Raw genomic sequence first — 225,687 nt, 5'->3', positions numbered from 1 at the left:
CAGGCCTTCCGCCTGCGTCCGGTCATGTCTGGGGAGCACACCGCATGCCTCGCGTCGCGCCGTCCGCCTTCCGTTTCGTGCCGCTGCTGCTGGCATCGATTGTCTTCTCGTCGCCCGCCTGGGCGTCCTGCGCGCCCGAGGCGGGACAGGAACAACAGGAGCCCGCGCAGACTGCGCCCGCGCCGCAAGCGCCGTCCGCCGCCGCACCGGCAGCGGCGCAGGCCGACGATGCCGGCACCGAGGCGCGCGCCGCGCTGGCGGCGATCGGCCGGCTGGACGACGCCGACACCGCCTTGTCGCTGGCCGCCGATGGCGCGGCCCTGTACGAACGCGAGGCGGTGAAGCTGGACGGCTACGCCTATTGCAGCCAGGCGGTGGAACTGGCGGAGAAGGGCGAATTCCGCGAGAGCGCGCGCGCCGCCAGCAAGGCGCTGCACATCGCCTTGCAGACCGGCAACAAGGACCTGCTGGGCAAGGCCTATCGCGACCTCGCCATCGCCTTCAACTACGCCGGCCAGCTCGAACGCGCCGAGCAGTTCGCCGATCTCGCGCTGAAATATCCCGGCCTGAACCCGACCCAGGTCGATGGGCCGGCGCGCAAGGTGATCGGCGACGTGCGCACGCGGCAGGGCCGCTACGACGAAGCCATCGCCAGCTACGAAGAGGCGCAACGGGGCAGTTCCGACCGGTTCCGCCCGCTGGTGGATGCGTCGCTGGCGAATGCGCTGATCCTGTCCGGCGACCTGGCGCGCGCGCGCAGCACGCTGGACGGCCTCGCCGAACCCGCCGATGCCCGGCAGCGCGCGCAACTGCAACGCACCCGCGGCCGCCTGTTGCTGGCGGAGAACAAGCCGGCCGAGGCGCTGGCCCTGTACCAGGCGCTGGCCAACGCGCCGGCGGACGGCGACGAGGACTTCTATCGCGCCTGGGCGCTGGATGGCATGTCCAAGAGCCAGGCGGCGCTGGGCGACGAGGCCGATGCGGCGAAATCGCTGGACCAGGCCATCGACGTGTTCGACCGGGCGCGCTCGCAGTTCCGCAGCGACGAATTCAAGATGGGCCTGTTCTCGGACCTGCAGAACGTGTTCGAGCGCGCCATCCGCATGCACAGCAAGCTGGGGCAGCCGGCGCTGGCCTTCGACATCAGCGAGCGCAGCCGTTCGCGCGCCTTGCTGGACGCGGTGGCCGGGCGCGCCGAACTGAAGGGCGATGCCGGCAAGGCGCTGGATGCGGCCAGCCTGCAGAAGATGTTGCAGCCGGACGAAGTGGTGGTGGCCTACCACGCATTGCCGGACCGGCTGATGGCCTGGGTGCTGTCCAGCGACGGCGTGCGCGAGGCCGCGTTCCCGGTCGCGCTGAAGCGAGACGACCTGGCGCGGCTGGTGGACGCCTATCGCGACGCGCTAATCAAGCTCAACCCGAACGCCGCGAAGATCGGCGACCAGATCGGCCAGTTGCTGCTGGCGCCGCTGGGGATCGAGGCCGGCAAGCGCATCGTGATCATCCCGCACGGGCCGCTGCATTACCTGCCGTTCCAGGCGCTGCGCCTGGACGGGAAGTACCTGATCGAGCGCAACCCGATCTCGATCGCGCCGTCGATCAGCATCGCCGCGCGGCTGGCCGAACGCACGCCGACCGTGGCCGCGCAGCTGCTGGCCTTCGGCAACCCGACCATCGACCCGAACGTGGCCGATCCGCTGCCCGGCGCGGAGCGCGAAGTGCACGAGCTGTCGCAGCAGTTCCCGGGCGCGAAGCTGTTCTTCAAGGACGAGGCGAACAAGACCAACTTCACCGCCAACGCGCCGCAGTCGCGGCTGGTGCACATCGCCGCGCACGCGATGGCCGATACCCTCGACCCGCTGCATTCCAAGGTGCTGCTGGCGGACGAGCACGGCCAGCCGAACTACCTGGAGGCGAAGGACGTGTTGGGCATGGACCTGGGCAACGTCGCGATGATCGCGCTGTCCGCCTGCGAATCCGGGCTGGGCCGGGTCGACAACGGCGACGAGGTGCTGGGCTTCACCCGTTCCTTCCTGTCCGCGGGCACCTCGACCTTGCTGGCGTCGCTGTGGCCGGTGTCCGACGCCGCCACCGAGAAGCTGATGACCACGCTGTACGCCGACCTGGCCAAGGGCGAGGAAGTGCAGGACGCGATGCGCGACGCGCAGCGCACGGTGATGGCCAATCCGGAAACCTCGCATCCGTTCTATTGGGCGCCGTTCAACCTGATCGGCAACTGGCGTTTGAAGGTGGCGAAATGAAGCACGGGGCTGAAGGGATGCGCATCCACCAATCGTCGTTCAGGGTCAACCTGCTGGCCGCCTCGCTGCTGCTGGCCTGCGCGCCGTTCGCGCGGGCCGAAGGCATCGATGCCGCGCAGGAGGCGACGCCGGCGCCGCCGGCCGCGCCGCAGCAGGCGCAGGCCTTGCCCGAGCCGCAGATGGCCGCGCAGACGCAGGCCAGCTTCGTGCTCAAGGGCGTGCAGTTCGTCGGCGCCAGCGGCGTGCCGGAAGGCGAACTGCAGGCCGCGGTGGCCGACCGGATCGGCACCAGCGTGACCTTCGCCGACCTCGAACAGCTCGCCGCGCGGGTGGTGGCGGTGTACCAGAAGCACGGCTTCGGCCTGGTGCAGGCGTTCGTGCCGGTGCAGGAAGTGGTCGATGGCGTGGTCAGGATCACCGTGAGCGAAGGCGTGCTCGGCAACGTCAGCATCGACATCGCGAAAGACGCGCCGGTGCAACAGGATCGCGTGGCGAAGACGCTGGCCATCCTCGAACCCGGCAAGCCGCTCAACGGCCGCGAATACGAACGCGCGATGCTGTTGTTGTCCGACCTGCCGGGGATCAAGCCGCAATCGGCGATCTCGGCCGGCGCGGCCTCCGGCACCACCGACCTCGCGGTGCATGTGACCGAGCGCGACCGCTTCCAGTACGGCCTAGAGCTGGACAATTACGGCACCCGCGATTCCGGCCGCCACCGCGTCACCGGCAGCATGCGCTGGGCCAGCCCGTTCGATCGCGGCGACAACCTCGACCTGCGGCTGATGCTGGCGCAGGGCATGCACACCGCGTTCGGGCGCATCTCCTACGAAACCCCGGTGGGGTATCGCGGCCTGCGCCTCGGCGGCGGACTGGCGCGCGTGCAATACGAGCTGGGCGGGCCGTTCGCGCCGCTGCAACCGACCGGCACCGGCAACGTGGCCGACCTGTCCTTCAGCTATCCGATCATCCGCCAGCGCAGCACCAACCTGTTCGTCCGCGGCACCCTGGACAACAAGGACCTGACCGACCGCTTCGAGGCGGTCGGCTTCGAGACGAAGAAGCGCATCCGCGGTTTCGGCATCGGCATGTCGTTCGAGAAGCGCGACAAGTTCCTCGGCGGCGGCTACACCAGCGCCAACGGCCTGCTGTACAGCGGCAACCTGGACATCAAGGACGCCACCAGCGAAGCCTTCGACAACCCGCCGTTCGGTTACGACACCGAGGGCAGCTTCGGCAAGTTCACCCTGCAGCTGGCGCGCCTGCAGTACATCGCGCCGAAGTTCAGCCTGTTCCTGGGCACCGGCCTGCAGCGCGCCAGCAAGAACCTGGATGCGTACGAGAAGCTCTCGCTGGGCGGCCCGAAGGCGGTGCGCGCCTACGCCACCGGCGAAGTGCTGGTCGACGACGGCTGGCTGGCGACGATGGAGCTGCGCTATGCGGCGAACCCGGACACCACCCTGTTCGCGTTCTACGACGCCGCGCGCGGCGATTTCTTCCACGACCCGCGGCCGTTCGACGTGTTCACCAGCCGCAGCCTGCGCGGCTACGGGCTGGGCGTGAACTGGAGCAAGCCGGGCAAGGTCAGCATGAATTTCAGCATCGCCTGGCGCGGCACCGATCCCGGCATCACCGATGGCGGCGACCGCAACCCCCGTTTGTTCTGGTCGATCCAGAAAGCGTTCTGAGGAGCACGATCATGCGCAGCAAGCACACCTCCAAGCGGCTCCGCACCGTTCGCCGGCACCGGTTGGCGCTGGCGCTGGTCGGCGCGATGGCGATGCCGATGGCGGCGCCGGCATTGGCGCAGAACTTGCCCGAAAGCGGCGCGGTGGTGAACGGCACCGCGAGCATCGGCACCGCCGGCAACCAGATGACGATCACCCAGAGCACCAAGGGCGCGATCATCGATTGGGGAAGCTTCAGCATCGGCGCCGGCTACGGGGTGACGTTCAACCAGCAATTCGGAAACAACAGCGTGACCCTCAACCGGGTGGTGTCGGCGCTCGGCCCCGGCTACAGCGTGTCGGCATCGGTGATCGACGGCAGCCTCAGCGCCAACGGCAGCGTGTTCCTGATCAATCCCGCCGGCATCACCTTCGGCAACGGCGCGGCCGTCAATGTCGGCGGGCTGGTGGCTTCCACCCTGTGGATGAATTCCGGCGATTTCATCAACGGCCTGTCCACCGGCCAGTACGTCTTCAACGGGTTCAACGGCGACCCCAGCGCCAGCCACCAGGTCCGCAACCATGCCGACCTCAACATCGGCGCGAACGGGCTGGCGTTCGTCGGGCCCACCCTGTGGAACAGCGGGGCGATCGTCACCAACGGCGGCAACATCGGCTTCGGCGCGGGCACCGCGGTGACCCTGGATTTCGTCGGCGACGGCCTGACCCAGGTCACCATCAACGCGGCGCCGACCGTCGATTCCGCGATCATCCAGGATCGCTTCGGCACGATGACCGCCGATGGCCGGCAGATCCTGTTGCGCACGGCCGCGACGGCAGCCGGCACCGGCGGTGCGATCGCCGTCAGCGGCACGCTGCGCGCGCAATCCATCGCCAACGTGAACGGACGCATCGAGCTGACCAGCGTCGGCGGCGCGGTGATGGTGGGTGCGCCCGGCATCTTCTCGGATGCCGGCTCGCCCTACACCGTCGGTACCCTGGATGTTTCCGGGCAGGCCGGCGAGAACGGCGGCTCGGTGCTGATCCAGGGCTCGGGCTTCTCCATGGTCAACGACGACGATACCCCGTTGACCCCGGCCGATCCCTTGTCGGTCGGCAGCATGATCAATGCGTCCGGCGGCGCGAATGGCGGGCAGGTCGACATACAGACCACCGGCGCCATATTCACGCTTCCGCTTTCGTTGATCGCGGCCGACGGCACGCTCGGCAACGGCGGGCAGGTCAGGATCCAGGCGGGCGGCAACATGCTGCTCGCGGGTACGGACATCACCGCCGCTTCCAAGGCGGCGAATGGCGGCGCCATCGCATTGCTGTCGAGCACCGGCAGCATCGCGACGAACGGCACCCTGGTCGCATCGGGCGCAGGAAACGGTGGGCGCATCGACCTGCTCGCGCCGAACGGGGCGGTCAACCTGGTGGGCGGTTTCGCCACCGCCAGCGGCGGCGCGGACGGCGGCGACGTGCAACTGACCGGGGATACGATCCAGGTTGGCGCGGGGGTCGAGATCCGCGCCGACGGCGGTTCCGGCAGCGGCGGCACGATCGGCCTTGCCAGCGCCAGCTCGCTCGCGGCCTATGGCCTGCTGTCCGCGCGCGGCGGCAGCACCGGCGGCAGCATCGGCACGTTCAGCGGCGGCACGTTCGACATCCGCGGGCTGGTGGTGGACGCCGGTTCGACCGCCGGCGCGGCAGGCCTGTGGACCCTGTGGGCGCCGGACATCGATGTCGTCGATGGCGCCGACGTCGGCCCGGTCGGCGGCACCGTGCTGGGCAGCAACGTGCAGGATGCCGACATCAACAATGCGCTCGCCACCGGCACCAGCGTGACCCTGCGCGCCGGCACCGTCCCCAGCGACGGCGGCGACATCTTCTTCGGCAACGGGGTCGACATCACCTACGCCGGCGGTGGCGCGCTCGCGTTCCGGGCCGATGCCAACGGCGGCATCGGCGGCACGAACTTCGGCATCGGCGCCACCGCGGGTTCGTTGAGCATGGCCTTCAACGCGGATGCCTCGAACCTCAACAACGGGTTCGCCGGGATCGGCTTCAGCAACGCCACCCTGGCCAGCAATGGCGCGGACATCCTGTTCTACGGGCAGTCCGATACGGCGGCGGGCTTCGCCAGCAACTACGCGACCGGCGTCGGGCTCGCCAACAGCACGATCAGCACCGCCGGCGGCAATGTCCTCATCCGCGGCTCCAGCACCGGCGCCGACGCCAGCGCCGACGATGCCGGCGTGGTGCTGGACAACACCTCGATCGACGCCGGGGCCGGCGGCGTGTCGATCCACGGCACCGGCGCCGACGTGACCAGCGGCGTGATCCTCTCCTTCAGCAACATCGCCGCAGGCAGCGGCGGCGCGCTCATCGACGGCCAGGCCATCGCTGCCGACGGCGTGTATGCCAATGGCAGCGACATCTCCACGTCCGGCGGCGACATTTCCGTGACCGGCATCGGCGGCGCGCGCGGCGTGTATCTCGATGGCGCCCTGTACAGCGCGGGCGGCGACATCGTGGTGCATGGCGAAGGCGGCACCGGCAATGGCCTGGATCTCTCCGGCCCGGTGGACAGCGCGGGCGGCGACATCGCGATGTACGGCGCCAGCACCGATGCGACCGGACTCGAATTCGGCGGCGGCTACTACGACGGGATCGTCAGCGCAGGCGGCGACATCAGCCTGACCGGACACGGTGCGACCGGCGGCGTCGCGCTGTACCAGAGCAATGGCAGCGGGCCGATCGTGTTGTTCGCCCCGGCCGACGTGGACACCATCAACAGCGCCGGCGGCGACATCACGATCACCGGCACGGCCTCCGCGGCCGATGCGATCGGCGTGTATTCCTATGGCGTCGACCTGATCGGCGGCGCGGGCGACGTCACCGTGGACGGCTCGTCGCCGCTGGGCGTCGGCATCCTGCTCGCCAACGGCGCGGGCATCGGCACCACCACCGGCGCGATCACCCTGATCGGCGAAGGCGCGAATTTCGGCCTGGACATCGCCGATGGCGCGATCGACACCGACAGCGGCGACATCAGCCTGACCGGCGATGCGCTGGCGGCGGGCGCCACCGCGGGCGTGCGCGTGGCCGGCGGCGGCTTGAGCACCAATGGCGGCAGCATCGCCGTGACCGGCAGCAGCGCCGGCGGGGTGGGCGTGCAGTTGGGCGATGGCGGCGCATTCGCGATCGACAGCAACGGCGGCGCGATCAGCATCGACGGCACCGGCGTCACCGCGGGCGTGTCGATGCAGGGCAATACCGTGGACAGCGGCGGCGGCGCCATCGACGTCGCCGGCATCGCCTCCGGCGCCGGCGCGATCGGCGTCGACCTGACCGATGCCCGCCTGATCGGCACCAGCGGCGACGTGACCGTGCTCGGCAATGCGGCGGCGGGCACCGGGGTGAATTTCGCCGGCCAGTCCGGCATCAGCACCACCACCGGCGGGATCGGCGTCACCGGGATCGGCGCGACGGTCGGCCTGGCCTTGACCGGCGGCGAGCTGAGCACCGACAGCGGGCACTTCGACCTGCGCGGCCGCGGCACCGGCGCGGCATCGGACGGGCTGGTGATCGGGCAGGGCATCAGCATCGCCACCAATGGCGGCGGCATCGAACTCAGCGGCGAGGGCGGCAGCGGTGCGGGCATCAGCCTTGCGGCGGGTTCCAGCGTCGATGCCGGCAACAGCCTGGTGGTGATCCGCGCGGGCAACGACGGCAGCAGCGATGCGATCCGTATCGGCGGCACCATCGCCAGCAGCATGGCGGTGAACCTGCGCCCGGGCGGCGTGGATGCGAACGGCGGCCTGACCGAACGCACCGCCGACGCCATCCTGCTCGGTGGCGGCACCGCCGGTTTCGCCCTGAGCGGCGCGGAACTGGCGCTGATCGATACCCCGCAACTGGTGATCGGCAGCAACCTGCACGCGGGCGCGATCCAGGTGCTGGGCGGGATCGCCCGCGCTGGCAACCTGACCCTGCAGAACGACGGCGGCAGCGGCGGCATCGACATCCAGGCCGCGGTCGACGTCGGCAACGGCACGCTCGCCCTGTCCAGCGGCGGCGACATCACCCAGGGCAGCAGCGGCGCGATCACCGCGCACAGCCTGCTCGCGCGTGCCGGCGGCGATGTCTTGCTGGCGGACGCGAACAACAACGTCGCGGCGAACACCCTGGCCGGTTCCGCCGGCGGCGATTTCGAATACCAGGACGTGGACGCTTTGGCGATCGGCAGTGTCTCCGCACTCGGGATGAACGCAGGCGCGAATGGTCTGGCCAGCATCGGCGCCACCGGCATTGCCGCCGGCGGCAACGTGTTCGTGCGCAACCTGGCCGGCGACATGACCCTGAACGCGGGCGTCAGCGGCGTGAACATCGACCTGGTCACCGCCAATACCCTGCAGAACCCGGCCGGCGCCAGCCTGCTCGCCAGCGGCGACTGGCGGGTATGGGCGAACACCTGGGTCGGCGAAACCCGCGGCGGCCTGGCCGGCGACGGCAATCTGCCGAACCTCTACGGTTGCGCCTTCCTCGGCCAGTGCGGGGTGACCGTTCCCGGCATCGACAACCACTTCATCTACGTGCAGCAGCCGACCGCACTGATCAGCTTCGACAACTTCACTCGCGAATACGGCCTGCCCAACCCGGTGTTCACCTTCACCGTCACCGGCGCCATCCTCGGCGACAGCGGAGCCAACGTGGCCAGCGGCACCGGCACCACCACCGCGACCATCGGCAGCAACGTCGGCAACTACGCGATCACCGGCAATTTCAGTTCGGCCGCCGGCTACCGCATCCAGTTCGTGCCCGGCACGCTGGCGATCACCCCGGCCACCCTGCTGTTCACCGCCGACCCGTTCGTCCGTTATCTCGGCACCGAGAACCCGCTGTTCACCGGCACCGTCACCGGGTTCCGCAACGGCGACACCGTGCAGAGCGTGTTCGGCGACGGCATCGTCTGGAATTCGCCGGCCGGCCTGTTGTCGCCGATCGGCTTCTACCCGATCAACGGCGGCACCAGCGCGATCAACTACGTGTTCGCCCAGGCGCCGGGCAATGCCACGGCGTTGCAGATCATCCCGCTGCCGCAGCTGTCGTCCACCCCGATCGACCTGATCCGGGAAACGGTCAACACCTACGTGTACGACCGCAACTTCGGCGGCGCGCCGATGTGCGCGCTGAACGCCTCGCTCGAGGACCAGCAGCTGGCGTCGACCGGGGACGAACTGTCGAACGAATGGTCGAAGGTGCGCTCGCGCCCGAACCTGACCAACTGCTTCGAGACCGAGCGCAAGAACGGCTGCGGCGATTTCTGAGCCGGGGTTCCGTCCGGATATGCGCGGCGCCCGCTCAGGCGGCGCCGCGCAATGCCTGCAGCGGCCGCTGCGCGAGCAGCGAGCGCAGCTTGGACGGCGCCGGCGGCCGCGACAGCGCCTGCGCACCATGGCGAGCGGCCAGTTCCAGCAATGCCGGGCCGGGCGCCGAACACAGCACGATCCGCGCGGCCTGCGCCTGCCGACTGGCGGCGGCGCGGATCAAGGCCCACGCGGGATCGTCATCGGCATCGATCGCGCACAGCACCGCATCGACGGCACCGACGCCTCCGCCGATGCGTGCGCACGCGGCATCGACGGCGGCTTCCGCGTGCACCGCATAGCCCCACGACCCGAGCATCGCGGCCAATGCGTCGCGTTGCGCGGCATCCGCATCCAGCAGCACCGCGCGTGGCGGGCGCTGCAGCACCGAGGCGCGCGGCAGCGGCAACCAGAAGCAACTGCCGGCGTGCAGCCGCGAGCGCAGTTCGACCCGGGTGCCGAGCAGGGCGGCCAGCCGCGACACGATCGGCAGGCCGAGGCCGAAGCCCTTGCGGTGGTCGCGTTCCGGATTGCCGACCTGGAAGAACTCGTCGAACACGCGCGGCTGGTGGATTGGCGCGATGCCGACCCCGCCGTCGCGCACTTCGATGCGGATCTCCCCGCCGTGCCTGCGCGCGGCCAGCAGCACGCGCCCGCCGCGCGGGCTGGCCTTGATCGCATTGTCGATCAGGCGCCCCAGCAGGCCGGCCAGCATGCCCGGGTCGGTGTACACCGCCTGCCTGCCGGCGTGCGCCAGCAGGGCGACGCCGGCGCGTTGCGCGGCTTCCGCTTGCGCCGCCAGCACTTCGGCGAACAGGTCCTGCAATTCGCAGGGCGCGGCCTGCGCGCGCAAGGCGCCGGCATCCAGCTGCGACAGCAGCAGCAGGCTGTCGAGCACGTCGGTCAGGGTGCGCATGCCCGCCTGCAGTTGCCCGACGTCGCCTGCCTGCGCGGGCAGGGCCTCGCGGCGCAGGCGCTCCAGCGCCAGGTCCATCGACTGCAGCGGCTGGCGCAGGTCGTGGCTGATCGCGGCCAGGAAACGGTCCTTCGCGCGCATCGCGCCGTCGGTCTGGTGCATCAGCCGCACCATGTCCGCGGACAGTTGCCGGCGTTGCGCATCGTGTTCGTCGTGCGCGCCATGCAAGGCCGTCATGCGCTGCGAGATCGCCGCGAGCAGGGGCGACAACGGATGCGCCGCGTCGGCCGATGGCGACGACCCGGAAGCCAGCAGGCCGGCCAGCCGCCGCGCTTCGCGCGCTTGCGCGCGCCGTTGCAGGATCGCGGACACGACCGCGCCCGACAGCCCGCCGATGGCGATGCCCGATGCCAGCGCCAGTTGCTGGATCGCATCCATGAACGTCCCTCGAAACGCAGGTTCAGGTTAGGCAAGCCGATCTGCCGCCGCGATATCCCATCGGCGCTAGCCGGGCGCCCGCCGGGATCCGCCACGCGGCGTCTGAACTAGGCCGAACGTGGTATCGAAATTGCCCGGATCGCGGTGCAGACTCGCTACCGAGGATCGGCAAGCGCCGGTCGCCGCGCGGCACGCAGCCGCCGGCAGGCATCCTGGCCGCAAGGCCGCAACGCTACGAGGACAACCATGAGCACGACCAAGATTCTCCGCTCCGCACTGGCGATCGCCGTGCTGGCCGCTTGCGGCGGCCTCCATGCGCAGGATGCGCAAAGCGCGCCGTCCGTGGATTCGATCATCGAGAGCCTCAAGGCCGATGCGCCCGCGGCCGGCCCGGGCCAGACCCGCGCGCTGCGCCCCGGCGCCGCCGCGATGGCCACCGCGCCCGCGCCGGCCCCGGCCAAGGCGAAGCCGGCCTCGATCAACATGCAGATCAACTTCGAGTACAACTCGGCCGAGATCGCCGGCAGCTCCGAGAAGACCATGGCCACCCTGGCCAAGGCGCTGGCCTCGCCGCAACTGGAAGGCCGCAAGTTCACCGTCATCGGGCATACCGATGCCAGCGGTTCCGCGGCCTACAACAAGGCGCTGTCCGACCGTCGCGCCGCCGCCGTGCGCCGTTACCTGATGGACAACGGCGTTGCCGCCGCGCGCCTGAAGGCGATGGGCAAGGGCGAGAGCCAGCTGCTCAACAGCGAGGATCCGGACGCCGCCGAGAACCGCCGCGTCGAGATCCAGGCCACCGGCGGCTGAGGATCCGGCGATGCCGATCCAGGTGGTCAATGGCGCCATGCTGATGTGCAGCTTCGGCGTGGCGCCATCCAGCCTGGTGGTCCTGCCGACCAACATGGTGCTGTCCGGCAACCAGCCGGCGGCGAACATCCTGGACCACCAGCCGATGGTGAACATCCAGCCGTTCGGGATGTGCATCACGCCGTCGAACCCGCAGGTGGCGGCGGCGACCGCCGCGGCCAGCGGCGTGCTCACGCCGCAACCCTGCATCCCGATGACGCAGACGCCCTGGATGCCCGGCGTGCCGAACCTGCTGATCGGCAACATGCCGGCGGTCGACAACACCTGCACCTGCATGTGCCTGTGGGGCGGGGTGGTCAGCGTGACCAGCCCCGGCCAATTCACCGAGCTGATTCCCTGAATCCAGGCCGGGGTCCACGAAAAAGCCGGCCATGCGCCGGCTTTTTCGCAGGCGCAGCCGAGCGCCTGCGCTCAACCGAACAGGTTGCCCAGCGACTCGGCGGCGTTGCCCATCGCCTCGGCAGCGCCGGCGGCGGCGGATTGCGCCGTCGCCACCGCGCCCTGCGCGGCCTGGCCGACCGCACTCGAGGCTTCGCCGATCGCGCCCTGCGCGCTCGCGATCGCGCCCTGCGCGGCTTCGCCCGCCTGCGCGGCAGCCGCTTGCGCCGCGTTCTGCGCATTGTTGAGCGCGCCTTGCGCGGCGCCGCTCAAGGCCTGCTGCGCCTGTTGCGCGGCCTGGTTGGCCTGCGCCAAGCCCTGTTGCGCGGCCTGGGTCACCTGCTGCTGCGCCTGCGCGGCGGCATCCTGCGCGCCGGCGAGGGCCTGTTGCGCGGCGTCGCCAGCCTGCTGCTGGGCGGAATCCACCGCGGCCATGGCCTGGTCGATGGCGCCCTGCGCGGCCTGCTGCGCCTGCTCCTTCATGCCGTTGACCGCATCCTTCGCCTGCGCGATGGCCGCGGCGGCCTGGTCGCGCACGGCCTGTTGCGCCTGTTGCACGGCATCCTTGGCGGCGCCGAGCGCCTGCTGCGCGGCACTGTTGGCGGCGGCCTGGGCGTCGTCCAGCGCCCCCATCGCATCGTCCATCGCGGCCAGTGCCTGGTCGGCGAGCGCGTCGGCCTGGTCCAGCGCGTTGTTGGCCTGGTCGAGCATTGGCCCGGCGATGTCGTTCAGTGCGCCGACCGCATTGCCCAGCGCATTGTTGGCCTGCGCGGCGCGACGGGCCAGTTCATCCTGCAGCGCCCGCACGTACGGGCAGTCCGAGGCAGGGAAATCGATCGGCAGGTCGGGGAAGCTGGTCGGCAGCGCGTCCAGCGCCGAGGCGATCTGGCCGAGCGCATCGCGGGCGTTGTCGATGACCGCGCTGCGTGCCTGTTGCAGCGCATCGGTGGCGGCGTCGCGCAGCATGTCCTGGGCCTGGTCGATGGCGTTGTTGGCGGCATCCAGCGCGTTGCCGACCCCGTCCTCGATCATCGACATCGCGTTGTCGACCATCCCCATCGCATTGTCGATGGCGCCTTGCGCGGCCTGCTCGGCGCTGGCCATGGCGTTGTCCAGCGCCTGCGATGCCGCGGTCAGCGCGCCCTGGGCGATCGCCTTGGCCTGGTTTTGCGCATCGTCGACCGCGGATTGCGCCTGCGCCAGCGCGTTCTGCGCGGCGGCGCCGGCTTGCTGGCTGGCATTGGTCAGCGCCTCGTTGGCCTGCGCCAGCGCGTTTTGCGCCATGTCGTTGGCGGCGCTGCGCGCGGCATCCATGGCCTGGTTGGCCTGGTTCAGCGCGCCTTGCGCGGCGGCGCCGGCCTGGGCCGCCGCCTGCTGCGCCGCTTGTTGCGCCTGCGCGACCGCGCCGTTGGCGGCACCGGCCGCGGCCGCGGCGGCGTTGGAAACCGCGGTCTGCGCTTCGCCGATCGCGCCCTGCGCGGCATTCGCGGCAGAACTTGCCGCAGCGGCGGCCTGTTGCTGCGCGCCTTGCACCGCCTGGCCGGCGGCGGCGCCGATATTCGACAGGCCTTCGGTGAGTCCTTCGAACATGTCAGCCTCCCTGCGTCCGGCGGTAGTCGCCATAGGCGGCCGCCGTCCACATTTCGATCAGCAGCGCGCGGTCCAGCTGCGAACTGCTGCGGTCGGCCAGCACCCCGATGATCGACGGGTCGCCGGCCACGCGTTGGTTGCCGAACAGCGAGCAGGCCAGTGCATAGGATGCGACCGCGCGCTGGCTCTTCAGCCCGGCCTTGCGGCAGTAGGCGATGATCGCGTCCAGTTCGGCGTCCAGCCGGTCCAGCGGCAGCGAGGACAGCCCGTCCACGTGGCGGCCGAGGAAATCCGCGAGGTTGTTGCGCAACTGCACCTCGCCGATCGCCGCCATCTGTTTGCGTTTGACTGCAAGCACCTCGAACTCCTTCAGGCCGCCGTCGACAGCGGCAGCGCCTGCGGCTCGGGCCTGCCATCGCGCGCGAAGAACAGCGCGCAGTCGGGTGTGCGGCCTTCCACGTACACGCCGTGGATCGGACCGAAGAATTCCCTGCGCGCCGGTGGATCCAGCACCGGGATGACGGTGCGGAACGCGCGTGGATCGTAGAAGCGGAACAGCATGCTGGCGCCGTCCGGCGCGCGCACGCGCAGCACCCGGCGCAGGTGCGAGCGCACGCTACGCAGGTCGAGCCCGGCGTCGGTCAGCAGGACGATGCCCCAATGGCCGTTCCAGCCCTCGCGCAAGGCCATCTGGGTGGCCGTGCTCTCGGGGTCGAGTTTCACCAGCCACGGGGCGGCGGCGCTGAGCATCGGATCCAGCGTGCCCTCGAACAGGCAGGCCGCGTCCGGTGCGATTTTCGCCAGGCGGCCGGGCAGGCCCTCGATCATGGCGCCGTCCATGACCGCGTACACGGCGCGCGCGGGGTGCCCGAAGACCATCCTGTGCAGCGATTCGTATTGGCCTTGCGGGATCACCTGGTCACGTCTCCGGGCGTTCATCGGCATGGCCGTTGGCGTCGGATGCGGCCGAAGGCGGCATGCGGCGACCGTCGCGAACCATGGCGCCGACGACGGAAGGGTTCCATCCCCGTGCCATAAGTCATACGTAACGGGGCGGTGAAACAGGTCATGCCATCAACGCCTGGTAGGCGGCGCGCGCGGCTTCGCATTCGGCGCAGAACGGCTGGCCCTGCTGCGCGGCGTTGATCAACGCCTGCGCTTGCAGTTGCTGGATGGGGTCGGTGACCTGGCCATCCTCGGTCGAATGGGTGCCTTGCGCCTGCTCGACATCGAAGCCGCTGGGATTGATCGCGGCACTCGGCGCGCCGCCGGAATTCTGCTTGATCATCGGGCCGACCACGCTGACGCCGCTCGGGTCGATGACGATGCCGCTGCCGCCCACCTTGAGGCTGATCAGGGTGTTCGCCTCGAGCACCAGCTTCTGCCCGCCATGGATGTCCATGGTGCCCTTGGTGGCCATGCAGACCGAGGACTTGCCCAGCAGCCGCAACTCGGCCTGTGCCCACACCTCGTGGTCGCTCTTGCTGCCCTGGTAGAAGTTGCCGGTGACGCCCGTGAACGATTCGCCGTCCACCTTCAGGTGGCGATCGCCTCCGACATGGATCAGGTGCTTGCCGCCGATGTCGTGGTTGGAGTCCGCGCCGATCGATTCGGTGCGGTTGTTCTTGACGTTGACGTTGAAGTCCTTCTCCGCCTGCAGGAAGACTTCCTCGCTGCCCTTCTTGTCCTCGAAGCGCAACTCGTTGGTACCGCCGCCGCCCTTGGACGACAGCGTCTTGATGCCGGAACGCGTGGTGTAGCCATCGTTGGCGTACGGCGGCTTGTTGACGCCGTTATAGACGCAGCCGGTGACGATGGGCTGGTCCGGATCGCCTTCCAGGAAGCCGACCACCACCTCCATGCCGATGCGCGGGATGAACAGGCTGCCGTAGCCATTGCCCGCCCATGACTGCATGACGCGCACATAGCACGAACTCTTCTCGTCGTACTGGCCGAGGCGATCCCAGTGGAACTGGATCTTGATGCGGCCAAGCGCATCGACGTGGATCTCCTCGCCCGGCGGGCCAGTCACCAGCGCGGTCTGCGGGCCGCGGACATGCGCCTTCGGCGTGCTCAGCGGCGCGCGCCAGGTGACCTCGTGCGGCTGCAGGGTGAATTCGTTGCCGTATTCGGAAGCGCTGCCGTCGTTGGTCAGGTTGTTGCGGCCGTGGTGCCAGACCGAAAGCACCATGTATTCGATGTCGAATTCGTCGAACGGATGGTCTTCCAGGGTGAAGGTGTGGCCCGGCGCCAGCGTGCGCACCTGGCTGTCGCCGCGGAAGCGCATGTGGCTGGCTTCCTCCGCCTCCATGATCACCCGCGAGCGGTACTTGCCGACGTTGGACTCGACGAAGCCGCCGGGATAGCGGTAGCGCTCCAGATCGCGGTCCTCGCCGATCTCGAGCACGGTCGGCGTGTCTTCCTGCACCAGCTTCTTCTTGCCATAGTCCCAGTCGCGCAGCGTCACCTTGCGGGTGCGCATCTGCTGGTCCAGCGAGAGCGTGCGGATCGCGTCGAAGGATTCGGCGGTGCCGGCGTGGTGGAACGGGATCGTGGCCGGGTCCAGCGCGGGGTTGCTGGCGTTGTTGTCGGTGAACACCAGGATGTGGCGCGTTTCGCCGCCTTCCTCGTTGTGGCGGAAGTAGTAATGGATGCCCTCGCGTTCGAGCAGGCGCGAGATGAAGTCGAAGCTGGTCTCGTGGTACTGCGTGCAGTACTCCAGCGAGGGATGGTCCTCGCTCAGCTCGAAGCGGAAATCGTCGTAGGCGAACTCGTCGAAGATGGTCTCGACGATCTCGCGCACCGTCTTGTTCTGGAAGACCCGGCAGTCCTCGTGCTGGGTCATGAACCAGAACCACGGCACGATGTCGCATTCGTAGGAATACAGGTCCTCGCCGTCGGCGGAAGAGACCCGGCCGGTGCGCTGGAAGCGCGATACCACGCCGTTCCAGTGGCGCTCGCCGCCCATGTGGTTGCTGTCCCAGGTCTCGATGCGCAGGATCGCGGGCTTGGCGATGATCTTGCGCGGGTCGATGTCGTCGCGTTCGGAGAGCAGGCGCAGGCGGAACTCGAACAGCTGCGACATGGCCTCGTGGCCGGCCATTTCCTCGATCAGCAGGTCGTCCTCCCCGTACTCGTGCAGGGCGAGGAAGTACATGCGGTTGCTGGTGGAGAGACTGGGCATGGTCGTGGTCGCTTGTCGATGCCTATCGTCCGCGGTCGCGCGGCCGCGCGACATTCGTCCGAAGTGCTATCCGCGGCGTACTGCATCGCCGCGGATAGCGCGAAGGGCCTAGTCCTGTTGGTACGGGTGCCTGCACGCGGCGGGAGGCGGACAGGCTCAAGCCACCGAATAGGCGAAGCCGCCGTCTTCGCCGACCGCGATCCGGATGCTGGCGATGCCGCCGCCTTCGGCCATCTTCTCCAGCACGTGCCCGGACACTTCCGGCAGCACGGTCCCGGTCAGGATGTTGTCGATGTTGCGGGCGCCGGAATCGACCTCGGTGCAGCGCTTGGCGATGGCGTCGACCACCGCCTCGTCGTACTCGAAGCCGGCGCCGTGGTTGGCCTTGATCCGCTTGCCGATCTTGTTGAGCTTCAGGCGCACGATCTTGCGCATGTTCTCGTCGCGCAGCGGGTAGTAGGGAATGATCGCGGTGCGGCCGAGGAAGGCCGGCTTGAACACCCGGTTGAGCTCCGGCTTGAGCAGGTCGTTGAGGTAGGCCACGGTCGGCACCTCATCGGACGCGTTGCAGGCCTGCATCACCAGGTCGGTGCCGGCGTTGGAGGTGAGGATGATCAGGGTGTTGCGGAAGTCGATCTCGCGGCCTTCGCCATCCTCCATGCGGCCCTTGTCGAACACCTGGAAGAACAGTTCCAGCACGTCCGGGTGCGCCTTCTCGATCTCGTCCAGCAGGACGACCGAGTACGGCCGCCGCCGCACCGCCTCGGTCAGCACGCCGCCCTCGCCGTAGCCGACGTAGCCGGGCGGGGAACCCTTGAGGCTGGAGACGGTATGCGCCTCCTGGTATTCGGACATGGCGATGGTGATCATGCTGCGCTCGCCGCCGTACAGCGCGTCGGCCAGCGCGATCGCGGTCTCGGTCTTGCCCACGCCGGAGGTGCCGACCAGCAGGAACACGCCCTTCGGCTTGTCCGGGTCTTCCAGGTTGGCGCGCGAGGTGCGCACGCGCTGGGCGATGGCGTCGAGCGCATGGCTCTGGCCGATCACGCGTTCCTCCAGCGCGTCCTTGAGCTTCAACACGGTCTGGATCTCGTCGGCGACCATGCGCCCGACCGGGATGCCGGTCCAGCCGGCGATGATCTGCGCCACTGCGGAGGAATCCACTACCGGCAGGATCATCGGCTCGAAGCCCTGCAGCGCCTTCAGTTCGCCGCGCAATGCATTGAGCGTGGCCACCGCGTCGGCGCGGGCGGGATCGTCGGCGGCCAGCGCCTCGACCTTGTCCAGTTCGGCGTGGATCTTCGCCACCAACTCTTTTTCCTGGGCGAAGCGGGCCTCGTCCGCGGCCAGCGCTTCGGTCAGCTTCGCGGTTTCCTCGGCGATTTCGCCCAGGCGCTTGCCATGGTCGCTGCCGCCGGCGGTTTCCTTGTCGAGCTGCGCGCGTTCGGTGGCGAGCACGTCGAGCCGTCGCTTGGCGTCCTCGATCCGCGCCGGGGTGGCGTTCTGGCCGATCGCGATCTTGGCGCAGGCGGTGTCCAGCACGCTGACCGCCTTGTCCGGCAGTTGCCGGCCGGGGATGAAGCGCGAGCTGAGCTTCACCGCTTCGACGATCGCCTCGTCGAGGATGCGCACCTTGTGGTGCGCGGCCATCGCCTGGCCGACGCCGCGCAGCATCGAGACCGCCTTGTCGTCGTCGGGTTCGTCGACCTTGACCACCTGGAAGCGGCGGGTGAGGGCGGGGTCCTTCTCGAAGTATTTCTTGTATTCGCTCCACGTGGTGGCGGCGATGGTGCGCATCTCGCCGCGCGCCAGCGCCGGCTTCAGCAGGTTGGCCGCATCGTTCTGGCCGGCCGCGCCGCCGGCGCCGATCAGGGTATGCGCCTCGTCGATGAACATGATGATCGGCTTCGGGCTGGACTTGACCTCCTCGATCACCCCCTTCAGCCGGTTCTCGAATTCGCCCTTCACGCTGGCGCCGGCCTGCAGCAGGCCGAGGTCGAGCGAGAGCAGTTCCACGCCCTTCAGCTGCGGCGGCACGTCGTCCTGCGAAATGCGCAGGGCCAGGCCCTCGACCACCGCGGTCTTGCCGACGCCGGCCTCGCCGGTGAGGATCGGGTTGTTCTGCCTGCGCCGGGTGAGCACGTCGATCATCAGGCGGATTTCGGAATCGCGGCCCAGCACGGGGTCCAGCTTGCCTTCGCGTGCGCGCTGGGTGAGGTTGATGCAGTACTGGTCCAGGTTCGGCGTCTTGCTCGGCCTGCCACCACCGCCGGCGGCGCCGGGCGAGGCCGCGTCGCCGCCGATCGCGCCGCCGGCATCGCCGAGGGCGCGCGCATCCTTGGCTTCGCTGGAGGCTTCGGTCAGCGCGTGGAAATTCTTGGTCAGGGTCTCGAGATTGATCTTCTCCAGCGAGCGCGCGCTGACGCTGACCAGCCTGCGCAGTTCCGAATCCGCCAGCAGGGCGACCAGCACGTGGCCGCTGCGGATCTTCGCCTCGCCGTACTCGATCGAGGCCCAGCCCCAGGCCGCCTCGAACAGCTTCGGGATCATCGCCGACAGCGCCGGGGTGCGCTGGTTGCCGGTCTTGAAGCCGTCCAACGCCTTGCCGAGTTCGCGTTCCAGCGCCTCCGGCGCGATCTCGAACTGGCGCAGGATGCGGCGGATGTCGCTGTTCTCCACCTCCATCAGCTTGGCCAGCACGTGTTCCACTTCCACTTCGTAGTGGCCGCGCGACATGCAAAGGCCGGCCGCGCCTTCCATCGCGCCGCGGACGGTGGTGTTCAATCGCGCGATCAGCGCACGCAGGTTCAGTGCCATGATTGGCCTCCCATTGCCGAAAAGTGGAATTCGCAGTCGTTTGCGGGTCGCGGATCGGAGCGGCCGCGCAGCCAGGTGTTCCAGCCCAGTTGCGGTCGGTCGGCGTTGCGCGCGCCCAGCCGCAGCGGCGGCACCTGGTCGGCGCGCAGCGACAGGCGGATGTGCAGGTCGAGCGCAAGGCCGGTGAGGAAACGGGTGAGTTCGATGATGTCCGGCAGGCGCGCGCCGCGCGGCAGCAGGGCGTTGAACTTGTTGCGGTCGATCGGACCGATGGTCAGGCGCAGGGTGGTCTGCCGGTCCCAGTAGCGGGCGCCGAGCACGCAGCCAGCGCCCAGGCGGTTGTTGTCGCGGCCGAGCCGGGTGCGCGCATCCATGGCGATGTCCTGCCAGGTGCCCAGGCAACCGCTGGCCTGCACCGGCGCGCCGACCACCGCCGACACCACCTGGGCGATCGCGCGTTCGCCGTGCGGGCGTTGCGCGATCAGGCCGGAGAAGTAGGTCATCGCCGCGCTCGGCAATGGCTTCGCCGGGCTGCTGCTGCGCTTGTTCGGATGCAGCCGCGCCTGCAATGCAGGCGTGCCCAGCCCGACCACGTGCTCGAGGTAGCGGTAGACCGAATTGTGGAAGCCGAACTGGCGGCCGATCTCCGGCCGGTGCTTGGCCCAGGCCAGCCAGAACAGCGAGACCAGCCGGTGGTTGAACAGGTCGAAGAAATCCTGCGCGCTCTGGTCGCGCTGGACCTGCTTGCGCGCGATCAGCAGCTCGGTATAGGTGCGCGGGAGGATGCCGCTCGGGCCGGTCAGGCCCATGAAGTTCACGCATACCCGGGTCGCGGCATCGGCCTGCACGATCGAGTGCAGCTCGGACGGCGGGAACGCCAGCGACGCCGGGGTGGTGAAGCGCAGCGGTCCCGGGCGCGCGCCGGTGCCGCGGCCGTCGAAGCCGTTTGCGCCGTACAGCAGCCGCACCGCCTGGAAGAAGCCGAAGCGGCCGGGTTCGTTGAGCAGCCGGTTGATCGCCGGCTGCATCGGATCGCCCGCTGCGACCAGGTCGCTGGCGGTGGCCGCATTGCCGGGCGCATCCATGCTCATACCAGGGGCAGGCTGCCGCTGCGTGGGGCGAAGCGGACCATGAAGTCCTCGCGCTGCTGGCTGCGCACGCTCAGCCGCGTGTAGGAATTGGCGGTGCAGTACAGGCCGAAGAACCGGTCCAGCACGCAGGCCATCAGGTACACCCCGGAGCCGACGTACTGGTTCTCGTCGAATTCCAGCTCGATCTCGGTGCCGCGCACGAAGGCCTGGCGCGGCGCCTGGCCGACGCGGGTGACCGACGGATGCCCGGACACGTTGCTGATGCCGGCGATCTGCTTGCGCACCGTCACCGAGTCGGCGAAGTTGTACAGGCTGAGGATCTCCAGCAGCGCCTCGCGGCCGCCATCGACGATCGACAAGTGGTTGAGCGACAGGTGCGAGATCAGCCGCCACTGGTTCGCCAGCCGCATCGGCGCGCGCCAGGTCGCGCTGGGCTTCTTCAGCAGGCGCGCGCTGGCGATCACGCCGCCCTGTTCCAGCTGCAGCTGGCTTTCGTCGCCGCCGAACGGCAGCGCCGAGGGCAGGTCGCGGTTGGTGCAGGTCAGGCTCAGCGACAGGGTGTCGACCACCGGCGCGCGCGGGTTCATGTCGCGGTCGACCAGGCTGATCATCACGTCGGACCCGTCGTCGTTCGGCAACATCGACGGCCGGCGCTGCAGGTACCAGTAATGGCCGTTGCCGTCGTCGTGCAGGCCGTGCTTCACCGAATACGCCGGATGGAATTCGACCACGTCGTTGCTGCTCGGCGTGCGGCTGGACTTGCGCACCCAGTCCACCGAATACACCTCCAGCCCGAGCGGACGGCGCACGTCCGGCACCACCTGGTATTCGTGGCGTTCCTGGGAAACGCGGATCGGTTCGCCCTGCTGCTTGAACAGGTTGACGATCGGGGTGCAGAACAGGCGGAAGGTGTCCGCCGATACCGCCTGCTCCAGCCGCTGCAGGCGTTCCGGCCGGCCGAAACTGCCCAGTTCGATGGCGATCTCCATGGCGCGGTCGAAACGCGAGGTATCGAGCCGGGTCAGGTCGACGAACAGGAACTTCTCCGGCAGCACGAAGTATTCCTGGATCAGCCGGTAGCCCAGGAACGAACGCGGGTCGTAGTCGAGCAGGGCGTCCTCGTCGTCGAAGCCGACCGGCTGCAACGCGCTGCCCGGCAGGCGCAGCGGCGGCACCTGCGGCGCGTCGTCCGGCGCGCGCAGGGTGATGCCGGCGACGGAATTGAGCAGCAGTTCGTGCAGCGCGTGCACCAGCGGGCTCTCGCCGTCGATGTACAGCCGCAGCCGCTTGATCGGCAGCTTGGACAGCGGCAGCTGCCCGGTCGCCTCGACGCGGATGCGCAAGGTGGCGACGGTATCGTCCTGGGTGACCGCGAACGCCGAGCGCTCGGCGGCCTCCAGCCGCGCGTCGGCGATGCGGATCGGCCACACCTCGACCGGATAGCCGGTGCGGTAGCGGATCGGCAGGCCCTGCACCGGGCGGGTCAGCAACTGGCTGTGGCGCGGCAACTCCTGCATGGCGCTGATCTCGGCGCCGGGCGAGAGCTGCAGTTGCGCCACCGACATCGACGGCACCGGCCGCAGGAAATGCGGATACAGCACCGACAGCATCGCCTCGGTGATCTGCGGGAATTCGTCGTCCAGCTTCTTGTGGATGCGCGAGGTCAGGAACGCGAACGACTCGATCATCCGCTCGACGTGCGGGTCCTCGCAGACCTCGCCTTCCATCTGCAGGCGGGAGGCGATCTTGGGGTATTTCGAGGCGAACTCCTTCGACAGCCGCCGGAGGTAGGTCAGTTCGTTCTCGTAATAGGGCAGCAGCTCGTCGAGCATGGCGTTCCCGCGGCGTGGCCCGGGCCTCGCGGCGTGCGCGCCCGGTATCGCCACAGGCTAGATAGCCATCGGCAACGCAGCCATTCGCCGGAAGGCGTATGCCCTCTGGCGCGCCCGCGGCGGCCGCATCGCTGGCCGCATTGCGTGCGCGCCCCCGTGCGCCCCGAGTTCCGCCGTCATTGCGCCGGCAGCAACTCGTCCAGGGTGCTGCCGTCGTCCTCGACGCAGAACTCCTCGTCCGGCACCGCGCAATCGCGCAACGGCCCGGCGCCGCGGGTCTTGATCCCGCTGGCCGCGGCGCTGCCGGCCACCGCCTTCGGCAGCAACAGCCACATCTTCACCGGCTGGTTGGTCTGCAGCGCCATCTTGCCGGCCTTGTCGCCGAAGCCCCAGAAGAAGTCGCCGCGCACGCTGCCGCGGATCGCGCCGCCGGTGTCCTGGGCGAACACCAGCCGCCGCATCGGCCCCTTGCCGCCGGGCTGCTGGCCGTCGATGAACACCGGTGCGCCGAGCGGGGTGGCGCGCGGATCCACCGCCATCGAGCGGCCCGCGCTCAGCGGCACGCCGAGCGCGCCGATCGGGCCTTCCGGGCCGTCGCCGATGCGGCGGAAGAACACGTAGCTGGGATCGCCGATGCCGGTCTTCGGCACCGCCTTGCCGCTGCCGACCGCTTGCCCGGCGCCCTTGCCGCCGCCCTTGCCCTCGAATTCGGACATGTCCATGCGCGGTGCCGGCTTGCCGGAGGATTTGGATTTGCTCGACGGCCGCGGCGCATCGGCGACCTGCAGCGGCGGATCTTCGTCGGGCGCGACGTACTCGCTGTCGTCGGCGACCGGCGCAGTGAGCAGGGCCTGGATCATCGCCTCGACGTCGGAGGATTCCACCGCGATCGCATCGGCCGATGCGATGCCGTCGGGCTGGCTGGCGGCCGGGCGCGGGCGCGGCTTGGCCTTCGCCACCTTCTTCCTCGCCGGCGCGGATTTCGACTTGCCGCCGCCCGCGGCGGGCGAGCTGTAGCTGCCGTTGCCCTGCAACGCGGCGACGATCCGCGCCACCTCGTCGTCCTGGCCGCCGCCAGCGGATTTCCGCGCGCCGCGGGTGCCGCCCGGGATCTCCACCGCCTCGGGTTCCATCAGGGCGCGCGCCTTGATCGCCAGCAGCAAGGCATCGGAATCGCCGCGGGTGGCGTTGGGCATGAACGGATAGCCGTTCTGCTCCGCGTACGCCAGCCGGATCAGGCCGCCGTCCTTGAGCTGGATCTTGCCGGAGCCCTGGATCTGCATCGAGTACAGCTTGTACGGGTCGGCCACCCAGGCCAGCACCGGCGCGTCGATGCCGTTGTCGTCGATCTGCTGGCGCTTGTAGTAGGGGACGATGGAGCTGCCGGCGATGCGCACGCGGTAGCGCTTGTCGCGCGTGTTCGGCGACGCCCCGGCGAGGTCGATGCTGTACTGGCGCGCGCCCGGCGCGCCGGCCTCGGCGCCGACCAGCTTGCCCTGCGACGGCTTCAGCCAGCGGCTGGACTGGCCGGCGACGGTGCGCGAATCGACCATGTACATGTCGTTGGGGATGCCGTAGATCGGGTACTTGTAGGCGCCCTCGTTGCGCAGTGAGCCGGCGATCAGCGGCTCGAAATAGCCGGTCAGCTTGCCGGTGGCGCTGCGGGTGGGGGTCAGCATCTGGTAGGCGTAGAACTCGTCGTGCATGAAGTCGCGCAGGGCGGCGTCGTTTTTCGGCAGCTTGGCCAGCCTGGCGCACAGCGGCGCCCACGACGCGCGGCGCTTCATCGCCTTGCAGTTGGAGGCGAAGCTGGCATAGGTCTCGTCGAAGCTCTCGTCCTCCCAGCCCGGGATCTCGTCGAACAGCACCGGCACGTAGGCCGCGTTCTTGGTGGCGAAGGCAGGGCCAAGGTCGGGATTGGTCGGCGCGGTGGCGGGATCGGGCGCGCTCTGCGCGGCGGCGAAGCTGCTGATCGCGATGCCGAGCGCGAGCAGCGGGCTGCGGAAGCGGGCGGGGCGCGAAGCGGATGCGTTGCGGTTCATGGCGGCCTCCACGGCCGCGAATGGCCGTGCATACGCCATCAGGCTGCGCCCGGGGCGGGGTGCGGACAATACGGCGGACGCACTATGGCCCGCGTCCTACGCCGGCACCCGCTGGCGCTACAGGCCCTGCAGCTTGCGCGAGGCGACCACCGCCTCGACCCGGTTGCGCACGTTCAGCGCGCGGAAGATCGCCGCCAGGTGGATCTTCACCGTGCCTTCGCTGATCCCGAGGTCGCGCGCGATCAGCTTGTTCGGCTTGCCCTGCGAGAGCAGCCGCATCACATCGATCTGGCGTTCTGTGAGCAGGGTGCGCAAGCCATCCACCGAGCGGTTCGAATCCCCCGCCGGCGGCGGTGGCGCTTCGGTCGGTTGCCAGCCCTGCGCCTGGGCGTTCGCCAGCAGCAGCGGCGGGATGTAGATGCCGCCGGCCAGCACCAGCCGGATGGCGGACAGCATCACGTCCGGCGAATACGCCTTGGGGATGAAGCCGAGCACGCCGAGGTCGATCAGCGAACGCATCAGGTCGACGTCCTCGGAACCGGACAGCACGATCACCGGCAGCGCCGGCGCCTGGGCGCGCAGCTTGGCGACGTGCTGGTGGCCGCAGGTGCCGGGCATGGTGATGTCGACCAGGGCGAGGTCGAGTTCGTCCGCATGCGCGGCGACCGCGCGGTCGAGTTCGTCCAGGTTCATCGCCACCACCGCCTCGATCCCGGGGTCGAGCTCGGCGAGCTTGATCTTCACCCCTTCGATGATCAGGCGGTGGTCGTCCGCGATGAGCACTTTCACTGCAGCACCTTCATGCGGGTTCCCTCGAGCGCGACATGGCGAACGCAGCGGCGCTCGCATGGAGTTCACGATATTCCGCGCGGCCAGCGGCCATCAAGGCGGAACCGCCGTTCCAACGGCATAGCTCCTACGACATATGGTTGCGCGCGGCGCGCTCGCCAAAGATGCCGTGCATCGCGCCCGGCCGGCGCGGCGAACGAATGCCCTAATGACACAGGCGGCACGCCAGCGCGCAGTGATGACGCACGCACGCAACAGCGGCGCATGCTGCCTGCTGCCCGCGATGCTGTTGTCCGCGGCGGTCTCCGCAGGCGTGGCGCAACAGGCCGCGCCGCCCGCGCAGGAACCGGCACAGGCGCAACAGCAGGCAGCGGATCCGAAGTTGCGCGGCGTTCCCGCGCAGGTGGCGACCGATGCCGCGGCCTCGCAGCTGGTGCCGGCGGAGGCCGCGCAGGCCGCACCCGTGCAGGCCGCGGACGCGAACCGCGACCCGGCCGGCAGCGGCATCGCGGTGGCGGCATCGCCCACCGCGGGCATGCGCGGGGTGCTGTTCCGGGTGATCCCGCCGCAGCCGGCCCTGCTGCCCGCGGAGGCCGCGCAGGCGCAGGAAACGGCCGGTTCCGCCGGCAATGCGGGCGATCCGGCGGCAGCGCCACCGGCGTCGCCGCCGCGGCGCGAGAGCTACCTGCTGGCGACGATCCACTTCGGCACGCCGGAAGAGCAGGGCATCGACTACGCCAGCCTCGAGCGCACGCTCGCCGGGGTCGAGACCTTCGTCAACGAAGCGGACCTCGACGAAGCCTGGAAGCCGGAATACGACGGCTACCGCTGGCTGCCGGAGGAGCAGCCGCTGTCGAGGATGGTCGGCAAGGAAAGCTATGCGAAGGCGCGCGCGTTGCTGCCGAACGTGCGCCCGCAAGACCTCGACCGGATGAAGCCGTGGTCGGTGCTGGCCTTGCTGGAAGCGCGCGGCGAGACCGGCAGCGAAGCGACCATGGATGCGCGCATGCAGCGCATGGCCAGCGGCGCGGGCAAGCGCGTGCTGCACCTGGAGACGCTGGAGGAACAGCTGAAGGCGCTGGACTGCGTGCCCGCCGGCGAGCATTCGCGCGTGCTCGACGAGCGCCTGCGCGCCTCGTGGATCCTGCGCATCGAATCGGCGCAGGCGATGGCCTGGTACCGCGCGCGCAACCTGGAGGCGTGGCTGGCCGACATCGACCGCATGGAAGGCCTGAGCGACGAGGCGAAGGCGATCGAACAACGCTCGCGCCGCTGCCTGCTGGAAGACCGCAACGCGCGCTGGATCGGGCAACTGGAAACGCTGTTCCAGGACGGGCCGTGCCTGGTCGCGGTGGGCGCGGTGCACCTGGTCGGCGGCGAAGGATTGATCGCGGCCTTGCGCCGCGACGGCTACACGGTCGAGGCGATGCCGCTATGAGCGTGGAATCGCGTTGTAAAGGGCAATGGAGCAGGTTGGGAGTGAACGCATGAGCGTCGAGCGACAAGTCCATTGGGGGCAGGGTGCCTTCCTGAGTCCGCAGCACCTGCAGGCGCAGGATGCCTGGCAGCAGGCGAACCGGCATGCGCTGCACCTGCGGCTGACGCCGTTCCCGTGGGGCTATGAAAGCCTGCGCCTGCGCGAGGATGCGCTGGGCAGCGGCGTGATCGATGTCCAGGGCTTCGCGCTGGTGACCCGCGACGGCGAGCGCCTGGTGGGCGGCTCGATCGACACCGCCGCCGGCAACACCCGCGTGCCCCAGCGCAACATCGCCGACCTGGTGCCGACCAGCAACGAGCCGATCCCGGTGTGGCTGGCGTTCAACCGCGACCGCGCGATCCAGGGCCTGGCCGCGCGCGAATCCGAACGCCTGGTCGCGCGCCATGCGCTGGCCACCGACAGCCTGGCCGATCCGTTCGACCCGCAGGCGCCGGCGGCGGACGTGGACTTCCTGCTGTACCAGCCGAACATCGTCACCGGGCTGGACGAGAACGCCGAGGCGATCGTGCGTTCCTCGGACAGCTACAAGTTCGCCGAACTGATTCCCGCCGGGCCGGGCAAGTTCAAGCTCTCGCCCGACTACATCCCGCCGACCACCGCGGTCGGCGCCTCGCACAACCTCGCGCGCTGGACGCGCGCCTTGCGCGACCTGCTGGTTTCGCGCGGCCAGGACTTCGCCTCGGTCAAGCGCCAGCGCGGCATCCGCGCCGCATCGACCAGCGCGCAGGAAGTGATGCGGGTGGTGATGATGCAGACCTTCGCCCGCTACATCACCCTGTTCCAGGAGCACGCGCGGCTGAACACGGTGTCCGCGTACGCGATGTACCAGGACCTGCGCCGGCTGGTCGCGGAGTTCTCGGTGTTCTCCGAGGACATCGGCTACTTCGGCGAGCTGGCCGGCAAGCCGCGCGAAACCGAATTGCCGGACTACGACCACGACGACCTGCGCCGCTGCTTCCGGATCGGCTTCGACCGCGCCGAGGCGCTGATCAAGGCGCTCACCGTCGGCGCCGAGGTCGGCATCACCCTGGCCTACGACGGCCGCTTCTACCGCGCCGACCTGCCGGCCAACCTGTTCGAGAGCGACAAGACCCGCTTCTACCTGGCGTTCGAGTCCGAGCAGAAGGGCGCCGAGCTGTTCGCGCGGCTGTCGCGCACCGGCAAGATCGCCTCGATGGACGAGATGCCGCGGCTGCTGTCCGCCGCGCTGTTCGGCCTGAAGATCGACCTGCTGCCGGTGCCGCCGGAAGAGCTGCCGCAGAAGAGCCCGAACACCACCTACTTCCTGGTCGACACCACCCATCCCTTCTGGCAGATGATCAAGAACGGCCGCAACATCGCCGTGTTCTCCGACCTGCCGTCCGACTCGACCGTGATCAAGCTGTTCCCGGTCGCAACGCAGGACTGAACGCATGGCCCGACTCCTGCACCACTTCCTCCCGGTGTTCACGTTCGGCCTGGCGCTGGACGAGAAGGTCACCGCCGGCCAGGCCAGCGAAGCCGCGGCCGCGGTCACCGCGCGCGCGCGCGAACTGATCGACCGCGCCAAGGCGGCGGCGCAGGCGGACGGCAAGCGCCCGGAGCAGGCCGATGCCGGCGCATTCGCGGTGGCGGCGTGGATCGACGAGATCATGGCGCGCAACCCGGCCTACCTGACCGGCAGCGTCCCGCTGCAGGTCACGATGTTCAACACCAACAACGCCGGCAACGAATTCTTCCAGCACCTGTCGAGCCTGCGCCAGGACCAGGACGAGGTGCGCGAGGTCTACTACCACGCGCTGCTGTGCGGCTTCGTCGGCCAGTACTACTACGAGAACGGCGACACCGGCGAACTCGGCAAGCTCAAGGAGCTGCACGGCCGCCAGCTGCCGGTCGCGCCCGCGCCGATCCACACCCTGCGCGAGGAGAAGATCACCCCGCAGCCCTACGGCGTGGCCGATCCCTCCGGGCCGAAGTACCCGCGGCAGTGGGACCGCATGCTGCTGCGCATCGGCGCGCTGGTCGCGTTGCTGATCCCGCTGCTCTACCTCGCGTACATCCTGCTCAATCCGAAGCCGTCGATCCTGGCGCCGGTGCAGAAGGAGCTGGCGGCGTTCCCGTGCTCGGCGCTGGAGGCCAGCGTCGACGAGGGCGAAGGCTCGGTCAAGGTGACCGGCTACGTTTCGCGCGCGGACGACATCGCCGCGGTCAAGCAGCGCGTGCTCGGCGTGCAGGGCGTGAAGTCCGCGGATGTGCAGGTCGAGCACCGGATCTGGCCGCATTGCGAGGTGGTCGAGATCCTCAAGGCCTACAAGGCGCGCAACGACGACGGCCAGTACGGCCTGACGGTGACGCCGTTCACCGGCCACTCCGAGCGCTTCATCGAGGGCGAGAAGATCACGGTCAAGGTCACCGAACCGAACTACGACGGCTACCTGTACGTCGACTACTACACGGTGACCGGCGACGTGGCGCACATCTTCCCGCACCCGCAGGAATCGGAATCCGGCCGCATCATCGGCGGCAGCGAACAGCTGACCATCGGCGAGGAAGGCCGCGGCTGGGTGGTCTGCCCGCCGCTGGGCCAGGAACTGATCACCGTGATCAGCTCGCCCACGCCGTTGTACGCGGATCCATTGCCGGAAGCGGAATCGGCCAAGGACTACCTGCCGAAGCTGCGGCGGATGCTGGACGCCAACCGCGGCAACGCCAAGCTCGCCGCCGCCTACCTGTTCATGCAGACCGAGCCGGCGGAAGGCGCCGACAAGCAGGCGGCGCTGGTCGCCTGCGGGGTCGGCGCGGCGCCGGCGGACGACGCGCAGCAAGCCGTCGACGACACCACCGAAGCACCGGCAGAGGAGCCCGCACAGTGAACCCGCTGGACTTCGTGGAACGCCTGTTCTCGGGCATCGGTTCGGTCTTCTCGCGGATCGGCTATCTCTACCAGCAAGGCTCGGACACGGCGAAGAAGCCGTGGCTGCGCCGGATCGTGGTGACCCTGGTGCTGCTGGTGGTGGTGGTGGGCCTGGTCTTCCTCGGGCTGGCCCTGATCCCGATGGTGCCGATGCGCTTCTGGCAGGTATTGGCGATCTGCCTGGTCGCGCTGGTGGTGCTGTGGTGGTTCACCGCCGGCCAGCGCAAGGCCTCGCTGAAGGGCCGCACCCGCAAGCGCATCGGCGACCTCGGCCCGGGTGCCGCGGAAGACGAGCGCGAGCCATTGCAGAAGATGACCGCCGCCATCGCCGAGGCCAAGCGCACCATCGCGCGCTCGCCGGAGATGGACAAGGGCCGCAACCCGCTGTACCGCATCCCGTGGCTGCTGTTCGTCGGCGATGCCGATGCCAATGTCGACGGCCTGCTGCGCGCCGGCAGCGAGGTGTCGCCGTTCCCCGCATCGGACAAGCCGGCGATGGATGCGGACGAGGTCTGGCGTTGGTGGTTCCACAAATCGATGATCGCCATCGAGATGCACCCGCGGGTGGTCGCCGACACCAATGCGCGGCTGGATCGCGGCCTGTGGTACCAGGCGCTGATGAAGCTCGCCGACGAGCGCGAGAAGCTGCCGCTCAACGGGATCGTGGTGGCGGTCGCCGCGCAGACCCTGCTCGGCCCGGCGGATGCGCTGAAGACCACCGCGACGCGCCTGCGCCGGTTGGTGGACGAAGCGATGGAACACCTGCAGGTGCAGATGCCGGTGTACTTCGTGGTCAGCGGGCTGGAGCGCCTGCCGGGCTATGCCCAGCTGCGCGCGACGCTGCCGGCCGAGGCCTTCGCGCAGGCGCTGGGCCATCGCTTCGCCGACAACGAGGTGGTCAGCGCCGCCAGCAGCGGGCGCATCGACGACATCCTCAAGCCGATCGAGGACCGCCTGCACGCCTTGCGCATGACCGCGTTGCGCGCGCAGGCCACGCCGACCCAGCGCCGCGCGGTGTTCGACTTCGTCGAATCGCTGCGCCAGGCGCAGCAAGGACTGTCGCTGTTCGTCACCCTGATGCTGGAGGACAACCCGTTCCAGCGCACCCCGCGCTGGCGCGGCCTGTACTTCGCCGGCGGCGCGGACGCCGCGCATCGCGGGGGCGCCTTCGTCGCCGACCTGTTCACCCGCTTCCTGCCCAGCGACCAGCCGCTGGCGGGCACCAGCTTCCGCGGCAATGCGGGACGCATGGCGATGGCCGGCGTCGGCGTGCTGGCGATGCTCGGCTTGTCGGCCTCGATCGCCTACAGCCTGTCGAAGGCCAGCGGCGACGACAGCACCCTGCTGGCGCAGACCCAGGCCGCCTGCGCCGAGGTCGCCGACCGCACCTCCGGCGGGCGCATCGAATGGGTGGCCGGCTGCGGCCGCACCATCGAGAAACTGGAGGCCGAGGCCAGCAACAAGTGGCTGAGCTTCGGCATCCGCAAGGCCGACAGCCAGATCCGCGACATGAAGCAGCGGGTGATCGAGGACTTCAACAACCTGATCCTCGCCCCGAGGACCAGATGCTGGCCGCGGACATCCAGCAGCATCGCGCCGGGATCGAGCACGTGCTGGCGATCACCCAGCGCCTGCGCCTGCTGGAGGAAGGCTGCGACGTGAAGTGCCGCGAGCGCGAGTTGCCGAACAACGTGAGTTTCGACCCGCGCGCGCGGCTGTTCGCGCCGTTCCGCAGCCCCGGCAACGACACCGGCCGCGACCGCGAGAACGCCGCGGACATCTTCGCCACCTACCTCGGCTACCTGCGCTGGCAAAAAAAAAACGTACTGGATGACGAACACGCCCGGCTCCAGGGCCTGCTGACCAAGCTGCTGGCCGGCTACACGCCGAACGCCGCCGACCTGAAGAAGTGGGCCGACGCGCGCGACAAGGGCAGGGACCTCGGCACCTACTGGCTGCCCGAGAACGCGGTGGTCGGCACCGACGGCGGCGAAACCGCGGCGATCTCGCAGGCCTATACCAAGGATGCCTGGGACGGCGTCGTGCAGCCGATGCTGGCGACCCTGGGCGAGCAGGCGCCGGACAAGCAGGCGCGCATCGACGACTTGCGCAACGCCTATTTCCGCGACTACTTCGCCGGCTGGTCGAAGTTCCAGGCGCGCTTCGGCGACGGCATCGGCCTGTGGCGCGGCCACTACGGCGACCTGCTGGCGCGTGCGGCCGGCAAGCAGAACCCCTACGAACGTTTTTTTCATGCAGCCCAGCGCGATTTGTATGAACTGCCGCTCGACTGGCCGTTCTCGTCGCGCTGGGCGGCGACCTGGGTGCAGATGAAATCGAACTGGCTGTCCTCGTGGCGGCCGTTCGGGCGCTTCCTCGCGGATTCGTTCAAGTTCGGCGGCGAGAAGATCCCGCCGCCGCCGTGGCTGCTGGCGATGCACGACACCCAGGCGAAGGTGCTGGCCGGCGAGGATGCCGATTTCGCCCGCGCCTACCTGCGCCTGCAGGCCGAAGGCACGGGCGAGGACGTGTACCAGATCGCGTCCGACCTGTTCGCCAGCAAGGGCAAGGCCGACAAGCCGCCGGCCAGCGAATACACGGCGCTGATCGATGCGGTGGACAAGCCCGGCGAGCAGTACGCCACCGAATTCAAGGGCGACGATTTCGCGGCCTGGTCGGTGGTGCAGGGGCCGTCGAAGCTGCTGCTGTTCCTGACCGTGCACCGCGCCGGCGAATACGTTCAGGAGCGCTGGCGCGAAAGCGTGGTGAAGCCGCTGGCGGCGTTGCCGCAGGAACAGCAGGTCGAGGCGTTGTACGGCCCGCAGGGCAAGCTCGGCGCGTTCGTCAACGACTGGCTGAAGCCGTTCATCACCGAGAAGGAGCGCATGCCGGTGAAGGTGGGCGGGGTGACCATGCCGCTCACGCCCGCCTATCAGTCGATGGTGGCCTCGGAGCGCAAGTTCCTGCCGGTGCTCGACAACGGCCCGCCGTTCCTGGCCGGCAGCTTCACCCTGACCCGGCCGAGCGAGCTCGGTGCGCTCGACGAAGCCGAGGGCGGCACCGTGTTCCAGGTGGAATGCAGCCAGCGCACCTTCCGCGCCAGTTCCGCCGGCGCGTCGCTGGCCGACGCCACCGCCAAGGTGTTCTGGTCGCCGTCCAGCTGCCTGACCGCGAGCATCCAGATCAACTTCGTGCCGCCGGCGGACGAAGAGGCCGCGGCGACCCAGGAATTCGACCCGGCCACCAGCGAGATGCACCCGGCCGAAGCGCCGGCCGCGCCGATCAGCCTGACCCGCATCTACGAGGGGGCGGAGGGCTTCGCGAAATTGATCGAGGAATTCGCCGGCGGCGCGCACGCGTTCGGCGTCGAGGACTTCCGCGGCAGCTACACCCCGGCGCAGTGGGGCGAATTGCGGCAGAAGCTCGGCGAAGCGAAGTTCCGCAGCGCCCGCGTGTTCCTGCAGGTCGAACTGTCCGACCAGATGAAGCAGTACCTCGGCGCGAGCACCGCGCGCGCCGAGGTGCCGAACGTGATCCTCGAATGATCCCGTCGCCCCGATAACCACAGACCACGAACCAGCGGAGCCGCGCCATGGCCATCGACGTCAACGAACTCCTCGCCCCGATCCCCGGCGGCGATCCGGCCGGCAGCGATGCCAGCTTTTCCGACCAGTTCGACCGCATCCGCGAGGCCCGCCGCGCGGACGATCCGGGGCTTGCCCAGGGCGAATGGCAGACCGAGCTGAAGGTGGCCGACTGGCGCGAGGCGCAGAGCCTGGCCGAGGACATCCTCCTGCGCACCAGCAAGGACCTGCAGGCGGCGGTGTGGCTGGGCGAGGCGGCGATCGCGCGGCATGGACTGGAGGGCGCGCGCGACGGCTTCGACCTGCTGCATGGCCTGCTCGACCAGTACTGGGACGGCCTGTACCCGCGCGCCGACGATGGCGATCTGGAGGAGCGCGCCAGCAAGCTGGCCTGGTTCGCCACCTACGGCAGCCGCGCGTTGCAGTCGATGATGCTCAACGACGACCCGCAGGCCGCGCTGACCCTGGCCGGCTGGATCGATTCGCGCGAGGTGGACAACCTAGGTCGGCAGAACGCGGAGGCCTACCAGGCCGCGCTGGACGAGAACCGGATCAACGGCGAGACCTACGACAGCCGCATCCAGTCCACCTCCGAGGCGACCGTGCGCGAACGCATCGACCAGGTGCAAGCCGCGCGCGATGCCTTCGCCCGTTTTTCCGCCAAGGCCGACGAACGCCTTGGCCGCGAGGCACCGAACCTGGCCGCGATCGACGATGCATTGAAGAAGATCCAGCAGGTGTATGCCAAGGTCGCCGCGGCGAAGGGCCTGGGCGTGGCCGTGATCGCCGACGAAGCGGCGTCGGACGGGAGCGGTGCCGTCGTGTCGGGCGGTGCGGGTGGCGGCGGTGCCTCGCTCGACCTGAATGGGGGCAGCCTGGCCTCCAAGGAAGCGGCGCTGCGGGCGCTGAACGACATCGCCGCCTTCTTCCGCCGCACCGAACCGCACAGCCCGGTGGCCTATCTGCTGGAGCGGGCGGTGGCCTGGGCCAACATGCCGCTGGAGCAGTTCCTGGCCGAGCTCATCCGCGACGAAAGCACCTTGTCCTCGATCCGCGAACGGGTCGGCCTGCCGCCGTCGTACTGACATGGCCGCAGCACGCAAACTCGCGCTCGCCGCGGCCATGCCGACGCTCAGGTCGAATGGCATATGCCCATTTCTGGCCGTCCGGCGGATTTTGCCGGCCGCCCGCGCTTCCTAGACTCGTTTCCATGATCAGCGGAGGCCGCGTTCGCCACGCGCCGCCGTTCCAATCGACAGGCAACACCCACCCAACACCACGCGCACGGGGATCGTCATGGCCAAGAAGGAAAGCACCCAGCACAAGCTCGACCGCGTACGCGCCCCGCGCGTGCAGCTCACCTACGACGTCGAAGTCGGCGATGCCATCGAGAAGAAGGAACTGCCCTTCGTCGCCGGCGTGGTCGGCAACTTCAGCGGCCAGCCGGCGGAACCGCTGGGCAAGCTGAAGGACCGCAAGTTCGTCAACGTCGACAAGGACAACTACGACGACGTGCTCAAGGGCATGAAGCCGCGGGTGCAGATGCAGGTCGACAACAAGCTGGCCGACGACGGCTCCAAGCTCGGCGTCGAACTGAACTTCCGCAGCCTGGAGGACTTCTCGCCGGAACGCGTGGTCAACCAGATCGACCCGCTGCGCAAGCTGCTGGAAGCCCGCCAGAAGCTGGCCGACCTGCGCAACAAGGCCGCCGGCAACGACAAGTTCGAGGACCTGTTGAACGAGGTCCTGCAGAACACCGACAAGATCGCCCAATTGAGCAAGGAAGTCGGGCCGAAGTCCGACGAATGACCCGGCACGCGATCCGCGCCTGACCTGCAGACCACGACGACACGAGAGCGAGCGAACATCATGGCCAATACCGAAACCCAGGCGGCGGGCGCCGCCACTGCCGAAGCCGCCGAAGGCGGACTGCTCGACCAGATCCTGACCCAGAGCAAGATCGCCCGCTCCGACAGCGAACGCACCCGTGCGCGCGACCTGATCGCCGAGCTGGTGGCGCAGGTCAGCGATGGCGCCATGACCGTGTCGAAGGACGCGATCACCGCGATCGACGCGCGCATCGCCGAGATCGACCGCGTGCTCTCCGAGCAGTTGTCGGCGGTGATGCACGCGCCGGAATTCCAGCAACTGGAAGGCAGCTGGCGCGGCCTGAAGTACCTGGTCGACAATTCCGAGACCAGCACCGGCCTGAAGATCAAGGTGCTGAACACGACCAAGAAGGAACTGGTCAAGGATTTCAAGGCGGCTTCGGATTTCGACCAGAGCACGTTGTTCAAGAAGATCTACGAAGAGGAATACGGCACCTTCGGCGGTGCGCCGTTCGCGACCCTGATCGGCGACTTCGAGTTCGGCCGCCATCCCGAGGACATGTACCTGGTCGAGGAAATCTCGCACGTCGCCGCCGCGGCGCATGCGCCGTTCCTGAGCGCGGCCTCGCCTGAGCTGCTGGGCTTCGACGACTTCACCGAGTTGTCCGGCCCTCGCGACCTGGCCAAGATCTTCGACACCGTCGAATACGCGAAGTGGAAGAGCTTCCGCGCATCCGAGGATTCGCGCTACGTCGGCCTGGCGATGCCGCACGTGCTCGGCCGCCTGCCGTACGGGCCGGACACCGATCCGGTCGAGGCGTTCAACTTCGTCGAACGCACCGACGGCACCGAGCACGGCAAGTACCTGTGGATGAACGCGGCCTACGCGCTGGGCACCAAGGTCACCGACGCCTTCGCCAAGTACGGCTGGTGCGCGGCGATCCGCGGCGTCGAGGGCGGCGGCCTGGTCGAGGGCCTGCCCACCCATACCTTCGCCACCGACGACGGCGAGGTCGCGCTGAAGTGCCCGACCGAGATCGCGATCACCGACCGCCGCGAGAAGGAACTCGCCGACCTCGGCCTGATCCCGCTGGTGCACTGCAAGGGCACCGACTACGCGGCGTTCTTCTCCACCCAGTCCGCGCAGAAGGCCAAGGAGTACAACACCGACGCCGCCAACGCGAACGCGCGCCTGTCCTCGCAGCTGCAGTACATCTTCGCGGTCAGCCGCATCGCGCACTACCTGAAGTCGATGATGCGCGACAAGATCGGCAGCTTCGCCAGCAAGTCCAGCGTCGAACTGTTCCTCAACAACTGGATCTCGCAGTACGTGCTGCTGGACGACAACGCATCGCAGGAAATGAAGGCGCAATACCCGTTGCGCGAAGCCAAGATCGAGGTCACGGAGGTCCCGGGCAAGCCCGGCGCCTACAAGTCAGTCGCCTTCCTGCGCCCGCACTACCAGCTGGACGAACTCAGCGTGTCGTTGCGGCTGGTGGCCGAACTGCCCAAGTCCGCGCGCTGACGCCCGCAACCGCTGCGGCTTGCTGATTCCTGTTTCCCATCTTCAGATTTCCCACCTTCAAACCAGGAGATACCCAAATGGCAACCGATTACCTGCTCGAGATCGAAGGCATCAAGGGCGAATCGCAGGACGACAAGCACAAGGAGAAGATCGAGATCCATTCCTTCTCCTGGGGCGTGACCAACAGCAGCAACGTCGGCACCGGCGGCGGCGGCGGTACCGGCAAGGCTTCGTTCTCCGACCTGATGTTCAACAAGCAGATGGACAAGGCCAGCCCGCTGCTGTTCAAGGCGGCCGCCACCGGCGAGCACATCAAGAAGGCGGTGCTCACCGCGCGCAAGGCCGGCGGCAAGGCCGGGCAGATCGAGTACCTGACCATCACCCTCACCGACGTGATGGTGAGCTCCTACCAGGTGGGCGGCCACTCGGGCGACAGCTCGATCCCGCTGGACGCGGTCTCGCTGCGTTCCACCGACATCAAGATCGACTACAAGCCGCAGAAGGCCGACGGTTCGCTGGAAGGTTCGGTGGCGGCGTCCTACAACATCTCGAAGAACAAGGCCGCGTGATTTCGCGTCCCGCGCGTGCCCGTCCCGGCCAGTCCGGGGCGGGCATTCGCATTGACGGCCCGGAGGCAGGCACCGCATGCGCAGCCTGATGGATCGCCTGGTGGATGCGCCGCTGCCGGAAGACGCCGGCAAGCGGATCTCGGTGCTGGACGTGCGCAACAGCGTCTCGCGCGACCTCGAGCACCTGCTCAACACACGCTCGGAAGGCGCGCGCCTGATTCCCGACACTTTCAAGGAATGCCGCGCCTCGTCGCTGACCTTCGGCATCCTCGATTTTTCCTCGTACAGCCTGCTCAGCCCGCAGGATCGCGACCGCATCCGGCGCTCGCTGGAACAGGCGATCGGCTTGCACGAGTCGCGCCTGTCGCGCGTGCGCGTGCAGCTGGAACCGCAACGCGAACTGGATCGCGCCCTGCGTTTCCGCATCGAAGCGCTGATGGAGCTCGGCGAAGACGACGAGAAAGTGCAGTTCGACGCCGTCCTGCAACTCAACACGCAGACCTACGTGGTGCGTTGAGGCGCACCCGCGCGCCGCTTCATTCCTCGGCCAGCAGGGCCATCCGCGCGGTCTGCTGCAGGCCGTCCTCCAGCTTCCCCGCCAGTTGCTGCTGCCACCATTCCACCGGCTGGAAGGTTTCGCCGCCGGCGTCATCCGGCATCGGCAATGCGGCCATGCGCTGCGACAGGTCGTGCAGGATGGCGGTGCGGTCGCGCTTGCCGTCGAGCAGGCGCACCAGTTCCAACGCCAGCCGGCTGTCCAGGCGCACCATCGACGGCCGCAGGCTGGTGACGAGGTCGGTGCCGGTGTCCAGTTGCAGTTGCGCCAGCGCGCTGGTGCGCGGGTGTTCGCCCGCCTGTGTCGCGAAGCGCGGGGCGTCGCAATGCAGCAGCAGCAGGCCCATCTGGAAGGCGGCGGTCAGGGTGTGCGCGAGCACCGCGGCATCGTCGTCGACCGCCGCATCGCTCGCGCAGAGCTTGCGCGCGGATTGCAGCAACTCGGCCGCCGCGACCGGGCCCGGGAAGGCCTCGCCGACCAGTGTCAGCGCCGCCTTCGCCACCGGATGGTCGATGACCAATGCCGCGCCATCGGCATTCGAGAAACGGATGGCGACCCCGGCGGCAAGGTCCGGTGCGGTGCCTTCGGGGATTTCCGCGCGCAATTGGGCGACGACATCCATCTCCAGTGCCGCGGGCATCGATGGGTCGCGCTGCACCGGGATGCGTTCATGGCAGAGCAGGGTCTGGCGGAAACGGCGGCCCTTGAGGAAGTCCAGGTACTGTTCCTTGAGCAGGGGGGCGTCGCCGGCGAGTGTGGACAGCCGTTCGCGCGCCTCCGCCGACTCCAGCACCTTGTCGTTCATCTCGAAATAATCGGCCTCGGCGAGGTAGGCCAGGCCGTGCCGTCGTGCCTGCGCCGCGAATTCGGAGAACAGGAAGGGCTGGTTGATCGCGGCCATGTCGTCGTGGAACAGCACCGAGGAATCGGTGCGACTGAGCAGTTCGCGCGCCTCGTGGCGGACGACTTCGCCATAGACCAGCTTGGAGGGGAGCGCGTCGTGCCCCAGCCAGGCGAGGAATCCTTGCGCGTGCTCGATCTTGCCGCGCGGATCGTCGATGTCGCGCGCGTGGAATTTCATCATCTCCCAGACCATGCGCCGGATATGGCAACCGGGCAGGGCGTTGTAGCTGACGTAGGCGATGCCGGCGGGCGCCATCGCCTGGTTGCACAAGGCCAGCAGGCGTTCACGGACGAAGTCCGGCACCCAGGAGTAGAACCCGTGCGCGACGATGTAGTCGTACGGCACCGGTCCCGCGTTCCATTCCAGCAGGTCCGCCGCGACCAGTTGCAGGTTGTCCAGGCCCAGCCGTGCGCGGATCGCCTCGCCGCGCGCGATCGCCGCCTGCGACATGTCCACGCCCACGAAGCGGCTGCGCGGATAGGCCATCGCCAGCGTGACCAGCTGCAGGCCGTCGCCGCAGCCGACTTCCAGCAGGCGGCAATCCGTTGGCGATGCGGCGGCGATGCCGTGCAGGCGCGCGATCGCCGCCAGTCGCGACGGGTGCATCTGCGGATGCACGTGCGAGGGATATTCGAGGACGTCGTAAGCGAAGGAATCGGGCATGGGCATCCTGCTGGGTTGGTCATTCGTGGTGCGCGCGCGCGGCGAACACCGCGGCGAGCATCGCTTCGCGCAATTTCTGCGGGGACACCGGCTTGAACAGCACCGGGATGCGGCTGGCGGCGATCTCGCCGATGCGGTCGCTGCGGGTTTCGCCGGTGACAAGCAGGCGCGCGAAGCCCGGGCGCTGCGGATCCTGCTGGTAGTGGCGCGCCACCGCGCGCAACACGTCCACCCCGCTGCGGCCCTCGCGCAGGCGCAGGTCGCTGATCACCAGGTCGGGCGCCTGCGTCCAGCCGGCCACCGCGGCCAGCGCGGCGGCTTCGTTCTCCGCGGCGCGGATCTCGCAGCCCCATTCCGCGAGCAGGGCGCGCAGGCCCTCGAGGATGCTGACTTCGTCGTCCACCACCAGCACGCGCAGGCCGCTGACGTCCAGCGGCGCGTCCATCGCGTCCATCGCCTGCGCCTGCGGCGACGGGGTGCCGGGCGCGAGCGCCAGCGAGACCAGGGTGCCCCGGTGCGGCGTGGATGCGAGCGCGATCCGGCAGTCCAGCAGTTCCGCCAGCTTGCGCACGGTGGCCAGGCCCAGGCCCAGGCCGCGCTGGCGTTCGCCCGGGTGCGCGTGTTCGTGCGACACCTGGTAGAACTCCTCGAACACGCGTTGCTGGTGCTCGGGCGCGATGCCGTGGCCGGTATCCCAGATGTCGATGCGCACTTGCCCGGACTGCTGGTGGCGCACCCCGACCAGCACGCCGCCCTCGTCGGTGTAGCGCAGCGCGTTGCTGACCAGGTTGTTGAGGATGCGGGTGAGCATGGTGCGGTCGGCGCGCACCCAGGCGTCGGTCTTGCGCACGATCAGGCGCAGCCCGCGCGATTCGGCCAGCATGCGGAAATTGCGGCTGACGTCGTCGAACACCTCGTCCAGGCGCACGTCGGCCATCGCCGCATGCACCGCGCCGGTCTCCAGCCGCGACAGGTCCAGCAGTTCCGAGAACAGGTGGTCCAGCGAGGCCACGCATTCCTCGATGTGGAGCACGCGGGTGAGCTTGGAGGGATCGGTTTCGCCCGCGCGCAGCGCCGAGGAGAACAGGGTCAGCGCGTAAAGCGGCTGGCGCAGGTCGTGGCTGGCGGCGGCCAGGAAGCGCGCGCGCGACTGGCTGGCGGCTTCCAGCTTGGCGTTCTTGTCGGCCAGTTCCACCGCGGTGCGGCCCAGTTCGCTTTCCATCCGGTTGCGCGACCGCGCCAGCGCCTGCGAGGCCTCGTTCACGCCACGCTGCAGGCGGCCGAGGATCTCGCCGCGGTCGATCTGCAGGCGTACCTGTTCGCCATGGCCGATGCGCTCGATCGCCTCGGTCAGTTCGGCGATCGGATGCACCGCGCGCGCAGCGACCAGCCAGCCGGACGCCGTCACCAGGGCCAGGCCGACCAGCAGCAAGCCCCCGATCCGCCACATCGCGGCGACGAATCCCGCGCTGCCCGGCGGCAGCAGGCGCGCGGTCTCCCAGGCCAGCAGGCCGAACAGCAGCAGCGCCACCAGCGCCATCGGCAGGATCACCCGCAATGCCAGCTGCCGCAGGACCGACGGGTTGTACGCCCGGCGCGTCGACTCGGCCGCAGGGTGTTGATTTGCTACCGCCACGCGGCACCTGGGGCAAGGGACGTACTGGTAGCAACGGGGAACGACGCCGGATGTGGACAGCGCCACGCCCGTCCGCGCGGCATGGAAACGCGCCCGAAGCGTTTCCCGGCGGCGCACTGGCGCCGGCCCGACGGCTGGCCGGCCCGGAGCGCGGCCACAAAAAAACCGCCATGCGGGCGGTTTCGTCGTCACACCTTGAAATTGGTCGGGGAGACAGGATTCGAACCTGCGACCTCTACGTCCCGAACGTAGCGCTCTACCAGACTGAGCTACACCCCGACGGTGTAGCCGCGCATTGTAGTGACTAGCCCCGGTCCGAGGCAAGACCCCATCGCGTCATGGCGTCGCGACCGGGCCCGCAAATGGCCGAAACGCTACACTTGCGGGCTTCCCCGCGCCGGAGCCCGCCGCCTTGATCAAGCCACGCACCCCGCCCGGGGTCATGGAGCTGCTGCCCCGCGACCAGGTCGCGTTCCAGCGCATGCTGGACACGATCCGCCAGAGCTTCGAGCGTTTCGGCTTCCTGCCGGTGGAGACCCCGGTGATGGAACTGTCCGAGGTGCTGCTGACCAAGTCCGGCGGCGAGACCGAGCGGCAGGTGTACTTCGTGCAGTCGACCGGGGCGCTGGAGAAGGGCGGCGAAGGCCTGCCGGAATTGGCCCTGCGCTTCGACCTGACCGTGCCGCTGGCGCGCTATGTGGCCGAGCACGAGCACGAACTGGCATTCCCGTTCCGCCGCTACCAGATGCAGCGCGTGTACCGCGGCGAGCGCGCCCAGCGCGGCCGTTTCCGCGAGTTCTACCAGTGCGACATCGACGTGATCGGCAAGGACGCGCTGTCGCCGCGCTTCGACGCCGAGATTCCGGCGGTGATCGCGGCGGTGTTCGAGCGCCTTTGCATCGGCGAGTTCACCATCCAGCTCAACCACCGCAAGCTGTTGCGCGGCTATTTCGAGGGTGTGGGGATCGAGGGCGAGCGGCAGATGCTGGTGCTGCGCGAACTCGACAAGCTCGACAAGCGCGGCGAGGACGCGGTGCGGGCGACGCTGGCGGGCGAGGGCTTCGGGCTCGCGGCCGACGCCATCGACAAGCTGATGGCGTTCTCGCGGGTGCGTTCGCGCGGCCACGAGGACGCGCTGGCCAAGCTCGCCGGGTTGGGCGCCGGCACGCCGCTGTTCGAGGAGGGCCGCGACGAACTGCGCGCGATCCTGGCGCAGCTGAAGGCGCTGGGCGTCGGCGAAGCGCGCTATGCGCTGAACCTGTCGATCGCGCGCGGCCTCGATTACTACACCGGCGTGGTGTACGAGACCACGCTCGATGCCTACCCGCAGATCGGCTCGATCTGCTCCGGCGGCCGCTACGACAACCTGGCCAGCCACTACAGCAAGTCGAAGTTGCCGGGCGTCGGCATTTCCATCGGCCTGACCCGGCTGTTCTACCAGCTGCGCGAGGCGGGGCTGGTCGGCGCCGCGGACAGTTCGGTCGACGTGCTGGTGGCGCTGATGGACGATGCCGGGCTCGACGCCGCGCTGGCGATGTCGCAGCGCTTGCGTGCGGCCGGCCTCAACGTCGAAACCCAACTGGAACCGCGCAAGCTCGCGAAGCAGTTGCAGTACGCCGACAAGGCCGGGATCCGTTTCGTCGCCATGCGCGGCGGGGACGAGGCCGCCCGCGGCGTGGTCGCGGTGAAGGACCTGCGCCGCGGCCAGCAGTTCGAGGTGGCGGACAACCAATTGGCCGACGCGCTGCTGCAGGCGCGCGAATTGCGCGAGGGGGCGCTGGCATGAACACGACAGTGAAACTGGATGGCGTGTCGCTGACCCGCGCGCAGCTGGTCGAGGTCGCGCGCGGGGCGCGGGTGGAACTCGATGCGGGCGCGCTGCTGCGCGTGGCCCGCGCGGCGGATTTCCTCGCCGCGCAGGTCGAGCGCCAGGAGCCGATCTACGGCGTCTCCACCGGCTTCGGCAGCAATGCCGACAAGCTGCTCGGCGCGCATCCGCTGCGCGATGAATTGCCGGGCGCGGCGAAGTCCGGGCGCTCGCCGCACATCGAGCTGCAGGACAACCTGATCGTCACCCACGCGGTCTGCGTCGGCGAACCGTTCGCGCCCGAAGTGGTGCGGGCGATGCTGTGCATCCGCATCAATACCCTGTTGCGCGGGCATTCCGGCATCCGCGTGCAGACCCTGGAATCGCTGGCGGCGATGCTCAATGCCGGGATCGTGCCGGTGGTGCCGCAATTGGGTTCGGTCGGCGCATCCGGCGACCTGGCGCCGCTGTCGCATCTCGCCATCGTCCTGCTCGGCGGCGGCGAGGCCTTCGTCGATGGCGAACGCATGGCCGGCGGCGAAGCGCTGAAGCGCAAGGGCCTGCAGCCGGTCTCGCTGTCGTACAAGGAAGGTCTGGCGCTGAACAACGGCACTGCGCAGATGCTGGCGACCGGCGTGCTGGCGGTGCAGAAGCTGGACGACCTGCTCGATACCGCCGACCTGGCCGCGGCGATGACGATCGATGCCTTCGCCGGCCGCCTGGGCGCGTTCGCGCCGGAAGTGCATGCGTTGCGCCCGCACCCGGGCCAGGTGCAGACCGCGCAGAACCTGCGCAACCTGCTCGCCGGTTCCACCCTCGCCGATATCCCGTACCACCTGGTGCCGCGCTTCCGCCAATGGCTGCCCGCCAGCTGGGACACGCCGGCCGCGCAGGCGCTGAACTTCGACATCGGCTGGGACTGGGTGCCGTTCGGCCAGCGCCACGGCCGCGAGAAGTTCTATGCGCGCTTCCGTCCGTTCCGCGGCGGCAAGAAGCACCAGCCGCAGGACAGCTACTCGCTGCGCTGCATCCCGCAGGTGCACGGCGCGGTGCGCGATGCGCTGGAGCAGGCCAAGCGCGTGCTCGACGTCGAACTCAACGCGGTCACCGACAACCCGCTGGTGTTCCCCGACAAGCAGGCCGAGCACGTGGAGGAGCAGGTGATCTCGGCCGGCCATTTCCACGGCATGCCGCTGGCGCTGGCGATGAGCTACGTCAAGGCCGCGATCCCGGTGCTGGCCTCGATCAGCGAGCGCCGCCTCAACAAGCTGGTGGATCCGTCCACCAACGACGGCCTGCCGGCGTTCCTGATCGGCAACGAGGACGGTACCGAGAGCGGGCACATGATCGTGCAGTACACCGCCGCGGCGATCGTCAATGATCTCTCCAGCCGGGCGATGCCGGCCTCGGTGTATTCGATCCCGACCAGCGCGAACGCCGAAGACCATGTGTCGATGGGCGCCAACGAAGCGCGCCACGTGCTGGCGATGGCCGACGACCTGGGCAAGGTGCTGGGCCTGGAGCTGTACACCGCCGCACAGGCGCTGGACCTGCGCCGCGACATGATCAACGCCGCACGCGACCTGGCCGACCGCGCCGACGCGGAGGCGTTCGCGGCGAAAGTGCAGGGCGGCCCGTTGCCCGATGCGCCCGATCGCGCCGCTTTCGTCGCCGAAGTCGACGGCTTGCGCGCCGAACTGGCGCAGGCCGAGGCCTACCGGCCCGGCCGGGCGGTTTCGGCCGCGCATGCGGCGATCCGCCAGCGCATCGCCTTCCTCGACCGCGATCGTGCGATGGACGGGGAAGTCGCCGTGGCGGTGCGGATGGTGGCCGACGGCAGCGTGTTGCGCGCTTCCCGATCGGCGATGCGGTAACGACGGCGGGGGTGTCGTGCGAGCGCGCCAGGGATGGCGCGCGGCCGCGGATCGGGGCTGGATGGGGAGCGCGGGCGGCGAACGACCCGGGCCGGGATCTGCTCGCGCGGGCAGCGCCGGGGCTTTTCCCTCAGGCCACGACCACCGAATGCCGCACGCAGTTGCGGCCGTCGTCCTTGGCGCGATACAGCGCCTCGTCGGCGATCCGGATCACGTCCTCGGGGGTGGCATGGTGGCCTTCGATCACGGTGTGCACGCCGATGCTCGCGCTGAGGCGGATGCTGTGCCCGCCGGTGGCGACCGGCGCCTGCTGGATGCGCAGGCGCACCGCCTCGGCGACCTGCAAGGCATCCTGCGCATCGGCGCCCGGCAACACGGCGACGAATTCCTCGCCGCCGAAGCGCGCCACCAGGCCGCCGCGCGGCACCACCACGTCTTCCATGCAACGCGCGGCGAAATGCAGGCAGTCGTCGCCGGCGAGGTGGCCGTAGCTGTCGTTGATCCGCTTGAAATGGTCGAGGTCGAGCAGCAGCAGGGCCAGCGGCTTGCCGTTGTCCTTGCGTGCGTCCAGCGCCTGTTCGAAGGCTTCGCGGAAATGGCGGCGGTTGTAGACGCCGGTCAGCGGGTCGCGCTGGCTGTAGTCGCGCAGCTGCACGTTGGCTTCGCCCAGTTGCGCCATCGCCGTGCGCAGCTGCTTGGTGCGGTCGATCACGCTGCGCTCGAGCTGCTCGTTGGCCTGCTGCACGATCCGGATGTTCTCGTTGCGCAGGCCCGCATAGCGCGCGCCGAGGGCCAGCGACAACAGCAGCATTTCCAGCGCGGAACCGATCTGCACGCCGTTCTGGGTCCAGAAATTGCGCGGCACCAGCCCGAACGCGAGCAGGGTGAACATCGCGGTGCCGAGCAGGAACAGCGACCAGGCGAGCAGGAACAGGCGCGCCGGCCGGTAGCCGCGGCGCAGCATCACCACGGCCGCGGCGACGATCCAGATCAGCCCGACCAGCACCGCCTTGGAGGCGAGCGGGGTCGAAGTGCTGTAGGGCAGCCAGACCGAGGCGCCCCCCAGCAACACGAAGAACCCGATCAGGGCCAGGCTCGCCACGTTGCCGGCCGGCCAGCGTTCCTTCAGTTCGAGGAAGCTGCGCGAGAACTGCTGCATGCCGATCAGCGCCAGGCAGATCGACAGCGGCACCGAGGCATCGGCCAGCCACGGCCAGTCCGGCCAGAAGTATTCGAAGCCGTAGCCGTTGAGGGTGAACAGCACCAGCCCGAACGCGCCGGTATGCAGCAGGTACCAGAAATAGCCGGGATCGCGCAGCATGATCCACAGCACCAGGTTGTAGAACAGCAGCGCCAGCACGATGCCGTAATACAGGCCGGTGGAGAACTGGGTATCGCGCATGAGCTCGGCCAGCGCGCGCGGCGTGTACAGCACCAGCGGCACCTGCATCGAGCTTTCGCTCTGCACCCGCACCAGGACTTCCACTTGCTGGCCCACCGGCAGGTCGAGGCGGAAGTTCGGATGCCGGTAGCGGATGAAGCGGTTGGCGAACGGTTGGTGATCGCCGCTGGCCTGGTGCTCGACGCGTCCGTCCGGGTAGCGCAGGTACACGTCGAGCTGGTCGCTGAGCGCGTATTCCTGCACCAGCAGCCAGCGCGATTCCTCCGGGTGCCGGTTCACCACCGGCAGGTAGAACCAGTACGCGCCGTCCTGGAAACCGAAGGTCGGATTGCCGCCGGGCAGCGCCGCGAACTGGCCGGCGCGCGCGCGCGCGAAGGCCTCGGTCGCGCCGTCGGCCGCCAGGGTGTCGTGGCGATAGGTGATGTACGGGCTGAGCGCGATCGCCGACTGGCCCGGTTCCAGCGTGAACGGAGCAGGCGTGCGCGCCTGCGCGGCGCAGGCGAGCAGCATCGCCACGCCGACCATCAAGCAACGCCACATGGAACCGAATCCGCGCAACCGCCCCGCCTGCCGACTGGCATCCCCGAACCTGCGCCGATTCTAGTGCAATCGGGGAATGCCCCGGCAAGGGCATAATCCCGACGAAAGGAGGCAGCATGCGTTCGATCGTGGGGGTGATCTTGCTGGGCTTGTCGGCGCTGTGCGCGCAGGCGCATGCGGGCGAGGCGGCGCTGAAGGTGCTGGTGTTCGGCGACCCGCAGGTGAAATCGCCGCAGGACGTCGACTACTTCCGGCGCGACATCGTCGAGCCCCTGCGCGGCCGGCACGGCGCGCGCCTGGGCATCTCGCTCGGCGACATCGTCGACGACGCACCGGCGATGTACCCCGCGATCAAGGCGGAAACCGCGCGGCTCGGCATCCCGTGGCTGTACGCGCCGGGCAACCACGACGTGGATCCGGGCGCCGCCGACGACGCGGGTTCGCTGGACGGCTTCCGTCGCGAAATCGGCCCGGACAGCTTCGTGCGCGAAACCGCGCTGGCCAGTTTCGTGGTGCTGGACGACGTGATCGCGATGCCGGGGCAGAAGCCGGCCTACATCGGCGGCCTGCGCGAGGACCAGTTCGCGATGCTCGCGGCGCGCCTGCCGAAGCTGCGCAAGGACCGCCTGCTGGTCGTGGCCCTGCACATCCCGCTGTTCGAGGATGCGGACAAGGACAGTTTCCGCGATGCGGACCGCGAGCGCCTGTTCGCGCTGCTGCAGCCGTTCCCGCATGTGCTGGTGCTGAGCGCGCACAGCCATGCGCAGCGCCATTTCTTCCATGGCGCGGCCAGCGGCTGGCATGGCGCGGGCCTGCTGCACGAATACAACGTCGGCGCCACCTGCGGCTCGTACTGGGCCGGCGCGAAGGATGCGGCCGGCATCCCCGACGCGATGATGGCCGACGGCACCCCGAACGGTTACGCGGTGCTGGAGGTCCGGCCCGGCGGCGCGTATTCGCTGGCCTGGCACAACGCGCGCGACGCCGCCGATTCGCAGATCGGCCTGCACGCGCCGAAGGCGTTGCGGCGCGGCGCCTACCCGGCATGGGGGGTGTTCGCCAATGTCTACATGGGCGACGACGACACCCGCGTCGAGTTCCGCGTCGACGGCGGCGAGTGGAAGCCGATGAAGAAGGTGCTGCAAGCGGATCCGACCCTGCTCGCCGAGAACATGCGCGACGACGGATCGGAGGCATTGCGCGGCTACGACCGTTCGCCGGAGGCGGAACCTTCGCAGCACCTGTGGCGCGCGGCCTTGCCGACCAAACTCGCCGCCGGCGAACACGTGGTGGAAGTGCGCGCGTTCGACCGCTGGCGCGGCGAGCAGCGGGCGACGACGAGCTATCGCCTGATCGAGGCGGTGCAATGATCAGGCGCTAGGCCGCGGCCGGCCCTACGCGACGATGTCGGCGAACGATTCGACCCGCGCATGCCCGTTGGCGGCATCGCCGGTGCGCGGCTCCGCGTAGTCCTCGCGGCGATCCAGCAACACGGTGCGCATGCCGGCGTCGCGCGCGGCGTCCAGTTCGGCGACCACGTCGGACAGGAACAGGATGTCGCCCGCGGAACGGTTGAGCCGGTCCGCGATCAGCCGGTAGCTGTCGGCATCGCGCTTGTGGCCGACTTCGGTATCGAAGAAGCAATCGAACAGCGGCAGCAGGTCGCCGGCATCGGTATTGGCGAACAGCAGCTTCTGCGCCGGCACCGAGCCGGAGGAATACACCGCGAGGCGATGCCCGCCGGCATGCCAGGCGCGCAGCGCGGGGGCGACATCGGGGTACAGCGGCGCGGCGAAGTCGCCGTCGCGGTAGCCGGCCTCCCAGACCATGCCCTGCAGCGCCTTCAGCGCGGTGTGCTTGCGGTCCTGGTCGATCCAGCCCTGCAGGGTCTCGACGATCACCTCGTCGCTGCAGATGCCGCCGTTCTCCAGCGCCACCTGGTCCAGCCAGCGGCGCACCTCGGGCTGCCCGCCGTGGTCGCGCACGAAGCCGGGCAGGGCGTCGCGCGCGTACGGGAACAGCACGTCCTTGACGAAGGAAATGGAGCTGGTGGTGCCTTCGATGTCGGTGAGGATCGTCGTCTTCATCGGGACGGACGCGCCTGGCCGATTTCGTAGCGGGGGAATTGCCGGGCGATGTCGGTGCCGGTGAAATGGCCGACCCAGCCATCCGGCTCGGTGAAGAAGCGGATCGCCACGAAGCTCGGTTCCGGGCCCATGTCGAACCAGTGGGTCATGCGGTCCGGCACTGCGATCAGGTCGCCGGCTTCGCACAGCATCTCGTAGACCTTGCCGCCGACGTGCAGGGTGAACAGCCCGGAGCCGGCGACGAAGAACCGCACCTCGTCTTCCTTGTGGAAGTGCTCGTCGAGGAACTTCGCGCGCATCGCTTCGCGGTTCTCGTTGTCGGGCGCGATGCTGACCACGTCCACGGTGCGGAAGCCGTTGGCTTCGATCAGACGGTCGATATCGGCGCGGTAGGCGTCCATGATCGCCTCCGGCGCATCGCCGGGTTGCACCGGTTGCGCGGCTTCCCATTGCTCGAAACCGACGCCGATCGCCTGCAGTTCGCCCGCGATCTCGCCGCGGTCCGAGGTCGCCAGCAGCGGCGCCTGCGGGGCGTCGTCGTTGAAGATGCGCAAGCGGCTCATGGCTTCAGTGTCCTCAGTTCCAGTTCGCAACCCAGCAGGAATTCGAAGGCTTCCAGGTGCCTGCGCGCCTCGGCCATGTCGCGGCCCCAGGCGTACAGGCCATGGCCGTCGATCAGGTAACCCCACATCGGTTGTTCGTCCAGCTTCGCTTCCACCCAGGCGGCGAGTTCGGGCATGTCCTGGGTGTTGGGGAACACCGGCACGTCCATCGCGCCTTCGTGGGTGGTGTTGCCGTGGAAGGCCTTCTGCAGCTCGTAGCCTTCGAAGCGGATATGGCCCTGCGGCGCATACAGGCGCGAGGCCACGGTCTGCGTGCGCGAATGGGTGTGCAGCACGCAGCCGACCTCCGGGAAACGCGCATACAGCTGCGTGTGCAGCAGGGTTTCCGCGGACGGGCGGTTGTCGCTGCCGACCGCCTTGCCGTCGAAGTCCACCACCATGATGTCGGCTTCGGTCAGCTTGCCCTTGTCGCGGCCGGAGACGGTGATCGCGCAGTGGCGGTCGTCCAGCCGGCGCGAGAAGTTGCTGCTGGTCGCGGGCGTCCAGCCGGCGTGCGCCAGTTCGCGCACGTTGGTGATGATCTCGCCGGCCAGGTGGCGCAGGCGGAGCTGGTCGTAGGGGAGTGGCGCATTCATGCGCGAAGTGTAGCGAATCGCCGATGGCGGTTCGGTAAACCGACGGCAACAAAAAACCCGGCCGGAGCCGGGTTTTTCGTCATGGCGTCATGTCATCGGATCAGGGGCCGGCATCCGGGCCTTCCTGCAGCGCCGGGTTCGGCTGCAGCTTGGGATCATGCGAATGCGCGTGCAGCAGGTGCTCGTTGCCGGGCGCCAGGTGGCTGCGGCGGCGCGCATAGGCGAAGTACACGACCAGGCCGACGATCGCCCAGACGCAGAAGAACTTGATGGTCGGGTTCCAGCCCAGGCTGAAGAACAGCAGCACGCAGCCGGCCATCGCCAGCGGACCGACGATCCACACCAGCGGGGTGCGGAACGGCCGCGCGCGGTTCGGGTCGGTCTTGCGCAGGATCATCACGCCGGCGGCGACCATGAAGAACGCGAACAGGGTGCCGGCGTTGGAGATGTCGGCCAGTTCGCTGACCGGGAACATGGCGGCGAACAGGGCGACGAAGATGCCGGTGATCCAGGTGACCACGTGCGGGGTATGGAACTTCGGGTGCACGGCGGACAGTTTTTCCGGCAGCAGGCCGTCGCGCGACATGGTGAACAGGATGCGGGTCTGGCCGAACATCATCATCAGCACCACCGACGGCAGGGCGATGATGGCGGCCGCGGCGACCAGGTCGCCGACCTTGGGCCAGCCGATCTCGCGCAGCACGAACGCCAGCGGCTCCTTGGACTGCGACAGCGCGCCGCCGGGTTGTGCGCCCATCGAACCCACCGCCGTGTAGGCCACCAGCAGGTAGAAGATGGTGCAGATCGCCAGCGAGCCGATCAGGCCGATCGGGATGTTGCGGTTCGGGTTCTTGGTTTCCTCGGCGGCGGTGGACACCGCATCGAAGCCCACGTAGGCGAAGAAGATCGACGCGGCGGCGCCCAGCACGCCCACGCCGGACAGCGGCGTGCCCCAGCCGTTCGGCAGCATCGGCTCGAAGTTCGCCGAATTGACCGCCGGGAAGGCGAGCATGACGAACGCGGTCAGCGCGGCGATCTTGATCAGCACCAGCACCGCGGTCACCTTGGCGGACTTGCTGGTGCCGATCACCAGCAGCCAGGTCACCAGCAGGGCCAGCAGGAACGCGATCAGGTTGAAGCTGCCCTTGGCGGTGGTGCCGTCCGGCAAGGTGACGGTATCGAACGGCCCGGCGGTCAGCGCATGCGGCAAGCCCATGCCGTGCGCGTGCAGGAAGCCGTTCGCATACCCCGACCAGCCGACCGACACCGCGCCGGCGGCGACCGCGTATTCGAGGATCAGCGCCCAGCCGACCATCCACGCGATCAGTTCGCCGAGCACGGCGTAGGAATAGGTGTAGGCGGAACCGGAGACCGGCACCATCGCCGCGATCTCGGAATAGATCAGCGCGGTCAGCGCGCAGACGATGCCGGCGATGATGAAGGAGTACATCATGCCCGGGCCGGCCTTGTTCGCCGCGACCGCGGTCAGCACGAAGATGCCGGTGCCGATCACCGCGCCGATGCCGAGCATGGTCAGGTCGAAGGCGCCCAGCTGGCGGGTGAGCGAGCGCTTGCTCGCCGTCTCAAGGATCAGGTCCAGCGGTTTCGTGCGTTGGAACAGCATCGGTTTCCCCTCGTGCCGGGCGCGGCATCAGAATCGGGCGACCTTAACCCGTGGCCGTCGCGCCGCACAAGCGCCGCGGGTCACGCAAGCGGGGATAATCGCCGGTTTCCACCATGACGCGACGCAGCATGAACGAGGACGATGCCGGTTTCACCCATGCGCTGGATGCGTACGCGGCTCGCTGGCCGGGCGAAGCGGCGACCGTCGCGCTGTTCGCCGAGTTGCTGGGGGATGCGGAAAACCCGTTCCTGCGCGAGCGCCTGGCCGGGCATTTCACCGCCTCGTGCTGGCTGGTCGATGGCGCGGGCGCACGGACGTTGCTGACCCACCACAAGAAGCTCGGGTTGTGGCTGCAGCCGGGCGGCCATGCCGATGGCGAGCGCGACCTGCGCATCGCCGCGCTGAAGGAAGCCGGCGAGGAATCCGGCTTGGCCGACCTGCGCATCGAGGACGCGATCTTCGACCTCGATCGCCACCGGATCCCCGAACACAAGGGCGTGCCCGCGCACTGGCACTACGACGTGCGGTACGTGATCCAGGCGCAGGGCAGCGAGTCCTACGTGGTCGGCGACGAGTCGCACGACCTGGCATGGCGCGACATCGAGACGCTTGCGGGCGATGCGAGCGCCGATGCGTCGGTGCGGCGGATGGCCGGCAAGTGGCTAGCGCGCGGACGCCAGGCGCAGGTCTAGCCGCTCGCGGATCGCCGGCCACTCCGGCGCGGTGATCGAATAGGTGAAGGTGTCGCGCAGCGAGCCGTCCTTGTGCCGCTTGTGCGCGCGCAGGATGCCGTCGCGTTGCGCGCCCAGCCGTTCGATCGCGGCCTGCGAGCGCAGGTTGAGCTGGCTGGTGTGGAAGAACACCGACTGCGCGCCCAGCGCGTCGAAGGCATGGCCCAGCATCAGCCGCTTGTTGGCGGTATTGACGTGGGTGCGCCAGACCGAGGCGGCGTGGAAGGTGTAGCCGATCGCCAGCGTCGGCACCGACAGGTCGATGTCGTAGTAGCGCGTGCTGCCGACGATGCGTTCGCCGGCGAGGATCGCGAACGGCAGTTCGCGGCCGGCGTCGCGCATCGCCAGCGCGTGTTCGACCCAGGCCGGGATGCCGTCGCGGCCGGGCACGTTGACGTAGTTCAGCGCGCCGATGTCGCCATCGTCCACCGCATCCTGCAGTGCGGCGATGTGCCCGCGATCCAGCGGTTCTAGGCGGACGCCCCAGCCGGAGAGCGCGACCGGGGCGATGGCGCTCACTCCGCGCGGCCGGCGAATTCGCCGGTGGCGGTGTTCACCCACACTTTCTCGCCGTTGCCGATGTACTCCGGGACCATGATCTCGATGCCGGTGCTGAGCTTGGCCGGCTTCGGGCGCTTGGTCGCGGTGCCGCCCTTCAGTTCCGGCGGGGTCTCGACGACTTCCATCACCACGCTGGTGGGCAGCTGCACGCCCACCGGCAGGTCGTCGATGATCTGCACCTGGCAGCCGGCGAGGTCGTCGACGATGTAGCCGGCGGCATCGCCGACCACGTCCGCGTCCAGCGTGTACGGCGTGTAGTCCTCGTCGTCGAGGAACACGAACGCGTCGCCATCCCTGTACGAATAGGTGACCGGCCGGCGCGAGAATTCGACTTCCTTCAGCTCGTCGTCGCCGCCGACGCTGAGGTCGAACTTGCTGCCGCCGGGCACGCTGTACATGGTGAAGCGGAACTTGACGTTGCCGCCGCGGCCCTGCGGGCTGCTGCGCTCGATGTCGCGCACCTGGTACACGGTGCCGTTGTGCTCGATCACGTTGCCTTTCTTGATGTCGTAAGCCTTCATGCGATGTCTCTGTCTCGTTGTTGGAGCGCACGGTGGATGCGCTCGTTGAAGTACCAGGTGAGCAATGCCCAGGCCACGCCGCCGATCGCGCACAGCACCGCGGCGATCGCCGCCAGCAGCGGATAGCGCGGGTGATCGAAACCGAGCCGCAGCCCGGTCAGCACCAGCATGGCCAGGAACATCAGGCCGCCCCACAGCAAAACGCCGCGCACTAGCACGAAATGCCAGGGGCCGCGCGCGCGGATCGCCGGCCACCTGGTGGCGACCCAGCGTTCGGCGCGGGAACCGTAGTCGGTCACTTCGGCGCCAGCCGGGTCGCGCCGTCGAGGCGGATGGTTTCGCCGTTGAGGTAGGTATTGGTCAGGATGTAGGCGACCAGGTCGGCGAATTCCGGCGCCTGGCCCAGCCGCGACGGGAACGGGATCGATGCCGCCAGCGACTTCTGCACGTCGTCCGGCATGCCGTCGACCATCGGCGTCCAGAACACGCCAGGCGCCACCGTCATCACCCGGATGCCGAAGCGGGCCAGCTCGCGCGCCATCGGCAAGGTCATGCCGACCACGCCGCCCTTGGACGCGGAATACGCGGCCTGGCCGATCTGCCCCTCGTAGGCGGCGACCGAGGCGGTGTTGACGATCACCCCGCGCTCGCCGTCGCTGCCGGCCTCGTTGCCCTGCATCTGCTCGGCGCAGGCCTTGGCGACGTTGAAGCTGCCGACCAGGTTGACCATCACGGTGGTCTGGAACTGCGAGAGCTTCATCGCGCCATCGCGGCCCAGCACGCGGCCGGCGCCGAGGATGCCCGCGCAGTTCACCGCCGCGTTGAGGCCGCCGAGGAAGCCCTTGGCCGCGGCGACGTTCGCCGCCACGCCGGCTTCGTCGGTGACGTCGGTCCTGAAGTAGCGGGCGTTGGCCTCGCCGAGTCCGGCGACCGCGGCCGCGCCCTTGTCGTCGTTGACGTCGAACAGGGCGACCTTGCCGCCGTGCTTCACCAGGTGCTGGGCCACGGCCAGGCCGAGGCCGGAAACGCCGCCGGTGATCACGGCGCGGGCGGATGCGAGTTGCATGGGGGATTCCTGCGGGCGGAAAACCGCGATTTTAGCGTAGCGCGGGTCGCAGCCAAGCTGCCGGCGGTCAAAGCTCCAGCAGGTAGAACGAATCGCAGCCGCCATGCCCGGTGGCGCCCATCGGCGCGGCGATGCGCCGGAAGCCGCTGCGTTCGTACAGGCGCATGGCCGCGTCCATCCCGCTCAGGGTTTCCAGGTAGCACCGGCGGAAGCCGGCGGCGCGCGCGGCGTCGAGGCAGCGCGCCATCATCGCCGTGCCGGCGCCGATGCCGCGTGCGTCCGCCAGGAAATACATCTTGCGCAGTTCGCAGGTGTCGCCGTCGCCGCCGGCAAGCGGCGCGATGCCGCCGCCGCCGAGCACGACGCCATCGCGTTCGACCACGAAGTACGCGTGCCGCGGTTCGGCGTACGCCCGCGACATCCAGTCCACTTCCGGATCGCTGATCGCGAAGCCGCAGCCGGTCGCGCCGAATTCCGGCATCACCGTGCGGATGACCGAGGCCATCGCGGCATCGTCCTGCGCGCGGATCGGGCGGATCGCGACCTCCGCGGGCGATCTCATGCGGCGTCCTGTTGCGCGGCCACGCGCTTGGCGAATTCGCCGGGCAGCAGGCCGGGCGCGAACAGGAAGCCCTGGCCGACATTGACCCCCAGGCGCAGCAGGAAATCGCGTTGGGCCTCGCTTTCCACGCCTTCGGCGACCATCCCCAGGCCCAGGCTCTGGGCGATGCCGGCCACCGCCTGGCAGATCGCCACGTCGGACGGCTTGCCGGGCACGCCCTTGAGGAAGGACTGGCTGAGCTTGAGCGCGTGGATCGGCAGGCGGCGCAGGTAGTTCAATGCGCTGTAGCCCTCGCCGAAATCGTCGATCGACAACTGCACGCCGAGCAGGCGCAGCTGGTCGAACACCTCGAGGGTGTCCGGCGTGTCGTCCACCAGCACCCGCTCGGTGAGTTCCAGTTCCAGCGCATGCCCGGGCAGGCCGGCATCGGCCAGTGCACGGCGCACGCTCTCGCCGAGGTTGTCGCCGGTGAACTGGCGGTAGGACACGTTGACCGCGATGCGGTGGATGGGCAGGTCCTGCTCGCGCCAGCGGCGCATCTGCGCGCAGGCTTCCTGCAGCACCCAGTTGCCGATGCGGATGATGTCGCCGGTGGTTTCGGCCAGGTCGATGAAGCGGTCCGGGCGCATCTCGCCCAGTTGCGGGTTGTGCCAGCGCACCAGCGCCTCGGCGTACAGGATGCGGCCGCTGCGCAGGTCCACCTGCGGCTGGTAGACCAGGTGGAATTCGCCGTTGTCGAGCGCGCGCCGCAACTGGGTCTCGGCCTGCAGGCGCTGCTGCTGGCGCGAGGCGAGTTCCGGCGAGAACGCCTGCCAGCCGTTGCGGCGGCGGCGCTTGCTGTCGTACATCGCCATGTCCGCGCTCTGGATCAGCTGTTGCGCGCTCTCGCCGTCGGTCGGCGCGCGGGCGATGCCGATGCTGGTGGTGACGCTGAATTCGTCGTTGTGCACGCGGAAACTTTCGCCGAACGCGTGCTGCACGCGCCGCGCCAGCCGTTCCGGGCGGTGCGGGTCGTCGTCGTAGGGACTGACCACCACGAATTCGTCGCCGCCGAAGCGCGCGATCAGCCCCTCGTTGCCGACCGCGTCGCGCATCCGCCGCGCGGCCGCGACCAGCAACTCGTCGCCGGCGCTGTGGCCCAGCACGTCGTTGACGATCTTGAAGCGGTCGAGGTCGATGTAGAGCAGGGCGATGTGCCGGCTGGCGGGATCGGCGAGGCGGGTGTCCAGCTGCCGGAGGATGGCGTCGCGGTTCAGCAATCCGGTCAGCGCGTCGGTCTGCGCCTGCACGCGCAGGGTTTCCTCGGCCTGCTTGAGCTCGGTGATGTCGCTGAACAGGGACAGCAGCTGGGTCGGCGAATCGGAGCCCGCCGCGTACTGCGGCACCACCGTGACCGTGATCCAGATCAGCTTGCCCTGCTTGCGCTGGTGCAGGCCGAGCACCGTGCTCTCGACGATGCGGCCGCCATCGCGCGCGCGCGCGGTGGGCAGTTCCGCGCCGGCCATCTCGCGGCCGCTTTCGTGCAGGTAGATCCAGTTGTCCGGCTGCATCGCCTCGACCAGCGAGGCGCCGCCATCGATGCCGAGGATGCGCAGCGCCGCCGAATTGCCGTACACGAACCTGCCGTTGCAGTCCTGGATGATGATCCCCTTGTCGATCACCTCCATCAGTTCGCGGTAGCGGATCTCCGCTTCCTGGCGCTGGCTGAGGTCGCGCGCGACCGCGACGATCGCCTCGCGGCCATCGAAGATCAGGCTGGCCGAGTGCACTTCCACCGGGAAGCGGGTGCCGTCGGCGCGCATGTTGGTGACTTCGACGACGTAGGTCTCGCCGCGGTCCAGGGTGTCGAGCACCGGCACCATGTGGTCGCGCGGCAGGTCGGGGTTGAGCACGTCGATGTTCTTGCCGACGATCTCCTCGCGCGACCGCTTGTAGGCGGCCATGCCGGCCTTGTTGAGGTCGAGCACGGTGCCGTCGCGGGCGAGCACGCTGACCGGGTCCGGCACCGCGTCGAACAGGGCGCGATAGCGCATGCGCTCGGCGCCGACCGCGGCGCGGGTGGCGTCCAGTTCGTCCGCGAGCTTGCGCAGCAGGGCGCGGGTCTGCGCCGGCAGGGCGGGATCGCCCGCGGCGGCGTCCAGCTGGCGGTCGAGCGCCCCCGCATCGGGGACAACGGACGGCGCCGTGGGATCCAGGGTTCCCGGCGGCTGCCGCGCGTTCATTGCGCAGCCAACGCCTTGCCGGCCTTGCTGCCGGTTTCGCGCCCCAGCAGGCCGGCCAGCCAGCGCCCGGTCCCGGCCAGCGCGTCGAGGTCGATGCCGGTGCGGATGCCCAGCCCGTGCAGCATGTACACCACGTCCTCGCTGGCCACGTTGCCGCTGGCGCCCTTGGCATAGGGACAGCCGCCGGCGCCGGACACCGCGCTGTCGACCACCGCCACGCCTTGCTCGAGGCAGGCCAGCACATTGGCCAGCGCCTGCCCGTAGGTGTCGTGGAAATGGATCGCGAGTGCGGGCATCGGGACTTCGGCGGCAACCGCCTTGAGCATCGCGCGCGCCTTCTCCGGCGTGCCGATGCCGATGGTGTCGCCCAGCGAGATTTCGTAGCACCCCATTGCGTGCAGGGAACGGGAAACGCGGACCACGTCGGCCAGCGGCACCGCGCCCTGGTAGGGGCAGCCGAGCACGGTGGAGACGTAGCCGCGCACGCGCACGCCGTCGGCCGCGGCGCGCTCCAGCACCGGCCGGAAGCGTTCCAGCGACTGGTCGATGGTCGCGTTGGTGTTCTTCAGGTTGAACGCCTCGGAAGCGGCGGTGAACACCGCCACTTCCTGCGCACCGGCGGCGCGCGCGCGTTCGTAGCCCTGTTCGTTCGGCACCAGCACCGGATAGGCGATCGCGGGGTCGCGATGGATGCCGGCCAGCACCTGCGCGGCATCGGCCATCTGCGGCACCCACTTCGGGCTGACGAAGGCGGTGGCCTCGATGCTGCGCAGCCCGGTCCGCGACAGCCGGTCGATCAATTCGATCTTGGCGGCGGTGCCGATGTCGGTCTTTTCGTTCTGCAAGCCATCGCGCGGGCCGACCTCGACGATGCGCACCTCGGCGGGGAATCCCATCTCAGCGCTCCGGCGGCGGGGTGGGCGCGGGTGCGACGGGCGCATCGGCGGGTACGCGTTGCAGGATCATCAATGGCTCGCGGGCGAAGTATTCCGGATGTTGGCGCAGCAGCCTGGCGATGCGCTTGCCGTCGCCGGCGACGTAATTGCGGTACACCTCTCCCGGCGTGCATTTGCCCTCGTCGATCTTCTCCGATTCTGACGATGCCGGGCACTCCCGCATGCCGGAGCGCTCCGTGTAGCCATCGATCTGCTTGTCCTTGATGGCGGCGGCGATCTTGGCGTGGTCGGTGTCGTAGATGCGGATGGTGTCGCCCTCGCGCTCGTAGCGCAGCAGGGCCGCGCCACAGCGGGACTTGCCCGGGCCGATGCAGTCCGGTTCGCCGGAATCGTTGTGCAACTGCAGGTAGCGCGCCTTGCCGGTGTCGACCAGGGTCAGGTGCAGCGGCTTAGTTTCGCCCTTGACGGTCGCGGTCCGGCAATCGGCGCCGATCTCCACCGCGTCCTTCGGCTGGCTCGCGTCGCTGCCGACCGGTTGCCAGCGCCCGGGCCAGGCCGGGTCGCAGTCGGTGCTGGCGCCGCTCGGCAGCGACTGGAACACGGTGCTCGAACAGCCTGCCAGGCCCAGCAGGGCCGCCAGCAGCATGCAGGCCAGGGCGCGCATGGTCATTGCTCCAGCGTCGCCAGCACCGCATCGGCTTCGACGAAATCGCCGGGCTGCGCGCGCACCTCGGCCAGCACGCCGTCGCGCGGCGCCTTCAACGCCAGTTCCATCTTCATCGCCTCGATCACCAACACCACGCCCCCCGCGTGTACCGCATCGCCCGGCCTGGCCTGCACCAGCACCACCCGGCCCGGCATCGGCGCGCGGATCCGGTGTTCGGCGGCGCCGCCGGCGGGGTCCTTGCGACGATACACCTCCGCCGTGGCGAGCGAGAGCCGTTGGCCGCCATCGTGCACCAGGACATGGGCGGCATCGGCGGAGGCGCGGAAACGCCGCATCGTGCCATCGATGCGTGCGCTCAGCTCGCCATCGGCCCAGCGCGCGCCGGCGACCGCGTGCGCGACGCCATCGAGTTCGATGCGGTAGCCGCCATCGTGGCCATGGGCGAGCAGTTCGATGCGCGCGTCGCCGTTGGCGAAGGCGAGCCGTCGCGATCCGCCGTGGCCCAGCCGCCAGCCGTCGGCGACGGCCCAGGGCGACGCCGGGTCGCTGCCGGCGGCCGCGGCCGCGCGGGCCCCGCGTTCCTGCACCAGCAGGCGGGTGGTCGCGGCGGCCAGCACCAGCGCGGCCTCGGTTTCGGCGGGCGCGAGGAACTCGTCGAGGTGGCGGTCGAGGTAGCCGGTGTCGATGCCCGCATCGACGACCGCCGGATGCCGCACCAGCCGCTCGAGGAAGGCGATGTTCGACTTCGGGCCGGCGATCTCGCAATCGGCCAGCGCATCGCGCAGGCGGGCGAGGGCGCGCGGGCGATCCTCGTCCCAGACGATCAGCTTGGCGATCATCGGGTCGTAGAAGATCGTCACCGTATCGCCTTCGACCACGCCGGAGTCGATGCGCACGTGGCGCGACGGCGCGGGCAGGCGCAGCGTCTGCAGCGTGCCCGATCCGGGCAGGAAGCCGGCATCCGGGTCTTCCGCATACAGCCGTACTTCGATGGCATGGCCGCGCTGCGCGATCTGCTCCTGCGCCAGCGGCAGCTTTTCGCCGGCGGCGATGCGCAGCTGCCATTCGACCAGGTCGAGACCGGTGACTTCCTCGGTGACCGGGTGCTCGACCTGCAGGCGGGTGTTGATCTCCATGAAGTAGAAACCGCCATCCGCACCGACGATGAATTCCACCGTGCCGGCATTCGCGTAGTCGATCGCATGCGCCGCCTGCACCGCGGCCGCGCCCATGCGCGCGCGCAGCTCCGGCGTCAGGAACGGCGAGGGCGATTCCTCCAGCACCTTCTGGTAGCGGCGCTGCGCCGAGCATTCGCGTTCGTTCAAGTGGATGGCGCCGCCGTGGCTGTCGCCGAACACCTGGATCTCGATGTGGCGCGGATGCTCGATGTAGCGCTCCAGCAGCACGCGGTCGCGGCCGAAGGCATTGGCCGCCTCGCGCTGGCAGCTTTGCAGGTTGGCGGCGAATGCCTCCGCGCTGCGCACGATGCGCATGCCCTTGCCGCCGCCGCCGTGCGCGGCCTTGATCATCAGCGGATAGCCGATCGTGTCGGCCTCGCGCTGCAGCAGATCGGGCGACTGGTCCTCGCCGGTAAAACCCGGCACCACCGGCACGCCGGCGGCGGCCATCAAGTCCTTCGCGCCGGCCTTGCTGCCCATCTTGCGCATCGACGCGCCGGACGGGCCGATGAAGGCGATGCCGGCGGCCTGCACCGCGTCGGCGAAGTCCGCGTTCTCGGACAGGAAGCCGTAGCCCGGGTGGATCGCCTGCGCGCCCGTGCGCTTCGCCACTTCGAGGATGGCGTCGCCGCGCAGGTAGCTGTCCTGCGGGCGCGGGCCGCCGATGCGGTGCGCCTCGTCGGCCAGGCGCACGTGCTGGGCATCGGCGTCGGCATCGGAGTACACCGCGACGGTGCGGATGCCCAGCTTGCGCGCGGTGCGGATCACCCGGCAGGCGATCTCGCCGCGGTTGGCGATGAGGATTTTCGAGAACATCAGTGGGCGATCCAGTGCGGCTTGCGCTTGTCGAGGAAGGCGGACAGGCCTTCCTGGCCTTCCGGCGACACCCGCAGGCGGGCGATCAGCGCGGCGTTGTCGGCGTCGTGTTTCGCGCCATCGGCGTGCGCGGCGACGTCGCGCACCAGCGACTTCGCCAGCGAACTCGCGATGGGCCCGGCCTTCAGCAGCAGGTCGACCTGGCGCTGCACGGCGGCGTCGAGCGCGGCGTCGTCGACCACCTCGTGCAGCAGGCCGATGCGGTGCGCCTCGGCGGCATCGAAGAGTTCCGCAGTGGCGAAGTAGCGCCGCGCATTGCGTTGTCCGATCGCGGCGATCACGTACGGCGAGATCACCGCCGGCAGCAGGCCAAGCTTGCTTTCGGTCAGGCCGAACTTGGCCTCCGGCACGCCGATGGCGATGTCGCAGCAGGCCACCAGGCCGATGCCGCCGCCGAAGGCCGCACCCTGCACGCGGGCGATGGTCGGCTTGGGTAGTTCGTCCAGGGTGCGCATCAGGCGGGCGAGGGCGAGCGAGTCCTCGCGGTTCTCGGCTTCGCTGGCGGCGGCCATGCCGCGCATCCAGTTGAGGTCGGCGCCGGCGGAGAACGACGCGCCCTCGGCCTCCAGCACCAGCACGCGGATGCCGGCGTCGGCCGCCACGTCGTCCAGCGCGGCGGTGAGTTCGGCGATCAGGCCGGCATCGAAGGCGTTGTGCACCTGCGCGCGGGTCATGCGCAGGCGGGCGACCGATGCATCGCGCTGCAGTTGCAGGGAGGAAGCCATGCCGAATCCCGGATGAAGTCGCCGAATGATACCGGGCGCTGCCGATGCGGGCGGGTTGACCGGGATCAATACGCGCGGGTCGGCCAATGATAGAATGAGAACTATTCCTATTTGCCGCTGGCCCGGCTTCCGCCACGCATGACCCTGAACCAGCTCGCCCGGCGCACGCCGGCCATCGTCGAAGGCGTCGAGGACCACCTGCCGAACGATGCCATCGCGCGTCGCCTGCGCGAGCTCGGCTTCGTCGCCGGCGAGCAGGTGGAGATCGTGGCCGCCGGACCGTTCGGCGCCGAGCCGCTGCTGGTGCAGGTCGGCTTCACCCGCTTCGCCCTGCGCCGCATCGAGGCCGCGCGGGTGCGCCTGCGCCGCGACGGGGACGGCGCATGAGCCCGATCGCCGCCAGCGCGGTCCCGCGCATCGCCCTGGTCGGCAACCCGAACTGCGGCAAGACCGCGTTGTTCAACCTGCTGACCGGCAGCCGGCAGAAGGTCGCGAACTATGCCGGCGTCACCGTGGAACGCAAGGAAGGGCGGATGCACGCGCCCTCCGGTCGCCACTTCACGGTGCTCGACCTGCCGGGTGCGTACAGCCTCAATGCGGCCAGCCTGGACGAAGCGGTCACCCGCGACCTGATCCGCGGCTTCTATCCGGGCGAGCCGGCGCCGGACGTGCTGGTCTGCGTGGTCGATGCCACCAACCTGCGCCTGCACCTGCGTTTCGCGCTGGAATTGCGCGAACTGGGGCGGCCGATGCTGGTCGCGCTGAACATGGTCGATGCGGCGAAGCGGCGCGGCATCGCCATCGACGTTCCCGCCTTGCAGCGCGAGCTTGGCGTGCCGGTGGTCGAGACCGTGGCCGTGCAGCACGACGGCGCGCAGTCGCTGGTGCGCGAACTGGACGCGATGCAGGGCGTATTGCACGAGCCGCGCGCGCACCTGCCGCAACATGCGGACCTGCACGCCGAGACCCGTCGCCTGCTGGCGCTGACGGTGAGCATGCCGCGCCGCACCGCGGCGATCGACGACGCGCTGGACCGCTGGCTGCTGCATCCGCTGTTCGGGCTGGTCGCGCTGGGCGTGGTGATGTTCCTGATCTTCCAGGCGGTGTACGCCTGGGCCACGCCGATGATGGACGGCATCGAGGCCGCCACCACCTGGCTGGGCGGGGTGGTCGGCAACGCGATGCCGGACGGCCCGCTGAAGGGGCTGGTGGTGGACGGGATCATCGCCGGGCTGGGCGGGGTGATCGTGTTCCTGCCGCAGATCCTGATCCTGTTCGCCTTCATCCTGGCGCTGGAGGAAAGCGGCTACCTGCCGCGCGCGGCGTTCCTGCTCGATCGCATGATGTCCGCCGCCGGCCTGTCCGGTCGCAGCTTCATCCCGATGCTGTCCAGCTTCGCCTGCGCGGTGCCGGGGATCATGTCGACGCGTTCGATCCAGGATCCGCGCGACCGCATCGCCACGATCCTGGTCGCGCCGCTGATGACCTGCTCGGCGCGCTTGCCGGTGTATGCATTGCTGATCGGCGCCTTCATCCCGCAGCAGCAGGTCGGCTGGTTCAACCTGCCGGGGCTGGTGCTGTTCGCGCTGTACGCCGCCGGCATCCTCAGCGCGCTGGCGGTGTCGTGGCTGATGAAGAAGTGGCGGCGCGACAAGGGCGAGCATCCGTTGCTGCTGGAGCTGCCTTCGTACCGCGTGCCGCATTTCCGCGACTTGCTGATCGGCCTGTGGGAACGCGCGATGATCTTCCTCAAGCGGGTCGGCGGGATCATCCTGGCGCTGACCATCCTGCTGTGGTTCCTGCTGAATTTCCCCGCCGGCGTCGGCATCGAGGACAGCTTCGCCGGGCGCATCGGACGCGCGCTGGAATTGCTGTTTTCGCCGCTGGGCTTCGACTGGCGGATCAGCATCGCGCTGATCCCGACCATGGCCGCGCGCGAGGTAATGGTGTCGTCGCTGGCCACCGTCTACGCGGTGGCCGCCACCAGCGACGATGCCGCCAGCCGGGCGCTGGGCCCGTTGATCGCGCAGGACTGGTCGCTGGCCACCGGGTTGTCGCTGCTGGTGTGGTTCATCTATGCGCCGCAGTGCATTTCCACCCTGGCCACGATCAGGCGCGAAACCCATTCGTGGAAGCAGACCGCGTTCGCCGCCGGCTATCTGTTCGCGCTGGCGTGGATCGCGTCGTTCGCCACCTACCGGATCGCGCTGGCGATGGGCGCGGGCTGATGGATGCCGGCCTGCTCGCGCAGTACCTCGTCATCGCGCTGGCGGTGCTGGCCAGCATCGTTGTGGTCATGCGCAAGCAGTTCCCGAACGCCACGCGCAGGCTGCGCATCGCCCTCGCCCTGCCGCTGCTGCGCGAGGGCAAGCCGGGATGGATGAAGACGCTGGGCCGATCCATCGCGCCCATGCCGAAAACGGGCGACAGGGATTGCGGCGGTTGCGACGGTTGCGACTGACTAGTGCTTGAGCCGGCGCTTGCCGGGATGGGCCGGCACCGCCTCCACGCTGACATCGAAGCTGCGCGATTCGCCGGGGAACACCGCGCCCACGCCGGCCACGTGGCGGCCGATTTCCTCGCCGCGTTCGTTGCGGATCACCACCACCATCGTGTATTCGAACGCGCCGTCGTCCTGGGCGTTGATCGTGCCTTCCACCTTCAGCGGCACGAAGCGTTGCGCCGCCTCGATCGCCGGCGCGTCGAATTTGAGATGCCCACGGCAGGCCGGGCAGACCGACGAGCTTTCCAGGATCGTGGCCTTGCAATGCGGGCAGGTGCGGGTGGCACCTGCCGTGCCGGGACGCACCGCGCTCATGCGGCGTTGCCGGACTCCGTCTTCGACGCGGACTTGCCGTCCTTGTCCCAGCCGCATTCGATGTGGCCGCGGATGCGCGAGCCGGCGGCGACGGTCAGCGACCCGGCCTTCAGGTCGCCGTTGATCACGCCGCTCTGCAGCAGTTCGACCTGCTGCGCGGAGTCGATGTTGCCGTCCAGCTCGCCGGCCAGGGTCACCTTGTTGGCGGCCACGCCACCGGCGACCTTGGCGCCCTGGTCGATGGTGAGGTTGCCCTGCACCTTGACGTCGCCCTTGAACTTGCCGGCGATGCGCACGTGGCCGGCGCCTTCGATCTTGCCTTCGATGGTCAGGTCGGCGGCGATGACGGATTCGCGGGCCGTGGTTTCCACCGCGCGGATCGGGGTCGGCGCGGGCGCGGCCTGCGGCGCTTCGTTGACCGGCGCAGGCGCGGGGGCATCGAAACGGGAGGGTTCGGCCTTCGCCGGGGTCGGGTCTTTCCAGATGGCCATTGCAGTGGTTCCTCGGGGGCGGACTGCCGAGGCTATCACCACTTTGCGGCGATTTCCTGCGTGAATGCGACAGGTTGCTCGCGCAAGTGGCTGATCGCGAAGTGGGTCACATCCGGAACACGCCGAAGCGCGTGCGGTCTTCGATCGGCGCATTGAGCGATGCCGACAATCCCAGCCCCAGCACGCGGCGGGTATCGGCCGGGTCGATGATGCCGTCGTCCCACAGTCGCGCCGTGGCGTAATACGGATTGCCCTGGTCTTCGTATTGCTGGCGGATCGGCGCCTTGAACGCGTCCTCTTCGTCCGGCGTCCACACGCCGCCACGCGCCTCGATGCCGTCGCGCTTCACCGTCGCCAGCACCGACGCGGCCTGTTCGCCGCCCATCACGCTGATTCGCGCGTTCGGCCACATCCACAGGAAGCGCGCACCGTAGGCGCGGCCGCACATCGCGTAATTGCCGGCGCCGAAGCTGCCGCCGATCACCACGGTGAACTTCGGCACGTGCGAACACGCGACAGCCGTCACCATCTTCGCGCCGTCTTTCGCGATGCCGGCCTGCTCGTACTTCTTGCCGACCATGAAGCCGGTGATGTTCTGCAGGAACACCAGCGGGATGCCGCGCTGGTTGCACAGCTCGATGAAGTGCGCGCCCTTGAGCGCGGATTCGGCGAACAGGATGCCGTTGTTGGCGACGATCCCGACCGGGTAGCCGTGCAGGTGGGCGAAGCCGGTGACCAGGGTGCTGCCGTAGCGCGCCTTGAACTCCTGGAACTCGCTGCCGTCGACCACGCGCGCGATCACCTCGCGGATGTCGAATGGACGGCGCGCGTCCTTCGGCACGATGCCGTACAGCTCTTCGGCCGCGAACAGCGGCTCGCGCGACTGCTGCGTCGCGACCGGCAACACCTTCTTGCGGTTGAACGAACCGACGATCCCGCGTGCGATCTGCAGCGCATGGCGGTCGTCCTCGGCGAAATGGTCGGCCACGCCGGAGATGCGGGTGTGCACGTCGGCGCCGCCGAGTTCCTCGGCATCGACCACTTCGCCGGTCGCGGCCTTCACCAGCGGCGGGCCGCCGAGGAAGATCGTGCCCTGTTCCTTGACGATGACGGATTCGTCGCTCATCGCCGGCACATAGGCACCGCCGGCGGTGCAACTGCCCATCACCACCGCGACCTGCGGGATGTTTTCCGCGCTCATCCGCGCCTGGTTGTAGAAGATCCGGCCGAAGTGCTCGCGGTCCGGGAACACCTCGTCCTGCAGCGGCAGGAAGGCGCCGCCGGAATCGACCAGGTAGAGGCAGGGCAGGCGGTTCTCGCGGGCGATCTCCTGCGCGCGCAGGTGCTTCTTCACCGTCATCGGGAAGTAGGTGCCGCCCTTGACGGTGGCGTCGTTGGCGACGATGACGACTTCCTGGCCCATCACCCGGCCGATGCCGCAGACCATGCCGGCGGCGGGCGCGGCATCGTCGTACATGCCTTCGGCGGCGAGCGGGGCGATTTCCAGGAACGGCGAGCCGGGATCGAGCAGGGCGTCGATGCGCTCGCGCGGCAGCAGCTTGCCGCGTTCGCTGTGCTTGGCGCGGGCCTTCTCGCCACCGCCGTCGGCGGCGCGGGCCAGGCGGCGGTCGAGCTCGGCGACCAGTTCGCGATGGAAGGCGGCGTTGTCGGCGAAATCCTGCGAGCGGGGGTCGATCTGCGAAGTCAGCGCGGGCATGCGTGGATGGTCGATGCGGCGAATGCGACAGGATACCCGTTCGCGTTCATCCGCTCCGGGCACGCAGGTGTGCCGGTGCGGGTGCGGGCTCCCCGCCAGCAAAGAGAAAGGCCCGCCGAAGCGGGCCTTCCGGGTCTTGCATGCAGCGAAGAAGGATTACTTCTTGGCGGCTTCTTCGACCTTGGCAGCGCCATCCTTGACGGCGCCAGCGGCGTCGGCAGCGGCGTCCTTGGCAGCGTCGGTCGCGGTCGCGGCGGCATCGGTCGCAGCGGCAGCGGCGCCGGCAGCGGCGTCGGCCGAAGCGGCAGCGGCGGTGGCAGCGGCGTCGGTGGTCGCGGTGGCAGCGGCGTCGGCGGTCGCAGCGGCGGCGTCGCCGGCAGCGGCAGCGGCGTCGCCAGCGGCGTTGGCAGCGGTGGAGGCGGCGTCGGCAGCCTGCTCGGTGGCGGCAGCGGCGTCAGCAGCGGCGGCGTCGGCGGCTTCGTTCTTGCAGGCCGACAGAGCGAGGACGCCAGCGGCGAGGAGCACGTAAAGCTTGGTGTTCATGGTTCTCTCCTGAGGAGTTGTCTGAAATGGATCGGTTTGCGGATCAGGCAACGCCAGTGCGCTTAGCGATCCGGCCTCTGGGCCGGCGGGTCGTTCACTGACTTACAGCAACCCGGCGGACCGGGACGTACGAAAAAGCCGTCGGCGCACCGACGGCTTCCCCGATTCTACAGCAATCTGAATAGGCGATCGACGCCTGTCGGATTACTTCTTTTCGGTAGCAGCTTCCGAAGCCTGCTTGGCAGCGTCGGCAGCCTGCTCGGCGGCGTCGGCAGCCTGGCCAGCGGCGTCGGCAGCATTGTCGGCAGCAGCCGGGGTGGCGGCGGCGGCGGTGGCGTCGGCCGAAGCAGCGGCGGCGTCAGCGGCCGAAGCGGCGGTGTCGGCGGCGGCCTGGGCGGCGTCGGCGGCAGCGGCGTCGCCGGTGGCGGCGGCGGTGTCGGCGGCAGCCTGGGCGTCGCCAGCAGCAGCAGCGGCGTCGGCAGCCTGCTCCTGGTTGCTGCAAGCGGTCAGGGCCAGGCCCAGAGCCATCGCCAGCAGGATCTTGTTGATCGACATGATACGGATTCCTCGTCGTTGAAATTGGTTTGGCAACGCGCAAACTGCGCGCCAGTAACATGATGACAAGCCAATGTCGCGTGTCAAGCGGTTGGCCGACTTTTTTTCATGTGTTCGTTTAAGTACGTCACGAAAGTTCGATGGCCATGGCGGTCGCCTCGCCGCCGCCAATGCACAACGATGCCACGCCACGCTTGCCGCCGCGGGCCTTGAGGGCGTTCAGCAGGGTGACGAGCAGGCGGGCGCCGGAGGCCCCGATCGGGTGGCCCAGCGCCAGCGCGCCGCCATTCACGTTCAGCTTGTCGTGGGGGATGCCGAGGTCGCTCATCGGCGCCATCGCCACGCAGGCGAAGGCCTCGTTGACCTCGAACAGGTCGACGTCGGCCACCGACCAGCCGGCCTTGTCCAGCACGTTCTTCAGCGCCGCGACCGGCGCGGTGGTGAACCATTCCGGCGCCTGCGCATGGGTGGCATGGGCGACGATCCGGGCCAGCGGCTGGGCGCCGGCGGCGGCCGCGGCTTCGGCGGACATCACCACCAGCGCCGCGGCACCGTCGGAAATCTTCGAGGAGGAGGCCGCGGTCAGCACGCCGTCCTTGCCGAAGGCGGCGCGCAGCTCCGGGATCTTGTTGAGGTCGATCTTGCCGGGTTCCTCGTCCTTGTCGACCACGACCTCGCCCTTGCGGGTCTTGACCGTGACCGCGGCGATCTCGTCGGCGAACGCGCCATTGGCCTGCGCGGCCTGCGCACGCCTGGCGCTTTCCGCGGAATAGGCGTCGACCGCGGCGCGGTCGTAGCCGTACTTGGCGCAGGCGGCATCGCCGAACACGCCCATCGCCTTGCCGTCGTAGGGATTGGTCAGGCCGTCCCAGGCCATGTGGTCGAGCATCTCGGCGCTGCCGTAGCGGATGCCGGTGCGCGAGTTGTTGAGCAGGTGCGGGGCATTGGTCATCGACTCCATGCCGCCGGCGACCACCACTTGCGCGGAGCCGGCCTTGATCAGGTCGTGGGCCAGCATCACCGCCTTCATGCCCGAACCGCAGACCTTGTTGATGGTGGTGCAACCGGCGGCATCGGCGATGCCAGCGGCGCGCGAGGCCTGGCGCGCGGGCGCCTGGCCCAGGCCGGCCGGCAGCACGCAGCCCATGATCACCTCGTCCACCTTGTCGCCGGCGACGCCGGACTGGGCGAGCGCGGCGGAAATGGCCGCCGTGCCGAGCGCCGGCGTGGGCGTACCGGTGAACTGGCCGAGGAAGGAACCGATGGCGGTGCGCTTGGCACCGACGATGACGACGTCGCTCATGTGGGGCTCCGGGATTGCATGGGTCCGGCTGGGCCGGGTGGCAGGTTCGATCTTCCGATTATGGCGCGAAATCACCGTTCATGCCGCAGCGCAGCATGGATCGGCGCGTTCAGCAAGCAGCCGTTGTCGGATGCGCCGGCATGGCATACAACAATCGTGTTCGCGCATGCGGGCGGCCGCGGGCCGCTGGCGCGATGCAGGAAGGCCACATGACTCCGGATCGAACGATGTCCCGCGGCACGCGCGCCAAGGCTGCCGCATTGTTGCCGTGCGCGATCGCGCTGGCGCTGGCCGCATGCGGGGGCGGGGGCGGCGTGCGCTCGAACCCGCCGCCGGTCACGCCTTCCGGGCCCGGCTTCACGCCCACCGTGGCGAACGACGGCACGCTGACCCAGCCGAATCCGCCGACGATCCCGACACAGGGGGCGGCGCTGGCCTTCGATGCGCAGTTCGGCAAGCAACTCCAGGTCATCAATGCCGGCGCTTCGCTTGGCGCGGGTGCGCTGGGTTCGGGCATCGGCATCGGCATCCTCGATTCCGGCGTGCGCAGGAACCACCCGCAGCTCAGTCCACGCGTGGCCTACAACGGGTTCTACCTGAACTCGCCACCCAACAATCCCAATGTCGACTATGTGCTCGAGCACGGCACCTGGGTCGCGTTGACGGCTGCCGGGTCGGCGATCGGGCGCTGGCCCGGCGGCGTCGCGCCGGCGGCGACGATCATTTCCGGGCGATTCCTGTCGGACAACCCGCCGGTCGACGATGGCTCCGGGCAAGGCAATGCCGTCAGTACGGCGGATGCGGCCGGCTTCGCCGATTTCCTCGACGACGCGCATGCCGACCTGTATGCGCATGGCGCGCGGATCATCAACAATTCCTGGGGCGGCGTGTATTTCGAGGACGAGGCGGCCGGCGCAACCGCGATGGCCGCCGGCTACACCGACTTCATCCTCAACAAGAACGGACTGGTGGTGTTCGCCAACGGCAACTACGGCAACGATGCGCGTTTCCGCGCCGATCCCTCCGATACCTCCTCGCTGCCGACGCTGGCGCCGTCCCTGGGCCTGGAGCGTGGCTGGCTGACCGTGGCGGCGCTGGACCCGGAAAACCCGACGCAGCTACTTTCGTTTTCGCAGTATTGCGGGCGCTCGATGAACTACTGCCTGTCGGCGCCGGGTTCGGTCTATGTCGTTGGCGCATCGCCGGTCGATGGCAACGACCAGACCACCGACGACGACAAGATCTACCGCGTGCAGGGCACGTCCTTCGCGGCTCCCCTGGTTTCCGGCGCGGCGGCGGCGGTATGGTCGGTGTTCCCGTACTTCAACAACGACCTGGTGCGGCAGACCCTGCTCGGTACGGCGAAGGACGTCGGTGCGCCCGGCGTCGACGCCGTGTTCGGCTGGGGCGTGCTGGACGTGGGCAAGGCGGCGAACGGCCCGGGCAAGTTCGCCTGGGGCGACGTCGCCGTCTCGTTCTCGGGCAATTCGGTGTGGCGCAACGACATCGCCGGCAGCGGGGGCTGGTCAAGAACGGCAGCGGCACGCTCACCTTGGCGGGGATGAACAGCTACAGCGGAGATACGCGCGTGCAGGCGGGTGGGCTGTACATCAAGGGCAGCGCCGATTCGTCGAAGCTGTACGTGAGCAACGGCGCCACCGTTTGGCTGGACGGCAATGTCGCCTCGGTCGCCAACAGCGGGCGATTCTTCTACAGCGCGCCGGGCACCACCGGCGCGTCCGTATTCGCGTCGGTTCTCGGCGATTTCACCCAGACGGCGCAAGGCAACCTCGGGCTCTGGCTAGGCAGGACCCTCGGCGTCGGCGGCAGGGCGACGTTGGACGGCCAGCTGTCGATCCTCGGCGCCAAGAGCGGTTACACCACCCGGGCCAGCGAACTGCTGCTGAATGCCGCGAGCATCTCGGGGACATTCGCGAGCCTGCGCGCCGCGCCGAATGTCTTCCTGGATGCCAACCTGAGGTACTCGCCGACTTCCGTGTTCCTCGACATCAACCGCATCGACGTCGCCAACGCCGTGGCCGGCATGAGCCTGCCCACCATCACCCAGCTGTCCGCGCAACGGGTCGAATCGGCGATGGGCGCGATCGACGGCCAGCTTGGCGGCATCGCCCCGGCCGGGATCGGCGGCGCCTTCATCGACGCGGCCGGCGCCCTGCAGCAATCGTCGAGCATCGCCACGGCCGATGTTTCGCTGCGCAGCCTGTCGGGCGAACTGCATGCGGCGTCGGCGGCGATGACGTTCGACGCGATCGATGCCGGCCGTCGCGCGCTGAACGCCCGCATCGACGGGCTGTCGCATGCGCCGCAAACCGCCGGCGGCTGGTATCGCGACCTGTCCGGCGGCGGCATCCTGGCGCAAGGCGGTTACGACAGCGTCGGCATCGATTCCGCCGGCGAGATGATCGGCAACGACTGGCGGATCGGCCGCGACGCGGTGGTCGGCATCGCGATGAACCGGCTCGACCAATCGAGTTGGCTGGGCGCGTTCGGCGACCGCAGCCGCGGCCGCCAACGCGAGTTGCAGCTGTACGCGGCGGCCTGGCGCGGCGGCTGGCATGGCCAGGCGCAACTGGCGTCCGGCGCGTTCCAGCGGCAGATGCAGCGCAACCTGCTGCTGGGCTCGATGCGGGATTCGGTGGCGACGCAGCTGTCGGGCGATTACATCGGCGCGTCCGGCGAAATCGGCCGGCGCTTCGGGGCCGGCGCCATCGCCCTGACGCCGTATCTCGGAGCGCAATACGTGCATGTCGGCAACGACGGCTTCGACGAAGGCGGTGCCAGCGGTTTCGGCCTGCGCGCGGATGCGTGGGACAGCAGCCGCTGGCAGGGCTTCGCCGGCCTGCGTGCGGCCCGCGGCTGGCACGCGGGCGGCGTCGGGCTGCGCATGGATGCGCGCGCGGAATGGCAGCGGACGCTGGGGTCGAACGGCGAACTGTTCGACGCCAGCTTCAACGGCCTGGAGCAATGGGCGCCATTGCAGGGCATCGGGCTGGCGCGGCGCAGCCGGTGGCTCGGCGTCGGTTTGTCGGCGGCGTTCGCTCGCGGGACGAGCTTCCGCTTCGATTTGGGCCGCCGTTCCAGCGATGTCGGCGACAGCGGCATGGCGTCGCTGCAGGCGATGTACCGGTTCTGACGCCGGCCATCGCCGGCAACGAAAAACGCCGCGGGACCGCGGCGTTTTTCATGGCGGATCCGCTCGACGCTCAGCTGTTGCCGGCGAACAGCTCGCGGCCGATCAGCATGCGGCGGATCTCGTTGGTGCCGGCGCCGATCGCGTACAGCTTGGCGTCGCGCAGGATCCGGCCGGTGGCGAACTCGTTGATGTAGCCGTTGCCGCCAAGGGTCTGGATGCCTTCCAGCGCGACCTGCACCGCCGCTTCGCTGGCATGCAGCAGGCAGGAGGCGGCATCCACGCGGCTCTTGTAGCCGCTGTCGTAGTCGCGCGCGACCTGGTAGGCGAAGGCGCGGCTGGATTGCAGCGCGGTGTACATGTCGGCGATCTTGCCCTGCATCAGGCCGAAGGTGCCGATGGCCTGGTTGAACTGCTTGCGTTCGCGCACGTAGGGCAGGGCGATGTCCAGCGCGGCCTGCATCAACCCCAGCGGGCCGCCGGTGAGCACCAGGCGCTCGGTGTTGAGGCCGCTCATCAGCACCTTGACGCCGTTGTTCACCTCGCCCAGCACGTTGTCCGCCGGGATCTCGCAGTTCTCGAACACCAGCTCGCAGGTGTTGCTGCCGCGCATGCCCAGCTTGTCCAGCTTCTGCGCGGTGGAGAAGCCCTTCATCCCCTTCTCGACGATGAAGGCGGTCATGCACTTGCTGCCCAGTTCGCGGCTGGCGGTGCGCATGTAGACCACCAGCACGTCGGCCTCGGGGCCGTTGGTGATCCACATCTTGTTGCCGTTGGCGATCCACGCGCCGCCCTTCAGCTCGGCGCGGCAGGACATCGAGCCGACCACGTCCGAGCCGGCGCCCGGCTCGCTCATCGCCAGCGCGCCCTTCCATTCGCCCGTGCACAGCTTCGGCAAGTATTTCTGGCGCTGCGCCTCGTTGCCGTTGGCGTACAGGTTGTTGACGCACAGGTTGGAATGCGCGCCGTAGCTGAGGCCGACCGAGCCCGATGCGCGCGAGATTTCCTCCATCGCCACCAGGTGGGCGAGGTAGCCCATCCCGCTGCCGCCGTATTCGCCCGGCACGGTCAGGCCGAGCAGGCCCATCTCGCCGAGCTTCGGCCACAGGTCCTGCGGGAACCAGTTGTCCTCGTCGACCTGCGCCGCGCGCGGGGCGATCTCGGCGTCGGCGAAGCGGCGGACCGCGTCGCGCAGGGCATCGATGTCTTCGCCGAGGGGGAATGGACGCATGCGGTTCAACCTTGAGCAGTATGGAAACGAGGACGGGGCCGAAGCCCCGTCCGATTATCGCCTGATTCGCCAAGCCTCACCTTCGCCCCCTTGAGTCACGGGGGCAGCCGCGTGGCGGCGGGGGATCCGGCAGCGAAGCAAGGGGCCCAAAGTTCGTTTGCGAACGTTGGGCGATCCACGGCGGTGCCGGGAATCAATGCCCGCGGATGCGGCCCTGGAAGCGCGGCGCGCCGCGGCCCAGCGGCAGCTTGAGCTTGCCGATCGCGTTGATGCGCTCCTCGGCCAGGCGGTCCGCGGCCATGTAGGTCGGGATGTTGTCGCGGCCGGAGATCTCGTAGATGCGGTGCAGGTTGTGGTAGATCGTGCGCATCATGCGCATCGCGCGCTCGCGGTTGTAGCCGTCGAGTTCCAGCGCCACGTTCATCACGCCGCCCGCGTTCACCGCGTAGTCCGGCGCGTACAGGATGCCGCGCTTGGTCACTTCGTCGCCGATCGCGTTGTTGGCCAGCTGGTTGTTGGCCGCGCCGCAGATCACCTTCGCCTTCAGGCGCGGCAGGGTCTGCTCGTTGACGGTGCCGCCCAGCGCGCAGGGCGAGTACACGTCGGCCGGCACGTCGTAGATGTCGTCCAGGCCCACCGCCTCGGCGCCGTACTCGGACACCGCCTTGTCGACCAGGCCCTGGTTGATGTCGGTGACGAAGATCTTGGCGCCGCGTTCCTTCAGCAGCTTCACGAACTCCATGCCGACGTGGCCCAGGCCCTGCACGGCGTAGGAATACTTGCCGACTTCCTCGTCGCCGAACTTCTGGTTGAGGGTGGCCATCAGGCCCTGCAGGGTGCCGTAGGCGGTGAACGGCGAGGGGTCGCCCGAACCGCCGTGGACCTGGTGCACGCCGGTCACGTACTCGGTCTCGCGGTACACGTATTCCATGTCGTTGACGTCGATGCCGACGTCTTCGGCGGTGATGTAGCGGCCGCCCAGCGATTCCACGAACTGGCCGAACGCGCGGAACAGCGCCTCGGACTTGTCGGTGGCCGGGTTGCCGATGATCACCGCCTTGCCGCCGCCGATGTCGAGGCCGGCGACCGCGTTCTTGTAGGTCATGCCGCGGCTCAGGCGCAGCACGTCGTTCAGCGCTTCCTGTTCGCTCTTGTACGGCCACATGCGGGTACCGCCCAGGGCCGGGCCGAGGGTGGTGTTGTGGATGGCGATGATCGCCTTCAGGCCAGCATCCTTGTTGTGGCAGAACACGACCTGTTCGTGGCCGTAGGTGTCGAGCGTCTCGAAAATCATTGCGGAAACTCCGGTCGGAACCGCTCGCGGATGCGTGGGCGCCGACGGCAAAGTGAGGAATGGGATCGACTGGGCCTGCATCGGCATTGGCTGGGCCGCGATGCAGGGCGCGCATTCTAAGCCATTGCCCGCGCCGGGGCTTGAATACGTGGGCGTATGGCGATGCCGGGACGCTCAGGCGCCGGCCCGTTCGACCCGGTTGCGGCCGGCCGCCTTGGCCGCATACAGGGCATGGTCCGCGCGCGCGACCAGGATATCCGGGCGTTGCTCCAGGCCGGGGATGCCGGCGGCCACGCCGATGCTGGCGGTGACCGCGATGTCCTCGATCTCCGGCAGGGCGTTGTCCGCCGGCAGGGCGGCGATCGCCTGGCGCATGCGTTCGGCGACCCGCGCCGCGGCGGCTTCGTCGTGGCCGGGCAACAGCACGCACAGCTCCTCGCCGCCGTAGCGCGCGGCGCTGGCCCCGGCCGGCAGCAGCGATTGCACGCGCACGGCGACCTGTTGCAGGCGCGCATCGCCGGCCAGGTGGCCATGGGTGTCGTTGAAGCGCTTGAAATGGTCGAGGTCGAGCAGCAGCAATCCCAGCGATTCGTGCTTGCGCGCGGCATCGCGCCACAGCAGTTCCAGGGTTTCGAACAGGCGGCGGCGGTTGCCCAGCCCGGTCAGCGGGTCGGTGTAGGACAGCCGGCGCAACTCGTCGTTGGCCTGGTGCAGTTCGGATTCGCGCTTCAGCAGCTGCGAGGTGCGTTCCTGCACCATCCCGCGCAATTGCTCCTCGCGCTGGCCGATCTGGCGCTCGCGCAGCTTGAGCAGGCCCCAGAATGCGGCCAGCCCGGCCAGCAGCTGCAATGCCCGCGCGCCGGGCGTGCGCCACCATGCCTGCGGCACCTCGATGCGCAGCTCGACCGGTTTCGCGGCGATGCCGGCGGCGTCCCTGGCCTCGATGCGGATGCGTTGCGCGCCCGCGGGCAGGCGCGCGTAGCGATGCGAATCCGCCGCGCTCCAGCCGCTGGCGTCGTTGTCGCCATCGACCAGCGTGACCCGGTAGCGGTTGTCGTCTTCCTTCTCGCCGCTGAGCAGGTCGTACTCGAGTTCCAGCGTGCTGCCGGGACGCGGCAGGCGCAGCACGCCGCCATCGACGGCGACCGGCTTGCCATCGACCAGCAGGCGGGTGAGCAGGAGCGGTGCGGCATGGCGCGCACGATCGTCCGCCGGGGTATAGACCGCCGCGCCGCCGACCGTGCCGATCCAGACCCGGCCTTCGTCGTCCACCTGCATCGCATTCGCATTGCATTCGTCGTGCGGCAGGCCGTCCTCGCGGTGGTAGCCGGTGGAGCGGAAACCGTCGCCTTGCGGACGCCAGCTGAACACGCCGTAGTCGGTGCACACCAGCAGGTCGCCACGGCCGTCGCGCACGACGCCATAGACGTAGGAGACCGCGAGCTGCGGCAGTGCCGGCGCGGCGACCAGGCGTGGCCGGTCGGGATCGCCGACGTCGACCCGCAACAGCCCGTTCTTGTTGCTGCCCATCCACAACACCGGCGCATCGCCGTGGCCGGGGATCAGGCGCATGTCGTACAGCGCATCCGCCGGCAGGCCGATGTCGTCCTTGAACGCGCGCCATCGGCCATCGCGAAGACGCATCAGGCCCTTGTCGGAGGTGCTGAACCACAGGTCGCGCCCGATCTTCTGCGCGGAATACGCGCGGCCGGGCATGGCCGGGCCGGGCGGCAGCCATTGCCAGACGCGGCCATCCCAGTGCGCGATGCCGTGCTGGCGGGTGCTGACCCAGACGTCGTCCCGCTCGGCGAACAGGATGCTCAGCGCCTCGTTGTCCTGCTTGCGCCAGGGCGTGGCCAGCTCGACGAAGCGATCCCCCTGCAGGCGCGCCAGGTGCCCGCCCCAGGTGCCGACCCAGAGCGCGCCTTCCGCGCTGCCGTCGGGCACGCGCGCGATGCTGCGCACGGTTTCGCTGGGCAAGCCATCCGCGCTGCCGAAGATGCGCCAGCGACCGCGCTCGAAACGCGCCAGTCCGTCGCCATCGCTGCCCAGCCACAGGCGTTCGCCGCCATCGGCGGCGCGTTCCACGCGCAAGCCCCAGATCCCGTTGCCCTGCTTGCCGAGGGTGCTGACCAGGCGCCACGGCCCTTGCAGCGGCATGCGCGCCGCGCCGCCATCGGCGCCGATCCACAGCATCGGCACCCCCTGGCTGGTGCGCGAGCGGGTGAGGGTGCGCACGCGTTCGCGCAGCAGGGCGACGCGCGGGTCGGGTGCGCTCCAGCTGCCGTCGCCGCGCAGGATGGCAAGCCCGCTGCGGGTGCCGATCCAGGTTTCTTCGCCGCCTTGCGGGGTGGCCACCAGCTCCACCTCGCTGACGAAGTCGCTGGGCAAGGCGCTGTTGCCGCTGTGCCAGCGGGTCCAGCCGCCATCGGCCAGGCGCGCCACGCCGCCGCCCTGCATGCCGATCCACAACGCGCTGCCGCCGGTCGCCAGCGGCTGCAGCTGCAGGCTGCGGATCTCGTCGGTGCGCGGCCCGGGGCCGGGGATCGGCACCGCCTCGCAGGCGCCGGCGACGCAGCGGTACAGGCCCGGCCCGTAGCTGGCGATCCACAGCGTTTCCGCGCGGCCGTCGCGCGCCGGCTCGATCGCGATGTCGAATTGTTCGCGCCCGTGCAGCGCCGCCGGCAACGCGATCGGTCGCCAGCGGTCGCCGTCCAGCTCGGCCACGCCGCCGCCGATGGCGAACACGCGTTGCCGTCCGCCGGCATCGAAGCTGCGCAGGCGCTGCACGCGGTCGTTGCCGAACGGCTTGCCGAGCGAAGCCCAGCGGCCCTTGCGCAGGCGCCAGATGCCGCGGTTGTCGGTCGATGCCAGCAGCTCGCCATCGCGGGTCGCGGCGAGGCCGAGGATCGCCCCGTCCAAGGCGCCATCCGGCCCGTGCTCGGCCAGCATGCGCGGGCCGCTTTGGCGGGCGAGGCCGCGCATGGTGCCGAACCATGCCTGTCCGTTCGGCAGCACCGCGATCGCATTGACCGTGGGATCGGGCAGGCCTTCGCCGACGTCGTAGACCTCCGACGACAGCCAGCCCAGGCGGTGCAGGTCGATATCGCCGGCCGATGCCGGGTCCGCCGCCCATGCCCAGGGCATCGCGGACGCGGACAGCAATGCGGCGGTGGCGAGGCGCTTCGGGAGCATGGCGCGGCGGCTGGTCGTTTCAAACCAAACTAGCAAGGGACGTGCCATTTGCGTGGGAACGGCGTCGCAAAAAGCCGCGCATCGACGATCCCCGCCAGCCACGCCCGCGGCGTGCGGATTCGCAGGGCCGATTCAGCCGCGCTTGGGCGCCGCCATGCCCGCGCATGGATCCGCACGCTCGCTCGCCGGGCTGCGATGGACCAGGTCGAAGCCGGCTGCGTCCGATCCGGGCTCCAGGTAGCCGACCGCCCACGACGACAGGCCGTCCCGCCGCAGCCAGAACGGCACGCCGATGTCCTTGCGCACGTGGCCGTTGCCGGCGACCAGCACCACGCCATGCGCGGCATGCGTGCGCAGCGTTTCCGCCATCACCACGTCGCGCGCGACCTGCGCCTTGGCCATCGGCGCCACCATCGCCTCCGGCAGCATCCCGCAATGGCTGTCGCGCACCTCGGCTTCCTGCGCGGCCAGCAGCGGGGCGGGCAGGGTGTCGAGTGCGTAACGCGCGACCAATTCGGCCGGCAGCGCGGCGGCGAAGCCGTTTTTCACGATCTTCGAGGCATCGGCGCGCGACAGGTTGGCGGCCAGCAGCGGCAGCTTGTATTCGATCGCCAGCGCGATCACCGGCTTGTAGTAGTCCCAGGTCCAGCCGGATTTTGCCGGCGCCGCCTTCGCCACCACGCAGTCGGCATCCGCGCAGTCGCGCATCGCCGCATCCAGCGCGGCCTGCTGGCCGGTATCGAACTGTTCCATCGCGATGGCGGGGCGCCAGCCGGCTTGAATGCGTTCGCGCAGCTGCGTGGCGCGCGCGGCGTGGCCGGCGGCGTTGTCGTGCACTTCACCCAGCAGCAGCACTTGCGGCGATGGCGATGGCGATGGCGCGGGTGCGTGGCTGCAGGCGGCGGTGAAAACCAGCAAGGCGAGCGGAGCGAGGAGGCGCGGCATGGTCGGTACCGATGGGGACTGGCGACAGCTTGCCACGTGCCGGCGCTGACCTCGTTGGCGGCGGTATCGCGTTATCGAATTGGTACGCCCCGCATCCACGCAATCGCCCGGAGTCCCCGCATGCATCGTTCGCTCAACCTGGCCGCGCTGGCCATCGCCCTGTCGCTCGCGCTGGCCGCGCCGGTGGCGTTCGCCGCGGAACCGCAGGCCGCACCCGCCGCCACCGAGACCAGCCTGACCACGCCCGGCGGCCGCGCCACCTTCCTGCTGCCCGCGGGCTGGACCAGCCGCGTGCAGGGCAATGCGGTGCTGATCATGCCGCCGGAAGCGGACGGCTCGCGTTCGGCCATCGTCGACGTGGCCGCGACCGACGTCGATGCTGCCGTCGCCGAAGCGTGGCAGGTGCTCGGCCTGTCGCCCAAGTTCCTGCTGGCCACCGACGCCGCCCCGCGCGACGGCTGGGACCAGCGCCGCTTCTACGACTACGACATCCCCGCCAATGCCAAGCGCGTGATCAATGCCAGCGCCTTCCGCAAGGGCAAGGCGTGGACCGTGGTGGTGGCCGACGTGGGCCAGGCCACCGCCGAGAAGCGCGCCTCCCAGTACGGCAAGATCGCCCAGCGCTTCCAGCCCGCCGGCTACACCCGCGAGACCTTCGCCGGCCGCACCGCGCACAAGCTGGACGCGGCGCGGCTCAAGACCATCACCGACTTCGTCGAAGCGATGCGCAAGCAATACGACGTGCCCGGCGTGGCCATCGGCATCGTCGAGGACGGCAAGGTGGTGATGTCGCGCGGCTTCGGCGTGCGCGAGCTCGGCAAGCCGGCGCCGGTGGATGGCGATACCCGCTTCATGATCGCCTCCAACACCAAGGCGCTGACCACCCTGATGCTGGCCAAGCTGGTCGATGCCGGCAAGCTGGACTGGAACGCGCGCGCCGAGGACGTCTATCCCGCGTTCAAGCTGGGCGATGCCGCCACCACCGACAAGGTGCGCATCCACCACCTGATCTGCGCCTGCACCGGCCTGCCGCGGCAGGACATGGAATGGCTGTTCGAGGGCGAGAAGCAGACGCCCGAATCGGTGATGACCACGCTGGGCACCATGCAGCCGACCAGCGGCTTCGGCGAGCTGTTCCAGTACTCCAACCCGATGGCCGCGGCCGCCGGCTACATCGGCGGGCAGGTCGCGTACCCGGGCAGCGAGCTCGGCGCCGGCTACGACAAGGCGATGCAGGCGCTGGTGTTCGACCCGCTGGGCATGCACCACACCACCTTCGACTACGCCAAGGCGCAAACCGGCGATTTCGCCCGCCCGCACGGCTACGACATCGACCACAAGGTGCAGGTCATGGACATGGGCCTGAACGACACCATCATCGCCTCGCGCCCCGCCGGCGCGGCCTGGAGCACGGTCAACGACCTGCTGAAGTACGTGCAGATGGAGATCGACCGCGGCGTGTTGCCCGACGGCAAGCGCTATATCGGCGAGGCCGCGCTGCTGCAGCGGCGCGAACCGCAGATCGCGCTGGGCGTCGACCGCGACTACGCGATGGCGCTGATGGTCGACAAGAGCGATGGCGTCACCGTGGTCGATCACGGCGGCGACATGGGCGGCTTCCACTCCAACATGATGTGGTGGCCGGCGCAGAAGGTCGGCGCGGTGATCCTGACCAATGCCGACGAGGGCGTGTACTTGCGCGGCCCGTTCAAGCGCCGGCTGATGGAGCTGATGTTCGATGGCGAAGCGCAGGCGCAGGCCACCGCCGACGCCAACGCGAAAGCCAACCGCGAGGGCTTCGACGCCTTCCGCAAGCTGCTGCAGATCCCGGGCGATGCCGCCGCGCTGGCCGGCCTGGCGCCGCGCTACCACAACGATGCCCTCGGCGACATCGTGGTCAGCCGCCAGGGCGGCAAGGCGCGGATCGATGTCGGTGCGTTCTCGTCGGAGATCGTCACCCAGCCGCAGCCCGACGGCAGCCTGGCCTTCGTCACCATCGATCCGGTCGCGGCGGGCTTCATGCTGATCCGCGCCGACAAGGACGGCAAGCGCGCATTGGTGGTGCGCGACGGCCAGCACGAGTACGTGTTCGACGAGGTGAAGTAGCGCGCGCCTAAAGCTGCGATTCGATCGGCAGCCAGCGCAGCACGCGTGCGCTGATCCGCCGCCAGAGCCCGGCGTCCGGTTCGACCTCGTGCACGGTCGGCGGGGTGGTGCCGTCGTCGCGCCAGCGCAGGCGGCCCTCGCCATCGGTGTAGACGGCATAGCTGAAGGCGGGGCCGGCCAGGCGGTCGTATTCCGCCTGCAGCGCGGCGCCCATGCCGGGGTGGTCGAACAGCACGCCCATCTCGGTATTCAGCGCCACGGAACGCGGGTCCAGGTTGAACGAGCCGATGAAGCCGCGTCGCCCGTCGACCACGAAGGCCTTGGTATGCAGGCTGGCGCCGCTGCTGCCGAACAGGCCGGAGGTCGCGGCCTGGCCGTGGCCCTGCGCGCGCAGCTCGTGCAATTGCACGCCGCCGGCCAGCAGCGCCTCGCGATAGCGCGCATAGCCGCTGTGCACCGCCGGCACGTCGTTGGCCGCCAGCGAATTGGTGACCACGCCGACCTGCACCTGCCGGCGCGCCAGCGAGGTCAGCATGCCGGTGCCGTCGGTGCCGGGCACGAAGTAGGGCGAGATCAGCGCGGCGCGCGACCTGGCGCCTTCCACCACCGGCGCCAGCGTACGCACCAGCCAATGCTGCTGGTCGTCCTCGCGCCATTTCAGCGGCGGATCCGACACCACCCGGATGTCGCTGACCCAAAACGGGTGCAGCTGCTGGGTCACGAACGCCTGCACGCCCGGCGTGGCTTCGACTCGGCGCAGGTAGGTTTGCGCCTCCGCGCTGCCGGTGCCCGCCTCGATGTGGCGCACCATCGCCTGCAGTTGCGCCGCGTCCTGCTTGCCCAGTTCGCCGATCGGCACCACCGCCTCGCTGTTCCAGTAGCGGTCGAACACCTGGCTGGCGTCGGCTACCGCCGGCCCCATCAGCAGCACGTCGAGGTCGCGGAAATTGGTATCGGACGCGGCATCGAAATATTCCTCGCCGATGTTGCGGCCGCCCACCACCGCCGCGCGGCCGTCGACGATCCATGCCTTGTTGTGCATGCGGTGGTTGACCCGCAGCGCGCGGACCAGGGTCTCCAGCACGCGACGCACGCCGCTGCGGTTGCGGAACGGGTTGTACAGGCGGATCTCGATGTTCGGGTGCGCGTCCAGCGCCAGCATCTGCTGGTCCAGCCCGTGCGCGTTCATGTCGTCCAGCAGCATGCGCACGCGCACGCCGCGCTGCGCTGCGCGCCAGGCTTCCAGCGCCAGCAGGCGGCCGGTGAGGTCGTCGTGCCACATGTAGTACTGCAGGTCCAGGCTGCGGCCGGCGCCGCGCGCGGACAGGGCGCGCGCGGCGAACGCTTCCAAGCCGTCGTTGAGCAGGATGGCGCCGGTCTGCCGCGGGTGTTCCGCCAGCATGGGCGTCAGCACGCGGTCCCATTCGGTGGCGTCGGCCTGCAAGGGCAGGGTGTACGCATGCGGGCCGCTGCCCCTCGGCGCCAACCGGTCGGCGAACAGCGCGCCGGCCAGCAGGATCGCCAGCAGGGCGAGGGCGGCATACAGCAGGTAGGTCCTGGTCCGGCTCATCGTCGGCTGCGGCGAATACGGTGGCGTCCGGGCGATGCTAACCCGCGCGGTACAATCGCAGGTCACCAGAAATGTTGTGGATGCGCCCCATGAGCACCCCCGCCGAAACCCTCCCGCAGCAGCAGCCCGAGTCCACCCCGCTGCGCTTCGTCACCGCCGCCAGCCTGTTCGACGGCCACGACGCCGCCATCAACATCATGCGCCGGCTGATCCAGGCGCAGGGCGCGGAAGTGGTGCATCTGGGCCACAACCGCAGCGTCGAGGACGTGGTCCGCGCCGCGCTGCAGGAGGACGCCGACGGCATCGCGCTGTCCAGCTACCAGGGCGGCCACGTCGAATACCTGAAGTACATGGTCGACATGCTGAAGGAGCGCGACGCCGGCCACATCCGCGTGTTCGCCGGCGGCGGCGGCACGATCACCCCCGAGGAAATCCGCGAGCTGGAAGCCTACGGCGTCGAACGCATCTACCACCCCAACGACGGCATGCACATGGGCCTGGTGGCGATGATCGAGGACGTGGTGCGTCGCGCCGAAGCCGCGCGCCAAAACCGGGGTCAGAGTCGACTTTCCGGTTCGAATGCCACGACCGAATTGCGCGTGGGGAAAGTCGACTCTGACCCCGGTTTTGAGATCGAGATCGGCCGCATGCTCTCGGCCATCGAGGAACAAGCACTGGACGAAGCCACGCTCGCCCACCTGCGCAAGGAATGGCAGCTGGCCGGCGGCAAGACCCCGGTGGTCGGCATCACCGGCACCGGCGGCGCCGGCAAGTCCTCGGTCACCGACGAGCTGCTCAACCGCTTCCTGTCCAACTTCCCGGACATGCACATCGCGGTGATCTCGGTCGACCCGACCCGTCGCCGCACCGGCGGCGCGCTGCTCGGCGACCGCATCCGCATGAACTCGCTGCGCTCCAAGCGCGTGTTCATGCGCTCGATGGCGACCCGTCGCCAGCACATGGCCACGAATGTCGTCCTGAAGGACTGCATCAGCTTCCTGAAGTCGCTGGGCTACGACCTGGTCATCGTCGAGACCGCCGGCATCGGCCAGTCGGATTCGGAGATCGTCGACCTGGTCGATTTCCCGATGTACGTGATGACCAGCGACTTCGGCGCGCCCAGCCAGCTCGAGAAGATCGACATGCTGGACTATGCCGAACTGGTCGTGCTCAACAAGTTCGACAAGCGTGGCGCCGAGGACGCGCTGCGCGACGTGCGCAAGCAGTGGAAGCGCAACCGCGTCGCCTTCGCCACCAAGGACGAGGACGTGCCGGTCTATCCGACCATCGCCAGCCAGTTCAACGACCCCGGCATCAGCTGGATGTTCGCCAACCTGTGCCGCCTGCTGCGCGAGAAGCTCGGAAACCGGGGTCAGAGTCGACTTTCCGGTGGCGATGGTGCCAGCAGCGATGATCAAACGGGGAAAGTCGACTCTGACCCCGGTTTCCACCCCGGTTTCCTTGTCCCCAACATCGACACCTCGCTCAAGGAACCGCGCGCCACCGTGCTGATCCCCGGTTCGCGCGTGCGCTACCTCGCCGAGATCGCCGAGCAGGGCCGCGGCATCAACGCCCGCATCGAATCGCAGGCCGAAGTCGCCGACCGCGCGCAATCGCTGTGGCAGGCGCTGCATGAACTGGGCGATGCCAAGCTGCCGAAGCAACTCGCGCTGTACGACGAAGCCGCATTGCTGGAAGGCGACGACCGTAGCCTCAAGACCCTGCGCCAGCGCTACAACGATGCCATCCAGTCGCTGGATTCCGAAGCGCTGAAGCTGCTGCGCGACTGGCCCGCACGCCTGAAGTCGATCACCGAGCCGGTCAACGAATACCAGGTACGCGACAAGACCATCCGCGTCGAGAACTACCGCGAATCGCTCAGCCACCAGCAGATCCCGAAGATCGCCGCGCCCACCTACAAGTCGTGGGGCGAACTGCTGGTGTTCCTGCAGAAGGAAAACCTGCCCGGCGCCTACCCGTACACCGGCGGCGTGTACCCGTACCGCCGCACCGGCGAGGACCCGATCCGCATGTTCGCCGGCGAGGGCACGCCGGAGCGCACCAACCGCCGCTTCCATTACCTCAGCGTCGGCCAGCCCGCCGCGCGCCTGTCCACCGCCTTCGACAGCGTGACCCTGTACGGCGAAGACCCGGCGCTGCGTCCGGACATCTACGGCAAGATCGGCAACTCCGGCGTCAACATCCCCACGCTGGACGACATGAAGAAGCTGTACTCCGGCTTCGACCTGTGCGCGCCCACCACCAGCGTGTCGATGACCATCAACGGCCCCGCGCCGATCATCCTGGCGATGTTCATGAACACCGCCATCGACCAGCAGGTGGAGAAATACCTGCGCGCCGACACCGACCGCTGGAACGTCGCCCACGCCAAGATCGAAAAGCTGTACGAAGGGCGCACCCGCCCCGAATACAGCGGCATGCTGCCGGACGGCAACGACGGCCTCGGCCTCGGCCTGCTCGGCGTGACCGGCGACCAGGTGGTCGATGCCGAGACCTACGCCCGCATCAAGGCCGAGACCCTGCGCACCGTGCGCGGCACCGTGCAGGCGGACATCCTCAAGGAAGACCAGGCGCAGAACACCTGCATCTTCAGCACCGAATTCGCCCTGCGCATGATGGGCGACATCCAGCAGTACTTCGTGGACAACGCCGTCCGCAACTTCTACTCGGTCAGCATCTCCGGCTACCACATCGCCGAGGCCGGGGCCAACCCGATCAGCCAGCTCGCCTTCACCCTGAGCAACGGCTTCACCATCGTCGAGTACTACCTGGCGCGCGGGATGAAGATCGACGACTTCGCCCCCAACCTGTCGTTCTTCTTCAGCAACGGCATGGACCCGGAATACACCGTGATCGGCCGCGTCGCCCGCCGCATCTGGGCCCGCGCCATGCGCGAGCGCTACGGCGCCGACCCGCGCAGCCAGATGATGAAGTACCACATCCAGACCAGCGGGCGTTCACTGCACGCGCAGGAAATCCAGTTCAACGACATCCGCACCACGCTGCAGGCCCTGTACGCGCTGTTCGACAACTGCAACAGCCTGCACACCAACGCCTACGACGAGGCCATCACCACCCCCACCGAGGAATCGGTGCGCCGCGCGGTGGCCATCCAGATGATCATCAACAAGGAGCTGGGGCTGAACTTCTGCGAGAACCCGTGGCAGGGCAGCTTCATCGTCGACAAGCTGACCGACATCGTGGAAGAGGCGGTGTACAAGGAGTTCGAGGCGATCAGCGAGCGCGGCGGCGTGCTCGGCGCGATGGACACCATGTACCAGCGCGGCAAGATCCAGGAAGAAAGCCTGTACTACGAGCACAAGAAGCACGACGGCAGCCTGCCGCTGGTCGGCGTCAACACCTTCCTGCCGAAGGAGCACGGCGGCGACATCGTCACCGAGATCGAGCTGATCCGTTCGACGGAAGGGGAGAAGGGGCAGCAGATTGCGAACGTGGCGGGGTATCAGGGGAATCGCAATGGATTTGCGGCCGAGGGCTTGCGCGCGCTACAGGCGACCGCCCGCGAGCGGCGGAATGTGTTTGAATCGCTGATGGAGGCGGTGAAGACGCATTCGCTGGGGCAGATCAGCCATGCGTTGTACGATGTGGGTGGGGAGTACCGACGGAATATGTGAGGTTTTTACGTTGCGAATTTTTCGAGGCCGTCTATTTGACGGCCTCTGTGTTTTGAACGCTGCGTCTGAGTTCTCTGGGCGGATCTCGCATGCGTTGTACGATGTGGGCGGGGGTGCAGGCGGAATATGTGAGCGTTTCTGCAGTTGGAAGTGATTGTGGACGGCTTAGATTCCCAGTCCCTTACGTGCGTGTTGGCGAGTAATTTGACGAAATACGAGCGCGATATTCGCGGCAGAAGTGTTGATGTTTCGAACTTGACGGGGAATTTATGGTGAGTGCGGCAGACGCAGTCTCATTTGTTGACAGAGCTATGCAACTATTTCCCACCGCGCTCGCTGCTGCGAAAGCAGTGACCAAGGCTGGCGATTTCGTCGAGTTTGAGTTTCGCAACGCTCATATTCAGTACTGCACGGCTGTACTGAAGAACTACTGCAAAGCTAGAACCTTCTTTGTTCGCGACGAACCTCAGTATTTGGATGAATTTTACGTTCCCACTTCTCTCCTGACTCAGTCTCGCGGCTCAAGGCGACTTGAGAAGGCTAATCTCGACTCGCTGCTAAAGATTGGCCCGCGAGTCATAGTGGATGGAACGGGTGGTTCCGGGAAAACGGTCTTCATGAGGTACCTGATGCTCGATTCAATCGAGCGAGGTATTGCGTATCCGGTCCTGTTCGAGCTTCGGACGCTGAATGATGACGCCGATCTTGGGTTAGAGGATGCTCTAGTGGCGCACATGGTCGCCAACGGTTTCCCTCTCGGAGTGGACTACGCGAAGAAGGCGATTAAGCAGGGGCAAGTTGTGCTCCTCTTAGATGGCTTGGATGAGGTGAATTTTTCGCGGCGCCGCAAGTTGGCAAATGAGATACGCCGAATCTCTACATCAACTGATTGCAAGATTGTTGTTTCTTCAAGGCCTGACCTGACGTTAGAGGGGTGGGAGCTTTTCTCGCGTGTGAGGATGGCGCCGCTTGAGTTGGAGGAGGCATGCGAACTCGTCGAGAAGATCCGATTTGATGATGATGAGGGAATCAAAGTTAGGTTCATTGACAGCCTTCGAAGCGGTCTATTTGAGAGTCACCATTCATTTCTTTCAAACCCTCTTCTGCTGTCGATCATGTTGCTCACATATGGTCACTCAGCGGATATCCCAAAAAGGTTCTCCTCATTTTATGAGCGCGCGTACATAGCTCTATTTGAGAAACATGATGCGTACAAAGGGTATCGAAGAGAGCGCGAGACGGATCTAGATATATCCGAGTTCTCAGCTTTGTTTGCCGCATTCTCGACTATTACGTTTAACGAAGGTGTTTTTAGGTTTGCGTCTACGGATGCTGCCAAGTTCGTAAAGATTGCTAAGAAACTCGCATCGTCACGCGATATTTCCGAATCCGGCTTCATCGAAGACGCTAAGCAAGCAGTGTGTTTGCTTGTCGAGGAAGGCTTGGATCTCTCTTTCGTGCATCGATCTTTTCAAGAGTATTTCACGGCAAAGTACATTCAAAGTGCCAATAGAAATATTCAGAAAGCGCTCATAGAGCGCTATGGATCACAAGGCTCTAGTCAGTTTGCAGTCGACAACGTGCTGAGGTACTTGTACGAATTGTCTCCTGCAGTTGTAGAGGAGTTCTATCTAATTCCAAGCCTTCGCAAGACTTTCGGAAAGTCTTACAAGCGTAAGTTGACCCATGCAAAGTGGAAGGAATTGGTGCTTACGATGTTTGTGGGCCTGCATAGGCCGAGCGATGACTCGACTGTCGGGTTCATGATTGCTGACAATAAGAAGGCGCGCGCTCTGTTGAATCTTTTCTCGTTCGTGAGAGAGGTTTGCTCGGAAAGTCACTTCCCTGCGATGGTGGCGATGAAAGATCTGCGTGAAGAGTTATCGATTTACGCTGAACCAGAGACGACAACGCCCTTTAGCTCGTTCGGGGCGAGCGATCCGGTTTGGAAGGCGTTTGCGAATCATGGGTCATTCTTCTCGCTTAGCGACTTGGATCGCATACGAGCAGAGTTGATTGAGATGGAAAAGCGTGTTCGGGTGAAGGAGGACACGGAGATGGAGTTTCTGCTTGGTGCATCGGGTCGCTGAGGAAGCAACGAGGCTTCAAAAGAGGGGTCGGATCAAGGGAAAAAACGGGGTCAGGTTCACTTATCCCGTTTCGATGATTGATTTGGCCTTGGCCGGCCGATGCGCCGGCCTGACGCCGGCGAACCGTCGGGTTTTGGCCTCGACCATGGGAAAACAGGGGTCAGAGTCGACTTTTTCAGAGATCAGGGGGAAAACGGGGGTCAGAGTCGACTTTTTCAGAGATCAGGTAGAAAGTCGACTCTGACCCCCGTTTTCTGACCCCCATTTTCCTCGGTCGTCCGATCTTCTGCGGGCCGACAATGCGGCCGAGTTGCGCTTCGATGGCCTGCCGGAAGCGCTCCGAACCGTAGGGATGCTGGCGGCGTAGATGCAGGCGGATCGCCTCAACGTCGTCTGGATCGACGGTGTCCATCACCATCGCGCGATAGCGGTGCTGGCGTGCAGTGGGCGTGGCCGCGAGCGCCAGGTAGTCGGTATGTGGCGTGATGAGCGGATCCGCCTCGCCGAAGGCCAAGGCGCGGTGGCTGGACCAGCGGTAGTCGCATGGGTCGGCGACCATGCCCGCCCGCAGCGGATTCAGTTCGATGTAGCGGTGGCAACGCAACAGGTAGTCGCCATCGCCCACCAGGCTGGCCTTGTAACGTCCTTCCCACAGCGTTCCTGTGCGTCCGTACGTCGCATTGATGTAGCGAACGTAGCGGCGTCCGAGCGATTGCATCGTCCTGGCCACCGCGCCCGGCTGCAGCGGTGTCAGCAGCAGGTGCACATGGTTGGTCATCAGCACGTAGGCGTGCACTGCACAGCCTTCACGCCGTGCCATGTCACGCAGCTCACTGCGATAACACAGGTAGTCGGCATCGTCGAAGAAGCAGGGTTGCCTGTCGTTGCCGCGCTGGATGACATGTTGCGGGATGCCGGGGAAGTCGATGCGGAGCGGGCGGGGCATGGGCTGATCCGTCTGGCTGGACAGGTGCAGGCTGACCCGGTGCGGGTTTCGCGGATATCGGCAGATGGCGCGTTTTCGTATCGGAAAAGTCGACTCTGACCCGGGTTTACTGACCCGGGTTTAGGGTTGTGGCCTACCATGGCGCATGCCTGCCGACGACACCGCCGCGATATTCGAATCCGATCTGCCGCTGGTGCGCCGCGAGTTTCCCTGGCCGATGCGGGCGGTGGTGGTGGCTTTCGGCGCGCTGATCGTGGGCTTGCCGGTGTGGGAGTTGGGCCGCGGCTTGTGGCCGCTCAGCATCGCCACGCCGGTCTTCGGCATCATCATCGCGGGTGCGGCCTCCATCGGCATCAGGATGATCGGTGCGGGCCTGTCAGGCTGGAGCGACACGTGGAGCTATCCGCCGGGCGCCATCGTGGTCAAGCGCCGCGCGTGGGGGCGCGAGACCGCCACCCGGCTGACCCATACGAATGTGGCCAAGGTCGAAGTGCGGCGTTGGGAAGATGCCGACCATGACGAGCGCTGGCAGGTCGTCGTGCTGCCGCGGCCCACCTTCTCCGGCATGGCCGCCTTTGCCGGCCCGGGCGGCGTTTTCAACGCGGGCAACTTTGGATCGCAGGCCTATGCCGAACGCGTGCGCCAGGCGCTGTCGCGACACCTCGGCTTGTGACTTCGCAACGCGGGTGTTGACCGGCGCGGGCTTGCTGGTTCAGTGCAACTGTTGCAGCGACTTCCGCACCTGTTCGTCGTCCGGATCCAGCCGCAGCGCCGCTTCGTAGCTCTTCCTTGCCTCGGCGGTCTTGCCGATCAGCTCATACGCATTGCCCTTGCGCCACCATGCGGCTGCGCGCGATGGCTGGGCATCGGCGGCGGCGAGTTCGATGTAGCGGGTCAGCGCGGTCACTGCCTGCTCCAGCTCGACCTTGCCGCCGATGCGCAGCTTGGCGCCGGCGTAGAGCGCGGGCAGGTGCGGCTGTTCGCCGCCGGCGAGGCGGTCCAGGATGGCCAGTGCGGCAGGCGCATGGCCCTGCTCGATGAACTGCTCGGCGCGCGCGTAGTCGGCATCGACCTGGGTGGGCAGCGTGTAGGGCAGGCCGAACAGCGATTTCTCGATGTCCTCGGCCAGCGGCGTCGCGCCCATGTCGTAGTTGGACAGCACGATCACCGTGACGCCATCGTCCGGGTAACGGCGGAATTCGGCATTGATGCCCGGTGCGCCGCCGCCATGGCCGACGGCAAGATGCCCGTCGACGCGCTTGGTGAACCAGCCGCTGGCATAGAAGGGGACGGGGCCGGTCGGCGTCAGCATCTGCTGGCGGCTGTCGGCGCGGAGCAGGACATTGCCGCCGATCGCCTGGTCGAAGCGCAGCAAGTCCGGCGCCGTCGTGTGCAGTCCGCCATCGGCCGATGCCGGCATGATCTCGCGCAGGTTCGCGCGGTAGCCGCCCTCCGGGTTGGGCAGGTAGCCGATGGCGCGGTTCGCCAGCAGGTCGTCTTCCTGCGCGAGATGGCTGTCCCGCATCCCGGCGGGGCCGAAGATGTGCCGCTGCAGGTAGTCGGGGTAGCTCAGGCCGCTCACCTTTTCGACGATAGCGCCCAGCACGACCATGCCGGAATTCGAATAGCCGAAGCGTTCGCCGGGCGGGAACAGCGGCTTTTGCGCGTAGATCAGCGGCAGGATGTCGGCGATGGTGTGGATCTCGCGCATCCTGCGCTTGTAGTCGTCTTGCTCCATGTAGTCGCCCAGGCCGGAGGAGTGGTTGAGCAGTTGCCGGATGGTGATCGCATCCTTCTCCGGGAAGGGATAGTCGGGCAGGTACTTCGCGAGCGTGTCGTCCAGCCGCAGCTTGCCGGCCTCGGCCAGTTGCATGATGGCCACCGCCGTGAAGATCTTGCCGACCGAGCCGATGTTGTAACTGGTGTCCAGCCGGTTCGGGATCCGGTGATCCTTGTTGGCCTGGCCGTAGGCGCCGGCATACGCGACCTTGCCGTGGTCGGCGACGATCACGCTGCCGGAGAACATGTCCAGTGCCGCATGGCGTGCGACCAGCGCGTCGATGTCCTGCACCCGCACGGCGCCCTCGCCGGCGAACAGCGGGGAAGAGATGGCCAGCAAGGTGGCCAGGGCAAGCGGGAGGGATTTCATGCAGCCTCGTCGGGCAGGGGGTATGCAGACATCGGATACAGCAACGGCTGCGGCGGTTGCACGGCATCGCAAACAAAGCCTCGACTTCCACGGCGACTTTTTTCACCCCCACTTCCGGCACGCTCCCCGGTCCGCGCGCCGGTCTAGCGTTCCCGCATCGATCATCGCGATCCGCTGCGGGGAGCAGCCGCCATGCCGAACGTCGACCGTCGCCACTTCCTGAAACTCGCCGCTGCCATGGGCGCGACCCTGGCCTGGGGCTGCGCCTCCGTGCATCCCTCGACAAGCGGTTGGCGCGAGCGTCGCGAGCTGTATCCGCAGGGCGTCGCCTCCGGCGATCCCGATGCCGACAGCGTGCTGCTGTGGACGCGTCGCCCGTATGCGGACGGGCGCGACAGCGCGATGCTGATCGTCGAAGTGGCGGAGGATGCGGCGTTCACCCGGGTGATCGCCACCGCCTCGGCGAAGGTGCAGGCGGCGTCCGACTGGACCTGCCGCGTGCTGGTCGGCCACCTGCCGCCGGCCGGCGAATACTGGTACCGCTTCGTCGACGAGGCGGGCAACGGCAGCCGCATCGGCCGCACGCTCACCGCACCCGCCGATGACGACCCGCGTCCGGCCAAGTTCGCCTTCGTCAGTTGCCAGTGCCTGCCCGAGGGCTACAACAACGGCTACCGGCGGATGATCCACGAAGACGAAAACGCCAGCCGCGAAGAACGCCTCGGCTTCGTGCTGCACCTGGGCGATTTCATCTACGAAGTCGTGCAGTACCCCGACCAGGTCAAGAACGGCCGCTACGATCGCAAGCTCACCTTCCCGATCACGTTTCCGAAGGGCAAGGTCGTCGCCAGGAACCGCTTCTGGGTGCCGGACTCGCTGGAGGATTACCGCGTCTGCTACAAGGCCTACCTGCTGGATCCGGACCTGCAGGACGCGCGCGCGCGCTGGCCGTTCGTCTGCGTCTGGGACAACCACGAGATCTCCTGGAACGGCTGGCAGTCGATCCAGGAATTCGCCGGCACCGACGGCTGGGTGCCCGGGCAGCGGTTGAAAGTGGCGGGCAACCAGGCCTGGTTCGAATACCAGCCGGCGCGCGTGCTCCCGCCCGGCTCGAAGCTGGACACCTTCAACGCGCCGACGGTCGAAGACGTGCTGCTCAAGCCCGGCGACTTCGACGACACCGGCCTGGGCACCGAGCCCAACAACCTGGCCGCGATCAACAGCCTGATCATCTATCGCGCCTTGCGCTGGGGCCGGCACATCGACCTGCTGCTGACCGACAACCGCAGCTTCCGCTCGCGCGATCCGGGCAACCACGACGAGATCGGTCCGCTGTTCGAAGGCGACACCCTCGGCTTCGTGCCCGAGGAACTGTGGGCGCAGCTCGATGCCGGCCGCGCGTACGACGGCGGCCACCCGCCCGACAAGCTCAGCATCGGCGACAGGAGCGTGGACAACTACGTGGCAAAGGCCGCACCGCAATCGATGCTGGGCGCGACGCAGAAGGCCTGGTTCATCGACAGGCTGCGCAATGCCAAGGCCACCTGGAAGGTCTGGGGCAATTCGCTGGGGACGCTGGAAACCCGCGTCGATCCGCAGAACCTGCCGCCCGGCATCGGCAACTGGAAGGGCAAGGGCTATGGCCTGATGACCGTCTACGACTGGGGCAGCGTGTTCCACGAGCGCGCGGAGATCTACGACGCCGTGCGCGATGCCGGCATGACCGGGTTCGCCATCGTCGCCGGCGACCGCCACAGCTTCTGGGCCGGCTACGCGGCCAAGGGCTTGCCGCCGAATGCGCCTTTCGAGCCGGTGGGCGTCAGCTTCGTGGGGGGCTCGATGAGTTCGGTCGGCAGCGCCGAGGCCAACGAGTACACCCAGAAGAAGGAGAACAATCCGACCCGCGCGCTGTACATCGCCGAAGACAAGGACGGCAGGCCGCAGGCCACGCAGAACCTGACGCTGCGCCACGGCGTGCGCTCGGCGTTCGCGTACGCCGAATCGAAGGACGTGCAGAAGGCGCTGGCGGTGCGCAATCCCGAGCTGGCGCCGCACCTGACCTTCGTGGACAACGGCGGCCACGGCTACGCCACCGTGCGCTGCGACGCCGAGAAGATGGTGACCGAGTTCGTCTGCATCCCGCGCCCGATCGCGCGCGCGCCCGGCAACGACGGCGGCCCGCTGCGTTACCGCGTCCGCCACGAAGTGCCGCTGTGGAAGGCCGGCGAGCCGCCGCGGATGACCCAGACGGTGGTGGAAGGCGACGTGGGCTTGTCGGTGTGAGGCATCGCGGCACGACCCCTCGACGGCGCGTTGCGTTATCTTTTGCGTCCACTGCAAACCGGGTCCAGCAAGTGAAAGCCACCGTCGTCGGTCTCGTCACGCCGCATCTCCTTCGGGTCGTCGACTTCGCCAGGCAGGCCGAGACTGGCGCCAATGTCGACTGGCACGTGCGCGATGCGGTTGCCAGGACGATCGACGAACTCGGCCATCTCTACAACGCCCAGGACTTGCGCGCCGCCTATATCCAGGGACTGGAAACGGCCGCCCGGGAAGCGGGCCCGGCGCGCGTGGCGTATGCCCGCGTGCTGCAGGCCGCGCTGGCGGCGGCGAGGAAGGGATAGGGCGGCATTCCCGCTTGGAGGGCGCCCGGGAAGCCGGCGTCTTGCCGCGTCCTGGCCGCCGCGGGTTCGGCTCGGCGTTGGGCTCGGGTACGGCACCTGCGCCGGCCCGATGGAATCCGCCATGCATGCACCCAACCGTTTCAGGATCGCCCTGCTGTTGTGCGGTGGAGCGCTGGCAGCGGGCGGCGCGATGGCGGCGAGGCCCGCGGCATCGGCCGGCGAGTGCTTCGCGAGCGCATTCGAGTCCGGCGATGCCGATGCGATCGCGGCCTGCTACGCCGAAGACGCGATCATCTGGTTCCCCGGTGGTTCGATGGCGAAGGGACGTGCCGCGATCCGCGACGGTTTCGCCCATTTCCTGGCTGGCGCCACCGTCAAGGACTTCCAGATGACGAACATCGGCCAGGAGAGCGTCGGCGACAGCCGGGTGTCATGGGGCACCTACGTCATCCGCATGGTCGACAAGGCCAGCCAGGCGGAATCGGTGCAGACCGGGCGCTACACCGACGTGCAAAAACTGGTCGACGGGCGCTGGCTGTACATCGTCGATCATCCGTCGGACGATCCCGCTCCCCCCGCGAAGTGACGGCGTAGCGCGCCCCGGCGGCGCGGAGCCGGGCTGGACTTCCTGCCTGAAGCGCACTGCCGTTCGAGCCCGCGCTGCCGGTGCGGCGCCCGTTGTTTCCATCGCCTTGGCGCGTGCCTGGCTTCAGAGGTTCGTGGCCGGTCCGTTCACGCCCGCATAGCCGCTGGCGCAGCCGGTGGTGCAGGTCGTGGTCAGCATGTTGCGCAGGATCAGGCCGGTGTTGGCGAGTGAACGGAAATGGCCGACGCCCCGGCTGTTGTCGCCGCCGCCGGCGTTGTAGGGCATGCCGTCGCTCCAGTCCCAGTCGTATGCATAGGCGCTGCTGCCGAAGCCCACGCCGACCTGCGCGATCACGTTGCTGCGGGGATTGAACAGGGCGCCGCTGGGGCAGGTGCCGGCGTTGTTGGAGGTGAAGCAGTGCACCTGGTCGTAGAGGCCGGCGGTGATGGTGTAGAAGCGGATCGCGCCCCAGCTGGCGGGCAGGGTGCGCAGCGAACCGCTGCCGCTGCCGGTCCAGCGGTTGTAGCCGTAGTAGGCCACGCCGCTGCTCGGATACAGCCCGAAGGTGTAGTAGTCGTAGGGGTAGGCATAGGCTTCGGCATTGCAGGTCTGCGCCAGCGGATTCTGGTAGCCGCTGTACAGGCAGGTCTGCAGGCCGCGGATGCCGCCGCCGATGTTGACGAAGCGGCGCACGCTGCCCTGGTAGGCCTTGTACTTGATCATCGCCAGCGCCATCGAACTGCCGAGCGAGTGCGCCACGATGTCCACCTGCGGCTTGCCGGTGTATGCCTTCACCTTGTCGATGAAGTTCTTGAGCAGGTTGTAGGTGTAGGGCTCGTGGTAGTTGATTTGCGGGTTCGCGCGCTCGTCCGCCGACAGGTAGGTGACGCCGAACAGCTCGCAGTCGTTGTAGCCCGCGGCCTTGAGTTCCTCGTATTGGGATCGCGCGGGCGTGCTGTAGCCGGACACCGCGCCGGGCGGCATGTCGAAACTGATGGCGCTGTCGCCGTTGCCGTGGATGAACACCACCGGGGTTCTCGTCGCGGTACAGGCGCCTCCGCCGAAGCCGCCATAGCCGACGCCGGGATTGAAGCCGCCGGCGTACTGGTTCTGCGTCCCGGTGCATGTGTAGCCGTTGTTGCTGCCGCATTCCAGCGCGGCCGCGTTGCCGATCCACAGCGCCGCCAGGACGAGGCCGGCAGCCGCGATGCGCCGGGACATGCGTTGCATGGTGCGAAAGCGGGAAGCGGGGTGCGGTTCGCGAATCATGGCGTGCCCTCCCGGGTGCGGTGGAAACCACGCCGATGCTGGGGATGTGCAGTGCACCAAAGCACTGTACGAAAGGGCAATCCGATGTTGCGGCGCAATGCGACATTGCTATCCTTCGCCGGCGGCACGGCCTTGCCGCTGTCCGCCAACCGCCCCGCGAATTGAGCGCCGCCGCAGCTACTGCGCTCTATCCGGACAAGCCCCGCAGGTGCATCCACAGGAACACCGGCGCCATCGCCAGCAGCACCGCCGCGGCCAGGGTGTCCAGCCACACCTGTTTGGTGCGCAATGCGACCAGGCTGCAACCGGCCGCCACCAGCGCGAAGCCGGAGCCGGCGAGCCAGTCGCCGATGCCGTGGCTGCGGCGCGCGACGACCAGCGCCGCGATCATCGAGAACAGCAGTTGCAGGGTCTTGTAGCGCCGGCCGTGCCGGGCGTGGTACTCGCGCAGGTCGAGCCGCTGGCCGTCCCTGGGTTCGTCCGGCATGACCAGGTCGCAGAACGCGTACAGCACGCTGACGAAGAGCAGCGGGATCAGCGCCTCCAGCCCGCTCCAGACGCGGATGTTGCGCATTTGCCAGAACGCCGCCCAGTTGCCCAGCAACAGCATCAGGGCCATCGCGGTCCAGCAGGCATGCCGCCAGGAAAAGCGGATGTGGTCCGAATGCCGGTACAGCCCGGCGCAGCCGCTCAGCAGGCGGGTCAGCGCCAGCGAGGTGATCACCGAGATCATGCCGAACACGAATTCGAAGCTGCTCATGCCGTTGCGTCCCCCGGCGATGCGGTGAGGGTAGCCGCAGAAGGCCCGCCGAGCACGCCGGCGTCCCGCGTAGGTGTCGCGTTTGCACCCGTGCCGGCTCGCTCCATCCGCCGAAACCAGGGGTTCGTCGCAGGCCGGTTGCCGTGCTGCGACGGCATCGGCAATTTGCGGCGGTGCCGCGCGAACCGATCCGCATCCGTGGATGGGCGTAGCGGCAACCACCTCTTCCCGGAGCGCGCATGCCGCCTGTTGCCCCGTATTCGCCGGAACCCGCGCGCGGCTGGCTGCCGTGGGCCTGGCTGTCGCCGATCCTGTTGATCCTGTTCAACGCGCTGCCGGTGGTCGCGCTGGACGGCTGGATGCAATCGCGCCACTGGTCGATGGCGAACGGCGATCCGATCGGCCTGGCCGGCCTGCATGCGCTGCTGTGGATCGGGTTCGCGCCGTGTTTGCTGCTGGTGCTGGCCTGGGTGCGCCTGGTCGAGCGACGGTCGATGGCCAGCATCGGCCTGGCCGGTCCGGCACCGCTGCAGGCATTCCTGCGCGGCGTGGCGATCGGCATGCTCACGATCGGACTGGTCGTGCTGGCGATCGTGCTTGCCGGCGGCATGCGGGTGGCGGAGGTGGGCGCCGCCTGGCGGTCGCCGGACAGCCTGCTGCAGATCGGCCTGCTGCTGCTGGGCTTCAGCTTCCAGGCCAGCGTGGAGGAGGTGATGTTCCGCGGCTGGTTGCTGTCGGCGGTGGCGCGCAGGGCCAATACCGCGTGGGCGGTGCTGCTGGTGTCGCTGGCGTTCTGCCTCCTGCACTACAGCCCGCACCAGGCCCCGCTGGTCGTCGCCGGCACGCTGTTGTTCTCGCTGTTCGCCTGCGTGTGGGCGCTGCACAGCGGCAACATCTGGGGCGTGATGGGCTGGCACACGGGCTGGAACTGGCTGCTGGCGACCGGGTTCGAGTTGCCGGTGACCGGCATCGATGCGCACCTGCCGGCGCTGCTGGTGGCGCTGCGCCCGCAGGGCAGCGATGCCCTGACCGGCGGCGCGGAGGGGCCGGAAGGCAGCTGGCTGTGCAGCGCGTTCTTCATCGTCGCGATCGTCTGGATGGGCTGGCGGCGCGCGAAGAAAAGCGGGTCCGGACGCGCACCGGCTTGAGCGCTTGCTGGCGCCTTCCCGGGGCGATGCCGGAGGCATCCAGCTGCCTTGGTCCGGCCATGGTCGAGCCCGATGCCGGTGGCTGCCCCGGAACTTTTCCCCCGTGCGGCCCGGCTTGGGTGTAAAAGCGGGCCATGGATCGAGGCCAGGGGGCGTCATGAAGTCTTCGCTGCTTGCGTTCGCCGCGTGTTTGCTTGCCGCCGGCCCGGTGGCGTCGCAGGTGCCGACCGGCGCGATGGGGCCGCTGCGTCCCGACCAGCAGCGGTTCTTCGCGCTGTACAAGGAGCTGGTCGAAACCGACACCACGGTCACCAATGGCAACTGCACCCGGGCCGCCGCGCAGATCGCGGCGCGCCTGAAGGCGGCGGGTTTCGCCGATGACCAGCTGGTTCCGTTCTCGGTGCCGGAGCATCCGAAGGAAGGCGGGCTCGTCGCGGTGTATCCCGGCACTTCCGCCACCTTGAAGCCGTTGCTGCTGCTGGCCCATATCGACGTGGTCGCGGCCAAGCGCGCCGACTGGGTGCGCGACCCGTTCAAGCTCATCGAGGACAACGGCTACTACTACGCGCGCGGCATCGCCGACGACAAGATGATGGCGGCGACCTGGGCCGACACCCTGATCCGCTTCAGGCAGGCCGGTTACAAGCCGGCGCGCACGGTCAAGATGGCGCTGACCTGCGGCGAGGAAACCGATACCGCGTTCAACGGCGCGCAGTACCTGGCCAACCACAGGCGCGAACTGATCGACGCCGCGTTCGCGCTCAACGAGGGCGGCGGCGGGGACACCGACGGCAAGGGCAAGATCGTCGCGCAATCGATCCAGGTCGGCGAGAAGATCTACCAGGACTACAGGCTGGTCGCCACCAATCCCGGCGGGCACAGCTCGCAGCCGGTGCGCGAGAACGCGATCTACGCGATGTCCGAGGCCCTGCTGAAGATCCGCGAACATGAATTCCCGGCCGAGTTCAACGACACCACCCGGGTGTTCTTCGCGCGCGCCGGGGCCGCGCGCAAGGACGCGATGGGGGCGGCGATGGTGGCCCTGGCCAAGGATCCCGGCGACGCCAGGGCGGCGGCGGTGGTCAACACCGACAAGGGCTTCCATTCGATGCTGCGCACGACCTGCGTGGCCACGATGATCGATGGCGGCCATGCGGTGAATGCGTTGCCGCAGCGGGTCGAAAGCAACGTCAACTGCCGGATCTTCCCCGGCCATACCCCGGCCGAGACCAGGGAGGCGCTGGCGCGGGTGATCGGCAATCCCGGCATCGGCATCGAGCTGGCGCGCAAGGACAAGCCGCTGGCCACGCCGCCCGCGCTGGATCCGGCCATCATCGGCCCGATGGAAGCCTTGAGCGCGCGCTATTTCCCGGGCGTGCCGGTGATCCCGTCGATTTCCACCGGCGCCACCGACGGGCTGTACCTGGCGGCGGTCGGCATCCCGACCTACGGCGTTCCGGGCGCGTGGGGCGATCCCGACGGCAACGGCGCGCACGGCCTCAACGAACGGCTGGAAGTGCGTTCGGTCTATGTCGGCCGCGATTACCTGTACGACCTGGTCAAGGCCCTGGCGGAATAGGGCGGGCGCCGATCGGCAGGCGAGTCCGGAGCGATTCGGTCCCGGCACCGCGTGGGAGCCGTCCTCCGGCTCCGCTTGCGCGGATCGGCGCTACTTGAAGATGGCGGCCAGCACGCCGCGGACCGTTGCGTCGTTGCCGACGCGCTCGACGAACAGATAGGGCAGGTGGCAGGCCATCAGCAGCCAGAACGACGGATGGCGGTAACTGCCGAACTTGCGGTAGTAGATGGCGATGATCGCCATCATCGCCAGCATCGACGGCACCGCCAGCTTCACCAGCGAGATCCCCGCCATGTCGCCCTGGTTGGCGACGATCGCCGCGATGCCGAACATCCGCGCCAAGCCCGGCGAGAGCACGAAGAACACCGACGCCATCATCCATTGCACGTGGCCGGCGACATCGCGCCGCTTGATGGCGAGGACCGCCAGCACCACGCTGGCGACGAACATGCTCACCAGCAGCACGTCGATGATCACCGCGAAGTAGGCGAAGGTCGGGTTGAAGAAGCCGTTGCGGTCGAGCGTGGCGACGTCGTCGATGTTGCGGGGGACGATGGTCAGGGCGCTGCCCGCCACCATCCCGGCGAGCAGGGTCCCGATCGCGCCGAGCGCGCGATGGCCGGCGATGTCCTTCTTGCGGACGATCAGGTACGGCTGCACCACGACCAGGATGTACCAGAGGGTCGCCGAGATGCCGTGCACATGCTGGTGGAAGGTGGCGCCGGCGAAGTTCAGGTAGTAGCTGTACGAGAACCCGAGGACCGAAATCGCGAACGGAACCAGCATCCACAAGTGGAAATCCCGGTATCTCGCCGGCACTACGCCCGTCGCTGCATCCATTTCACGCCCTCGTTTGCCTGGCCCGTCTTCGATGCAGGAGCGGTGCCGGGAATGCCTCCCGCAAGCTACGCCGTTTCGCAGGCAAGCAGGCCAGGACGCCCCGGCTCCGCCCGGCCGAACCGGCGTGCGCCGGCCCCCGGCGATCCGGCGGCATTGCGCCGGCAAACAGAAGGGCCGGTGGACATGCGCGACGCGCGCAGGTTCCCCGGCCCCACGACATGTCGGGCATCAGGAAGAGTCGCCGCGGATGCGCTCCACGCGATCGCGGTAGTCGTGGACGTTGTCGTCCTCGATGCGCTTGCTCTGGGTGCCCTTGACCTCGTCGACCTTGCGGTCCTGTTCCGCGCCGGTGACCGGCTTGGCCTCGACCTTGGTCTCGCGCTCGAAGGCATGCGACTTGTCGGTGTTGCGGTAATACCGGTACAGCATCCAGTACAGGCCGGTGGCGCCGGCCGGGCCGAGCAGGAGCAGCCCCAAGCCACCATCGTCGCTCATGACGAATTCCCCACGATCCAGAGTGCAATGCCTTCCAGGAAGGTGCCGACGGTGATCGCCGCCGCGAGCAGCTTCCACTGCTGCACCGGCACGCTGCCCATGGTCTCGCCGGTGCGGCCGTTCACCGCGATGTAGTGCAGCATGCCGCCGTTGCCGCCGGGCTGGTGGTAGGAGTACAGCCACACCGGCAGGTACATCGACACCCAGCGGGTGCCGTGCACGTCCAGGCGTTCGCGTTCCCAGCGCACGCCGCGGTCGTAGCGGTTGACCGAGTCCTCGACCTGCGCGCGCGCGATCGACAGCAACTGGTCCTCCAGCTGCGGGCGCAGTTCCTCGACGTCGAGGTCGCGCTTCTCCGAAGTGATGCCGTTGAGGTAGGACGCGTTCCACTTCACCGCGTTCTTGGTGTCGAACGGCAGGATGGTGTTGATGATGTTGTTGGTGTTGACGCGGGTGTTGAGGTTGCCGCGTTCGCGCGAGGATTCCAGCGGCAGGTCGTCGACGGTGAAATCCACGTGCCGCTGCACCTGGTAGACGTCGGCGTCGTAGTAGGTCTTCTTGTTGTCGTCGCTGCCGCGGGTGTACTCGCGGGTCTTGATCTCGCCATGGCCGGCGACGTCCGCGCTGGCGTTGCCGTCCACGATCATGTACGGCAGGTAGACCGCGACCACGTTCTCCGGGGTGAACTGTTCCTTGAAGGCCTTCAGCGCGAACAGCCGGCGCTTGTCGACGAACTGGCGGATGCGCGCCACCGCGTCGTCCTTCTTGATGTGGAACGGCAGCACCGCGTCCGGCACCGCGCCGTTCGCCACCTGTTCGTTGACGCCGAACACGTGCCGGCACCAGTGGCAGCGCGCGGTCATCGCGGTTTCGGTGTTGACCGTCACCTCCGCGCCGCAGCCGCCGCACTTGAAGCTCATCAGGCTGGCGGCGTCGGCCTGGATGTCGCGCGCGCCGGAGGCGATCACCGTGCCCTTGAGCTGGTCGATGCCCTCGCCGAAGCCGAATTCCTCCTCGACCCGCTGCCCATGCCATTCGTTGCGGCAGAACAGGCAGACCAGCAGATCGGTGCCGGGCCGCTGCTTGATCTCGGTGGAGCCGCATTTCGGGCAGCGGTTGGCGCCGTCCTTCAACTCCTCGGATGCGGTGTCGATGGCGACCGGATCCGGCGCCTGCAGTTCATCGCGGATCGGTTCGGGCAGGCTGGCCGGGTCGACCGGGAAAGTCCCGGGCAACGGCGGCACGTCCCGCGGCGAGCCAGGGCCGGTGGGCGGCACCGGCGGCGGCGTGGTGTTCGACATGGCGGTCTCGCGATGGGTGGCTTACAGGCCCAGCGCCTTGGCCTTGAGCGCGTCGTAGTCCTGCTGGGTGATCAGGCCGAGGTCGAGCATCTCCTTGGCCTTCTTCAACTTGGCGACCGGATCGTCCGCGGCTGGCGCAGCGGGCGCCGCCGGTTGCTGCAGGCCGCCGATGCCCATCATCCCGGTGGCCATGCCCACGCCCATCAGGCCCGCCGCGCCGCCGTTCTCGCCGGCCGACTGGATGCCCTGGGCGACGCTGGCCTGCAGGTTGGAATTGCCGCGCGCGCCGGACAGCGCGTCGGCGCGCTGCACGGTCTTCAGCAGCTCGCGGGTGTTGGCGTCGTATTCGATCGAGACGATGGCGGTCTTGACGATGGCCAGGCCGCGGTCCGACTTCCACTGGTAGCCGTTCTCCACCGCGTCCGACAGGCTCCTGGCGAAGCCGAGCGAATCCTGCTGCAGCTTGCTGATGCGGTTGCCCTTGCCCGGGTCGTTGGTGTACAGGCTGAAGGCCGGTGCCAGCGAGCCCACCACTTCGTTGAACAATTGCGCGGCGGCGGCGTTGTCGAGGTCGGTGAAATCGAACACCTGGCCGGGCTGCAGGTAGCTGGCCGGCACGAAGTTCTTCACGAACAGGATCGGGTCGACGATCTTCAGCGTGTACGAGCCGCGGGTGACCGCGCCGACCTGGGTGTTGAGGAAGCCGTCGTCCCAGTAGATCTCCGACTGGGTGCCGAAGCGGTTGTCCGGCAATTCCTTCAGCGAGACGAAGAACGCCGCCTGCTGCGAACCCGGCTGGCCGCCGAACTTGAAGCGTTCCCAGCTCTGCATGATCAGCGGGCTGACGATGCCGTCGCCGGCGAAGATCGACTTCGAGTTGATGTCGTCCGAGCGCCATTCGTAGCCGCCCGGCTCGGCGACGAAGCCGGTGATCTTGCCGTCCTGGAACAGCAGCAGGCCGTAGCCTTCCGGCACCACGATCTTGGAGCCGTTGCTGATGATGTTGGAGGAGCCGTGGGTATTGGAACCGCGCCCGGCATTGGTGCCCTGCGGCACCGCGGCGAACAGCGCCGCGGTCGACGGCAATCCGGCCGGCACCGTGTAGAAGTCCTTCCACTGGTCGCCCAGCATCCCGCCGACCGCACCCGCCACCGCTTGGATCAGACCCATGACCTTCCTCCGCCATTCGTGGACGGGCGCCGTGCCCGCCATGCTCGTCGAACTATACGTTCCCCGACGGCGGATGAGGCCAGCCCAGACTTGCGTTTCGATGAACGGCGGCGGGGGCGGGCGCGTCGCGGCCGGCCCCGGACCGCGCGCATGCCCGGGATCTGCACCCGCTTGCTAGCCTGCGTTCGAATCGCCCCGTCCCCCTTCCCGCCGACGCCTCCATTCCATGGCCGATCCCACCCTCGATGCGCTGCGCCGCTACGCCATCGCCCGCACGCTGTTCGAGCCGACCACGCTGCCGCGCGCGATCCGGCGCCTGGGCTTCGTGCAGGCCGATCCGATCCGCGCACCGGCGCGCGCGCAGGACCTGACCCTGCGCCACCGGGTCGCGGATTACCGCGCCGGCGACCTGGAACGGCGCTATCCGCGGCTCGCGCTGGAAGAGGATTGCCTGGTCAACTACGGCTTCCTGCCGCGCGAGCATGTCGCCCTGATGCATCCGCGCGAACCGCGCAATGCCTGGGATGCGGCGACCCGCAAGCGCGCCGCCGAGGTGCTGGCCTTCGTCCGCGAGCGCGGGCGGGTGCACCCGCGCGAGGTCGAACGGCATTTCGCCCACGGCCGGGTGCGCAATTACTGGGGCGGATCCAGCAATGCCAGCACCCAACTGCTCGACGGCCTGCACTATCGCGGCCTGCTGCGCGTGCAGCGGCGCGACGGCGGCACCCGGGTCTATGAAGTGGCCGCGCACCCGCCGGCGGACGACAGTCCCGACGGGCGTATGCGTCGCGCCACCGCACTGGTCGGGCTGGTGGTGCGCACGTACGCGCCGCTGCCTGCGGCCAGCCTGACCTACCTGGCGCGCCTGCTCGGGTATGGCGCGCCGCATCTGCAGGCGCAGGTGCAGGCCGCGCTCGGGCATGCGCGCGACTCCCTGCCGAGTTGCCGCATCGATGGCGTCAACTGGTACTGGCCGGCGGGCGAGAACCCGGGTTCCCGCCGCCATGCGGTGGACGACGCCTTGCGCCTGTTGGCGCCGTTCGACCCGGTGGTCTGGGACCGGCGCCGCTTCGAGCTGTTCTGGGGCTGGATCTACAAGTTCGAGGCCTATACGCCGCCGCCCAGGCGCGTGTTCGGCTACTACGCGCTGCCGATGCTGTGGCGGGAGCGGATGATCGGCTGGGCCAATGTCGGCGTGCGCGACGGACGGGTGGAAGCGGACTTCGGCCATGTCGAAGCCGCGCCCAAGGACGCCGCCTTCCGCAACGCGCTGGATGACGAGATGCAGCGCCTGGCCGGATTCCTGTCCTGAGACCGCCAGCCCCGAAACGCGCTAGCCGGCGGGTCCCGGGCGCTGGTCGAGCTCGTGGTGGATCAGCACCACGCATTGCGAGGCGAACAGCATCTTCGATCCCAGCGTCAGCTTCTTCGCGCCCAGCCGTTCCAGGCTGGCGAAGGTCTTTTTCGGCATCGGGATGTGGTCGGTGAGCAGGAAGCAGGGATTGCCCTCGAACGCCTGCTCGCGGATCGGCGCGCCTTTCCGGTCCATCATGAACAACTGGTGGTCGACGGCGAGTTCCTGCACCAGCCGTTCGAAGCTCAGCGTGCGCACGGTCACGCCCGATTCCACCGGCCGCGCCTCTTCCTTGCCCATGCCGCGCGAAGCATCCAGCGCCTTGGCGACCTTGCCCAGCAGCGAGCGCTCGTCGAAGCCGCCGATGTCGTGCATGGCCTCCGGCTCGAAGCGGATCGTCCGCGAGAAATCCTGGGTGCTTTCCAGCACCAGGTAGACCACCACATCCGCGCGATGCGACTGCGCCACGAACACCGCGTTCATCAGCGTGTGCGCGAGGATCTCGGTATGCGCCTCTTGCCCGACCGATGCCAGCAATTTCCGGCTGTCGGTGGGTGCCGCCCGTGCCCGCAGTACGAAAGTGCGCATCTGTGTCCTGGTCGAGTCGCGCTCAAGCACGCCGCTCCGCGCGCAGTCCGTGCATTGTCGCGGGAAAGGCGCGTCGCGAACAGCTCGCGCCGTCGCCGGCGCAGGTTCACGCTCACGCCCACGGCGCCAGCGCGATCTTCAGCTCCGCCTGGAAACCCTTGCTGGAGGCCAGCGGCACCGCGAACACCGATGGCGCCTGTTCGGTGCCGACGATCGCCTTGCCGCCCAGCCGCGCCAGTTCGGCGGCGTTCTTCGGGCCGGTGGCCCAGTGCTCGTCGGCCCAGACGTAGCGCAGCTTCCAGCCGCCGGCATCGTCGCGCTTGGCGAACAGCACCAGGGTGTCGCGGAACAGGTATTCGCCGGGGATGTGCTGTTTCAGGAACAGCGCGCCGTCGATCTCGTAACCGGCGTTGGACACCGCGATCTCGATCGAGAACGCCACTTCGCTGCCGGCCAGGATCTTGGCGCTGTCGAGGAACACCGAGAACAGGACGGGCGACCGCGCGTTGCGGGCCAGCGCACCGCCGGCGTCGAACAGTTCCGAATATTCGCGCCGGACCGCGCTTTCCTGCGCCTTGGTGCGGCTGGTCAGGTCGTAGGTGTAGGCGCCGCGCGGGGCCACCGTGGTTTCGATGTAGTACGACGAGGCGATCTTCTTGCCCTGCGCGCGGGCGCGTTCGATCTCGGGCGGGAAGGGCAGCGCGCCGATGTCCAGCCGGCCGGTGGCGCAGATGTCGCCGAACAGGAAGCGCACCAGGTTCTGGTAGCCCTCCTCGGAATTGACGATGCCGAAGAAACCGCTGTGGCTGCGGTTGACGAAGGCGCGCGGGCCGCCTTCGACGTAGGCGTTCTCGATCCGCACCAGGCCGTCGCTCATCTGCCCGACCGCCAGCGAGGACAGGCCGTGGGCCACGGCGTAGTCGCGGCTGTTGGTGCCGACCAGGCTGAACAGCCGCGAGGGCGGGAAACCGGAATCGCCCAGCGTGTTGACCTTGTCCTTCGGGACCTTGAGGTACTTCGCCATCACCCCGCGGTTGAAGTTGTTCATGTCGTTGAGCGACAAGATGCTGGGCACGTTGATGCCGCCCATCTCGATGCCGTTGTGCGGCGTCGCGTAGGTGAACACCTTGTCCACCATCGCCCGCACTTCGGCGCTCGCGACCTCGGGGTTCTGCAGCAGGCAGCGGCAGATCAGCCCGCCCATCGAATGCGCGACCAGGTACACGCGGAAGGCCTTGCGGTCGGCCTCCACGTTGCCGCAGACGCGGTCGCGCAATTCGGCGATGCGCTGGCCCAGCGCCCTGGCGGCATCCGGGATCGACGGCGCCTTGCCGTCGCCGAAGGCCGGGTCGGCGCTGTCGTAATAGCGATGGATGACGATGCTGCGCGGCGGCAGCTTGCCGGCGTTCTCCGCGCCCGAGGCATAGGTGTCGCGGTAGTCGTAGTCCTTCATCAGCCGCACCAGCGGCGACTCGAACACGAACTTCAGCACGCGTCCGTCCTGCGCCTGGCGGATCTTGGTCGATCCGGCCTCGAAGCCCATGTAGGGGGTGGAGGTGGTCTGCAGGATCTCGTCCCTGGTCATCGCGTAACCGCGGACGTAGATGATCGGGAAGAACGGCCGTTCGATCCTGGGCATGGCGATCCCTCGTGCGTTGCCGGATCCCCCGTCATGGATCCACGCAGTCCGGCGCGCGCACCGGACATCCGCGCCTGTTGCCGCGGCTATCATCGGCGGCATGGCCAAGCTGCTGCTCAACCTGCGCAATGTCCCCGGCGACGAGGCCGACGAGGTGCGCGCGATGCTCGATGCCAATGGCATCGCGTACTACGAAACCAGGCCGGGCCCGTGGAACATCTCGGTCGGCGGGATCTGGGTGAAGGAAGATTCGGCCATCGCCGAGGCCAGGCGGCTGATGGCGGACTACCAGGACCAGCGCGGGATCCGCATGCGCGCCGAACATGCCGCCGCCGTGCGCGACGGGACCGCGGAAACCTTCCGGTCGCAATTGCGCGATGAACCGGTTCGCGTGCTGCTGACCGTGCTGGCGATCGTATGCCTGCTGGGCCTGATGGCGTTGCCGATCCTGCTGTTGAGCCGCTGATCCGCAGCCGGTGCGCGCCGCAACGGCGGCGGATTCAAGTCGCGCCGGCGGCGAACACCGCCAATTGCGCCGCGAATGCGCGTTGGTACGCGGGCCGGCCTTCGCCACGCGCCACGTAGGCGACGAGGTTCGGGTGTTCCTCGAGCATCCCGTGGCCGTCGAGCCGGCGCAGCACCGTCACCATCAGCAGGTCGCCCGCGCTGAACGCGCCATCGAGCCAGTCGGCATCGCCGAGGCGGGCGGACAGCTGGCCGAGCCGGGTGCGCACGCGGTCTTCGAGCATGGGTTGGCGCTGCTCGAACCAGGGCTTGTCGCGTTCGAACAGCTTGGCCATGCCGAATTCGACGATCGGCGGTTCCATCGTATTCAGTGCGGCGAACATCCAGCTGATGGCGCGTGCGCGGGCATCGGCTTGAGCAGGCAGCAAGCCGGGATGGCGCTGCGCGAGGTGGAGGATGATCGCCCCCGACTCGAACAGGGTCAGGTCGCCTTCCTCGTACGTCGGGATCTGCCCGAACGGATTCAGCGCCAGGTGCGCGGGCTGCTTCATCTCTGCGAACGAGAGCAGGCGCACGTCGTAGGCCTGGCCGGTTTCTTCCAGCGCCCAGCGCACGCGCATGTCGCGCGCCAGCCCGCGGCCGCGGTCGGGCGAATGCTGGAAGGCGGTGATGGTCGGGTCCATGGCGGGTTCCTGCGGGGTTCTTGCGTCGCATTCGTGCGACGAACGGGCGGCCGGCGAATCGACGATCGGGCGCGCCGGAGCTGGCCGCGGTCAGGCGGCGATGTGCACGCCGCCGAACACGGCATCGGTGAAGACCAGCTCATGGTCGCCCTCGAACCGCACGCGCAGGCTGTCGTAGTCGCCGGGTTCGAACACGCTGCCGGCGACCACGGCCTTCACCAACGGCGACAGTTCCGGAACCTGGCAGCGGCCGAGGTGCCACATCCGCAGTTCGGCGCGACGCCCGTCGGCGAGGGCGAAGTCGAGGTTGAGCGCGGTGGCGTAATTGCGGTCGAAGCGCAGGCCGAGCCATCGCGCGCCGACCAGGTCGTCGAGGCTGCCGCCGATCGCGGGCGGTTCGATCCGCGGGCGGTCGAAACCGGCATCCTGCGGATCCACGCAGGCGAAGCCGTGGGCGAAGAACCAGTCGGCGAGGGCATGGACCGGTTCCGCATCGTCGACGCCATGCATGGTCCAGTGCAGTTCGTCCGGCGCGATGTGCAGCTCGCCCAGCGGGAAGCGTTCGATGCGGCCCTGCCTGGCATCGCCGATCAATGCCGTTTGCGGATAAGCCGCCTGCAGCGCGTCGAACAAGGCCTCCCTCGCCTTGAGCGACGCCGCCTTCGAACGCGACTTGGGCTTGTAAGGCTTCAGGAACAGGTCGAGGGCCATGGTCGGGGCGGCTGGCGCGGGCGACGTCCCGCGCGTCGCACGTTAATGCAAAGCATGCCGGGACGGGGAATGCGCGGCGGAATCGCGCTGGATCGGCTGGCCCGCGCGCGGGGCGGTTTCGCCACTAAACTGGCCGCCACTTCCAGAACGCATGCCGGATCGATGATCAACAACGACATCCTGCGCAGCATCCGCTACATGCTGGACCTGAGCGACAACAGGCTGATCGAGATCGTCCGCCTGTCGGATCCCGGGTTCGCGATCGACAAGGACGAACTGCGCGGATACCTGCTGAAGGAAGACGAGCCCGGCCACGTCGCCTGCAGCGACCGGGTGATGGCGCATTTCCTCGACGGCCTGGTGATCCACCGCCGCGGCCGCGACGAATCCCTGCCGCCGCGCCCGCTGGAGAAGCGGATCAACAACAACGTGGTGCTGAAGAAGCTGCGGGTGGCGTTCCAGCTCACCGACGTGGACATGCAGCGGGCCTTCGCGGACGCGGGATTCGCGATCTCGAAGCCGGAACTGTCGGCATTGTTCCGCCAGCCGGGACACAAGAACTTCCGCCTGTGCGGCGACCAGCTGCTGCGCAATTTCCTCAAGGGTCTGACGCTGCGCGTGCGCGCCGCCTGAAGCCGGTCAGAACCGTTCGCCGACCGGCAGGTAGCGCCAGGCGCCGACCGGCATCTTCGCCAGCGAGACCTTGCCGATCCGCAGCCGCCGGATCGCGACCACGCCCAGGCCGACCTGCGCGCACATGTCGCGCAGCTGCCCGCCTTGCACGCCCTTGATCGCGAAGCGCAGGCGGACCTCGTTCTGCCAGCTGACCTTGCATGGCGGCAGCGCGCGGCCGTTGTAGTGCAGGCCGTGGTTGAGCTTGCGCAGGCCGTACGGGGCGATCTCGCCGCTGACTTCGACCACGAATTCCTGTTCGATCTCGTCGCCGTCCTCGGTCAGGCGCCGCCACACGCGGCCGTCCTGGGTCAGCACCATCAGCCCGCTGGCCTCGGCATCGAGCGGCACCAGCGGCGTCAGTCGATGGAAATGGCGATCCAGCATGCGCACGCCGGACGGATCCTCGGCCCAGCGCGTCTCCGGCTGCACCAGTCCCGCGGCCGCCTTGCGACCGCTGATGGTGTCGTAGCCCACCGGCTTGTGCAGCAGCACGGTCGCCGGTTCCACGGTTTCCAGCTGCGCGGCCGGATCGATCAGCACGGCTTCGCCCGATACCAGGTGCGCCGGGTCTTCGACCACGCGGCCGTCGACCGACACCCAGCCGCCCTTGATGTACTGCTCTGCTTCCAGCCGCGTGCAACGGGCGAGGTCGGCCACGTGTTTCGCCAATCGAACGGGATGCTGGGCCGGATCGGACATGCGCGCGCGCCACGGGATTCAGGACAGGCAGTGTAACGATCAGGCACTCTGTCGCCCCCGATTTCCCGATGCGCGCGTCCTGTCGCGCCGTCATTCGCCTCGAGATGCCATGAAAACCCCTTCGGGCCTGCAGCCCCTCATCGACGACGGCGTGATCGATGAGGTCATGCGGCCGCTGAAAAGCGGCAAGGAAGCCGCCGTGTACGTGGTGCGCGCCGGCCGCGAGATCCGCTGTGCCAAGGTCTACAAGGACATGGCGCAGCGCAGTTTCCAGCAGCGCGTGCAGTACCAGGAAGGCCGCAAGGTGCGCGGCAGCCGCGAAGCGCGTGCCATCGGCAAGGCCAGCAAGTACGGACGCAAGCAGCAGGAAACCGCCTGGAAGAACGCCGAGGTCGATGCGCTGTACCGGCTGCGCGACGCCGGCGTGCGCGTGCCGGAGCCGCACGGCTATTTCCACGGCGTGCTGGTGATGGAACTGGTGGTCGATGCCGACGGCCATTCCGCGCCGCGGCTGGGCGAGGTCGAGCTGTCGCCGCTGCAGGCACGCGGCTTCCATCGTTTCCTGGTCCACCAGGTGCAGAAGATGCTGTGCATCGGCCTGATCCATGGCGACCTGTCCGAGTACAACGTGCTGGTGGCGCCGGATGGCCCGGTGATCATCGACTTCCCGCAGGTGGTCAGCGCCGCCGGCAACAATGCCGCGCGCACGATGCTGCTGCGCGACGTCAACAACCTCACCGCCAGCCTGGGCGCGTGGGCGCCGGACTTGCTGGACACCTGGTACGGCGAGGAAATGTGGGCGCTGTACGAGGCCGGCGAACTGCATCCGGACAGCGAGCTGACCGGCGTGTTCGTGCACGACGAATCGGCGGTCGATGTCGATGGCGTGCGCCACGCGATCGACGATGCGCGCGAGCAAGCGTTGATCCGCCAGCAGGGCCGCGAAGCCGCGGCGGAAGCCGACTAGCGCGCCGCCGGCGCTACCATGGCGGTTTCCCCAGCGAGATCGCCATGAGCCTTTCCATGCACGCCGCCTCCGTTCCCGTGTTCAAGCAACTGCTCGCCAGCCTGGGCGACCTGCTCGGCAAGGCGGAAGCGCACGCCATCGAGAAGAAGATCGATCCGGCGGTGCTGCTGCAGACCCGGCTGTTCCCCGACATGTTCCCGCTGGTGCGGCAGGTGCAGATCGCCTGCGATTTCGCCAAGAGCGTGCCGGCGCGGCTGGCGGGGGTGGACGTGCCCGCCTATGACGATGCCGAGCAGAGCTTCGCCGAGCTGCAGGCGCGGATTTCCAGGACCGTGGCGTTCATCGACGGGCTCGACGCCGCCGCGTTCGACGGCAGCGAAGATCGCACCATCCTGCTGCGCCCCGGTACGCCGAAGGAGCGCTCGATCAGCGGCCAGGGCTACCTGCTGCACTACGGATTGCCGCAGTTCTTCTTCCACGTCACCACCGCGTACGCGCTGTTGCGCCACAACGGCGTCGAGCTGGGCAAGAAGGATTTCATGGGCGCGTACTGACCGCGGCGCCCCGGCAAAGGCGCGCCTGCCAAGGGCGCGCCCTCGCAACTCAGCCGCGCACCGCGGCCTCGATCGCCGCCACGTCGATCTTGCGCATGGTCATCATCGCGTCGAAGGCGCGTTTGGCCGCTGCCGGATCGTTGCCGGTATAGGCCCTGGTGAGCACGCGCGGGGTGATCTGCCAGTTCAGGCCCCACTTGTCCTTGCACCAGCCGCATCCGCTTTCCTGGCCATCGTTGCCGACGATGGCGTTCCAGTAGCGGTCGGTCTCGGCCTGGTCGTCGGTGGCGATCTGGAACGAGAACGCTTCGCTCTGCTTGAACGCCGGCCCGCCATTGAGGCCGATGCAGGGAATCCCGAACACGGTGAATTCGACGGTCAGCACGTCGCCCTGCTTGCCGGACGGGTAGTCTCCGGGCGCGCGCGTCACCCGGGTCACCGCGCTGTCCGGGAAGGTTTCGGCGTAGAACGTGGCGGCGCCGTATGCGTCGTTGTCGTACCACAGGCAGATGGTGTTCTTCGGGATCATGGCGTTGCTCCTGCATCGTGAACGGACGGGCCCGGCAGTGTGTGCGGGTTCGACTGTATGACGAACCGGCGTAACGGAAATCGACATGCATGAACCGGCTTCCGTGAATGCGCCGGCGCCGGCTGGATTGTTGCGCGTGGGGCGTGGTTGTTAACCTGCAGCGTACGACTTCATCACGGATGGCGGCATGGATCGGCGGCAATTCCTCGGCAGCGCGGCACTGGCCACCTCCTTGCTTCCGCTCGCTGGCACGGCGGGCGCGACGGCATCCGCGCACAAGCGCCTGTTGCCGGCGCCATTGAACAAGGGCGACACCGTGGGACTGGTCAGCCCGTCCTCGGCCAGCGACGACAGTTTCAGCCTGCAGCTCGCGCGCGAGGCGATGGAAGCGCTGGGCTTCAAGGTCAAGGCCGGGCCGCATCTGGCCTCGCGTTACGGCCATCTTGCCGGCACCGATGCGGAACGCGCCGGCGACCTCAACGCGATGTTCGCCGACAGCACGGTCAAGGCCATCGTCTGCGTGCGCGGCGGTTCCGGCGCCGCACGCCTGCTGCCGCTGCTGGATTACGACGCCATCCGCCGCAACCCCAAGGTGCTGTTGGGCTATTCCGACATCACCGCGCTGCACAGCGCCATCCACGCGAAGACCGGGCTGGTGACCTTCCACGGGCAGGTCGGTTCCGGCAGCTGGAATGCGTTCAATGCCGACCAGTTCCGTCGCCTGTTCTTCGACCGCGAATTGATCGAATACCGCAACAAGGCCGAGGCCGGCGACGAACTGGTGCCGCGCCGGAACCGCACCCTCGCCATCCGCGGCGGCAAGGCGCGCGGCGAACTGGTGGGCGGCAACCTCAGCGTGCTGGCCGCGCTGGCCGGCTCGTCCTACCTGCCGGATTTCAACGGCAGGATCCTGTTCCTGGAAGACGTGGGCGAGGCGCCGTACCGCATCGACCGCATGTTCAGCACGCTCAAGCTGATGGGCGCGCTGGACCGGATCGCCGGCTTCATCTTCGGCGAATGCAGCGACTGCAAGCCCGGCGACGGCTACGGCTCGCTCACCCTGGAACAGATCCTCGACGACCACATCGGGCCGTTGAAGATCCCGGCCTATCGCGGCGCCATGATCGGGCACATCCGCGAGCAGTTCATCGTGCCGGTGGGCGGGATGGTCGAACTGGATGCCGACGCCGGCACGTTCCGGCTGTTGGAGCCGGTCTTCCGCGCCTGAGTGCTCGCTTGTGATGGCAAGTTGATCCGGTACGGCCACGCAGACGCGCCCGAGGTTTGCGCCATTCGCCGTTTCAAACACAATGACCGGCCATTGCCACGGAGTTGCCGATGCCCGTCCAACCCTTGTCCGCGAGCGGACGCCTGTATGCGGTCGCCGCGTTCGCCGAAGCCCTGACCTGGACGGGACTGCTGATCGGGATGTGGCTGAAATACGGCGCGGAGGCGACCGACGTCGGCGTGTGGTTGTTCGGGCGCCTGCACGGCGCGGCATTCCTGTTCTACCTGGCGGCCACGTTGGTGACCGCCAGTCGCCTGCGCTGGCCGGGCTGGGCGCTGCTGCTGGGCATGCTGGCGGCGATCCCGCCGCTGGTGACGATGCCGCTGGAATGGTGGTTGCGGCGCAAGGGCCTGCTCTCGGCTGCCGCTGCAGCCTGACCCGGCCACGGACGATGGCCCATCGTCGCCGCCGCCCGCGTTGACAGGGTTACCCCCTCGCGAGGAGTTCGGCAGATGGCCAGGAAGAAAGTCGGAGGCGCCACGCCCACGCCCACCGGGCGTCCGGACGCGACGGTAGGAAAGACCCCGCGACCCACGCTTGCCTCCGGCCCGTTGCAGGTGTCGGCGCAGGGCGCGATCCTCAAGGACGACGACCGCCTGATCATCGTGGTCCGGGTTACCGATGCCGATGGGGTGCCGGTGACCGGCTTGAAGAAGTCCAATTTCCAGCTGTGGCAGATGGCGCACCTGTTCGACCAGTCGACTGGCTTCTTCGTGGTCGAGATCGAGAACCTGCCCGGGCTGGAGGGCCTCTACCACCTGGTGCAGAAGACCTGGTCGGTGGTCGGCAACGGCACCATCCCGTTCTTCGTGCGGGTGGAGAAGGGCAAGCTGCGCAGCGGCAGCGCGCTGACCTTCATCGTCAAGGTGCGCGAGGGACTGGACCTGTAGGCGGCGCTCGCGCTGCGCCCGGCTTCAATCCCGATCCGGCGCGCCCAGCGGGAAATAGCCGCGATACGGCCGCGCCTCGTCCACCGCGCGCTTGAACGACGGCCGTGCCAGCAGCCGTTCGCGATAGGCGTGCACGTTGGCGAAGCGCGGGTCGATCGGGTGCGTCCAGTCGGCGTAGAACAGGAACGGCGCGGCCGCGCAGTCGGCCAGGCTGAAGCCGTCGCCGCAGGCCCAGGTGCGGCTGGCCATGCGCGCATCCAGCCACGCGTACGAAGTCTCGAGCATGGCGCGGGCCTCGCGCACGCCGCAGGGGTCGCGGTCGGCCTCGGCGCGGATGGCATCGAACACGGCTTTCTGCTGCGGGGTGGACACGTAGTTGTCGAAGAAGCGGTCGAGCATGCGCACTTCCAGCGCGGCGTCCGGATCGTCCGGGATCAGCCGCACCGGGCCGGGATGGTGCAGCTGCAGGTATTCGATGATGCAACTCGCCTCCAGCACCGTGCGCTCGCCATCGGCCAGCACCGGGAAGCGCTTCATCGGCCACAGCGCCGCCAGTTCGGCGTTGTTGCCTGCCTGCTCGAGGCTGCGGTAGTCGAACGGGGTGGCGTTCTCGTACAGCGCCACCAGCGCCTTCTGGCAGTAGGACGAGAACGGGTGGGCATACAGGCGCAGGCGGGGGGCAGTCATGGCGGTCTCCGGGCGGGTCCGACTGTACGACGGACGGACGCGGCGGATTTCGACGGGGATGGAACGGGAAGGTTCCGCGCGGCGGCGATGCGGCGGGACCGCGCCGATGCAACGGCATGCGCGCGGCCCGTATCCGTTGCGGACGGGCGGTGTCGCCCGACGCCCGGAGGCATCGTGCCGAAGTCCATCGCCCATACCCCGTTCATGTTGCTCGCGCTGCCGGCTCTCTTGCTGGGCGATGCGCTGGCCGCAACGCCATCGCCGATGCCGAGCGCCGCGCTGCGGCATGTCGATCCTGCGCTGAGCGCGCCGTTCCGCGACGCGGTCGCCGCGGCGATGCGCGTGCCGGGCGGTACCCCGGCGCTGGCGGCGGTCATTGTGCAGGGCGATGCCGCGCCATGGATCGATGTGCAAGGCCGGCCGCGCGCGGACCGCAGCATCGAGGCCGATGCCGATACGCGCTTCTACATCGCCTCGCAGACCAAGTCCTTCATCGGGCTGCTGGCCGCGGTGCTGGATGCGCGCGGCGAATTCCCGTTGTCGAGGACATTGGCGGATGTCTGGCCGGCATTGCAGTTGCCGGCACCGGCCGACCCGCGGCGGATCAGCATGGCCGACCTGCTGTCGCACCAGGAAGGCCTGGCCACCGACACCCTCAATGTCCTCGCCGCGCACGTGCGCGAGGTGCCGGCGGCGGAGTACCCGGCGCTGCTGGCGAGCGAAGTGGCGCCGCGCGCCGCCGGCTTTCGTTACGCGAACATCGGCGACCTCATCTATGGCGCGGCACTGGAAGCCGCGACCGGGCGCCATTGGCGCGATTGGCTCGATGCCGCGGTGCTGCGCCCGCTCGCCCTCGATGGCGTTTCGTCGCGCTCCTCGACGGTTCCCGAGGCGCAGCTGGGCTGGAACCACCAGTGGGACGGCTCGCAGTGGCGCGCGCTGAGGCCGAAGCCGGATGCGCTGATGCATGCGGCAGGCGGCCTGCTGGCATCGCCGAACGCGATGGCGCGCTGGATGCAGGCCAACCTCGGCATCGGCGATGCCGGCCATGCATTGCCCGCCGGCGCATGGCAGCGTTCGCAGCGGCCGATCGCGCAATCGAAGCTCGCCGACGGCGAGATCGACTGCAATGGCTACAGCCTGGGCTGGTACACCTGCAGTTATCGCGGACAGACCGCGCTGATGCACCCGGGTGCGTACGACGGCGCGGTGTCGGTGACGGTGCTGGTGCCGTCGGCGCGCGCGGGCCTGTCGTTGGCGGCCAACAGCGACAGCGCGATGGAAGGCCTGCAACTGGCGATGATCAAGGCCTTCATCGGCCTTGCGACCGGCCAGCCCGGCGAAACCGGGCGCTTGCGCAAGGCATTGGCGGGATATCCGGCCAATGTCCAAGCCAAGGCCGCCAAGCGCCGTGCCGCCATCGAACAGGATCGCGCCGATCCGCAATGGGGCGGCTGGCGCTGGCGAGCGGATGCGGCCAGCCTGCGCGCCTGCACGGGGCGCTACGCCAACGCGCTGTACGGCGAGATGCGGGTGGTGCAGGACGACACGGGCCTGGTCGCCGACGTCGGTGCCTTGGCGATGCGGCTGGAACCCGCGCAACCGGGCCTGTTCGGCGCATCGACTTCGGCGCTGGAACCGCCGGAACCGCTGCGTTGCGATCGCGGCCGGATCGGCTGGCGTGGACAGGCGTTCGTCAGGCAATAGCCGCGCAGGGTGACGCGACCCGCGTTTCCCCCGGACAATGGCGCGTCATCCGATGCCTGCCATGGTGCCATGCTGCCGTTGCGACTGTTCCTGCTGTCCCTGTTGATCGCCGCCAGCACGGTGCTGCACGTGCTGCCGCTGCTGCTGGTCGCGCTGCTCAAGGCGCTGCTGCCTTCCGAACGCCTGCGGCGGGCCTGCAACGGCGTGCTGACCGGGATGGCGGAAAGCTGGATCGGGGTCAACGGCTGGATGTGGGACCGCTTCACCCAGACCCGGATCGACCTCGGCGAGGACGCGCCGTTGGCCAGGAACGGCCATTACCTGGTGCTGGCCAACCACCAGAGCTGGGTCGATATCCTGGTCTTGCAGAAGGTGTTCAACCGGCGCATCCCGTTCATGCGCTTCTTCCTGAAGCGCCAGCTGATCTGGGTGCCGCTGCTCGGCTTGGCATGGTGGGCGCTGGACTTCCCGTTCATGGGCCGCTACACGCCGAAGCAGATCGCGAAGCGTCCGGAACTGGCCGGTCGCGACATCGAATCCACCCGCCGCGCCTGCGAGAAATTCCGCGCGCTGCCGGTGGCGATCATGAATTTCGTCGAAGGCACGCGCTTCACCCCGGCCAAGCATGCGGCGCAGGGCGCGCCGTATCGCCGCCTGCTGAAGCCGAAGTCGGGCGGCGTGGCGTTCGTGCTGGACGCGATGGGCGATGGCCTGCACGCGATCCTGGACGTGAGCATCGCCTATCCGGGCGGATCGCCGACGCTGCTCGACCTGCTGTCCGACCGCATTCCCGAAGTCCGCGTGCGGGTGCGCCAACGCGCGATCCCCGACGAGATCCTGCGCGGCGACTACCAGCACGACCGGGCCTTCCGCGCCCGTTTCCAGCAGTGGATGAACGCGCTGTGGAGCGAGAAGGATGCGGAACTCGCGACGCTGCTGGGGGACGACGCGCCCCGCGCCTGAGCGGCGCGACTTCGTTTCCGCTTCACGCAAGGCCCACCGCATGCTCACCCGGCCGCGGCAAGCTGGCCGCCACCACATCAATGCGGGGACAGGGCGATGACCGGATCCATGGCAATCGGCAACGGCGGGCGCGGCAATCGCCTGCGGCCATTCGTGTGGGGCGCGGCGGGCGGCCTGCTGCTGTTGCCGGCGCTGGCGATGCAATTCTTCCCGCAGGGCGGGGTGAACTGGACCGGCCTGGATTTCCTGGTGATGGGCGCGATGCTGGCCGGCGCCTGCGGGCTGTACGAACTCGGCGCCTGGTTGAGCGGCAATACCGCCTATCGCGCGGGTTTCGGCCTGGCGGCGCTGGCCGCATTCCTCACCGTCTGGGCCAACCTGGCGGTGGGCATGCTCGGCAGCGAGCACGACCCGGTCAACCTGCTGTTCGCCGGCGTGTTGCTGGTCGCGTTGGCGGGCGCATTGATCGCCGGCCCCCAGCCGCGCGGCATGGCGCGGGCAATGGCGGCGACCGCGATCGCGCAATTGCTGGCGGTCGGCGTGGGTCTGGCGATGGGCGGATTCGAACCGCGCGAACTCGCGCTCAGCGCGCTGTTCGCAGTGCCATGGCTGCTGTCGGCGGCCTTGTTCGGCAAGTCGGCGCGGGACCAGGCGCGCGCCACCTAGCATCGAAGGCGCGCGCCGGATCAGCGCCGCGGCTTGGCGGGTGACGTGGGCGGGGCGTCGTCCGCATCGGGGCCGATCTTCTTCAGGCTGCGGGTCACGCCGAGGACTTCGATCTTGCCGCCGGCCTTGCGGAAATCCTCGAGGTCGGCGGCGATGCGTTCGTGGGTGATCGCGCTGCGGTCGATCGGCTTGCGCGACGGGAATAGATGGGTGGTCTTCGACGGCGGTAGGGCGGATGGCGCGGGCGTCGCGGCCGGTTTCTTCGGACGTGGCATGGCACCTCCCTTCAATACATCGTGAGCGGGATGCCGCGGGCGTTGCGGTCGGCGTAGTCGGCGCGCACCTCGCGGCAGTACCGCCCGCCCATCTCGAACTTGCGGCAGATCGCCGGGCGCTGCTGGTAGATCGAGCAGCACATCCGTCCCTGGTCGATCGCCACGCACCAGCCGTCCTCGTCGCGCGCCATCACCTCGACGCCGTGCTCGTTGAAGGCGGTGAAGCGCGGCGGCACGTCGTCTTCGGCCATCAGCACCACGGTCAGCCGGCAACACACGGCGTCGCAGCGATCGCAACTTGGCGAATCGGTCCGCGGATTCATGCGCTGGCCCGATGATGGCCGCGTGGCGGCTGGTCGCGGATGAGGGGGTGGCGATGACCCGGCATTGGCGCTCCCTTTGGGGGCGTCACCCCGGCGAAGGGGTGGTGACGCATGGGGGGAAGCGCAGCGAGCGACCATGCAAGCGGTCGGACGGGACGCACGTGTGGAGCACGGTGCAGGGCCATCCTACGCCATGCGCCTGCTTGCCGCGTGAGCGCGGAATCACGCCCTGCGCTTGTGGAAATACACCTGCTCCGCGGCCCAGCGCAACGGCGGCGAATGCAGCAGCAGGTCGAACGGCCAGTCGAACTGCAGGCGGTCGTAAGCCCAGCGCAGGGCGCGCTTGGCGCGGAAGCGCGGCGCGGCATCGATCGCCGCCTGTTCCGCCGGCGGCCCGCCATCGCGCAGCTGCGCGGCGATGGCGCGGCCGACCGCCCAGCCATGCTCCCATGCGGCATGGATGCCGCCGGCGGTCACCGGCGAGACGATCCCGGCGGCGTCGCCGGTGAGGATCGCGCGGTCGCGGGCCAGGCCGGCCACCGGCCCGCTGCAGGGAATCAGGCCGGCGCGGGTATGCCCGGGCTTCAGATGGCGAGGCAGCCCGCCCGCCATGCCCGCGCGCAGCAGGAAGCCGTCGATGTCCGGCACCCGCGCGTTCGCCGGGTCGTGGCGCAAGGCCAGCCCGGCCTGCACGCCGCCGGGGTTCTGCGCCAGCCAGCCGATGTAGCCCGGTGCGTAGCGCTTGCTGATGAAGCAGTGCAGGGCGTCGGGGTCGGCCAGCTTCGCGCCGGGGAATTCGTATTCGATGCCGTACAGGAACTGGCGTACTTCGCCCAGGCCGCAGCGCCGCGCCACCCGCGAACGCGCGCCATCGGCGCCGACCAGGTAGCGCGTGCTGCCCGCGGCCTGCACCTGCCAGCCATCGGCGATGCGTTCGGCATCGGTGAACGCGCAGTCCAGCCGCAGGTCGACGCCGTGCGCGCGCAACTCCTGCGCCAGCCAGCGCATCACCGCGGGCGTGTCGGTGGTGAGGAAGTAGTAGCCGGGCGCGGCCAGCGCGACCTGCCTGAGGCTGGGTGCGTACAGCCGCACCGATTCGATGCGCCGGGTCATCGCCGCGGGCAGGCGGTGCAGCAGGGTGTGCTCGGCCGCTTCCTTGACGATGATGCCGGTGGTGCGCAGCTTGTCGCCGGGGTCGCGCTTGCGTTCCAGCACGCATACGCGCAAGCCGCGCTGGGCGGCGGCGAGCGCGCAGGCGGCACCGGCGAAACTGGCGCCGACGATGACCACGTCGAAGTCGAAACCCTGGCTTGCGTCGTGCATGCGGCATCCGGCCGGTGGAATGCCGGCCACGATGCGCCGCCGGCGCGAACCGGCGATGGCGCGACGGTGAAGCGGGCTTGAAGTCGCCTGCGTCAGCCGGCCTTCGCCGCGGGTTGCGCGCCTTGCGGCGGCGCTGCCGGGAATTCGGTCGTGGCCGGGACGCTGCGCAGCAGCTTCGACCGATACATGCCGTTGAACACGTCGCAGCGGCGATCAGCGGCGGACGGCCAGCACGCCGTCCAGCGCCAGTTCCGCCCTGAAGCCGGCTTTTTCCAGCCGCCTGGCCACCTCGCGCGGAACGTCGCGCCCGCTGGTCAGCCGGTTCGGCGAGCCGGTGTAATGGAACAGGCGGCCAGCACGCTTGAGCACGCGCGCGAGCTGGTCGTAGAACGCCTGCGAATACAGCTCGCCGGCGATGCCGAAACGCGGCGGATCGTGCAGCAGGGCATCGAAGCCGGCATCGGGCAACCCGGCGATGGCCTGCGAGACGTCGCCATGGGTCAGTTGCAAGCGCCCGCCGCTGGCACCCGGATCCGGCGACCAAGGATTGAGCGTGCGCAGCCACAGCACGTCTTCGTTCTTCTCGAACGACTGGATCTTCGCCACGCCGGCATCGAGGCAGCACGCCGCGAAATAACCAAGGCCGCCGCAGGTGTCCAGCACGGTCTTGCCCGCGGGCTGGACCAGCGCCACCTTGCGCCGCGCGTCGTCCAGCGGCGATTCCTTCGAGGTGGGCAGCATCTTGATGCCGTCGATCTCGAAGGTCGGCACGTCCCACTCGGTCGGCACCAGCTTGATCAGCTTGCCCGCGTAGCGCGACACCGGCGCGAATGCGTCGCCGTCCCACCAGTAGATCGTGCGCTCCTTGAGCTTGCCGGGATACGGATAGCGCACGTCGTTCCATTCCCAGCCGTCGCCGGAAAGCGTGGCCGTGCCGGTGCCTCGGCCAAGATCCAGCGAACCGCTCCATGCCGGCAGGCCGGCGTCGCGCGCGGCGAGCAGGGCATCGAAAACGGGTGTCGTCAGCAGCGGGCCGCGGTAGCGCATGCGCGGATTATCGGCGCATGCGCCGCAAGTGCGAAAATGCCGGTCACCCACGTGCGAGGAAGGCAGCGATGACCACGGCGAAGTTCTATCCCATCGGCACCCCCGGTACGCCCTGGGGCGATGCCGAAAAGGCGCAGTGGCGCGCCGTGCAGGCGAAGCGGCGCAGCTATGCCGACGAGGTGGCGGCGAAGATCGACGCGCTGCGCGACCGTTTCGACGTGCAGCAGTACGCGAGCTTCGATTGCGCGCCGGACGGCACGTATCCGGCCTTCGCATTGCGCAGCCGCGACTGGAACGACGCCCTGCCGGTCGCCGTGGTCACCGGCGGCGTGCACGGCTACGAGACCAGCGGCGTGCACGGCGCGCTGCAGTTCGCGCAGCGGCATGCGGGCGATTACGCCGGCAAGTGCAACCTGCTGGTCGTGCCCTGCGTGTCGCCCTGGGCCTACGAGCGGATCAACCGCTGGAACGCGCAGGCGCTGGACCCGAACCGCAATTTCCGCGCAGGCAGCCCGGCGCAGGAATCGGCGGCGCTGTGGAACCTGTTGCAGCCGCTGCAGGGCAAGATCCTGGTCCATATCGACCTGCACGAAACCACCGACAGCGACGAATCCGAATTCCGCCCCGCGCTGGCCGCGCGCGACGGCAAGCCGTTCGAGCCGGGCACCATCCCCGACGGCTTCTACCTGTGCGCCGACAGCGCGCGCCCGCAGCCGGCGTTCCAGCGGGCGGTCAATGCCGAGGTGGCGCGGGTGACGCATATCGCGCCCGCCGATCCGGATGGCACGATCATCGGCTCGCCGGTGGTCGCGCCGGGCGTGATCGAATACGACTGCCGCGCGCTGGGCCTGTGCGCCGGCATCACCGATGCGCGCTACGTGACCACGACCGAGGTCTATCCCGACAGCCCGCGCGCCTCGCCGCAGCAATGCAACGATGCGCAGGCCGCCGCGGTGCGCGCGGCGCTGGACTTCGCGCTTGCGAACGCGATCCAGCGGATCGACGCCGGCCCGCGCATGTCCGAGGCCAGCATCCACGGCGGCATCGCCTACCTGGCGGGGCAGGTGCCGCTCACCCCGGATGCGGACATCGAAACCCAGACCCGCGAGGTGCTGGCCGAGATCGACGAGCTGCTGGCCAAGTGCGGCAGCGACAAGACCCGGATCCTGCGCGCGCAGATCTTCCTCGCCGACATCGCCGATTTCGCCGGCATGAACCGCGCCTGGGACGCGTGGGTGGCGGCCGGCAATGCGCCCGCGCGCGCCACCGTGGAAGCGAAGTTGGCGAACCCGGCGTGGAAGGTCGAGATCGTGGTGACCGCCGCGGTCTGAAGGCAACCAACGGCACAGGCCGGCCCATCGCGTGCCGGCTATGCTCGGGCTTCCTGTTCCCTCGGAAGTCCCCGATGAAGCGTTCCCTGCTTGGTCTCGGCATTGCCTTCGGCATTGCCGCGTTTTCCACCGCCGCCGCCGACAAGCCGCAACTGGGCCGCTTCGGCGTGGACCTGTCCGCGCGCGACGCCTCGGTGAAGCCGGGCGACGATTTCAACCGTTACGCCAGCGGCCACTGGATCGACACCTATGCGTTGAAGGATTACGAGACCAGCTACGGTTCGTTCAACCAGTTGCGCGACCGCGCCGAGGACCAGGTGCACGGCCTGGTCGACGGGCTGGCGCACAAGCCCGGCATCGCGCCGGGCAGCAACGACCAGAAGGTGCGCGACTACTACGCGAGCTTCATGGATCGCGCCACCCGCGATGCCGCCGGGATCGCGCCGCTGCAGCCGGTCCTCGACCGCATCGCCGCGATCAGGAGCAAGGGCGACCTGGTCGCCGCGTTCGCCAACAGCGACCTGGACGGCAGCAGCGCGCCGCTGGGGCTGGGCGTGTCGATCGACCGCAAGGACCCGAACCGGTACCTGGTCTCGCTGGGCGTGGGCGGACTCGGCCTGCCGGACCGCGATTACTACCTCAACCCCGACGCGCGCTTCGCCAAGATCCGCGAGGCCTATGTCGCGCACATCCAACGCATGCTGGGCTTCGCCGGGGTGACCGGCGCCGACGCGGCGCAACGCGCGCAGGACATCCTCGCGCTTGAAACCAGGCTGGCCAAGCCGCAGTGGGAGCGGGCCAAGCTGCGCGACCGCGACAAGACCTACAACGTGGTGAGCTTCGCGGAATTGCAGCAGAACTATCCCGGCTTCGACTGGAGCGCGTGGCTGGCCGCCAACCAGATGCCGAAGCCGGACCGCGTCAACGTCGTCACCCCGGACGCGGTGCAGCCGGTGCTGGACGTGGTCGATGCGACGCCGCTGCCGACCTGGCAGGACTATCTGCGCTTCCACGCCATCGACGGCAATGCGGACCTGCTGAGCAGGCAGATCGACGAAGCCTCGTTCGAGTTCAACGGCAAGGTGCTCAGCGGCCAGAAGGCGCAGCGCGACGACTGGAAGCGCGCGGTGGCGCTGGTGGGCAGCGGCGGCGGCCTGGGCGATGCAGTGGGCGAGTTGTACGTGGCGCGCTATTTCAAGCCGGAAGCCAAGCAGGCGATGGACCAGCTGGTGGAAAACCTGCGCGCCGCGCTGCGCCAGAACATCGAGACGCTCGACTGGATGGGCGAGGCGACCAAGGCCGAGGCCTACCGCAAGCTCTCGACGTTCCGCCCGAAGATCGGCTATCCGTCGAAGTGGAAGGACTATTCCAGCGTGTCCATTTCGCCCAAGGACCTGCTGGGCAATGCGATCGCGCTGCGCAAGTACAACCGCGCCGACGAGAACCGCCGCATCGGCCAGAAGACCGACCGCGAGGAATGGGGCATGACCCCGCAGACGGTCAATGCCTACTACAACGCCAGCTTCAACGAGATCGTGTTCCCGGCGGCGATCCTGCAGCCGCCGTTCTTCGACGTGAACGCCGACGCGGCGGTGAACTACGGCGCGATCGGCGCGGTGATCGGCCACGAGATGGGCCACGGCTTCGACGACCAGGGCAGCAAGTCGGACGCCGACGGGATCCAGCGCAACTGGTGGACCGACGAGGATCGCGCGCGCTTCGAGCAGCGCACCAAGGCCCTGGGCGCGCAGTACGACAGCTACTGCCCGCTGGACGGCCAGTGCGTGAACGGCGCGCTGACCATGGGCGAGAATCTGGGCGACCTGGGCGGCATTTCGATGGCCTACACCGCCTACCGGCTGAGCCTGAAGGGCAAGCCCGCGCCGGTGATCGACGGCCTCAGCGGCGACCAGCGTTTCTTCCTGGCCTGGGCGCAGGTGTGGAAGGGCAAGTACCGCGACGAATCGCTGCTGACCCTGATCAAGACCAACCCGCATTCGCCGGTGATGTACCGCGCCAACGGCCCGCTGCGCAATTTCGATCCCTGGTACAAGGCGTTCGAGGTCAAGGCCGGCGAGAAGATGTACCTGGCGCCGGAACAGCGCGTGCGCATCTGGTAAGTGCGTTCCGCTGGTGCACGCGATGAGGGAGCCGCCATGCGGCTCCCTTGTCGTTTCAGCGGCGTTTTTTCGCCTTGAGCGCGGTCACCGCCGCCAGGGTTTCCTTGACGTGCAGGTTCGGGCTCATCGCGTCGTGGACGAAGGCGATGCTGCCGTCCTGCGCGATCACGTAGGACGTGCGGCTGGCGAGGTCCGGCTTCAGCATCATCGTCGCGTCGTAGGTCTTGGCGATCTTCGCGCCGTCGTCCGCCGCCACCGGGAACTTGCCCGCGCATTTCTCGGTGTCCTTCGAGAATTCAGCCAGCCGCTCGGTATTGCCGGCGGTCACGCCGATCACCGACGCGCCCTGCGCCTTGAACTTGTCGATGGCCTGCGAGAACGTCGCCGCCTCCACGTTGCAGCCGGGCGTGAACGCGGCCGGGAAGAAATACACCACCACCGGGCCCTTCTTCAGCGCGGCGGCGAGGTCGAAGCTAAAGGCCTTCCCGGCGAGGAAGGCGGGCGCGGTGAACTGCGGGGCCTTCGCGCCGGGCTTCAGCGCGGCGAAGGCGGGCAGCGCAAGGGTGGCGGCGAGGGCGAGGACGGCTAGGCGTTTCATCGGACGCTCCGGCGTGGGGGTCGGGCAACGATACTCCTCGGGCGCAATGCGTACACTCGGGCGCTCACCACGGAGAACCGCCATGCGCCGTTGCCTGCTCGCCCTGTCGTTGATGCTCTCCCTGTCCGTCGCGGAAGCGGCCGATCCCGCCGTGGCCGTGCCGGCGGCGGGCTTCGATGCGCAGCTCGCGGCGAAAACCGGCGCCGACGACTACGGCATGCGCCGCTACGTGCTGGTGATCCTGAAGACGGGGCCGACCAAGGTGACCGACGCTGCGGAGCGCAAGGCGATGTTCGCCGGACACATGGCCAACATCGAGCGCCTGGCGAAGCAGGGCAAGCTGGCGATCGCCGGACCGTTCATGGACGACGGCGGCGATTGGCGCGGGTTGTTCGTGTTCGCCGTCGAGGACATCGCGCAGGCGCAGGCGCTGGTCGCCACCGACCCGGTGATCATCAAGGGCGAGATGGTGGCTGAGTACCACAGGTGGTACGGCTCGGCCGCGAACATGTTGATCGGCGAACTGCACGACAAGGTGGCGAAGAAGGCGTTCTGAGCCGCGCGCGCGGCGCGCGAAAACAAAGGGGCGCGATTTGCGCCCCTTTGCGTTTCTTCGTCGATGTGCCGGTGTTCAGCGCTGCACGGGCGCCGGCTGCGCCAGGCCCTGCTGCACCGCTTCATCGATCAAGCTGCGTACCTGGCGGTCGGCGATCCTGGCCTCGCGCTCGATCTGCTTGCCGATGGTTTCCATCTCCTTGCCGATCGCCTCCATCGGCTTGCTGGCGGCTTCCATCTCGCGGGCCACGGCTTCCATCTTCGCGCTCTCGCCCTGCATGCGCTGATGCTGCTGCTCGAGCACGGCGGAGTGGCGTTCCATCTGCGCGCTCATGGCCTCCTGCTGCGCGTCGAGCTGCTGCGACTGGCGGTCCAGGCGTTCGCGCTCGGCATCGCTGGCGCGCACGTATTGCATCGCCAGCGCGCGTTGCCGCTCGGCGAGGTCGCGTTGGCGTTCGGCCAGGGCCTGCATCGCGCGCTCGGCTTCGCGCGACTGCGGCGTCTGCTCGAAGCCGGCGTGCATGCTTTCCATGCGCTTGCCGAGGACTTCCATCTTCTGCTGGTGCGGCTCCATCCGCGCCTCCAACGCCTGCATCTTCGCTTCATGCGGCCTGGTCGCGTCCCAGGCCTGGTTGGCACGGGCCAGCACGCCGGCATCGCGCACCACCCAGGCCTTGCCGTCGCGGCGGAACCAGATGAAGTCGCCATCAATCCGATGCTTCGCCGCATTGATGTCGCGGATATCGTCGGTGTCGCCCGACATGGTGTAGTTGTCCTGCCCCTTGCGCACCAGTGCATAACCGTCGCGGCTGCTGCCGTAGTGCATCGAAACCTTGTTGCGCAAAGGCGGCGGAGGCGGCGGAGGCGGAGGCAGGGGTTCGCTCGGTGGTGCAGGAGGCGCAGGCGGTGCCGGCGGCGGCGTGCGTGGCGTGCTCGGTGGAGGCGGCGGGGGCGGGGGAGGTGCGTCGGTCGAGGAGGCGACATGCAGCGGATGCGTCGACCCCAGCTTGGCATACGCCTGGAAGGCGATGCCGAGGGCGACGATGCCGATCGCGGGCAGCAGCAGGGTGCCGCCGACGATGCGGTGTTCGGGACGGAGCAATTGCCTGATGCGGGACATGAGCTGACCTCCATGCGCGGCTTGCGCGAGTGCGGTGTGCGGGATGGGCGACCGCGTGATGGCGAGGCGGTCGAGTTCGGACAGGGCGAGGGCGAGCCGGCGCGGGTCGCCAAGTTGTGCAGCGGCCAGGTCGTCGGCGACCAGCTCGCGTTCGACCCGGATGCGGTGCGACAGCCACCAGACCACCGGGTGGTAGAACAGCAGCGCCTCGACCACCCCCTGCAGCAGGTTGACCAGGTAGTCGTGGCGGCGGATATGCGCGAGTTCGTGCGCGATCAAGGCTTCCAGCAATGGCTCGGGCATGCGCGCGGCGATCGCGGCGGGCAGCAGCACTATCGGTTTCCACCAACCGACCGACAGCGGGCTGTCGCCGTCTTCGATCAACCGTACCGCGACATGCCGGCGGATGCCGAAGCGGTAGGCCAGGCGATCCACGCAGATTTCCCAGCGTTGCGCGTTGCCGCAGGGCGGGCGGGTGCGCAGGCGGCGCACCCACCACAAACCGCAGGCCATGCGCAGGGCGAGGGCACCGGCACCGGCGGCCCACAGCGTGACGATCCATTGCAGCAGCGGATTGCCGGGCGAGGACAGGGTGGACAGCACCGCCGCATCCATCGTCGGCCCGACGATGGCGCTCCCATCGGCCAAGGCGGCGGTGACGCCCGCGGCCTCGGCGTCGCCTGCGAATGACAGTTTCGCGAAGGTCAGCAGCGGCAGCAGCACGCAGGCGAGCAGGGCGCCGCAGGCCACCGCATAGCGCGCCTGCGGGCGCGCCGCAGGCAGCAGCGACAACAGCATCCACGCCAGCACGCCGACCAGCACGCCCTGCCAGAGGAAATGCAGCAGCACCGTGGCCATCACCGGCACCAACATCGCGATCGCGTCAGTCATTGCGGGTGTCCTCCAGGAAGCGCTGGATTTCCTCGCGTTCGGCATCGCTGACACGGCCGCCGCGCAGGGCCGCCAGCACCAGGTCCTTGCCGGAGCCGGAGAAGGCCTTGTGGATGAAGTCGTCGAGCAGCTTGGTCTGCATCGAGCCCGGCTGCTGCGCGGCGGCATAGACGTGTGCGCGCTGGCTTTCGTCGCGCTTGAGCAGGCCCTTGCCGTGCATGATCTGCATCAGCCGCAGCACGTTGGCGTAGCCCAGCTCCGGGCGTTCCGCCTGCTGCGCTTCGTGGACCTGCTTGACCGAGGACGGGCCGAGCCGCCACAGCGTGCGCAGCAGCTCGAGTTCCGCCGGGGTGGGCTTGGGTAGGCGTTTGCCGCGCATCGCTGGGTTCCCGCATCGATTGCAGGCCACGCTACGCCTACTAGAAAAGATTGTCTAGAAAAATTTGTCTAGAAAGGGCGCCCCGTGACGTCAGTGCCCCCGACTTCCGACATACGCGCCGGTCCCGGGCCGCTGGCAGAGTGGGGCGACCACCACCGGGGACCCGCATGAACACCACCCGCCGCGACCTGCTCAAGTTCGGCGCACTGGCCACCGCCGCCACTGCGCTGCCTTCCATCGCTTCGTCCGGCACCGCGCCTGCGCCGGTGGGCAAGGCGGCCAAGCCGCTGGACATCCTGATCCTTGGCGGCACCGGCTTCACCGGCCCGTTCCAGGTCAACTACGCGTTGGCGCGCGGGCACAAGGTGACCCTGTTCAACCGCGGCAAGCGGCCCTCGCCGGAATGGCCGGGCGAGGTCGAGCAGCTGCACGGCGACCGCAACACCGGCGACCTGAAGTCGCTTGCGGGCCGCAAGTGGGACGTGTGCATCGACAACCCGACCAGCCTGCCGTTCTGGGTGCGCGACGCGGCCAAGGTGCTGAAGGACAACGTCGGCCACTACATGTTCATCTCGACCATCTCGGTGTACGCCGACGGCAGCAAGCCGGGCATGACCGAGGACGCGCCGCTGGCCGTCTACAAGGGCAAGGACGCGATGGCGGAGACCCAGGCCAACCTGATGGCCGACATCGAGAACCTGTACGGCCCGCTGAAGGCGCTGAGCGAAGCCGAGGTGCGCAAGCACTACGGCGAACGCAGCACGATCGTCCGCCCCGGCTACATCGTCGGCCCGCGCGACGAGACCGACCGCTTCACCTACTGGCCGCTGCGGGTGGCGCAGGGCGGCGAGATGCTGGTGCCGGGCGATGGCCAGGACCCGATCCAGGTCATCGACGGCCGCGACCTGGGCGAATGGATGATCCGCCTGGCCGAAGCCAGGACTTACGGCATCTTCAATGCGGTCGGGCCGGATTACCCGCTCTCCACCGACGCGATGATCTACGGCTGCCAGGCCGTCACCGCCAACGGCATCCAGCTGACCCACGTGTCGCCGCAGTTCATCGACGAGCAGAAGGTCGAGCTGCCGATCTGGGTGCCGCGCGCGGACAATCCGTACGCGGGCTACGGCTCGGTCAGCAATGCGCGCGCACTGGCCGCGGGCCTGACCCTGCGCCCGCTGGCGACCACGGTGGCCGACCTGCTCGACTGGTTCCATGCGCTGCCGGCCGAACGCCAGGCCAAGCCGCGCGCCGGCATCAGCCGCGAGAAGGAGGCCGAGTTGCTGGCGGCCTGGAAGGCGCGCAAGACCGGTTAACGCGGGCGGTCGGCCCGGCGCAGGCGCTTGACCGAATACATCGCCGCATCCGCCAACGCCAGCACGGCATCCACGTCGTGCTGGTCGGCGGGGGCGAGGATCACGCCGATGCTGGGGCCGGCGTAGTCGATGGCGATGCCATCGCCCAGTTCGAAATGTCCGCGCGTGGCCTCGTACAGGCGTTTTTGCAATGCCGCCAGCGCGGCGTCGCCTTCATCCGCCGGCACGCTGGCCAGCACCACGAATTCGTCGCCGCCTAGCCGCGCGCAGTAGTCGCCGGCGCGCGCGGCATGGCTGAGCGCATCCGCGATCAGCACCAGCAGGCGATCGCCGGCCTCGTGGCCGTGCCGGTCGTTGATCGCCTTGAAGCCGTCGAGGTCGATGAAGGCGACCAACAGTTCGTTGTGGTTGCGTTCGCTGCGCGCCAGCCGCCTGCCCAGTTCGTCCATCAGCGCGCGACGGTTGGGCAGGCCGGTGGCGGAATCGGTGAGCGCGCTGCGCGCCAGCGCCTCGTTCGCATGCCGCAATTCCTGCAGCAGGCGCTCGCGCTCGACCTGCTGGCCGATCAGCTGCGAGCACATGCGCAGCACCTGCGCCGCATCCTCGGCCAGCGGCTTGCGCCGGTCGCTGGCGGCGCACAGGGTGCCGACCAGGCGGCCGCCCTCGCCGTGGATCGGGGTGCTGGCATAGGTGGCGATGCCGAGCGCGCGCGCCGCATCCGAATCGCCCCAGCAGTCGGCGACGTCGTCGGTGTACATGCGGCCTTCGTCCAGCGCGCGCTTGCACAGGGTGTCGTCCCACGGCACCGACAGGCCTTCCGGGATCTGCAGGCTCTGGCTGTTGCGCGCGTACAGGATGTGCTGCAGGCCGGCATCCTCGTCGATCGCGGTCATGTAGGTCGATTCCAGCCCGGTGACCGTTTCCAGCAGCACCAGCAGCGGCCGCACCAGTTGCTCCAGCGATCGCGCGCCGCTGATCGAATCCGACAGCGTGGCGATCAGCTTGCGTTGCTTGTTCGGTGCCATGTCCATCGGGCGATTCTGGCCGAAGCCGGCGTCAAGGTTCCGCCAATGCCGGCAGGTCCGGACGGGCCGCGACGCGATTGCGTCCCGCGGCCTTGGCGCGATACAGCGCCTGGTCGGCGGCTTCCATCCAGCCGCGCAGGCCGGCATCGCCCGCGGGCGGTTCGGCGATGCCGATGCTGACCGAGCAGCGCAACGGCGGCTGTCGCGGGAACTCGAGCGCATCCACGCCCTGGCGGATGCGTTCGCCGATGCGCCGTGCAGCGTCCAGCGCGACCGGTACCGCGATCGCGAATTCGTCGCCGCCGACCCGGCCGGCGTGGCTGCCGTCGGGTATCGCGGCGCGGATCACCCCGGCGATGCCGCGCAGGACGTCGTCGCCGCTGGCATGGCCATGGCCGTCGTTGATGTCCTTGAACAGGTCGACGTCGACCAGCAGCATGCTGGCCGGCGCGGCCGCGTCGTGGCGGGCGAGCAGGGCTTCCACCTGTTGCTGCCAGTGGCCGCGGCTTTCCAGCCCGGTCAGCGCATCGAAGCGGGTGAGTTCGTCCAGGCGCAGGTTCTGCTTCTGCACCTTGCGGATCAGCTGGTAGCCGCTGGCGCTGACCGCCAGGGTGTGGATGACCAGGATCGGCAGGCAGGCCAGCAGGACCGGCGTGCTGGTGGGCAAGCGCATCGCGAAGCCGGTCGACAGTCCCGCCGCGAGCAGGGCGAGCAGCATGGCCGGCAGCGAGCGGCGCCACAGGCCGCGCACGCCGGAATTGATCTTGTCGGCGGTGGTCACCGTCATCAGCAGGACCGAGGGCAGCAGGTTGAACTGCATCACCGGCACCAGGCTGCCGGCCAGCGCGGAATCGATCATCAGGTTGCGCAGTTCCGCCTTGAATGGATCCGCGCTGCGCGCGGCCGCGAGATAGGCGAGGTGCGGCCACAGCAGGCAGCAGCATGCCGCTCATGTCCATGCCGGCCACGGCGCCTGCAATTCCAGCAGGACCGCCGCGATCGGCAGGAAACCGAGGCCCATGCCCAGCGTGCGGAAGCGATAGACGCGCCTGTGCAGGCCATGCAGCCGCAATGGCGCGTCACCGGCATTGGCGCGCGATGCCTCGTTCGGAACTGCAGCCATCCACCGGCTCCCCCCAGAGCGTTGCCCACAGTGTGGGGCACGGACGCGCGGCATGCCACACCGCTGGCCGGCCTGGTGCTAGGGTTGCGGCCGAAGGATCGACGGGAGGGCGGGCCATGGCAACCGGTTGGGCCGGCGACGGCGCGGTGCAGGACCAGATCGACGCGACCGTGAAGGATGCGATCAAGCGCGCGCGCAGCCAGTTGCCGAGCGGGCCCGGGCTCGAGCGTTGCGAGGAATGCGATGCGCCGATCCCGGAAGCGCGGCGCAAGGCGATGCCCGGGGTGCGCTTGTGCGTGCCCTGCCAGGAGGCGCACGACCGCGAGGCCGGCGCCGGCAGCGGCTACAACCGCCGCGGCAGCAAGGACAGCCAGTTGCGCTGAGCGCGCAAGGAAAACGCCCGGCGCGAGGCCGGGCGTCGAAGCCGCGATGAGGCGGGCGATCAGTAGGTCTGGAAGCCCAGGATCGCGCCGAGGATCACCGGCAGGATCACCGCGATGCCGTTGTCGTAGCGGCCGTACTGGTTGCGGCTGTAGTAGCCGTCGCGGTAGCCGCGCTCGAAGCCCTGCTGGAAGTAGTAGCGGTAGTCGCTGCGGCTGACGTAATAGCCGTTGTAGCCGTAGCTGCCGTCGATGTAGCCGTAGTTGCCGCGGTAGTCGAAGCGCCAGCGGTCGATGCGGTCCGCACGGCCGGCGTAATAGCCTTCCTGGTAGCCGTCGCGCACGGCCTGGCGCAGCAGCTCGGCGCCGTAGCTGTTGGTGTTGTACCAGTTGCCGCCGTAGCTGTAGCGGTAGTTGTACGGGGTGTAGTAGTACGGGTCGCTGTAGTAGTCGTAGCGCGAGGCGTTCCAGCGCGCCTGCTGCGCCAGCCAGCGGCGGTAGTAGTCCTGCTGGTAGCGGTACTGCGCGTTGCGGCGCTGGCGTTCCAGCTCGCGGTTGCGGTGCTCGAGCTGGGCGCGGCGCGCGGCTTCGTTGCGCTGCCAGTCCATCGCGCGGCGGCGCTGGTCCTCGATCCGGCGCTGCTGCTGTTCGCGCGAGATGCGGTCGTTGCGGTCGTCGTCTCGGCGGTCATCGCGCCAATCCGGGCGGCGCTCGTCGTGGCGGTCGTTGCGGTCCTCGCGGGCGCGGGCGTCGGCGATGATCCGTTCGCGGGCCGACTGGTCGCGGCTGCGCTGTTGCTCGGCGTCCCTGCGCCGCTCCATGTCGCGGCGGAGTTCGGCTTGCTCGCGCTGTTGCTGCTGGCCGGTTTCACGGCGCTGCTCGGCCATGCGCCGGCTCATTTCCTCGCGCTGGCGGCCCTGGTCGGCGATCTGCTCGCGGCGTTCGCGCGCCCGTTCGGCTTCGTTTTCGCGCCACTGGGACTGGCGTTCGGCCTGCTCGCGACGCTGCTGTTCGACGCGCTCGGCCATGCGCTCGCGCTGGCGCGACTGCTCGATGTCCAAGGCTTCGCGGCGCTGCTGTTGCTGCTGGCGTTGCGTGTCGCCCCAGTGCTCGTGGCGCTGCGGTTCGTCGTCGCGCGATTGGCGCTGTTCCAGGCGCGGCGCCTGCTGGCGCTGTTCCTCGCGCTGGTCGCGCTGCTCCTTGCGTGCGGCACGGCGGTCGTAATTGTCCTGGTCGTCGTCCCGCTGCTGCGCGAACGCGGGTGCGATGCCGCCCATGGCGAGCAGCGCGCCGAGCAGGGCGGTGGTCAGGGTGCGGGTAGCGGGAAGGCGGGTCATCTGTTTCTCCTCGGGGCACGACCCATTCGTGCCCGATGGGAGCAGTTAGCGGTCGCGTGGATGAATCGATGCTGAGATTTCACCGTGTTGGCGGCCAGTGTGAAGAATTCGCAAGCAGCCATTCAGATTCGCGGCGCAGGTGGCCTCGATGGCTGAGCCGTAGCGAAACGGAACCCGACCTCGCGTCAACGCCGGATGGCCCGGCGCGGTTGTGGCAAGTGCGCATCCAGCGCGACAGGAGTCCCGAGATGAAGACCAAGATGCTGCTGCTCACGGCGTTGCTCGCCGCGGGCGTCGCCGGCACCGCCGGCGCGCGCGACCGCCGCCACGACCACGACAACAATCCGCCCGGCGACGCCGGCGGCCCTGGCACCAACTGGGAAAACCCGCCGGGCTGGCGCGGCGGGCCGGGCGCCTCGCCCGACTATCGGAACTGGCGCTACAAGGGCCAGCGGCACCGCTTCGATCGGGTTGCGGCGGGTTACTACTTCAACCCGGTGTACGGCTATTGGCATCCGCGACACGGTTTCTGGAACCAGGCCCGGCGTTGCTGGCTGGACAACGACAACAACCCGCCGGGACGCGCGGGCGGGCGTGGCACCAATTGGGAAAACCCGCCGGGCTGGCGCGGTGGCCCCGGCGCTTCGCCGGATCGCTTCGGCCGCTGTCGCTGATCGCGGACGACGAAGCCCGGCATGGCCGGGCTTCGCGCCCCGCTTGAAGCGGAGCGTCGCCGGTCAGGGCATTGCCGGCTTCGGGTTGCGCGTCCACACCTTGTTGGCGATCTTCCATTCGCCGTCGACCTTGAGCAGCACGAAGTAGTCGGTGAAGGTGCCGCCGGGATAGTCGAGGGTGGCCCGCGCCATCGCCGCGTTGCCGCTGACGTCGACCCGGTCGATCGAACGCTTGCGTTGCGCCTCGTCTTCGGCCGGTTTGCCCTTGAAGCCGGCGATGTACTCGTCCGCGGTCCACGACACGAACTTGCCGTCGCGGATGCCCTCGATGTGCGCGGTCGGCAGGAAGGCCTGGCGCATGTAGGCGCCATCGCCTGTGGCGTGGCCCTGCAGGTAGGCTTCCAACGGCTTGCGCACCGCCGCATCCTCGCCGGCATGTTGGGCAACGGCGATGCCCGGCATCGAAAGCCATGTGGCGGTCAGCAGCATCGGGGTCGCAAGCAGGCGCATGACGGCTTCCTCATGGACGATGCCGGGGAGCCTACGCGTCGGTCGCGGCGCGTTGATGTGACGAAAGACAGGGTCGGGGCCCGGCCGTGCATGCGAAAGTTGGCGCCCGTTCACGTGGATCCACGCCATGCGCCTCACTCGTTGCCTGCTTGCCGCCGCACTCGCGTCCGCCGGTTTCGCGGCGCAGGCCGGACAACCCGCGTTGACCAGGACCACCAGCGCCAGCGGCCTGCCGCGCGCGCCGGAACAGGAAGCGGTGGCGTTCGAGCGCGCGGACCTCGCGTTCAAGGTCGATCCCGCGCGCAAGTCGCTGGACGGCGATGCGACGCTGACCTTCCTCGCCAGCAAGCCGATCGACAGGCTGGTCGTCGATCTCGACAGCAACTACAGGATCGGGCTGGTCGAAGTCGACGGCAAGCCGATTGCTGCCGCGCATTGGCGCAATCCCGAAGGCCGGATGACGGTCGACCTGCCGAAGCCGTTGGCGGCCGGCGCGCGCGCGGTGTTGCGCATCCGCTATGCCGGCCATCCGCATGTGGCGAACAAGGCGCCATGGGATGGCGGTTTCGTCTGGGCCACGGCACCGACCGGCGAACCCTGGGTCGCGACGGCGGTGCAGGGCGAAGGTTGCGACCTGCTGTGGCCGTGCATCGATCACCCGCAAGGCGAACCACGGGAGGTGATCCAGCACGTCAGCGTGCCGGCGCCGCTGGTCGCGGCCGGCAACGGCATCGCCGAAGGCATGGACGAAAAGGATGGCTGGCGCACCTACCACTGGCGGGCGAAGCAGCCCAATACCTATGCCATCGCCCTCAACATCGGCCCGTACGAACTACTGCAGGGCGAATACACGTCGCGCTACGGCAATACCATCCCGTTGCGCTTCTGGTACCTCAAGGGCAACAAGGCCAAGGCCGAGGGCCTGTTCGCCGAGTTCGCGCCGATGCTGGATTTCTTCGAGGAGATGATCGGCCCGTATCCGTTCGCCGACGAAAAGATGGGCGTGGTCGAGACCCCGCACCTGGGCATGGAGCACCAGACCATCAATGCCTACGGCAACGACTACAAGAAGGCCGATGCCGGCTACGACTGGCTGCTGCAGCACGAATTCGCCCACGAGTGGTTCGGCAACCAGCTGACCCACCGCGACTGGGACGACTTCTGGCTACACGAGGGCTTCGGCAGCTACATGCAGCCGCTGTACCTGCAGTGGCTGCGCGGCGACATGGAATACATGGCGGCGCTGATGAAGCAGCGTGCGGCGCTGGTCAACAAGTACCCGGTGATCTCCGGGCGTGGTCTGCCGGAAAGCGAGGTGTACAAGCCCGGCGAGGGACCCGGCAACGATACCTATTACAAGGGTTCGCTGACGCTGCATACCCTGCGCGGGCTGATCGGCGATGCCGCGTTCTTCCGCGCCATCCGCGAGCTGGTCTACGGCACCGCCACGCCGCGTCCCGGCAACTTCAAGCCGCGTTATGCCTCGACCGCAGACTTCATCGCCATCGTCAACCGCATCACCGGCAAGGACTACGGCTGGTTCTTCGACGGTTACCTGCGCCATGCCGCCTTGCCGGAACTGCTGGCTACGCGCGATGCGAACGGTCTATCGCTACGCTGGAAAACGCAGGACGACAAACCGTTCCCGTTGCCGGTGCAGGTGCGCGTCGGCGACAGGGTGGTCGATGTGCCGATGACCGGTGGCCGCGGTCATGTCGACCTGCCGGCCGGCGCCAGCTACACGCTGGATCCGCACTCGAAGGTGCTGCGCGAGCTGCCGCACATCGCCGAATTCCAGAAGGACACCGCGGAACGCGCGAAGGCCGCGATGGAGAAGGCCAGGGCCGAGGCGGCGAAGAAGTAAGGGTCTAGCGCGGCGCCTGCAGCCAACGCACCGCGCCGTTGCCGGCGCGCAGCCCGCTGGCGAAGCAGGCGGTGAGCAGATAACCGCCGGTCGGCGCTTCCCAGTCCAGCATCTCGCCGGCGGCGAACACGCCCGGGAAATCCCGCAGCATCAGTGCATCGTCCAACGCTTCCAGCCGCACGCCGCCTGCGGTGGAGATGGTTTCGGCCATCGGCCGCGGGCGCAGCAGGCGCAGCGGCAGGCGCTTGAGGGTGGCGGCGACGCGGGTCATGTCCCGCAACGCGGGCTTGTCCAGCACCTCGTGCAGCAATGCGACCTTCGCGCCATCGATGCCCGCCTGCCGGCGCAGGTGCTCGCCCAGGCTGCGTCCTTTGCGCGGTTTTTCGAGGTCTCGGTGCAACCGTTCACGTTCGCGGCCAGGCACGAGATCGAGATGCAAGATTGTCGCGCCGTCGCGATTGATCGCCTCGCGCAGGTCCGCGGCGATGGCGTAGATCAGGCTGCCTTCGATGCCGCTTTCGGTCAGCACGCATTCGCCCTGCAATGCGCGTTCGATGCCTGCGGAATCGCGCCAGTGCGCAACCACCGGCTTCAGCGGCGCGCCGGCATGCTTCTTCGCGAGAAATTCGCTCCAGCCGATGTCGAAGCCGCAGTTGGCCGATTGCAACGGCGCGATGTCGATGCCGCGCGCCGCCAGCGTCTCGACCCACGCGCCGTCGGAGCCCAGTTGCGGCCAGCTGCCACCGCCCAGCGCCAGCACCACGGCATCGGCGGCGAACGCGGCTTCGCCATCGGACGTGGCGAAGCGCAGCGCGCCGGCATCGTCCCACCCTTGCCAGCGGTGGTGGACATGGAACTGCACGCCGGCATCCTTCAACCGCCGCACCCAGCCGCGCAGCAGCGGCGCGGCCTTGCGATCCATCGGGAACACGCGGCCGGAGCTGCCCACATAAGTCTCGATACCGAAACCGCGCGCCCACTCGCGCAAGGCGTCGGCATCGAACGCGTCCAGCCACGCGCCCACTTCGGCCGCTCGCTCGCGATAGCGCGCATCGAACGCAGGCCGCGGCTCGGAATGGGTGAGGTTGAGCCCGCCCTTGCCGGCGATCAGGAACTTGCGGCCGACCGAGCCCTTGGCCTCGAACAGGTGGACCTCGATGCCGGCCGTGCAGGCGACTTCGGCGGCCATCAGGCCGGCGGGGCCGCCGCCGATCACGGCGAGGCGGGGCGGGAGGCGGGCAGGCGTCGGCATCCGCACATGATCCCATGCGCCGCTCCGTACAATGACGGCATGTGGACCGCCATCACCCGCGAGGTCAGCCCGGCGCTGGCCCAGTGCGAACTCTCCTTCGTCGACCGCAGCCCGATCGACATCGGCCGCGCGCAGGCGCAGCACGACGCGTATTGCCGCGCGCTGGAGTCGCTGGGCTGCGAAGTGATCCGCTTGCCGGCGCAAGCGGCGTTCCCGGATTCGGTGTTCGTGGAGGACGTGGCGCTGGCGTTCGACGAGATCGCGGTGGCGACCCGTCCCGGTGCGGCATCCCGTCGTGGCGAGGGCGCGGCTGTGCTGCAAGTGCTGGCAAGCTTCCGTCGCCTGCTGCGGATCGAGGCGCCCGGCACGCTGGACGGCGGCGACGTGCTGCGGATCGGCAGGCGCGTGTTCGTCGGCATCTCCGCGCGCAGCAATGCGGCGGGCCGGGAGCAACTGCGCGAGCTGTTGGCGCCGTTCGGCTACACCGTCGAGGACGTGGCCACCCGCGGCTGCCTGCACCTGAAGTCGGCGGTGACCCAAGTGGGCGACGGCACCGTGCTGGTCAATCCGAAGTGGCTGGTGGATGCCGGCGCATTCGCCGGGTACCGATGCATCGAAGTCGATCCCGCCGAAGAGCATGCCGCCAATGCGGTCCGCATCGGCGATGCGCTGCTCTATCCCGATGGCTTCCCGCGCACGCTGCAACGCCTGCGCGCGGCCGGCATCGCGGTGACCACGGTCGATGTGTCCGAGTTGCAGAAGGCAGAGGGCGCCGTCACCTGCTGCAGCGTCCTGCTCCGCAACGATCTGCCCCGCAACGAGGGCGCGGCATGATCCTCAACATCGCCGCCTACCTGTTCGTGGCCATCGACGATGCCGATGCGCTGGCCGTGCGCCTGCGCGAGCGTGCCGAGGCCGACGCGCTGCGCGGCAGCATGCTGGTGACGCCGGAAGGCCTGAACCTGTTCCTGGCGGGCGCGGAAGCGCCGCTACGCGGCTTTCTCGATTGGTTGCGCGACGATCCGCGCTTCGCCAGCCTGCACGCGAAGGAAAGCTGGAGCGAGACGATCCCGTTCGCGCGGCTCAAGGTGAAGCGCAAGGACGAGATCATCGCGTTCCGCCGCGAACATGCCTCGCCGCTGGACACCGGCGCACGCGCGCCGGCGGTCGAACCCGCGACGCTGCAGCGCTGGATCGCGCAGGGCTATCGGGATGATGCCGGCAAGCGGCTGGTGCTGCTGGATACCCGCAACCGCGAGGAATTCGGCTTCGGCACCTTCAAGGATGCGTTGACCCTGCCGATCGACAACTTCACCGAACTGCCCGAAGCGCTGGCGCCGCATCGCGAGGCCTTGCGCGACGCCACCGTGGTCAGCTTCTGCACCGGCGGCATCCGCTGCGAGAAGGCGGCGCTATGGCTGCGCCATGACGGCATGGACAACCTGCTGCAGCTGGACGGCGGGATCCTGGGCTATTTCGAGCAGGTCGGCGGCGCCGGTTACGACGGGCGCTGCTTCGTGTTCGACGAGCGGGTGGCGCTGGACCCGCAACTCAAGCCGCTGGCCGATGGCGAGCCGGTCGCCTAAGCTGCACGCAACATCCATCGGGATTCGCGCATGAGCTGGCTCGGCATCGTCATCGTCATCATCGGCATCTGGCTCGCGCTCAAGGTCGTCGGCGTGTTCTTCAAGCTGGCGATGTGGGCATTGGTGCTGGTCGGCCTGTACTGGTTCCTGGCGCCGCACCTCGGGCTGCCCTGGCCGTTCTGACTCAGGCCGCCGATTTCATCCGGCAATCGCCGTGCCGGCCGCGTGGCCGCTGGCCCACGCCCACTGGAAGTTGTAGCCGCCCAGCCAGCCGGTAACGTCGACCACCTCGCCGATGAAATACAGGCCCGGTACGTGGCGCGACATCATCGTGCTCGACGACAGGCCGTCGGTATCCACGCCGCCCAAGGTGACTTCCGCGGTGCGATAGCCCTCGGTACCGCTGGCGACCAGCGGCCATGACGACAGCAGTTCGGCGATCCCGCGCAGTTCCGGCGCGTTGTACTGGCGCAGCGGCTTGCTGGCGATCCAGTGCTCGCACAGGCGCTGGGCGAAGCGTTTCGGCAGGACTTCGCCCAGCAAGGTCTTGAGCTCCGCATCGCGGCGGCTGGCCTGCCATTCCTGCAGCTGTGCCTCGATGTCGATGCCGGGCAGCAGGTCCAGGCGCAGGTCGTCGCCGGGCTGCCAATAGCTGGAAATCTGCAGGATCGACGGGCCGCTGATCCCGCGATGGGTGACCAGCATGAAGTTGCGGAAGCTCGTGCCATTGCAGCGCGCCTCCACCGGCAACGAGACGCCGGCCAACTCCTGCAGGCGCTCGGCGTGCTTGCCGGTGAGCGTCAGCGGCACCAGGCCGGCGCGCGTCGGCAGCACCTCGTGGCCGAACTGCTTGGCCAATTGGTAGCCGAAGCCGCTGGCGCCCATGCTCGGGATCGACAGGCCGCCGCTGGCGACGACCAGTGCCAGCGCCGAGAAGCTGCCTTGCGACGTGCGCAGCCGGAACTCCCCGCTGTCGCCATGCATGACCTGTTCGATGCTGCAGTGGGTGCGCACGTCCACGCCGGCCGCCGCGCATTCGTCCAGCAGCAGCTTGACGATCAGCTTCGACGACTCGTCGCAGAACAGCTGGCCGAGTTCCTTCTCGTGGTACTTGATGCCGTGGCGTTCGACCAGCTCGATGAAATGCCAGGGCGTGTAGCGCGCCAGCGCCGATTTGCAGAAATGCGGATTGGCCGACAGGTAGTTGGCCGGCGTGGTGCCGGTATTGGTGAAATTGCAGCGCCCGCCGCCGGACATCAGGATCTTCTTGCCGACCTTGTTGGCGTGGTCGAGCACCAGCACGCGCAGGCCGCGCTGGCCTGCGGCGATCGCGCACATCAGCCCGGCCGCGCCGGCGCCGATCACGATGGCGTCGAAGTCGCGCTCGCTCACGCGCTCAGGCCCATTCGCGCGAGGGCAGGGTGTAGCGGCGCTGCGGGCGGCCGACCAGGTCGAGGAAGTTGTTGAACACCGCATCGGCCTGTTGCTGCATCGCGGCGATGTGCTGCTGCGTCTGCGCACGAATGGCGTGCTCGTCGTGCGGCAGGCCGGCATCGGCCAGTTCCTCGCGATAGGCCGGGTTCGCCAGCCAGCGCTCGACCAGGCGTTCGTCCATCTCCAGGTGGAACTGGAAGCCGTAGGCGTTGTCGCCGTAGCGGAACGCCTGCTGCTCGCATTGCGCGCTGCGCGCCAGGTGCACGGCGTCTTTCGGAATGTCGAAGCGGCAGCCGTGCCACTGGAACACCGGGGTCTCCGCCTGTAGCGGCGCCAGCACCGGGTCGGCGAAGCCGTCGACGGTCTTCCACAGCGGATACCAGCCGATCTCCGGCGTCTCGTTGCGCTGTACCGGCGCGCCCAGCACATGCGCCAGCAACTGCGCGCCCAGGCAGATGCCGAGCACCGGCTTGCCCTGTTCCAGCATGCGTTCGATCGCGCGCATTTCGTTGGCGAGGTGCGCCCGTTGCGGATGGTCTTCGACGTTCATCGGCCCGCCCAGCACGATCAACCCGCGGTAACGCTCCGTGTTGAGCTGCGCGTCCGGATGCCGCTCGAAATTCTTGAAGCGGATGCGGTGCCCGCGGCGGCGGATCAGCGGGTCGAGCGTGCCCAGCGGTTCGGCGGCGACGTGCTGGAAGACGAGGAGGCGCGGCATGCGGCGACTATGCCAAAGCCCGCCGCGTCATCGACAATCGCCGTGCGTCATGCGCTTATCGCGGCCGGTCAGGAACGCGGGCCGCGCGGTTTGAAGCCGCCGGGCTTCTTGAACCCGCCGGGCTTGCGCGGGCCGTCGGGGCGGTCGCCGCGTGGCGGGCCGAAGCTGCGCTTGCGCTTGGGCGCATCGATGTCCTCGGCGGTCGCTTCCTTCATGCGCAGCGGCTTGCTGGCCACGCGCACGTTCTGCATGTGCTGCAGCAGGTCCGGCGGCATGCCGTCCGGCAGGTCGACCAGGGTGTAGTCGTCGCGGATGTCGATGCGGCCGATGAAACGGCTTTCCAGGTCGGCCTCGTTGGCGATCGCGCCGACGATGTGGCCGGGCTGCGCGCCGTGCTGGTAGCCCACTTCGATGCGGTAGGTCTTCATCGGCACGTCCGGCGCGTTCGGGTCGCGCGGGGTGCGTTCGCGCGGCTCGCGCGCGGGTCGTTCGGGGCGTTCGGCGCGCTCGCGGATCTCGAACGTGCGTTCCGGCACCGCCGGCTTGGCCAGCAGCAGCGGGGTCTTGCCCTGCACCAGCGCGGCCAGTGCGGCGGCGATCTCCACCGCCGGCACGTTCTTCTCGCGCTCGTAGCGTTCGACCAGGTCGCGGAACACGGAGAGGTCGTCGCTGGCCAGCGCGCCCTCGATCTTGTCCAGGAACTTGGCCACGCGGCGCTCGTTGACGGCGTCGACGCTGGGCAGGTTCATCTGCTCGATCTTCTGCCGGGTGGCGCGCTCGATCGCGCCCAGCATGCCGCGCTCGCGCGGGGCCACGAACAGGATCGCCTCGCCCTTGCGCCCGGCGCGGCCGGTGCGGCCGATGCGGTGCACGTAGCTTTCGGTGTCGTAGGGGATGTCGTAGTTCAGCACGTGGCTGATGCGCTCTACGTCCAGCCCGCGCGCGGCCACGTCGGTGGCCACCAGCACGTCGATCTGGCCGTCCTTCAGGCGCTGGATGGTGCGCTCGCGGGTCTTCTGCTCGACGTCGCCGTTGATCGCCGCCGCGCTGAAGCCGCGCGCCGCCAGCTTCTCGGCCAGCTCGTCGGTGCCCAGCTTGGTGCGCGCGAAGATGATCATCGCGTCGAACGGCTCGGCTTCCATGATCCGGGTCAGCGCATCCAGCTTGTTGACCCCGCTGACCATCCAGAAGCGCTGGCGGATGTTCTCGGCGGTGGTGGTCGGCGCCTTGATCGCGATCTCCGCCGGATCCTTCAAATAGGTCTGGGCGATGCGCTTGATCTGCGCCGGCATCGTCGCCGAGAACAGCGCGACCTGGCGGGTCTCCGGGGTCTTCTTGAGCACGGCTTCGACATCGTCGATGAAGCCCATCCGCAGCATTTCGTCGGCTTCGTCCAGCACCAGCATGCGCAGCTGCGACAGGTCGAGCGAACCGCGTTCGAGGTGGTCGATCACGCGGCCGGGCGTGCCGACGACGACGTGCACGCCGCGCTTGAGCGCGCTCAGCTGCGGCGTGTAGCTCTGGCCGCCGTAGATCGGCAGCACGTGGAAACCGGGAATGTGGTGTGCGTATTTCTGGAAGGCCTCGGCGACCTGGATCGCCAGCTCGCGGGTCGGCGCCAGCACCAGCACCTGCGGCTTGTTGGCGGCCGCTTCCAGCCGCGCCAGCGCGGGCAGGGCGAAGGCGGCGGTCTTGCCGGTACCGGTCTGCGCCTGGCCGATCATGTCGCGGCCGGCCAGCAGGGCGGGGATGGTGGCGGCCTGGATCGGGCTGGGGGTTTCGTAACCCACTTCGCGCAGGGCGGCCAGCAGCGAATCGGGCAGGCCGAGGTCGGCGAAGGTGGTGGTCGGGGTGTCGGCGCTCATGGGCGTCTCGCGGCTGTTCGCCGTAATCGGTTGCACATTGTACGCGCGCGGGCCTGAGCGAAGGCTCCAGCGCTTGCGGGAGGCCGCCTGCGCCCCCATCTCAAGCGCCATGGCCTATACCGTCCTCGACGCCGCCGCGTCCCGTTTCCCCGACTACCGCACCCCCGAGCACAACGTGCTGGAGCGCGCCTGCCTGCAGGCCGAACTGCGCGCCGCATTGACCGGGCTGGCGCAATGGCCGCCGCAACGCTGGGCGGAGCATCCCGACTATGCGAATGGCCTTGCCCGCCACTGGCAGGAAATCCACCGCGCGATGGTGCACAACCTCGGCATCGTCGAGCGCACGTTGCGCACGCTGGCCGAGGACGGTCTTTCCGATGCCGACCGCGTGCGGCTGGCGGGCGAGATCGCCCCCATCGCCAGGCACGCCGTCGATCACCTGCACGGCCACCATCGGCTGGAAGACCAGAGCATGTTCCCGCAGCTGCTGCGCGCGGCGCCGTCGCTGGCGCGGCCGCTGAACCTGCTGGAAGCCGACCACATCGTGCTCAACGCGGTGCTGGGCCCGCTGGAGCGCGCGCTGGCGAACCTGCCGACCGCCGATGCGCCGGCCTCGGCCTGGGACGAGATCGCCAAGGCCGGCGAACGCGTCGCCCGCGTGGCGCGCAGGCATATCGAGGACGAGGAAGAAATCGTCATCCCCGCCGTGCTGGGCGTGGCGCGATGACGCCGCTGCGCTTCGACAATGCGCTGATCGACACGCTGCCCGGCGATCCCGAGCCACGCGTGTTCCCGCGCCAGGTGCAGGGCGCGCTGTGGTCGGCGGTCGAACCCACGCCGGTCGCCGCGCCGCAGTTGCTGGCGCATTCGCGCGAAGTGGCCGCCGAACTGGGTTTCAGCGATGCAGACCTGGCATCGCCCGAGTTCGTGCAGGTATTCGCCGGCAATGCGCTGTTGCCCGGCATGCAGCCGTTCGCGACCAATTACGGCGGTCACCAGTTCGGCCATTGGGCCGGGCAACTGGGCGATGGCCGGGCGATCTCGCTGGGCGAGGCGGTGCTGCCCGATGGCCAGCGCCGCGAACTGCAGCTGAAAGGCGCCGGCCCGACGCCGTATTCGCGCACCGCCGATGGCCGCGCGGTGCTGCGCTCGTCGATCCGCGAATTCCTGTGCAGCGAGGCGATGCACCACCTCGGCATCCCGACCACGCGCGCGCTGAGCCTCATCGGCAGCGGCGATGGCGTGGTCCGCGACATGTTCTACGACGGCCATCCCGAAGTGGAGCCGGGCGCGATCGTGTGCCGGGTGGCGCCGTCGTTCCTGCGCTTCGGCCATTTCGAGCTGCCGTCGTCGTGCGGCGATATCGAACTGCTGCGCAGGCTGGTGGACTTCTGCATCGCCCGCGACTATCCGCAGCTGACGGGCGAGGGCGAAGCGTTGTATGCCGCATGGTTCGGCGAGGTCTGCGAACGCACCGCGCGGCTGGTGGCCGAATGGATGCGGGTCGGCTTCGTCCACGGCGTGCTCAATACCGACAACCTGTCGATCCTCGGACTGACCATCGACTACGGCCCGTACGGCTGGATCGATGCCTACGACCCGGACTGGACGCCGAACACCACCGACGCCACTGGCCGCCGCTACCGCTTCGGCTGGCAGCCGCGGGTGGCCTACTGGAACCTGGGCCAGCTGGCGCCGGCGCTGGCGCCGCTGTTCGCCGATCCCGCGCCGCTGCAGGCCGGGCTGCAGCGCTTCGCCGAGGCGTTCACCGCCGCGGACCGCGACACCACCGCGCGCAAGCTGGGCCTGGCCGACTGCCGCGATGCCGATGTCGAACTGATCCGCGACCTGCACGGCCTGCTGCACGCGCATGAGGTCGACATGACGCTGTGGTTCCGCGCGCTGGCCGATTTCGATCCGGCCGCGTCGTCGCTGGCGGTGTTCGAGGAGGCGTTCTACGACGCCGCCAAGCGCGAAGCCGGCGAGGGTGCCTTCAACGCCTGGTTGCAGCGCTACGCCGTGCGCCTGCGTGATGACGCGCTCACTACCGAACAGCGCCGCGCCCGGATGAGCGCCGCGAATCCGAAATACGTGCTGCGCAACTGGCTGGCGCAGGAAGCGATCGATCGCGCGCATGCCGGCGACATGGCCGGCATCGGCGAATTGCTGGAAGTGATGCGTCGCCCGTACGACGAACAGCCGGGCCATGAACGCTACGCCGGGAAACGGCCCGATTGGGCGAAGGACAAGGCCGGCTGCTCGATGCTGTCCTGCAGTTCCTGACGCCGGGATTCTGGTCCCGGCGCCGGTCGGGGCTTACTTGCCCTTCTTTTCCTTCTTGGCCGCGCGCTTTTCCTTCAGCGACTTTTCCGGCTTCTTCTTCTCGTTCTTCTTCTGGTCCATGCCCTTGCTCATGGCGCTCTCCGGTCGTGTGGTTGGGGTGTGCCTGGCGCAAGCCTACCGCGACCGCGAGTGGACGGGAACGGTCGATCGGATGGGTGTGCGATGACGCCGGCACGTACAATGCGCGGATGCCTTTGATCACCTTGCAGGGCGTCGACTACAGCGTCGGCGGGCCCTTGCTGCTGCAACACGTCGACCTTGCCATCGAACCCGGCGAGCGGATCGCCCTGATCGGCCGCAATGGCGCCGGCAAATCCACCCTGATGAAACTGCTGTCCGGCGAACTCAGGCCGGACGACGGCGAGATCCGGGTCGAAGGCGGCCGTCGTGTCGCCCGGCTGGAGCAGGAAGTCCCGCTGGATGCGGCGGGCAGCGTGTTCGACGTGGTCGCAGCCGGCCTGGGCGAACTCGGCGCGCAGCTGGCGCATTACCACCACCTGATCCATGCCGAGCCCATCGACATGGACGCGTTGGCCGAAGTGCAGGCCAAGATCGAGGCCGCCAACGGCTGGTCGCTGGACCAGCGGGTGATCGAGACCCTGGAACGGCTGGGGCTGGATGGCGATGCCGATTTCGGCCGGCTGTCCGGCGGCATGAAGCGGCGGGTGCTGCTGGCGCGCGCGCTGGTCTCGCAGCCCGACCTGCTGCTGCTGGACGAGCCCACCAACCACCTCGACATCGCCGCCATCGACTGGCTGGAAGGCTTCCTCAAGCAGTGGAGCGGGGCGCTGCTGTTCGTCACCCACGACCGCCGCTTCCTGCGCGCGCTGGCCACCCGCATCGTCGAGATCGACCGCGGCCAGCTCACCAGCTGGCCCGGCGACTGGGACAACTACGTGCGCCGCAAGGAAGAGCGGCTGAACGCCGAAGCGCAGGAAAACGCCCGCTTCGACAAGCTGCTGGCGCAGGAGGAAGTGTGGATCCGGCAGGGCATCAAGGCCCGCCGGACGCGCGATGAAGGCCGCGTGCGCCGGCTGAAGGCGATGCGGGTCGAACGCGCCGAGCGCCGCGCGCAGACCGGCAACGTGAAGATGGCTACCGCCCAGGCCGGTGAGTCCGGCAAGAAGGTGATCGAGGCCAAGGACGTGTCGTTTGCCCATGGCGACAAGGTGCTCGTCCGTGATTTTTCGACGACGATTCTGCGCGGCGACCGCATCGGCCTGGTCGGCCCCAACGGCAGCGGCAAGACCACGTTGTTGAAGCTGTTGCTGGGCGAGCTGCAGCCGCAAGCGGGCGAAGTGAAGCAGGGCACCCAGCTGCAGGTGGCCTATTTCGACCAGTACCGCGCCACCCTGCGCGAGGATTGGAACGCCATCGAGAACGTGGCCGAAGGCCGCGAGTTCGTCGAGGTCGGCGGCAGGCAGAAGCACATCATCGGCTACCTGCAGGATTTCCTGTTCACCCCGGAACGCGCCCGTGCGCCGATCACCCGCCTGTCCGGCGGCGAACGCAACCGCCTGCTGCTGGCGCGGCTGTTCGCGCAGCCGTCCAACCTGCTGGTGATGGACGAACCGACCAACGACCTCGACGTCGAAACCCTCGAACTGCTCGAGGAATTGCTGGCCGACTATCCCGGCACCCTGCTGCTGGTCAGCCACGACCGCGACTTCCTCGACAACGTGGTGACTTCGACCATCGTGATGGAAGGCGAGGGCCGCATCGGCGAATACGTGGGCGGCTACAGCGACTGGCTGCGCCAGCGGGATGCCGCTGCCGTTGTCGCGGCGCCGTCGAAGCCGCAGGCGGCGCAGGCCGCCACTCCGGCCACCCCCGCGCCGCCATCGGCATCCAAGCCCAAGCTGAGTTTCAAGGCCCAGCGCGAGCTGGAGGAGTTGCCCGGGCGGATCGAGGCGCTGGAAGCGCAGATCGCCGGTTTCACCGCGAAGATGGCCGAGCCCGGGTATTTCCAGCGCGATGCCGCGGCGGTGACCGCCGACAATGCCGCGCTGGCGGCCGCACAGCGGCAGCTGGATGACGCCTACGCGCGCTGGGAAGCGCTGGAAGGCGGCTGAAGCCGCGACTGGCCACGATTTCATCCGGGCGAATGCACCCGGGTATGGCCGCGCCCGACCCGGCCCGGCTACACTATTACGGATAAGCGAGCGGCTTCGTGCCGGCTAGCCCCACAAGAACAACGAGGCACGCGTGCTGGCCGAATACTTGCCAACCCTGCTGTTCCTGATCGTCGCCACCGGTATCGGCATCGCCCTGATCATCGTCGGCAACGTCCTTGGCCCCAAGCGCCCCAGCGCCGAGAAGCTGTCGCCGTACGAATGCGGCTTCGGCGCGTTCGAGAACGCGCGCGGCCAGTTCGACGTGCGCTACTACCTGGTCGCGATCCTGTTCATCGTGTTCGACCTGGAAATCGCCTTCGTCTTCCCGTGGGCGCTGGTATTCCGCGAGCTGGGGGTATTCGGCCTGGTCGAGATGGGCGTGTTCCTGGCCCTGCTGCTGATCGGTTTCATCTACGTGTGGAAGAAGGGAGCCCTGGAATGGGAGTGATGGACACCGTTTCCGGGCTGATGCACAACCCGCTGCCGGAAGGCCGGCTGGACGACATCCTGCGCCCGGAAGGCGACAACCCGCTGCTGCAGAACGGCTTCGTCACCACCAGCATGGACGCGCTGTGGAACTGGGCGCGCACCGGCTCGATGTGGCCGATGACCTTCGGCCTGGCCTGCTGCGCGGTCGAGATGATGCACGCCGGCGCCGCGCGCCTCGACCTGGACCGCTACGGCGTGGTGTTCCGCCCGTCGCCGCGCCAGTCCGACGTGATGATCGTGGCCGGCACCCTGTGCAACAAGATGGCCCCGGCGCTGCGCAAGGTCTACGACCAGATGCCCGACCCGAAGTGGGTGATCTCGATGGGCAGCTGCGCCAACGGCGGCGGCTACTACCACTATTCCTATTCCGTGGTCCGCGGCTGCGACCGCGTGGTCCCGGTCGACGTGTACGTCCCGGGCTGCCCGCCGACCGCCGAAGCGCTGGTCTACGGCATCCTGCAGTTGCAGAAGAAGATCCGCCGGATGGAGCAGAACCCGTTCGCCGGCGGCGAGCGCGCCGAGGGCGCACGCGCATGAGTACGGCTCCCATGGGGAATTTCGCGAACGAACTGGCGGCGCGCTTCGGCGAGGCCGCGGTGCAGGTCGCGCAGCCGCGCGGCGAAGTGACGCTGGAAGTCGCGGCGAGCGACTGGCTGGCCGCCTGCACGGCGTTGCGCGACGACTTCGGCTTCGACACCTTCATCGACCTGTGCGGCGTCGACTACATGGGTTACGGCAAGGACGAGTGGGACACCGAAGACGTGTCCAACACCGGCTTCAGCCGCGGCGTGGAAGGCAAGGGCCCGGGCCGCTTCAAGTGGGGCGAGCAGCCCAGCCACGAGGTCGCCCAGCCCGGCACCGATGCGCCGGACGCCGACATCCAGGGCAAGCGTTTTGCCGCGGTCCTCCACCTGCTGTCGGTCAAGCGCAACCTGCGCCTGCGCGTGCGCTGCTTCGCCGCCGACAACAGCCTGCCGGTGGTGCCGTCGCTGGTGCACGTCTGGCCGGGCGCGAACTGGTTCGAACGCGAAGCCTTCGACCTGTTCGGCATCATCTTCGAAGGCCATCCGGACCTGCGCCGGATCCTGACCGACTACGGCTTCGTCGGCCATCCGTTCCGCAAGGACTTCCCGCTGATCGGCAATGTCGAAGTGCGCTACGACGCCGAGAAGAAGCGCGTGGTGTACGAGCCGGTGACCTCGGTCGAGCCGCGCGTCGGCGTGCCGCGCGTGGTCCGCGACGACGCCCGCTTCGCTACCGCCAGCGGCGAGCGCGGCAGCAAGATCCTGGAGCGGGAGGGCCGTCGATGAGCGCCGTGCCGACCAGCAATCTCTTCGCCAGCAATGCCGGCGAAACCCAGCAGGAAATCCGCAACTACACGCTGAACTTCGGCCCGCAGCATCCGGCCGCGCACGGCGTGCTGCGCCTGATCCTGGAAATGGACGGCGAAGTGATCCGCCGCGCCGACCCGCATATCGGCCTGCTGCATCGCGGCACCGAGAAGCTGGCCGAGTCCAAGCCGTTCAACCAGTCGATCGGCTACATGGATCGCCTGGACTACGTGTCGATGATGTGCAACGAGCATGCCTACGTGCTCGCGATCGAACGACTGATGGGGATCGAGGCGCCGGAACGCGCGCAGTGGATCCGCACCATGTTCGACGAGATCACCCGCATCCTGAACCACCTGATGTGGGTGGGTTCGAATGCGCTCGACCTCGGCGCGATGGCGGTGTTCCTGTACGCCTTCCGCGAACGCGAAGAGCTGATGGACTGCTATGAAGCCGTCAGCGGCGCGCGCATGCACGCGACCTACTACCGCCCGGGCGGCGTCTACCGCGACCTGCCGGCGAAGATGCCGCAGTACAAGGAATCGCCGTGGCGCAAGGGACAGAAGCTCAAGCGCTTCAACTCCTGGCGCGAAGGCTCGCTGCTGGATTACCTCGAGCACTTCTGCGCGGACTTCCCGAAGCGCGTCGACGAGTACGAAACCCTGCTCACCGACAACCGCATCTGGAAGCAGCGCACGGTCGGCATCGGCGTGATCCCGCCGGAACAGGCGATGGCCTGGGGCATGACCGGCCCGATGCTGCGCGGCTCCGGCGTGGCCTGGGACCTGCGCAAGAAGCAGCCCTACGCGAAGTACGCCGAAGTCGACTTCGACATCCCGGTCGGCGTCGAGGGCGACTGCTACGACCGCTACCTGGTGCGCATCGCCGAGATGCGCCAGTCCACCCGCATCATCGAGCAGTGCGTGCGTTGGCTGAAGGCCAACCCGGGGCCGGTGATGCTGGACAACTACAAGGTGTCGCCGCCGTCGCGTGAAGCGATGAAGGACGACATGGAAGCCCTCATCCATCACTTCAAGCTGTTCTCCGAAGGCTACAGCGTCCCCGCCGGCGAGACCTATGCCGCGGTGGAAGCGCCGAAGGGCGAATTCGGCTGCTACCTGGTCAGCGACGGCGCCAACAAGCCGTTCCGCTGCCACCTGCGTGCGCCCGGTTTCGCGCACTTGTCGTCGATGGACGAGATCGTGAAGGGCCACATGCTGGCCGACGTGGTGGCCATGATCGGCACCTATGACATCGTGTTTGGTGAGGTTGATCGATGAAGGCGACGGGCAATTTCGAGGCCTGCCGCAACGTCGACCCGATGGTGGTGCTGTCGGGTGAGACGCGTGCGCATATCGACCACTGGCTGGCCAAGTTCCCGGCCGACCGCAAGCGTTCCGCCGTGCTGCAGGGCCTGCACGCCGCGCAGGAGCAGAACGGGGGCTGGCTGAGCGACGAGCTGATCGCCGCGGTGGCCAAGTACCTGGACCTGCCGCCGGTGTGGGCCTACGAAGTGGCGACGTTCTACTCGATGTTCGAGACCGAGAAGGTCGGCCGCAACAACGTCGCCTTCTGCACCAACATCAGCTGCTGGTTGAACGGCGCCGAGGACCTGGTGGCGCACGCCGAGAAGAAGCTGGGCTGCAAGCTGGGCGGTTCCACCGCCGATGGCCGCATCTACCTCAAGCGCGAGGAAGAATGCGTGGCCGCGTGCTGCGGCGCGCCGGTGGTGGTGATCAACGGGCATTACCACGAGAAGCTCGACGCCGCGAAGGTGGACGAGCTGCTGGACGGGCTGAAGTAATGGGCGGACACAGCCACTATTCCGAGGGCTACGGCCCGGTCGGCCCGGCGCCGTCGGAGCACAGCGTGGTCTACACCACGCTGCATTTCGACAAGCCGTGGTCGTACGAGAACTACCTGAAGACCGGCGGCTACAGCGCGCTGCGCAAGATCCTCGAGGAGAAGATCGAGCCGGCGGCGGTGGTCGAGATGGTCAAGGCCTCCGGCCTGCGCGGCCGTGGCGGCGCGGGCTTCCCGACCGGCCTGAAGTGGAGTTTCATGCCGAAGGGTCCGGGGCAGAAGTACATCCTGTGCAACTCGGACGAATCCGAGCCGGGCACGGCGAAGGACCGCGACATCCTGCGCTACAACCCGCATGCGGTGATCGAGGGCATGGCGATCGCCTGCTACGCCACCGGTTCGACGGTTGCGTACAACTACCTGCGCGGCGAGTTCCACCACGAGCCGTTCGAACACCTGGAAGAAGCCACCCGCGAGGCCTACGCGAACGGCTGGCTGGGCAAGAACGTGCTGGGCAGCGGGGTCGACATCGACCTGTACAACGCGCTCGGCGCCGGCGCCTACATCTGCGGCGAGGAAACCGCGCTGATGGAATCGCTGGAAGGCAAGAAGGGCCAGCCGCGCTACAAGCCGCCGTTCCCGGCCAACTTCGGCCTGTACGGCAAGCCGACCACGATCAACAACACCGAGACCTATGCCTCGGTGCCGGCGATCGTGCGCAATGGCGCGGAATGGTTCGCGAATCTCGGCAAGCCGAACAACGGCGGCCCGAAGATCTTCTCGGTGTCCGGCCACGTCAACAAGCCGGGCAACTACGAGATCCGCCTGGGCACCTCGTTCGCCGACCTGCTGGCGATGGCCGGCGGCGTGCGCAACGGCCACAAGCTGAAGGGCGTGATTCCCGGCGGTTCGTCGATGCCGGTGCTGCCGGCGGACACGATGCTGGCCTGCACGATGGACTACGACAGCATCCAGAAGGCCGGTTCCGGCCTGGGCTCCGGCGCGGTCATCGTGATGGACGAAACCACCTGCATGGTGCGCGCCTGCCGCCGCATCTCGCGCTTCTATTACGCCGAATCCTGCGGCCAGTGCACGCCGTGCCGCGAAGGCACCGGCTGGATGCACCGCATGCTCGATCGCATCTGCAAGTTCGAGGCCACCCTCGACGACCTGCAGATGCTGCGCGCCGCCGCCGGGCAGATCGAAGGCCACACCATCTGCGCGTTCGGCGAAGCCGCGGCATGGCCGGTGCAGGGCTTCCTGCGTCATTTCTGGCACGAATTCGAATACGCCATCGTGAACAAGCGCTTCTACGTCGACGACCAGCGCGCCGGCACCCTGGTGCAGAAGGTGGAGGTCGCGGCATGAGCACGCCTCCGTCCCCGGTCAATCCGAACCTGCCGCCCGACCACGTCACCGTCTTCATCGACGGCAACGAACTGGCCGCGCCGAAGGGCTCGATGATCATCCAGGCCGCCGACAAGGCCGGCATCCCGATCCCGCGTTTCTGCTACCACGACAAGCTGCCGATCGCGGCCAATTGCCGCATGTGCCTGGTCGAGGTCGAGAAGATGCCGAAGCCGGCGCCGGCCTGCGCCACCCCGGTGATGGACGGCATGAAGATCGCCACCCGCAGCGACAAGGCCTTGAAGTCGCAGCGCAACGTGATGGAATTCCTGCTGATCAACCACCCGCTGGACTGCCCGATCTGCGATCAGGGCGGCGAGTGCGAACTGCAGGACCTGTCGCTGGGCTACGGCCGTTCGGTCAGCCGCTTCGTCGAGCGCAAGCGCGTCGTCGCCGACGAGGACATGGGCCCGCTGGTCGCCAGCGACATGACCCGCTGCATCCAGTGCACGCGCTGCGTGCGCTTCACCGCGGACATCGCCGGCACCTACGAGCTCGGCGGCATGCAGCGCGGCGAGAACCTGCAGATCGGCACCTTCGACGGCAAGCCGCTGACCACCGAGCTGTCCGGCAACGTGATCGACGTCTGCCCGGTCGGCGCGCTCACCAACAAGGTGTTCCGCTTCAAGGCGCGTCCGTGGGAACTGACCGCCAAGCCGTCGCTGGGCTACCACGACGCGCTGGGCAGCAACCTGTTCCACCACGTGCGCCGCGGCGAGATCCTGCGCAGCGTGCCGCGCGATAACGAACCGGTGAACGAGTGCTGGATCTCGGATCGCGACCGCTACGCGCATGAAGGCCTGTACGCCGAGGATCGCGCCCACGTGCCGCTGGTCCGCGACGGCGACGGTTTCCGCGAAGCCTCGTGGGACGAAGCGCTGGCCAAGGCCGCGCACATCCTGCGCGACAACGCCGCCGACGACCTCGGCATCCTGGTGCATCCGTCGACCTCGAACGAGGAGGGCGCGCTGCTGGCGCGCCTCGCCGACGCGCTGGGCACCGGCAACCTCGACCACCGCATCGGCCAGCTCGACCTGTCCGACGGCGCGCAGGCCGCAGCCTTCGCGATGCCGGTCGCCGAGCTGGAACAGGCGCAGGCCATCGTCGTCGTCGGCTCCAACATCCGTTACGAAGTGCCGCTGCTGCACCAGCGCCTGCGCAAGGCCGCGCGCCGCGGCGCCAAGATCCACGTGGTCAACCCGGTCGATTTCGACTTCGCGTTCGTGACCGCGTCGAAGCGGATCGTGCCGCCGTCGCAGCTGGTATCGGCGCTGGCGCAGGTCGACCTGGGCGATGCCGCTAATGTAGCGGTGATCGTCGGTGCCGTCGCCGAGAACTCGGCGCATGCCGCGGCCATCCGCCAGGCCGTCGCCGACTTCGCCGCGGCGAAGAACGCGAAGCTGTGCCGCATCCCGCAGGGCGCGAACGCGCTGGGCCTGTCGAAGCATGGGGTGTTGCCGACCTCGCGCGATGCGCAATCGATGCTGCGCGAGCAGCGTTCGGCGTACATGATCTACGGCATCGAGCCGGGCCTGGATTTCGCCGACCAGCATGCCGCGCTGAAGGCGCTGGGCAACGCGCAGGTGGTGGCGTTCAGCCAGTTCGCCTGCGAGAGCACCCGCCGGGTGGCCGACGTGATCCTGCCGATCGGCGCGCTGCCGGAAATCGAGGCGACGCTGACCAACCTGGAAGGCAGGGCGCAGTCCACCGCGGTGGCCGGCAAGCTGCCGGGCCAGGCGCGTCCGGGCTGGCGCGTGCTGCGCGCGCTGGCGACCGAACTGTCGCTGCCGGGCTTCGAGTTCACCGATCTCGCCGGCCTCCGCGCCGGGATCTCGCCCAAGGCGATCCTGGCTGCGCCGGGCAAGCCGGCGGTGCAGGGCGGCAACGGCCTTGAAGTGGCCGTGTCGCAGGCGATCTACCGCGGCGATGCGGTGGTTCGCCGAGCGCAGGCGCTGCAGGTGCATCCGCTCACCACCGGTGCGCGGGTGGTGCTGAACGCCATCGACGCCACCGCCGCCGGCCTGGCCGAAGGCGCGATGGCCAAGCTCGGCAACGGTGTCGGTACCGGCACCCTGCAGGTGGTCGTCGACGATCGCGTGGCGCCGGGCTGCGTGTGGATCGAATCCGGTTACGGCGCGACCGCGCCGCTTGCCGCCTCGGCCAAGGTGGAGGTCGTCCGCGCATGATCAATCCATTGATGACCAACGTGATCGATCCGCTGCGCGATGGCCTGCTGTCGTTCGGCACCCTCGGCATGCTGGCGTGGATCGTGCTGAAGATCCTCGCCATCGCGGTGCCGGTGATCGTGAGCGTGGCGTTCTACGTGGTGTGGGAACGCAAGCTGATCGGCTGGATGCACGTCCGCCACGGGCCGATGTACGTCGGCAAGGGCATCCTCCAGGCCTTCGCCGACGTGTTCAAGCTGCTGTTCAAGGAAGTGGTGCAGCCGACCGTGGCGCATCCGTTCCTGTTCCGGCTGGCGCCGCTGATCGCGCTGGTGCCGGCATTCGCCGCCTGGGCGGTGGTGCCGTTCGATGCGCAGGTGGTGCTGTCGAACGCCAATGCCGGCCTGCTGTACCTGCTGGCGATGACTTCGCTGGGCGTGTACGGCGTGATCCTCGCCGGCTGGGCGTCGAACTCGAAGTACGCCTTCCTCGGCGCGATGCGCGCCGCCGCGCAGGTGGTGAGCTACGAGATCGCGATGGGCTTCGCCCTGGTCGGCGTGCTGATCGCCGCCGGCAGCCTGAACCTGACCGACATCGTGATGGCGCAGGCCGGCAACGCCGGGTTCCTGGAATGGTTCTGGGTGCCGCTGCTGCCGCTGTTCGTGGTGTATTTCATCTCCGGCGTGGCCGAGACCAACCGCGCGCCGTTCGACGTGGTGGAAGGCGAATCGGAAATCGTCGCCGGCCACATGGTCGAATATTCCGGCTCGCAGTTCGCGCTGTTCTTCCTGGCCGAGTACGCCAACATGATCCTGGTCAGCTTCCTGACCTCGATCTTCTTCCTCGGCGGCTGGCTGAGCCCGTTCCACGGCTGGGACATCCCGCTGCTGTCCGTCGACGGCTGGTGGTGGCTGCTCGCGAAGGTGTTCTTCTTCGCCAGCTGCTTCATCTGGTTCCGTGCCAGCTTCCCGCGCTACCGCTACGACCAGATCATGCGGCTGGGCTGGAAGGTCTTCATCCCGATCACCATCGCGTGGATCTTCGTGACCGCGCTGCTGGTGTACTTCGGCGTCATCCAGGCGGGGCAGTAAGCGCATGAGTCGCATCGTTTCCTACTTCAAGAGCCTGCTGCTGCTGGAACTCGCCGGCGGCCTGTGGCTGACCCTGAAGTACCTGTTCCGTCCGAAGTACACGCTGATGTACCCGATGGAGAAGACCCCGCAGTCGCCGCGCTTCCGCGGCCTGCACGCGCTGCGCCGCTACCCGAACGGCGAGGAGCGCTGCATCGCCTGCAAGCTGTGCGAGGCGGTGTGCCCCGCGCTGGCGATCACCATCGACTCGGAGCAGCGCGGCGACGGCACCCGCCGCACCACGCGCTACGACATCGACCTGTTCAAGTGCATCTTCTGCGGGTTCTGCGAGGAATCCTGCCCGGTGGACTCGATCGTCGAGACGCATATCCACGAATACCACTTCGACAAGCGCGGCCAGAACATCATGACCAAGCCGCAGCTGCTGGCCATCGGCGACAGGCTCGAGGCGGAAATCGCCGAGCGCCGCGCCGCAGACGCGCCGTTCCGCTGAGGCCGAGGACCGCATGAATTTCGATTTCGCAACGCTCGCCTTCCTCGGCTTCGCCGCCACCGCCGCCATCGCGGCGCTGGCCACGATCGCCGCGCGCAACCCGGTGCACGCCGCGCTGTGGCTGGTGCTGACCTTCTTCTCGGTGGCCTGCACCTGGATCGTCGGCGGCGCCGAGTTCCTCGGCATCGCGCTGGTGCTGGTCTACGTCGGCGCGGTGATGGTGCTGTTCCTGTTCGTGGTGATGATGCTGGACGTCGACCTGGCGCCGCTGCGCGAGGGCTATGTGCGCTACCTGCCGGTCGGATTGATCGTGGCGCTGGTGATGCTGGCGCAGATCCTGGCCCTGATCGGGGTCAAGGCCGCGGCGCAGATGCCGCTGGCGGAGAACGCAGCGGTCGCCAGCGATGTGCCCAACACCACCTGGCTGGCGCATGCGCTGTTCACCCAGTTCATGCTGCCGTTCGAAGTCGCCGCGGTGATCCTGACCGTGGCGGTGGTCGCGGCGGTGATGCTGACCCTGCGCCGTCGCGGCGGCACCAAGCACCAGGATCCGTCGGCGCAGTCGCGGGTCAAGGCCGCCGACCGCATGCGCATGGTCAAGATGGACGCCGTCAAACCCGAGCCGCTTGCAACCGAAGGGGAGGCCGCGCCGTGAGCGACATGCCCAATATCTTCGCCGCCCTGACCCTGGGCCACTACCTGGCGCTCGGCGCGGTGCTGTTCTGCATCAGCGTGGCCGGCATCTTCCTCAACCGGAAGAACGTGATCATGCTGCTGATGTCGCTGGAGCTGATGCTGCTGGCGGTGAACATCAACTTCGTCGCGTTCTCGCGTTCGCTGGGCGATGCCGCCGGCCAGGTGTTCGTGTTCTTCATCCTGACCGTGGCCGCCGCCGAATCCGCGATCGGCCTGGCGATCCTGGTCACCCTGTTCCGCAACCGCCGCACCATCGACGTGGCGGACATCGATACGTTGAAGGGCTGATGGCATGGTGATTTCGAAAACCCACCTGCTGCTGATCGTGCTGTTGCCCTTGCTGGGCAGCTGCATCGCCGGCCTGTTCGGCCGCAAGGTCGGCCGCGTCGGCGCGCACAGCGCCACCATCCTCGGCGTGGCCGCCAGCTGCGCGCTGTCGTGCTGGGTGATGTGGCAGCTGCTGCAGGGCGCGGCGCCGTTCAACGAGAACGTCTATACCTTCTTCGAGGTCGGCAAGTACTCGGCGCATGTCGGCTTCATGGTCGACAAGCTGACCGCGATGATGATGGTGGTGGTCACCTTCGTCTCGCTGCTGGTGCACGTCTACACCATCGGCTACATGGCCGAGGACGACGGCTACCAGCGCTTCTTCAGCTACATCTCGCTGTTCACCTTCAGCATGCTGATGCTGGTGATGAGCAACAACTTCCTGCAGCTGTTCTTCGGCTGGGAGGCGGTGGGCCTGGTCTCGTACCTGCTGATCGGCTTCTGGTTCAAGCGGCCCAGCGCGATCTTCGCCAACCTCAAGGCGTTCCTGGTCAACCGCGTCGGCGACTTCGGCTTCCTGCTCGGCATCGCCGGCGTGCTGTACTGGATCGGCACCCTGGACTACGCCACCGCGTTCGCCAACGCGCCGACCATCCGCGACGCCACGGTGACGATCATCGGCGGCCACGAATGGTCGATCCCGACCCTGATCTGCGTCTGCCTGTTCATCGGCGCGATGGGCAAGTCGGCGCAGGTGCCGCTGCACGTGTGGCTGCCGGACTCGATGGAGGGCCCGACCCCGATCTCCGCGCTGATCCATGCGGCGACCATGGTGACCGCCGGCATCTTCATGGTGGCGCGCATGTCGCCGCTGTTCGAGATGTCGCCGGCGGCGCTCAACTTCATCCTGTTCATCGGCGCCACCACCGCGTTCTGGACCGGCCTGATCGGCATGGTGCAGAACGACATCAAGCGCGTGGTCGCGTATTCGACCCTGTCGCAGCTCGGCTACATGACCGTGGCGCTGGGCGTGTCCGCCTACTCGGCGGCGGTCTACCACCTGATGACCCATGCCTTCTTCAAGGCGCTGCTGTTCCTCGGCGCGGGCAGCGTGATCATCGGCATGCACCACGAGCAGGACATGCGCAAGATGGGCGGCCTGCGCAAGTACATGCCGATCACCCACCTGACCATGTGGATCGGCACCCTGGCGCTGGTCGGCACGCCGTTCTTCAGCGGCTTCTACTCGAAGGACACCATCATCGAGGCGGTCGGCGAGCATGCGCACGAGCACCTGGACTGGGTCGCGCAGTACGCGCACTGGGCGGTGCTGCTGGGCGCGTTCGTCACCAGCTTCTACAGCTTCCGCCTGCTGTACCTGACCTTCTTCGGCGAAGAACGCTTCCGCCACGCGCATGCGCATGACGACGCGCACCACGGCGACGCGCATGCCCACGACGACCACCACGATGCGCACCACGACGGCCACGGCCATGGCGCGCACGAGCCGCACGAAAGCCCGTGGGTGGTGACCCTGCCGCTGGTGCTGCTGGCGATCCCGTCGATCCTGGTCGGCTTCCTGACCGTCGGCCCGATGTTGTTCGGCACCGACATGCTGGGCCACGAGAAGCAGCTGCCGTTCTTCCTCGGCGCGATCGAGGTGCTCAAGGAGAACGACGTGATCGCCAAGCTGGCCGAGGAATTCCACGGCCCGGTCAAGTTCGCCCTGCACGGCTTCAGCGCGCCGGCCTTCTTCCTCGCGTTGATGGGCTTCTTCCTCGCCACCCTGCTGTACATGGTCAAGCCGGAATGGCGCGCGGGCATCACCCGCACCCTGGCCTGGCCGATCAAGGTGCTGGAGAACAAGTACTGGATGGACGACCTGTGGATCGGCGGTTTCGCCGCCGGCGGCGTCGGCCTGGGCAAGCTGTCGCGGCTGTTCGACAGCAAGGTGATCGACGGCGTGGCGGTCAACGGCAGCGCCGGCGCGGTCGGCCTGGCCGCGGGCATGCTCCGCAAGCTGCAGTCCGGCTACCTGTACCACTACGCCTTCGCCATGATCCTGGGCCTGGTCGCGCTGCTGGCGCTGGCCAACCACTACTGGCTGTAAGCCCGACCGACTGGATGGAATCCCAAGCGTGATGCAATTGCCTCTTCTCAGTCTCCTGGTCTGGCTGCCGATCCTCGGCGGCGTGTTCACCATGATGGCGGGCAACGCCCGCCCGCAGGCGGCGCGCTGGATCGCGCTGGCCTTCGCGTTGGCCACCTTCCTCGCCAGCATCCCGCTGTTCGCCGGCTTCGACCTCGGCAACGCGGCCATGCAGTTCGTCGAGCAGAAGGCGTGGATCCCGGCCTACGACATCCAGTACCACCTCGGCGCGGACGGCATCTCGATCGCCCTGATCGGCCTGACCACGCTGACCACGGTGCTGGTGCTGGTCGGCGCCTGGGGCGCGATCGACAAGCGCGTCAGCCAGTACTACGCCGCGTTCCTGATCCTCGAGGGGCTGATGATCGGCGTGTTCAGCGCGCTGGATGCGCTGCTGTTCTACGTGTTCTTCGAGGGCATGCTGATCCCGATGTTCATCATCATCGGCGTGTGGGGCGGCCCGCGCCGGGTGTACGCCTCGGTCAAGTTCTTCCTGTACACCTTCCTCGGCTCGGTGTTCATGCTGGTCGGGCTGGTCTACCTGTACCTGAAGGGCGGCAGCTGGCAGCTGGCCGACATGGCCGCGCTGCCGCTGACGATGGCCGAGCAGACCTGGCTGTTCTTTGCCTTCCTGGTCGCCTTCGCGGTCAAGGTGCCGATGTTCCCGGTCCACACCTGGTTGCCGGACGCGCACGTCGAGGCGCCGACCGGCGGTTCGGTGATCCTGGCCGCGATCATGCTGAAGATCGGCGGTTACGGCTTCATCCGCTTCGTCCTGCCGATCGTGCCGGACGCCGGCCACCACTACGCCTGGCTGGTGATCGCGCTGTCGCTGATCGCGGTGGTGTACGTCGGCCTGGTGGCGCTGGTGCAGGAGGACATGAAGAAGCTGATCGCCTATTCGTCGGTCTCGCACATGGGCTTCGTCACCCTCGGCACCTTCATCGCCTTTGCGCTGGTGCGCGATGCCGGCAATGCCGATGCCGCCCGCCTGGGCATGCAGGGGGCGATGGTGCAGATGATCAGCCACGGCTTCATCTCCGGCGCGATGTTCTCCTGCGTCGGCGTGCTCTACGACCGCATGCACAGCCGCATGATCAGGGACTACGGCGGGGTCGCCAATGCGATGCCGTGGTTCGCGATGTTCTGGGTGCTGTTCGCGATGGCGAATTCGGGCCTGCCGGGCACCAGCGGCTTCGTCGGCGAGTTCATGGTGATCCTGGCCGCGTTCCAGGCCAATCCGCTGATCGCGTTCGCCGCGGCCTTCACCCTGATCATCGGCGCCGGCTACACCCTGTGGCTGACCAAGCGGGTGATCTGGGGCGATGTCGGCAATGCCCACGTCGCCGAACTCGAGGACATCAACATGCGCGAATGGATCGTGCTCGGCGTGTTCGCCGTCGGCACCCTGCTGATCGGCGTGTGGCCGAAGCCGCTGACCGACCTGATGGAGCCGTCCATCGCGCAACTGGCGGGCCAGCTCGCCGCGACCAAGCTCTAAGGTGCAACAGACCATGCAGGCCACCCTCCCGATGCCGTCCGCCACCGAACTCCTGCCGCTGCTCCCGGAGCTGGCGCTGGTCGGCGCCGCGTTCGCGCTGCTGCTGCTCGACCTGTTCCTCGACGAGAAGCGGCGCGCGCTCACCCATGCGTTGGCGATCGCCAGCCTGGTGCTGGTCGGCGTGCTGCTGGTCGCCGGCACGGGCGGGCAGGGCACGGTGCTGTCCGGCATGTTCATCCGCGACAACATGGCCGACGTGCTGAAGACCGGCGTGTGCCTGGTGTCCGCGATCGCGCTGGTCTACGCCTGGCCCTACCTGCGCGAGCGCGGCCTGTACAAGGGCGAGGTGCCGGTGCTGGTGATGTTCGCGGCGGCCGGCATGATGCTGCTGATCTCCGCAGGCAGCCTGGTGATGGTCTACCTGGGGCTGGAGATGCTGGCGTTGTGCTCGTACGCGCTGGTGGCGATCGACCGCGACAGCCCGCTCGCCTCGGAAGCGGCGATGAAGTACTTCGTGCTGGGCGCGCTGGCCTCGGGCATGCTGCTGTACGGCATGTCGCTGGTGTACGGCGCGACCGGCAGCATCGACCTGGCCACGATCAGCGCCAACGCGCCGCTGGCCGCGCAGCCGGCGATGCTGCTCACGGGCGTGGCGTTCATGGTCGCCGGCATCGCCTTCAAGTTCGGCGCGGCGCCGTTCCACATGTGGTTGCCCGACGTGTACCACGGCGCGCCGACCCCGATCACCCTGTTCATCGGTTCCGCGCCGAAGCTGGCCGCGTTCGCGATGGCGATGCGCCTGCTCGAAGTCGGCGCCGCGCCGCTGGGCGACTACTGGCATCCGATGCTGGCCGGCCTGGCCGCGCTGTCGCTGGTGGTCGGCAACCTGGTCGCGCTGGCGCAGACCAACCTCAAGCGCATGCTGGCGTATTCCACCGTGTCCCACGTCGGCTTCCTGTTCATGGGCCTGGCCGGCGGCGGCGCGCAGGGCTATGCCGCCGCGATGTTCTACGCGCTGAGCTACGCGATCATGGCCGCCGCCGCGTTCGGCGCGATCATCGTGCTCTCGCGCCGCGGCTTCGAGGCGGACAAGATCGACGACTTCAAGGGCCTCAACGCGCGCGATCCGTGGACCGCCGGCCTGGTGCTGTGCGTGATGGCCTCGCTGGCCGGCGTGCCGCCGTTCCTCGGCTTCTGGTCGAAGCTGGCGGTGCTGCGCGCCGCGCTGGAAGGCGGCATGCTGTGGCTGGCCATCGTCGGCATCGTGTGCGCGGTGATCGGTGCGTTCTACTACCTGCGCGTGATCAAGGCGATGTATTTCGACGAACCCTCGGGCGATGCCGTCGGCCCGCGCGACGACCGCGTTCTGCAGGTGGTGTTCGGCGTCAATGCGCTGGGCCTGTTGGCGTTCGGCCTGTTCTGGAGTCCGCTGATGGCGTGGTGCCAGCGCGCCTTCGCCTGAACGGCAGTTGCGAAACTTCGCAAGCCAAGGCTTGCAAAGAATCTTCGCAGGCAACATAATTCCGCTTCTGCTGCGGGGTGGAGCAGTCTGGCAGCTCGTCGGGCTCATAACCCGAAGGTCGCAGGTTCAAATCCTGCCCCCGCTACCATGCTTATCTGCGATGGATGCACGATCCGATTCATCGCCGGGGCTTGGGCTCGCGAAATCCGTTGCTTCCGGGTTTCGCAATCCAGCGTCATCGGACAAGGGCCCATCGGGCCCTTTTTCGTTTCCGGGATTCCGTTTTTTCGTTCCTGCTTCCGAGATCTGGACACAACGTGACCGACAAGGCCGCCGAAATCGCCGCACTGCTTTCGCCCACGGTGGAATCGCTGGGGCTGGAGCTGCTCGGCATCGAGTACCTGCCCGCACCGGGCGGCGCCACCGTGCGCCTCTACATCGACGTGCCCGCGGCCGAAAGCGAAGCCCGCGGCGTCGGCATCGAGGAGTGCGAGGCGGTCAGCCGCGAGGTCTCCGCCCAGCTCGACGTCGAGGATCCGATCAGCGGCAACTACACCCTGGAAGTGTCCTCGCCGGGGCTGGACCGCCCGCTGTTCGGCGCCGCGCAGTTCGCCCGCTTCGCCGGCCAGACCGCCAAGGTCACCCTGAAGCTGCCGCAGGACGGGCGCCGCCGCTTCCAGGGCGCGATCCTGCGCGTGGATGGCCCGGCCATCGTGTTCGCCATCGACAACGCCGAGTTCGAAGTCGATGCGGCGAACATCGACAAGGCCAGGCTGGTGCCCGACTGGGTGGCGCTGGGCCTGGCGCCGGCAATGGACAAGTCCGGGCGCGATGCGCGCCCGGGCAAGCAGAGGAAAACCGCGGGCCAGAAGCCCCCGGCGAAGAACACCACGAACAAGAACCTCACCAACAAGCCGTCGGCCGATGAGCCGTCAAGTGCGGAGTAAGCGGAAATGAGCAAGGAACTGTTGCTGGTCGTCGATGCGGTCGCGGCCGAGAAGGGCGTGCCGGAGTCGGTGATCCTCGAGGCGATCGAAGCGGCGCTGGCCTCGGCGGCGAAGAAGCGCTATGCCGAGCAGGACGTGCTGGTGCGCGTGGCGATCGATCCGAAGGACGGCAGCTACGAGACCTTCCGCCGCTGGGAAGTCGTCGCCGACGACGTGGTGATGGAATCGCCGGACCGCCAGGTGCGCCTGATGGACGCGATCGACGAGAGCGACGAGGCCGAGGTCGGCGACTACATCGAAGAGCAGATCGAGAACCCGGATTTCGGCCGCATCGCCGCGCAGGCCGCCAAGCAGGTGATCGTGCAGCGCGTGCGCGAGGCCGAACGCGCGCAGGTCGTCGACGCCTGGAAGGACCGCGTCGGCGAGCTGGTGACCGGCGTGGTCAAGCGCGTCGAGCGCGGCAACATCTTCGTCGACCTGGGCGGCAATGCCGAGGCGATCATCCCGAAGGACAAGGGCATCCCGCGCGACGTGCTGCGCACCGGCGACCGCGTCCGCGGCTACCTGTTCGACGTGCGTTCCGAGCCGCGCGGCCCGCAGCTGTTCATCAGCCGCGCCGCCCCGGAATTCATGATGGAGCTGTTCAAGCTTGAGGTGCCGGAAGTCGGCCAGGGCCTGGTCTCGATCATGGCCTGCGCGCGCGACCCGGGCGACCGCGCCAAGATCGCGGTGCTGGCGCACGACAACCGCACCGATCCGATCGGCGCCTGCATCGGCATGCGCGGTTCGCGCGTGCAGGCGGTGACCAACGAGCTGAACGGCGAGCGCGTCGACATCGTGCTGTGGAGCGACAACGCCGCGCAGTTCGTGATCAACGCGATGGCGCCGGCGGAAGTGCAGTCGATCATCGTCGACGAGGACAAGCACTCGATGGACCTGGCCGTCGCCGAGGACAAGCTGGCGCAGGCGATCGGCCGCGGCGGCCAGAACGTGCGCCTGGCCAGCCGCCTGTCCGGCTGGCAGCTCAACGTGATGACCGCCGACCAGGTGCAGGCCAAGTCCGAGGCCGAGCAGGCCGCGGCGCGCCAGCTGTTCATGGACAAGCTGGAAGTCGACGAGGAAATCGCCGGCATCCTGGTGGCCGAGGGCTTCAGCACGGTCGAGGAAATCGCCTACGTGCCGGTCGGCGAGCTGCTGGCGGTCGAGGGCTTCGACGAGGACATCGTCGAGGAATTGAGGTCCCGCGCCCGCGATGCGCTGCTCAACGACGCGCTGGCGGTCGAGGAAGGCCTGGAGGAACACCAGCCGGCCGAAGACCTGCTGACGCTGGAAGGCATGGACGAAGCCACCGCCTACGCGCTTGCCGAACGCGGCGTGCGCACCCGCGAGGACCTGGCCGAGATGGCCACCGACGAAATCGCCGACATCGAGGACGTCGGCGAGGAACGCGCGGCGGCCCTGATCATGGAAGCGCGCAAGCACTGGTTCGAATAAGCCATCACGCCAGGCGGGTTTCGGCCCGCCACGCCGGATCGTCCGGCGGGCCGCGGCCCGTCCTACAATCCCCCGATTCGGCCGCTCCCGTGGCGGCCAAAGACACCGGAATCCGAATGTCGCAGCAAACCACCATCCGCAAGTTGGCCGAACTGGTGAACACGCCGGTCGAGAAACTGCTGGAACAGCTGGCCGAGGCCGGCATGAGCTTCAGCGGCCCCGACCAGGTCGTCACCAGCATGGAGAAAGTGAAGCTGCTGGGCTTCCTGAAGCGTTCGCATGGCAAGACCGAAGCCGCCGCGGACGAGGTCATCGCGCCCGGCAAGATCACCCTCAACCGCAGCCGCAAGCAGGAAATCACCGTCGGCGGCAGCGGCAAGGCCGGCCGCGGCGCCGCCAGCACCATCGACGTGGTGGTGCGCAAGAAAGTCACCCTGAGCAAGCCGGGCAGCACGCCTGCGCCGACCGCCGCCGAGGAACAGGACGCCGAGCGCGCCGAGATCCTGCGCAAGCTGGAAGAGTCGCGCCAGCGCAACCTGACCGAGCAGCAGCGCCTGGCCGAAGGCGACCGCAAGCGCGCCGAGGAACTGGCCGAGCGCAAGCGCGCCGAGGAAGAAGAGGCAGAGCGCGCGCGGATCGAGGCCACCGCAGCCGCGGAGGCCGCGGTGATCGAGGAAGCCGGCAAGCCCAAGGCCGGCCACCATGGCCATGCGCATCATCCGAAGCCCGCTGCCCCGCGCGGCGACGACAAGGCCGCCGCCGCGCACAAGGGCAAGGTCCAGCGCGGTTCGCACGCGATGGTCGCGGGCGTCGAGGACGACGACAACGCCCAGCGCTTCGCCGGCCAGCTGCACCTGTCCGCCTCCGAGCGCGCGCGCCGCACCACCAGCGTGCGCGGCAAGGCCAGGCCGCAGAAGCGCGGCCAGGACCAGTCGCGCACCGGCACCGGCTTCAACAAGCCGACCGCGCCGATCGTGCGCGAGATCGCCATCGGCGACGCGATCACCGTGTCCGACCTCGCGCAGAAGCTGGCGCTGAAGGGCGGCGACGTGGTCAAGGCGCTGTTCAAGATGGGCGTGATGGCCACCATCACCCAGACCATCGACCACGACACCGCGGTGCTGGTCACTGAGGAGCTCGGCCACAAGGCCGTGCACGCCGATGCCGGCGACGCCGAAAGCGAACTGCTGGCGCACGTCGAGCAGGTGCAGGGCGACCAGCAGCAGCGGCCGCCGGTGGTCACCATCATGGGCCACGTCGACCACGGCAAGACCTCGTTGCTGGACTACATCCGCCGCACCAAGGTCGCCTCGGGCGAAGCCGGCGGCATCACCCAGCACATCGGCGCGTACCACGTGGACACGCCGAAGGGCACGATCAGCTTCCTCGACACCCCCGGCCACGCGGCATTCACCCACATGCGCCAGCGCGGCGCCAAGCTGACCGACATCGTGATCCTGGTGGTCGCGGCCGACGACGGCGTGATGCCGCAGACCGTCGAGGCGATCCAGCACGCGAAGTCGGCCAAGGTGCCGCTGATCGTGGCGATCAACAAGATCGACAAGTCCGACGCCGATCCGCTGCGGGTCAAGAACGAATTGCTGAGCCACGACGTGGTCGCCGAGGATTTCGGCGGCGACACCCAGATGGTCGAACTGTCGGCGCGCACCGGCCAGGGCGTGGACGACCTGCTCGACGCGATTTCGCTGCAGGCCGAAGTGCTCGACCTCAAGGCGGTGTTCGAGGGCCGCGCCTCCGGCGTGGTGATCGAATCCGCGCTGGACAAGGGCCGCGGTCCGGTGGCGACGGTGCTGGTGCAGCAGGGCACGCTCAACAAGGGCGACTACCTGGTGTGCGGCATCCAGTACGGCCGCGTGCGTGCGCTGTTCGACGAAACCGGATCGCAGGTGGCGCAGGCCGGCCCGTCGATCCCGGTGCAGGTGCTGGGCCTGTCCGGCGTGCCGGAAGCGGGCGACGATTTCGTGGTCGTCGCCGACGAGCGCCTGGCCAAGGACGTGGCCCAGCAGCGCGACGCCAAGCGCCGCGAGCTGCGCCTGGTGGCGTCGGCCGGCAACCGCATGGAAGACATCATGGCGCAGATGGGCGAGGGCGCCGCGCAGCAGACCCTCAACCTGGTGGTCAAGGCCGACGTGCACGGGTCGATGCAGGCCCTGCGCGAGGCGCTGACCGGCCTGTCCAACGAGCAGATCCGGATCAACGTGATCGGCTCCGGCGTGGGCGGCATCACCGAATCCGACGCGCAGCTGGCGGCGACCTCCAAGGCCACCGTGATCGGCTTCAACGTGCGTGCCGATGCCTCGGCGCGCAAGGTGATCGAGAACAACGGCGTCGACCTGCGTTACTTCTCGATCATCTACGACGTCATCGACCAGGTGAAGCAGGTCGCCTCGAACGTGCTGGGCAAGGAAATCCGCGAGGAGATCATCGGCACCGCCGAGGTCCGCGACGTGTTCCGCAGCTCCAAGTTCGGCGCGGTGGCCGGCTGCATGGTCATCGAGGGCGTGGTCAAGCGCAGCAAGCCGATCCGCGTGCTGCGCGACAACACCGTCATCTTCGAGGGCGAACTGGAATCGCTGCGCCGCTTCAAGGAGAACGTGGACGAAGTCCGCGTCAACACCGAGTGCGGCATCGGCGTGAAGGCGTACAACGACGTCAAGCCGGGCGACCAGATCGAATGCTTCGAGCGCATCGAGGTGCAGCGCACGCTGTAAGGCGTGCGCGCAGCCCGCATGGCGCAGAAGTCCTTCCACCGCACCGACCGCGTCTCCGCCCAGCTCCGCCGCGAGCTGGGCACGTTGGTGCACGAGGCCGTGCGCGAGCACGGCCTGGCCTCGACCAGCGTGTCCGACGTCGAGCTCACCCGCGACATGGCGCATGCCAAGGTGTTCGTCACCGTCCTGCTGCAGGACCGCGCCGCCGAGACGCTGAAGGCGCTGAAGGCGCTGGCGCCGGAAATCCGCTACCGGCTGGCGCGCGCGATGCAGTTGCGCCACGTGCCGGAACTGCATTTCCACTACGACGAGTCGATGGACCGCGGCGAGCGCATCGACCACCTGCTGCGCGACCTGCGCACCAGTGACGATTCCGAATAACCCATCGGCACCGCCGCCGCGCCAGAAGCGCGAACGCACGGTGTTCCGCCGCCTCGACGGCATCCTGCTGCTGGACAAGCCGCAGGGGCTGTCGTCGAACCAGGCCCTGCAGCGCGTGCGCCACCTGTTCCGCGCGGACAAGGGCGGGCATACCGGCAGCCTCGACCCGCTGGCCACCGGCCTGCTGCCGGTCTGTTTCGGCGAGGCGACCAAGATCGCCGGCGGCCTGCTCGGCGCGCGCAAGGCCTACGAGACCGTGGCCCGGCTCGGCATCGTCACCGATACCGACGACGCCGAAGGCCAGCCGCTGCGCGAACGCCCGGTGCCGGCGATCACCATCGACAGCATCGACGCGGCGTTGAAGCAGCTCACCGGCCGCATCCGCCAGCGCCCGCCGATCTATTCCGCGCTCAAGCGCGGCGGCGAACCGCTGTACGCGAAGGCGCGGCGCGGCGAAACCATCGAAATCGAGGAACGCGAAGTCGACGTCCACGCCTTCGACCTGGTGAATGCCGCCGACCTGCTGGACGGCGACGAACCGCTGCTGCGCCTGCATGTCGAATGCGGCTCCGGCACCTATGTGCGCAGCCTGGTCCGCGACCTCGGCGAGCTGCTCGGCTGCGGCGCGCACGTGGCCGAATTGCGCCGCCTGTGGGTGGACCCGTTCCGCGAACCGCGCATGTGGACCCTGCAGGCGCTGGAAAACCTGCTGGCGCAGGCCGGCGAGCGCGTGCTGGAGGCCTGCCTGCTGCCGATCGAGGCGGGAATGACCTCGTGGCCGCAGGTCCGGGTCAGCGAGGCGCAGGCGCAGCGGCTGGGCCGCGGCCAGGGCCTGCGCGGGCCGTACCAGCCGCAGGGGCAGGTCGCCCTGCTGGACGAGCACGGCCGCGGGCTGGGCCTGGGCGAGGTCGATGCCGAGGGCGGGCTGCGCCCGGCGCGGCTGTTCCGCTGGGCGTCCGCGACCGGGGCGCTGCCGGAGGCGGGCACGCCCTGAATTGCCCGGAAGGCGCGCAGGGGCTATAATTCCGCCGCTTTTTCCGGGCGATTGCCCGGGCAAGCGATTCCGCATCATTCCGTTCACGGCGAGCCGTGCGGTGCGGCGGTGCATCCGTCCGTTCCTGCTGGTCACGCATCAAGAGAGCAAGAGCATGTCCATCGATTCCCAGAAAGTCATCAACGAACACAAGCGCGGCGACAACGACACCGGTTCGCCGGAAGTGCAGGTCGCCCTGCTGACCGCCCGCATCGAGCTGCTGACCGAGCACTTCAAGACCCACAAGCAGGACCACCACAGCCGTCGTGGCCTGCTGATGATGGTCAACCGCCGTCGCAGCCTGCTCGACTACCTGCACCGCAAGGATGCGGAGCGTTACAAGGCGCTGATCCAGAAACTCGGCCTGCGTCGCTGATCGAAACACCCGCCGCGGCGCAGTGATGCGCCGCGGTTTTTTTTGCGGCACGTCGTTCTTGCGGTAACGAAACACATTCATCGCGGCCAAGCCGCATTCCCGCATCGCACCGCGATGCAGCGCACGGAGCGGGGCTCCGCTGCGTCGACGATAAAGACATCAAGGATTCCCAAGTGGCGAAGATCAGTAAGAGCTTCCAGTACGGCAACCAGACCGTCACCCTCGAAACCGGCGAGATCGCGCGCCAGGCCGGCGGCGCGGTGATGGTGTCCTGCGACGGCACTGTCGTGTTGTGCACCGCGGTGGCGGCCAAGACCCAGCGCGAAGGCCAGGACTTCTTCCCGCTGACCGTGGACTACCAGGAGAAGTTCTACGCCGGCGGCCGCATCCCGGGCGGCTTCTTCAAGCGCGAAGGCCGCGCGACCGAGAAGGAAACCCTGACCAGCCGCCTGATCGACCGCCCGATCCGCCCGCTGTTCCCGGAAGAGTTCAAGAACGAAGTGCAGGTGATCGCGACGGTGATGTCGCTGAACCCGGAAATCGACGGCGACATCCTGGCGCTGATCGGCTGCTCGGCCGCCGTCGCCCTGACCGGCGCCCCGTTCCAGGGCCCGATCGGCGCCGCCAAGGTCGGCTACAAGGACGGCCAGTACCTGCTCAACCCGACCGTCAGCGAGCTGAAGGAATCGCAGCTTGAGCTGGTCGTCGCCGGCACCAGCGAAGCCGTGCTGATGGTGGAATCCGAAGCCGCCGAGCTGTCCGAGGACGTGATGCTGGGCGCGGTGATGTTCGGCCACAAGCACATGCAGGTCGCCATCAACGCGATCAACGCGCTGGTCACCGAAGTCGGCAACAAGAGCTGGGACTGGCAGGCGCCGGCCAAGAACGAAGCGCTGATCAGCGCGGTCAAGGAAGCCGTGGGCGACCAGCTGGCCGCCGCCTTCCAGGTGCGCGACAAGCTGCAGCGCCGCGACGCCATCAGCGCGATCAAGAAGGACGTGCTGGGTGCGCTGGCGCCGCGCGCCGAAAGCGAAGGCTGGAAGGCCGCCGACCTGGGCAAGGAATTCGGCGAGCTGGAATACCAGACCATGCGCGGCTCGGTGCTCGACACCAAGGTCCGCATCGACGGCCGCGCGCTCGACACCGTGCGCCCGATCGCCTCCAAGGTCGGCATCCTGCCGCGCGTGCACGGCTCCTCGCTGTTCACCCGCGGCGAGACCCAGGCGATCGTCGCGGTCACCCTCGGCACCGCGCGCGACGGGCAGATCATCGACGCGGTCGGCGGCGAGTACAAGGAACACTTCCTGTTCCACTACAACTTCCCCCCGTACTCGGTGGGCGAAGCCGGGCGCATGATGGGCCCGAAGCGTCGTGAAATCGGCCACGGCCGCCTGGCCAAGCGCGGCGTGCTGGCGGTGATGCCGACCATGGAAGCCTTCCCGTACACCATCCGCGTGGTTTCCGAGATCACCGAGTCGAACGGTTCCTCGTCGATGGCCTCGGTCTGCGGTTCCTCGCTGGCGCTGATGGACGCGGGCGTGCCGGTCAAGGCGCCGGTCGCCGGCATCGCGATGGGCCTGGTCAAGGAAGGCGACAACTTCGTCGTGCTGTCCGACATCCTCGGCGACGAGGATCACCTCGGCGACATGGACTTCAAGGTGGCCGGCACCAGCAACGGCATCTCCGCGCTGCAGATGGACATCAAGATCCAGGGCATCACCGAGGAGATCATGAAGGTCGCGCTGGCGCAGGCCAAGGCCGGCCGCCTGCACATCCTGGGCGAGATGGCCAATGCGCTGACTGCGCCGCGCGGCGAGCTGTCCGAGTTCGCGCCGCGCCTGCTGACCATCAAGATCCACCCGGACAAGATCCGCGAAGTGATCGGCAAGGGCGGTTCGGTGATCCAGGCGATCACCAAGGAGACCGGCACCCAGATCGACATCCAGGACGACGGCACCATCACCATCGCCTCGGTCAACGCCGCCGCCGGCCAGGCCGCCAAGGCGCGCATCGAGCAGATCACCAGCGACGTCGAGCCGGGCCGCATCTACGAGGGCAAGGTCGCCAAGCTGATGGACTTCGGTGCGTTCGTCACCATCGCCCCGGGCAAGGACGGCCTGGTGCACGTCTCGCAGATCTCCAACGACCGCGTCGAGAAGGTCAGCGACGTGCTCAAGGAAGGTGACGTGGTCAAGGTCAAGGTGCTGGAAGTCGACAAGCAGGGCCGCATCCGCCTGTCGATGAAGGCCGTGGCCGAGGGCGAGGGCGCGCCGGCCTAAGCCAGGCCGCACCGCGCTCCACGCGTAAAGCGGGCTTCGGCCCGCTTTTCGTTTGTGCGCCGGCGGCTCCGCACGCGGCCCGGAAACGCCTGGCGGGCTGGCCGGCGATGGGATCGCGTCGTGCGATCGGCCGGCGCTAACCGTTGTCGTCGGGGTGCCGCAGCTTCCACGCCGCCAGCGCCTTCGCATAGCCCTCCAGCGCCTCGGCATAGAGGTCGTGCACGCAGACCGGGCAACCGCTGTCGCAGCAGTCGGAAGGCAGGGGCCGCTCCGGTGGTTGCGGGCGTGGGTCCGGATCGGCGCTGGTCAGGGGACTGGTCATGCGCTGGCTTCGCTGGCGTCATGCCGATTATCCATGCGTCGCGATGGCGCCGCTTGCGGCCTGCGCGGCGAACCGCTCCAATGCGGCATGCGCTCGCACGCCAGGCCAGGAGTCACCCGTCGCGGCCTGCTCGCCGGCAGCGCCGGTTTGTTCGCGCTGGCGGCCTTGCCGCCGCGCGCGCGGGCGGCCGCGCGCTGCGCCATCGCCGACTGGATCCCCGGCGATGCCTTCCTGCAGGACCTGCCGCGGCAGATGCAGGCGCTCGGCGTGCCCGGCATCGCCATCGCGGTGGTGGAGGTGGGCGCGCTGGCATGGTCGCGCTGCTTCGGGGTGACGCATGCCGAACGCGGCACGCCGGTCGATGACGGGACGTTGTGGGAAGCGGCATCGCTGAGCAAGCCGGTGTTCGCCTACGCCGTGCTGCAACTGGTCGATCGCGGCCAGCTTGGGCTGGATGTGCCGCTGGTGGAATACGCCCGCCCCGACTACCTCGGCGAATCGCCATGGATCGAGCGCATCACGGTGCGCGACGTGCTGCGCCACACCACCGGCCTGCCGAACTGGCGCAAGGATCCGGCGAACGAGAAGCTGGTGCCTGCGGTCGCGCCGGGCACGCGCATCGACTATTCCGGCGAGGCCATCGTCTGGTTGCAGCTGGCGGTGGAGGCGGTGACCGGCGAAAGCCTCGACCAGACCATGCACAGGCTGCTGTTCGATCCCGCCGGCATGCGCGACAGCAGCTATGGCTGGGATGCCGCGATGGCCGCGCGTTCCGTGCATGGCCATCGCGCGCCGGATGATGCGCAGCCGGGCAAGCCGCCACAGGGCTTGCGCGAAGCCTGGGACGCGGCACAGCCGATCGCCGAACGCTGGGGCAAGCCGCTGTCCGCGTGGCGCTATGCCGACGCCGAGCGCGCCATGCCGCTGGCGCGTGCCCACGCGAAGCCCGGCGTGGTGAACTGGCCCAGCGACATCCTCGCCAACGCCGCGGCGAGCCTGCGCTGCACGGTGCAGGACTACGCGCGCTTCATGGCGCTGATGGTGCATGCGCAGCCCGCCGCGTGGGAGCTTCGTCCGGAGACGCGCAAGGCGATGCTGACCCCGCAGATCGCCTTGCCCGGGCGATGGACGGAAAAGGGCCTGGGCTGGAACATCGAAAGCACGCAGTACGGCCCGGTGCTGTATCACTCGGGCAGCAATGCCGGCGTGTTCAAGACCTTCGCCTTGGGCGATGCCGCGCGACAGCGGGCGCTGGTGGTCATGACCAACGCCGCCAACGGCAACCTGTTGTACCGACGCGTGGTGCGCGCGGCGACCGGCCTCGATCTGCTCGCGTTCGACGTCTGACGCGGCGCTGCGCGGCGATCAGCCGCGCTTCAATCCCTTCAAGGCATCCGCCATCGCGCTGTTGAACGGCGCGGCTTGTTGCTGCGGCGGGCGCGCCGGGTTGCCGCGCGCACGGTCATGGCCGCGCCCGCCATCGCGTCGCGCCTCGCGATCCGCAGGCGGCCGCGACGTGGATTGGCCGGGCTCGTCGCCCATGCGCCGGGTCAACGCGATGCGCTTGCGCGCCACGTCGACCTCCAGCACCTTGACCTTGACGATGTCGCCGGCCTTCACCACCTCGCGCGGATCCTTCACGTAGGTATCGGACAGCGCGGAGATATGCACCAGGCCGTCCTGGTGCACGCCGATGTCGACGAAGGCGCCGAACGCGGCCACGTTGCTGACCACGCCTTCCAGCACCATGCCGGGGCGCAGGTCCTTGATGTCCTCGATGCCCTCGGCGAAGGTCGCGGCCTTGAATTCGGGGCGCGGATCGCGGCCGGGTTTTTCCAGCTCCTTCAGGATGTCGCGCACGGTGGGTTCGCCGAAACGCTCGTCGGTGAACTGCGCGGGCTTCAGGCCGCGCAGGAACGCGGCATCGCCGATGATCTGCCGCACCTGCTTGCCGCTGCCTTTGATGATGCGCTCGACCACAGGATAGGCTTCCGGATGCACGGACGAGGCATCCAGCGGCTGCTCGCCATCGGCGATACGCAGGAAGCCGGCGCATTGCTCGAAGGTCTTGTCGCCGAGGCGCGGCACCTTCAGCAGCGCCTTGCGCGAGGCGAACGCGCCGTGCTGGTCGCGGTACACCACGATGTTCTCGGCCACCGTGGACGACAGGCCGGACACGCGCGTCAGCAGCGCCGCCGACGCGGTATTCACGTCCACGCCGACCGCGTTCACGCAGTCCTCCACGCGCGCATCCAGCGCCCGCGCGAGGCGGTACTGGTCGACGTCGTGCTGGTACTGGCCCACGCCTATCGCCTTCGGCTCGATCTTGACCAGTTCCGCCAGCGGATCCTGCAGGCGGCGCGCGATGGAGACCGCACCGCGCAGCGAGACGTCGAGGCCGGGGAATTCCTTCGCCGCCAGCTCCGAGGCCGAATACACCGAGGCGCCGGCTTCGCTGACCACGATCTTCTGCATCTTCTGCTCGGGCACCAGCTTGAGCAGGTCGCCGGCCAGCTTGTCGGTCTCGCGCGATGCGGTGCCGTTGCCGATGGCGATCAGCTGCACGCCATGCGCGATGCACAGCTTGCGCAACGCCGCCAGCGACTGGTCCCACTGCCGGCGCGGCTCATGCGGATAGATGGTATCGGTGGCGACCAGCTTGCCGGTGGCATCGACCACCGCGACCTTGACGCCGGTGCGCAGGCCGGGATCGAGGCCGAGCACCGCCTTCGGCCCGGCCGGCGCGGCCAGCAGCAGGTCCTTGAGGTTGTCGCCGAACACCGCGATGGCTTCCGCCTCGGCTTTCTCGCGCGCCTGGTTGAACAGGTCGAGCAGCAGGTGCAGGTGGATCTTCGCGCGCCAGGTCAGGCGCACCACATTGCGCAGCCAGGCATCGGCAGGACGGCTGCGATCGTCGATGCCGGCATGCCGGGCGATGCGGCCTTCGGCATACAGATTGCCGGCTTCGGCATCGCTGCCGGGATCGAGTTCGAGGAACAGGAATTCTTCGCGACGCCCGCGGAACAGGGCGAGCAGGCGATGCGAGGGAATCTTCGACAACGGTTCGGCGTGGTCGAAATAGTCGCGGTATTTCTCGCCGGCGAGTTCCTTGCCCTCGACCACCTTCGAACGGATCTGGCCGTTGGCTTCCAGCCAGCCGCGCAGCTCGCCGAGCAGGGCGGCGTCTTCGCCCCAGCGTTCCATCAGGATCGCGCGCGCGCCTTCCAGCGCGGCCTTGGCATCGGCCACGCCCTTGTCGGCATCGACGAAGGACGCGGCGAATGTCTCGGGGACTTGCGAAGGATCGGCGAGGAGGCCATCGGCCAATGGCTCGAGGCCGGCCTCGCGGGCGATCTGCGCGCGGGTGCGGCGCTTGGGCTTGTACGGCAGGTACAGGTCTTCGAGGCGCGATTTGCTGTCGGCGGCCTCGATCTCGCCGCGCAGTTCGTCGCTCAGCTTGCCCTGTTCGTCGATGCTGGACAGGATCGCGGCGCGACGTTCCTCCATCTCGCGCAGGTAACCCAGACGCGTTTCCAGGTTGCGCAGCTGGGTATCGTCCAGGCCGCCGGTGACTTCCTTGCGGTAGCGGGCGATGAAGGGCACGGTCGCGCCTTCGTCGAGCAGGCCGACGGCGGCGTTGACTTGCGCGGTCTGCGCGCCGATCTCGTCGGCGATGGTCTGGGCGATCTTGCGGGCGAGCGCGGCGGACAACTGGGTCATGGAGTGCGGGGTCATCGACTGCGGAACAGAACCGCAATTGTCGCCGCCGCGTCCGGCCTGCGTAAGCTTGACAGGCCTGCGGAAATCCCTGCGGTCAGGCCGCCAACAGGCGCGGCTTGCGCATCGACACGAACAGCCCCAGCCCGATGCCGAGCACCGACATCATCGCGATGTAGTGCATCGGCGCGGCCGGATCGTCCTTGATCGCCAGGCTCAGCAGCACCGGCGTGAGCCCGCCGGCGATCGCATAGGCCACGTTGTAGGCGAACGACAGCCCGGAGAAACGCACCTGCGGCGGGAAGCCGCCCACTGCGATCCCCGGCACCAATGCGGTGATCCCGACGGCGGCGCCGGCCAGCATGTACAACCACGGCGAATACGCGCCGGCCAGCGCCGCGCTGTAGAACAGCCAGAACGCGATGCCGAGCAGCACGCTCCACAGCAGCAACACGCGTCCGGCGCCGAAGCGATCCGCCAGCCAGCCGGCGACAAGATTCGCGATGACCGTCGCGCAGATCGCCAGCGTGTTGCCGGCCAGCGCATCGGCGCGCGATACGCCCAGGCCCTGCAGCAGGGTCGGCATCATCAGCAGGGTGACCACCACCGCGGCGGTGAGCAGCCAGGTCAGCAGCATCGCCAGCAGCACCGCGCTGCCGTGTTCGCGCAGCACGGTCTTCAGCGGCAGGCCTGCGTCCAGCGCGCGGCGTTCCTTCATCTCGGCGAACACCGGGGTTTCGTGCAGCTGCCGGCGCACGACCATCGCCAGCAGGCCGAGCACGCCGCCGATCACGAACGGCAACCGCCACGCCCAGGCCAGCACTTCGTTTTCATCGAACGACGCATTGATCACGCGTGCCACCAGCGAACCGAGCAGGATGCCGCTGCACAGCCCGGCCGACAGCGCGCCGCAGGCGAACAGGCGGTGCCGCGGCGACACGTGTTCGCTGACGAACACCCACGCGCCCGGCGCTTCGCCGCCGATCGCCGCGCCCTGCATGATCCGCAGCAACAGCAGCAGAATCGGCGCCAGCACGCCGACGCTGGCGTAGGTCGGCAGCAGGCCCATCAGCAGGGTCGGGATCGCCATCAGCAGGATGCTGAGCATGAACATGCGCTTGCGCCCGGACAGGTCGCCGAAATGCGCCATCACGATCCCTCCCAGCGGCCGTGCCAGGTAGCCGGCGGCGAAGATGCCGAAGGTCTGCACCAGCTTGAGCCACTCGGGCATGTCGGCGGGGAAGAACAGCGCGCCCATCGTGGTCGCGAAGAACACGAAGATCACGAAGTCGTAGAACTCCAGCGCGCCGCCCAGGGCGGCGAGGGAGAGCGTCTTGAACTGGGCGCGGGTCAGGCCCGGGACGGAGGCATTCATCCGCCTAGCGTAGGCGAACGGGGCACCGCCTGCGTAGTGTTGGCCGGCATGCGGAATCGGGCGGGGCATCGTGCAACACTTGCGGCTTGGCCGGGTGAAGGGGACAAGCGATGCGGATGCGTGCAGCGGTGCGGATGACGGGGCTGGCGATCGCGCTGGCGTGCGCGGGTGGCGCGATGGCGCAGGTCGCGCCGATGACGCCCGACATCACCGGCAAGAAATTCGTCGCGCCGGAGCCGCAGCGCGACTTCATCAAGCGCGTGGAGATGGTCCCGATGCGCGACGGGGTCAAGCTCTACACCGTCATCGTCATCCCGAAGGGCGCGCAGAACGCGCCGATCCTGTTCACCCGCACGCCGTACAACGCGGCCAAGCGCGCCGACCGCGTGCCGAATGCCACCCGCATGGTCGACCTGCTGCCGCAAGGCGATACCGACTTCGTCGAGGACGGCTATATCCGCGTATTCCAGGACGTGCGCGGCAAGTACGGCTCGCAGGGCGACTACGTGATGACCCGGCCGCCGCGCGGGCCGTTGAACAAGACCGGCATCGACCATGCCACCGATGCCTGGGACAGCATCGACTGGCTGGTCAAGCATGTGCCGGAAAGTAACGGCCGGGTCGGCATGCTGGGCTCCTCGTACGAGGGTTTCACTGTGGTGATGGCGCTGCTGGATCCGCACCCGGCGCTGAAGGTGGCGGCGCCGGAAAGCCCGATGATCGACGGCTGGATCGGCGACGACTGGTTCCAGAACGGCGCCTACCGGCAGATCAACCTGGGCTATTTCACCGGGCAGATGACCGCGCGCGGCGAAGGCAGCGAGATCGCGCGCGCCGGCAACGACGACTACAGCAATTTCCTGCGCGCGGGCTCGGTGGGCGATTACGCGCGCGCCGCCGGCCTCGACCAGATCCCGGCCTGGCACAAGGTCAGCCAGCATCCCGCCTACGACGCGTTCTGGCAGCTGCAGGCGCTGGACAAGCTGCTGGCCGCGTTGCCGGAGATCAAGGTGCCCACGATGTGGGAGCAGGGCCTGTGGGACCAGGAGGACATGTACGGCGGCAACCACGCCTGGGCCGCGCTGGAAGCCAAGGACGCCGACAACACCCGCAACCACCTCGTCATCGGGCCGTGGCGGCACAGCGGCGCGAATTACGATGGCAGCAGCCTGGGCGACCTCAGGTTCGACGGCGATACCGCGCGGCAATGGCGGCGCGACGTGCTCAAGCCGTTCTTCGACCAGTACCTGAAAGCGGGTGCGGCAGCCGCCAACACGCCGCCGGTGTGGATCTACGACGCCGGCAGCAACCGCTGGGACAGCTACCAGCACTGGCCGCAGGCCTGTGCGCAGGGCTGTGCGAAAACCTCGGTGCCGCTGTACCTGCACGCCGACGAATCGCTGGACGGCAAGGCACCGGCGGCGGGCGGCGCGCAATACGCCGAGTACGTCTCCGATCCCGCCAAGCCGGTGCCGTTCGTGCCGCGTCCGGTGGACATGGACGATCGCGCGACCTGGACCACCTGGCTGGTCCGCGACCAGCGCTTCGTCGATGGCCGCACCGACGTGCTCACCTACACGAGTGCGCCGCTCAAGGCGCCGCTGGCGTTGGCCGGCGTGCCGGTGGCGAACCTGTTCGCCTCCACCTCGGGCAGCGACAGCGACTGGGTGGTGAAGCTGATCGACGTGTATCCCGACCAGTACCCGGACGATCCGAAGATGGCCGGCTTCGAGTTGCCGATCGCGATCAGCATCTTCCGCGGGCGCTATCGCGAGGGCTTCGCCACGCCGAAGCCGCTGCAGGCGGATGCGCCGCTGGCCTACGGCTTCGACCTGCCGAACGTGAACCACGTGCTCAAGCCCGGGCATCGCCTGATGGTGCAGGTGCAGTCCAGCCTGTTCCCGCTGTACGACCGCAATCCGCAGACCTATGTCGACAACATCTTCTTCGCCAGGCCGGGCGATTACCGCAAGGCCACCCAGCGGATCTGGGCGACGCCGGGACAGGCCAGTTTCATCAGCCTGCCGGTGGTGTCGGGCGCGCTGCCCTAGTCAGGCGAACAGGTCGTCCTGCGCGCGCGCGCCGTCGGGCGCGGCGAACCCGGCGAGCCCGGCGCCGACCAAGCGGTAGAGCGTGCGCGCGGGCAGCTCGACGCGCTCGCGCAGCGCGCAGGCGATGTCGGCGAAGGCTAGTTCGGAGGTTGGCGGGTCCGCCGTGGTCAGGCTGCGGGTCAGGGTGCGGAAGTCGGAGGTCTTCAGCTTCAGCACCACCGTGCGCGCGATCCGGTCCGGATGCTGCTGGCGCTCGCGCAGGTAGCCGGCCCAGGCCTTGGCGGCCAGGCGCCGGATATGCGGCTCCAGTTCGGCGAGCGGCAGGTCGCGCTCGAAGGTGTCCTCGGCGGAGATCTGCAGGGTCGGGCGTTCGCGTTGCACTTGGCGTTCGTCGATGCCCTGCGACAGTTCGTGCAGCCGCCGGCCCCAGCGGCCGAAGCGTTGTTCCAGCGCCTCGGCGCCGAGCCCGCGCAGGTCGGCGCAGCTGGCGATGCCGAGTTCGGCCAGCTTGCCTTCCATCACCTTGCCCACGCCTGGCAGCTTGCCGACCGCCAGCGGGGCGAGGAACGCATCGACCATCGCCGGCTTCAGCACGAACTGCCCATCCGGCTTGTTCCAGTCGCTGGCGATCTTGGCCAGGAACTTGTTCGGCGCGATGCCGGCGGAGGCGGTGAGCTGCGTCTCCTCGCGGATCGCGTCGCGGATATTGGTGGCGATGGCGGTGGCGCTGCCGAGGTCCTGCTTGGGCGCGGTCACGTCGAGGTAGGCTTCGTCCAGCGACAGCGGTTCGATCAGGTCGGTGTGGCGCTCGAAGATCCCGCGCACCTGTTTCGACACCGCCTTGTAGCGGACGAAGTCCGGCGGCACGAAGATCGCGTCCGGGCACAGGCGCTCGGCGCGCACCGCCGGCATCGCCGAGCGCACGCCGAACACGCGCGCTTCGTAGCTGGCGGCGCAGACCACCGAACGCGCGCCGCGCCAGGCCACCACCACCGGCTTGCCGCGCAACGCGGGATCGTCGCGCTGCTCCACCGACGCGTAGAACGCGTCCATGTCGACGTGGATGATCTTGCGCTGCGGGGCCTCGCTCACACCCGGAATTCTACGGATGTCGCGTCGCGCGATCAGCGCCAGAACGGGATGGCGTCGTAGCCGGGGTCGGGGGCATCCTTGTCCGGCTCGCGATCCGTTCGCGGCGGGCGCGCGATGTGCAGTTCGTGGCGGCCGCGGGCCAAACCGCGGACGTCGATCATCGCCAGCAGTGCAGGACGGTCCGTGCGCGGGTCGCTGGCGATTTCGTAATGCAGGCCGGCCACGGGTTTGCCGTCCAAGCTGGCGTCGCGCAGGCGTTGCAGGCATGCCAGGCGCTCGGTTGCCTGCTGCGCTTCCGACGCGGTTTGCACGCTTGCGCAACTGCGTCGCATGGCGGGTTCGTCGAACCTTGGGCGATAGGGCACCACAAGTTTGAGGTAGGGGCCGGCAACCACGGCGGACTGGATGTACGGGGTGGCGGGATCGCGGGCGGGATCGCGCTGGTCGTCGTAGTGCGCGGCGTCGACCGACCGGGTTTCCGCTTGCGGGAACAGTGCGTAGTTGCCAAGCAGGTCCGGCTTGCTGAGCATCGCCAATGACATGACGGAGCCGACCAGCGCTACGAACATGACCGCCGTCGTCAGCAGGATGGCCTTGCGGTCGCCGCCATGGCTGGCAAGCAAGGCCATGATCGTGTTGTTGCTGCGGCTGAACCCGATGCGGGTATAGCCCCGCAACAGCGTGCGCGCAACCTTGCGCGATCGGGCATCGGCTGGCCACCGCGGGGCCAGGTAGCGGTCGAGCAGGATCAACACGCTATACGGCACCATCACCAGGCAGAAGACCATGATCATGGTCTTCAAGGCATCAATGCGACCATGACTCATGGCGGCGGCGAGCACGCCCATGCCGTACGCCGTGGTGGCCACCACGGCGATGCCGGCCAGCATCGTCGCCAGCATCACCCCGATCGCAAAGACCGTGGTCGCGAGGTTGTCCGCGCGTTCGATGCGCTCCGGGATCGACGTATCACTTGCCTCCTCGATCTCGCGCTGGATCGGCCCCATATCCAGTGCATCGAGCCGGATCCCGTCTGGATGGACCGAATGCATGCCCACCAATGCGATCCAACGTGCACGCAACAACAGGTGCAGGACGAAGGTGACGGCCAGGATCAGTGCGGCACTTTTCGCGTAGATGTAGACCAGCTTCAGGAGTTCGCGCCAGTCGCCCCCGAACCGCGGCTCCAGAGCGAACAGCGCATCGTCCAGTTGCCCCGGTAGTTGCAGCATGGCGAACACCGCCACGCCGGAAATCAGCAGCTCCACTTCCCAGGTCGGCGTGGTGCGGTTGGAGAGCGCGTGGGGAGTGGTTGGTTCGTTCATGGCCCGGCATGGTGCGGGCCATGGCGCGGACTGGCAAGGGTCAGACGACGCCGAACGCGTAGAACAGGCCGATCACCACGAACACCGCCATGGTCTTGATGCAGGTGATCGCGAAGATGTCCTTGTACGCCTGCCGGTGGGTCAGGCCGGTCACCGCCAGCAGGGTGATCACCGCGCCGTTGTGCGGCAGGGTGTCCATGCCGCCGGAGGCCATCGCGGCGACGCGATGCAGCACCTCCATCGGGATGCCGGCGGCGTTGGCGTTGGCGATGAAGGTCTCGGCCATCGCCGCCAGCGCGATGCTCATGCCGCCGGAGGCGCTGCCGGTGATGCCGGCCAGCGCGGTGACGGTGACCGCCTCGTTGACCAGCGGGTTCGGGATCGAACCCAGCGCATTGGCGACCACCAGGAAGCCGGGCAGGGCCGCGATCACCGCGCCGAAGCCGTATTCCGAGGCGGTGTTCATGCCGGCCAGCAAGGCGCCGCCGATCGCCGACTTGCTGCCTTCGGCGAAACTGGCGGCGACCGGCTTCCACGCGAACAGCAGCACGCAGGCGATGCCGGCGAGCAAGGCGCCTTCCACAGCCCATACCGCGGCGACCTTCGACACTTCCTGCACCACCGGCGCGGCGCTGCCGATCACCGCGGGATCGAAGCTGGTGCTCTCGCCATAGGCGCTCGGAATCCACAACGTGAGCAGCTTGTTGACGATGCCGACCACCAGCAGCGGCGCGATCGCGACCAGCGGGTTGGCCAGCTTGCCGCCGGCGAAGGCGACCGGCTCGTTCACCAGGGTGGCGGCATCGCCATAACCTTCGCCGGCCTTCAGTGCGGCGCGGCGGCGCCAGTCGAGGTAGAGCAGGCCGACGATCAGGATGAACACCCCGCCCAGCGTGCCCAGCACCGGCGCGGCCCAGGTATCGGTGCCGAAGAAGGTGGTCGGGATGATGTTCTGGATCTGCGGCGTGCCCGGCAGCGCGTCCATGGTGAAGGTGAAGGCCCCCAGGGCGATCGTGCCCGGGATCAGGCGTTTGGGGATGTCCGACTGGCGGAACAGTTCCGCCGCGAACGGGTACACCGCGAACACCACCACGAACAGCGACACGCCGCCGTAGGTGAGCAGGGCGCAGACCGCGACGATGGCGAGGATCGCCCGTTGCGCGCCGACCAGCCGGATCGTCGCGCTGACGATGGACTTGGAGAAGCCCGAAAGCTCGATCACCTTGCCGAAGATGGCGCCGAGCAGGAACACCGGGAAGTACAGCTTGAGGAAGCCGACCATCTTGTCCATGAACAGGCCGGTGAACATCGGCGCCACCAGCTGCGGGTCGGTCAACAGCACCGCGCCCAAGGCCGCGACCGGCGCGAACAGGATCACGCTGTAGCCGCGGTAGGCCACGAACATCAGGAAGCAGAGCGCGGCGAGGACGACTAGGAATTCGAAAGCGGGGAAAGCCATTGCGGCCCCGTGGGCATCGGTCAGGGCTGCGAGTGTCGGCGCCATCGCCGCCGCGGCCCATTGTCCTAACGTCCAATGCCCGCCCCGCCGCGAACTGCCTAACGTGCGCACAACGGCGGCATGAGTCCGCGGATTGGATGTGCCCTCAGGAGGGGAACGATGAAGCGCAAGCAATTGAGTCTGGCGATCCATGGCGTGCTGGCGGTGTCGATGCTGGCCATCGCGATGCCGGCATTCGCCCAGGATGCGGGGGCATCCGCGCAAGGCGAGAAGAAGGCGACCACGCTGGAGGCGGTGAAAGTCACCGCGCGCAAGCGCGAGGAAACCCTGCAGGACGTGCCCGTCGCGGTCACCGCGTTCACCGCGGATGCGCTGGACAAGCTCGATGTCGAGGACCTGTCCGACCTCGATGCGCAGGTGCCGAACCTGACCATCTACGCGGCGCGCGGCTCCAGCAGCACGCTGACCGCCTACATCCGCGGCGTCGGCCAGTCCGACCCGCTGTGGGGCGTGGACCCGGGCGTCGGCATCTACATGGACGACGTCTACATCGCCCGCCCGCAGGGCGCCTTGCTCGACGTGTTCGACGTCGACCGCATCGAGGTGCTGCGCGGCCCGCAGGGCACCCTGTACGGCAAGAACACCATCGGCGGCGCGATCAAGTACATCTCCAAGGGCCTGCGCCCCGACTTCAACGGCTACGGCTCGGTCACCGTCGGCAACTACGGCCAGCGCGACTTCAAGGCCGCGGTCGGCGGCGGCTTCGGCGGCAGCGAATTCCTGCGCGGGCGCATCTCCGTGGCCGACCTGCACCGCGACGGCTTCGGCGAGAACCTGGTCACCGGCGCCCAGGTCAGCGACAAGAAGATCCGCGCGTTCCGCGCCAACCTCGGCGCCTACGTGACCGATGCGGTGGACCTGCAGTTCGCGCTGGACCACGTCGACGACAGTTCCGGCGTGCGCGGCGCGCAGATGCTGGCGGCGAACCCGTTCAATTCGCTCCCGGCGTACGGCGGAACCGGCGCCAAGCCGCCGCTGGCGGACCGCTACGACGTGCGCAACGGCATGCCCAACGTCAACGACACCACCCTCAGCGGCGCGTCGGCCACGGTCAACTTGCGCCCGAACGAGGATTGGACGTTCAAGTACGTGCTCGCCAAGCGCGAGTCGGACACCGAGACCAACATCGACTTCGACACCACCCAGGACAAGATCGCCGACGTCAAGGCGTTCTACAGCGACCAGCAGGTCAGCCACGAACTCCAGGCCAACTACGATGCCGGCGGCCGCGCGCGCGGGGTGATGGGCATCTACATGTTCGACGGCGAGGCCGGCGGCCAGGTGCTGAACAACTTCTACAACCTGCTGTTCGGCGACACCCATGGCGTCGTCTACACCGAGAGCTTCGCCGCCTACGCGGACTGGACGTTCGACGTGAGCGACAAGTTCCGGGTCGATGCCGGCCTGCGCTGGACCAGCGAGGACAAGCACGCGATCGTGCGCAACATCAGCTACACCGACGCCACCTTCACCCGCCCGACCGGCGCGGTGGCGGCGAGCTTCGACAAGACCATCAACTTCAAGAACCTGTCGCCGAAGATCTCGCTGGACTACCAGGTCACCCCGGACATCATGGTGTACGGCCTGGCCTCGCGCGGCTTCAAGTCCGGCGGCTTCAACATCCGCGCGAACGCCACCGCGGTGCCGCGCACCGCCGATCCGTTCCAGGACGAGCAGGTCGACAGCTACGAGGTCGGCAGCAAGATGGGCCTGTTCGACCAGCGCCTGTTCCTGAACCTGTCCGCGTTCCACAACAAGTACAAGGACATCCAGCTCTCGATCTTCACCGAGTACACCACCGCGCAGAACACCAAGGCCTTCATCGGCGACTTCACCAACGCGGGCGAGGGCACGGTCAACGGCTTCGAGGCCGAGTACCAGTGGCTGGCGACGGACCACTTCACCGTCTCGGGCAACCTGGCCTGGCTGGACGCGAAGTTCGACACCTACATGTTCAAGAACGTCAACATCGCCGACCAGCAGCCGTTCACCAACGCCCCGGACTTCTCCGGCGCGCTGAACATGGAATACCACACCGACCTCGGCGCGGCCGGCAGCCTGTCGGCGCGCGTCGGCTATTCGTACCAGAGCGAGGTCACCGCCACCACCGAGATCCTGCGCGACCCGGTGACCGGCGTGCTCACCCAGCCGATCACCCAGGACGGCTATGGCCTGGTCGGCGCCGGCGTGATCTGGAAGCCGAACGCCGCGTGGACGGTCTCCCTGCAGGGCAGCAACCTGGCCGACAAGGCCTACAAGACCACCGGCTACGTGATCCCGGCACTCGGCGTGCGCACCGGCTTCTACGGCCCGCCGCGCCAGTACAGCCTGAGCGTGCGCTACGACTTCTGATCTTCGCGGTACCACGCAGGTCAGGCGGCGGCGGGCTTCGGCCCGCCGTCGCGTTATGCTCGCCGACGAATGCTGATCGATGACGAATGCCCGCCGACATGGCTGAAGGTGGCGCGATGCTGAGCGTCGCGGCGGTCGTCATCGCGGCGCTGTCCTGGCTCGGCCTGCTGTTCGGCACCGGCCTGTACGCGGAACGCCATCCGCGCGTGTTCGCGAAGCATTGGCGCCACGTCTACGCGCTGTCGCTGGCGGTGCACTGCACCTCGTGGACGTTCTACGGCACGGTCACCCAGGCCGCGCGCTACGGCTGGCCGCTGCCGCCGACCTTCATCGGCGCGATCCTGTTCTACGCGCTCGCGGTGTTCTTCATGATCCGGCTGGTGCGGCTGGCGCGCGAGAGCAATGCCACCTCGCTGGCCGACCTGATCGCCACCCGGCTCGGCAAGGACGCCTGGCTGGCGGCCACGGTGACGCTGGTGACGGTGCTCGGCCTGATCCCCTACATCGCGCTGCAGCTGCAGGCGATCACCATGAGTTTCTCGACCCTGACCGTGGGCCCCGACGCGGCCACCGACGGCGCGCCGCCGGTCTGGCGCGACGGTGCGCTGTACGTCGCGCTGGCGATGGCGCTGTTCGCGATCGTGTTCGGCACCCGCCGCGCGAGCGCCGCCGAACACAACCGCGGACTGGTGCTGGCGATCGCCTTCGAGTCGATGTTCAAGCTGCTGGCGATGCTCGCGCTGGGCGGCTTCGTCTGGTTCGGCCTGCGCGAACTGCCCGCCGCCGCGCACGCGCTGCCCGCGCAGCCGGCCGGCGGGTTCGTGCCGCTGGTGATCCTCGGGACCCTGGCGATGTTCCTGATGCCCCACCAGTTCCACGTCGGCGTGGTCGAGTGCCGCGAGGAAAGCGACGTGCGCACCGCGCGCTGGCAGTTTCCGTTGTACCTGCTGCTGATCGCCTTGCCGGCGCTGCCGCTGGCGCGCGCGGGCATGGCCCAGTTCGGCGACCGCGTTCCCTCGGACATGTACGCGCTGGCGTTGCCGCTGGCCCAGGGCAACCAGGCCATCGCCTTGCTGGTGTTCCTCGGCGGCCTGAGCGCGGCCACCGGCATGGTCATCGTCGGCACCCTGGCGATGAGCCTGATGATCGGCAACCACTGGTTCGCGCCCGGCCTGTTGCGCGGCGCCTGGGCGCGCGGGATCGGCGATGGCGGGCGCGGCGACCATCGCGGCGACCTGCTGCTGCTGCGGCGTGCCGGCATCGTCGCGATCATGCTGCTCGGCTGGGCCTACAGCCGCCTGCTCAGCGGCAACGAAGCGCTGGCCGACGTCGGTGCGGTCTCGTTCTCCGCCTTGGCCACCTTGGCGCCGGCCCTGGCGTTCGCGGTATGGCGCCCGCAGACCCCGGCCAGCGCCGCCACCGCGGGCGTGCTCGCCGGCTTCGTGGCGTGGTCGTGGGTGATGCTGGTGCCGATGATCGCCGCCACCGCGGGCGCGGATCCTGCGTGGCTGCGCGAAGGCCCGTTCGGCCTGCACTGGCTGGCGCCGGAGGCCTTGTTCGGCCTCACCGGCTGGAGCCGGCTGGGGCGTGCGGTGGGGGCGAGCCTGTTCGTCGGCAGCGCGGTCACGTTGACGTTCGCGGCCACGCGCGCCGCGCCGCATCGCCGCGAGGCGCGCGGCTCCGACCTGCAGACCCTGCGCAATGCCGGCCGGCGCTTCCTGCCGCCGCAACGGGTGGACGAGTTGTTGCGCAACGCGCCGGCGAACGGCGCGGTGCCGCTGGCGATCGAATCGCGGCTGGAGCACGAACTGGCGGCGATCCTCGGCAGCGCATCCGCGCGCCTGCTGCTGGACGCCGCGCGCCGCGACGCCGCGGTCAGCGACCAGCATGGCGCCGATCGCCGCGGCGCCGACCTCGATACCGTCGCCGCCATCGTCGGCGAGGCCAGCGAAGACCTGCGCTTCAACCAGCGCGTGCTGGAGGCGGCGTTGGAGAACATGTCGCAGGGCATCAGCGTGGTCGATGCCGGGCTGCGGCTGGTCGCCTGGAACAAGCGTTACGCGGAACTGTTCGGCTTCCCGCCGGGGATGCTGCGGGTCGGGCTTCCGATCGCCGAGGCCTCGGCCTGGGCGCTGCGCGAAGTGGCAGGCATCGAGCGCCAGGACGATGCGCTGCAGCGCCGCCTCGACCACATGCGCGCCGGCAGCACGCACCTGTCGGAACGGGTGTTTCCCGACGGCAGCATCATCGAGATCCGCGGCAACCCGATGCCGGGCGGCGGCTTCGTCGCCACCTTCACCGACGTCACCGCCTTCCGCGAGGCGGAAACCGGCTTGATGCGGATCAACGAAACCCTGGAGCAACGCGTCGACGAGCGCACCGCGCTGCTGGAATCCGCCAAGCGCGAGGCGGAACACGCCAACGACGCGAAGAGCCGCTTCCTCGCCGCCATCGGCCACGACCTGCTGCAGCCGCTGCACGCCGCGCACCTGTTCGCCGATACCCTGCAGCAGCGCGGCGATGGCGAGCAGCGCGCACTGGCGATGCAGATCTGCGGCGCGCTGGATTCCACCACCGACCTGCTGACCACCTTGCTCGACATGTCGCGGCTGGAAGCGGGCGGGCTGGTGCCGGAACCGCGTGCGTTCCCGCTGGGCGACGTGCTGGAACCGCTGGTTGCGCAGTTCGGGGTCATCGCCGCCGAACGCGGGCTGCGCCTGCGCCATGTGCCCACCCGCGCCTGGGTGCGCAGCGACCCGCAACTGCTGCGCCGCGTGCTGCAGAACTTCCTGGCCAATGCGTTGCGCTACACCGAAGCCGGCGGCGTGCTGCTCGGCGTGCGCCGGCATGGCGATGCCTTGCGGATCGAAGTGCACGACACCGGGCCGGGCATCGATGCCGGCCAGCGCGAGGCGATCTTCGAGGAGTTCCGCCGCGGCGACGATGCGCCGGGGCAGGGCCTCGGCCTGGGCCTTGCCATCGCCAGGCGGATCGCCGGCCTGCTCGGTTCCGGGGTGCGCCTGCGCAGTGTCCCCGGGCGCGGCAGCGCGTTCGCCATCGATGTCGCGCGCGCCAGCGCCGCGCATCCGCAGCATCCTTCGCCACGCGGCCTGGCCGGCCTGCGCGTGCTGATCGTCGACAACGAAGCGCAGGCGCTGGATGCGCTGGCCGGGGTGCTGCGCAGCTGGGGCTGCGAGGTGGTCGCCGTCGGCGATGGCGATGCGGCCGCCGCCGCGCTGGCATCGAGCCCGTGCGCACTGTGGATCTTCGACTACCACCTCGACGCCGGCGACGACGGCGTGGCGCTGCATGCGCGCCTCGCCGGACGCCACGGCGCGCCGCCGTGCCTGATCCTCAGCGCCGACCAGACCGGCGCGGTGCGCATGGCCGCGCAGGAAGCGGGCTTGCCCTTGCTGATGAAACCCTTGCGGCCGTTGGCATTGAAATCGGTGCTGGACCGGATGCTGGCGGCGCGGGCGGTGGGCTAGCCGGCCTCCGCTCCAGCGGATGCGCTAGAGCGCCGGCAACAGGTCGTGGGTGAGCAACTTCAAGGTCAGCTGGTGCGGCTGGCGCTCGTTGTAGTTGCTGGTGGTGATCACGACCACCGCCCGCCTGGCGGGCAGCAGGAACACCGCGTTGCCGCCGGTGCCGGCCATGGTGGGAAGCGTGAGGGTCGAGTCGCCGGACGGGATCTTCATCAGCCACCACAGGTAGCCGTAGTCGGCGTCGTCGCGCGCCCTTGCCTGTGCGCCGATCGAGCGGCGCACTCAATCCGCCGGAATGAGCTGCTTGCCATCGTGGCGGCCATCGTCCAGGTACAGTTGGCCGAGCTTCCACAGGTCGCGGGTGCGCAGGCCCAATCCGCCCCCGGCCTGGGCCAGGCCCAGCGGCGAGAACTGCCATTCGGGCGCCTGGATGCCCAGCGGATCGAACAGCCGGCGCTGCGCGTAGGCCTGCAACGGCTCGTGCACCGCGCCCTGGATCGCCTCGCCCAGGGCGGTCACGCCCGCGGTGCAATAGCGGAAGCTCCGCCCGTGCGGCGAGTCGGCCGGCTTCGGCAACCATGCGGGGAAGCCCTGCACGGGCAGGTCCGCATAGAACTGCACCCAGTCCTCGACCAGGTACATGCGTTCCTCGTTGCCGCGCGAGAACTGGTTCTCGTCGTCGCATTCGACCAGCGAGGACATCGTCAGCAGGTCCTCGACGGTGATCGCGTCCTTGCGCGGATCCGGATTCAGCATCCGCGCGTGGCGTTGCGTCGGCAGCAGGTCGAAGATCCGCGAGCCGCGCGACATGCGTCCGTCGGCAACCGCGAGTCCGGCCAGCATCCCGGCCACGGTCTTGGTCGCCGAGCGGGTGTTGCGGCGCGCCTCGGCACCGGCGGCGTCGTACACCACCTTGCCGTCGCGGGCGACCAGAATGCTGGTGATGGCCTTGTAATCGCCGCGCTCGACGGCCTGCGGTACGACCTGAGTCTCGGCCTGCGCTACGGCGGCGAGCAGTTCAACCAGCTCGACAACAGCGACATCCACGGCCGCGCCTATACCGGAACCAGCCCGTTCCTGGTGGCCGATGCGCGCTTGCGCTATCGCCACGATGCGCATTGGAGCGCGGCGCTGGGAGTGGACAACATCGGCGCGCAGACCTACTGGAACTTCCATCCGTACAACCAGCGGACCTGGATGCTGGAGCTGCGCCATGACCGCTAGCGGCCGCAGCGGCGCGGAGCGGGCCGCGTCCGGAGTTCAGGCGGCCAGCCGGATCGCCGTTTTCCCGATCGTCCGCAGCGCGGCCTCGACCCGCGCGGTCAATGGATGGCCGTAGTTGACGCGGATGCAGGCGCCGAAACCGCGCGACGCGGAGAACATCGGGCCGGGCGCGATGCTGATGCCCGCCGCCATCGCCTTGTCGTGCAGCGCGAGGGCATCGACCGCGCCGGGAAGCTCGAGCCACAGGAAGTAGCCGCCGCTCGGCCGGCTCACCTTGGTGCCGGCCGGGAAATGACGGCCGATCGCATCGATGTATTCGTCGCGGTTCTTGCGCAGCGACAACCGCAGTCCGCGCAAATGCCGCTCGAAGCTGCCGCGCTCCAGGTATCTGGCGATGCCGAGCTGCCCGGGCATCGAGGTCGCCAGCGAGGTCGTCAGTTTCTGGTAGGTGACCTGCTTGAGGAACCGCCCCGGGCTGGTCCAGCCCACGCGGTAGCCCGGCGCCAGCGTCTTGGAGAACGAACTGCAGTGCATGACCCAGCCGTCGCCGTCGAAGCCCTTGGTCGGCGTCGGCCTGCGGTTGTCGAAATACAGCTCGCCGTACACGTCGTCTTCGATCAGCGGCAGCCGGTGGCGCGCGACCAGCGCCGCCAGCGCGTGCTTCTTGGCTTCGCTCATCGCGCTGCCGAGCGGGTTCTGGTAGTTGGTCATCAGCCAGCAGGCGGCGGGCCGATGGCGGGCGATGGCGGCTTCCAGCGCATCGAGGTCGATGCCGTCGCGCGGGTCGGTGGCGACTTCCACCGCATGCAATCCGAACCGCTCCAGCGCCTGCAGGCAGGCATAGAAGCAGGGCGATTCGACCAGCACGGCATCGCCCGGCTTGCACACGGCGCTCAGGCACAGGTTCAACGCTTCCATCGCGCCGTTGGTGACGACGATGTGTTCCGGCCTGATGTGGATGCCATCGACCAGGTAGCGCAACGCGATCTGCTGGCGCAGCGCGTGGCTGCCCGGCGCGAGCTCGCTGACCGTGGACCAGGGGTCGAGTTGCGACATCGCGACGGCGGTCGCCCGGCCCAGGCGTTCGAATGGGAACAGCAGCGGGCTCGGGAATGCCGAGCCCAGCGGCACCACGTCGCGCGTCATCGCCGATTCGAGGATCCGCACCACCAGCTCGCTGATCACCACCGGGCGGGCTTCGCCATCCGGCTTCGAGGCGGTTTCCGGTTCCGGCGGCAATGCCTTCGCGCCGTGCGCCACGTAATAGCCGGAACGATCGCGGGCGCGGATCAGGCCCTTGGCCTCGAGCAGGTAGTACGCCTGGAACACCGTGGCCGGGCTGAGGTGCCGGCTGGCGCTGGCCCGCCGCACCGAGGGCAGCTTGTCGCCGGGTTTGAGGGTTCCGTTCCGGATCGATGCGGCGATATCCGCCGCGAGGGCTTGGTAGCGCTTCATGGCAACTGGCCGCAAGATCAACTGATATGGTTTTTCCAGCAAAAACTGATGCGGGAAAAACTGTTATGAACGGCCTAGGCTAGCACCTGGTTCAAACCGGTGTGCGCCAAGCCGTGAACGAGACCGTCCAGCTCAATCTCGCCTTCATCCTGTTCCTGCCGTGGTACCTGATCCTGGCGGCCCTGTACTGGGCGTTTCCGCGCCAGCCGCGCACCCTGGTACGGTGGGCCTTCGACGTCGCCAGCCTGGCGCTGGCGAGCCTGGCCACCCTCGCCAGCACGCAGTGGAGCTACCGCCACGCCGACGCCTCGGTCGACGCGATCTGGCCGCAGGTGCTGGCCACCGCGGTGTCCTACGGCGTCTTCCTCGGGGTGATGACCGCTGCCTGTTTCCTGCGCAATCGCCTGATCGTCGCGCCCCACGCGGCCCGCCTCGGCAAGGGCGCGCCGAATAACCGCCTGTCCGGAGCTAGCCCATGAAGACCCTGGTCATCGTCGCGTTCCTCGTCCTCATCCTCTACAACCTCGGCGCCGGCCTGTACTACATGGTTGCCGACCAGGGCACGACCAAGCGCACGGTCAATGCGCTGACCAAGCGCATCGGGTTGTCGGTGGTGCTGATCCTGCTGGTCTGCGCCGGCATCGCCAGCGGCTACATCCAGCCGCACGGCATCAACGTCGGCTGAGCCCGGCTTCGCGCGCGCGGCGCTTCAGCCTTCGATCTGCCGCGCCGGATCCGACAGTTCCAGTTCCCGCAACACCACGCCCGCCTGCGTGCGGTTGCGCACGCCAAGCCTTTCGAAGATCGCGGTGAGATGTGCCTTCACCGTGCGCTCCTGCACGTCCAGGCGGTCGGCGATCTGCTTGTTGAGCAGGCCTTCGGCAACCAGCGCCAGCACGCGGAACTGCTGCGGCGACAGGCTGGCCAGGCGCGCGGCCAACGCCGCATCGTTGGGCGAACTCTGCGCACGGGTGACGGATGCGCGCAATGCGGGCGGCAGCCAGGTGTCGCAGGCGAGCACGCTGCGGATCGCATCGCGCAGATCGTCGAGGCCGGCGCTCTTCGGCAGGTAGCCGGCGGCGCCGTGGTCGAGGGCGCGGCGGACCACGCGCGGGTCGTCGTTGGCGGACACCACGATCACCGCCACGCCCGGGTGTTGCGCGCGCACTGCCGCCAATCCCGCCAGCCCGTGGTTGCCGGGCATGTGCAGATCGAGCAATACCAGGTCCACCTGGGGTTGCGCATCCAGCGTGGTCAGCACGGTTTCCAGGCTGCCGGCTTCGAACAATTCCACCTCGCCCAATGCATCGCGTGCCGCCTGCCGCAGCGCGGCGCGGAACAGCGGATGGTCGTCGGCGATGAGCAGGGACGGCATCGAAATGGAATTACTGCGCGGTCCAGCCGCCATCCACCGGGATCGCCGCGCCGGTGATGTTGTGCGCCTCGCGCCGGCACAGGAACACCGCCAGCGCGCCGATCTCGGCGGGCAGGGTCATGCGCAGGCTGGGCTGTTTTTCGGCCAGCAGGGCGCGCACGCCGTCATCGCGGCTGCCGCCGGCCATGCGCGCCTCGATCTGCGGCTCGATCAGCGGCGTCTCCACCCAGCCCGGGCAGATGCAGTTGACCGTGATGCCGCCGGAATCGCGCGAGCCCTGCGCGGCGTATTCCAGCGCCGCGACCTTGCTCAGCCCGACGATGCCGAACTTGCTGGCCACGTACGGCGCCTTGTCCTTCGACGCCACCAGCCCGTGCACCGAGGCCACGTTGACCACGCGGCCGTAGCCGCGCGCTGCCATCGCCGGCATCGCCGCGCGCATGGTGTGGAAGGCGGAGGACAGGTTGATCGCGATGATGTCGTTCCACTTCGCCACCGGCATCTCGTGCAGCGGCACCGCGTGCTGGATGCCGGCGTTGTTGACCAGGATGTCGATGCCGCCGCCGGACCATGCGGCCAGTTCGGTCATCATGGTTTCGATGGCGGCGGGATCGCGCAGGTCGGCGCCGAAGTGCTTGCTGCCGCCACTGCCGGCCGCATCGACTTCGGCGATCGCCGAAGCGATCTGCTCCGGCGTGCCGAGGCCGTTGATCGCGACCCTGGCACCGGCCGCGGCCAGCGCATGGGCGATGGCGAGGCCGATGCCGGAGGTGCTGCCGGTCACCAGCGCGGTGCGGCCTTGCAGGAAGTAGTCGCTCATGAGGGATCCGTGCTGCGTTGCATCAGGGCCTGCATACGCTAGCAGGCTGGGCGTGGGAATGGCGCGGATGCCACGGGCCATGCACTGGTACGAAGGTACGATGCGCCGGCAATGCGCAGCGGCTATGGTCGGGGCATGAACAGACTCCGTCTTTGCGCCTGCATCGCCGCCATCGCCTTCTTGTCCGCCTGCGCGGGCCTGCCTGCCGCCTCCGGGAAATCGCCCATGTTCAACCAGCAACGCATGACCGAGCATCGCGACGGCGACGACCTGCTGACCGCCGGGCTTGGCTTGGCCGGCCTGCGCGCGATGCTGCCGCCGGCCTTCGCCGATGCCGAGCATCCGACGCCGGCCGAGCTGCGTCGCCGTGCGCTGTGGGCGAACTGGCGCGGCATCGCCGACCTCGCCCCCGGCGGTGGCTATGCCGAGTTGTACGGCAGCGTGGCCAGCGTGCCCGGCCGCGAATTCAGCGCGTTCGCGCGGGTGCCGGGCGCGACCCAGCCGCATCGCGTGCTGCTGCAATTGCCGGATGCGTTCGATGCCGGCAAACGCTGCGTCGTGGTGACCGCATCGTCCGGTTCGCGTGGGATCTACGGCGCGATCGCGGTGGCCGGCGCCTGGGGCCTGCCCAAGGGCTGCGCGGTGGCCTATACCGACAAGGGCGCGGGCACCGATTATTTCGACCTGGATGCAGGGCAGGGCATCGCGGCGGATGGCACGGTCGCGGCAGCCGATGCCGACCTTGCGTTCAAGCCCGCGCCTGCCAGCGGTTCCGGCATCGCCTACAAGCACGCGCATTCGCAGGACAACCCGGAAGCGGACTGGGGCCGCCACGTGAAGCAAGCCGCGCAGTTCGCGCTGCAGTCCTTGAACGAGGCGCTGCCGGCGCAGGCGCCGTTCACCTTCGCCAACACCCGGGTGATCGCGGTCGGCATTTCCAACGGTGGCGGCGCGGTGCTGCGCGCGGCGGAAGACGGCGACGACTGGCTGGACGCGGTCGTCGCCGGCGAGCCGAACGTGCTGGCCGAAGGCCACGGCGCGCGCAACCTGTACGACTACACCACCGAAGCCGCGCTGCTGATGCCGTGCGCGCTGCCGGCCTTGGGCCTTCCCGCGATGCCCGGCAGCGACGCGAAATGCGCGGTGCTGGCAGCGAACGGCGTGTTGTCCGGCAGCGACCTGAAGGCGCAGCAGCAGGATGCGCTGGCGAAGCTGCACGCAAGCGGCTGGACCGATGCCGCGCTGCGCGCCGGTTCGATCAGTGTGGCCTTCGACCTGTGGCGCGCGATCGGCGTGAGCTATGCCTCGGCCTACGGGCGCTATGCGCACGACGCGCATCCCTGCGGCTACCGCTATTCGGCGGTGAATCCGGATGCCACGACCCGCGCGGCCACCGCGACCGAACGCGCGTCATGGATCGCCGATGGCAGCGGCATTCCGCCGGGCGCGGGTGCTGCAATCGTCGATCCGCAGCCGATGGCCGATCTCGGGCTGACCGGCCTGCAATGCCTGCGTGCGCTATGGGCGGGCGACGGCGCCGATGCGCAGCGCGTGCGCAAGGGCATCGCGGAAACCCGCGCCGGCCTGCCGCGCAAGGGGCTGCCGGTGGTGGTGATCCACGGCACCGACGATGGCCTGGTCCCGCAGGCGTTCAGCAGCGCGCCCTATGTGGCGATGGCGCAGGCGGCGAACCGCGATGTGCGCTACTGGCAGGTGCGCAACGCCCAGCACTTCGATGCCTTCCTCGGCTTCCCGCAATACGGTGCGGTGTACCTGCCGCTGCTGCCGTATGTGTATGCCGCGCTGGATCGCGTCGATGCGCACCTCGATGGCAAGGGCGCGTTGCCGGCCGATGCGGTGATCGCCAGCGTGCCGCGCGCCGGCAAGCCGCTGGCGGCCGACAACCTGGCGATGCCGCACTGAGGCGTACTTGCCGGCGTCACGCCGGCTTTGGCAGGCTGTCGGGATGAAACCTCCTCATCTGAAGCAGCGCCATTTCTCGATGCTGCGGGATTTCCATCTCGCCGACTGGTTCACCCTCGCCAACGCGTTCTGCGGCACCGGCGCGATCTTCGCGGCGATGCGCTTCCTGCAGGAAGGCAAGGTGCGCGACCTGCTGGTCGGGATGGCGCTGATCCCGCTGGCGTTCGTGTTCGATGCACTGGACGGCCGCATCGCCCGCTGGCGCAAGGTGTCCTCCACCCTGGGCCGCGAACTGGATTCGCTGGCCGACGTGATCAGCTTCGGGGTGGCGCCGGCCGCGCTTGGCTATGCCTGCGGCCTGCAGGGTGGCTGGGACTGGGCGATCCTGAGTTACTTCGTGTGTTGCGGCGTCAGCCGCCTGGCGCGCTACAACGTCACCGCCGAGACCCTGGCCGATGGTGGCGATAAGGTGAAGTATTTCGAGGGCACGCCGATCCCGACCAGCGTCGCCATCGTCGGCTTGCTCGCGTGGCTGGCGTGGAGCGACCGCATCGGCGCGATGTTGCCGTTCGGCGTGGTGCAGTTCGGCCCGTGGCAACTGCATCCGCTGGTGCTGGTGTTCGCATTGTCCGGCTCGCTGATGATCAGCAAGACCCTGCGCATCCCCAAGCCCTGAGCGCCTTGCAATGGCGGCGCAACACCCGCATTGCTAGCATTCGCGCAACAGCGGAGGACACATGGCACAGGGTTCGGGCGATTTCGAGGCGCTGGCGCGCCAGTACTGGGGTGCATGGGGCGATGCGCTGCGCGGCGCCGCGCCGCAATCGGGCATGGATGCCGGCCTGCAGGGCCTCCGCGATGCGCTGGGCGCATGGACGAAGGCGGCAAGTGGCGGACAAGGCGGCTTCGACAACGTGCTCGGCCATTTCAATCGCCAGAACGACGACTGGTTCGGGCAGATGCAGCAGCTCGCCGCGCAGTTCAGCGGCCGCGACCATAGTGCGCAGGACGTGAGCCGTGCATGGCAGCAGATGCTCGGCGGCAATCCGTTCCAGGGCCTGTTCCATGGCATGCGCGGCCCAGGCCTGGAAGGGCTGGAGCAATGGAGCGAAGCCGCCGCACCGTGGCTGCAGAACCTGCGCAACGAAGCCGCGAGCACGCTGGGCATGCCGGCCTTCGGTTTCGCCCGCGAGCACCAGGAGCGGCTGCAGGCGCTGGCCCAGGCGCAACTGCGCTGGCAGGACGCGCTGGCCGCCTACAACGCGCTGATGGCGAAGACCTCGCAGGATGCGTATGCGCGCTTCGAATCCAAGCTGGCCGAGCGCGAGGAGCCCGGCCGCCAGCTGGGCAGCGTGCGCGCCCTGTTCGACCTGTGGGTGGATGCGGCCGAAGAAGCGTATGCGCAGGTCGCGCTGTCGCCCGAATACCGCAAGGCCTATGGCGAGCTGGTCAACGCGCAGATGCAGTTGCGCGCCGGTACGCAGGCCATCGCCGAACAGACCGCGAACCTGCTGGGCATGCCCAGCCGCACCGAACTCGACAGCGCGCACCGCAAGATCGCCGAGCTGGAGCGCCAGCTGCGCCGCATGCAGCGCAGGGCGGGCGATGGCGAAGCCGTTGCCACGCCTGCGACGAGAGCCGCATCGAAACCCGCATCGAAACCGAAGCCTGCAAAGAAGGCGGTGAAGAAACCGACGAAGCAGGCCATGAAGCAGGCTGCCAAGCCTGCCGCGAAGAAAACCGCCGGCAAGGCGGTGAAGCAGGCCGCCACACGCAAACCGGCCAAGCCCGCCGCGAGGAAACGCTGACATGGACGCATTCGGGCCGCTCAACATCACCGCCGATGCATTGGCCGAGGAGGCCGCGAAGTTCCAGCGCAAGCTGGAAGCCGGCATCGGCACCCTGCGCGGGATGGACGAGGTGCATTTCGGCGTGACCGCGCGCGAGGAAGTCTGGCGCGACGGCAAGACCGTGCTGTACCGCTACCGTGGCGAGCGGGCGCCGACCGCGCATGTGCCGCTGCTGATCGCCTACGCGCTGGTCAATCGTCCGTACATGGTCGACCTGCAATCCGACCGTTCGCTGGTGAAGGGGCTGCTGGAGCGCGGGCAGGACGTCTACATCATCGACTGGGGCTATCCGGACCGCAGCGACAAGTTCCTGACCCTGGAGGACTACATCCAGCGCTTCATCGGCGGCGCCATCGACCACCTGCGCAAGGCGCACGGCGTGCCGTCGGTGAACCTGCTCGGGATCTGCCAGGGCGGCGTGTTCTCGTTGTGCTATTCGGCGCTGAACCCGGGCAAGGTGCGCAACCTGATCACCATGGTCACGCCGGTGGATTTCCATACCGCCGACAACATGCTGTCGAACTGGAACCGCGAGATCGACGTCGACCTGCTGGTCGACACGCTGGGCAACATCCCGGCGGACATGATGAACCTGACGTACTTGATGCTGAAGCCGTGGCGGCTGTTCGCGCAGAAGTACGTGGGCATGGTCGATATCCTCGACGACCGCAAGGCGATGGAGGATTTCCTGCGCATGGAGAAGTGGATCTTCGATTCGCCCGACCAGGCCGGCGAGGCCTTCCGCGAATTCAACACCCAGTTCTTCCAGCGCAACGGCTTCGTCAAAGGCGGGGTGCGCGTCGGCGACGAGGACGTCCACCTGGGCATGGTCGAGATGCCGGTGCTGAACATCTACGCCGAGCAGGACCACCTGGTGCCGCCGGACGCCTCGCGCGTGCTGAAGGATCTGGCTGGAACGGACGATTACACCGAGCTGTCGTTCAAGGGCGGCCACATCGGCATCTACGTGTCCGGGCGCGCGCAGAAGGAAGTGCCGCAGACCATCCACGACTGGCTGGCCAAGCGCTCGCGCTGAGATGCAGCCGATGCCGCGCTGGCTGTTGCGCACGCTGCAGGCGATAGGCGTCGTATGGACGCTGCCGTACACCGCGCTCGGACTGCTCGCCGGCGCGGTCAGCATGGCTGCCGGGGCGCATGCGCACCTGAGCGCGCGCGATTTCGCCGTCGTCTTCCACAAGGTGCCGTGGGGGCCGGGCGGGGCGCTGACCCTGGGCAACGTGATCCTGCACACCGGCGATACGCTCGATTCGCCGTGCGTGACCTATGCGCATCGCGCCGGCCATCGCGAGGAGCCGCGCATCCAGATCGGCGACCACGAGCGTGCGCACGTGTTCCAGTACATGGTGCTGGGGCCGCTGTTCCTGCCGTTGTATTTCCTGTTCGGCGGCGTGGGCGTTCGCAACCGTTTCGAACGCGCGGCGGATCGTTACGCGCTGTCCGGGCAGGGCTGGTGGCCGTGGCCGAAACCCTGAGCCGGCGGTTCCGACGAACGGTCGGATGAATGCGATCCGCTTAGCTTTTTCCTAACGAGGGCAGGCGTAGCGTGCAGTCGTCGGAGAAAAACTTCGTGTGATCATCCAGACCACGAAAAATCGCTCCGGCCCAAGAAGGCCCGATCCCCTCCAGGCACATAGCGGCCCGCGAGATCGGGTCTTCCCTTTTGTGCGATCCGTGAATCGCGCAAACGAAAAAGCCACGCATCGCGTGGCTTTTCATCCTGCTGGTACGGTGAGAGGAACCGAACTATTGCCGTGCGAGCCTTTTTCTATGCGGGGTAGGGGATAGCGGTTTTCCGGAATACCCCCAAAAGTACCCCCGCGTGATGCTTGCTACCCCTGCCGACGGGCCTACAGCCCCGCATCGGCAAGGCGCGATGCTTCCCTGTCCCAGTAGGCCGCCTGCCTCAGCATGAATGCGATTTGCTCATCGCGTTCCCGATGGCCTGCGCGGTCATAGGAAAGCGGCACGGGCAGGTGCGCGGCTTGTTTGCGTAGTGCCGATGCACGCGCAGCAGCAGCGGCAGACTTGGACAGGTAGAGCATGGTGACAGGCTACGCCTTGCCGTCGCGCAGGATGCGAAACGGAAAAAACAGTGGATTTATGACAGGCGAAGTGTTCGGCGCGGCTGGCCGCAGGATCGCCCCGACTTCGGAACAGCCCCCTATGTCCGATGCCTTGCGTTCCGGGTTTTGGCGATACGCGAAAACAGCGCGGTAGGCGGGGTGTCCGTGGCAACGGCCAGACTTTCGACCCGCCCCCGCCCCCGGCCACGGCTACCCCAGCCCCTTTGCGCGGCATCCCCATATATGGAACGGGTAGGCAGCCGGTAGGTCTTTTCCTACCCCAGCGCGCGGACTTCTCCGACTGTTTCACCCTCACAGCATCGGCAGACTGCCACCACTGGCAACGTGCGACGCCGCAAGGTCATCCACGCGCACGGGAGCCGCAGGGATAGCGGCTCTGCCAGGTCTCGCCTAACGGCCCTCATCCGCGAGTCGAGATGCTTCCTTGTCCCAATAGGCCGCCTGCCTCAGCAGGAATGCCGCGCGGTCATTGCGGGCACGGCGGGTAGCTGCGTCGATAGCCGGTTGTCTGGACAGTTCCCGCGACTCTTTCCGCAGTGCGGATGCGCGGGCAGCAGCAGCGGCAGACTGGGACGGATAGAGCATGGCGACAGGCTATGCCTTGCCAGTCTCAGGGAATGAAAGCCCACTGTTCCACCACTGTTAGCAGCAGGTCACGCCTTCCTGTTCCGCCCTGTTTTCAGGTTCACCGTTTTGATTGTTTTTCTAACGGCGGATTGCTGAACGAGTCAGGGGACAATGCCCATTGCGCGTACGGTGCAACCTTCTACGAATGATTGACTCTTGCCGCCGCATTGGCCGGGGTCAGTTATTCGGCGCTGCGTAGCCCAGTCATAGCCGGTCTGGTGCCCCGAACAATCGCCTTTGCAGTCGAAGCCGCCGAATGTGCGCTTCGGTGGCGCAACACTGCCAACAACAACGCAGCCAACAAACGGTTCGGAAAAATACCGATCCTCCTTACCAACGCGACAACGAAAGATGTAAGGCGGGGAGGCTTTCTGGCCTTCGTAGTACGTGTACTTGATCGTTCGCATTTCTTGGCCACCCGTGGGCGGCTTGTTTGAGTAGCGCCTCATTCCGTCAGGGTCGATGTAGCTATAAACCGTACCTTTGACTTCGCGTGCTTGCGGGAAGCAATCAGTGGCTACGAGTAGGAGTAGAGCGGCGAGAGCTAGGCAATCCAATCGCATAAATCCCCCTTCACTATTCGACAGCCTCATCATGCGGTCTGCCTTCAAAGATCGCTAGCCCGGGCCGCACTCCGCCTCGCATCAGGTTCGCCAGCGCGCGGGCCTTGCCTTCATCCGTGCGCGGGCCGGTGCTACGTCCGCCGTGGAAGCGGCAGCGGCGTTTGCCCGGTTCGCTCAGGGCTTGGCAGGGCTGGCCGTCGCGGTGTCGCGTAGCCCCGCAGGGAATGCGCTTGGCTGGCGTTGGCTTTACCTTCGCCATACGTTGCAACAGCCAATCCGGCAACGGCTCCGAAGTCATACGCGCCTGCGCGATAGCGTCCGTTAATTCCGGCCCGTTCGCCGGAGTCATGGGCCTTTCTAATTCATCGCAGTTTATTCCGGTCAGCGTCGCCCATTCCGTCACGATGGCATCCAACACGGCGCTATTGGTCGCCGCCACGCTTCCCGGTCGCAGCGTCGCCCGCTTGGCCTCAATCGCCGCCAGCGCGTCATCCGTCGGCATGTAATCGATCCGCACCATGCGCGCCCGGCGTTGCCGTTGCAGCTTCGCCAGGTGTTCGCGGTCGCGGCTCAGGTAGCCGTCGGCGTCCGTCATGCCTGCGCGCGCCATGCCTGCGCGTCACGCTCCGCGCGGCGATAGGCCCATGCGCGGGCCGGGACAACGTACAGGGTGCAGTCCAGCCCATAGCGGCCAATCTCGAAGCGGCGAACGGTAGGGTTGCGGTTATTCCAGCCCGGCGTGCGCTTCGCAGCGGCCAACGCCTGCACTACGTCATCAGGAAGTCGATTCATCATGCCGCCCTCGATTTTGCGTTGCGCCGCCTGCCTGTCTGCCCCTCATGGATGCCTTCAACGGCAAGAGCCTGTTTATCTATGTAGGGGGTTCTTTTTGATCCCATGCGCAAAGGATCGATTTGATCCCTAGCGGATTCGGGCAGCCAACAATCGGCAATGGCGTAAAGGTCTGGTGTTCGGCCCGTTTGCGTCGGCTTGCCGTGCTTCGCCAATCGCAGGATGCCGGATGCCAGCGCGCGGCGACGGTGCCGCTTGAACGCGCTTTCTGTCATACCGGGCCGCCCGTCGAAGTCCGCAGGGGTCAGCGCGATGTTGCCATTGTTGAATCCGTCGAAGCGGCGGAACGCGGTAAGGATCACATCATGCGCTGGCGGCGACAGCGCCTTCCATTGCGGCGAGTCCAGTAGCTTGTGCGGCAGCAGGGTGAAGCCATCGGAACCGTAGCCCACGGCCTGCGCGGCGATGCTATCCACTTCCGATGCGCATAACGGCGGCTGGCAGCGTTCGGCATTGATCCGTTGCAGCCGGTCATTCACGGCCTGCATATCGTGCCCCTTACGGACAAGTCCAGCGGCCAGCAATAGCAGAGTGTCGTTGCGTTCGCCGTCGGGGATGGCATCGGGCAGGGTGCGCCGCTTGTGAGCCGTCAACGCGACAGGCGCGGGGTTCAAGTCGAATGCCTGCACCAGTTCGGCCAGTCGGTACGGCGCGCGGTCGGCGTCCAGCGAGACAACCCGCGTCGTGAACGGCTCGCCCTTGCGATGGTCGAAGCCCGGTAGGCGCATGACGCGCGGCAGGTCACACACCTTGCGGTCGCCGTCGAAGCGCGCGGCTAACGCCTGCTGCATCGGCTTGAACCTGTCCAGCGGGCAATCCGTCACCAGCCAATAGGCGTGCCAGCGCCCCGGCGACGATTCCACGATGCAGTGCGGCGGCAGTGAAGCAGCTTGCACGGGTGCCAGCGGCGAGCCGTCCAGGTCTGCAAACAACGCGCGCACCTGCCGCACGTTGCCCGCCTTGCGCCCCCTTCCATCGCCAGCGTTCACCATGAAAAAGACGCCCGCGCCCCGTTCGTTCAAGCTGGCAAGCGTGGCCGCATGTTCCCGCAACGTGCCGTGCATGACGCGCGACAGGGCCGGCGACTTGGCCGGCGAATCGTCGAAGGTCTGGAACGTGAAGCGTTCACCGAACAGCGAAAGGAACCGCGCCGTAGTCATGCCGCTACCCCACTAGCGCCCCCATGCTGCGTTGTCAGCCGTGGGCCAGTTTCGGGGCCATATGCGCCCCTAGCGTCGATGTTTCCGCGCAGGGTACGGATCGCGTCATCGTGGCGGAGTCTGCCGTAGCCATCGGGCAGGTCGCCGGGGTTGCGGGACTTGATCCAATCGGGTGCATGGGCAGGCAATGGCCGGAACGTCCACAACGGGCAGGCGGTGATATGGCAAGCCGCTACCTGTTCCCGCCATGTCCCCATCGCGCTCGGGTCATGCGTGCATTCGCGGCAATGCGCGGTGATCGCCGCGCCGCGAGTCTTAGGCGCGGTCATGCCGCACCATCCAATGCGTCGCGCGCTGCGTCCAACAGGTCGGCGGCTTCCACTGCGCCAGGAGCCGGGTTGTCGGTGTTGTCGGCGTAGCGATGCAGACGGTCACGGGCTCGGTCGATATCGGCAAGCGCTGTTTGCAGCAGGTCGGGGGAAGTCATGCCGCCGCCTTTGCATCGCGCGCAGCGATACGGGAAGCGCACCATGCTGCGATTTCATGCTCGGGCCACGCGCTCGCACGCTCGCCCAGTTTCACGGGTGCAGGGAAAGTGCCAGCGGCAACGCGCCGGTAGATTTCGGAACGGGACAGCCCGCACAAGCGTTTAACGCTCGGCAGGCGCAGCAGGTAGGGAGTGACTTGATCGGTCGGCATCGGTGTTTCCTACAGTGCGGGCCGGTGCCGGTTGGCACTGGCCGCTGCGGGATGCAGCGATGCTCGATTCTGGGAATAGTCGGCGCGTTGAATAGCGGGGCAGGTTCAATAAACCGCACCCGCCATTTGAAGGAACCTACCCCACCACTACCGGGGTAGGTTAGCCGGGAGTCTTAGGCGCGCCGCCTGTCGGTTGCCAGTTCGCCACGGTGGCGATGCGGTCGCGTGCGCCTTCCGATAGCCCGGGCTTGTTCGCCTTTAGCCAAGCCCCTAGAGCCTGCCTCGGTGACTTCCCCGCCAGTGCGCGCGGGTCGGCATGTACGGCCTTGAACGCCTCAACCGCTGCGCGAAGTTCGTCGGGGAAGTCAGCAAGGTCGGAGGCGTTGCCGGACGGTGTATTGGCCACTCGCCAGCAATGCGGAACTCCGCGCGCATCGGCCCATTCAACCAGATCAACAACCCGAACCGTTGTTTGCTTGGACACAAGGTTTAAGTGCGGGTCGATTTCATCCTCTGCAATGGGAACCTCTTCGGACAACTGGGGGTTATATGCCCAAGCCGCAAACGGTCTAAGCCGTCCCATTAAAATCGCTTGTTCTAGTGCCGTTTCCATTGCTTCCACGTCGCTTGGCAAGATTGAATTGCCATAGCGATAAGGTGCCGGGTCTGTGCCTGTCAGAATGCAAGCCGCCGCCCGTATCGTGACAGCTTCGACAAGTCGCCAGCCGGTCACCCAATCGGGCAGGTTGCCCTCCCAGTCACCATATTTTTCCTCATAGCTTCCCACCATCGCCCACCCCCTGCGCCCTGAAAAGTTCCCGCACCAGCGCCGCAGGGTGAACGGCGTTTTCGCCCCGTCGGGCTAGGTGCAGGTGTTCGGTTATGCGGCCTTGCGCTTGCGGATCGGCGTCACCTTGCCGTCATCGCTGGCGAGCACGTCCAAGTAATCGGCCCATGCCTGCACCAGCTCGCGGCGTTCATCGATGAACTGCGTTCGGTCATACGCCTTTTGCACGTCGCCTTTCTTGGCATGCGCTAGCTGCGCTTCCAACACGTCGGCATCCATCCGCAGGCGTTCGCGTGCGACGGTGCGCAACATGCCCCGGAAGCCGTGCGTTGCATGGGTGCCCTGAAAGCCCATGCGGCGCAGCGCGGCACTCAGTGCGTCGCGGTGCAGGTGCGGGGTTTTCTGGCGTGCCAGCGGCGGGAATACGTATTGCTTGCCGCCGGTGAAGGCGAGCATGGCCCGCAGGTGTCCCACGGCTTGCGATGACAGCGGCACAAGGTGCGCGTGCCGGGTTTTCATCTTGTCGGCGGACAGGCTCCATTCGCCCGCGTCCAAGTCCACGTCGGCCCATTCCATCGCGGCCACCATGCCGGGCCGCTGCGCGGTCAACATTGCCACGGACAACGCAGCGCGCGTGACAGGAACCGGATAGGCGGCGACGGCCTTCACCACGGCGCGCACGTCGGCAAGGTCGGTTGCGGCGGGAATATGGCCCTTGTCCTGTTTCGGAACCGCGCCGCGCAGGGCCAACAAGCGGCCATCATCGCGCAGCCCCTTGCGGATGGCGAACGTCACGATGCCGCCCAGGTGTTGCCGTGCCTTCGCGGCCAGCGATGGCGGGATGCCGTTCAGCGCATCGGCGGCGGTCTGCGTTGTCAGAGAGGTGACGGACTGGCGGCGCAGGGTAGGGGTTAGGTAGGCATCCACGACATACGTTGCCTTGCGGTGCGTTTCGGGTGCCCATTCCTGCCGCTTCCATTCCAGCCAAGCGGCGGCCACTTTCGGAAAGGCGGCGTCGGCGGTGCGCTTGGCCGCGTTGTCGCGGGCCAGCTTCGCGTCGGCGGGGTCGATACCGTTGCGCAGCAGCGCGCGGGCCTTGTCGCGTTCGGCGCGGGCCTTAGCTAGCGTCACGTCCTTGAAATTGCCGAAAGACAGCAGCTTTTCCCTGCCAGCATGGCGGTACTTCATCCGCCATAGCTGCGCGCCGGTGTCTTTGGTCAGCAGGAACAACCCGCCGCCTACGCCCAGCTTGCCGGGCTTCGCCGCCTTCAATTGCGCGACCGTCACGGCTTCGCCTGCGCCAGCTTTTCCGGGTTCAATCTTCGCCATTCGGTACCCCCTGCCGGTACCCCCACAAATGGGGACAAATCGGGGGTCTGCGCCCCGGTACCCCCAAAGGTACCCCCACAGGGAACGCGCTGCAATGGGACGGCTCGGGATGGCCCGGAAACAAAAAAACCGGCCATCTAGGCGGGTTTCAGGGGTTTTCGGGATTTTGCGGGACGCCCCGAAACTCTATTGTGGTACCGGTGAGAGGACTCGAACCTCCACGACATCGCTGCCGGCGGATTTTGAATCCGCTGCGTCTACCATTCCGCCACACCGGCGCGGGATGCGAAGTATAGCCGAGCGCGGCGCTCAGGCGGCCTTGTCGGTGGCCAGGGTCGCCGCTTCGCGCACGAACCATTCGCCCGAGGCATCCGACGCCAGCGGCTGGAACTTGGCGCAGCAGGCCATCTCGGCCTGGTAGATGTGCAGCGAGACCGCGATCCGGTCCGCGCTGGCGTTGCGGATGGTGTGGTACTCGTGCGGCGGGATCAGGCTGCCGGCGCTGCCGGGCCCGGCCAGCATGCCGCCGGCGGCGCGGAAGCGGAAACGATCGCCGTTGGTCTCCAGCAATTCGTACTGGGTGATCTCCAGCTCGCCGTGCCACACGCCTTCCACGCACCACAGGCCGGAATGGTCGTGCAGCGGGGTGCCCTGGCCCGGGCCCCAGGTCATCGCCACCACGCTGTAGCCGTGTTGCGGGCTGCGATAGAGTTCGCGGCGGGCGTAGTGGTCGACGATCGCGTCCTGCACGCAGCAGGGCAGCTGGACTTCGGTATCGCGGATCAGTGCGCACAGCGCGTTGCGCAGGGCGGCGGTGACCGCGTGCTGGTCGCCGCTGGCGACGGCGGCATCGACGGCGGCGATGAACTTCGCCTGGCCTGGGAAATCGACGGGCTCGCAACAGGAAGCGTTCATGCGGCGAGTGTACCAAACGCCGGGTTATGTGCTTATGCCTTCAATGCATGTGCCGAAGGTCGGAGCGCATCCAGGAACCCGCGGACGGCCGGCCCGAAACGCTCGAAATCGACCAGGAAGGCATCGTGGCCCTGCGGGGATTCCAGCGGCAGGAAGTCCGCCTGGCAGCCGCCGGCGCGCAGGCCGTCGGCGATCTGTTCCTGCTGCTGCAACGGGAACAGGATGTCGGTGCGCACGCCGATGGCCAGCGCCTTGTCGATGCGGATCGCGGCCAGCCCGCGCATGACGTCGCCGCCGAACTGCTCGCCGAGGTCGAACCAGTCCATCGAGCGGCTGAGGTAGAGATAGCAGTTCGGGTCGAAGCGGCGCACGAAACGGCGCGCATGGCCTTCCAGATAGCTTTCGACCTCGAACTCCAGGCCGAAGGCATCGTCGTCGCGGCGGTCGGAGTCCAGCCGCACGCGGCCGAAGCGGCCGTCCCATTCCAGCGCCGAGCGATAGGTGATCACCCCCAGCTTGCGCGCCATGCGCATGCCGGATTCCGGGTACGTCGCGTCGTCGTAGCCGCCCTGGTCCCAGTTCGGGTCGAGCCGGATCGCCTCGCGCTGCAGCGAGCGGATCGCGATCGAGAACGGCAGCGCGCGCGCCGCGCCGGAAATATTGATGTGCGAACCGGCAATGCCGGGATGCCGTTGCAGCAACGCCAGCGCGGTCATCCCGCCCATCGAATTGCCGATCACGCAGGCCAGCCGTTGGATGCCCAGCCCGTGCACGACCGCGGCCGCCGCATCGGCGCCGTCCTCGATCGAGAGTTCGGGGAAATCGAGGCGATACGGGCCGCCGGTAGCGGGATCGATCGACGCCGGCCCGGTCGAGCCCTTGCAGCTGCCGAGCGAATTCACGCAGACCACGAACCAGCGGTCGGTGTCGATCGGCTTGCCCGGGCCGAGCATCGACTCCCACCAGCCCGGTTCCGGGTTGCCGGGGTTGGCCGCGGCATGCGCATCCGGGGACAGGCCGGTGACGATCAGGATCGCATTGCCGCGCGCGGCATCCAGTTCGCCCCAGGTTTCGTAGGCGATGCGCGCGCCGTGCAGCGCGCCGCCGCGTTTCATCGGGAACGGCGAGGGCAGCTCGAACCAGCGCGTGCCGGGCGGGATGAATTCGGTCATGCGCGGAAGTGTAGCGGCAGCAGGCAGCGCGCCTTGGTCGGGATCCGCATGCAGCGATGACCGTGCAGCATGACGCGGCGGGCGGTCATTCCGCGCCGATCACCAGCTCGACCGGCGCCTTGGCCGGCAAGCTCACGCGCACCGGCCTGGATTCGATGTCGCCGTCCCGCTTCATCGCGTCGCCGCTGGTCGACAGCCGCGCGACCAGCTCGACCTCGCGCAGCTGCGACAGCTTGCGGGTCGGCATCGGGCTGTCGCCGTCGTCGAGGACGGCGGTGAACGGCAGTTCGGAGACGCTGCGTTTCTCCGCCGCGACCGGCATCGGCGGGCCATCCGGCGCGCGCGCGATCACGAAAACGGAAGCGTCGCCGCGCAGGCGCACGCGCGCGGCGAAATCGGGATCGAGCGCCACCCGCACCTGCAAGGCGTTGGCATTGGCGACGACTGGCGCAGTTTCCGGCAACGGTTCCATGCCGGCGGCGGTGCGTGCATGGTCGATCTCCTTGCGCAGGCTGGCCGCGGTGGCGGCATCGACCTGCGCCAGCAGTGGCTCCCAGGTCGCGGCGGCGGCGGCGTTGTCGCCGGCCTGGCGCTGCGCGATGCCGAGGAACCAGCGGGCGCGCTGGTTGTCGGGCTCGCTCTTCAATGCGCGCTGCAGCAAGGCGACGGCTTCGGCGTCGAACAGGCGCTTGTCGTCGGCCAGCGCACGCGCCTGCGCCGCTTCGGTGGCGATGGCGGCATCGTCCGGCGCCAGTTTCGCGGCTTTCGCGTAGGCATCGCGCGCCTTCGCCGGCTGGTTTTCGCGCTGCAGGGCCTGGCCCAGCAGGCGCCAGCCTTCGGCCTGCTCGGGATGGCGCTGCAGCTCGGCTTCGAGCTGGGCGATGGCATCGCCCAGGGTGTCCGGCGCTTTCAGGTTCGCCGCATCCAGTGCCGGCGGGGTGCCGACGATGCGGTACAGCAACGCAGTCGAGGCCAGCACGACCACGCCGATGCCGAGCGAGACGCCGCGCGCATCGCGCCACAACGGCCGCAGCAGCACCGCCAACACGGCCAGCGTCAACACCGCGGCGAGGACAAGGAAGACCGTCATCACCACTCCTGCCCGTCATCGGCCGGCAGCGCCTGCGGCTTGCGCCTGCGCACGATGGCCACGACCACGCCGGCACCGGCCAGCAGCAGCAACGCCGGGCCCAGCCACAGCAACCAGGTGCGGCCTTCGACCTTCGGCTGGTACAGCACGAATTCGCCGTAGCGCTGCACCAGGTAGTCCTCGATCTCGCCGTCGCTGCGGCCGTCGCGCATCAGCTCCAGCACCTCGCGGCGCAGCTGCAGCGCGATCAGCGCGTTGGAATCGGCCAGCGACTGGTTCTGGCACATCACGCAGCGCAATTCGCTGGCCAGCGCGTGGAAGCGGGTTTCCTCGGCGGCATCGCGGAACTGCAGCGGCGTGGCGTCGGCCTCCTGGTTCGCCTGCGCGAACACGGAACAGGATGCGATGCACAGCAGCAGGGCAAGCAACAGGCGCATCAGCGCGATCCCTCGCTCTTCTGCAGCGCCGGCATCAGCTCCTTGGCGATGATCTCGTCGCTCAGCGGGCCGACGTGCTTCCACTGGACCACCCCGTTGCGATCCACCAGGAAGGTTTCCGGCGCGCCGTAGATGCCCCAGTCGATGGCGCTGCGGCCTTCGACATCGGCCAGCACCAGCCAGAACGGGTTGCCGAACTGCTCCAGCCAGCGCAGCGCGTCGGCGGGCTCGTCCTTCCAGTTGTAGCCGATCACGCGCAGGCGGCGGCTCTCGGCGAAGCGCGTGAGCACCGGATGCTCGATCCGGCATTCCACGCACCAGCTGCCCCAGACGTTGAGCAGGAACGGTTGGCCCTTGAGGTCGGCCAGGGTCACCGTGCGCTGCGGTTCGTGCAGGACCGGCAGCGCGAAGGCGGGCGCCGGCTTGCCGATCAGCGGCGAGGGCAGGGCGTCGCGGTCCGGCTTGCGGCTCATCCACACCCCGGCGGCGAGCAGGACGGCCAGTGCGAAGAACGCGGCCAGCGGTAGCCAGCGGGAGGTCTTCATGCGCTCTCCTTGCGCGTACGGAAGCGGCGGTCGGTGGCGGTGACGAAGCCGCCCAGGGCCATCAGCAACGCACCGGCCCAGATCCAGCGCACGAACGGCTTGATGTGCACGCGCAGCGCCCAGCTGCCGCCACCCAGCGGCTCGCCGAGCGCGACATAGACATCCCCGGACAGGCCGGGCGCGATGCCGGATTCGGTCATCACCTGGCCGCCGGCGGCATAGCGGCGCTTTTCCGGATGCAGGGTGGTTGCGATGCGGTCGTCGTGCAGCACCTGCACGGTGCCCTTGTCGGCGACGTAGTTGGGACCACGGGTTTCGACGACGCCGTCGAAGCGGAAGGCGTGTCGTCCGAGGGTGACGGTGTCGCCCGGCTTCACCGCCAGCTCGCGCTGCAGGGCCAGGCCTTCGACTAGCAGGGCGCCGACCAGGAATACCGCGATGCCGAGGTGTGCCAGCGACATGCCGAGCATTTCGCGGGTGAGGCGTGCGCCCTGCAGTTGCCAGCGCGACCACAGGAAACGCAGCGTGCCGAAGCCGACCCACAGCGCGCCGACGATGCCGGCGGCGGTCTTCCACTGGCCCTGCGGCGCGAAGAAGAAGGCGACGATGCCGGCGAGCAGCGCCAGCCCGGCCCAGGGCGCGAGCATGCGCAGCGGCGATGCGATGTCCTCGCGCTGCCATTTCGTCAGCGGTCCGAACGGCAGCAATGCGACCAGTGGCGCCATCAGCAGCAGGAACATCAGCGCGAAGTAGGGCGGGCCGACCGAGATCTTGCCGAGTTCCAGCGCATCGGCCAGCAGCGGGTACAGCGTGCCCAGCAGCACCATCGCGCAGGCGGTGGTCAGCAGCAGGTTGTTGAGCAGCAGCAGGGTCTCGCGCGAGGCGGCGGCGAACGGTTTCGGGTGCGCGTCGTTGTCCGGCGCCTTCAGCGCATACAGCAGCAGCGAGCCGCCGATCACGATGGCGAGGAAGATCAGCACGAACAGGCCGCGGCTCGGGTCGGCGGCGAATGCATGCACCGAGGTCAGCACGCCCGAACGCACCAGGAAGGTGCCGAGCAACGACAGCGAGAACGCGGCGATGGCGAGCAGCAGGGTCCAGCCGCCGAAGCTGCCGCGCTTCTCGGTCACCGCCTGCGAATGCAGCAGCGCCGCGCCAGCCAGCCACGGCATGAAGCTGGCGTTCTCGACCGGATCCCAGAACCACCAGCCGCCCCAGCCGAGCTCGTAGTACGCCCACCATGAGCCGATGGCGATGCCCAGGGTGAGGAAGCCCCAGGCGACATTGGTCCACGGCCGCGTCCAGCGCAGCCACTGCGCGTCGATGCGCCCTTCCAGCAACGCGGCGATGGCGAACGCGAACGGCACCGAGAAGCCCACGTAGCCGAGGTACAGCATCGGCGGATGGATGATCATCCCCGGGTCCTGCAGCAGCGGGTTGAGGTCGCGGCCTTCGCCGGCGGCGGGCAGCAGGCGCTCGAACGGATTGCTGGTGAAGATCAGGAAGGCGAGGAAGCCGACCGCGACGATGCCCATCACCCCGAGCACGCGCGCCACCACCGGCATCGGCAACGACTTCGAGAACTGCGCCACCGCCGCCGTCCACAGCGCCAGGATCAGCGCCCACAGCAGCAGCGAGCCCTCGTGCGCGCCCCACACCGCGGTGTAGCGGTAGACCATCGGCAGCAACGAGTTGGAATTCTCGGCGACGTAGCGCAGCGAGAAATCCTGGGTCACGAAGCCATGGGTGAGGATGGCGAAGGCCAGCGCCACCAGCGCCAGCTGGAGGAAGGCCGCGGGGCGCGCCACCGCCATCAGCGGGCCGATCCCGCACTGCGCGCCGAGCAGCGGCAGCAATGCCTGCACGGCCGCGACCAGCAGCGCCAGCAGCAGCGCGACCTGGCCAAGCTCGGGAAGCATTACGGTGCGGCCTCGGGCGGCGCGGGTTGCACGTCGTGCTTCTTGTGCGCCGCGCCCATCTTGTCGGCGACTTCCTTCGGCATGTAGGTCTCGTCGTGCTTGGCCAGCACTTCCTCGGCCACGAACACGTTGCCGCGCATGCGGCCGGTGGCGACCACCGCCTGCTTCTCGCGGAACAGGTCGGGCAGGATGCCGGTGTAGACGACCGGGAGTTTTGCATCGCCGTCGTCGACGTCGAAATGCGCTTCCATCGAGCCTTGCGCACGCTTGAACGAACCGGCCGCGACCATTCCGCCGAGGCGGAAGCGCGCTTCACCGGAACTCACGTTCGCGCCAGCCTTGCCGCTGAGCACTTCGTTCGGGGTGTACAGGTAGGCGACGTTGCGCTGCAGCGCCATCGCGATCAGGGTGGTGGCGATGGCGGCGGCCACCACCACGGCCAGCACCAGCCACAGGCGGCGCTTGCGGGTCGGGTTCATCGTTCGAGTTCCGTTGGCGTGTTGCGCGTGGCCGCGCGCGTGGCGCGCTGGCGGACCGCGCGCAGGGCGGCGCGGATCTGCAGGCGCGGGGCGATGTAGTCCCATAGCATCGCCGCGGCGAACACCGTGTAGGCGGCGATGACGTAGTCGCGGTAGCTCATGGCGTGCCTCCGGCCAGCTTCGCCACCCAGTCCTTGCCGGCTTCGCGGCGCATGTTGTCGGCGCGGGCACGGCTGAGCAGGGAACCGACGAACCACAACTTGGTGCCGACGATCATCCAGATCAGCGGCCACAACATGCTCGGGTCCATGTGCGACTTGCCGAACAGGCTGATGGTCTGGCCCTGGTGCAGCGAGTTCCACCACACCACCGACCAGCGGATCACCGGCAGCAAGGCCACACCGACGATGGCGAGGAAGCCCGCGGCGCGGGCCGCGTTGCGGCGGTCGTCGATGGCGGCATACAGGCCCATCACGCCCAGGTAGAGGAACAGCAGGATCAGTTCGGTGGTCAGGCGCGGATCCCAGTCCCACCAGGTGCCCCACATCGGCTTGCCCCAGATCGAACCGGTGGCCAGGGTCACGAAGGTGAAGGCGGCGCCGCTGGGCGCGCAGGCCATCGCCAGGATTTCGCACAGCTTGATCCGCCAGACCAGGGCGATCGCGGCGTAAAACGCCATCAGCGCGAAGATCGCCATGCTCATCCACGCGCTGGGCACGTGGATGTACAGGATGCGGAAGCTGTCGCCTTGCTGGTAATCGGCGGGCACCGCGAACAGCGCGCCATACAGGCCGATACCCATGGTCAGCAAGCCGCACAGGTACGCCCACGGCGCCCAGCGGGCGGCGAAGCGGTCGAAGTACGGTGGCGAACCGAGTTGGTGGAACCAGCGGAGCAGGGGATTCATCCCCTCAATTATGGGCGATGCGCAGCGCCGCCGCAGCAGCCAGCGGTGCCAGCACCAGCGAGATCGCCAGCCCGGCGCCCAGCAACAGCAGCGCACCCACCGCATCCAGCCCCTGCGCCGAGGCCGCCACCGCGCCCGCGCCGAACACCAGCACCGGCACGTACAGCGGCAGGGCGAGCAGGGCGACCAGCACGCCGGCGCGGCGCATGCCCACGGTGAGCGCGGCGACCACCGCGCCCAGCAGGCTCAGGATCGGCGTGCCCAGCAGCAGGCTGGCCATCAAGACCGGCAGTTGCGCGCGCGGCAGGTGCAGCAGTTCGCCGAGCAGCGGCACCGCGACGATCACCGGCAGCGCCGTCGTCACCCAGTGCATCAGCGTGCGCACCAGCACCAGCCACCACAGCGGCACCGGCGCCAGCATCCATTGCTCCAGCGAACCGTCCTCGGCGTCGCCGCGGAACAGGCTGTCCAGCGCCAGCAGGCCGGCCAGCAGCACCGCCAGCCACAGTACGGCGGACGCCACCGGCGCCAGCGACTTCGCATCGCCGCCCAGCGCCAGCGCGAACAGGACCACGGTCAACAGGGCGAACAGCGCCGGCTGCAAGGCATCGCCGCGGCGTGCCCACAGCAGCTGCAGGTCGCGATGGACCAGCGCCTTGGCCGCTTGCAGCATCATGCGGCACCGCCGAGTTCGAGCATCCGCGTGCGCACCGGCGGCGCCGCGTAGGCGCCGTGGGTGGTGATCAGCGCCGCGCCGCCGCTGCGCAGGTGCGCCTGCACCATGCGGTTGACCAGGTTGATGCCATCCAGGTCGAGGTTGGCGTAGGGCTCGTCGAGCAGCCACAACGGCGCCGGCGACAGCCACAGCCGGGCCAGCCCGAGCCGCTTCTTCTGCCCGGCCGACAGCGTGCGCACCGCCGCATCCTCGTAACCGCCGAGGCCGACGATGCCCATCGCCGCCTCCGCCGTCTGCGCCTTGCGCCGGCCATGCAGGCCGCACAGGAACTCGAGGTTCTGTAGCGCCGACAGGTCGGCCTTCAGCCCCGGCAGGTGGCCGAGGTAGGCGATATGCCGCGCCCGCGATTCCGGCCTGGCCGGCCGGCCGTCGATCTCCACCAGGCCGGCATCCGCACGCAGCAGGCCGGCCAGCACGCGCAGCAGGGTGGTCTTGCCGGCGCCGTTGCCGCCCTGCACCAGCAGGGCCTCGTTGGCGTCCACCGAGAAGTCCAGCGGGCCGAAGATCGGCGTCTCGTCGCGGGAAAACGCGAGCCCACGCACGGCGAGCAGGGCAATCGAGGAGACGGAGGCATCGGACATTGGTCGTGGATTCTAAACGGTACGTCCTACCGGCATGGCCAACGGTCACATGCCGGACGCCCCGGATTCCGTAAACTCGGCGCATCCCCACGAGCCTCGCATCGATGCAGATCGCCACCAAATTGCCGAAGGTCGGCACCACCATCTTCACCGTGATGTCGCAGCTGGCCGCCGAGCACGGCGCGGTCAACCTGGGCCAGGGCTTCCCGGACTTCCCGGTGCCCGAGCGCCTGATCGACGCGCTGGACCGGGCGATGCGCGCCGGCCACAACCAGTATTCGATGATGACCGGCATCCCCGCGCTGCGGCAGGCGATCGCCGCCAAGACCGAGCGCTGCTACGGCTACCGGCCGGACGTGAACGCCGAAATCACCGTGACCAGCGGCGCCTCGGAAGCGATCTTCGACGCCATCCACGCGGTGGTGCGCGCGGGCGAGGAGGTCATCGTCCTCGATCCCTGCTACGACTGCTATGAGCCGGCCATCGACCTGGCCGGCGCGAAGGCGGTGCACGTGGCGCTGGATCCGCTCACGTTCGCACCGGACTGGAACGCGGTGCGCGCGGCGATCACCGCGAACACGCGGATGCTGATGATCAACAGCCCGCACAACCCTTCGGGCGCGATGCTGTCGGAAGCCGACATGCGCGAGCTGATCGACATCCTCGACGGCACCGGGATCATCCTGCTCAGCGACGAGGTCTACGAACACATCGTGTTCGACGGCGCCCGCCATGAATCGGTGCTGCGCTACCCGCAACTGCGCGAGCGCGCCTTCGTCGTTTCCAGCTTCGGCAAGACCTACCACTGCACCGGCTGGAAACTGGGCTATGCCGTCGCGCCGCCGGCGCTGTCCGCGGAATTCCGCAAGGTGCACCAGTACAACACCTTCTGCACCTTCGCCCCGGCGCAGCACGCCTTCGCCGAGATGATCGAGCAGGAGCCGGAGCACTACGAACAGCTGGGCGCGTTCTATGAAGCCAAGCGCGACCGCTTCCGCGAACAGCTGCTGACCACAAAATTCAAGCCGCTGCCGGTGCCGGGCGGCTATTTCCAGCTGGTCGATTACTCCGCGATCAGCGATCTCGACGATATCGACTTCTGCCGTTGGCTGACCATCGAGCACGGCGTCACCGCGATCCCGCTGTCGCCGTTCTATGAAACCCCGCCGAGCGGGCAGCGCCTGGCGCGGCTGTGCTTCGCCAAGAACGAGGCCACGCTGGACGCCGCCATCGAACGGTTGCAGAAACTGTGAGCCACGCCATGCACAACCTGCGCGTCTCCATCGTCCAGGGCGAGACCCGCTGGCACGACCCAGCCGGCAATCGCGAGTACTACGCGCAGCTGATCGTGCCGCTGCATGGCACCACCGATCTGGTCGTGCTGCCGGAGACTTTCACCAGCGGATTTTCCAACGATGCCATCGGCAATGCCGAAACCATGGACGGGCCGACCGTTGCATGGATCCGCGAGCAGGCATCGAAGCTCGATGCCGCCGTCACCGGCAGCGTGCAGTTACGTACGCAAGAGGGCGTGTTCAACCGCATGCTGTTCGCCACGCCGGACGGCGGGCTCACGCATTACGACAAGCGCCACCTGTTCTCGTTCGCGAAGGAACACGAACGCTACGCCGCCGGCCACGAGCGCGTGGTGGTCGAATGGAAGGGCTGGAACATCCTGCTGCAGGTCTGCTACGACCTGCGTTTCCCGGTGTTCTCGCGCAATTTCACCGATGCCGCCCGCGACGGCCTGCCGAACTACGACCTCGCGCTGTACGTCGCCAACTGGCCATCGGCGCGCAGCTATCCGTGGAAGACCCTGCTGCGTGCGCGCGCCATCGAGAACCTGAGCTATGTCGTCGGCGTCAATCGCGTCGGCACCGACGGCAACGGCCTGCACTACAGCGGCGACAGCGCGATCATCGATTTCCTGGGCCACCCGCTGAGCGAGGCGACCGACGAGGAAGTGGTCTCGACCATGCTGTTGCAGGCCGCGCCGCTCATCGAGCATCGGGAGAAGTTCCCGGCATTGCTGGATGGCGACGGCTTCGCGTTGCTGGAGTGATTCAGCGCGCCGCGAATGCGGCGAAGCCCTGCACGAAACCGGCCAGTTGCTCGCGCACCTTGTCGTCGACCAGGTTGCCGTCGGCGTCGAACACGCTGCCGGCGCGCGAGACCATCAGCTTGTTGCCGGCCCACAGCTGCACGCCGAGGGTCTTCAGCACCGGCAGCCAGTGGTTCTGCGACAGTATGGTGCCGAAGCCGCCGGGCGAGGCGCCGATCAACGCGAACGGACGGCCACCGAAAACGCTGGGGATGTTGCCCACCGGCGAGGTGCGCGACAGCCAGTCGATGGCGTTCTTGAACACGCCGGGGATGCCGTTGTTGTATTCCGGCGTCACCAGCAGCACGCCGTCGCTGGCGAGGATCTGGCGCTTGAGCGCGGCGACCGCGGCGGGTTCGCCAGCGCGCGCTTCGGCATCGCCGTCGTAGAGCGGGATGCCGTGCAGGGTGGCCATCTCCAACGCGATGCCGTCGCCGGCCACCTGTTGCGCGGCACGCAGCAGCGCGGTGTTGAACGAACCGGCGCGCAGGCTGCCGGAAATGCCGAGGAGGCGGGTCATGCGGATTCCTTCGCCGCGTCGCCGCGCGAGCTGGTGATGGTGGCGCCGTCGCGCATGGCCTTGGTGACCGGGGTATTAGCGACGACCTCGAGCAGCCGCGCCCATTGCGCGTCGTCGAGCGGGCCGTCGGCATGCAGGGTGCGGTGCACGTTCGGGCGGCCATCGTCGCCGAAGTGCAGACGCAATACCGCGCGGAATTCGCCCAGCTCCCAGCCCTTGCGCTCGGCGTACATGCGCAGGGTGATCGCGGTGCAGGCGGCCAGCGAGGCCAGGTAGAGGTCGAACGGCGCCGGCCCCGCGTTCTTGCCGCCGAGCTTGTCCGGTTCGTCGACGACCAGCGCGTGGCCGTTGACGGTCACGCTGTGCGCGTAATGGATGGGCGTGGAAGTGATGACGGCGGCCATCGCGAAGTCCCCTTGTGCAGTGGCGGCGCGCCGATCAGGCGGCGAGGGTGGTGGCGATGCGCACGTCGCCGGTCAGTACCTTGTGGATCGGGCAGGCGTTGGCGGCCATCAGCAGGCGTTCGCGCTGGGCATCGTCGAGCTCGCCGAGCAGTTCGACGCGGCGGGTGATGTCGGTGCCCGCGGCCGGCTTGCCGTCGGGATTGAAGGCGAGTTCCACCTTGACCCCGGTCAGCGGCCACTGCTTGCGCGCGGCGTACATGCTCACCGTCACCGCGGTGCAGGTGCCGAGCGCGGACAGCAGCAGGCGCTCCGGGCTGGGACCGGCATTGGCGCCGCCGACGTCTTCGGGCTCGTCGCCCAGCCAGCGATGGCCCAGGTCATCGGAAAGTTCGACGGTGTACGGCGTCGAACCGATGCTGGCGTGGACGATCGAGATTCCCATGCGGCGTTCCTGTGGTGTCGTATCGAAGAGGATCGGCGGTGTTCAACCGCGACGCAATTGCGCGTGGCCGCCGAACCAGCCGCGCAGGATGCCGCGCAGGCGGTCGTCGCCGGGGCGCGCCCAGTCGCGCTGCAGTTCGCCGGCCAGGCCGAGCACCGAGATCGGGCGCGCGCCGGCCTGGACCATGCGCTGCAGCGCGGCGTCGTGCGCGGCCTTGCTGACGCCGCCGATGGCATCGACCACCACGTAGACCTCGTAGCCTTCCTTGAGCGCGTCGATCACCGGGAACGCCACGCAGATCTCCGACCACAGGCCGGCGACGATCAGCTTCCTGCGGCCGGTCGCTTCCACCGCGGCGCGGAAGTCGGGGTCTTCCCAGGAATTCAGCGTGGTGCGGTCGATCTCCGGCACGCCGGGCAGGGCGGCGCGCAGTTCCGGATTGGTGCCGGTCATGCCGTGCTTCACGTACACGGTGCTGAGCACCACCGGCAGTTCGAACGCGGTGGCGACGCGGCCCAGCATGGTCACGTTGAGCAGCAGTTCGTCGTGCGCGATCGAACCGACGCCGGCATATTGGTCCGGCTGGTAATCGATCATCGCCAGCACGGCGTTGTCGGGGGTGAGCAACCAGTCCGGCGAGCGGACGGGGGTGACATCGGCCATGACGTGCTCCTTCGGCGTTGCGTTGCAATGATGATGCAGGGATGCGCAATGCAGGACCCCGCCTGCGCGGGGCCCCGCATCGGGTTCAGCCATCCATCCGGCCGAATTTGCCGCCGTTGAAATCGGCGATGGCCTGGATGATCTCCTGCTGGCTGTTCATCACGAACGGCCCGTAGCCGACCACCGGCTCGTCGATCGGTTCGCCGGCCAGCAACAGTAGCTTGGCGTCGCTGTTGGCTTCGATCACCACGTTGTTGCCTTCCACCGACAGGGTGGCCATCTGCTTTTCGCGCAGCAAGGTCTCGCCGTTGACCATCACCGTGCCGGCCAGCACCACCAGCATCGTGGTCCAGCCATCCGGCTGCGGCAGTTCGACGGTCTTGCCGGCGGCCAGCCGCACATCCCAGACATTTATCGGGCTGAAGGTGTTGGCGGGGCCCTCGAAACCTTCGAAGTTGCCCGCGATCACCCGCAGCTGGCCGGCGTCGTTCGCCAGCGGCACCGCGGGGATCTGCGCATCGGTGATGCCCTGGTAGCCCGGCGCGGTCATCTTGTCCTTCTTCGGCAGGTTGACCCACAGCTGCACCATCTCGAACGGGCCGCCGCGCTTGGCGTACTCGGTGGAGTGGAATTCCTCGTGCAGGATGCCGCTGCCGGCGGTCATCCACTGCACGTCGCCCTTGCCGATCACGCCGCCCTTGCCGGTGGAATCGCGGTGTTCGACCTCGCCGTCGTAGACGATGGTGACGGTCTCGAAACCGCGGTGCGGATGCTGGCCGACGCCGCGCCGATGGGTGGTCGGCTCGAAGGTGGTGGGTGCCGCGTAATCCAGCATCAGGAACGGGCTGCGGGTGGGGACGTCCGGGCCGCTGTAGCCGAACAGGCCATGCACCGGGAAGCCGTCGCCGACCCAATGCCGGCCGGGGGCGCTGGTGACGTTGAGGATCTTCTTCATGCTGCTCTCCGAATCCATTCCGGCAGGCTGCCGGGTTCACAGGCGTGCACGTTAGATTACGATCATCGGTGTATCTAGTAGGTCAATCGTTATCGTATTGTTCCATTTGTGTTATCAATCGAAATCGGGCGGCATCGTCGCCGTCGCAAATGGCAAGGGCGCCCGCAGGCGCCCCGTCGGCATGCACCCGCTTCACTTGGTGAAGCTGATGTCCAGCGTGGTGTGGAACGGGGCCTTGGGCGGCACGAACACGGCCTTGTCGCGTACGTAGCGTTGCAGGCAGATCGCCAGCGGCGAGCCGCCCTGGCGCCAGGTCTGCTGCACCAGGCCCTGCGCATCCAGCCGCATGACGATGGCGAAGGCGCTGAAGTCCTGCTGCGGCCTGCCCAGCGAGCATTCGACCACGCCGGCATCCAGCAGCTTGCGTTGTGCGGCCAGCATGGCCTCCTTGGCCGCGCCGGCGACGCCGGCCTCGTCCGCGTCCGCCAGTTTGCGGGCGTCGTAGTACTCCAGCGGCTCGGCCGCCTGCAGCGGCAACGAAGCCAACAGCAGGACGATCGCCGGGCGCAGGCTCAAGGCGATCCGCTCAGCGATTGCCGCCATGGTGCCCACCGCCGCCGCGCGGGCCGCGGTTGCCGCCGGGGCGCGGGCCACGCGGGCCATTGGCATTGAAGGGACGGCCACCGCCGGGCTTGCCGCCGGCCGGGCGCGGACCGCGCGGGCCGCGTTGGTCGCCGTGCCCGCCGTACGGGTTGAAGCCGCCCGGATTGGCGTGGTCGGACGGAAAACTGGGCGCATTGCCGGGATGCCCGTAGGGCTTGGCCGCGCGCTGCGGACGGCCTTCGCCACCGCCGAACCCGCCTTCGCGGCGCGGACCGCGCTCGCCGGCGCCGGAACCGCCCTCGCGACGCGGGCCGCGGTTGTCGCCGCCATAGGGATTGCCCTGGCGCGGGCCGCCCGGGCCACGACCGCCGGCCGGCTTGTTGCCGTAGGGCTTGCGCGGGCCACGTGCGCCATCGGGGTTGCGATGGCCGCTGGGGCCGGTGTCCACGCCGTCCGGCACGTACCAGGTGCGCATCTCGGTCGGGTTCTCGCCGCGCTGCTCGCCGGGCTTCATGCGCTGGCCCTGCGGGCGTGGGCCGCCCTTGGGCTTGAAGGTCTTGTGCGCCTGCTTGGCCGCGGCTTCGCCGCTGACGGTCAGGCCGCCGTGCGGCTTGCGCGGGCCGCCGCGGCGGTTGCGGTCTTCGCGTACGTGGTCGAAGCGGCGCAGCTCGCGGCCTTCGTCGGCGGTGCTGTGGCCGCCCACGTAGCCGTGGCCGCGCGCGTTGCCGCTCACCACCGTCTTGCTGGCCTTGCGCTGGCCCAGCACCGGCATCAGGGTCAGTGCGGCCGGAGCGCCGTCTTCCAGGCCCACCGCCTTGCGCAGCGCCTCGACCTCGGCCTGCGGCAATTCCTGCGACTGGCCGCGCAGCAGCGGCTGCGGCAGGCGCACGTCGCCGTAGCGGACGCGCTTCAGGCGCGAGACCTGGCAGCCCTGCGATTCCCACAGCCGGCGCACTTCGCGGTTGCGGCCCTCCTTCAGCAGCACGCGGAACCAGTCGTGCGAATCGGTGCCGCCGATGCGTTCGATCTCGTCGAACTTGGCCGGGCCGTCGTCCAGCGCCACGCCGCGGGCGAGACGGTCGACGATCTTGTCGCTGACCACGTCCTCGCCTTCCGGCGCACGCACGCGGCAGACATATTCGCGGGCGACCTCGAAGCTCGGGTGCATCATCGCGTTGGCCAGCTCGCCGTCGGTGGTGAGCAGCAGCAGGCCGGTGGTGTTGATGTCGAGGCGGCCGATCGCGATCCAGCGTGCGCCCTTCAGCGAGGGCAACGCGTCGAAGATGGTCGGGCGGCCCTCGGTGTCCTCGCGGCTGGTCACTTCGCCTTCCGGCTTGTTGTACATCAGCACGCGCGAGGGATCGGTCAAGGCGCTGGCGACGAAGGTCTTGCCGTCGATCTCGATCTTGTCGCCGCCGGTCACGCTCATGCCGGTGCGCGCGGTCTCGCCGTTGACCTTGACCAGGCCGTCGGCGATGCGCTGCTCCAGCGCGCGGCGCGAGCCCAGGCCGGCCTGCGCCAGCACCTTGTGCAGGCGTTCCTCGATGCGCGGGGCCTCGGCGGTTTCCGCGGTGGCGGCCTTCGCCCTCAGGCTCAGCGGGCGGCGGGTGGATTCTTCTTGCTTCTTGCTCATGGGTTCTGCTCCGACGATGCCTCTTCGGCGTCGTCTCCGTCGTTGTCGTCTTGGTCGGGCGCGATGTCCGCGACGGTGTCGTCGGCATCGGCTTCGGAAGTGGGGTCAGCGTCGACTTCTGTCCCTGCTTGATTGGATTCGGGTGTTTCCTGGTCAGAAGTCGACTCTGACCCCACATCTGCTGTCTCCGACCCCATGTCGACGCCCGCCGGCACCGCCGGCGCGAACGGCAACTGCGGTTCCAGTTCGCCGATGTCCTTCAACTCGGACAGCGGCGGCAGTTCGTCCAGCCGCTTCAGGCCGAAGTAGTCGAGGAAGGCCTTGGTGGTGGCCAGCAGTTCCGGCTTGCCGGGCACGTCGCGGTGGCCGACCACGCGGATCCATTCGCGTTCTTCCAGCGCCTTGATGATGGCGCTGTTCACCGCAACGCCGCGCACCTGCTCGATCTCGCCGCGGGTGATCGGTTGCCGGTAGGCGATCAGCGCCAAGGTTTCCAGCGTCGCGCGGGTGTACTTGGTCTGGCGTTCGGTCCACAGCCGCGCCACCCACGGATGCACGTCGGCCTTGACCTGGAAGCGCCAGCCGGAGGCCAGTTCGACCAGCTCCACGCCGCGTTCGGCACAGGCGGTCTGCAGGTCGGCCAGCGCGGTTTCCACGCTGCCTTCGGGTGCCGGCTCATCCAGCGGGAACAGGCCATGCAGTTGCACGACGGTCAGCGGCTGGTTGGCCGCGAGCAGGGCGGCTTCGACGATGCGGGTGACGAGGGTTTGATCCATGGTGCTCATTCGGCGGAATCGTTGGCCGCGCCGTCGTCGTCGAATTCGCTCGACAGTTCCAGCGTGGCCGGGGCGTCCTCGCCGGAGGCGAGGGACTTCACGTAGATCGGCGCCAGCGGCGCTTCCTGGACGATATCGACCAGTTGCTCCTTGGCCAGGGTGAGCAGGCCGAGGAAGGTCACCACCACGCCGAGCTTGCCTTCCTCGACGGTGAACAGCGACTCGAAGCGGTGGAACGCGCCATCGGCCATGCGCTCCAGCAGCTCGCCCATGCGCTGGCGGACGCTGAGCGCATCGCGCTTGATCGCGTGCTGGGTGAACAGCTCGGCGCGCTTGAACACGTCGTGCAGGGCCAGCAGCATTTCCTTGAGGTCGACCGGCGGCGGCAGGCGCACCGCGGCGCGATCCGGCACGAAGGCGCTGACCGGGCTGGTGTCGCGGTCTTGCCGGGGCAGGGCGTCGATGTCTTCGGCGGCCTGCTTGAAACGCTCGTATTCCTGCAGGCGGCGGACCAGGTCGGCGCGCGGGTCGTCCTCCAGGCCTTCCTCGCTCGGCGGCCGCGGCAGCAGCATGCGCGACTTGATCTCGGCCAGGATCGCGGCCATCACCAGGTACTCGGCGGCCAGCTCGAAGCGCATCTCGTGCATGGCCTGGATGTAGTCGACGTACTGGCGGGTGATCTCCGCCACCGGGATGTCGAGGATGTCCAGGTTCTGCCGGCGGATCAGGTACAGCAACAGGTCGAGCGGCCCCTCGAAGGCGTCGAGGATGACCTCCAGCGCATCCGGCGGGATGTACAGGTCCTTGGGGATCTCCAGCACCGGCTGGCCGAGCACCGTCGCCAGCGCAATCTCTTGCTGCTGCGGACGGGCATTCGGATTGGGGGTGGCGTCGGCGCCGGTGGCGCTGCTGCTGGTTTCGGATGTCATCGGTCGGCGGCCCCCTCCGGGCCACACCATGTCGCAGTGACCGCAGGGCGGCCGGGCATCGTGATTGCGTGTTGCATTCGCCATGCCGGTGCGTGCGCGCCTGTGATCGGACGCGTCGGAGCGGGTGGCGGGAACTGGCTCGATCGGCGGGCGCGGTGCGGCGTGGGGCGCCGGGAGTCGCGCGGGGCCGCAGGATCAGGCCGGAAGCGATGGAGGAAGGTTACGGACTGCCGGCGCGGCTGTCCACTGGGCCCGGCCTACAATGCGTGCAACGGTTCACGGAGTGAAAACCATGTGGTATGCGATCGAGGGCTTCGACGGCCCGGACGTGCTGGCCAGGCGCCTGGCTGCGCGCCCCGAGCACCTGGCGCGGCTGACCGCGCTGCGCGACGAAGGCCGCCTGCTGCTGGCCGGTCCTTGCCCCGCCATCGATGCCGAGGATCCGGGCCCGGCAGGCTACTCCGGCAGCATCGTGATCGCCGAGTTCGCCTCGCTGGAAGAGGCGCGGAGCTGGGCCGATGCCGATCCCTACCTGGCGGCCGGCGTCTACACCCGGGTCGATGTGCGGCCGTTCAAGCGGGTGCTGCCATGAGCGGAGGCTGGACCGAAGCCGACATCCCGCGCCTGAACCCGGAACGGGTCGAACGCATGCGGGCATTGCTGGTTGCGGCGCTGGCGCCGCTGGCGCTGGAGATCCGCGACGACAGCCACAAGCACGCCGGTCATGCCGGTGCGCGCGGGGGGCAGGGCCACTTCAGCGTCGACATCGTCAGCGCGGCCTTCGCCGGCAAGTCGCCGCTGGCCCGGCACCGGCTGGTGTATGCCGCGCTTGGCGAGATGATGCAGACCGATATCCACGCGCTGGCGATCCGGGCGCAGGCGCCGGAGCACGGGGACTGAGCAGGTGCGGCCAGCGGAAACGCTTGTTGCGACGCAGCAGGAAATCGTTTCCAGTTTTCCGCGAATCCCTGTAAAAACAATTAGTTAAGATTTCATTATGATGTGACCGACAGCCGCATTCGGCATCGGCTTGCGTCTGGACTGGAAACGTTTACATTCCGCTCGACGCACTCGGGCAGGACATCGGATGACGGTCACGATCAAGGATGTGGCGCGGGAAGCCAACGTCTCGGTGGCCACCGTGTCGCGCGCATTGAACGGCCAGCACAACGTGGCCGAGGCGGTTCGCCGCCGCATCCAGGACGTCGCCCAGCGCCTGCGCTACACCCCGCACCATGCCGCGCGCAGCCTGAGCAGCCGCAAGACCCGCACGGTCGGCGTGGTGCTGCCGGAGATCTACGGCGAGTTCTTCTCGGAACTGATGTACGGCATCGACCAGGTCGCCCGCGAACATGGCCTGCACCTGCTGGTCTCGAGTTACCACGGCGACCCGCGCGAGCAGGGCGATGCCTTGCGCAGCATGCGCGGCCGGGTCGACGGCTTGCTGGTGATGTCGCCCTACGACGATGCGGACGGGCATCTGGCCGATGCCCTGGCCGTACTGCCGGAATCGGTGCTGATCGGTTCGCGGGTGGGTACCCAGGGGCAGCGGCGGATCGGCATCGACAACCATGCCGGCGCGCGCGTCATGGTCGAACACCTGGTCGCGCTCGGGCACCGGCGGATCGCCTTCATCTCCGGGCCGCAGGGCAACCACGAGGCGGCGGAGCGCCTGCGCGGCTATCGGGACGCGATGGCCGAGTTGCTTCCGCGCGCCAAGCCCGAGGTCCTGCAGGGCGATTTCCGCGAGGCCTCCGGCGAGCGCGCCGGACAGGCTTTGCTCGCGGGCGGTTCATTGCCGCACGCGGTGTTCGCGGCCAACGACATGATGGCGCTGGGCTGCCTGTCGGCATTCACCGCCGCCGGGCTGGCGGTGCCAGCGGATATCGCCGTCGCCGGCTTCGACGACATCCCGCTCGCGCACTACGTGCCGCCGGGCTTGACCACGATGCGGGTCGACATCGCCGCGCTCGGCGCTGAGGCGATGCGCCGGCTGCTGGCACCCGCCGGCAGCGAGCCCGTCGGCGACGACTTGCGCCTGCCGCAGCTGGTCGTGCGCGCTTCCACCGGCGGCGCGCGCGCATCCCCCGACAGTTCCTGACCGCCGCAACCAAGATCCGCGCAGATTCCTTTTCGCTTGCGATGCTCCCTGGGAGGGGACTCCATGAACAACCCGAACCGCACCGGTACCCGCCTCACGAAGACGCGCTCCGCCAAGACGCGCCTCAACCGCAACCTG

Annotated in this window: 203 protein-coding genes, 3 tRNA genes and 2 pseudogenes (1 of these 208 cut by a window edge); 98 read left to right on the top strand and 110 right to left on the bottom strand. The window is 68.3% G+C overall.

Annotated elements, in window-relative coordinates:
- Positions 1–44: 44 nt before the first annotated feature.
- Genes FHQ07_RS02555 through FHQ07_RS02545 form a run of 3 tightly spaced genes read left to right on the top strand, consistent with a single transcriptional unit; the run spans position 45 to position 9,258 of the window.
- Complete coding sequence (locus FHQ07_RS02555) at positions 45–2,261, top strand: CHAT domain-containing protein (RefSeq protein ID WP_206202340.1); 2,217 nt, start codon at positions 45–47, stop codon at positions 2,259–2,261.
- Positions 2,262–2,278: 17 nt separating this feature from the next.
- Entirely contained in the window at positions 2,279–3,946 is a 1,668-nt protein-coding gene (locus FHQ07_RS02550) for a ShlB/FhaC/HecB family hemolysin secretion/activation protein (protein WP_139715205.1), read from the top strand.
- A gap of 11 nt (positions 3,947–3,957) precedes the next feature.
- Entirely contained in the window at positions 3,958–9,258 is a 5,301-nt protein-coding gene (locus FHQ07_RS02545) for a beta strand repeat-containing protein (RefSeq protein ID WP_139715204.1), read from the top strand.
- Positions 9,259–9,292: 34 nt separating this feature from the next.
- Here the strand turns inward: FHQ07_RS02545 and FHQ07_RS02540 are convergent, their stop codons facing one another.
- A complete protein-coding gene (locus tag FHQ07_RS02540; protein WP_139715203.1) occupies positions 9,293–10,651 on the bottom strand; it encodes a sensor histidine kinase in 1,359 nt (452 codons plus the stop codon).
- A 246-nt stretch (positions 10,652–10,897) separates the two neighbouring features.
- Between FHQ07_RS02540 and FHQ07_RS02535 the strand changes: the two genes are divergently transcribed.
- Both FHQ07_RS02535 and FHQ07_RS02530 read left to right on the top strand, forming a co-directional pair.
- A complete protein-coding gene (locus tag FHQ07_RS02535; RefSeq protein WP_139715202.1) occupies positions 10,898–11,461 on the top strand; it encodes an OmpA family protein in 564 nt (187 codons plus the stop codon).
- Positions 11,462–11,471: 10 nt separating this feature from the next.
- Positions 11,472–11,861 carry a DUF4280 domain-containing protein gene (locus FHQ07_RS02530; RefSeq protein ID WP_139715201.1) on the top strand — a complete coding sequence of 130 codons (390 nt, stop codon included), beginning with the start codon at positions 11,472–11,474 and terminating at the stop codon, positions 11,859–11,861.
- A 71-nt stretch (positions 11,862–11,932) separates the two neighbouring features.
- Here FHQ07_RS02530 and FHQ07_RS02525 read toward each other — a convergent pair whose 3' ends face one another.
- The 9 genes from FHQ07_RS02525 to FHQ07_RS02485 all read right to left on the bottom strand — a co-directional run bounded on the left by FHQ07_RS02525 (position 11,933) and on the right by FHQ07_RS02485 (position 25,244).
- Complete coding sequence (locus tag FHQ07_RS02525) at positions 11,933–13,489, bottom strand: hypothetical protein (protein WP_139715200.1); 1,557 nt, start codon at positions 13,487–13,489, stop codon at positions 11,933–11,935.
- Between the two features lies 1 nt (position 13,490).
- Positions 13,491–13,847: a hypothetical protein gene (locus FHQ07_RS02520; protein ID WP_139715199.1), complete on the bottom strand. Its 357-nt coding sequence runs from the start codon at positions 13,845–13,847 to the stop codon at positions 13,491–13,493.
- Between the two features lie 11 nt (positions 13,848–13,858).
- Positions 13,859–14,434 carry a DUF4123 domain-containing protein gene (locus FHQ07_RS02515; RefSeq protein ID WP_139715198.1) on the bottom strand — a complete coding sequence of 192 codons (576 nt, stop codon included), beginning with the start codon at positions 14,432–14,434 and terminating at the stop codon, positions 13,859–13,861.
- 121 nt (positions 14,435–14,555) lie between these two features.
- Positions 14,556–16,673: a type VI secretion system Vgr family protein gene (locus FHQ07_RS02510; protein WP_168191451.1), complete on the bottom strand. Its 2,118-nt coding sequence runs from the start codon at positions 16,671–16,673 to the stop codon at positions 14,556–14,558.
- 156 nt (positions 16,674–16,829) lie between these two features.
- Complete coding sequence (gene tssH / locus FHQ07_RS02505) at positions 16,830–19,490, bottom strand: type VI secretion system ATPase TssH (protein ID WP_206202339.1); 2,661 nt, start codon at positions 19,488–19,490, stop codon at positions 16,830–16,832.
- A complete protein-coding gene (tssG, locus tag FHQ07_RS02500) occupies positions 19,481–20,581 on the bottom strand; it encodes a type VI secretion system baseplate subunit TssG (protein WP_139715196.1) in 1,101 nt (366 codons plus the stop codon). Before tssG ends, tssH begins: the two co-directional genes overlap by 10 nt.
- Positions 20,578–22,413, bottom strand: a complete 1,836-nt coding sequence (tssF, locus tag FHQ07_RS02495) for a type VI secretion system baseplate subunit TssF (protein ID WP_139715195.1) — start codon at positions 22,411–22,413, stop codon at positions 20,578–20,580. The genes tssG and tssF overlap by 4 nt, the downstream gene beginning before the upstream one ends.
- Positions 22,414–22,589: 176 nt before the next feature.
- Complete coding sequence (locus tag FHQ07_RS14445) at positions 22,590–24,455, bottom strand: MltA domain-containing protein (RefSeq protein ID WP_206202338.1); 1,866 nt, start codon at positions 24,453–24,455, stop codon at positions 22,590–22,592.
- A gap of 117 nt (positions 24,456–24,572) precedes the next feature.
- Entirely contained in the window at positions 24,573–25,244 is a 672-nt protein-coding gene (locus tag FHQ07_RS02485) for a LuxR C-terminal-related transcriptional regulator (RefSeq protein WP_139715193.1), read from the bottom strand.
- A 238-nt stretch (positions 25,245–25,482) separates the two neighbouring features.
- On the opposite strand from FHQ07_RS02485, the gene FHQ07_RS02480 reads away from it, so the two are divergent.
- From FHQ07_RS02480 to tssE, 10 genes are all read left to right on the top strand, one after another.
- A complete protein-coding gene (locus FHQ07_RS02480) occupies positions 25,483–26,682 on the top strand; it encodes a TraB/GumN family protein (RefSeq protein WP_168191450.1) in 1,200 nt (399 codons plus the stop codon).
- 49 nt (positions 26,683–26,731) lie between these two features.
- On the top strand, positions 26,732–28,150 hold the full coding sequence (gene tssK, locus FHQ07_RS02475) for a type VI secretion system baseplate subunit TssK (protein WP_168191449.1): 1,419 nt from the start codon (positions 26,732–26,734) through the stop codon (positions 28,148–28,150).
- A 4-nt stretch (positions 28,151–28,154) separates the two neighbouring features.
- Positions 28,155–29,594, top strand: a complete 1,440-nt coding sequence (locus FHQ07_RS02470; RefSeq protein ID WP_139715190.1) for a DotU family type IV/VI secretion system protein — start codon at positions 28,155–28,157, stop codon at positions 29,592–29,594.
- A complete protein-coding gene (locus tag FHQ07_RS02465; RefSeq protein ID WP_139715189.1) occupies positions 29,591–31,297 on the top strand; it encodes a type VI secretion system protein in 1,707 nt (568 codons plus the stop codon). The genes FHQ07_RS02470 and FHQ07_RS02465 overlap by 4 nt, the downstream gene beginning before the upstream one ends.
- Entirely contained in the window at positions 31,201–33,180 is a 1,980-nt protein-coding gene (locus tag FHQ07_RS02460) for a type VI secretion system membrane subunit TssM (protein ID WP_139715188.1), read from the top strand. The genes FHQ07_RS02465 and FHQ07_RS02460 overlap by 97 nt, the downstream gene beginning before the upstream one ends.
- 47 nt (positions 33,181–33,227) lie before the next feature.
- Complete coding sequence (tssA, locus tag FHQ07_RS02455) at positions 33,228–34,304, top strand: type VI secretion system protein TssA (protein ID WP_139715187.1); 1,077 nt, start codon at positions 33,228–33,230, stop codon at positions 34,302–34,304.
- 211 nt (positions 34,305–34,515) lie between these two features.
- A complete protein-coding gene (tssB, locus tag FHQ07_RS02450; RefSeq protein WP_139715186.1) occupies positions 34,516–35,028 on the top strand; it encodes a type VI secretion system contractile sheath small subunit in 513 nt (170 codons plus the stop codon).
- 60 nt (positions 35,029–35,088) lie between these two features.
- Positions 35,089–36,573 (top strand): type VI secretion system contractile sheath large subunit, encoded by a 1,485-nt coding sequence (tssC, locus tag FHQ07_RS02445; protein ID WP_139715185.1) that lies wholly within the window; start codon positions 35,089–35,091, stop codon positions 36,571–36,573.
- A 77-nt stretch (positions 36,574–36,650) separates the two neighbouring features.
- Positions 36,651–37,142, top strand: coding sequence for an Hcp family type VI secretion system effector (locus FHQ07_RS02440; protein ID WP_139715184.1), 492 nt, complete (start codon positions 36,651–36,653; stop codon positions 37,140–37,142).
- 76 nt (positions 37,143–37,218) lie between these two features.
- Positions 37,219–37,659, top strand: a complete 441-nt coding sequence (tssE, locus tag FHQ07_RS02435; RefSeq protein ID WP_139715183.1) for a type VI secretion system baseplate subunit TssE — start codon at positions 37,219–37,221, stop codon at positions 37,657–37,659.
- Positions 37,660–37,678: 19 nt separating this feature from the next.
- On the opposite strand, the gene FHQ07_RS02430 is transcribed toward tssE, so the two are convergent.
- The 3 genes from FHQ07_RS02430 to FHQ07_RS02420 all read right to left on the bottom strand — a co-directional run bounded on the left by FHQ07_RS02430 (position 37,679) and on the right by FHQ07_RS02420 (position 41,180).
- The gene (locus FHQ07_RS02430) at positions 37,679–39,265 is read right to left on the bottom strand and encodes a class I SAM-dependent methyltransferase (RefSeq protein WP_168191448.1); all 1,587 of its coding nucleotides are present in this window, start codon (positions 39,263–39,265) and stop codon (positions 37,679–37,681) included.
- A gap of 19 nt (positions 39,266–39,284) precedes the next feature.
- Positions 39,285–40,901 carry an ATP-binding response regulator gene (locus tag FHQ07_RS02425; protein ID WP_139715181.1) on the bottom strand — a complete coding sequence of 539 codons (1,617 nt, stop codon included), beginning with the start codon at positions 40,899–40,901 and terminating at the stop codon, positions 39,285–39,287.
- A 202-nt stretch (positions 40,902–41,103) separates the two neighbouring features.
- Positions 41,104–41,180, bottom strand: a tRNA-Pro gene (locus FHQ07_RS02420).
- A gap of 133 nt (positions 41,181–41,313) precedes the next feature.
- Between FHQ07_RS02420 and hisS the strand changes: the two genes are divergently transcribed.
- Both hisS and FHQ07_RS02410 read left to right on the top strand, forming a co-directional pair.
- Entirely contained in the window at positions 41,314–42,687 is a 1,374-nt protein-coding gene (hisS, locus tag FHQ07_RS02415; RefSeq protein ID WP_139715180.1) for a histidine--tRNA ligase, read from the top strand.
- A complete protein-coding gene (locus FHQ07_RS02410; protein ID WP_139715179.1) occupies positions 42,684–44,582 on the top strand; it encodes an HAL/PAL/TAL family ammonia-lyase in 1,899 nt (632 codons plus the stop codon). The genes hisS and FHQ07_RS02410 overlap by 4 nt, the downstream gene beginning before the upstream one ends.
- A gap of 130 nt (positions 44,583–44,712) precedes the next feature.
- Here the strand turns inward: FHQ07_RS02410 and FHQ07_RS02405 are convergent, their stop codons facing one another.
- Positions 44,713–46,524, bottom strand: coding sequence for a sensor domain-containing diguanylate cyclase (locus tag FHQ07_RS02405; protein WP_139715178.1), 1,812 nt, complete (start codon positions 46,522–46,524; stop codon positions 44,713–44,715).
- 116 nt (positions 46,525–46,640) lie between these two features.
- On the opposite strand from FHQ07_RS02405, the gene FHQ07_RS02400 reads away from it, so the two are divergent.
- Positions 46,641–47,894, top strand: a complete 1,254-nt coding sequence (locus FHQ07_RS02400) for a calcineurin-like phosphoesterase C-terminal domain-containing protein (protein WP_139715177.1) — start codon at positions 46,641–46,643, stop codon at positions 47,892–47,894.
- A 24-nt stretch (positions 47,895–47,918) separates the two neighbouring features.
- On the opposite strand, the gene mtnC is transcribed toward FHQ07_RS02400, so the two are convergent.
- From mtnC to FHQ07_RS02380, 4 genes are all read right to left on the bottom strand, one after another.
- Entirely contained in the window at positions 47,919–48,611 is a 693-nt protein-coding gene (gene mtnC, locus FHQ07_RS02395) for an acireductone synthase (protein WP_139715176.1), read from the bottom strand.
- Positions 48,608–49,174 carry a 1,2-dihydroxy-3-keto-5-methylthiopentene dioxygenase gene (locus tag FHQ07_RS02390; protein ID WP_139715175.1) on the bottom strand — a complete coding sequence of 189 codons (567 nt, stop codon included), beginning with the start codon at positions 49,172–49,174 and terminating at the stop codon, positions 48,608–48,610. Before FHQ07_RS02390 ends, mtnC begins: the two co-directional genes overlap by 4 nt.
- Positions 49,171–49,809 (bottom strand): methylthioribulose 1-phosphate dehydratase, encoded by a 639-nt coding sequence (locus tag FHQ07_RS02385; RefSeq protein ID WP_139715174.1) that lies wholly within the window; start codon positions 49,807–49,809, stop codon positions 49,171–49,173. The genes FHQ07_RS02390 and FHQ07_RS02385 overlap by 4 nt, the downstream gene beginning before the upstream one ends.
- Before the next feature lie 100 nt (positions 49,810–49,909).
- On the bottom strand, positions 49,910–51,433 hold the full coding sequence (locus tag FHQ07_RS02380; RefSeq protein WP_139715173.1) for an amino acid permease: 1,524 nt from the start codon (positions 51,431–51,433) through the stop codon (positions 49,910–49,912).
- 113 nt (positions 51,434–51,546) lie between these two features.
- On the opposite strand from FHQ07_RS02380, the gene FHQ07_RS02375 reads away from it, so the two are divergent.
- The gene (locus FHQ07_RS02375) at positions 51,547–52,125 is read left to right on the top strand and encodes an NUDIX hydrolase (RefSeq protein ID WP_139715172.1); all 579 of its coding nucleotides are present in this window, start codon (positions 51,547–51,549) and stop codon (positions 52,123–52,125) included.
- Here the strand turns inward: FHQ07_RS02375 and FHQ07_RS02370 are convergent.
- From FHQ07_RS02370 to FHQ07_RS02325, 10 genes are all read right to left on the bottom strand, one after another.
- Positions 52,096–52,683 carry a GNAT family N-acetyltransferase gene (locus tag FHQ07_RS02370; RefSeq protein WP_139715171.1) on the bottom strand — a complete coding sequence of 196 codons (588 nt, stop codon included), beginning with the start codon at positions 52,681–52,683 and terminating at the stop codon, positions 52,096–52,098. The genes FHQ07_RS02375 and FHQ07_RS02370 overlap by 30 nt on opposite strands.
- Positions 52,680–53,246: an elongation factor P-like protein EfpL gene (efpL, locus tag FHQ07_RS02365; protein ID WP_139715170.1), complete on the bottom strand. Its 567-nt coding sequence runs from the start codon at positions 53,244–53,246 to the stop codon at positions 52,680–52,682. Before efpL ends, FHQ07_RS02370 begins: the two co-directional genes overlap by 4 nt.
- Positions 53,243–53,545: a hypothetical protein gene (locus FHQ07_RS02360; RefSeq protein ID WP_139715169.1), complete on the bottom strand. Its 303-nt coding sequence runs from the start codon at positions 53,543–53,545 to the stop codon at positions 53,243–53,245. The genes efpL and FHQ07_RS02360 overlap by 4 nt, the downstream gene beginning before the upstream one ends.
- Complete coding sequence (locus FHQ07_RS02355; RefSeq protein ID WP_139715168.1) at positions 53,542–54,312, bottom strand: SDR family NAD(P)-dependent oxidoreductase; 771 nt, start codon at positions 54,310–54,312, stop codon at positions 53,542–53,544. The genes FHQ07_RS02360 and FHQ07_RS02355 overlap by 4 nt, the downstream gene beginning before the upstream one ends.
- Before the next feature lie 67 nt (positions 54,313–54,379).
- The gene (locus FHQ07_RS02350) at positions 54,380–54,874 is read right to left on the bottom strand and encodes a GNAT family N-acetyltransferase (RefSeq protein ID WP_139715167.1); all 495 of its coding nucleotides are present in this window, start codon (positions 54,872–54,874) and stop codon (positions 54,380–54,382) included.
- The gene (locus FHQ07_RS02345) at positions 54,871–57,096 is read right to left on the bottom strand and encodes a sensor domain-containing protein (RefSeq protein WP_240703532.1); all 2,226 of its coding nucleotides are present in this window, start codon (positions 57,094–57,096) and stop codon (positions 54,871–54,873) included. Before FHQ07_RS02345 ends, FHQ07_RS02350 begins: the two co-directional genes overlap by 4 nt.
- Positions 57,093–57,992 (bottom strand): hydroxymethylglutaryl-CoA lyase, encoded by a 900-nt coding sequence (locus tag FHQ07_RS02340; RefSeq protein ID WP_139715166.1) that lies wholly within the window; start codon positions 57,990–57,992, stop codon positions 57,093–57,095. The genes FHQ07_RS02345 and FHQ07_RS02340 overlap by 4 nt, the downstream gene beginning before the upstream one ends.
- Position 57,993: 1 nt before the next feature.
- Positions 57,994–58,662 carry a hypothetical protein gene (locus FHQ07_RS02335; RefSeq protein WP_139715165.1) on the bottom strand — a complete coding sequence of 223 codons (669 nt, stop codon included), beginning with the start codon at positions 58,660–58,662 and terminating at the stop codon, positions 57,994–57,996.
- On the bottom strand, positions 58,659–60,653 hold the full coding sequence (locus FHQ07_RS02330; RefSeq protein ID WP_139715164.1) for an acetyl/propionyl/methylcrotonyl-CoA carboxylase subunit alpha: 1,995 nt from the start codon (positions 60,651–60,653) through the stop codon (positions 58,659–58,661). Before FHQ07_RS02330 ends, FHQ07_RS02335 begins: the two co-directional genes overlap by 4 nt.
- Positions 60,653–61,438, bottom strand: coding sequence for an enoyl-CoA hydratase-related protein (locus FHQ07_RS02325; protein ID WP_139715163.1), 786 nt, complete (start codon positions 61,436–61,438; stop codon positions 60,653–60,655). The genes FHQ07_RS02330 and FHQ07_RS02325 overlap by 1 nt, the downstream gene beginning before the upstream one ends.
- Before the next feature lie 138 nt (positions 61,439–61,576).
- Here FHQ07_RS02325 and FHQ07_RS02320 point away from each other — a divergent pair, with 138 nt between their 5' ends.
- The 3 genes from FHQ07_RS02320 to FHQ07_RS02310 are packed head-to-tail and all read left to right on the top strand — an operon-like array spanning position 61,577 to position 63,899.
- A complete protein-coding gene (locus FHQ07_RS02320; protein WP_139715162.1) occupies positions 61,577–61,825 on the top strand; it encodes a FeoA family protein in 249 nt (82 codons plus the stop codon).
- Positions 61,822–63,666 (top strand): ferrous iron transporter B, encoded by a 1,845-nt coding sequence (feoB, locus tag FHQ07_RS02315; RefSeq protein ID WP_168191447.1) that lies wholly within the window; start codon positions 61,822–61,824, stop codon positions 63,664–63,666. Before FHQ07_RS02320 ends, feoB begins: the two co-directional genes overlap by 4 nt.
- A complete protein-coding gene (locus FHQ07_RS02310) occupies positions 63,666–63,899 on the top strand; it encodes a DUF6587 family protein (protein WP_139715161.1) in 234 nt (77 codons plus the stop codon). Before feoB ends, FHQ07_RS02310 begins: the two co-directional genes overlap by 1 nt.
- Here FHQ07_RS02310 and FHQ07_RS02305 read toward each other — a convergent pair whose 3' ends face one another.
- From FHQ07_RS02305 to FHQ07_RS02280, 6 genes are all read right to left on the bottom strand, one after another.
- On the bottom strand, positions 63,900–64,256 hold the full coding sequence (locus FHQ07_RS02305) for a hypothetical protein (RefSeq protein WP_139715160.1): 357 nt from the start codon (positions 64,254–64,256) through the stop codon (positions 63,900–63,902). It lies immediately after the preceding gene.
- The gene (locus FHQ07_RS02300) at positions 64,253–64,747 is read right to left on the bottom strand and encodes a bactofilin family protein (protein ID WP_139715159.1); all 495 of its coding nucleotides are present in this window, start codon (positions 64,745–64,747) and stop codon (positions 64,253–64,255) included. The genes FHQ07_RS02305 and FHQ07_RS02300 overlap by 4 nt, the downstream gene beginning before the upstream one ends.
- A gap of 106 nt (positions 64,748–64,853) precedes the next feature.
- Entirely contained in the window at positions 64,854–66,464 is a 1,611-nt protein-coding gene (locus tag FHQ07_RS02295; protein ID WP_139715158.1) for a carboxyl transferase domain-containing protein, read from the bottom strand.
- Positions 66,465–66,620: 156 nt separating this feature from the next.
- A complete protein-coding gene (locus FHQ07_RS02290; protein ID WP_139715157.1) occupies positions 66,621–67,007 on the bottom strand; it encodes a hypothetical protein in 387 nt (128 codons plus the stop codon).
- Between the two features lie 204 nt (positions 67,008–67,211).
- The gene (locus tag FHQ07_RS02285; protein ID WP_139715156.1) at positions 67,212–67,562 is read right to left on the bottom strand and encodes a hypothetical protein; all 351 of its coding nucleotides are present in this window, start codon (positions 67,560–67,562) and stop codon (positions 67,212–67,214) included.
- 127 nt (positions 67,563–67,689) lie between these two features.
- Entirely contained in the window at positions 67,690–68,865 is a 1,176-nt protein-coding gene (locus FHQ07_RS02280) for a thiolase family protein (protein WP_139715155.1), read from the bottom strand.
- A gap of 227 nt (positions 68,866–69,092) precedes the next feature.
- On the opposite strand from FHQ07_RS02280, the gene FHQ07_RS02275 reads away from it, so the two are divergent.
- Complete coding sequence (locus FHQ07_RS02275) at positions 69,093–70,430, top strand: S8 family peptidase (RefSeq protein ID WP_168191446.1); 1,338 nt, start codon at positions 69,093–69,095, stop codon at positions 70,428–70,430.
- Entirely contained in the window at positions 70,427–72,019 is a 1,593-nt protein-coding gene (locus tag FHQ07_RS02270; protein WP_240703531.1) for an autotransporter family protein, read from the top strand. Before FHQ07_RS02275 ends, FHQ07_RS02270 begins: the two co-directional genes overlap by 4 nt.
- Positions 72,020–72,089: 70 nt before the next feature.
- Here the strand turns inward: FHQ07_RS02270 and FHQ07_RS02265 are convergent, their stop codons facing one another.
- From FHQ07_RS02265 to FHQ07_RS02250, 4 genes are all read right to left on the bottom strand, one after another.
- Positions 72,090–73,247, bottom strand: coding sequence for an isovaleryl-CoA dehydrogenase (locus tag FHQ07_RS02265; protein ID WP_139715152.1), 1,158 nt, complete (start codon positions 73,245–73,247; stop codon positions 72,090–72,092).
- A 193-nt stretch (positions 73,248–73,440) separates the two neighbouring features.
- Complete coding sequence (locus tag FHQ07_RS02260) at positions 73,441–74,541, bottom strand: Glu/Leu/Phe/Val dehydrogenase dimerization domain-containing protein (RefSeq protein WP_139715151.1); 1,101 nt, start codon at positions 74,539–74,541, stop codon at positions 73,441–73,443.
- 174 nt (positions 74,542–74,715) lie between these two features.
- Positions 74,716–77,736: a ligand-binding sensor domain-containing diguanylate cyclase gene (locus tag FHQ07_RS02255; RefSeq protein ID WP_168191444.1), complete on the bottom strand. Its 3,021-nt coding sequence runs from the start codon at positions 77,734–77,736 to the stop codon at positions 74,716–74,718.
- 132 nt (positions 77,737–77,868) lie between these two features.
- Positions 77,869–78,681, bottom strand: coding sequence for a ChaN family lipoprotein (locus FHQ07_RS02250; protein WP_139715149.1), 813 nt, complete (start codon positions 78,679–78,681; stop codon positions 77,869–77,871).
- 120 nt (positions 78,682–78,801) lie between these two features.
- On the opposite strand from FHQ07_RS02250, the gene FHQ07_RS02245 reads away from it, so the two are divergent.
- The gene (locus FHQ07_RS02245) at positions 78,802–80,787 is read left to right on the top strand and encodes a serine hydrolase domain-containing protein (protein ID WP_139715148.1); all 1,986 of its coding nucleotides are present in this window, start codon (positions 78,802–78,804) and stop codon (positions 80,785–80,787) included.
- A 7-nt stretch (positions 80,788–80,794) separates the two neighbouring features.
- Here the strand turns inward: FHQ07_RS02245 and FHQ07_RS02240 are convergent, their stop codons facing one another.
- Entirely contained in the window at positions 80,795–82,357 is a 1,563-nt protein-coding gene (locus FHQ07_RS02240) for a phospholipase D family protein (protein ID WP_139715147.1), read from the bottom strand.
- Between the two features lie 89 nt (positions 82,358–82,446).
- Between FHQ07_RS02240 and FHQ07_RS02235 the strand changes: the two genes are divergently transcribed.
- Complete coding sequence (locus FHQ07_RS02235) at positions 82,447–86,013, top strand: methylmalonyl-CoA mutase family protein (protein ID WP_139715146.1); 3,567 nt, start codon at positions 82,447–82,449, stop codon at positions 86,011–86,013.
- Positions 86,014–86,285: 272 nt separating this feature from the next.
- Complete coding sequence (locus FHQ07_RS02230) at positions 86,286–88,103, top strand: NACHT domain-containing protein (protein ID WP_168191443.1); 1,818 nt, start codon at positions 86,286–86,288, stop codon at positions 88,101–88,103.
- Between the two features lie 175 nt (positions 88,104–88,278).
- On the opposite strand, the gene FHQ07_RS02225 is transcribed toward FHQ07_RS02230, so the two are convergent.
- Positions 88,279–89,049, bottom strand: a complete 771-nt coding sequence (locus FHQ07_RS02225; protein ID WP_240703530.1) for a transposase — start codon at positions 89,047–89,049, stop codon at positions 88,279–88,281.
- Between the two features lie 145 nt (positions 89,050–89,194).
- On the opposite strand from FHQ07_RS02225, the gene FHQ07_RS02220 reads away from it, so the two are divergent.
- Positions 89,195–89,722, top strand: coding sequence for a hypothetical protein (locus tag FHQ07_RS02220; protein ID WP_139715144.1), 528 nt, complete (start codon positions 89,195–89,197; stop codon positions 89,720–89,722).
- 39 nt (positions 89,723–89,761) lie between these two features.
- Here FHQ07_RS02220 and FHQ07_RS02215 read toward each other — a convergent pair whose 3' ends face one another.
- Entirely contained in the window at positions 89,762–91,198 is a 1,437-nt protein-coding gene (locus FHQ07_RS02215; protein ID WP_139715143.1) for a serine hydrolase, read from the bottom strand.
- Positions 91,199–91,390: 192 nt separating this feature from the next.
- On the opposite strand from FHQ07_RS02215, the gene FHQ07_RS02210 reads away from it, so the two are divergent.
- From FHQ07_RS02210 to FHQ07_RS14270, 3 genes are all read left to right on the top strand, one after another.
- Positions 91,391–93,481 carry an alkaline phosphatase D family protein gene (locus FHQ07_RS02210; RefSeq protein WP_139715142.1) on the top strand — a complete coding sequence of 697 codons (2,091 nt, stop codon included), beginning with the start codon at positions 91,391–91,393 and terminating at the stop codon, positions 93,479–93,481.
- Positions 93,482–93,552: 71 nt separating this feature from the next.
- On the top strand, positions 93,553–93,822 hold the full coding sequence (locus FHQ07_RS14275) for a hypothetical protein (RefSeq protein ID WP_168191442.1): 270 nt from the start codon (positions 93,553–93,555) through the stop codon (positions 93,820–93,822).
- Positions 93,823–93,943: 121 nt separating this feature from the next.
- The gene (locus tag FHQ07_RS14270) at positions 93,944–94,408 is read left to right on the top strand and encodes a YybH family protein (RefSeq protein WP_168191441.1); all 465 of its coding nucleotides are present in this window, start codon (positions 93,944–93,946) and stop codon (positions 94,406–94,408) included.
- Positions 94,409–94,531: 123 nt separating this feature from the next.
- Here the strand turns inward: FHQ07_RS14270 and phaZ7 are convergent, their stop codons facing one another.
- Complete coding sequence (gene phaZ7 / locus FHQ07_RS02200) at positions 94,532–95,629, bottom strand: extracellular native short-chain-length polyhydroxyalkanoate depolymerase PhaZ7 (RefSeq protein WP_139715140.1); 1,098 nt, start codon at positions 95,627–95,629, stop codon at positions 94,532–94,534.
- A 235-nt stretch (positions 95,630–95,864) separates the two neighbouring features.
- Complete coding sequence (locus tag FHQ07_RS02195) at positions 95,865–96,437, bottom strand: hypothetical protein (RefSeq protein ID WP_139715139.1); 573 nt, start codon at positions 96,435–96,437, stop codon at positions 95,865–95,867.
- 239 nt (positions 96,438–96,676) lie between these two features.
- Between FHQ07_RS02195 and FHQ07_RS02190 the strand changes: the two genes are divergently transcribed.
- On the top strand, positions 96,677–97,585 hold the full coding sequence (locus FHQ07_RS02190) for a CPBP family intramembrane glutamic endopeptidase (RefSeq protein WP_139715138.1): 909 nt from the start codon (positions 96,677–96,679) through the stop codon (positions 97,583–97,585).
- A gap of 157 nt (positions 97,586–97,742) precedes the next feature.
- Positions 97,743–99,164 (top strand): M20/M25/M40 family metallo-hydrolase, encoded by a 1,422-nt coding sequence (locus tag FHQ07_RS02185; protein ID WP_139715137.1) that lies wholly within the window; start codon positions 97,743–97,745, stop codon positions 99,162–99,164.
- 90 nt (positions 99,165–99,254) lie between these two features.
- On the opposite strand, the gene FHQ07_RS02180 is transcribed toward FHQ07_RS02185, so the two are convergent.
- From FHQ07_RS02180 to FHQ07_RS02165, 4 genes are all read right to left on the bottom strand, one after another.
- Complete coding sequence (locus FHQ07_RS02180; RefSeq protein ID WP_139715136.1) at positions 99,255–99,950, bottom strand: DUF2306 domain-containing protein; 696 nt, start codon at positions 99,948–99,950, stop codon at positions 99,255–99,257.
- Between the two features lie 282 nt (positions 99,951–100,232).
- Complete coding sequence (locus FHQ07_RS02175; RefSeq protein ID WP_139715135.1) at positions 100,233–100,499, bottom strand: hypothetical protein; 267 nt, start codon at positions 100,497–100,499, stop codon at positions 100,233–100,235.
- Positions 100,496–101,800: a TFIIB-type zinc ribbon-containing protein gene (locus tag FHQ07_RS02170; RefSeq protein WP_139715134.1), complete on the bottom strand. Its 1,305-nt coding sequence runs from the start codon at positions 101,798–101,800 to the stop codon at positions 100,496–100,498. Before FHQ07_RS02170 ends, FHQ07_RS02175 begins: the two co-directional genes overlap by 4 nt.
- 21 nt (positions 101,801–101,821) lie before the next feature.
- Positions 101,822–102,970, bottom strand: a complete 1,149-nt coding sequence (locus FHQ07_RS02165; RefSeq protein WP_139715133.1) for an SPFH domain-containing protein — start codon at positions 102,968–102,970, stop codon at positions 101,822–101,824.
- 226 nt (positions 102,971–103,196) lie between these two features.
- Here FHQ07_RS02165 and FHQ07_RS02160 point away from each other — a divergent pair, with 226 nt between their 5' ends.
- Entirely contained in the window at positions 103,197–104,282 is a 1,086-nt protein-coding gene (locus FHQ07_RS02160; protein ID WP_139715132.1) for a DNA glycosylase AlkZ-like family protein, read from the top strand.
- Between the two features lie 21 nt (positions 104,283–104,303).
- Here the strand turns inward: FHQ07_RS02160 and trmY are convergent, their stop codons facing one another.
- Both trmY and FHQ07_RS02150 read right to left on the bottom strand, forming a co-directional pair.
- Entirely contained in the window at positions 104,304–104,912 is a 609-nt protein-coding gene (gene trmY / locus FHQ07_RS02155; protein WP_139715131.1) for a tRNA (pseudouridine(54)-N(1))-methyltransferase TrmY, read from the bottom strand.
- A 112-nt stretch (positions 104,913–105,024) separates the two neighbouring features.
- A complete protein-coding gene (locus FHQ07_RS02150) occupies positions 105,025–106,551 on the bottom strand; it encodes a lipase family alpha/beta hydrolase (protein ID WP_139715130.1) in 1,527 nt (508 codons plus the stop codon).
- Between the two features lie 100 nt (positions 106,552–106,651).
- Here FHQ07_RS02150 and FHQ07_RS02145 point away from each other — a divergent pair, with 100 nt between their 5' ends.
- Positions 106,652–107,017, top strand: a complete 366-nt coding sequence (locus FHQ07_RS02145; protein ID WP_139715129.1) for a DUF6164 family protein — start codon at positions 106,652–106,654, stop codon at positions 107,015–107,017.
- A 34-nt stretch (positions 107,018–107,051) separates the two neighbouring features.
- On the opposite strand, the gene FHQ07_RS02140 is transcribed toward FHQ07_RS02145, so the two are convergent.
- Both FHQ07_RS02140 and FHQ07_RS02135 read right to left on the bottom strand, forming a co-directional pair.
- Entirely contained in the window at positions 107,052–107,699 is a 648-nt protein-coding gene (locus FHQ07_RS02140) for a glutathione S-transferase family protein (protein ID WP_139715128.1), read from the bottom strand.
- A 90-nt stretch (positions 107,700–107,789) separates the two neighbouring features.
- The gene (locus FHQ07_RS02135) at positions 107,790–108,410 is read right to left on the bottom strand and encodes a hypothetical protein (protein ID WP_139715127.1); all 621 of its coding nucleotides are present in this window, start codon (positions 108,408–108,410) and stop codon (positions 107,790–107,792) included.
- Between the two features lie 162 nt (positions 108,411–108,572).
- Here FHQ07_RS02135 and FHQ07_RS02130 point away from each other — a divergent pair, with 162 nt between their 5' ends.
- Positions 108,573–109,043, top strand: coding sequence for a YehS family protein (locus FHQ07_RS02130; protein ID WP_139715126.1), 471 nt, complete (start codon positions 108,573–108,575; stop codon positions 109,041–109,043).
- A 6-nt stretch (positions 109,044–109,049) separates the two neighbouring features.
- Here the strand turns inward: FHQ07_RS02130 and FHQ07_RS02125 are convergent, their stop codons facing one another.
- Complete coding sequence (locus tag FHQ07_RS02125) at positions 109,050–109,784, bottom strand: rRNA pseudouridine synthase (RefSeq protein ID WP_139715125.1); 735 nt, start codon at positions 109,782–109,784, stop codon at positions 109,050–109,052.
- Between the two features lie 109 nt (positions 109,785–109,893).
- Here FHQ07_RS02125 and FHQ07_RS02120 point away from each other — a divergent pair, with 109 nt between their 5' ends.
- Complete coding sequence (locus FHQ07_RS02120; RefSeq protein ID WP_139715124.1) at positions 109,894–110,751, top strand: PA4780 family RIO1-like protein kinase; 858 nt, start codon at positions 109,894–109,896, stop codon at positions 110,749–110,751.
- A 56-nt stretch (positions 110,752–110,807) separates the two neighbouring features.
- A complete protein-coding gene (locus tag FHQ07_RS02115; RefSeq protein ID WP_240703529.1) occupies positions 110,808–111,305 on the top strand; it encodes a DUF1993 domain-containing protein in 498 nt (165 codons plus the stop codon).
- 49 nt (positions 111,306–111,354) lie between these two features.
- Here the strand turns inward: FHQ07_RS02115 and FHQ07_RS02110 are convergent, their stop codons facing one another.
- On the bottom strand, positions 111,355–111,834 hold the full coding sequence (locus FHQ07_RS02110; RefSeq protein WP_139715122.1) for a VOC family protein: 480 nt from the start codon (positions 111,832–111,834) through the stop codon (positions 111,355–111,357).
- A gap of 187 nt (positions 111,835–112,021) precedes the next feature.
- Here FHQ07_RS02110 and FHQ07_RS02105 point away from each other — a divergent pair, with 187 nt between their 5' ends.
- The 3 genes from FHQ07_RS02105 to FHQ07_RS02095 all read left to right on the top strand — a co-directional run bounded on the left by FHQ07_RS02105 (position 112,022) and on the right by FHQ07_RS02095 (position 114,012).
- Positions 112,022–113,062 (top strand): S66 peptidase family protein, encoded by a 1,041-nt coding sequence (locus tag FHQ07_RS02105; RefSeq protein ID WP_139715121.1) that lies wholly within the window; start codon positions 112,022–112,024, stop codon positions 113,060–113,062.
- A gap of 110 nt (positions 113,063–113,172) precedes the next feature.
- On the top strand, positions 113,173–113,499 hold the full coding sequence (locus FHQ07_RS02100) for a DUF3817 domain-containing protein (protein WP_139715120.1): 327 nt from the start codon (positions 113,173–113,175) through the stop codon (positions 113,497–113,499).
- Between the two features lie 75 nt (positions 113,500–113,574).
- Entirely contained in the window at positions 113,575–114,012 is a 438-nt protein-coding gene (locus FHQ07_RS02095) for a hypothetical protein (RefSeq protein ID WP_139715119.1), read from the top strand.
- Between the two features lie 24 nt (positions 114,013–114,036).
- Here FHQ07_RS02095 and FHQ07_RS02090 read toward each other — a convergent pair whose 3' ends face one another.
- On the bottom strand, positions 114,037–114,699 hold the full coding sequence (locus tag FHQ07_RS02090; protein WP_139715118.1) for a glutathione S-transferase family protein: 663 nt from the start codon (positions 114,697–114,699) through the stop codon (positions 114,037–114,039).
- A 174-nt stretch (positions 114,700–114,873) separates the two neighbouring features.
- Here FHQ07_RS02090 and FHQ07_RS02085 point away from each other — a divergent pair, with 174 nt between their 5' ends.
- The 3 genes from FHQ07_RS02085 (at position 114,874) to FHQ07_RS02075 (ending at position 118,035) form a co-directional block, all read left to right on the top strand.
- Positions 114,874–116,406 (top strand): serine hydrolase domain-containing protein, encoded by a 1,533-nt coding sequence (locus FHQ07_RS02085; RefSeq protein ID WP_168191440.1) that lies wholly within the window; start codon positions 114,874–114,876, stop codon positions 116,404–116,406.
- Between the two features lie 69 nt (positions 116,407–116,475).
- Entirely contained in the window at positions 116,476–117,369 is an 894-nt protein-coding gene (locus FHQ07_RS02080; protein ID WP_139715116.1) for an acyltransferase, read from the top strand.
- 108 nt (positions 117,370–117,477) lie between these two features.
- The gene (locus FHQ07_RS02075) at positions 117,478–118,035 is read left to right on the top strand and encodes a hypothetical protein (protein ID WP_168191439.1); all 558 of its coding nucleotides are present in this window, start codon (positions 117,478–117,480) and stop codon (positions 118,033–118,035) included.
- 20 nt (positions 118,036–118,055) lie between these two features.
- Here the strand turns inward: FHQ07_RS02075 and FHQ07_RS02070 are convergent, their stop codons facing one another.
- From FHQ07_RS02070 to FHQ07_RS02055, 4 genes are all read right to left on the bottom strand, one after another.
- Positions 118,056–118,310: a hypothetical protein gene (locus FHQ07_RS02070; RefSeq protein ID WP_139715115.1), complete on the bottom strand. Its 255-nt coding sequence runs from the start codon at positions 118,308–118,310 to the stop codon at positions 118,056–118,058.
- Between the two features lie 11 nt (positions 118,311–118,321).
- Complete coding sequence (locus FHQ07_RS02065; RefSeq protein WP_139715114.1) at positions 118,322–118,633, bottom strand: YkgJ family cysteine cluster protein; 312 nt, start codon at positions 118,631–118,633, stop codon at positions 118,322–118,324.
- Positions 118,634–118,855: 222 nt separating this feature from the next.
- Positions 118,856–119,956: an NAD(P)/FAD-dependent oxidoreductase gene (locus FHQ07_RS02060; protein WP_139715113.1), complete on the bottom strand. Its 1,101-nt coding sequence runs from the start codon at positions 119,954–119,956 to the stop codon at positions 118,856–118,858.
- A 213-nt stretch (positions 119,957–120,169) separates the two neighbouring features.
- Positions 120,170–121,003, bottom strand: coding sequence for a class I SAM-dependent methyltransferase (locus FHQ07_RS02055; protein ID WP_139715112.1), 834 nt, complete (start codon positions 121,001–121,003; stop codon positions 120,170–120,172).
- Between the two features lie 68 nt (positions 121,004–121,071).
- Between FHQ07_RS02055 and FHQ07_RS02050 the strand changes: the two are divergent.
- From FHQ07_RS02050 to FHQ07_RS02045, 3 genes and pseudogenes are all read left to right on the top strand, one after another.
- A pseudogene (locus tag FHQ07_RS02050) lies at positions 121,072–121,989 on the top strand (M14 family metallopeptidase); the annotation flags it as partial.
- A 30-nt stretch (positions 121,990–122,019) separates the two neighbouring features.
- Positions 122,020–122,334 carry a RidA family protein gene (locus FHQ07_RS14440; protein ID WP_206202368.1) on the top strand — a complete coding sequence of 105 codons (315 nt, stop codon included), beginning with the start codon at positions 122,020–122,022 and terminating at the stop codon, positions 122,332–122,334.
- 74 nt (positions 122,335–122,408) lie between these two features.
- On the top strand, positions 122,409–124,454 hold the full coding sequence (locus tag FHQ07_RS02045; RefSeq protein ID WP_139715110.1) for a M13 family metallopeptidase: 2,046 nt from the start codon (positions 122,409–122,411) through the stop codon (positions 124,452–124,454).
- 55 nt (positions 124,455–124,509) lie between these two features.
- Here the strand turns inward: FHQ07_RS02045 and FHQ07_RS02040 are convergent, their stop codons facing one another.
- Positions 124,510–125,052, bottom strand: a complete 543-nt coding sequence (locus FHQ07_RS02040) for a peroxiredoxin (RefSeq protein ID WP_139715109.1) — start codon at positions 125,050–125,052, stop codon at positions 124,510–124,512.
- An 82-nt stretch (positions 125,053–125,134) separates the two neighbouring features.
- Between FHQ07_RS02040 and FHQ07_RS02035 the strand changes: the two genes are divergently transcribed.
- Positions 125,135–125,608 (top strand): YciI family protein, encoded by a 474-nt coding sequence (locus FHQ07_RS02035; protein WP_168191438.1) that lies wholly within the window; start codon positions 125,135–125,137, stop codon positions 125,606–125,608.
- A 75-nt stretch (positions 125,609–125,683) separates the two neighbouring features.
- On the opposite strand, the gene FHQ07_RS02030 is transcribed toward FHQ07_RS02035, so the two are convergent.
- Together FHQ07_RS02030 and FHQ07_RS02025 are read right to left on the bottom strand one after the other, a co-directional pair.
- The gene (locus FHQ07_RS02030; protein WP_168191437.1) at positions 125,684–127,618 is read right to left on the bottom strand and encodes a M56 family metallopeptidase; all 1,935 of its coding nucleotides are present in this window, start codon (positions 127,616–127,618) and stop codon (positions 125,684–125,686) included.
- Positions 127,611–127,997 (bottom strand): BlaI/MecI/CopY family transcriptional regulator, encoded by a 387-nt coding sequence (locus FHQ07_RS02025; RefSeq protein WP_139715106.1) that lies wholly within the window; start codon positions 127,995–127,997, stop codon positions 127,611–127,613. The genes FHQ07_RS02030 and FHQ07_RS02025 overlap by 8 nt, the downstream gene beginning before the upstream one ends.
- A 167-nt stretch (positions 127,998–128,164) precedes the next feature.
- On the opposite strand from FHQ07_RS02025, the gene FHQ07_RS02020 reads away from it, so the two are divergent.
- Complete coding sequence (locus tag FHQ07_RS02020) at positions 128,165–129,313, top strand: SDR family oxidoreductase (protein ID WP_139715105.1); 1,149 nt, start codon at positions 128,165–128,167, stop codon at positions 129,311–129,313.
- Here FHQ07_RS02020 and FHQ07_RS14615 read toward each other — a convergent pair.
- The 3 genes from FHQ07_RS14615 to FHQ07_RS14485 are packed head-to-tail and all read right to left on the bottom strand — an operon-like array spanning position 129,310 to position 131,461.
- Entirely contained in the window at positions 129,310–130,344 is a 1,035-nt protein-coding gene (locus FHQ07_RS14615; protein ID WP_277871806.1) for a sensor domain-containing diguanylate cyclase, read from the bottom strand. The two genes, FHQ07_RS02020 and FHQ07_RS14615, sit on opposite strands and share 4 nt — an antisense overlap.
- Before the next feature lie 25 nt (positions 130,345–130,369).
- Positions 130,370–131,269, bottom strand: a complete 900-nt coding sequence (locus FHQ07_RS02010; protein WP_240703576.1) for a sensor domain-containing diguanylate cyclase — start codon at positions 131,267–131,269, stop codon at positions 130,370–130,372.
- 18 nt (positions 131,270–131,287) lie between these two features.
- Complete coding sequence (locus FHQ07_RS14485) at positions 131,288–131,461, bottom strand: hypothetical protein (protein ID WP_240703528.1); 174 nt, start codon at positions 131,459–131,461, stop codon at positions 131,288–131,290.
- Between the two features lie 116 nt (positions 131,462–131,577).
- On the opposite strand from FHQ07_RS14485, the gene FHQ07_RS02005 reads away from it, so the two are divergent.
- A complete protein-coding gene (locus FHQ07_RS02005; RefSeq protein WP_139715104.1) occupies positions 131,578–131,844 on the top strand; it encodes a DksA/TraR family C4-type zinc finger protein in 267 nt (88 codons plus the stop codon).
- Positions 131,845–131,903: 59 nt separating this feature from the next.
- Here the strand turns inward: FHQ07_RS02005 and FHQ07_RS02000 are convergent, their stop codons facing one another.
- Positions 131,904–133,178, bottom strand: coding sequence for a hypothetical protein (locus tag FHQ07_RS02000; protein ID WP_139715103.1), 1,275 nt, complete (start codon positions 133,176–133,178; stop codon positions 131,904–131,906).
- Between the two features lie 248 nt (positions 133,179–133,426).
- On the opposite strand from FHQ07_RS02000, the gene FHQ07_RS01995 reads away from it, so the two are divergent.
- The gene (locus FHQ07_RS01995; RefSeq protein WP_139715102.1) at positions 133,427–133,852 is read left to right on the top strand and encodes a hypothetical protein; all 426 of its coding nucleotides are present in this window, start codon (positions 133,427–133,429) and stop codon (positions 133,850–133,852) included.
- A 63-nt stretch (positions 133,853–133,915) separates the two neighbouring features.
- Here the strand turns inward: FHQ07_RS01995 and FHQ07_RS01990 are convergent, their stop codons facing one another.
- Positions 133,916–134,362, bottom strand: coding sequence for a nuclear transport factor 2 family protein (locus FHQ07_RS01990; RefSeq protein ID WP_206202337.1), 447 nt, complete (start codon positions 134,360–134,362; stop codon positions 133,916–133,918).
- A 127-nt stretch (positions 134,363–134,489) separates the two neighbouring features.
- On the opposite strand from FHQ07_RS01990, the gene FHQ07_RS01985 reads away from it, so the two are divergent.
- On the top strand, positions 134,490–136,226 hold the full coding sequence (locus FHQ07_RS01985; protein WP_139715101.1) for a M1 family metallopeptidase: 1,737 nt from the start codon (positions 134,490–134,492) through the stop codon (positions 136,224–136,226).
- Positions 136,227–136,230: 4 nt separating this feature from the next.
- Here the strand turns inward: FHQ07_RS01985 and FHQ07_RS01980 are convergent, their stop codons facing one another.
- Complete coding sequence (locus FHQ07_RS01980) at positions 136,231–137,478, bottom strand: TIGR03862 family flavoprotein (protein WP_139715100.1); 1,248 nt, start codon at positions 137,476–137,478, stop codon at positions 136,231–136,233.
- Positions 137,479–137,517: 39 nt separating this feature from the next.
- On the opposite strand from FHQ07_RS01980, the gene FHQ07_RS01975 reads away from it, so the two are divergent.
- Genes FHQ07_RS01975 through FHQ07_RS14265 form a run of 3 tightly spaced genes read left to right on the top strand, consistent with a single transcriptional unit; the run spans position 137,518 to position 139,247 of the window.
- Positions 137,518–138,312 carry a dimethylarginine dimethylaminohydrolase family protein gene (locus FHQ07_RS01975; RefSeq protein ID WP_139715099.1) on the top strand — a complete coding sequence of 265 codons (795 nt, stop codon included), beginning with the start codon at positions 137,518–137,520 and terminating at the stop codon, positions 138,310–138,312.
- The gene (locus FHQ07_RS01970; RefSeq protein ID WP_139715098.1) at positions 138,309–139,064 is read left to right on the top strand and encodes a sulfurtransferase; all 756 of its coding nucleotides are present in this window, start codon (positions 138,309–138,311) and stop codon (positions 139,062–139,064) included. Before FHQ07_RS01975 ends, FHQ07_RS01970 begins: the two co-directional genes overlap by 4 nt.
- A gap of 30 nt (positions 139,065–139,094) precedes the next feature.
- A complete protein-coding gene (locus FHQ07_RS14265) occupies positions 139,095–139,247 on the top strand; it encodes a hypothetical protein (RefSeq protein ID WP_168191435.1) in 153 nt (50 codons plus the stop codon).
- 15 nt (positions 139,248–139,262) lie between these two features.
- Here the strand turns inward: FHQ07_RS14265 and FHQ07_RS01965 are convergent, their stop codons facing one another.
- From FHQ07_RS01965 to FHQ07_RS01955, 3 genes are all read right to left on the bottom strand, one after another.
- Positions 139,263–140,456, bottom strand: coding sequence for a BaiN/RdsA family NAD(P)/FAD-dependent oxidoreductase (locus FHQ07_RS01965; RefSeq protein WP_277871805.1), 1,194 nt, complete (start codon positions 140,454–140,456; stop codon positions 139,263–139,265).
- A gap of 4 nt (positions 140,457–140,460) precedes the next feature.
- The gene (locus tag FHQ07_RS01960) at positions 140,461–141,216 is read right to left on the bottom strand and encodes a type 1 glutamine amidotransferase (protein ID WP_139715096.1); all 756 of its coding nucleotides are present in this window, start codon (positions 141,214–141,216) and stop codon (positions 140,461–140,463) included.
- Between the two features lie 68 nt (positions 141,217–141,284).
- Positions 141,285–143,081, bottom strand: coding sequence for a DEAD/DEAH box helicase (locus FHQ07_RS01955; protein WP_139715095.1), 1,797 nt, complete (start codon positions 143,079–143,081; stop codon positions 141,285–141,287).
- A 109-nt stretch (positions 143,082–143,190) separates the two neighbouring features.
- On the opposite strand from FHQ07_RS01955, the gene FHQ07_RS01950 reads away from it, so the two are divergent.
- The 25 genes from FHQ07_RS01950 (at position 143,191) to pnp (ending at position 171,634) form a co-directional block, all read left to right on the top strand.
- Entirely contained in the window at positions 143,191–143,808 is a 618-nt protein-coding gene (locus FHQ07_RS01950; RefSeq protein WP_168191434.1) for a hemerythrin domain-containing protein, read from the top strand.
- Positions 143,805–145,364, top strand: a complete 1,560-nt coding sequence (locus FHQ07_RS01945; protein ID WP_139715093.1) for a protein adenylyltransferase SelO — start codon at positions 143,805–143,807, stop codon at positions 145,362–145,364. The genes FHQ07_RS01950 and FHQ07_RS01945 overlap by 4 nt, the downstream gene beginning before the upstream one ends.
- A 248-nt stretch (positions 145,365–145,612) precedes the next feature.
- Entirely contained in the window at positions 145,613–147,496 is a 1,884-nt protein-coding gene (locus FHQ07_RS01935; protein WP_139715091.1) for an ATP-binding cassette domain-containing protein, read from the top strand.
- A 133-nt stretch (positions 147,497–147,629) separates the two neighbouring features.
- Entirely contained in the window at positions 147,630–147,986 is a 357-nt protein-coding gene (locus FHQ07_RS01930; protein WP_139715090.1) for an NADH-quinone oxidoreductase subunit A, read from the top strand.
- Complete coding sequence (locus tag FHQ07_RS01925) at positions 147,977–148,564, top strand: NuoB/complex I 20 kDa subunit family protein (protein ID WP_139715089.1); 588 nt, start codon at positions 147,977–147,979, stop codon at positions 148,562–148,564. The genes FHQ07_RS01930 and FHQ07_RS01925 overlap by 10 nt, the downstream gene beginning before the upstream one ends.
- Before the next feature lie 11 nt (positions 148,565–148,575).
- The gene (locus tag FHQ07_RS01920) at positions 148,576–149,337 is read left to right on the top strand and encodes an NADH-quinone oxidoreductase subunit C (protein ID WP_425476934.1); all 762 of its coding nucleotides are present in this window, start codon (positions 148,576–148,578) and stop codon (positions 149,335–149,337) included.
- Entirely contained in the window at positions 149,334–150,638 is a 1,305-nt protein-coding gene (locus FHQ07_RS01915) for an NADH-quinone oxidoreductase subunit D (RefSeq protein WP_139715087.1), read from the top strand. The genes FHQ07_RS01920 and FHQ07_RS01915 overlap by 4 nt, the downstream gene beginning before the upstream one ends.
- Positions 150,635–151,162 (top strand): NADH-quinone oxidoreductase subunit NuoE, encoded by a 528-nt coding sequence (gene nuoE / locus FHQ07_RS01910; protein WP_139715086.1) that lies wholly within the window; start codon positions 150,635–150,637, stop codon positions 151,160–151,162. The genes FHQ07_RS01915 and nuoE overlap by 4 nt, the downstream gene beginning before the upstream one ends.
- Positions 151,162–152,529, top strand: coding sequence for an NADH-quinone oxidoreductase subunit NuoF (gene nuoF / locus FHQ07_RS01905; RefSeq protein ID WP_139715085.1), 1,368 nt, complete (start codon positions 151,162–151,164; stop codon positions 152,527–152,529). Before nuoE ends, nuoF begins: the two co-directional genes overlap by 1 nt.
- Complete coding sequence (gene nuoG / locus FHQ07_RS01900) at positions 152,526–154,754, top strand: NADH-quinone oxidoreductase subunit NuoG (protein ID WP_139715084.1); 2,229 nt, start codon at positions 152,526–152,528, stop codon at positions 154,752–154,754. The genes nuoF and nuoG overlap by 4 nt, the downstream gene beginning before the upstream one ends.
- Positions 154,754–155,824: an NADH-quinone oxidoreductase subunit NuoH gene (gene nuoH, locus FHQ07_RS01895; protein WP_139717834.1), complete on the top strand. Its 1,071-nt coding sequence runs from the start codon at positions 154,754–154,756 to the stop codon at positions 155,822–155,824. Before nuoG ends, nuoH begins: the two co-directional genes overlap by 1 nt.
- A gap of 4 nt (positions 155,825–155,828) precedes the next feature.
- Positions 155,829–156,317, top strand: a complete 489-nt coding sequence (gene nuoI / locus FHQ07_RS01890; RefSeq protein ID WP_139715083.1) for an NADH-quinone oxidoreductase subunit NuoI — start codon at positions 155,829–155,831, stop codon at positions 156,315–156,317.
- A 13-nt stretch (positions 156,318–156,330) separates the two neighbouring features.
- Complete coding sequence (locus FHQ07_RS01885) at positions 156,331–156,972, top strand: NADH-quinone oxidoreductase subunit J (RefSeq protein ID WP_139715082.1); 642 nt, start codon at positions 156,331–156,333, stop codon at positions 156,970–156,972.
- A 5-nt stretch (positions 156,973–156,977) separates the two neighbouring features.
- Positions 156,978–157,301, top strand: coding sequence for an NADH-quinone oxidoreductase subunit NuoK (gene nuoK / locus FHQ07_RS01880; RefSeq protein ID WP_139717833.1), 324 nt, complete (start codon positions 156,978–156,980; stop codon positions 157,299–157,301).
- Positions 157,302–157,305: 4 nt separating this feature from the next.
- The gene (gene nuoL, locus FHQ07_RS01875; RefSeq protein WP_139715081.1) at positions 157,306–159,390 is read left to right on the top strand and encodes an NADH-quinone oxidoreductase subunit L; all 2,085 of its coding nucleotides are present in this window, start codon (positions 157,306–157,308) and stop codon (positions 159,388–159,390) included.
- Positions 159,391–159,418: 28 nt separating this feature from the next.
- A complete protein-coding gene (locus FHQ07_RS01870) occupies positions 159,419–160,930 on the top strand; it encodes an NADH-quinone oxidoreductase subunit M (RefSeq protein WP_139715080.1) in 1,512 nt (503 codons plus the stop codon).
- A 13-nt stretch (positions 160,931–160,943) separates the two neighbouring features.
- A complete protein-coding gene (gene nuoN / locus FHQ07_RS01865; protein WP_139715079.1) occupies positions 160,944–162,392 on the top strand; it encodes an NADH-quinone oxidoreductase subunit NuoN in 1,449 nt (482 codons plus the stop codon).
- A gap of 71 nt (positions 162,393–162,463) precedes the next feature.
- Positions 162,464–162,540 (top strand) — tRNA-Met (locus tag FHQ07_RS01860).
- Positions 162,541–162,709: 169 nt separating this feature from the next.
- On the top strand, positions 162,710–163,339 hold the full coding sequence (gene rimP / locus FHQ07_RS01855) for a ribosome maturation factor RimP (RefSeq protein ID WP_139715078.1): 630 nt from the start codon (positions 162,710–162,712) through the stop codon (positions 163,337–163,339).
- A gap of 6 nt (positions 163,340–163,345) precedes the next feature.
- On the top strand, positions 163,346–164,833 hold the full coding sequence (gene nusA, locus FHQ07_RS01850) for a transcription termination factor NusA (protein ID WP_139715077.1): 1,488 nt from the start codon (positions 163,346–163,348) through the stop codon (positions 164,831–164,833).
- Between the two features lie 116 nt (positions 164,834–164,949).
- A complete protein-coding gene (gene infB / locus FHQ07_RS01845; protein WP_139715076.1) occupies positions 164,950–167,565 on the top strand; it encodes a translation initiation factor IF-2 in 2,616 nt (871 codons plus the stop codon).
- An 18-nt stretch (positions 167,566–167,583) separates the two neighbouring features.
- Positions 167,584–167,946 carry a 30S ribosome-binding factor RbfA gene (rbfA, locus tag FHQ07_RS01840; RefSeq protein WP_139717829.1) on the top strand — a complete coding sequence of 121 codons (363 nt, stop codon included), beginning with the start codon at positions 167,584–167,586 and terminating at the stop codon, positions 167,944–167,946.
- Positions 167,930–168,940 carry a tRNA pseudouridine(55) synthase TruB gene (gene truB / locus FHQ07_RS01835; RefSeq protein ID WP_240703527.1) on the top strand — a complete coding sequence of 337 codons (1,011 nt, stop codon included), beginning with the start codon at positions 167,930–167,932 and terminating at the stop codon, positions 168,938–168,940. The genes rbfA and truB overlap by 17 nt, the downstream gene beginning before the upstream one ends.
- 154 nt (positions 168,941–169,094) lie before the next feature.
- Positions 169,095–169,355 (top strand): 30S ribosomal protein S15, encoded by a 261-nt coding sequence (gene rpsO / locus FHQ07_RS01830; RefSeq protein ID WP_139715075.1) that lies wholly within the window; start codon positions 169,095–169,097, stop codon positions 169,353–169,355.
- A gap of 173 nt (positions 169,356–169,528) precedes the next feature.
- Positions 169,529–171,634 (top strand): polyribonucleotide nucleotidyltransferase, encoded by a 2,106-nt coding sequence (gene pnp, locus FHQ07_RS01825; RefSeq protein ID WP_139715074.1) that lies wholly within the window; start codon positions 169,529–169,531, stop codon positions 171,632–171,634.
- Positions 171,635–171,770: 136 nt separating this feature from the next.
- Here pnp and FHQ07_RS01820 read toward each other — a convergent pair whose 3' ends face one another.
- Positions 171,771–171,956, bottom strand: coding sequence for an oxidoreductase-like domain-containing protein (locus tag FHQ07_RS01820; protein WP_139715073.1), 186 nt, complete (start codon positions 171,954–171,956; stop codon positions 171,771–171,773).
- An 87-nt stretch (positions 171,957–172,043) separates the two neighbouring features.
- On the opposite strand from FHQ07_RS01820, the gene FHQ07_RS01815 reads away from it, so the two are divergent.
- Positions 172,044–173,303 (top strand): serine hydrolase domain-containing protein, encoded by a 1,260-nt coding sequence (locus FHQ07_RS01815; protein ID WP_206202336.1) that lies wholly within the window; start codon positions 172,044–172,046, stop codon positions 173,301–173,303.
- 18 nt (positions 173,304–173,321) lie between these two features.
- Here the strand turns inward: FHQ07_RS01815 and FHQ07_RS01810 are convergent, their stop codons facing one another.
- Both FHQ07_RS01810 and FHQ07_RS01805 read right to left on the bottom strand, forming a co-directional pair.
- Positions 173,322–175,676: a Tex family protein gene (locus tag FHQ07_RS01810; RefSeq protein ID WP_139717825.1), complete on the bottom strand. Its 2,355-nt coding sequence runs from the start codon at positions 175,674–175,676 to the stop codon at positions 173,322–173,324.
- Between the two features lie 94 nt (positions 175,677–175,770).
- The gene (locus FHQ07_RS01805; RefSeq protein ID WP_139715072.1) at positions 175,771–177,048 is read right to left on the bottom strand and encodes an MFS transporter; all 1,278 of its coding nucleotides are present in this window, start codon (positions 177,046–177,048) and stop codon (positions 175,771–175,773) included.
- Positions 177,049–177,164: 116 nt separating this feature from the next.
- Between FHQ07_RS01805 and FHQ07_RS01800 the strand changes: the two genes are divergently transcribed.
- A complete protein-coding gene (locus FHQ07_RS01800) occupies positions 177,165–179,099 on the top strand; it encodes a CocE/NonD family hydrolase (RefSeq protein WP_425476955.1) in 1,935 nt (644 codons plus the stop codon).
- On the opposite strand, the gene dinB is transcribed toward FHQ07_RS01800, so the two are convergent.
- The 3 genes from dinB to FHQ07_RS01790 are packed head-to-tail and all read right to left on the bottom strand — an operon-like array spanning position 179,100 to position 182,975.
- Positions 179,100–180,191, bottom strand: coding sequence for a DNA polymerase IV (gene dinB / locus FHQ07_RS01795; protein ID WP_277871804.1), 1,092 nt, complete (start codon positions 180,189–180,191; stop codon positions 179,100–179,102).
- Between the two features lie 32 nt (positions 180,192–180,223).
- On the bottom strand, positions 180,224–181,516 hold the full coding sequence (locus tag FHQ07_RS14480; RefSeq protein WP_240703526.1) for a hypothetical protein: 1,293 nt from the start codon (positions 181,514–181,516) through the stop codon (positions 180,224–180,226).
- Positions 181,517–181,556: 40 nt separating this feature from the next.
- Complete coding sequence (locus FHQ07_RS01790; RefSeq protein WP_139715069.1) at positions 181,557–182,975, bottom strand: GntP family permease; 1,419 nt, start codon at positions 182,973–182,975, stop codon at positions 181,557–181,559.
- Between the two features lie 159 nt (positions 182,976–183,134).
- On the opposite strand from FHQ07_RS01790, the gene FHQ07_RS01785 reads away from it, so the two are divergent.
- Together FHQ07_RS01785 and FHQ07_RS01780 are read left to right on the top strand one after the other, a co-directional pair.
- Positions 183,135–185,387 (top strand): TonB-dependent receptor, encoded by a 2,253-nt coding sequence (locus FHQ07_RS01785; protein WP_139715068.1) that lies wholly within the window; start codon positions 183,135–183,137, stop codon positions 185,385–185,387.
- 116 nt (positions 185,388–185,503) lie between these two features.
- A complete protein-coding gene (locus FHQ07_RS01780; protein WP_139717823.1) occupies positions 185,504–188,875 on the top strand; it encodes a PAS-domain containing protein in 3,372 nt (1,123 codons plus the stop codon).
- A 24-nt stretch (positions 188,876–188,899) separates the two neighbouring features.
- Here FHQ07_RS01780 and FHQ07_RS14435 read toward each other — a convergent pair whose 3' ends face one another.
- Entirely contained in the window at positions 188,900–189,154 is a 255-nt protein-coding gene (locus FHQ07_RS14435; RefSeq protein ID WP_206202335.1) for a hypothetical protein, read from the bottom strand.
- Entirely contained in the window at positions 189,155–189,919 is a 765-nt protein-coding gene (locus tag FHQ07_RS14430) for a serine hydrolase domain-containing protein (RefSeq protein ID WP_240703525.1), read from the bottom strand.
- 33 nt (positions 189,920–189,952) lie between these two features.
- On the opposite strand from FHQ07_RS14430, the gene FHQ07_RS14655 reads away from it, so the two are divergent.
- Entirely contained in the window at positions 189,953–190,096 is a 144-nt protein-coding gene (locus FHQ07_RS14655) for a hypothetical protein (protein ID WP_168191402.1), read from the top strand.
- Positions 190,097–190,132: 36 nt separating this feature from the next.
- Here the strand turns inward: FHQ07_RS14655 and FHQ07_RS01770 are convergent, their stop codons facing one another.
- A complete protein-coding gene (locus FHQ07_RS01770) occupies positions 190,133–191,551 on the bottom strand; it encodes an aminotransferase-like domain-containing protein (protein WP_139715067.1) in 1,419 nt (472 codons plus the stop codon).
- Positions 191,552–191,664: 113 nt separating this feature from the next.
- Between FHQ07_RS01770 and FHQ07_RS01765 the strand changes: the two genes are divergently transcribed.
- Together FHQ07_RS01765 and FHQ07_RS01760 are read left to right on the top strand one after the other, a co-directional pair.
- Positions 191,665–192,030 carry a hypothetical protein gene (locus FHQ07_RS01765; RefSeq protein ID WP_206202332.1) on the top strand — a complete coding sequence of 122 codons (366 nt, stop codon included), beginning with the start codon at positions 191,665–191,667 and terminating at the stop codon, positions 192,028–192,030.
- A complete protein-coding gene (locus FHQ07_RS01760; RefSeq protein ID WP_139715066.1) occupies positions 192,027–192,236 on the top strand; it encodes a twin transmembrane helix small protein in 210 nt (69 codons plus the stop codon). Before FHQ07_RS01765 ends, FHQ07_RS01760 begins: the two co-directional genes overlap by 4 nt.
- Positions 192,237–192,260: 24 nt before the next feature.
- Here FHQ07_RS01760 and FHQ07_RS01755 read toward each other — a convergent pair whose 3' ends face one another.
- Both FHQ07_RS01755 and FHQ07_RS01750 read right to left on the bottom strand, forming a co-directional pair.
- Positions 192,261–192,926: a response regulator transcription factor gene (locus FHQ07_RS01755; RefSeq protein ID WP_139715065.1), complete on the bottom strand. Its 666-nt coding sequence runs from the start codon at positions 192,924–192,926 to the stop codon at positions 192,261–192,263.
- Positions 192,927–192,936: 10 nt separating this feature from the next.
- Positions 192,937–193,746 (bottom strand): 3-hydroxybutyrate dehydrogenase, encoded by an 810-nt coding sequence (locus tag FHQ07_RS01750; protein ID WP_139715064.1) that lies wholly within the window; start codon positions 193,744–193,746, stop codon positions 192,937–192,939.
- Between the two features lie 225 nt (positions 193,747–193,971).
- On the opposite strand from FHQ07_RS01750, the gene FHQ07_RS01745 reads away from it, so the two are divergent.
- The 5 genes from FHQ07_RS01745 to FHQ07_RS01725 all read left to right on the top strand — a co-directional run bounded on the left by FHQ07_RS01745 (position 193,972) and on the right by FHQ07_RS01725 (position 199,012).
- Positions 193,972–195,669 carry a 3-hydroxybutyrate oligomer hydrolase family protein gene (locus FHQ07_RS01745; RefSeq protein WP_168191433.1) on the top strand — a complete coding sequence of 566 codons (1,698 nt, stop codon included), beginning with the start codon at positions 193,972–193,974 and terminating at the stop codon, positions 195,667–195,669.
- Between the two features lie 43 nt (positions 195,670–195,712).
- A complete protein-coding gene (locus FHQ07_RS01740; protein WP_206202331.1) occupies positions 195,713–196,345 on the top strand; it encodes a CDP-alcohol phosphatidyltransferase family protein in 633 nt (210 codons plus the stop codon).
- 61 nt (positions 196,346–196,406) lie between these two features.
- Positions 196,407–197,477 carry a class III poly(R)-hydroxyalkanoic acid synthase subunit PhaE gene (phaE, locus tag FHQ07_RS01735; protein WP_139715062.1) on the top strand — a complete coding sequence of 357 codons (1,071 nt, stop codon included), beginning with the start codon at positions 196,407–196,409 and terminating at the stop codon, positions 197,475–197,477.
- Position 197,478: 1 nt separating this feature from the next.
- On the top strand, positions 197,479–198,555 hold the full coding sequence (gene phaC / locus FHQ07_RS01730; RefSeq protein ID WP_139715061.1) for a class III poly(R)-hydroxyalkanoic acid synthase subunit PhaC: 1,077 nt from the start codon (positions 197,479–197,481) through the stop codon (positions 198,553–198,555).
- Positions 198,556–198,565: 10 nt separating this feature from the next.
- Positions 198,566–199,012, top strand: a complete 447-nt coding sequence (locus tag FHQ07_RS01725; protein WP_139715060.1) for a hypothetical protein — start codon at positions 198,566–198,568, stop codon at positions 199,010–199,012.
- 375 nt (positions 199,013–199,387) lie between these two features.
- On the opposite strand, the gene FHQ07_RS01720 is transcribed toward FHQ07_RS01725, so the two are convergent.
- From FHQ07_RS01720 to ccmA, 20 genes are all read right to left on the bottom strand, one after another.
- Positions 199,388–199,582 (bottom strand): hypothetical protein, encoded by a 195-nt coding sequence (locus FHQ07_RS01720; RefSeq protein WP_139715059.1) that lies wholly within the window; start codon positions 199,580–199,582, stop codon positions 199,388–199,390.
- Between the two features lie 1,245 nt (positions 199,583–200,827).
- Positions 200,828–201,409: an HGGxSTG domain-containing protein gene (locus FHQ07_RS01715; RefSeq protein WP_139715058.1), complete on the bottom strand. Its 582-nt coding sequence runs from the start codon at positions 201,407–201,409 to the stop codon at positions 200,828–200,830.
- Entirely contained in the window at positions 201,406–201,609 is a 204-nt protein-coding gene (locus FHQ07_RS01710) for a hypothetical protein (RefSeq protein ID WP_139715057.1), read from the bottom strand. The genes FHQ07_RS01715 and FHQ07_RS01710 overlap by 4 nt, the downstream gene beginning before the upstream one ends.
- Positions 201,606–202,826, bottom strand: coding sequence for a DNA-primase RepB domain-containing protein (locus FHQ07_RS01705; protein WP_139715056.1), 1,221 nt, complete (start codon positions 202,824–202,826; stop codon positions 201,606–201,608). Before FHQ07_RS01705 ends, FHQ07_RS01710 begins: the two co-directional genes overlap by 4 nt.
- A 325-nt stretch (positions 202,827–203,151) precedes the next feature.
- On the bottom strand, positions 203,152–203,313 hold the full coding sequence (locus FHQ07_RS14255) for a hypothetical protein (protein WP_168191432.1): 162 nt from the start codon (positions 203,311–203,313) through the stop codon (positions 203,152–203,154).
- Positions 203,310–203,525, bottom strand: a complete 216-nt coding sequence (locus tag FHQ07_RS01700; protein WP_139715055.1) for a helix-turn-helix transcriptional regulator — start codon at positions 203,523–203,525, stop codon at positions 203,310–203,312. Before FHQ07_RS01700 ends, FHQ07_RS14255 begins: the two co-directional genes overlap by 4 nt.
- A gap of 160 nt (positions 203,526–203,685) precedes the next feature.
- Positions 203,686–204,315, bottom strand: a complete 630-nt coding sequence (locus FHQ07_RS01695; protein ID WP_139715054.1) for a hypothetical protein — start codon at positions 204,313–204,315, stop codon at positions 203,686–203,688.
- A 90-nt stretch (positions 204,316–204,405) separates the two neighbouring features.
- The gene (locus tag FHQ07_RS01690; protein ID WP_139715053.1) at positions 204,406–205,641 is read right to left on the bottom strand and encodes a tyrosine-type recombinase/integrase; all 1,236 of its coding nucleotides are present in this window, start codon (positions 205,639–205,641) and stop codon (positions 204,406–204,408) included.
- A 192-nt stretch (positions 205,642–205,833) separates the two neighbouring features.
- Positions 205,834–205,919 (bottom strand) — tRNA-Leu (locus tag FHQ07_RS01685).
- Positions 205,920–205,950: 31 nt separating this feature from the next.
- Positions 205,951–206,556: a cysteine dioxygenase family protein gene (locus FHQ07_RS01680; RefSeq protein WP_139715052.1), complete on the bottom strand. Its 606-nt coding sequence runs from the start codon at positions 206,554–206,556 to the stop codon at positions 205,951–205,953.
- A gap of 32 nt (positions 206,557–206,588) precedes the next feature.
- Complete coding sequence (gene metX / locus FHQ07_RS01675) at positions 206,589–207,728, bottom strand: homoserine O-acetyltransferase MetX (RefSeq protein WP_139715051.1); 1,140 nt, start codon at positions 207,726–207,728, stop codon at positions 206,589–206,591.
- A gap of 85 nt (positions 207,729–207,813) precedes the next feature.
- On the bottom strand, positions 207,814–208,818 hold the full coding sequence (locus tag FHQ07_RS01670) for a tetratricopeptide repeat protein (protein ID WP_139715050.1): 1,005 nt from the start codon (positions 208,816–208,818) through the stop codon (positions 207,814–207,816).
- Complete coding sequence (locus tag FHQ07_RS01665; RefSeq protein WP_139715049.1) at positions 208,818–209,255, bottom strand: cytochrome c-type biogenesis protein; 438 nt, start codon at positions 209,253–209,255, stop codon at positions 208,818–208,820. The genes FHQ07_RS01670 and FHQ07_RS01665 overlap by 1 nt, the downstream gene beginning before the upstream one ends.
- Entirely contained in the window at positions 209,255–209,800 is a 546-nt protein-coding gene (locus FHQ07_RS01660; RefSeq protein ID WP_139715048.1) for a DsbE family thiol:disulfide interchange protein, read from the bottom strand. Before FHQ07_RS01660 ends, FHQ07_RS01665 begins: the two co-directional genes overlap by 1 nt.
- Positions 209,797–211,719 (bottom strand): heme lyase CcmF/NrfE family subunit, encoded by a 1,923-nt coding sequence (locus FHQ07_RS01655; RefSeq protein WP_139715047.1) that lies wholly within the window; start codon positions 211,717–211,719, stop codon positions 209,797–209,799. The genes FHQ07_RS01660 and FHQ07_RS01655 overlap by 4 nt, the downstream gene beginning before the upstream one ends.
- Entirely contained in the window at positions 211,719–212,198 is a 480-nt protein-coding gene (gene ccmE, locus FHQ07_RS01650) for a cytochrome c maturation protein CcmE (protein WP_139715046.1), read from the bottom strand. Before ccmE ends, FHQ07_RS01655 begins: the two co-directional genes overlap by 1 nt.
- The gene (locus tag FHQ07_RS01645) at positions 212,195–212,359 is read right to left on the bottom strand and encodes a heme exporter protein CcmD (protein WP_139715045.1); all 165 of its coding nucleotides are present in this window, start codon (positions 212,357–212,359) and stop codon (positions 212,195–212,197) included. Before FHQ07_RS01645 ends, ccmE begins: the two co-directional genes overlap by 4 nt.
- A complete protein-coding gene (locus FHQ07_RS01640; protein WP_139715044.1) occupies positions 212,356–213,105 on the bottom strand; it encodes a heme ABC transporter permease in 750 nt (249 codons plus the stop codon). The genes FHQ07_RS01645 and FHQ07_RS01640 overlap by 4 nt, the downstream gene beginning before the upstream one ends.
- A gap of 4 nt (positions 213,106–213,109) precedes the next feature.
- A complete protein-coding gene (gene ccmB / locus FHQ07_RS01635; protein ID WP_139715043.1) occupies positions 213,110–213,781 on the bottom strand; it encodes a heme exporter protein CcmB in 672 nt (223 codons plus the stop codon).
- Positions 213,778–214,422, bottom strand: coding sequence for a heme ABC exporter ATP-binding protein CcmA (gene ccmA, locus FHQ07_RS01630; RefSeq protein WP_139715042.1), 645 nt, complete (start codon positions 214,420–214,422; stop codon positions 213,778–213,780). Before ccmA ends, ccmB begins: the two co-directional genes overlap by 4 nt.
- Positions 214,423–214,526: 104 nt before the next feature.
- Between ccmA and FHQ07_RS01625 the strand changes: the two genes are divergently transcribed.
- Together FHQ07_RS01625 and FHQ07_RS01620 are read left to right on the top strand one after the other, a co-directional pair.
- Complete coding sequence (locus tag FHQ07_RS01625; RefSeq protein WP_139715041.1) at positions 214,527–215,675, top strand: pyridoxal phosphate-dependent aminotransferase; 1,149 nt, start codon at positions 214,527–214,529, stop codon at positions 215,673–215,675.
- A gap of 8 nt (positions 215,676–215,683) precedes the next feature.
- The gene (locus FHQ07_RS01620) at positions 215,684–216,484 is read left to right on the top strand and encodes an amidohydrolase (protein WP_139715040.1); all 801 of its coding nucleotides are present in this window, start codon (positions 215,684–215,686) and stop codon (positions 216,482–216,484) included.
- Between the two features lies 1 nt (position 216,485).
- On the opposite strand, the gene FHQ07_RS01615 is transcribed toward FHQ07_RS01620, so the two are convergent.
- The 9 genes and pseudogenes from FHQ07_RS01615 to FHQ07_RS01575 form a co-directional block, all read right to left on the bottom strand.
- Positions 216,486–217,043 carry an NADPH-dependent FMN reductase gene (locus FHQ07_RS01615; RefSeq protein WP_139715039.1) on the bottom strand — a complete coding sequence of 186 codons (558 nt, stop codon included), beginning with the start codon at positions 217,041–217,043 and terminating at the stop codon, positions 216,486–216,488.
- Positions 217,040–217,447, bottom strand: coding sequence for an OsmC family protein (locus tag FHQ07_RS01610; protein ID WP_139715038.1), 408 nt, complete (start codon positions 217,445–217,447; stop codon positions 217,040–217,042). The genes FHQ07_RS01615 and FHQ07_RS01610 overlap by 4 nt, the downstream gene beginning before the upstream one ends.
- A gap of 34 nt (positions 217,448–217,481) precedes the next feature.
- A complete protein-coding gene (locus FHQ07_RS01605) occupies positions 217,482–217,889 on the bottom strand; it encodes an OsmC family protein (RefSeq protein WP_139715037.1) in 408 nt (135 codons plus the stop codon).
- Positions 217,890–217,931: 42 nt separating this feature from the next.
- Complete coding sequence (locus FHQ07_RS01600; RefSeq protein WP_139715036.1) at positions 217,932–218,552, bottom strand: hydrolase; 621 nt, start codon at positions 218,550–218,552, stop codon at positions 217,932–217,934.
- A gap of 85 nt (positions 218,553–218,637) precedes the next feature.
- On the bottom strand, positions 218,638–219,507 hold the full coding sequence (locus tag FHQ07_RS01595) for a pirin family protein (protein WP_139715035.1): 870 nt from the start codon (positions 219,505–219,507) through the stop codon (positions 218,638–218,640).
- Positions 219,508–219,699: 192 nt separating this feature from the next.
- A complete protein-coding gene (locus FHQ07_RS01590) occupies positions 219,700–220,110 on the bottom strand; it encodes a hypothetical protein (protein ID WP_139715034.1) in 411 nt (136 codons plus the stop codon).
- Entirely contained in the window at positions 220,094–221,743 is a 1,650-nt protein-coding gene (locus tag FHQ07_RS01585) for a pseudouridine synthase (protein WP_139715033.1), read from the bottom strand. The genes FHQ07_RS01590 and FHQ07_RS01585 overlap by 17 nt, the downstream gene beginning before the upstream one ends.
- A 227-nt stretch (positions 221,744–221,970) precedes the next feature.
- A pseudogene (gene scpB / locus FHQ07_RS01580) lies at positions 221,971–222,519 on the bottom strand (SMC-Scp complex subunit ScpB); the annotation flags it as partial.
- A gap of 5 nt (positions 222,520–222,524) precedes the next feature.
- Positions 222,525–223,448 carry a segregation and condensation protein A gene (locus FHQ07_RS01575; RefSeq protein WP_139715031.1) on the bottom strand — a complete coding sequence of 308 codons (924 nt, stop codon included), beginning with the start codon at positions 223,446–223,448 and terminating at the stop codon, positions 222,525–222,527.
- Positions 223,449–223,740: 292 nt separating this feature from the next.
- On the opposite strand from FHQ07_RS01575, the gene FHQ07_RS01565 reads away from it, so the two are divergent.
- The 4 genes from FHQ07_RS01565 to FHQ07_RS01550 all read left to right on the top strand — a co-directional run.
- Positions 223,741–224,040: a YciI family protein gene (locus tag FHQ07_RS01565; protein ID WP_139715029.1), complete on the top strand. Its 300-nt coding sequence runs from the start codon at positions 223,741–223,743 to the stop codon at positions 224,038–224,040.
- The gene (locus FHQ07_RS01560) at positions 224,037–224,348 is read left to right on the top strand and encodes a BolA family protein (protein ID WP_139715028.1); all 312 of its coding nucleotides are present in this window, start codon (positions 224,037–224,039) and stop codon (positions 224,346–224,348) included. Before FHQ07_RS01565 ends, FHQ07_RS01560 begins: the two co-directional genes overlap by 4 nt.
- 187 nt (positions 224,349–224,535) lie before the next feature.
- On the top strand, positions 224,536–225,549 hold the full coding sequence (locus FHQ07_RS01555) for a LacI family DNA-binding transcriptional regulator (protein WP_139715027.1): 1,014 nt from the start codon (positions 224,536–224,538) through the stop codon (positions 225,547–225,549).
- Between the two features lie 63 nt (positions 225,550–225,612).
- Positions 225,613–225,687, top strand: partial view of a TonB-dependent receptor gene (locus FHQ07_RS01550; protein WP_139715026.1) — the 5' portion only. 2,925 nt of this gene lie beyond the right edge of the window; 75 of the gene's 3,000 nt are visible here — the first part of the coding sequence; the start codon lies at positions 225,613–225,615; its stop codon lies beyond the right edge, outside the window.

Source organism: Thermomonas aquatica (assembly GCF_006337105.1).
Lineage (GTDB): Bacteria > Pseudomonadota > Gammaproteobacteria > Xanthomonadales > Xanthomonadaceae > Thermomonas > Thermomonas aquatica.
This window is presented reverse-complemented; position numbering and strand designations above follow the sequence as displayed.

Excerpts from the sequence above, each read along its gene's own strand:
- FHQ07_RS02300 (WP_139715159.1), bottom strand. The coding sequence starts at position 64,747 with ATGGCCATCTGGAAAGACCCGACCCCGGCGAAGGCCGAACCCTCCCGT.
- FHQ07_RS02255 (WP_168191444.1), bottom strand. The coding sequence starts at position 77,736 with ATGCTCCCGAAGCGCCTCGCCACCGCCGCATTGCTGTCCGCGTCCGCG.
- FHQ07_RS02375 (WP_139715172.1), top strand. The coding sequence starts at position 51,547 with ATGACGCGACGCAGCATGAACGAGGACGATGCCGGTTTCACCCATGCG.
- FHQ07_RS01945 (WP_139715093.1), top strand. The coding sequence starts at position 143,805 with ATGACGCCGCTGCGCTTCGACAATGCGCTGATCGACACGCTGCCCGGC.
- FHQ07_RS02075 (WP_168191439.1), top strand. The coding sequence starts at position 117,478 with ATGGCAATCGGCAACGGCGGGCGCGGCAATCGCCTGCGGCCATTCGTG.
- FHQ07_RS02130 (WP_139715126.1), top strand. The coding sequence starts at position 108,573 with ATGATCAACAACGACATCCTGCGCAGCATCCGCTACATGCTGGACCTG.
- FHQ07_RS01750 (WP_139715064.1), bottom strand. The coding sequence starts at position 193,746 with ATGAGCGACTACTTCCTGCAAGGCCGCACCGCGCTGGTGACCGGCAGC.
- FHQ07_RS01985 (WP_139715101.1), top strand. The coding sequence starts at position 134,490 with ATGCGCCTCACTCGTTGCCTGCTTGCCGCCGCACTCGCGTCCGCCGGT.
- FHQ07_RS01955 (WP_139715095.1), bottom strand. The coding sequence starts at position 143,081 with ATGAGCGCCGACACCCCGACCACCACCTTCGCCGACCTCGGCCTGCCC.
- FHQ07_RS01950 (WP_168191434.1), top strand. The coding sequence starts at position 143,191 with ATGGCCTATACCGTCCTCGACGCCGCCGCGTCCCGTTTCCCCGACTAC.
- nuoK (WP_139717833.1), top strand. The coding sequence starts at position 156,978 with ATGCCCAATATCTTCGCCGCCCTGACCCTGGGCCACTACCTGGCGCTC.
- FHQ07_RS02290 (WP_139715157.1), bottom strand. The coding sequence starts at position 67,007 with ATGAACACCAAGCTTTACGTGCTCCTCGCCGCTGGCGTCCTCGCTCTG.
- nusA (WP_139715077.1), top strand. The coding sequence starts at position 163,346 with ATGAGCAAGGAACTGTTGCTGGTCGTCGATGCGGTCGCGGCCGAGAAG.
- FHQ07_RS02030 (WP_168191437.1), bottom strand. The coding sequence starts at position 127,618 with ATGACTGACGCGATCGCGATGTTGGTGCCGGTGATGGCCACGGTGCTG.
- rbfA (WP_139717829.1), top strand. The coding sequence starts at position 167,584 with ATGGCGCAGAAGTCCTTCCACCGCACCGACCGCGTCTCCGCCCAGCTC.
- FHQ07_RS01725 (WP_139715060.1), top strand. The coding sequence starts at position 198,566 with ATGCCGCGCTGGCTGTTGCGCACGCTGCAGGCGATAGGCGTCGTATGG.
- FHQ07_RS14485 (WP_240703528.1), bottom strand. The coding sequence starts at position 131,461 with ATGGCTGCAGTTCCGAACGAGGCATCGCGCGCCAATGCCGGTGACGCG.
- FHQ07_RS02100 (WP_139715120.1), top strand. The coding sequence starts at position 113,173 with ATGCCCGTCCAACCCTTGTCCGCGAGCGGACGCCTGTATGCGGTCGCC.
- FHQ07_RS01610 (WP_139715038.1), bottom strand. The coding sequence starts at position 217,447 with ATGGCCGCCGTCATCACTTCCACGCCCATCCATTACGCGCACAGCGTG.
- infB (WP_139715076.1), top strand. The coding sequence starts at position 164,950 with ATGTCGCAGCAAACCACCATCCGCAAGTTGGCCGAACTGGTGAACACG.
- FHQ07_RS02310 (WP_139715161.1), top strand. The coding sequence starts at position 63,666 with ATGGATGCCGGCCTGCTCGCGCAGTACCTCGTCATCGCGCTGGCGGTG.
- FHQ07_RS01670 (WP_139715050.1), bottom strand. The coding sequence starts at position 208,818 with ATGACGGTCTTCCTTGTCCTCGCCGCGGTGTTGACGCTGGCCGTGTTG.
- nuoF (WP_139715085.1), top strand. The coding sequence starts at position 151,162 with ATGGGCGGACACAGCCACTATTCCGAGGGCTACGGCCCGGTCGGCCCG.
- FHQ07_RS01555 (WP_139715027.1), top strand. The coding sequence starts at position 224,536 with ATGACGGTCACGATCAAGGATGTGGCGCGGGAAGCCAACGTCTCGGTG.
- FHQ07_RS01745 (WP_168191433.1), top strand. The coding sequence starts at position 193,972 with ATGTTCAACCAGCAACGCATGACCGAGCATCGCGACGGCGACGACCTG.
- FHQ07_RS01925 (WP_139715089.1), top strand. The coding sequence starts at position 147,977 with ATGGGAGTGATGGACACCGTTTCCGGGCTGATGCACAACCCGCTGCCG.
- FHQ07_RS01600 (WP_139715036.1), bottom strand. The coding sequence starts at position 218,552 with ATGGCCGATGTCACCCCCGTCCGCTCGCCGGACTGGTTGCTCACCCCC.
- FHQ07_RS02440 (WP_139715184.1), top strand. The coding sequence starts at position 36,651 with ATGGCAACCGATTACCTGCTCGAGATCGAAGGCATCAAGGGCGAATCG.
- FHQ07_RS01990 (WP_206202337.1), bottom strand. The coding sequence starts at position 134,362 with ATGCGCCTGCTTGCGACCCCGATGCTGCTGACCGCCACATGGCTTTCG.
- FHQ07_RS01700 (WP_139715055.1), bottom strand. The coding sequence starts at position 203,525 with ATGCCGACCGATCAAGTCACTCCCTACCTGCTGCGCCTGCCGAGCGTT.
- FHQ07_RS02345 (WP_240703532.1), bottom strand. The coding sequence starts at position 57,096 with ATGAACGCGCGGCAGCCGCCGGGAACCCTGGATCCCACGGCGCCGTCC.
- FHQ07_RS02220 (WP_139715144.1), top strand. The coding sequence starts at position 89,195 with ATGCCTGCCGACGACACCGCCGCGATATTCGAATCCGATCTGCCGCTG.
- FHQ07_RS01655 (WP_139715047.1), bottom strand. The coding sequence starts at position 211,719 with ATGCTTCCCGAGCTTGGCCAGGTCGCGCTGCTGCTGGCGCTGCTGGTC.
- FHQ07_RS01915 (WP_139715087.1), top strand. The coding sequence starts at position 149,334 with ATGAGCGCCGTGCCGACCAGCAATCTCTTCGCCAGCAATGCCGGCGAA.
- FHQ07_RS02210 (WP_139715142.1), top strand. The coding sequence starts at position 91,391 with ATGCCGAACGTCGACCGTCGCCACTTCCTGAAACTCGCCGCTGCCATG.
- FHQ07_RS02250 (WP_139715149.1), bottom strand. The coding sequence starts at position 78,681 with ATGCCGCGCCTCCTCGCTCCGCTCGCCTTGCTGGTTTTCACCGCCGCC.
- FHQ07_RS02460 (WP_139715188.1), top strand. The coding sequence starts at position 31,201 with ATGCTGGCCGCGGACATCCAGCAGCATCGCGCCGGGATCGAGCACGTG.
- nuoN (WP_139715079.1), top strand. The coding sequence starts at position 160,944 with ATGCAGGCCACCCTCCCGATGCCGTCCGCCACCGAACTCCTGCCGCTG.
- FHQ07_RS02185 (WP_139715137.1), top strand. The coding sequence starts at position 97,743 with ATGAAGTCTTCGCTGCTTGCGTTCGCCGCGTGTTTGCTTGCCGCCGGC.
- FHQ07_RS02515 (WP_139715198.1), bottom strand. The coding sequence starts at position 14,434 with ATGCCGATGAACGCCCGGAGACGTGACCAGGTGATCCCGCAAGGCCAA.
- FHQ07_RS02055 (WP_139715112.1), bottom strand. The coding sequence starts at position 121,003 with ATGCGCTACCGCGGCCCGCTGCTGACGACACCCGTTTTCGATGCCCTG.
- FHQ07_RS14615 (WP_277871806.1), bottom strand. The coding sequence starts at position 130,344 with ATGGACATGGCACCGAACAAGCAACGCAAGCTGATCGCCACGCTGTCG.
- FHQ07_RS02165 (WP_139715133.1), bottom strand. The coding sequence starts at position 102,970 with ATGGGTCTGATCCAAGCGGTGGCGGGTGCGGTCGGCGGGATGCTGGGC.
- FHQ07_RS02035 (WP_168191438.1), top strand. The coding sequence starts at position 125,135 with ATGCGCCGTTGCCTGCTCGCCCTGTCGTTGATGCTCTCCCTGTCCGTC.
- FHQ07_RS01585 (WP_139715033.1), bottom strand. The coding sequence starts at position 221,743 with ATGAGCAAGAAGCAAGAAGAATCCACCCGCCGCCCGCTGAGCCTGAGG.
- FHQ07_RS01755 (WP_139715065.1), bottom strand. The coding sequence starts at position 192,926 with ATGCCGTCCCTGCTCATCGCCGACGACCATCCGCTGTTCCGCGCCGCG.
- FHQ07_RS02090 (WP_139715118.1), bottom strand. The coding sequence starts at position 114,699 with ATGACTGCCCCCCGCCTGCGCCTGTATGCCCACCCGTTCTCGTCCTAC.
- FHQ07_RS02320 (WP_139715162.1), top strand. The coding sequence starts at position 61,577 with ATGACCCTGAACCAGCTCGCCCGGCGCACGCCGGCCATCGTCGAAGGC.
- FHQ07_RS01720 (WP_139715059.1), bottom strand. The coding sequence starts at position 199,582 with ATGCTCTACCTGTCCAAGTCTGCCGCTGCTGCTGCGCGTGCATCGGCA.
- phaE (WP_139715062.1), top strand. The coding sequence starts at position 196,407 with ATGGCACAGGGTTCGGGCGATTTCGAGGCGCTGGCGCGCCAGTACTGG.
- nuoE (WP_139715086.1), top strand. The coding sequence starts at position 150,635 with ATGAAGGCGACGGGCAATTTCGAGGCCTGCCGCAACGTCGACCCGATG.
- FHQ07_RS01975 (WP_139715099.1), top strand. The coding sequence starts at position 137,518 with ATGTGGACCGCCATCACCCGCGAGGTCAGCCCGGCGCTGGCCCAGTGC.
- FHQ07_RS01760 (WP_139715066.1), top strand. The coding sequence starts at position 192,027 with ATGAAGACCCTGGTCATCGTCGCGTTCCTCGTCCTCATCCTCTACAAC.
- FHQ07_RS01740 (WP_206202331.1), top strand. The coding sequence starts at position 195,713 with ATGAAACCTCCTCATCTGAAGCAGCGCCATTTCTCGATGCTGCGGGAT.
- FHQ07_RS02510 (WP_168191451.1), bottom strand. The coding sequence starts at position 16,673 with ATGCCCAGTCTCTCCACCAGCAACCGCATGTACTTCCTCGCCCTGCAC.
- FHQ07_RS02115 (WP_240703529.1), top strand. The coding sequence starts at position 110,808 with ATGCACGCCGCCTCCGTTCCCGTGTTCAAGCAACTGCTCGCCAGCCTG.
- metX (WP_139715051.1), bottom strand. The coding sequence starts at position 207,728 with ATGACCGAATTCATCCCGCCCGGCACGCGCTGGTTCGAGCTGCCCTCG.
- FHQ07_RS02325 (WP_139715163.1), bottom strand. The coding sequence starts at position 61,438 with ATGGCTTCCTCCCTGCAACTGCAGCGCGATGCATCGGTCGCCCGCCTG.
- FHQ07_RS02135 (WP_139715127.1), bottom strand. The coding sequence starts at position 108,410 with ATGGCCCTCGACCTGTTCCTGAAGCCTTACAAGCCCAAGTCGCGTTCG.
- FHQ07_RS02335 (WP_139715165.1), bottom strand. The coding sequence starts at position 58,662 with ATGACCATGCGCGCCCTGGCCTGCATGCTGCTGGCGGCCCTGCTGGGC.
- FHQ07_RS02410 (WP_139715179.1), top strand. The coding sequence starts at position 42,684 with ATGAACACGACAGTGAAACTGGATGGCGTGTCGCTGACCCGCGCGCAG.
- FHQ07_RS02170 (WP_139715134.1), bottom strand. The coding sequence starts at position 101,800 with ATGTCGAACACCACGCCGCCGCCGGTGCCGCCCACCGGCCCTGGCTCG.
- FHQ07_RS01690 (WP_139715053.1), bottom strand. The coding sequence starts at position 205,641 with ATGGCGAAGATTGAACCCGGAAAAGCTGGCGCAGGCGAAGCCGTGACG.
- FHQ07_RS02180 (WP_139715136.1), bottom strand. The coding sequence starts at position 99,950 with ATGCTGGTTCCGTTCGCGATTTCGGTCCTCGGGTTCTCGTACAGCTAC.
- FHQ07_RS02005 (WP_139715104.1), top strand. The coding sequence starts at position 131,578 with ATGGCAACCGGTTGGGCCGGCGACGGCGCGGTGCAGGACCAGATCGAC.
- FHQ07_RS02110 (WP_139715122.1), bottom strand. The coding sequence starts at position 111,834 with ATGATCCCGAAGAACACCATCTGCCTGTGGTACGACAACGACGCATAC.
- FHQ07_RS02000 (WP_139715103.1), bottom strand. The coding sequence starts at position 133,178 with ATGACCCGCCTTCCCGCTACCCGCACCCTGACCACCGCCCTGCTCGGC.
- ccmA (WP_139715042.1), bottom strand. The coding sequence starts at position 214,422 with ATGTCCGATGCCTCCGTCTCCTCGATTGCCCTGCTCGCCGTGCGTGGG.
- FHQ07_RS02525 (WP_139715200.1), bottom strand. The coding sequence starts at position 13,489 with ATGTTCGAAGGACTCACCGAAGGCCTGTCGAATATCGGCGCCGCCGCC.
- FHQ07_RS14440 (WP_206202368.1), top strand. The coding sequence starts at position 122,020 with ATGTCCGAGGCCAGCATCCACGGCGGCATCGCCTACCTGGCGGGGCAG.
- FHQ07_RS01640 (WP_139715044.1), bottom strand. The coding sequence starts at position 213,105 with ATGAATCCCCTGCTCCGCTGGTTCCACCAACTCGGTTCGCCACCGTAC.
- FHQ07_RS02145 (WP_139715129.1), top strand. The coding sequence starts at position 106,652 with ATGGCCAAGCTGCTGCTCAACCTGCGCAATGTCCCCGGCGACGAGGCC.
- FHQ07_RS02380 (WP_139715173.1), bottom strand. The coding sequence starts at position 51,433 with ATGCTGTTCCAACGCACGAAACCGCTGGACCTGATCCTTGAGACGGCG.
- FHQ07_RS01560 (WP_139715028.1), top strand. The coding sequence starts at position 224,037 with ATGAGCGGAGGCTGGACCGAAGCCGACATCCCGCGCCTGAACCCGGAA.
- ccmE (WP_139715046.1), bottom strand. The coding sequence starts at position 212,198 with ATGAACCCGACCCGCAAGCGCCGCCTGTGGCTGGTGCTGGCCGTGGTG.
- FHQ07_RS02175 (WP_139715135.1), bottom strand. The coding sequence starts at position 100,499 with ATGAGCGACGATGGTGGCTTGGGGCTGCTCCTGCTCGGCCCGGCCGGC.
- FHQ07_RS01715 (WP_139715058.1), bottom strand. The coding sequence starts at position 201,409 with ATGACGGACGCCGACGGCTACCTGAGCCGCGACCGCGAACACCTGGCG.
- FHQ07_RS02540 (WP_139715203.1), bottom strand. The coding sequence starts at position 10,651 with ATGGATGCGATCCAGCAACTGGCGCTGGCATCGGGCATCGCCATCGGC.
- FHQ07_RS02060 (WP_139715113.1), bottom strand. The coding sequence starts at position 119,956 with ATGCACGACGCAAGCCAGGGTTTCGACTTCGACGTGGTCATCGTCGGC.
- nuoL (WP_139715081.1), top strand. The coding sequence starts at position 157,306 with ATGGTGATTTCGAAAACCCACCTGCTGCTGATCGTGCTGTTGCCCTTG.
- FHQ07_RS02550 (WP_139715205.1), top strand. The coding sequence starts at position 2,279 with ATGCGCATCCACCAATCGTCGTTCAGGGTCAACCTGCTGGCCGCCTCG.
- FHQ07_RS01995 (WP_139715102.1), top strand. The coding sequence starts at position 133,427 with ATGAAGACCAAGATGCTGCTGCTCACGGCGTTGCTCGCCGCGGGCGTC.
- FHQ07_RS01705 (WP_139715056.1), bottom strand. The coding sequence starts at position 202,826 with ATGACTACGGCGCGGTTCCTTTCGCTGTTCGGTGAACGCTTCACGTTC.
- FHQ07_RS02390 (WP_139715175.1), bottom strand. The coding sequence starts at position 49,174 with ATGAGCCGCTTGCGCATCTTCAACGACGACGCCCCGCAGGCGCCGCTG.
- FHQ07_RS02470 (WP_139715190.1), top strand. The coding sequence starts at position 28,155 with ATGGCCCGACTCCTGCACCACTTCCTCCCGGTGTTCACGTTCGGCCTG.
- FHQ07_RS02405 (WP_139715178.1), bottom strand. The coding sequence starts at position 46,524 with ATGTGGCGTTGCTTGATGGTCGGCGTGGCGATGCTGCTCGCCTGCGCC.
- FHQ07_RS01810 (WP_139717825.1), bottom strand. The coding sequence starts at position 175,676 with ATGACCCAGTTGTCCGCCGCGCTCGCCCGCAAGATCGCCCAGACCATC.
- FHQ07_RS02225 (WP_240703530.1), bottom strand. The coding sequence starts at position 89,049 with ATGCCCCGCCCGCTCCGCATCGACTTCCCCGGCATCCCGCAACATGTC.
- FHQ07_RS02025 (WP_139715106.1), bottom strand. The coding sequence starts at position 127,997 with ATGCGCGGCAAACGCCTACCCAAGCCCACCCCGGCGGAACTCGAGCTG.
- FHQ07_RS01980 (WP_139715100.1), bottom strand. The coding sequence starts at position 137,478 with ATGCCGACGCCTGCCCGCCTCCCGCCCCGCCTCGCCGTGATCGGCGGC.
- tssG (WP_139715196.1), bottom strand. The coding sequence starts at position 20,581 with ATGAGCATGGATGCGCCCGGCAATGCGGCCACCGCCAGCGACCTGGTC.
- FHQ07_RS02280 (WP_139715155.1), bottom strand. The coding sequence starts at position 68,865 with ATGAGCGACGTCGTCATCGTCGGTGCCAAGCGCACCGCCATCGGTTCC.
- FHQ07_RS02305 (WP_139715160.1), bottom strand. The coding sequence starts at position 64,256 with ATGAGCGCGGTGCGTCCCGGCACGGCAGGTGCCACCCGCACCTGCCCG.
- tssA (WP_139715187.1), top strand. The coding sequence starts at position 33,228 with ATGGCCATCGACGTCAACGAACTCCTCGCCCCGATCCCCGGCGGCGAT.
- FHQ07_RS01780 (WP_139717823.1), top strand. The coding sequence starts at position 185,504 with ATGCTGAGCGTCGCGGCGGTCGTCATCGCGGCGCTGTCCTGGCTCGGC.
- tssK (WP_168191449.1), top strand. The coding sequence starts at position 26,732 with ATGAGCGTCGAGCGACAAGTCCATTGGGGGCAGGGTGCCTTCCTGAGT.
- FHQ07_RS02530 (WP_139715201.1), top strand. The coding sequence starts at position 11,472 with ATGCCGATCCAGGTGGTCAATGGCGCCATGCTGATGTGCAGCTTCGGC.
- FHQ07_RS01665 (WP_139715049.1), bottom strand. The coding sequence starts at position 209,255 with ATGCGCCTGTTGCTTGCCCTGCTGCTGTGCATCGCATCCTGTTCCGTG.
- FHQ07_RS02070 (WP_139715115.1), bottom strand. The coding sequence starts at position 118,310 with ATGCCACGTCCGAAGAAACCGGCCGCGACGCCCGCGCCATCCGCCCTA.
- FHQ07_RS02265 (WP_139715152.1), bottom strand. The coding sequence starts at position 73,247 with ATGCGTCCATTCCCCCTCGGCGAAGACATCGATGCCCTGCGCGACGCG.
- FHQ07_RS01625 (WP_139715041.1), top strand. The coding sequence starts at position 214,527 with ATGCAGATCGCCACCAAATTGCCGAAGGTCGGCACCACCATCTTCACC.
- FHQ07_RS02160 (WP_139715132.1), top strand. The coding sequence starts at position 103,197 with ATGGCCGATCCCACCCTCGATGCGCTGCGCCGCTACGCCATCGCCCGC.
- FHQ07_RS02355 (WP_139715168.1), bottom strand. The coding sequence starts at position 54,312 with ATGCAACTCGCATCCGCCCGCGCCGTGATCACCGGCGGCGTTTCCGGC.
- FHQ07_RS02020 (WP_139715105.1), top strand. The coding sequence starts at position 128,165 with ATGAACACCACCCGCCGCGACCTGCTCAAGTTCGGCGCACTGGCCACC.
- tssH (WP_206202339.1), bottom strand. The coding sequence starts at position 19,490 with ATGGCACTGAACCTGCGTGCGCTGATCGCGCGATTGAACACCACCGTC.
- FHQ07_RS02260 (WP_139715151.1), bottom strand. The coding sequence starts at position 74,541 with ATGATTTTCGAGACGCTCGACACCTACGGCCACGAACAGGTCGTGTTC.
- FHQ07_RS01960 (WP_139715096.1), bottom strand. The coding sequence starts at position 141,216 with ATGCCGCGCCTCCTCGTCTTCCAGCACGTCGCCGCCGAACCGCTGGGC.
- FHQ07_RS01575 (WP_139715031.1), bottom strand. The coding sequence starts at position 223,448 with ATGACATCCGAAACCAGCAGCAGCGCCACCGGCGCCGACGCCACCCCC.
- nuoG (WP_139715084.1), top strand. The coding sequence starts at position 152,526 with ATGAGCACGCCTCCGTCCCCGGTCAATCCGAACCTGCCGCCCGACCAC.
- FHQ07_RS01885 (WP_139715082.1), top strand. The coding sequence starts at position 156,331 with ATGAATTTCGATTTCGCAACGCTCGCCTTCCTCGGCTTCGCCGCCACC.
- tssC (WP_139715185.1), top strand. The coding sequence starts at position 35,089 with ATGGCCAATACCGAAACCCAGGCGGCGGGCGCCGCCACTGCCGAAGCC.
- nuoI (WP_139715083.1), top strand. The coding sequence starts at position 155,829 with ATGAGTCGCATCGTTTCCTACTTCAAGAGCCTGCTGCTGCTGGAACTC.
- FHQ07_RS14480 (WP_240703526.1), bottom strand. The coding sequence starts at position 181,516 with ATGAACGAACCAACCACTCCCCACGCGCTCTCCAACCGCACCACGCCG.
- FHQ07_RS01645 (WP_139715045.1), bottom strand. The coding sequence starts at position 212,359 with ATGAGCTACCGCGACTACGTCATCGCCGCCTACACGGTGTTCGCCGCG.
- phaC (WP_139715061.1), top strand. The coding sequence starts at position 197,479 with ATGGACGCATTCGGGCCGCTCAACATCACCGCCGATGCATTGGCCGAG.
- FHQ07_RS01935 (WP_139715091.1), top strand. The coding sequence starts at position 145,613 with ATGCCTTTGATCACCTTGCAGGGCGTCGACTACAGCGTCGGCGGGCCC.
- tssF (WP_139715195.1), bottom strand. The coding sequence starts at position 22,413 with ATGCTCGACGAGCTGCTGCCCTATTACGAGAACGAACTGACCTACCTC.
- tssB (WP_139715186.1), top strand. The coding sequence starts at position 34,516 with ATGGCCAAGAAGGAAAGCACCCAGCACAAGCTCGACCGCGTACGCGCC.
- FHQ07_RS02095 (WP_139715119.1), top strand. The coding sequence starts at position 113,575 with ATGGCCAGGAAGAAAGTCGGAGGCGCCACGCCCACGCCCACCGGGCGT.
- FHQ07_RS01710 (WP_139715057.1), bottom strand. The coding sequence starts at position 201,609 with ATGATGAATCGACTTCCTGATGACGTAGTGCAGGCGTTGGCCGCTGCG.
- FHQ07_RS02195 (WP_139715139.1), bottom strand. The coding sequence starts at position 96,437 with ATGAGCAGCTTCGAATTCGTGTTCGGCATGATCTCGGTGATCACCTCG.
- FHQ07_RS02555 (WP_206202340.1), top strand. The coding sequence starts at position 45 with ATGCCTCGCGTCGCGCCGTCCGCCTTCCGTTTCGTGCCGCTGCTGCTG.
- mtnC (WP_139715176.1), bottom strand. The coding sequence starts at position 48,611 with ATGAAGACGACGATCCTCACCGACATCGAAGGCACCACCAGCTCCATT.
- FHQ07_RS01605 (WP_139715037.1), bottom strand. The coding sequence starts at position 217,889 with ATGGGAATCTCGATCGTCCACGCCAGCATCGGTTCGACGCCGTACACC.
- rpsO (WP_139715075.1), top strand. The coding sequence starts at position 169,095 with ATGTCCATCGATTCCCAGAAAGTCATCAACGAACACAAGCGCGGCGAC.
- FHQ07_RS02430 (WP_168191448.1), bottom strand. The coding sequence starts at position 39,265 with ATGCCCGATTCCTTCGCTTACGACGTCCTCGAATATCCCTCGCACGTG.
- FHQ07_RS01680 (WP_139715052.1), bottom strand. The coding sequence starts at position 206,556 with ATGAACGCTTCCTGTTGCGAGCCCGTCGATTTCCCAGGCCAGGCGAAG.
- FHQ07_RS02340 (WP_139715166.1), bottom strand. The coding sequence starts at position 57,992 with ATGGGATTCCCCGCCGAGGTGCGCATCGTCGAGGTCGGCCCGCGCGAT.
- FHQ07_RS01565 (WP_139715029.1), top strand. The coding sequence starts at position 223,741 with ATGTGGTATGCGATCGAGGGCTTCGACGGCCCGGACGTGCTGGCCAGG.
- FHQ07_RS02150 (WP_139715130.1), bottom strand. The coding sequence starts at position 106,551 with ATGCCCAGGATCGAACGGCCGTTCTTCCCGATCATCTACGTCCGCGGT.
- FHQ07_RS02385 (WP_139715174.1), bottom strand. The coding sequence starts at position 49,809 with ATGAATGCGCCACTCCCCTACGACCAGCTCCGCCTGCGCCACCTGGCC.
- ccmB (WP_139715043.1), bottom strand. The coding sequence starts at position 213,781 with ATGATGCTGCAAGCGGCCAAGGCGCTGGTCCATCGCGACCTGCAGCTG.
- tssE (WP_139715183.1), top strand. The coding sequence starts at position 37,219 with ATGCGCAGCCTGATGGATCGCCTGGTGGATGCGCCGCTGCCGGAAGAC.
- FHQ07_RS01785 (WP_139715068.1), top strand. The coding sequence starts at position 183,135 with ATGAAGCGCAAGCAATTGAGTCTGGCGATCCATGGCGTGCTGGCGGTG.
- FHQ07_RS02270 (WP_240703531.1), top strand. The coding sequence starts at position 70,427 with ATGAACAGCTACAGCGGAGATACGCGCGTGCAGGCGGGTGGGCTGTAC.
- FHQ07_RS01790 (WP_139715069.1), bottom strand. The coding sequence starts at position 182,975 with ATGGCTTTCCCCGCTTTCGAATTCCTAGTCGTCCTCGCCGCGCTCTGC.
- FHQ07_RS02125 (WP_139715125.1), bottom strand. The coding sequence starts at position 109,784 with ATGTCCGATCCGGCCCAGCATCCCGTTCGATTGGCGAAACACGTGGCC.
- phaZ7 (WP_139715140.1), bottom strand. The coding sequence starts at position 95,629 with ATGTCCCGGCGCATCGCGGCTGCCGGCCTCGTCCTGGCGGCGCTGTGG.
- FHQ07_RS14270 (WP_168191441.1), top strand. The coding sequence starts at position 93,944 with ATGCATGCACCCAACCGTTTCAGGATCGCCCTGCTGTTGTGCGGTGGA.
- FHQ07_RS02545 (WP_139715204.1), top strand. The coding sequence starts at position 3,958 with ATGCGCAGCAAGCACACCTCCAAGCGGCTCCGCACCGTTCGCCGGCAC.
- FHQ07_RS01695 (WP_139715054.1), bottom strand. The coding sequence starts at position 204,315 with ATGGTGGGAAGCTATGAGGAAAAATATGGTGACTGGGAGGGCAACCTG.
- FHQ07_RS01800 (WP_425476955.1), top strand. The coding sequence starts at position 177,165 with ATGCGTGCAGCGGTGCGGATGACGGGGCTGGCGATCGCGCTGGCGTGC.
- FHQ07_RS01920 (WP_425476934.1), top strand. The coding sequence starts at position 148,576 with ATGGGGAATTTCGCGAACGAACTGGCGGCGCGCTTCGGCGAGGCCGCG.
- trmY (WP_139715131.1), bottom strand. The coding sequence starts at position 104,912 with ATGCGCACTTTCGTACTGCGGGCACGGGCGGCACCCACCGACAGCCGG.
- FHQ07_RS01595 (WP_139715035.1), bottom strand. The coding sequence starts at position 219,507 with ATGAAGAAGATCCTCAACGTCACCAGCGCCCCCGGCCGGCATTGGGTC.
- FHQ07_RS01770 (WP_139715067.1), bottom strand. The coding sequence starts at position 191,551 with ATGAAGCGCTACCAAGCCCTCGCGGCGGATATCGCCGCATCGATCCGG.
- FHQ07_RS02065 (WP_139715114.1), bottom strand. The coding sequence starts at position 118,633 with ATGAATCCGCGGACCGATTCGCCAAGTTGCGATCGCTGCGACGCCGTG.
- FHQ07_RS02480 (WP_168191450.1), top strand. The coding sequence starts at position 25,483 with ATGACGCACGCACGCAACAGCGGCGCATGCTGCCTGCTGCCCGCGATG.
- FHQ07_RS02275 (WP_168191446.1), top strand. The coding sequence starts at position 69,093 with ATGTCCCGCGGCACGCGCGCCAAGGCTGCCGCATTGTTGCCGTGCGCG.
- FHQ07_RS02330 (WP_139715164.1), bottom strand. The coding sequence starts at position 60,653 with ATGTTCTCGAAAATCCTCATCGCCAACCGCGGCGAGATCGCCTGCCGG.
- FHQ07_RS01660 (WP_139715048.1), bottom strand. The coding sequence starts at position 209,800 with ATGAAGACCTCCCGCTGGCTACCGCTGGCCGCGTTCTTCGCACTGGCC.
- FHQ07_RS02240 (WP_139715147.1), bottom strand. The coding sequence starts at position 82,357 with ATGAGCCGGACCAGGACCTACCTGCTGTATGCCGCCCTCGCCCTGCTG.
- FHQ07_RS02190 (WP_139715138.1), top strand. The coding sequence starts at position 96,677 with ATGCCGCCTGTTGCCCCGTATTCGCCGGAACCCGCGCGCGGCTGGCTG.
- FHQ07_RS02040 (WP_139715109.1), bottom strand. The coding sequence starts at position 125,052 with ATGAAACGCCTAGCCGTCCTCGCCCTCGCCGCCACCCTTGCGCTGCCC.
- FHQ07_RS14265 (WP_168191435.1), top strand. The coding sequence starts at position 139,095 with ATGAGCTGGCTCGGCATCGTCATCGTCATCATCGGCATCTGGCTCGCG.
- FHQ07_RS02140 (WP_139715128.1), bottom strand. The coding sequence starts at position 107,699 with ATGGACCCGACCATCACCGCCTTCCAGCATTCGCCCGACCGCGGCCGC.
- FHQ07_RS02400 (WP_139715177.1), top strand. The coding sequence starts at position 46,641 with ATGCGTTCGATCGTGGGGGTGATCTTGCTGGGCTTGTCGGCGCTGTGC.
- FHQ07_RS02285 (WP_139715156.1), bottom strand. The coding sequence starts at position 67,562 with ATGTCGATCAACAAGATCCTGCTGGCGATGGCTCTGGGCCTGGCCCTG.
- FHQ07_RS02235 (WP_139715146.1), top strand. The coding sequence starts at position 82,447 with ATGAGCACCCCCGCCGAAACCCTCCCGCAGCAGCAGCCCGAGTCCACC.
- FHQ07_RS02535 (WP_139715202.1), top strand. The coding sequence starts at position 10,898 with ATGAGCACGACCAAGATTCTCCGCTCCGCACTGGCGATCGCCGTGCTG.
- FHQ07_RS01620 (WP_139715040.1), top strand. The coding sequence starts at position 215,684 with ATGCACAACCTGCGCGTCTCCATCGTCCAGGGCGAGACCCGCTGGCAC.
- feoB (WP_168191447.1), top strand. The coding sequence starts at position 61,822 with ATGAGCCCGATCGCCGCCAGCGCGGTCCCGCGCATCGCCCTGGTCGGC.
- efpL (WP_139715170.1), bottom strand. The coding sequence starts at position 53,246 with ATGAAGGCTTACGACATCAAGAAAGGCAACGTGATCGAGCACAACGGC.
- FHQ07_RS01805 (WP_139715072.1), bottom strand. The coding sequence starts at position 177,048 with ATGAATGCCTCCGTCCCGGGCCTGACCCGCGCCCAGTTCAAGACGCTC.
- FHQ07_RS02245 (WP_139715148.1), top strand. The coding sequence starts at position 78,802 with ATGCATCGTTCGCTCAACCTGGCCGCGCTGGCCATCGCCCTGTCGCTC.
- FHQ07_RS14255 (WP_168191432.1), bottom strand. The coding sequence starts at position 203,313 with ATGACTTCCCCCGACCTGCTGCAAACAGCGCTTGCCGATATCGACCGA.
- FHQ07_RS14445 (WP_206202338.1), bottom strand. The coding sequence starts at position 24,455 with ATGAACCGCAACGCATCCGCTTCGCGCCCCGCCCGCTTCCGCAGCCCG.
- FHQ07_RS02045 (WP_139715110.1), top strand. The coding sequence starts at position 122,409 with ATGAAGCGTTCCCTGCTTGGTCTCGGCATTGCCTTCGGCATTGCCGCG.
- FHQ07_RS01815 (WP_206202336.1), top strand. The coding sequence starts at position 172,044 with ATGCGCTCGCACGCCAGGCCAGGAGTCACCCGTCGCGGCCTGCTCGCC.
- FHQ07_RS02350 (WP_139715167.1), bottom strand. The coding sequence starts at position 54,874 with ATGAGATCGCCCGCGGAGGTCGCGATCCGCCCGATCCGCGCGCAGGAC.
- FHQ07_RS01970 (WP_139715098.1), top strand. The coding sequence starts at position 138,309 with ATGATCCTCAACATCGCCGCCTACCTGTTCGTGGCCATCGACGATGCC.
- FHQ07_RS02215 (WP_139715143.1), bottom strand. The coding sequence starts at position 91,198 with ATGAAATCCCTCCCGCTTGCCCTGGCCACCTTGCTGGCCATCTCTTCC.
- FHQ07_RS02105 (WP_139715121.1), top strand. The coding sequence starts at position 112,022 with ATGGATCGGCGGCAATTCCTCGGCAGCGCGGCACTGGCCACCTCCTTG.
- FHQ07_RS02080 (WP_139715116.1), top strand. The coding sequence starts at position 116,476 with ATGCTGCCGTTGCGACTGTTCCTGCTGTCCCTGTTGATCGCCGCCAGC.
- FHQ07_RS02295 (WP_139715158.1), bottom strand. The coding sequence starts at position 66,464 with ATGCCCGCGCTGACTTCGCAGATCGACCCCCGCTCGCAGGATTTCGCC.
- FHQ07_RS02120 (WP_139715124.1), top strand. The coding sequence starts at position 109,894 with ATGAAAACCCCTTCGGGCCTGCAGCCCCTCATCGACGACGGCGTGATC.
- FHQ07_RS01615 (WP_139715039.1), bottom strand. The coding sequence starts at position 217,043 with ATGACCCGCCTCCTCGGCATTTCCGGCAGCCTGCGCGCCGGTTCGTTC.
- FHQ07_RS01820 (WP_139715073.1), bottom strand. The coding sequence starts at position 171,956 with ATGACCAGTCCCCTGACCAGCGCCGATCCGGACCCACGCCCGCAACCA.
- FHQ07_RS01590 (WP_139715034.1), bottom strand. The coding sequence starts at position 220,110 with ATGGCGGCAATCGCTGAGCGGATCGCCTTGAGCCTGCGCCCGGCGATC.